Origin of the sequence: Ferdinandcohnia salidurans (assembly GCF_042680725.1) — a bacterium.
Classification (GTDB): domain Bacteria; phylum Bacillota; class Bacilli; order Bacillales; family Bacillaceae_L; genus Ferdinandcohnia; species Ferdinandcohnia salidurans.
The window spans coordinates 288,357-519,042 of sequence record NZ_JBHUEK010000025.1 but is presented as its reverse complement, the minus strand read 5'-3'; the positions used below and the strand labels follow the sequence as shown (position 1 = coordinate 519,042).

Annotated in this window: 213 protein-coding genes, 6 pseudogenes and 4 riboswitches (2 of these 223 only partly in view); of the genes and pseudogenes, 180 read left to right on the top strand and 39 right to left on the bottom strand. The window is 39.6% G+C overall.

The window, feature by feature from the left end; genetic code table 11:
* The 22 genes and pseudogenes from ACFSFW_RS16895 to ACFSFW_RS16790 form a co-directional block, all read left to right on the top strand.
* Window positions 1-115, top strand: the end of a protein-coding gene (locus ACFSFW_RS16895) for a low molecular weight protein arginine phosphatase (protein WP_388039996.1). It extends 317 nt beyond the left edge of the window; the window shows 115 of its 432 coding nt (coding positions 318-432); its start codon lies off the left edge, out of view; it ends in the stop codon at window positions 113-115.
* A 27-nt stretch (window positions 116-142) separates the two neighbouring features.
* Window positions 143-1,429: a methyl-accepting chemotaxis protein gene (locus ACFSFW_RS16890; RefSeq protein ID WP_388039994.1), complete on the top strand. Its 1,287-nt coding sequence runs from the start codon at window positions 143-145 to the stop codon at window positions 1,427-1,429.
* Window positions 1,430-1,552: 123 nt separating this feature from the next.
* Entirely contained in the window at window positions 1,553-2,005 is a 453-nt protein-coding gene (gene rpiB / locus ACFSFW_RS16885) for a ribose 5-phosphate isomerase B (protein ID WP_099354592.1), read from the top strand.
* Between the two features lie 90 nt (window positions 2,006-2,095).
* Window positions 2,096-2,668 (top strand): TIGR01440 family protein, encoded by a 573-nt coding sequence (locus ACFSFW_RS16880; RefSeq protein WP_388039992.1) that lies wholly within the window; start codon window positions 2,096-2,098, stop codon window positions 2,666-2,668.
* Between the two features lie 139 nt (window positions 2,669-2,807).
* Entirely contained in the window at window positions 2,808-3,329 is a 522-nt protein-coding gene (locus ACFSFW_RS16875) for a sigma-70 family RNA polymerase sigma factor (protein ID WP_388039990.1), read from the top strand.
* Window positions 3,330-3,385: 56 nt separating this feature from the next.
* Entirely contained in the window at window positions 3,386-4,399 is a 1,014-nt protein-coding gene (locus ACFSFW_RS16870; RefSeq protein ID WP_388039988.1) for an anti-sigma factor, read from the top strand.
* 298 nt (window positions 4,400-4,697) lie between these two features.
* Window positions 4,698-5,939: a serine hydroxymethyltransferase gene (glyA, locus tag ACFSFW_RS16865; RefSeq protein WP_388039986.1), complete on the top strand. Its 1,242-nt coding sequence runs from the start codon at window positions 4,698-4,700 to the stop codon at window positions 5,937-5,939.
* Between the two features lie 460 nt (window positions 5,940-6,399).
* A complete protein-coding gene (upp, locus tag ACFSFW_RS16860) occupies window positions 6,400-7,029 on the top strand; it encodes a uracil phosphoribosyltransferase (protein WP_099354585.1) in 630 nt (209 codons plus the stop codon).
* Window positions 7,030-7,123: 94 nt separating this feature from the next.
* Window positions 7,124-9,355, top strand: coding sequence for a S8 family serine peptidase (locus ACFSFW_RS16855; protein ID WP_388040344.1), 2,232 nt, complete (start codon window positions 7,124-7,126; stop codon window positions 9,353-9,355).
* 482 nt (window positions 9,356-9,837) lie between these two features.
* Window positions 9,838-10,059 carry an AtpZ/AtpI family protein gene (locus ACFSFW_RS16850; protein WP_304213865.1) on the top strand — a complete coding sequence of 74 codons (222 nt, stop codon included), beginning with the start codon at window positions 9,838-9,840 and terminating at the stop codon, window positions 10,057-10,059.
* Window positions 10,060-10,065: 6 nt separating this feature from the next.
* Window positions 10,066-10,434, top strand: coding sequence for an ATP synthase subunit I (locus tag ACFSFW_RS16845; protein WP_099360904.1), 369 nt, complete (start codon window positions 10,066-10,068; stop codon window positions 10,432-10,434).
* Between the two features lie 57 nt (window positions 10,435-10,491).
* Complete coding sequence (atpB, locus tag ACFSFW_RS16840; RefSeq protein WP_099360905.1) at window positions 10,492-11,226, top strand: F0F1 ATP synthase subunit A; 735 nt, start codon at window positions 10,492-10,494, stop codon at window positions 11,224-11,226.
* Window positions 11,227-11,310: 84 nt separating this feature from the next.
* Window positions 11,311-11,526 carry a F0F1 ATP synthase subunit C gene (atpE, locus tag ACFSFW_RS16835; RefSeq protein WP_099354581.1) on the top strand — a complete coding sequence of 72 codons (216 nt, stop codon included), beginning with the start codon at window positions 11,311-11,313 and terminating at the stop codon, window positions 11,524-11,526.
* A 196-nt stretch (window positions 11,527-11,722) separates the two neighbouring features.
* Window positions 11,723-12,247, top strand: coding sequence for a F0F1 ATP synthase subunit B (gene atpF, locus ACFSFW_RS16830; RefSeq protein ID WP_388039982.1), 525 nt, complete (start codon window positions 11,723-11,725; stop codon window positions 12,245-12,247).
* On the top strand, window positions 12,244-12,780 hold the full coding sequence (locus tag ACFSFW_RS16825) for a F0F1 ATP synthase subunit delta (protein WP_099360908.1): 537 nt from the start codon (window positions 12,244-12,246) through the stop codon (window positions 12,778-12,780). Before atpF ends, ACFSFW_RS16825 begins: the two co-directional genes overlap by 4 nt.
* An 18-nt stretch (window positions 12,781-12,798) precedes the next feature.
* Window positions 12,799-14,310, top strand: coding sequence for a F0F1 ATP synthase subunit alpha (gene atpA, locus ACFSFW_RS16820; protein WP_388039980.1), 1,512 nt, complete (start codon window positions 12,799-12,801; stop codon window positions 14,308-14,310).
* Between the two features lie 112 nt (window positions 14,311-14,422).
* The gene (locus tag ACFSFW_RS16815) at window positions 14,423-15,280 is read left to right on the top strand and encodes a F0F1 ATP synthase subunit gamma (protein ID WP_388039978.1); all 858 of its coding nucleotides are present in this window, start codon (window positions 14,423-14,425) and stop codon (window positions 15,278-15,280) included.
* A 93-nt stretch (window positions 15,281-15,373) separates the two neighbouring features.
* Entirely contained in the window at window positions 15,374-16,795 is a 1,422-nt protein-coding gene (gene atpD / locus ACFSFW_RS16810) for a F0F1 ATP synthase subunit beta (RefSeq protein WP_099360910.1), read from the top strand.
* Window positions 16,796-16,820: 25 nt separating this feature from the next.
* Window positions 16,821-17,225, top strand: coding sequence for a F0F1 ATP synthase subunit epsilon (locus ACFSFW_RS16805; RefSeq protein ID WP_388039976.1), 405 nt, complete (start codon window positions 16,821-16,823; stop codon window positions 17,223-17,225).
* Between the two features lie 319 nt (window positions 17,226-17,544).
* The gene (locus ACFSFW_RS16800) at window positions 17,545-18,084 is read left to right on the top strand and encodes an RNA polymerase sigma factor (protein WP_388039974.1); all 540 of its coding nucleotides are present in this window, start codon (window positions 17,545-17,547) and stop codon (window positions 18,082-18,084) included.
* The gene (locus tag ACFSFW_RS16795; RefSeq protein ID WP_388039972.1) at window positions 18,060-19,364 is read left to right on the top strand and encodes a DUF4179 domain-containing protein; all 1,305 of its coding nucleotides are present in this window, start codon (window positions 18,060-18,062) and stop codon (window positions 19,362-19,364) included. The genes ACFSFW_RS16800 and ACFSFW_RS16795 overlap by 25 nt, the downstream gene beginning before the upstream one ends.
* 6 nt (window positions 19,365-19,370) lie before the next feature.
* A pseudogene (locus ACFSFW_RS16790) lies at window positions 19,371-19,568 on the top strand (ATP synthase delta/epsilon chain alpha-helix domain-containing protein); the annotation flags it as partial.
* Window positions 19,569-19,640: 72 nt separating this feature from the next.
* On the opposite strand, the gene ACFSFW_RS16785 reads toward ACFSFW_RS16790, so the two are convergent.
* From ACFSFW_RS16785 to ACFSFW_RS16775, 3 genes are read right to left on the bottom strand one after another with little or no spacing between them, the layout of a single operon-like run.
* Window positions 19,641-20,756 (bottom strand): Ger(x)C family spore germination protein, encoded by a 1,116-nt coding sequence (locus ACFSFW_RS16785; protein WP_388039970.1) that lies wholly within the window; start codon window positions 20,754-20,756, stop codon window positions 19,641-19,643.
* 3 nt (window positions 20,757-20,759) lie between these two features.
* Window positions 20,760-22,223, bottom strand: a complete 1,464-nt coding sequence (locus tag ACFSFW_RS16780; protein ID WP_388039969.1) for a spore germination protein — start codon at window positions 22,221-22,223, stop codon at window positions 20,760-20,762.
* On the bottom strand, window positions 22,195-23,295 hold the full coding sequence (locus ACFSFW_RS16775; RefSeq protein ID WP_388039967.1) for a GerAB/ArcD/ProY family transporter: 1,101 nt from the start codon (window positions 23,293-23,295) through the stop codon (window positions 22,195-22,197). Before ACFSFW_RS16775 ends, ACFSFW_RS16780 begins: the two co-directional genes overlap by 29 nt.
* 731 nt (window positions 23,296-24,026) lie before the next feature.
* Here ACFSFW_RS16775 and ACFSFW_RS16770 point away from each other — a divergent pair.
* From ACFSFW_RS16770 to spoIID, 14 genes are all read left to right on the top strand, one after another.
* The gene (locus ACFSFW_RS16770; RefSeq protein ID WP_099360914.1) at window positions 24,027-24,404 is read left to right on the top strand and encodes an NADH-quinone oxidoreductase subunit A; all 378 of its coding nucleotides are present in this window, start codon (window positions 24,027-24,029) and stop codon (window positions 24,402-24,404) included.
* Window positions 24,395-24,907, top strand: a complete 513-nt coding sequence (locus ACFSFW_RS16765; RefSeq protein ID WP_099354573.1) for a NuoB/complex I 20 kDa subunit family protein — start codon at window positions 24,395-24,397, stop codon at window positions 24,905-24,907. Before ACFSFW_RS16770 ends, ACFSFW_RS16765 begins: the two co-directional genes overlap by 10 nt.
* Window position 24,908: 1 nt before the next feature.
* A complete protein-coding gene (locus ACFSFW_RS16760) occupies window positions 24,909-26,225 on the top strand; it encodes an NADH-quinone oxidoreductase subunit C (protein WP_388039965.1) in 1,317 nt (438 codons plus the stop codon).
* Window positions 26,226-26,228: 3 nt separating this feature from the next.
* Window positions 26,229-27,329 (top strand): NADH-quinone oxidoreductase subunit D, encoded by a 1,101-nt coding sequence (locus ACFSFW_RS16755; protein WP_099360916.1) that lies wholly within the window; start codon window positions 26,229-26,231, stop codon window positions 27,327-27,329.
* Window positions 27,329-28,330: an NADH-quinone oxidoreductase subunit NuoH gene (nuoH, locus tag ACFSFW_RS16750; protein ID WP_099354570.1), complete on the top strand. Its 1,002-nt coding sequence runs from the start codon at window positions 27,329-27,331 to the stop codon at window positions 28,328-28,330. The genes ACFSFW_RS16755 and nuoH overlap by 1 nt, the downstream gene beginning before the upstream one ends.
* A gap of 262 nt (window positions 28,331-28,592) precedes the next feature.
* On the top strand, window positions 28,593-29,012 hold the full coding sequence (gene nuoI / locus ACFSFW_RS16745) for an NADH-quinone oxidoreductase subunit NuoI (RefSeq protein ID WP_010677182.1): 420 nt from the start codon (window positions 28,593-28,595) through the stop codon (window positions 29,010-29,012).
* Entirely contained in the window at window positions 29,009-29,524 is a 516-nt protein-coding gene (locus ACFSFW_RS16740) for an NADH-quinone oxidoreductase subunit J (protein WP_388039964.1), read from the top strand. The genes nuoI and ACFSFW_RS16740 overlap by 4 nt, the downstream gene beginning before the upstream one ends.
* Window positions 29,521-29,835 (top strand): NADH-quinone oxidoreductase subunit NuoK, encoded by a 315-nt coding sequence (nuoK, locus tag ACFSFW_RS16735; protein WP_388039962.1) that lies wholly within the window; start codon window positions 29,521-29,523, stop codon window positions 29,833-29,835. The genes ACFSFW_RS16740 and nuoK overlap by 4 nt, the downstream gene beginning before the upstream one ends.
* Before the next feature lie 119 nt (window positions 29,836-29,954).
* The gene (gene nuoL / locus ACFSFW_RS16730) at window positions 29,955-31,823 is read left to right on the top strand and encodes an NADH-quinone oxidoreductase subunit L (RefSeq protein WP_388039960.1); all 1,869 of its coding nucleotides are present in this window, start codon (window positions 29,955-29,957) and stop codon (window positions 31,821-31,823) included.
* On the top strand, window positions 31,820-33,331 hold the full coding sequence (locus ACFSFW_RS16725; protein ID WP_388039958.1) for an NADH-quinone oxidoreductase subunit M: 1,512 nt from the start codon (window positions 31,820-31,822) through the stop codon (window positions 33,329-33,331). Before nuoL ends, ACFSFW_RS16725 begins: the two co-directional genes overlap by 4 nt.
* Window positions 33,332-33,335: 4 nt before the next feature.
* Window positions 33,336-34,847 carry an NADH-quinone oxidoreductase subunit NuoN gene (gene nuoN, locus ACFSFW_RS16720; RefSeq protein ID WP_388039956.1) on the top strand — a complete coding sequence of 504 codons (1,512 nt, stop codon included), beginning with the start codon at window positions 33,336-33,338 and terminating at the stop codon, window positions 34,845-34,847.
* A 333-nt stretch (window positions 34,848-35,180) separates the two neighbouring features.
* A complete protein-coding gene (locus tag ACFSFW_RS16715) occupies window positions 35,181-35,417 on the top strand; it encodes a DUF1146 family protein (RefSeq protein WP_304213890.1) in 237 nt (78 codons plus the stop codon).
* Between the two features lie 823 nt (window positions 35,418-36,240).
* Window positions 36,241-37,539, top strand: a complete 1,299-nt coding sequence (gene murA / locus ACFSFW_RS16710) for a UDP-N-acetylglucosamine 1-carboxyvinyltransferase (protein WP_388039954.1) — start codon at window positions 36,241-36,243, stop codon at window positions 37,537-37,539.
* Window positions 37,540-37,958: 419 nt separating this feature from the next.
* Window positions 37,959-38,978 carry a stage II sporulation protein D gene (spoIID, locus tag ACFSFW_RS16705; RefSeq protein WP_388039952.1) on the top strand — a complete coding sequence of 340 codons (1,020 nt, stop codon included), beginning with the start codon at window positions 37,959-37,961 and terminating at the stop codon, window positions 38,976-38,978.
* 11 nt (window positions 38,979-38,989) lie between these two features.
* Here spoIID and ACFSFW_RS16700 read toward each other — a convergent pair whose 3' ends face one another.
* Complete coding sequence (locus ACFSFW_RS16700; RefSeq protein ID WP_388039950.1) at window positions 38,990-39,436, bottom strand: VanZ family protein; 447 nt, start codon at window positions 39,434-39,436, stop codon at window positions 38,990-38,992.
* A gap of 932 nt (window positions 39,437-40,368) precedes the next feature.
* Between ACFSFW_RS16700 and spoIIQ the strand changes: the two genes are divergently transcribed.
* The 5 genes from spoIIQ to ACFSFW_RS16675 all read left to right on the top strand — a co-directional run bounded on the left by spoIIQ (window position 40,369) and on the right by ACFSFW_RS16675 (window position 43,952).
* The gene (spoIIQ, locus tag ACFSFW_RS16695) at window positions 40,369-41,286 is read left to right on the top strand and encodes a stage II sporulation protein SpoIIQ (protein ID WP_388039949.1); all 918 of its coding nucleotides are present in this window, start codon (window positions 40,369-40,371) and stop codon (window positions 41,284-41,286) included.
* A 150-nt stretch (window positions 41,287-41,436) separates the two neighbouring features.
* Window positions 41,437-41,868: a DMP19 family protein gene (locus ACFSFW_RS16690; protein ID WP_388039947.1), complete on the top strand. Its 432-nt coding sequence runs from the start codon at window positions 41,437-41,439 to the stop codon at window positions 41,866-41,868.
* Window positions 41,869-42,065: 197 nt separating this feature from the next.
* A complete protein-coding gene (locus tag ACFSFW_RS16685; protein WP_099354560.1) occupies window positions 42,066-42,263 on the top strand; it encodes a PLDc N-terminal domain-containing protein in 198 nt (65 codons plus the stop codon).
* 1 nt (window position 42,264) lies between these two features.
* Complete coding sequence (locus ACFSFW_RS16680; protein ID WP_388039945.1) at window positions 42,265-43,176, top strand: ABC transporter ATP-binding protein; 912 nt, start codon at window positions 42,265-42,267, stop codon at window positions 43,174-43,176.
* Window positions 43,173-43,952, top strand: a complete 780-nt coding sequence (locus ACFSFW_RS16675; RefSeq protein ID WP_388039943.1) for an ABC transporter permease — start codon at window positions 43,173-43,175, stop codon at window positions 43,950-43,952. The genes ACFSFW_RS16680 and ACFSFW_RS16675 overlap by 4 nt, the downstream gene beginning before the upstream one ends.
* 33 nt (window positions 43,953-43,985) lie before the next feature.
* On the opposite strand, the gene ACFSFW_RS16670 is transcribed toward ACFSFW_RS16675, so the two are convergent.
* Window positions 43,986-44,351 (bottom strand): cupredoxin domain-containing protein, encoded by a 366-nt coding sequence (locus ACFSFW_RS16670; protein ID WP_388039941.1) that lies wholly within the window; start codon window positions 44,349-44,351, stop codon window positions 43,986-43,988.
* 367 nt (window positions 44,352-44,718) lie between these two features.
* On the opposite strand from ACFSFW_RS16670, the gene ACFSFW_RS16665 reads away from it, so the two are divergent.
* Complete coding sequence (locus ACFSFW_RS16665; RefSeq protein ID WP_388039939.1) at window positions 44,719-47,142, top strand: S8 family peptidase; 2,424 nt, start codon at window positions 44,719-44,721, stop codon at window positions 47,140-47,142.
* A gap of 113 nt (window positions 47,143-47,255) precedes the next feature.
* Here the strand turns inward: ACFSFW_RS16665 and ACFSFW_RS16660 are convergent, their stop codons facing one another.
* Both ACFSFW_RS16660 and ACFSFW_RS16655 read right to left on the bottom strand, forming a co-directional pair.
* Complete coding sequence (locus tag ACFSFW_RS16660) at window positions 47,256-47,990, bottom strand: polysaccharide deacetylase family protein (protein ID WP_388039937.1); 735 nt, start codon at window positions 47,988-47,990, stop codon at window positions 47,256-47,258.
* Between the two features lie 128 nt (window positions 47,991-48,118).
* Window positions 48,119-48,568: an Lrp/AsnC family transcriptional regulator gene (locus tag ACFSFW_RS16655; protein WP_388039936.1), complete on the bottom strand. Its 450-nt coding sequence runs from the start codon at window positions 48,566-48,568 to the stop codon at window positions 48,119-48,121.
* Between the two features lie 271 nt (window positions 48,569-48,839).
* On the opposite strand from ACFSFW_RS16655, the gene ACFSFW_RS16650 reads away from it, so the two are divergent.
* The 18 genes from ACFSFW_RS16650 to ACFSFW_RS16565 all read left to right on the top strand — a co-directional run bounded on the left by ACFSFW_RS16650 (window position 48,840) and on the right by ACFSFW_RS16565 (window position 65,163).
* The gene (locus tag ACFSFW_RS16650) at window positions 48,840-50,450 is read left to right on the top strand and encodes a gamma-glutamyltransferase family protein (RefSeq protein WP_388039934.1); all 1,611 of its coding nucleotides are present in this window, start codon (window positions 48,840-48,842) and stop codon (window positions 50,448-50,450) included.
* A 244-nt stretch (window positions 50,451-50,694) separates the two neighbouring features.
* The gene (locus ACFSFW_RS16645) at window positions 50,695-51,270 is read left to right on the top strand and encodes a chromate transporter (protein WP_099361842.1); all 576 of its coding nucleotides are present in this window, start codon (window positions 50,695-50,697) and stop codon (window positions 51,268-51,270) included.
* Complete coding sequence (locus ACFSFW_RS16640) at window positions 51,267-51,797, top strand: chromate transporter (RefSeq protein WP_304213907.1); 531 nt, start codon at window positions 51,267-51,269, stop codon at window positions 51,795-51,797. The genes ACFSFW_RS16645 and ACFSFW_RS16640 overlap by 4 nt, the downstream gene beginning before the upstream one ends.
* Window positions 51,798-51,812: 15 nt before the next feature.
* Complete coding sequence (gene pcp, locus ACFSFW_RS16635; protein ID WP_388039932.1) at window positions 51,813-52,418, top strand: pyroglutamyl-peptidase I; 606 nt, start codon at window positions 51,813-51,815, stop codon at window positions 52,416-52,418.
* A 197-nt stretch (window positions 52,419-52,615) separates the two neighbouring features.
* The gene (locus tag ACFSFW_RS16630) at window positions 52,616-53,167 is read left to right on the top strand and encodes a chromate transporter (RefSeq protein WP_388039930.1); all 552 of its coding nucleotides are present in this window, start codon (window positions 52,616-52,618) and stop codon (window positions 53,165-53,167) included.
* A complete protein-coding gene (locus tag ACFSFW_RS16625) occupies window positions 53,164-53,691 on the top strand; it encodes a chromate transporter (protein WP_388039928.1) in 528 nt (175 codons plus the stop codon). The genes ACFSFW_RS16630 and ACFSFW_RS16625 overlap by 4 nt, the downstream gene beginning before the upstream one ends.
* A 741-nt stretch (window positions 53,692-54,432) precedes the next feature.
* Window positions 54,433-54,612: a hypothetical protein gene (locus tag ACFSFW_RS16620; protein WP_099354549.1), complete on the top strand. Its 180-nt coding sequence runs from the start codon at window positions 54,433-54,435 to the stop codon at window positions 54,610-54,612.
* Between the two features lie 100 nt (window positions 54,613-54,712).
* Window positions 54,713-55,015 (top strand): DUF4212 domain-containing protein, encoded by a 303-nt coding sequence (locus ACFSFW_RS16615; RefSeq protein ID WP_099361847.1) that lies wholly within the window; start codon window positions 54,713-54,715, stop codon window positions 55,013-55,015.
* A gap of 211 nt (window positions 55,016-55,226) precedes the next feature.
* A complete protein-coding gene (locus tag ACFSFW_RS16610) occupies window positions 55,227-56,885 on the top strand; it encodes a sodium:solute symporter family protein (protein ID WP_388039926.1) in 1,659 nt (552 codons plus the stop codon).
* A 320-nt stretch (window positions 56,886-57,205) separates the two neighbouring features.
* Window positions 57,206-59,086, top strand: coding sequence for a DUF294 nucleotidyltransferase-like domain-containing protein (locus tag ACFSFW_RS16605; protein ID WP_388039924.1), 1,881 nt, complete (start codon window positions 57,206-57,208; stop codon window positions 59,084-59,086).
* A gap of 13 nt (window positions 59,087-59,099) precedes the next feature.
* Window positions 59,100-59,762: a 3'-5' exonuclease gene (locus ACFSFW_RS16600; RefSeq protein ID WP_388039922.1), complete on the top strand. Its 663-nt coding sequence runs from the start codon at window positions 59,100-59,102 to the stop codon at window positions 59,760-59,762.
* Between the two features lie 294 nt (window positions 59,763-60,056).
* Window positions 60,057-60,332, top strand: coding sequence for a sporulation transcriptional regulator SpoIIID (gene spoIIID / locus ACFSFW_RS16595; protein ID WP_010677153.1), 276 nt, complete (start codon window positions 60,057-60,059; stop codon window positions 60,330-60,332).
* A 148-nt stretch (window positions 60,333-60,480) separates the two neighbouring features.
* Window positions 60,481-61,482 carry a rod shape-determining protein gene (locus ACFSFW_RS16590; protein ID WP_099354544.1) on the top strand — a complete coding sequence of 334 codons (1,002 nt, stop codon included), beginning with the start codon at window positions 60,481-60,483 and terminating at the stop codon, window positions 61,480-61,482.
* Window positions 61,483-61,795: 313 nt separating this feature from the next.
* Window positions 61,796-62,632 carry a flagellar hook-basal body protein gene (locus ACFSFW_RS16585; RefSeq protein WP_388039920.1) on the top strand — a complete coding sequence of 279 codons (837 nt, stop codon included), beginning with the start codon at window positions 61,796-61,798 and terminating at the stop codon, window positions 62,630-62,632.
* 92 nt (window positions 62,633-62,724) lie between these two features.
* Window positions 62,725-63,567 (top strand): flagellar hook-basal body protein, encoded by an 843-nt coding sequence (locus tag ACFSFW_RS16580; RefSeq protein WP_388039918.1) that lies wholly within the window; start codon window positions 62,725-62,727, stop codon window positions 63,565-63,567.
* A gap of 147 nt (window positions 63,568-63,714) precedes the next feature.
* Entirely contained in the window at window positions 63,715-64,011 is a 297-nt protein-coding gene (locus ACFSFW_RS16575; RefSeq protein ID WP_304213925.1) for a DNA-directed RNA polymerase subunit beta, read from the top strand.
* A 152-nt stretch (window positions 64,012-64,163) separates the two neighbouring features.
* Window positions 64,164-64,598, top strand: a complete 435-nt coding sequence (fabZ, locus tag ACFSFW_RS16570; RefSeq protein WP_099354540.1) for a 3-hydroxyacyl-ACP dehydratase FabZ — start codon at window positions 64,164-64,166, stop codon at window positions 64,596-64,598.
* Between the two features lie 163 nt (window positions 64,599-64,761).
* On the top strand, window positions 64,762-65,163 hold the full coding sequence (locus tag ACFSFW_RS16565) for a hypothetical protein (RefSeq protein ID WP_304213927.1): 402 nt from the start codon (window positions 64,762-64,764) through the stop codon (window positions 65,161-65,163).
* 44 nt (window positions 65,164-65,207) lie between these two features.
* Here the strand turns inward: ACFSFW_RS16565 and ACFSFW_RS16560 are convergent, their stop codons facing one another.
* Window positions 65,208-65,645, bottom strand: a complete 438-nt coding sequence (locus ACFSFW_RS16560) for a YwpF-like family protein (protein ID WP_388039915.1) — start codon at window positions 65,643-65,645, stop codon at window positions 65,208-65,210.
* 304 nt (window positions 65,646-65,949) lie between these two features.
* On the opposite strand from ACFSFW_RS16560, the gene ssb reads away from it, so the two are divergent.
* The 9 genes from ssb to ACFSFW_RS16515 all read left to right on the top strand — a co-directional run bounded on the left by ssb (window position 65,950) and on the right by ACFSFW_RS16515 (window position 72,895).
* Window positions 65,950-66,291 carry a single-stranded DNA-binding protein gene (ssb, locus tag ACFSFW_RS16555; RefSeq protein ID WP_099354537.1) on the top strand — a complete coding sequence of 114 codons (342 nt, stop codon included), beginning with the start codon at window positions 65,950-65,952 and terminating at the stop codon, window positions 66,289-66,291.
* Window positions 66,292-66,326: 35 nt separating this feature from the next.
* Entirely contained in the window at window positions 66,327-66,503 is a 177-nt protein-coding gene (locus tag ACFSFW_RS16550) for a hypothetical protein (RefSeq protein ID WP_388039913.1), read from the top strand.
* Between the two features lie 433 nt (window positions 66,504-66,936).
* Window positions 66,937-67,302 (top strand): GntR family transcriptional regulator, encoded by a 366-nt coding sequence (locus ACFSFW_RS16545; protein WP_099361857.1) that lies wholly within the window; start codon window positions 66,937-66,939, stop codon window positions 67,300-67,302.
* A 12-nt stretch (window positions 67,303-67,314) separates the two neighbouring features.
* Window positions 67,315-68,004, top strand: coding sequence for an ABC transporter ATP-binding protein (locus ACFSFW_RS16540; protein WP_388039910.1), 690 nt, complete (start codon window positions 67,315-67,317; stop codon window positions 68,002-68,004).
* The gene (locus tag ACFSFW_RS16535; RefSeq protein ID WP_388039909.1) at window positions 68,001-68,831 is read left to right on the top strand and encodes a hypothetical protein; all 831 of its coding nucleotides are present in this window, start codon (window positions 68,001-68,003) and stop codon (window positions 68,829-68,831) included. The genes ACFSFW_RS16540 and ACFSFW_RS16535 overlap by 4 nt, the downstream gene beginning before the upstream one ends.
* Window positions 68,832-68,847: 16 nt before the next feature.
* The gene (locus ACFSFW_RS16530) at window positions 68,848-70,044 is read left to right on the top strand and encodes a hypothetical protein (protein WP_388039907.1); all 1,197 of its coding nucleotides are present in this window, start codon (window positions 68,848-68,850) and stop codon (window positions 70,042-70,044) included.
* Window positions 70,045-70,263: 219 nt separating this feature from the next.
* Window positions 70,264-71,481, top strand: a complete 1,218-nt coding sequence (locus tag ACFSFW_RS16525) for an IS4 family transposase (protein ID WP_388039905.1) — start codon at window positions 70,264-70,266, stop codon at window positions 71,479-71,481.
* Between the two features lie 164 nt (window positions 71,482-71,645).
* Window positions 71,646-72,191: an RNA polymerase sigma factor gene (locus ACFSFW_RS16520; RefSeq protein WP_388039903.1), complete on the top strand. Its 546-nt coding sequence runs from the start codon at window positions 71,646-71,648 to the stop codon at window positions 72,189-72,191.
* 86 nt (window positions 72,192-72,277) lie between these two features.
* Window positions 72,278-72,895, top strand: coding sequence for a hypothetical protein (locus ACFSFW_RS16515; protein ID WP_388039901.1), 618 nt, complete (start codon window positions 72,278-72,280; stop codon window positions 72,893-72,895).
* A gap of 35 nt (window positions 72,896-72,930) precedes the next feature.
* Here the strand turns inward: ACFSFW_RS16515 and ACFSFW_RS16510 are convergent, their stop codons facing one another.
* From ACFSFW_RS16510 to ACFSFW_RS16500, 3 genes are all read right to left on the bottom strand, one after another.
* Window positions 72,931-73,056: a hypothetical protein gene (locus ACFSFW_RS16510; protein WP_388039899.1), complete on the bottom strand. Its 126-nt coding sequence runs from the start codon at window positions 73,054-73,056 to the stop codon at window positions 72,931-72,933.
* A gap of 113 nt (window positions 73,057-73,169) precedes the next feature.
* The gene (locus tag ACFSFW_RS16505) at window positions 73,170-75,923 is read right to left on the bottom strand and encodes a DEAD/DEAH box helicase (RefSeq protein WP_388039897.1); all 2,754 of its coding nucleotides are present in this window, start codon (window positions 75,921-75,923) and stop codon (window positions 73,170-73,172) included.
* 12 nt (window positions 75,924-75,935) lie between these two features.
* Complete coding sequence (locus tag ACFSFW_RS16500; protein WP_388039895.1) at window positions 75,936-77,534, bottom strand: hypothetical protein; 1,599 nt, start codon at window positions 77,532-77,534, stop codon at window positions 75,936-75,938.
* A 505-nt stretch (window positions 77,535-78,039) separates the two neighbouring features.
* On the opposite strand from ACFSFW_RS16500, the gene ACFSFW_RS16495 reads away from it, so the two are divergent.
* From ACFSFW_RS16495 to ACFSFW_RS16485, 3 genes are all read left to right on the top strand, one after another.
* A complete protein-coding gene (locus tag ACFSFW_RS16495; protein ID WP_304213947.1) occupies window positions 78,040-78,201 on the top strand; it encodes a YwzD family small protein in 162 nt (53 codons plus the stop codon).
* 368 nt (window positions 78,202-78,569) lie between these two features.
* Window positions 78,570-80,426, top strand: coding sequence for a GAF domain-containing sensor histidine kinase (locus tag ACFSFW_RS16490; protein WP_388039893.1), 1,857 nt, complete (start codon window positions 78,570-78,572; stop codon window positions 80,424-80,426).
* Entirely contained in the window at window positions 80,401-81,051 is a 651-nt protein-coding gene (locus ACFSFW_RS16485; RefSeq protein ID WP_304213950.1) for a response regulator, read from the top strand. The genes ACFSFW_RS16490 and ACFSFW_RS16485 overlap by 26 nt, the downstream gene beginning before the upstream one ends.
* Window positions 81,052-81,163: 112 nt before the next feature.
* Here ACFSFW_RS16485 and ACFSFW_RS16480 read toward each other — a convergent pair whose 3' ends face one another.
* The 4 genes from ACFSFW_RS16480 to ACFSFW_RS16465 form a co-directional block, all read right to left on the bottom strand.
* Window positions 81,164-81,868 (bottom strand): YwaF family protein, encoded by a 705-nt coding sequence (locus ACFSFW_RS16480; protein WP_388039891.1) that lies wholly within the window; start codon window positions 81,866-81,868, stop codon window positions 81,164-81,166.
* 104 nt (window positions 81,869-81,972) lie between these two features.
* Window positions 81,973-82,128, bottom strand: coding sequence for a hypothetical protein (locus ACFSFW_RS16475; RefSeq protein WP_388039889.1), 156 nt, complete (start codon window positions 82,126-82,128; stop codon window positions 81,973-81,975).
* Window positions 82,129-82,521: 393 nt separating this feature from the next.
* Window positions 82,522-82,983, bottom strand: coding sequence for a hypothetical protein (locus ACFSFW_RS16470; RefSeq protein WP_388039887.1), 462 nt, complete (start codon window positions 82,981-82,983; stop codon window positions 82,522-82,524).
* Window positions 82,984-83,208: 225 nt separating this feature from the next.
* Window positions 83,209-83,367 carry a hypothetical protein gene (locus ACFSFW_RS16465; protein ID WP_180271552.1) on the bottom strand — a complete coding sequence of 53 codons (159 nt, stop codon included), beginning with the start codon at window positions 83,365-83,367 and terminating at the stop codon, window positions 83,209-83,211.
* A 501-nt stretch (window positions 83,368-83,868) separates the two neighbouring features.
* Between ACFSFW_RS16465 and ACFSFW_RS16460 the strand changes: the two genes are divergently transcribed.
* Complete coding sequence (locus ACFSFW_RS16460) at window positions 83,869-84,405, top strand: glycerol-3-phosphate responsive antiterminator (protein ID WP_388039885.1); 537 nt, start codon at window positions 83,869-83,871, stop codon at window positions 84,403-84,405.
* A gap of 266 nt (window positions 84,406-84,671) precedes the next feature.
* Here the strand turns inward: ACFSFW_RS16460 and ACFSFW_RS16455 are convergent, their stop codons facing one another.
* The gene (locus ACFSFW_RS16455) at window positions 84,672-87,062 is read right to left on the bottom strand and encodes a bifunctional diguanylate cyclase/phosphodiesterase (RefSeq protein ID WP_388039883.1); all 2,391 of its coding nucleotides are present in this window, start codon (window positions 87,060-87,062) and stop codon (window positions 84,672-84,674) included.
* A 258-nt stretch (window positions 87,063-87,320) separates the two neighbouring features.
* On the opposite strand from ACFSFW_RS16455, the gene ACFSFW_RS16450 reads away from it, so the two are divergent.
* The 21 genes from ACFSFW_RS16450 (at window position 87,321) to ACFSFW_RS16350 (ending at window position 110,358) form a co-directional block, all read left to right on the top strand.
* Window positions 87,321-87,551, top strand: a complete 231-nt coding sequence (locus ACFSFW_RS16450; RefSeq protein ID WP_388039881.1) for a DUF1659 domain-containing protein — start codon at window positions 87,321-87,323, stop codon at window positions 87,549-87,551.
* A gap of 36 nt (window positions 87,552-87,587) precedes the next feature.
* Window positions 87,588-87,803, top strand: coding sequence for a DUF2922 domain-containing protein (locus tag ACFSFW_RS16445; RefSeq protein WP_388039879.1), 216 nt, complete (start codon window positions 87,588-87,590; stop codon window positions 87,801-87,803).
* Between the two features lie 61 nt (window positions 87,804-87,864).
* The gene (locus ACFSFW_RS16440) at window positions 87,865-88,035 is read left to right on the top strand and encodes a YvrJ family protein (protein ID WP_388039877.1); all 171 of its coding nucleotides are present in this window, start codon (window positions 87,865-87,867) and stop codon (window positions 88,033-88,035) included.
* Between the two features lie 131 nt (window positions 88,036-88,166).
* A complete protein-coding gene (locus tag ACFSFW_RS16435; RefSeq protein WP_388039876.1) occupies window positions 88,167-93,515 on the top strand; it encodes a LysM peptidoglycan-binding domain-containing protein in 5,349 nt (1,782 codons plus the stop codon).
* Window positions 93,516-94,060: 545 nt separating this feature from the next.
* On the top strand, window positions 94,061-95,146 hold the full coding sequence (locus ACFSFW_RS16430; protein ID WP_388039874.1) for a YecA family protein: 1,086 nt from the start codon (window positions 94,061-94,063) through the stop codon (window positions 95,144-95,146).
* A 300-nt stretch (window positions 95,147-95,446) separates the two neighbouring features.
* Window positions 95,447-96,451, top strand: a complete 1,005-nt coding sequence (yiaK, locus tag ACFSFW_RS16425; RefSeq protein ID WP_388039872.1) for a 3-dehydro-L-gulonate 2-dehydrogenase — start codon at window positions 95,447-95,449, stop codon at window positions 96,449-96,451.
* A 102-nt stretch (window positions 96,452-96,553) separates the two neighbouring features.
* Window positions 96,554-97,522 carry a C-terminal binding protein gene (locus tag ACFSFW_RS16420; protein WP_388039870.1) on the top strand — a complete coding sequence of 323 codons (969 nt, stop codon included), beginning with the start codon at window positions 96,554-96,556 and terminating at the stop codon, window positions 97,520-97,522.
* Window positions 97,523-97,549: 27 nt separating this feature from the next.
* Window positions 97,550-98,587: a TRAP transporter substrate-binding protein gene (locus ACFSFW_RS16415; RefSeq protein WP_388039868.1), complete on the top strand. Its 1,038-nt coding sequence runs from the start codon at window positions 97,550-97,552 to the stop codon at window positions 98,585-98,587.
* A gap of 185 nt (window positions 98,588-98,772) precedes the next feature.
* On the top strand, window positions 98,773-99,264 hold the full coding sequence (locus ACFSFW_RS16410) for a TRAP transporter small permease (RefSeq protein ID WP_388039866.1): 492 nt from the start codon (window positions 98,773-98,775) through the stop codon (window positions 99,262-99,264).
* 26 nt (window positions 99,265-99,290) lie between these two features.
* Complete coding sequence (locus ACFSFW_RS16405) at window positions 99,291-100,595, top strand: TRAP transporter large permease (protein ID WP_388039864.1); 1,305 nt, start codon at window positions 99,291-99,293, stop codon at window positions 100,593-100,595.
* 68 nt (window positions 100,596-100,663) lie between these two features.
* Window positions 100,664-101,668: a zinc-dependent alcohol dehydrogenase gene (locus tag ACFSFW_RS16400; protein ID WP_417398463.1), complete on the top strand. Its 1,005-nt coding sequence runs from the start codon at window positions 100,664-100,666 to the stop codon at window positions 101,666-101,668.
* A 10-nt stretch (window positions 101,669-101,678) separates the two neighbouring features.
* Window positions 101,679-102,434 (top strand): SDR family oxidoreductase, encoded by a 756-nt coding sequence (locus tag ACFSFW_RS16395; protein ID WP_388039861.1) that lies wholly within the window; start codon window positions 101,679-101,681, stop codon window positions 102,432-102,434.
* An 84-nt stretch (window positions 102,435-102,518) separates the two neighbouring features.
* Complete coding sequence (locus ACFSFW_RS16390) at window positions 102,519-103,511, top strand: Gfo/Idh/MocA family protein (RefSeq protein ID WP_388039860.1); 993 nt, start codon at window positions 102,519-102,521, stop codon at window positions 103,509-103,511.
* A 27-nt stretch (window positions 103,512-103,538) separates the two neighbouring features.
* Window positions 103,539-103,994, top strand: a complete 456-nt coding sequence (locus ACFSFW_RS16385) for a NanQ anomerase/TabA/YiaL family protein (protein ID WP_388039858.1) — start codon at window positions 103,539-103,541, stop codon at window positions 103,992-103,994.
* Window positions 103,995-104,100: 106 nt separating this feature from the next.
* A complete protein-coding gene (locus ACFSFW_RS16380; RefSeq protein WP_388039856.1) occupies window positions 104,101-104,778 on the top strand; it encodes a GntR family transcriptional regulator in 678 nt (225 codons plus the stop codon).
* Window positions 104,779-104,922: 144 nt separating this feature from the next.
* Window positions 104,923-105,942, top strand: a complete 1,020-nt coding sequence (locus tag ACFSFW_RS16375; protein ID WP_388039854.1) for a zinc-binding alcohol dehydrogenase family protein — start codon at window positions 104,923-104,925, stop codon at window positions 105,940-105,942.
* Between the two features lie 135 nt (window positions 105,943-106,077).
* The gene (locus ACFSFW_RS16370) at window positions 106,078-106,452 is read left to right on the top strand and encodes a hypothetical protein (protein WP_388039853.1); all 375 of its coding nucleotides are present in this window, start codon (window positions 106,078-106,080) and stop codon (window positions 106,450-106,452) included.
* Window positions 106,453-106,581: 129 nt separating this feature from the next.
* The gene (locus ACFSFW_RS16365; protein ID WP_281254553.1) at window positions 106,582-106,710 is read left to right on the top strand and encodes a YwzD family small protein; all 129 of its coding nucleotides are present in this window, start codon (window positions 106,582-106,584) and stop codon (window positions 106,708-106,710) included.
* A 141-nt stretch (window positions 106,711-106,851) separates the two neighbouring features.
* Window positions 106,852-107,823, top strand: a complete 972-nt coding sequence (locus tag ACFSFW_RS16360; protein WP_388039851.1) for a Gfo/Idh/MocA family protein — start codon at window positions 106,852-106,854, stop codon at window positions 107,821-107,823.
* 376 nt (window positions 107,824-108,199) lie between these two features.
* A riboswitch (cyclic di-GMP riboswitch) is annotated at window positions 108,200-108,285 on the top strand.
* A gap of 88 nt (window positions 108,286-108,373) precedes the next feature.
* On the top strand, window positions 108,374-110,050 hold the full coding sequence (locus tag ACFSFW_RS16355; RefSeq protein ID WP_388039849.1) for a methyl-accepting chemotaxis protein: 1,677 nt from the start codon (window positions 108,374-108,376) through the stop codon (window positions 110,048-110,050).
* Between the two features lie 158 nt (window positions 110,051-110,208).
* Window positions 110,209-110,358: a DUF4083 domain-containing protein gene (locus ACFSFW_RS16350; RefSeq protein WP_388039847.1), complete on the top strand. Its 150-nt coding sequence runs from the start codon at window positions 110,209-110,211 to the stop codon at window positions 110,356-110,358.
* Window positions 110,359-110,446: 88 nt separating this feature from the next.
* Here the strand turns inward: ACFSFW_RS16350 and ACFSFW_RS16345 are convergent, their stop codons facing one another.
* The gene (locus tag ACFSFW_RS16345) at window positions 110,447-110,899 is read right to left on the bottom strand and encodes a hypothetical protein (RefSeq protein WP_388039845.1); all 453 of its coding nucleotides are present in this window, start codon (window positions 110,897-110,899) and stop codon (window positions 110,447-110,449) included.
* Window positions 110,900-111,073: 174 nt separating this feature from the next.
* Window positions 111,074-112,006 (bottom strand): LCP family glycopolymer transferase, encoded by a 933-nt coding sequence (locus ACFSFW_RS16340; protein ID WP_388039843.1) that lies wholly within the window; start codon window positions 112,004-112,006, stop codon window positions 111,074-111,076.
* A gap of 387 nt (window positions 112,007-112,393) precedes the next feature.
* Here ACFSFW_RS16340 and ACFSFW_RS16335 point away from each other — a divergent pair, with 387 nt between their 5' ends.
* The 7 genes from ACFSFW_RS16335 to ACFSFW_RS16305 all read left to right on the top strand — a co-directional run bounded on the left by ACFSFW_RS16335 (window position 112,394) and on the right by ACFSFW_RS16305 (window position 120,537).
* A complete protein-coding gene (locus ACFSFW_RS16335) occupies window positions 112,394-113,908 on the top strand; it encodes a sodium:solute symporter family protein (RefSeq protein WP_388039841.1) in 1,515 nt (504 codons plus the stop codon).
* Between the two features lie 18 nt (window positions 113,909-113,926).
* Window positions 113,927-115,153, top strand: coding sequence for an AGE family epimerase/isomerase (locus ACFSFW_RS16330; protein ID WP_388039839.1), 1,227 nt, complete (start codon window positions 113,927-113,929; stop codon window positions 115,151-115,153).
* A gap of 15 nt (window positions 115,154-115,168) precedes the next feature.
* Window positions 115,169-116,422, top strand: coding sequence for a neutral/alkaline non-lysosomal ceramidase N-terminal domain-containing protein (locus ACFSFW_RS16325; protein ID WP_388039837.1), 1,254 nt, complete (start codon window positions 115,169-115,171; stop codon window positions 116,420-116,422).
* Entirely contained in the window at window positions 116,419-117,198 is a 780-nt protein-coding gene (locus ACFSFW_RS16320; protein ID WP_388039835.1) for a glucosamine-6-phosphate deaminase, read from the top strand. Before ACFSFW_RS16325 ends, ACFSFW_RS16320 begins: the two co-directional genes overlap by 4 nt.
* A complete protein-coding gene (locus ACFSFW_RS16315; protein ID WP_388039833.1) occupies window positions 117,188-118,351 on the top strand; it encodes an N-acetylglucosamine-6-phosphate deacetylase in 1,164 nt (387 codons plus the stop codon). Before ACFSFW_RS16320 ends, ACFSFW_RS16315 begins: the two co-directional genes overlap by 11 nt.
* Before the next feature lie 14 nt (window positions 118,352-118,365).
* Window positions 118,366-119,118: a sugar isomerase domain-containing protein gene (locus tag ACFSFW_RS16310; protein WP_388039829.1), complete on the top strand. Its 753-nt coding sequence runs from the start codon at window positions 118,366-118,368 to the stop codon at window positions 119,116-119,118.
* Between the two features lie 297 nt (window positions 119,119-119,415).
* Window positions 119,416-120,537, top strand: a complete 1,122-nt coding sequence (locus ACFSFW_RS16305) for an ROK family transcriptional regulator (protein WP_388039827.1) — start codon at window positions 119,416-119,418, stop codon at window positions 120,535-120,537.
* A gap of 99 nt (window positions 120,538-120,636) precedes the next feature.
* Here ACFSFW_RS16305 and ACFSFW_RS16300 read toward each other — a convergent pair whose 3' ends face one another.
* Window positions 120,637-121,458 carry a purine-nucleoside phosphorylase gene (locus ACFSFW_RS16300; protein WP_388039825.1) on the bottom strand — a complete coding sequence of 274 codons (822 nt, stop codon included), beginning with the start codon at window positions 121,456-121,458 and terminating at the stop codon, window positions 120,637-120,639.
* Window positions 121,459-121,591: 133 nt separating this feature from the next.
* On the opposite strand from ACFSFW_RS16300, the gene rbsK reads away from it, so the two are divergent.
* From rbsK to ACFSFW_RS16220, 16 genes are all read left to right on the top strand, one after another.
* Window positions 121,592-122,524, top strand: coding sequence for a ribokinase (gene rbsK / locus ACFSFW_RS16295; protein WP_388039823.1), 933 nt, complete (start codon window positions 121,592-121,594; stop codon window positions 122,522-122,524).
* Window positions 122,525-122,606: 82 nt separating this feature from the next.
* Window positions 122,607-123,530: a nucleoside hydrolase gene (locus ACFSFW_RS16290; RefSeq protein WP_388039821.1), complete on the top strand. Its 924-nt coding sequence runs from the start codon at window positions 122,607-122,609 to the stop codon at window positions 123,528-123,530.
* A gap of 201 nt (window positions 123,531-123,731) precedes the next feature.
* Window positions 123,732-124,880: a M20 family metallopeptidase gene (locus ACFSFW_RS16285; RefSeq protein WP_388040343.1), complete on the top strand. Its 1,149-nt coding sequence runs from the start codon at window positions 123,732-123,734 to the stop codon at window positions 124,878-124,880.
* 159 nt (window positions 124,881-125,039) lie between these two features.
* Window positions 125,040-125,927 carry a formyltetrahydrofolate deformylase gene (purU, locus tag ACFSFW_RS16280; protein ID WP_388039819.1) on the top strand — a complete coding sequence of 296 codons (888 nt, stop codon included), beginning with the start codon at window positions 125,040-125,042 and terminating at the stop codon, window positions 125,925-125,927.
* 217 nt (window positions 125,928-126,144) lie between these two features.
* The gene (locus tag ACFSFW_RS16275; RefSeq protein WP_388039817.1) at window positions 126,145-127,011 is read left to right on the top strand and encodes a MurR/RpiR family transcriptional regulator; all 867 of its coding nucleotides are present in this window, start codon (window positions 126,145-126,147) and stop codon (window positions 127,009-127,011) included.
* A gap of 187 nt (window positions 127,012-127,198) precedes the next feature.
* Window positions 127,199-128,233 carry a DctP family TRAP transporter solute-binding subunit gene (locus ACFSFW_RS16270; protein WP_388039816.1) on the top strand — a complete coding sequence of 345 codons (1,035 nt, stop codon included), beginning with the start codon at window positions 127,199-127,201 and terminating at the stop codon, window positions 128,231-128,233.
* Between the two features lie 68 nt (window positions 128,234-128,301).
* Window positions 128,302-128,814 (top strand): TRAP transporter small permease, encoded by a 513-nt coding sequence (locus ACFSFW_RS16265; RefSeq protein ID WP_099354500.1) that lies wholly within the window; start codon window positions 128,302-128,304, stop codon window positions 128,812-128,814.
* A complete protein-coding gene (locus ACFSFW_RS16260; RefSeq protein WP_099354499.1) occupies window positions 128,814-130,091 on the top strand; it encodes a TRAP transporter large permease in 1,278 nt (425 codons plus the stop codon). The genes ACFSFW_RS16265 and ACFSFW_RS16260 overlap by 1 nt, the downstream gene beginning before the upstream one ends.
* 117 nt (window positions 130,092-130,208) lie before the next feature.
* Window positions 130,209-131,246, top strand: coding sequence for a zinc-dependent dehydrogenase (locus tag ACFSFW_RS16255; RefSeq protein ID WP_388039814.1), 1,038 nt, complete (start codon window positions 130,209-130,211; stop codon window positions 131,244-131,246).
* Window positions 131,247-131,373: 127 nt separating this feature from the next.
* Window positions 131,374-132,198, top strand: coding sequence for a class I fructose-bisphosphate aldolase (locus ACFSFW_RS16250; RefSeq protein ID WP_388039812.1), 825 nt, complete (start codon window positions 131,374-131,376; stop codon window positions 132,196-132,198).
* A gap of 21 nt (window positions 132,199-132,219) precedes the next feature.
* Window positions 132,220-133,725, top strand: coding sequence for a xylulokinase (locus ACFSFW_RS16245; RefSeq protein WP_388039810.1), 1,506 nt, complete (start codon window positions 132,220-132,222; stop codon window positions 133,723-133,725).
* Window positions 133,726-134,685: a 2-hydroxyacid dehydrogenase gene (locus tag ACFSFW_RS16240; RefSeq protein WP_388039808.1), complete on the top strand. Its 960-nt coding sequence runs from the start codon at window positions 133,726-133,728 to the stop codon at window positions 134,683-134,685. It abuts the gene before it with no gap.
* Window positions 134,686-135,007: 322 nt separating this feature from the next.
* Complete coding sequence (locus ACFSFW_RS16235) at window positions 135,008-135,958, top strand: ribose-phosphate diphosphokinase (RefSeq protein ID WP_388039806.1); 951 nt, start codon at window positions 135,008-135,010, stop codon at window positions 135,956-135,958.
* A gap of 313 nt (window positions 135,959-136,271) precedes the next feature.
* The gene (locus ACFSFW_RS16230) at window positions 136,272-136,661 is read left to right on the top strand and encodes a hypothetical protein (RefSeq protein WP_388039804.1); all 390 of its coding nucleotides are present in this window, start codon (window positions 136,272-136,274) and stop codon (window positions 136,659-136,661) included.
* A gap of 24 nt (window positions 136,662-136,685) precedes the next feature.
* Window positions 136,686-137,822, top strand: a complete 1,137-nt coding sequence (locus ACFSFW_RS16225) for an SEC-C metal-binding domain-containing protein (protein WP_388039802.1) — start codon at window positions 136,686-136,688, stop codon at window positions 137,820-137,822.
* A 204-nt stretch (window positions 137,823-138,026) separates the two neighbouring features.
* Window positions 138,027-138,692 (top strand): hypothetical protein, encoded by a 666-nt coding sequence (locus ACFSFW_RS16220; protein ID WP_388039801.1) that lies wholly within the window; start codon window positions 138,027-138,029, stop codon window positions 138,690-138,692.
* A 186-nt stretch (window positions 138,693-138,878) separates the two neighbouring features.
* On the opposite strand, the gene ACFSFW_RS16215 is transcribed toward ACFSFW_RS16220, so the two are convergent.
* The 3 genes from ACFSFW_RS16215 to ACFSFW_RS16205 all read right to left on the bottom strand — a co-directional run bounded on the left by ACFSFW_RS16215 (window position 138,879) and on the right by ACFSFW_RS16205 (window position 141,877).
* The gene (locus ACFSFW_RS16215; RefSeq protein WP_388039799.1) at window positions 138,879-140,183 is read right to left on the bottom strand and encodes a nucleobase:cation symporter-2 family protein; all 1,305 of its coding nucleotides are present in this window, start codon (window positions 140,181-140,183) and stop codon (window positions 138,879-138,881) included.
* Window positions 140,183-140,773: a xanthine phosphoribosyltransferase gene (locus ACFSFW_RS16210; protein ID WP_388039797.1), complete on the bottom strand. Its 591-nt coding sequence runs from the start codon at window positions 140,771-140,773 to the stop codon at window positions 140,183-140,185. Before ACFSFW_RS16210 ends, ACFSFW_RS16215 begins: the two co-directional genes overlap by 1 nt.
* A gap of 115 nt (window positions 140,774-140,888) precedes the next feature.
* Window positions 140,889-140,990: riboswitch (purine riboswitch) on the bottom strand.
* A 494-nt stretch (window positions 140,991-141,484) separates the two neighbouring features.
* On the bottom strand, window positions 141,485-141,877 hold the full coding sequence (locus ACFSFW_RS16205) for a CBO0543 family protein (protein ID WP_388039795.1): 393 nt from the start codon (window positions 141,875-141,877) through the stop codon (window positions 141,485-141,487).
* A gap of 476 nt (window positions 141,878-142,353) precedes the next feature.
* Here ACFSFW_RS16205 and ACFSFW_RS16200 point away from each other — a divergent pair, with 476 nt between their 5' ends.
* From ACFSFW_RS16200 to ACFSFW_RS16180, 5 genes are all read left to right on the top strand, one after another.
* Window positions 142,354-143,343 (top strand): aminopeptidase, encoded by a 990-nt coding sequence (locus ACFSFW_RS16200; protein WP_388039794.1) that lies wholly within the window; start codon window positions 142,354-142,356, stop codon window positions 143,341-143,343.
* A 136-nt stretch (window positions 143,344-143,479) separates the two neighbouring features.
* Window positions 143,480-144,460: a Bug family tripartite tricarboxylate transporter substrate binding protein gene (locus ACFSFW_RS16195; protein ID WP_388039792.1), complete on the top strand. Its 981-nt coding sequence runs from the start codon at window positions 143,480-143,482 to the stop codon at window positions 144,458-144,460.
* Window positions 144,461-144,543: 83 nt separating this feature from the next.
* Window positions 144,544-144,987, top strand: a complete 444-nt coding sequence (locus ACFSFW_RS16190; RefSeq protein ID WP_388039790.1) for a tripartite tricarboxylate transporter TctB family protein — start codon at window positions 144,544-144,546, stop codon at window positions 144,985-144,987.
* A gap of 25 nt (window positions 144,988-145,012) precedes the next feature.
* Window positions 145,013-146,539, top strand: coding sequence for a tripartite tricarboxylate transporter permease (locus tag ACFSFW_RS16185; RefSeq protein WP_304214017.1), 1,527 nt, complete (start codon window positions 145,013-145,015; stop codon window positions 146,537-146,539).
* A gap of 19 nt (window positions 146,540-146,558) precedes the next feature.
* Window positions 146,559-147,215 (top strand): GntR family transcriptional regulator, encoded by a 657-nt coding sequence (locus tag ACFSFW_RS16180; protein WP_304214018.1) that lies wholly within the window; start codon window positions 146,559-146,561, stop codon window positions 147,213-147,215.
* Between the two features lie 146 nt (window positions 147,216-147,361).
* On the opposite strand, the gene ACFSFW_RS16175 is transcribed toward ACFSFW_RS16180, so the two are convergent.
* The 3 genes from ACFSFW_RS16175 to ACFSFW_RS16165 form a co-directional block, all read right to left on the bottom strand.
* Window positions 147,362-148,645, bottom strand: coding sequence for a M20 family metallo-hydrolase (locus ACFSFW_RS16175; protein WP_304220067.1), 1,284 nt, complete (start codon window positions 148,643-148,645; stop codon window positions 147,362-147,364).
* Between the two features lie 872 nt (window positions 148,646-149,517).
* Window positions 149,518-150,048: a hypothetical protein gene (locus tag ACFSFW_RS16170; RefSeq protein ID WP_304220068.1), complete on the bottom strand. Its 531-nt coding sequence runs from the start codon at window positions 150,046-150,048 to the stop codon at window positions 149,518-149,520.
* Between the two features lie 227 nt (window positions 150,049-150,275).
* Window positions 150,276-150,755: a sigma-70 family RNA polymerase sigma factor gene (locus tag ACFSFW_RS16165; protein ID WP_388039788.1), complete on the bottom strand. Its 480-nt coding sequence runs from the start codon at window positions 150,753-150,755 to the stop codon at window positions 150,276-150,278.
* A gap of 589 nt (window positions 150,756-151,344) precedes the next feature.
* Between ACFSFW_RS16165 and ACFSFW_RS16160 the strand changes: the two genes are divergently transcribed.
* On the top strand, window positions 151,345-152,532 hold the full coding sequence (locus ACFSFW_RS16160; protein ID WP_388039786.1) for an acetyl-CoA C-acetyltransferase: 1,188 nt from the start codon (window positions 151,345-151,347) through the stop codon (window positions 152,530-152,532).
* Window positions 152,533-152,632: 100 nt separating this feature from the next.
* Here ACFSFW_RS16160 and ACFSFW_RS16155 read toward each other — a convergent pair whose 3' ends face one another.
* Entirely contained in the window at window positions 152,633-154,189 is a 1,557-nt protein-coding gene (locus tag ACFSFW_RS16155; protein WP_388039784.1) for an ATP-binding protein, read from the bottom strand.
* A gap of 432 nt (window positions 154,190-154,621) precedes the next feature.
* Here ACFSFW_RS16155 and ACFSFW_RS16150 point away from each other — a divergent pair, with 432 nt between their 5' ends.
* From ACFSFW_RS16150 to ACFSFW_RS16115, 8 genes and pseudogenes are all read left to right on the top strand, one after another.
* On the top strand, window positions 154,622-156,235 hold the full coding sequence (locus tag ACFSFW_RS16150; RefSeq protein WP_388039782.1) for a DUF2334 domain-containing protein: 1,614 nt from the start codon (window positions 154,622-154,624) through the stop codon (window positions 156,233-156,235).
* A complete protein-coding gene (locus ACFSFW_RS16145; protein ID WP_388039780.1) occupies window positions 156,232-157,950 on the top strand; it encodes a DUF2334 domain-containing protein in 1,719 nt (572 codons plus the stop codon). The genes ACFSFW_RS16150 and ACFSFW_RS16145 overlap by 4 nt, the downstream gene beginning before the upstream one ends.
* A pseudogene (locus tag ACFSFW_RS16140) lies at window positions 157,943-159,184 on the top strand (glycosyltransferase family 2 protein); the annotation flags it as partial. The gene ACFSFW_RS16145 and the pseudogene ACFSFW_RS16140, both read left to right, overlap by 8 nt.
* Window positions 159,185-159,338: 154 nt before the next feature.
* The gene (locus ACFSFW_RS16135) at window positions 159,339-160,400 is read left to right on the top strand and encodes a hypothetical protein (protein ID WP_388039778.1); all 1,062 of its coding nucleotides are present in this window, start codon (window positions 159,339-159,341) and stop codon (window positions 160,398-160,400) included.
* A gap of 92 nt (window positions 160,401-160,492) precedes the next feature.
* Window positions 160,493-161,122: a GTP cyclohydrolase I FolE gene (folE, locus tag ACFSFW_RS16130; protein ID WP_388039776.1), complete on the top strand. Its 630-nt coding sequence runs from the start codon at window positions 160,493-160,495 to the stop codon at window positions 161,120-161,122.
* Window positions 161,123-161,184: 62 nt separating this feature from the next.
* Window positions 161,185-161,961, top strand: coding sequence for an SDR family oxidoreductase (locus tag ACFSFW_RS16125; protein WP_388039774.1), 777 nt, complete (start codon window positions 161,185-161,187; stop codon window positions 161,959-161,961).
* 52 nt (window positions 161,962-162,013) lie between these two features.
* Entirely contained in the window at window positions 162,014-163,165 is a 1,152-nt protein-coding gene (gene wecB, locus ACFSFW_RS16120) for a non-hydrolyzing UDP-N-acetylglucosamine 2-epimerase (protein WP_388039773.1), read from the top strand.
* A 422-nt stretch (window positions 163,166-163,587) separates the two neighbouring features.
* The gene (locus tag ACFSFW_RS16115; protein WP_388039771.1) at window positions 163,588-166,737 is read left to right on the top strand and encodes an FIMAH domain-containing protein; all 3,150 of its coding nucleotides are present in this window, start codon (window positions 163,588-163,590) and stop codon (window positions 166,735-166,737) included.
* A 327-nt stretch (window positions 166,738-167,064) separates the two neighbouring features.
* Here the strand turns inward: ACFSFW_RS16115 and ACFSFW_RS16110 are convergent, their stop codons facing one another.
* Entirely contained in the window at window positions 167,065-168,006 is a 942-nt protein-coding gene (locus ACFSFW_RS16110) for a LysR family transcriptional regulator (protein ID WP_388039769.1), read from the bottom strand.
* A 155-nt stretch (window positions 168,007-168,161) separates the two neighbouring features.
* Window positions 168,162-168,272: riboswitch (SAM riboswitch) on the top strand.
* Window positions 168,273-168,514: 242 nt separating this feature from the next.
* Between ACFSFW_RS16110 and ACFSFW_RS16105 the strand changes: the two genes are divergently transcribed.
* The 8 genes and pseudogenes from ACFSFW_RS16105 to ACFSFW_RS16070 all read left to right on the top strand — a co-directional run bounded on the left by ACFSFW_RS16105 (window position 168,515) and on the right by ACFSFW_RS16070 (window position 176,091).
* On the top strand, window positions 168,515-169,240 hold the full coding sequence (locus ACFSFW_RS16105; protein ID WP_388039767.1) for an enoyl-CoA hydratase-related protein: 726 nt from the start codon (window positions 168,515-168,517) through the stop codon (window positions 169,238-169,240).
* A gap of 45 nt (window positions 169,241-169,285) precedes the next feature.
* A complete protein-coding gene (locus tag ACFSFW_RS16100; protein ID WP_388039765.1) occupies window positions 169,286-170,491 on the top strand; it encodes a CaiB/BaiF CoA transferase family protein in 1,206 nt (401 codons plus the stop codon).
* 81 nt (window positions 170,492-170,572) lie between these two features.
* Entirely contained in the window at window positions 170,573-171,562 is a 990-nt protein-coding gene (locus ACFSFW_RS16095) for a Bug family tripartite tricarboxylate transporter substrate binding protein (protein ID WP_388039763.1), read from the top strand.
* A gap of 162 nt (window positions 171,563-171,724) precedes the next feature.
* Window positions 171,725-172,177, top strand: a complete 453-nt coding sequence (locus ACFSFW_RS16090) for a tripartite tricarboxylate transporter TctB family protein (RefSeq protein WP_388039761.1) — start codon at window positions 171,725-171,727, stop codon at window positions 172,175-172,177.
* Window positions 172,178-172,221: 44 nt separating this feature from the next.
* Entirely contained in the window at window positions 172,222-173,277 is a 1,056-nt protein-coding gene (locus ACFSFW_RS16085; RefSeq protein ID WP_388039759.1) for a tripartite tricarboxylate transporter permease, read from the top strand.
* Window positions 173,241-173,549: pseudogene (locus ACFSFW_RS16080) on the top strand (3-hydroxyacyl-CoA dehydrogenase family protein); the annotation flags it as partial. The gene ACFSFW_RS16085 and the pseudogene ACFSFW_RS16080, both read left to right, overlap by 37 nt.
* A gap of 33 nt (window positions 173,550-173,582) precedes the next feature.
* Window positions 173,583-174,734 (top strand): acyl-CoA dehydrogenase family protein, encoded by a 1,152-nt coding sequence (locus ACFSFW_RS16075; protein WP_388040341.1) that lies wholly within the window; start codon window positions 173,583-173,585, stop codon window positions 174,732-174,734.
* A gap of 163 nt (window positions 174,735-174,897) precedes the next feature.
* Window positions 174,898-176,091 (top strand): thiolase family protein, encoded by a 1,194-nt coding sequence (locus ACFSFW_RS16070; RefSeq protein ID WP_388039757.1) that lies wholly within the window; start codon window positions 174,898-174,900, stop codon window positions 176,089-176,091.
* A 68-nt stretch (window positions 176,092-176,159) separates the two neighbouring features.
* Here ACFSFW_RS16070 and ACFSFW_RS16065 read toward each other — a convergent pair whose 3' ends face one another.
* Entirely contained in the window at window positions 176,160-177,542 is a 1,383-nt protein-coding gene (locus ACFSFW_RS16065; protein ID WP_388039755.1) for an SGNH/GDSL hydrolase family protein, read from the bottom strand.
* A 478-nt stretch (window positions 177,543-178,020) separates the two neighbouring features.
* On the opposite strand from ACFSFW_RS16065, the gene ACFSFW_RS16060 reads away from it, so the two are divergent.
* From ACFSFW_RS16060 to ACFSFW_RS16045, 4 genes are all read left to right on the top strand, one after another.
* A complete protein-coding gene (locus tag ACFSFW_RS16060; RefSeq protein ID WP_388039753.1) occupies window positions 178,021-181,032 on the top strand; it encodes a leucine-rich repeat domain-containing protein in 3,012 nt (1,003 codons plus the stop codon).
* 141 nt (window positions 181,033-181,173) lie between these two features.
* Window positions 181,174-181,755, top strand: coding sequence for a hypothetical protein (locus tag ACFSFW_RS16055; RefSeq protein WP_388039751.1), 582 nt, complete (start codon window positions 181,174-181,176; stop codon window positions 181,753-181,755).
* Window positions 181,756-182,230: 475 nt separating this feature from the next.
* Window positions 182,231-185,362, top strand: coding sequence for a S8 family serine peptidase (locus ACFSFW_RS16050; RefSeq protein ID WP_388039750.1), 3,132 nt, complete (start codon window positions 182,231-182,233; stop codon window positions 185,360-185,362).
* A gap of 310 nt (window positions 185,363-185,672) precedes the next feature.
* A riboswitch (cyclic di-GMP riboswitch) is annotated at window positions 185,673-185,758 on the top strand.
* A gap of 52 nt (window positions 185,759-185,810) precedes the next feature.
* Entirely contained in the window at window positions 185,811-185,975 is a 165-nt protein-coding gene (locus ACFSFW_RS16045) for a hypothetical protein (protein WP_304220091.1), read from the top strand.
* 472 nt (window positions 185,976-186,447) lie between these two features.
* Here the strand turns inward: ACFSFW_RS16045 and ACFSFW_RS16040 are convergent, their stop codons facing one another.
* Window positions 186,448-187,167 (bottom strand): hypothetical protein, encoded by a 720-nt coding sequence (locus ACFSFW_RS16040; protein ID WP_388039748.1) that lies wholly within the window; start codon window positions 187,165-187,167, stop codon window positions 186,448-186,450.
* A gap of 585 nt (window positions 187,168-187,752) precedes the next feature.
* Between ACFSFW_RS16040 and ACFSFW_RS16035 the strand changes: the two genes are divergently transcribed.
* From ACFSFW_RS16035 to ACFSFW_RS24260, 17 genes and pseudogenes are all read left to right on the top strand, one after another.
* Complete coding sequence (locus ACFSFW_RS16035) at window positions 187,753-188,490, top strand: YveK family protein (protein WP_304220093.1); 738 nt, start codon at window positions 187,753-187,755, stop codon at window positions 188,488-188,490.
* Window positions 188,480-189,184, top strand: a complete 705-nt coding sequence (locus tag ACFSFW_RS16030; protein ID WP_388039746.1) for a CpsD/CapB family tyrosine-protein kinase — start codon at window positions 188,480-188,482, stop codon at window positions 189,182-189,184. The genes ACFSFW_RS16035 and ACFSFW_RS16030 overlap by 11 nt, the downstream gene beginning before the upstream one ends.
* 202 nt (window positions 189,185-189,386) lie before the next feature.
* Window positions 189,387-190,157 carry a tyrosine-protein phosphatase gene (locus ACFSFW_RS16025; protein ID WP_388039744.1) on the top strand — a complete coding sequence of 257 codons (771 nt, stop codon included), beginning with the start codon at window positions 189,387-189,389 and terminating at the stop codon, window positions 190,155-190,157.
* 407 nt (window positions 190,158-190,564) lie between these two features.
* Window positions 190,565-191,449 (top strand): annotated as a pseudogene (locus tag ACFSFW_RS16020) (UTP--glucose-1-phosphate uridylyltransferase).
* Window positions 191,450-191,505: 56 nt separating this feature from the next.
* Window positions 191,506-192,129 (top strand): sugar transferase, encoded by a 624-nt coding sequence (locus ACFSFW_RS16015; RefSeq protein ID WP_388039742.1) that lies wholly within the window; start codon window positions 191,506-191,508, stop codon window positions 192,127-192,129.
* 49 nt (window positions 192,130-192,178) lie between these two features.
* Window positions 192,179-193,378 (top strand): glycosyltransferase family 4 protein, encoded by a 1,200-nt coding sequence (locus tag ACFSFW_RS16010; RefSeq protein ID WP_388039740.1) that lies wholly within the window; start codon window positions 192,179-192,181, stop codon window positions 193,376-193,378.
* A gap of 3 nt (window positions 193,379-193,381) precedes the next feature.
* Window positions 193,382-194,398 (top strand): polysaccharide biosynthesis protein, encoded by a 1,017-nt coding sequence (locus tag ACFSFW_RS16005; RefSeq protein ID WP_388039738.1) that lies wholly within the window; start codon window positions 193,382-193,384, stop codon window positions 194,396-194,398.
* Between the two features lie 8 nt (window positions 194,399-194,406).
* The gene (locus ACFSFW_RS16000; RefSeq protein WP_388039737.1) at window positions 194,407-195,255 is read left to right on the top strand and encodes an SDR family oxidoreductase; all 849 of its coding nucleotides are present in this window, start codon (window positions 194,407-194,409) and stop codon (window positions 195,253-195,255) included.
* A 16-nt stretch (window positions 195,256-195,271) separates the two neighbouring features.
* On the top strand, window positions 195,272-196,402 hold the full coding sequence (gene wecB, locus ACFSFW_RS15995; protein ID WP_388039735.1) for a non-hydrolyzing UDP-N-acetylglucosamine 2-epimerase: 1,131 nt from the start codon (window positions 195,272-195,274) through the stop codon (window positions 196,400-196,402).
* A gap of 703 nt (window positions 196,403-197,105) precedes the next feature.
* Window positions 197,106-198,026, top strand: coding sequence for a glycosyltransferase family 2 protein (locus ACFSFW_RS15990; protein ID WP_388039733.1), 921 nt, complete (start codon window positions 197,106-197,108; stop codon window positions 198,024-198,026).
* Between the two features lie 168 nt (window positions 198,027-198,194).
* Window positions 198,195-199,454: a glycosyltransferase family protein gene (locus tag ACFSFW_RS15985; RefSeq protein WP_388039731.1), complete on the top strand. Its 1,260-nt coding sequence runs from the start codon at window positions 198,195-198,197 to the stop codon at window positions 199,452-199,454.
* A gap of 88 nt (window positions 199,455-199,542) precedes the next feature.
* Window positions 199,543-200,958: an MATE family efflux transporter gene (locus tag ACFSFW_RS15980; protein ID WP_388039730.1), complete on the top strand. Its 1,416-nt coding sequence runs from the start codon at window positions 199,543-199,545 to the stop codon at window positions 200,956-200,958.
* Between the two features lie 160 nt (window positions 200,959-201,118).
* Window positions 201,119-202,375, top strand: a complete 1,257-nt coding sequence (locus ACFSFW_RS15975; protein ID WP_388039728.1) for an O-antigen ligase family protein — start codon at window positions 201,119-201,121, stop codon at window positions 202,373-202,375.
* Between the two features lie 550 nt (window positions 202,376-202,925).
* The gene (locus ACFSFW_RS15970; protein ID WP_388039726.1) at window positions 202,926-204,251 is read left to right on the top strand and encodes a nucleotide sugar dehydrogenase; all 1,326 of its coding nucleotides are present in this window, start codon (window positions 202,926-202,928) and stop codon (window positions 204,249-204,251) included.
* A gap of 1,275 nt (window positions 204,252-205,526) precedes the next feature.
* Window positions 205,527-206,048: pseudogene (locus ACFSFW_RS15965) on the top strand (peptidoglycan recognition protein family protein); the annotation flags it as partial.
* 81 nt (window positions 206,049-206,129) lie between these two features.
* Window positions 206,130-206,342: a peptidoglycan-binding domain-containing protein gene (locus ACFSFW_RS15960; protein ID WP_388040339.1), complete on the top strand. Its 213-nt coding sequence runs from the start codon at window positions 206,130-206,132 to the stop codon at window positions 206,340-206,342.
* A gap of 244 nt (window positions 206,343-206,586) precedes the next feature.
* Window positions 206,587-206,739 (top strand): annotated as a pseudogene (locus ACFSFW_RS24260) (ATP-binding protein); the annotation flags it as partial.
* 227 nt (window positions 206,740-206,966) lie between these two features.
* On the opposite strand, the gene ACFSFW_RS15955 reads toward ACFSFW_RS24260, so the two are convergent.
* Genes ACFSFW_RS15955 through ACFSFW_RS15945 form a run of 3 tightly spaced genes read right to left on the bottom strand, consistent with a single transcriptional unit; the run spans window position 206,967 to window position 208,308 of the window.
* Entirely contained in the window at window positions 206,967-207,251 is a 285-nt protein-coding gene (locus ACFSFW_RS15955; RefSeq protein WP_388039724.1) for a hypothetical protein, read from the bottom strand.
* Between the two features lie 18 nt (window positions 207,252-207,269).
* Window positions 207,270-207,611, bottom strand: coding sequence for a hypothetical protein (locus ACFSFW_RS15950; protein WP_388039722.1), 342 nt, complete (start codon window positions 207,609-207,611; stop codon window positions 207,270-207,272).
* A 40-nt stretch (window positions 207,612-207,651) separates the two neighbouring features.
* The gene (locus ACFSFW_RS15945; protein WP_388039721.1) at window positions 207,652-208,308 is read right to left on the bottom strand and encodes a DUF8426 domain-containing protein; all 657 of its coding nucleotides are present in this window, start codon (window positions 208,306-208,308) and stop codon (window positions 207,652-207,654) included.
* Between the two features lie 499 nt (window positions 208,309-208,807).
* Between ACFSFW_RS15945 and ACFSFW_RS15940 the strand changes: the two genes are divergently transcribed.
* The 4 genes from ACFSFW_RS15940 (at window position 208,808) to ACFSFW_RS15925 (ending at window position 212,467) form a co-directional block, all read left to right on the top strand.
* Complete coding sequence (locus ACFSFW_RS15940; protein ID WP_388039719.1) at window positions 208,808-209,962, top strand: hypothetical protein; 1,155 nt, start codon at window positions 208,808-208,810, stop codon at window positions 209,960-209,962.
* Window positions 209,963-209,976: 14 nt separating this feature from the next.
* The gene (locus ACFSFW_RS15935; protein WP_388039717.1) at window positions 209,977-210,390 is read left to right on the top strand and encodes a hypothetical protein; all 414 of its coding nucleotides are present in this window, start codon (window positions 209,977-209,979) and stop codon (window positions 210,388-210,390) included.
* 357 nt (window positions 210,391-210,747) lie between these two features.
* Complete coding sequence (locus tag ACFSFW_RS15930; protein ID WP_388039715.1) at window positions 210,748-211,458, top strand: hypothetical protein; 711 nt, start codon at window positions 210,748-210,750, stop codon at window positions 211,456-211,458.
* 193 nt (window positions 211,459-211,651) lie between these two features.
* Entirely contained in the window at window positions 211,652-212,467 is an 816-nt protein-coding gene (locus ACFSFW_RS15925) for a hypothetical protein (protein WP_388039714.1), read from the top strand.
* Between the two features lie 449 nt (window positions 212,468-212,916).
* Here ACFSFW_RS15925 and ACFSFW_RS15920 read toward each other — a convergent pair whose 3' ends face one another.
* The 3 genes from ACFSFW_RS15920 to ACFSFW_RS15910 all read right to left on the bottom strand — a co-directional run bounded on the left by ACFSFW_RS15920 (window position 212,917) and on the right by ACFSFW_RS15910 (window position 215,072).
* Window positions 212,917-213,990, bottom strand: coding sequence for a DnaD domain-containing protein (locus ACFSFW_RS15920; RefSeq protein ID WP_388039712.1), 1,074 nt, complete (start codon window positions 213,988-213,990; stop codon window positions 212,917-212,919).
* A gap of 100 nt (window positions 213,991-214,090) precedes the next feature.
* A complete protein-coding gene (locus tag ACFSFW_RS15915; RefSeq protein WP_388039710.1) occupies window positions 214,091-214,594 on the bottom strand; it encodes a competence protein ComK in 504 nt (167 codons plus the stop codon).
* Window positions 214,595-214,718: 124 nt separating this feature from the next.
* Complete coding sequence (locus ACFSFW_RS15910; RefSeq protein ID WP_388039708.1) at window positions 214,719-215,072, bottom strand: helix-turn-helix domain-containing protein; 354 nt, start codon at window positions 215,070-215,072, stop codon at window positions 214,719-214,721.
* A gap of 463 nt (window positions 215,073-215,535) precedes the next feature.
* Here ACFSFW_RS15910 and ACFSFW_RS15905 point away from each other — a divergent pair, with 463 nt between their 5' ends.
* From ACFSFW_RS15905 to ACFSFW_RS15890, 4 genes are all read left to right on the top strand, one after another.
* Window positions 215,536-216,318 (top strand): YwqG family protein, encoded by a 783-nt coding sequence (locus ACFSFW_RS15905; protein WP_388039706.1) that lies wholly within the window; start codon window positions 215,536-215,538, stop codon window positions 216,316-216,318.
* A gap of 125 nt (window positions 216,319-216,443) precedes the next feature.
* Entirely contained in the window at window positions 216,444-216,704 is a 261-nt protein-coding gene (locus ACFSFW_RS15900) for a hypothetical protein (protein ID WP_388039705.1), read from the top strand.
* A 2-nt stretch (window positions 216,705-216,706) separates the two neighbouring features.
* Window positions 216,707-217,618, top strand: coding sequence for a hypothetical protein (locus ACFSFW_RS15895; protein ID WP_388039703.1), 912 nt, complete (start codon window positions 216,707-216,709; stop codon window positions 217,616-217,618).
* A 2-nt stretch (window positions 217,619-217,620) separates the two neighbouring features.
* Window positions 217,621-219,357 (top strand): hypothetical protein, encoded by a 1,737-nt coding sequence (locus tag ACFSFW_RS15890; protein ID WP_388039701.1) that lies wholly within the window; start codon window positions 217,621-217,623, stop codon window positions 219,355-219,357.
* A 235-nt stretch (window positions 219,358-219,592) separates the two neighbouring features.
* Here the strand turns inward: ACFSFW_RS15890 and ACFSFW_RS15885 are convergent, their stop codons facing one another.
* The 4 genes from ACFSFW_RS15885 to ACFSFW_RS15870 all read right to left on the bottom strand — a co-directional run bounded on the left by ACFSFW_RS15885 (window position 219,593) and on the right by ACFSFW_RS15870 (window position 221,810).
* The gene (locus ACFSFW_RS15885; protein WP_388039700.1) at window positions 219,593-220,015 is read right to left on the bottom strand and encodes a hypothetical protein; all 423 of its coding nucleotides are present in this window, start codon (window positions 220,013-220,015) and stop codon (window positions 219,593-219,595) included.
* Window positions 220,016-220,594: 579 nt separating this feature from the next.
* Complete coding sequence (locus ACFSFW_RS15880) at window positions 220,595-220,852, bottom strand: IS3 family transposase (protein WP_388040337.1); 258 nt, start codon at window positions 220,850-220,852, stop codon at window positions 220,595-220,597.
* 374 nt (window positions 220,853-221,226) lie between these two features.
* A complete protein-coding gene (locus ACFSFW_RS15875) occupies window positions 221,227-221,388 on the bottom strand; it encodes an IS3 family transposase (RefSeq protein WP_388040336.1) in 162 nt (53 codons plus the stop codon).
* Window positions 221,389-221,507: 119 nt separating this feature from the next.
* The gene (locus ACFSFW_RS15870; RefSeq protein ID WP_388039698.1) at window positions 221,508-221,810 is read right to left on the bottom strand and encodes a helix-turn-helix domain-containing protein; all 303 of its coding nucleotides are present in this window, start codon (window positions 221,808-221,810) and stop codon (window positions 221,508-221,510) included.
* Window positions 221,811-222,251: 441 nt separating this feature from the next.
* Between ACFSFW_RS15870 and ACFSFW_RS15865 the strand changes: the two genes are divergently transcribed.
* The 12 genes from ACFSFW_RS15865 to ACFSFW_RS15810 form a co-directional block, all read left to right on the top strand.
* Entirely contained in the window at window positions 222,252-222,752 is a 501-nt protein-coding gene (locus ACFSFW_RS15865) for an acyltransferase family protein (RefSeq protein WP_388039696.1), read from the top strand.
* A gap of 11 nt (window positions 222,753-222,763) precedes the next feature.
* Window positions 222,764-223,138, top strand: a complete 375-nt coding sequence (locus tag ACFSFW_RS15860) for an acyltransferase family protein (protein WP_388039694.1) — start codon at window positions 222,764-222,766, stop codon at window positions 223,136-223,138.
* A gap of 881 nt (window positions 223,139-224,019) precedes the next feature.
* Window positions 224,020-224,769 carry a GntR family transcriptional regulator gene (locus ACFSFW_RS15855; RefSeq protein WP_388039693.1) on the top strand — a complete coding sequence of 250 codons (750 nt, stop codon included), beginning with the start codon at window positions 224,020-224,022 and terminating at the stop codon, window positions 224,767-224,769.
* A gap of 36 nt (window positions 224,770-224,805) precedes the next feature.
* Complete coding sequence (locus tag ACFSFW_RS15850; RefSeq protein WP_388039691.1) at window positions 224,806-225,534, top strand: amidohydrolase family protein; 729 nt, start codon at window positions 224,806-224,808, stop codon at window positions 225,532-225,534.
* Window positions 225,535-225,579: 45 nt separating this feature from the next.
* On the top strand, window positions 225,580-226,056 hold the full coding sequence (locus tag ACFSFW_RS15845) for a PTS sugar transporter subunit IIB (protein WP_388039689.1): 477 nt from the start codon (window positions 225,580-225,582) through the stop codon (window positions 226,054-226,056).
* A 39-nt stretch (window positions 226,057-226,095) separates the two neighbouring features.
* Window positions 226,096-226,485 carry a PTS sugar transporter subunit IIA gene (locus ACFSFW_RS15840; protein ID WP_388039687.1) on the top strand — a complete coding sequence of 130 codons (390 nt, stop codon included), beginning with the start codon at window positions 226,096-226,098 and terminating at the stop codon, window positions 226,483-226,485.
* 15 nt (window positions 226,486-226,500) lie between these two features.
* A complete protein-coding gene (locus ACFSFW_RS15835; RefSeq protein WP_388039685.1) occupies window positions 226,501-226,977 on the top strand; it encodes a PTS sugar transporter subunit IIB in 477 nt (158 codons plus the stop codon).
* 29 nt (window positions 226,978-227,006) lie between these two features.
* Window positions 227,007-227,759: a PTS mannose/fructose/sorbose/N-acetylgalactosamine transporter subunit IIC gene (locus tag ACFSFW_RS15830; RefSeq protein WP_388039684.1), complete on the top strand. Its 753-nt coding sequence runs from the start codon at window positions 227,007-227,009 to the stop codon at window positions 227,757-227,759.
* Window positions 227,760-227,772: 13 nt separating this feature from the next.
* A complete protein-coding gene (locus ACFSFW_RS15825; RefSeq protein WP_388039682.1) occupies window positions 227,773-228,597 on the top strand; it encodes a PTS system mannose/fructose/sorbose family transporter subunit IID in 825 nt (274 codons plus the stop codon).
* An 85-nt stretch (window positions 228,598-228,682) separates the two neighbouring features.
* A complete protein-coding gene (locus ACFSFW_RS15820; protein WP_388039680.1) occupies window positions 228,683-229,408 on the top strand; it encodes an amidohydrolase family protein in 726 nt (241 codons plus the stop codon).
* Window positions 229,409-229,538: 130 nt separating this feature from the next.
* Window positions 229,539-230,525, top strand: a complete 987-nt coding sequence (locus ACFSFW_RS15815; RefSeq protein ID WP_388039679.1) for an IF-2B domain-containing protein — start codon at window positions 229,539-229,541, stop codon at window positions 230,523-230,525.
* Window positions 230,525-230,686, top strand: the start of a protein-coding gene (locus tag ACFSFW_RS15810) for a BtpA/SgcQ family protein (RefSeq protein ID WP_388039677.1). 645 nt of this gene lie beyond the right edge of the window; 162 of the gene's 807 nt are visible here — the first part of the coding sequence; the start codon lies at window positions 230,525-230,527; its stop codon lies beyond the right edge, outside the window. The genes ACFSFW_RS15815 and ACFSFW_RS15810 overlap by 1 nt, the downstream gene beginning before the upstream one ends.

Genomic DNA, 230,686 nt, shown 5'->3' with positions numbered 1-230,686 from the left:
TACAAATGGTAGTGGAGATGTTTCTGATCCTTTTGGAGGACCGGTAGAGATTTATAGAGAAACCTATGCAGAGCTTGAACCATTGATTGATGAAGTACTTTCAAAACTTAAATAGCATAGCAAGATTCAGGGGGAGAATCGGTTGAAAAAGAGGCGCTATAAATTTGGTATAAAGTTAAAATTAGTCTTTCTTACGACTATTTTAGCGATTGTGACTTACTCAACATCTGCGTTATTCATTTATTTTGTGTATCCGTTCGTAGATGAGTTGATCAATCAACAAATTTTTATCATTGGTACGTTGGTATTAGGGATTGTTTGGTCTGGGATTCTTGCTTATTTTGCGGCTTCCTTTATTACGAAGCCACTCCAAAGGCTTGAGCAGGTAGCGATTCATGCGGCAAATGGTGATATTCGTGAGGATGTTCCCGTTTCGAAATCAGATGATGAGATTCGAAGCTTGAGTCTTGCTTTTAACAAAATGCTTCACAATCTCCGTGAAATGGTTCAAAACATTGAAGGAAACTTTGAAAATACGAATGAAAAAGTAATTGAAATTACGAAAGCATCTAGTCTTGCCTCTGAACAGGCGGAAAATATTAATCGGACGATTTCTGAGATTTCTAAAGGCGCGGACAGCTCTGCCGTATCGATTCAAGAAACAGCTGAATCTGTCGAGGATGTGATTCAAATTGCTGAAGAGGTCCAAGAAAATGCGAAAACTTCACAAAACTTGTCTGTTGAAATGGTCGATACATTGAATGATAGCAAAGAGGTTGTTCATTCGTTAATTTCAGGCATTAATAAGCTTGTCGATAACAATCAAGTTTCACTTCAAGCTGTAAATCGTCTTGAGACGAATGCGAGAGAAGTAGAACATATTATTTCTCTTGTTGGTGATATTGCCCGCCAAACGAACTTACTTGCATTGAATGCCTCAATTGAAGCGGCCCGTGCCGGTGAGCATGGAAAAGGCTTTGCGGTTGTTGCTGAAGAAGTAAGAAAGCTTGCGGATGAAAGCTCTAAGGCCGTTCAAGGGATTACGGAGCTTATCCAAAATATCCAGCAAGAGGTTCGAAATGTGGTCGTTCAAATTTCAGAACAGGTTGCGGTTGCAAATGAGGAAGCGAAAAAGGGAACCATCACAAATGATTCGATTGCTGAGATGACAACGTCTGTTCATGAGGTGGCAGATGCAGTAAAACAAATTGTTACCTTGGTTGAAAAACAAATGGATCGCATCCAAGCGACATCCTTGCAGTCTCAAGAGGTAGCGGCGATTGCGGAACAAACTTCAGCTGGTGCACAGGAAGTAAGTGCTGCAACGCAACATCAGACAAGTGTGATTTGTGAAGTGGATGCGTTGGCACAGGAACTTGCTACACAAGCAGGCCAGTTAAAGCAGACAATTCAACGGTTTACAATGTAAATTTTTAAATGATGGAACTCCTATTTTGGTTCGGGAGTTCTTTTTTAGGTATAATAAGAGGAAAAGGAATGTCTTTTGGCGAAATATCCAGCCAAGTCTCAATTCATTATAGGGGGATTTACAATGAAAGTTGCAATTGCTTCAGACCATGGCGGTTTAGTATTACGTGAAGAAATTAAAAAAGTATTGGACGAACTTGAAATTGAGTATGATGATTTCGGGTGTGAGTGTTCAACATCTGTTGATTATCCGGATTATGCTCTACCTGTAGCGAAAAAGGTAGCGAACGGGGAATATGACCGCGGTATTTTAATTTGCGGAACGGGTATTGGAATGAGTATTGCTGCGAATAAGGTACAAGGGATCCGTTGTGCACTTTGTCATGATGTATTTAGTGCAAAGGCTACTCGCGAGCATAACAACAGCAATATTTTAGCGATGGGTGAACGTGTCATTGGCCCTGGGCTAGCAGTTGAAATTGCAAAAACATGGCTGACTACAGAATTCTTAGGTGGACGTCATGAAAACAGAATCAATAAAATCACCGAATATGAAAACAACCCATCTGGGGAATAACATTTGAAATGACAGCGCCTGAGGACTTGATGTATCAGGCGTATATTTAATTGTGGGACGAGGGACCTGTCCCAAAGGAGGGAATGAGAGATGGTTGCGGATCTTGAATTGTGGAGAGGGCAGCTTCAGACGCTTCTTTCGGAGTTTGCGGAAAGAGCTTCGTTGAAAAAAGGAGAGCTTCTTGTTGTCGGCTGCAGTACGAGTGAGGTCATTGGTGAACGAATCGGAACAGCTGGATCAGAAGAAGTGGCGGAAATGATTTTTAGTGAATTGGCAAAGCTTCGTGAAAATGTCGGTGTTGAGCTCGCGTTTCAGTGTTGTGAGCATTTAAACCGTGCATTAGTTGTGGAGCGGGAAACAGCCGTACATAAAAATTACGAGCAAGTAACGGTTGTTCCAGTTCGAACAGCGGGCGGTGCGATGGCCACATATGCTTATGGGCATTTTAACGAACCTGTTGTTGTTGAATTTATTAAAGCCGAAGCAGGCATTGATATCGGTGATACCTTTATTGGCATGCATTTAAAACATGTGGCAGTTCCAATTCGAAGTTCAGTTAAAGAACTAGGTGGAGCACATGTCACAATGGCCAAGGCAAGACCAAAACTCATTGGTGGCGAACGAGCGGTTTATCCGGATAAAAAGGAAAATAAGAAGTGTTAATGACCACAGGGACCACGGGGACGGTTCCTGTGGTTCTTTTCATTTTAGTAAAATATTTATAAATACATGTGTAACTATTTGGGGGTTTGATCGTTTTGTAAGTGAGGTATGATGGAGAAAGCGAGAAAGGGGGCCGCAGATGAGGAAAGAACGAAATGAAAAATTAGATGATATCTACCGCCGTTATGCGGAACCCCTTTTTTATTATCTGTTACGAATGTCAGGATCCTCTACTTTAGCTGAGGAGCTGGTTCAGGAAACATTTTTACGGGCAACGGTATCCTTGTCCTTTTACAAATATGAGGATGTCAAACCATGGCTTTTTAAGGTTGCTCGTAACACATACCTCGATGAATGGCGAAAGCGACAGCGGTGGAAATGGGTCCCATTTTACGATAAAGGGGATATGAAGAGTCCATACGGGATCCCCGAGGAAGAAGTCGTAACGAGAGAGAACATCGAGGAGTTAGCGGATTTACTCGAACTGCTCCCGGAAAACTACCGTACGATAATTTATTTCCGGGAAATTGCAGAATTCTCATATGAAGAAATTCAGGAAGCGATGGAATTGACTGAATCACAGGTAAAAGTGACACTTCATCGCGCACGAAAAAGGCTTCAGACAGTAGCGGGGAGAGGCAATATAGATAGACCGTTTTGAGTTAAAGTGTTGAACCAGGAGAACCGTCCCTATGGTTCTCAAAAGGAGTGATGAAGATGACAGAGTGGACGAAGGATAAGGAAAAGCGGGTTTTGTGGAAGTATCGATTTACGCTGACGATGAGAATCATACGGGTTGTGCTAATTCTCTTATTTTTGTATGGCATCTATATGGTGTTACTTTCGATTGGTTACGGTTTAACAAAGCTTGATGATAAGAATTCATTTCATTTGAATCTAGCAATTGAATGGACTCAACCGGGCATCCATGGTGAGTACGGTAGGCCGATCAATGCCGAAATTACTCCCTTTTTAAGTCAAAGAATGACTATTCCTATTTCACAAACAATAGGAAAGGAAGAACAGGTCGTTGGTGAATGGAATGTAACGAAGCGCTTGCTCAATATTTTTTCAACAAAAGAGACGACTTATTTTCAAAGCTCAGATAATAAGCAGTTCGGATTTATTTTGCCTGAGGACCCACGTACAGGAAAGAAATTGGCTGGTGTAACGAATATGGCAGATCAACAAGAGTGGCAGAAGCTCGAGATGGTTCACGAGGGCACAGTGGCAAATCTAGCATTTTCAACGTCTCAATTTTATAATCCTAAAGAGTTGTTAATGAAGCTAGAAAAATATGATGTGGACGTTTATTGGATGCCTTTATATGCGGGTGAATTGAAAGCCTTCGAGCCGTCTTGGGGACAGACAGGTGGTGGAGAGCATTTGTCAGTTGATACACTCGGCTTATCAAGGGCCGTCGATATGGATGAAGATTATAATGGCTGGGCCGAATGGATTTTATCAAGTAAAGCCATTGAAGAAAATCAGAAGGTAATGCTCAAGAACATGAAGAATCTTATCGATGATGAGAGCAAAACCTATCGTCAAAATGTGCTCGGCCTCTGGTACCTAGATGAACGCTACGAATATTTAAAAGAAAACGAGTTTTTAGTATATGGCGCGGTTGTTACGGGCCAGGTGAAGGAACTCTTAAAATTAAAAGAAGAGCAAGACTTTAGAAATATTCAGGTTGGCGAATTTGAATACTGGAACTGGACGACTGAGTGAAGGTAGAAAGAGACAGGGGGAGCCTTGTCTCTATTTCATATTAATTCTGAATAAGTGAACGATACTTTACAAATAATAGGAAAACGTTCGTGTTTTAGAAAAAACATTAAATTTTTTTAATTACCAGAAAAGGTAATGTTAATCGCATATTAGCAGCCCTCAACCCTGTTTTAAAGCGATTTCAGCGAAAAATGAATCTAAAACTTAATCTTCCTACTGCCGAATAAAAGTGTTACAATGGAAAAGTATTTTTCAAATTAGCGGAATAATTCATAATAGATTAAAAGGAGGATTCCAAATGAAACATTTATCGGAGCAAGATCAACAAGTATTTCAGGCAATACAAGATGAACTAAAACGACAACGTACTAAAATTGAGCTGATTGCATCTGAAAACTTTGTAAGTGAAGCAGTCATGGAGGCCCAAGGTTCCGTATTAACAAACAAATATGCAGAAGGCTATCCTGGCCGTCGCTACTATGGTGGCTGTGAGCATGTGGATGTAGCAGAGAACATTGCTAGAGACCGTGCGAAGGAAATCTTTGGCGCAGAGCATGTAAACGTGCAGCCACACTCTGGGGCTCAAGCAAATATGGCTGTATACTTTACAATCCTAGAGCAGGGTGACACTGTACTTGGGATGAATCTTTCCCATGGTGGACATTTAACACATGGTAGTCCGGTAAACTTCAGTGGAATTCAATACAATTTCGTGGAGTACGGAGTAGATCCTGAAACACATCAAATCAATTACGACGATGTACGTACTAAAGCAGTAGAAAATAAGCCAAAGCTTATCGTTGCAGGTGCGAGTGCATATCCACGTGCAATTGACTTTAAAAAGTTTAGAGAAATCGCGGACGAAGTGGGCGCATACTTAATGGTAGATATGGCTCACATCGCAGGTCTTGTGGCAACAGGTCTTCACGAGAACCCTGTTCCATATGCTGATTTTGTAACAACTACTACTCACAAGACATTACGTGGTCCACGTGGTGGTATGATTCTTTGTAAAGAAGAATTCGCGAAGAAAATCGATAAGTCCATCTTCCCTGGGATCCAAGGTGGGCCATTAATGCACGTTATTGCTGCTAAAGCAGTTGCATTCGGAGAAGCATTAACAGATGAATTCAAACAGTATTCAAAAAATATCGTTGACAATGCGGCGAGACTAGCGGCTTCTTTACAAAAAGAAGGCTTAGACCTCGTATCTGGCGGAACTGACAATCACTTACTACTACTTGATGTTCGTTCATTAGGTTTAACTGGTAAAGTGGCTGAAAAGGTTCTTGATGATGTCGGCATTACAGTTAACAAAAATACGATTCCATTCGATCCGGAAAGTCCATTTGTAACAAGTGGTATCCGTATCGGAACAGCTGCTGTTACAAGCAGAGGCTTTGGTTTAGAGGATATGGATGAAATTGCATCGATCATTGCATTTGCATTGAAAAATTCAGAAGACGAAGCAAAGTTAGCTGAAGCAAGCGCGCGTGTAGAAGCATTAACTAGCAAGTTTGTCCTTTATAAAGGGTATTAAAATAGTTGAAGGCAGGACTCCCGTTTGTTTGGGCGTCCTGCCTTTTTTGGTTGAGGCACAATTATTTGGAGATAGGACACAATTCTCGGAGGTTAGGGCACAAATAGTCGAAGTGAGGGAACAATTCTTCAGGGTTAGGTCACAATCCCGTGGACTTAGGTCGCAATTGTATACTGTGATTTTCCACTCCGCCTGCTTATGTCCGATATCTTAAAAGTTGTGTCCGATATAGCAAAAATTCGTAGTACATATCTCCAATTCCACTCAAACCACCCCAAAACAAAAGCACTTGGATCAAGATCGAAGTGCATCCATTCTGTGTATTTTTAAATTTCGTCTTGAACATGTTTTATTTTTTCTGTAGAATTTATTGAAGTGTGAAAAATATAGTTCGTGGTGTTAATTTTTCTGCTGATGGTCATTCTAAGAACAGCGATATTCAAAAAAGGAGAGATGAACGATGGGGAAAGTGTACGTTTTTGATCACCCACTAATTCAACATAAGCTTACATACATACGTGATAAGAACACGGGTACAAAGGAATTTCGTGAATTGGTAGACGAAGTCGCAAGCTTAATGGCATTTGAAATTACGCGTGATATGCCGCTTGAGGAAGTTGAAGTTGAAACTCCTGTGCGCAAAGCGAAATCAATGGTTTTATCTGGGAAAAAGATTGGGATTGTGCCAATTCTTCGTGCTGGTTTAGGTATGGTGGATGGAATTCTACGTTTAATCCCAGCAGCAAAAGTAGGGCATATCGGACTTTATCGTGACCCTGAAACATTGCAGCCAGTTGAGTATTATTTTAAAATGCCTTCTGACATTGAAGAGCGTGAATTCATCGTGGTTGACCCAATGCTTGCAACAGGAGGATCAGCAGTTGAAGCAATTAACGCATTAAAGAAGCGCGGTGCTACTAATATAAAATTCATGTGCTTAATTGCAGCGCCTGAGGGTGTAGAAGCAATTAAAGAAGCTCATCCTGATATCGATATTTTCATCGCAGCACTTGATGAGCAATTAAATGACCATGGCTACATTGTTCCAGGCCTTGGAGATGCCGGAGACCGTCTATTCGGTACGAAATAATCGAGAAAAGTGGAGGCGCTACAACTAGACAACATCCACATATTTGACCACCTTTTGAGAAAAGCTATCTCAAAGAGGTGGTTTTTTTGTGAGAATGTTACTGGCAATCTGCATGTGTTTGACCCTCCTATTTTCATCAGTACCAGCCCATGCCCACCGTTTTCCGGATAGGCCTCCATTGCCTGAGTTGGATATGGATGAAATGGTGCATGAAATTATCATCACAGATGATAACCAATTCGAGTTAGTAGTAGAAAAAATAAAAAGAAACTATTCCTCCATTAACATTAACCACATTTACAAACATGTATTCCCAGGCTTTTCTGTGACGGGAAAGAGAAGTGAGATACAGAAATTAAAGGCCGAAGCAGGCATTCAACACAGTTCCCCTGTTGCTACATACCAGGTGTCTGTTGAGGAGAGTGTTCCTTTTATTGGCGGCAAAGAGATTCGCAGTCATTTCGATAAAACCGATCATCGTTTAACTGGTAAAGGTGTAAAAGTCGGAGTGATCGATACAGGTGTTGATTACACGCACCCGGACCTAAGAATGAATTACAAGGGTGGTTACGACCTTGTTGACGGTGATGATGACCCGATGGAAACGAAAGGAATTACTGGTCGCAATACCTCGCACGGAACTCATGTTGCAGGAATAATTGCGGCAAATGGCAAAATTAAAGGGGTCGCGCCTGAGGCAGATATTATTGGCTACCGCGCACTTGGACCTGGCGGAATGGGAACGTCTGAGCAGGTCATTGCGGCTATTGATAAAGCAATTGAAGATAAAGTGGATGTCATCAACCTGTCTCTCGGAAACACCATCAATGGACCAGACTGGCCGACCAGCCTCGCTTTAGATAAAGCAACGGAAGAGGGGATAGTCGCTGTCACTTCTAGCGGGAATTCGGGGCCGATGGTTTGGACGGTTGGGTCTCCAGGAACTTCTTCAAAGGCAATTTCTGTAGGTGCATCCACACCGCCAATGACTTTACCATTTCTAACAGTTGGATTTGCTGATCGAAAAATTCAGCTTCAGCCTCTTCAAGGGTCAATACCCTGGAAACTACAAAAGAAATATCAAATTGCAAAAGCCGGAATCGGGACAGAAACTGAATTTCCAAAAGTGAAAAATAAAATTGTATTAATGGAACGAGGAGAAATTACTTTTACCCAAAAAGCAGTTCGGGCGTATGAAGCTGGTGCGATTGCTGTCCTCATCTACAATAATACAGATGGGAATTTCTCAGGAACCCTTGATAAGGAACTTCCAATACCGGTTGCTTCCCTTTCAAAAGCAGACGGAGAATGGCTTAAAAAACAAATCAAAACGAAAAACAATGTTGTAAGTACCTCTTATCAACAAATAAAGGACACGATTGCTGAATTTAGTTCACGTGGACCGGTTACACATACTTGGGCAATTAAGCCTGACGTCGTTGCGCCAGGTGTTGCTATAGACAGTACTATTCCAAATGGCTATCAGGAAATGCAAGGTACAAGTATGGCTGCTCCACATGTAGCGGGGGCTAGTGCTATCTTGAAACAGGCACATCCTGATTGGACACCAGAACAAATAAAAGCAGCCCTGATGAATACGGCACGACTTTTAGATAACGAAGAGGGGAACTTATACAAGCCATATGAACAAGGGGCAGGTCGAATTCAACTCCATGAAGCGATTCACTCGGAAACCTTAATCTATCCAGGTTCATTTTCCGCCGGAATGCTTCACCACCAGGATAGGCGAACGAAAAAAAGAATAAGAGTGACGGTAGATAACCAATCTAATGAAGAAAAGAGATACTCCTTTGAAATCCCGGATAATACGAAAGGCGTCCAATGGGATCTGCCATTGCCTTTTTCGGTAAAGCCAAAACAGAAAAAGGTAATCACAATTGGATTGGATATTACACCTAGTATAATTGGCTCCGGGTTACATCACGGGAATCTCTATTTAAAAGAAGAAAAGAACCGTTACCATATTCCATATATGTACGTGATTGAAGAACCTGATTATCCTCGAATTATGGGTTTTCAATTTGGAAAAGACGACAAGGAGGATATATTTCGGTATGAATTATACTTACCGGGTGGAGCGGAAGAGTATGGAATTGTTCTCTATGATCCAGATACTTTGAGGTTCGTCACATTTTTAGACTGGGACCGAAATGTTGCGAGAGGATTAGTAGAGAGAAAGGTAAATCGAAAAGAACGAAATTTAAGAGGGATATTCAAGGCTGTCATTTATGTAAAAAAAGCAGGCAAAGAGGATATACTTGAGACAGAGATCTCGTTTGAGGATACTATGATAGGCAGCCATTAAAATAGATTCAGCACTTTTGCTGAATCTATTTTAAAGCCTCCGGCGGATGCCACGATTTTTCAAAGGATATTTTTCGAGCATAAGATCAAAGACTACGTGCGCCACATCCTGTGGCAACGTCTTTGTGACCCAAATCGTGTGGGCCTAAAAAAATCGGGGGCAGATAAGCTAGGGCTTATTTGATTTAGTGGCTGCCTATTTATGAACAATTTGTGAACGATGTTTGAATTTTTGGATTTACACTACCATAATAGGACTTAAAAAATCGCTGTTAAATCGCTTTTTGTAAGCAAAAAAGGAACCCCCAAAAACGCTTGTGAGAAGCTGAACTTTTTCCCTGCAAACAATTGACATTAATGGGTGCCTATTGTATGCTTACAAAGGGTATTAATGAGAAGGTTTACATCGTTTAAACTCTTGAAAAATTAAGTATTTTCTGACATGTAAAAAACCTACCTCGGACGCTGAAGTGAGGAATGCTGATGCGTAAAAATGACAAGCACCCTTTACGAGCCTATGCGCTCATGTCTGGTATTCTATCTCAATTAGTAGGATCAATTCTAGTAGGCATTTTCCTCGGTAGATGGATTGATCGAATACTTGACACCGAACCACTTTTTTTAATTCTTGGCCTTCTATTAGGACTAGCAGCAGGAGTATATGCAACACTTCGACTAGTCAATCATTTTTTCTCAGGAGATTAACTTGATATGCAGGATTTAACCACAGCATTTACGAGGTATCGTAAATACATATTCTACTTACTTGCAATCTATGTACTAGGTTGGGGATTTACTGCATACAAAGCCGTCTTCTTAGGGCTAATACTAGGGACAGTAGGAAGCTTGTATTTCCTCTTTTCGTTAGCACGGAAAAATAAGCAATTTACAAAAGCTTATGAAGAGGGACGTGCGGTACGTTCGCTTGGAACGATGTCTCGTATGGCAATTGCTGGTTTGGCAGTATTGGTCGTAATGGAGTATCCACAAGAGTTTCATTTAGGCAGTATGATTATTGGATTAATGACAGCTTATTTTGTCATTATGATAGATTTCTTTTTTCAAAAACTTCATAAATAGACTAAAGCGCGAGGCAAAGCTTTGCGCTAGACAATATGGGAAGAGAGGTGAATACTGTTGGGTCACGAAGCTCCTACGTTTGAATTGTTTGGACTTTGGTTTAGTAAATCTAACATGCTAATGATCACAATTGCGAGTGTGATTGTATTCATTATTGCGGTTCTTGGAACTCGTACCCTTGCAATGAAGCCAACCGGTGCTCAGAACTTTATGGAATGGGTTATGGACTTTGTTCGAGGAATTATTAAAAGTTCGATGGACTGGCAAACTGGCGGACGCTTCCAAATATTAGGGATTACTTTACTCATGTATATCCTTGTATCAAACTTTCTAGGGTTACCATTTGCGGTCATTTTTGGCCATGAGTTATGGTGGAAGTCTCCAACTGCAGATCCAACGATTACATTAACATTAGCTGTTATGGTTGTTGGTCTATCGCATTACTATGGAATAAAGATGAAAGGTGCTAGAGAATACGGTAAGGATTTCTTTAAACCTATGTCATTTATGTTCCCACTAAAAATTATCGAAGAATTCGCAAACACATTAACTCTCGGACTGCGTCTATTTGGTAACATCTATGCCGGTGAAATCCTACTTGGATTAATTGCAGGTATGGCAGTAAGTGGTTATGGCGAAAGTATCTTTGGTGGTATCTTAGGTACAATCGGAGCCTTTATTCCGATGATTGCATGGCAAGGATTCAGTATCTTTGTTGGTGCCATTCAGGCATACATCTTTACAATGTTAACTATGGTTTATATTTCTCACAAAGTGAGTACAGATCACTAGAAAGACTTGTCCAAAATGAGACTTTTTGGACAACAAAAATAAACTACTATTATTTTTTTATACAATTAAAGGAGGACTATTTCAATGGGTTTATTAGCAGCAGCAATTGCAATTGGTTTAGCGGCACTAGGTGCTGGTATCGGTAACGGTCTTATCGTATCTCGTACAGTTGAGGGGATTGCTCGTCAACCAGAAGCACAAGGTAAACTTCAAACTACTATGTTCATCGGGGTTGCGTTAGTTGAGGCGATTCCTATCATCGCGGTTGTTATCGCGTTTATGGTATTCGGTGCTAACTAATTAGTAACATTTCTCGGAGCCTTCCTTTATAAAAGTGAAGGCAACATTAACAAAATGGCGAAGATCATTCCAAGAGAACCTTCGCCATTCCTTTGTATAAACCAAACTTTTTTTAAATAATTGTGCGTATTGGCGCACGTTTGATGAAAATAAGGACTTCCATTCGACCTGGAACTCGCAGAAGGAGGGAATATAGGTGTTAGATCTTTTTGTCTTAGGCGCTGCCGCTGGTAAATTACCAGTCAACCTTGGTGATATTATCTTCCAATTAGTTGTATTCATCATTTTATTAGCGTTACTTCGTAAATTTGCGTTTGGTCCAATCATGAACATCATGAAACAACGTGAACAACATATCGCGAATGAAATTGATACTGCAGAACAAAATCACCAAGAAGCGAAAAAATTAGCAGAAGAACAACGTGAGCTACTTAAGAAATCACGTACTGAGGCTGCTGAGTTAATCGAAAATGCACGTAAGTTAGGTGAAGAGCAGAAAGATGGAATTATCCAAGCTGCTCGTGAGGAAGCAAACCGTTTAAAGGAAGCTGCAAAACAGGAAATCGTTCAAGAAAAAGAACAAGCTGTTACAGCTTTACGCGAACAGGTTGCATCACTATCTGTGTTAGTTGCTTCTAAGGTTATCGAAAAGGAACTTAGCCTTGAAGATCAAGAGAAGTTAATTAACGAATATATTCAAGAGGTAGGAGAAGGGCGATGAGCAGAGGGATCGTAGCAAAGCGATATGCAGTAGCTCTTTTTCAATTAGCAAGTGAACAAAATGCACTTGACCAATACGAAGAAGAAATTCGCACGGTTAAACAAGTGTTTTCAAACAGTGATGAATTCCAAACTGTGTTAAGAAATCCAAAGCTTTCAGTCGATAAGAAAAAAGCGATTGTAACACAATCCTTCCAAGGATTTTCTCAGATGACATTAAACACTCTACATTTACTTATTGACCGTCATCGTGAGGATATCATCGCAGACGTTGCGGATGAATTTATCACATTAGCAAATGACAAGCGCGGTGTTGCTGATGCAACAGTATACTCTGTACGTCCTTTAACAGACTCAGAGGAATCAGGAATCTCAAGCGTATTTGCTAGTAAAGTTGGAAAGACATCATTACGTATTCAAAATATTGTAGATCCTAGTCTGATTGGTGGCGTGAAGCTTCGAATCGGAAATCGTATATTTGATGGAAGTGTAAAAGGTAAGTTAGAACGCTTAGAGCGTGAACTTATCCGCTAAAAGATAGGGGTGAAATTCATGAGCATCAAAGCTGAAGAAATTAGTGCGCTGATAAAAAAGCAAATTGAAAACTATCAGTCTGAAATACAAGTGAGCGAAGTTGGTACAGTTATCAGTGTCGGTGACGGTATCGCACGTGCTCATGGCCTCGACAATGTCATGGCTGGAGAACTCGTTGAATTTTCAAACGGTGTCATGGGTATGGCACAAAACCTTGAAGAAAACAACGTTGGTATTATCATCCTTGGTCCTTTCACAGACATTCGTGAAGGTGACGAAGTACGTCGTACAGGACGTATCATGGAGGTTCCAGTTGGTGAAGCATTGATCGGCCGTGTTGTAAACTCTCTAGGACAACCAGTTGATGGTCTTGGTCCAATCGAAACTACTAAAACTCGTCCAATCGAAAGTCCAGCTCCTGGTATCATGGACCGTAAATCTGTTCATGAACCACTACAAACTGGTATTAAAGCGATTGACGCATTAATTCCGATTGGTCGTGGTCAGCGTGAGTTAATCATCGGTGACCGTCAAACAGGTAAAACATCTGTTGCAATCGACACAATCCTTAACCAAAAGAACGAAAATATGATCTGTATTTACGTTGCAATTGGTCAAAAAGAATCAACAGTACGTGGTGTTGTTGAAACTTTACGTAAAAACGGTGCATTAGATTACACAATCGTTGTAACTGCTTCTGCATCTCAACCAGCTCCAATGTTATTCTTAGCTCCATATTGTGGTGTAACAATGGGCGAAGAGTTCATGTACAATGGCAAGCACGTTTTAGTTATTTATGATGACTTAACAAAACAAGCTTCTGCATACCGTGAACTTTCACTATTACTACGTCGTCCTCCAGGTCGTGAAGCATATCCAGGGGATGTTTTCTACCTACACTCTCGTCTATTAGAACGTGCTGCAAAGCTTTCTGACGAAAAAGGTGGCGGATCTATCACAGCTTTACCGTTCATTGAAACACAAGCTGGTGACGTATCTGCGTACATTCCAACAAACGTTATCTCGATTACTGACGGACAAATTTTCTTACAATCTGACTTATTCTTCTCAGGTGTACGTCCTGCCGTTAACGCAGGTTTATCCGTGTCACGTGTTGGTGGGTCAGCGCAAATTAATGCGATGAAGAAGGTATCAGGTACATTACGTCTTGACCTTGCTTCTTACCGTGAACTTGAAGCATTCGCTCAGTTCGGTTCAGATCTTGATAAAGCAACTCAAGCGAAACTTAACCGTGGTGCTCGTACAGTAGAAGTATTAAAACAAGGTCTAAACAAGCCACAAGCAGTAGAAAAGCAAGTTGCGATTCTATATGCATTAACTCGTGGATTCTTAGATGATATTCCAGTAGAAGATATCTCTCGTTTCGAAGCAGAATACTTCGTATGGTTAGAGCATAACCGTAAAGCTGAAATCTTTGATCACATTAAGTCAACTGGTAAGCTTCCAGATGATGAAGTATTTACTTCTGCAATCAATGATTTCAAAAAGACATTTGCTGTTTCTGAATAATAAAGACAAAGCTTAAGCGACGCGCAATGCGTGCGTCGCTTATCTGAATAAAGCTAGGAAGACTCGGTTCCAAAGCGTTTACGAATAATCGAGGAAAAGGTGGTGAGAACCTTTGGCATCCTTACGTGATATAAAAACAAGAATCACTTCAACAAAGAAAACAAGTCAAATTACTAAAGCGATGCAGATGGTTTCAGCATCTAAGTTTAGCCGTGCTGAAGCAAATGCAAAATCGTTTGTTCCTTATATGGAAAAAATTCAAGAGGTCGTTGCGAATATCGCAGTAGGTAGCTCGGATGCGAGTCATCCAATGTTAACTCACAGACCAATTAAAAAGACTGCTTATATCGTCATTACGTCTGACCGTGGATTAGCTGGTGCATATAACAGTAACGTGATTCGTGGTGCATACCAAGCGATGCAAAAACGTCATAAAAGCACAGACGAGTTCACAGTAATTGCAATCGGTCGTGTTGGCCGAGACTTCTTTGTAAAAAGAGGCATTTCTGTTAGCTTAGAAATCGCTGGTTTATCTGATCAGCCATCTTTTGCTGAAATTAAAGATATTGCTAATGCAACTGTGAACATGTTCACGGATGGTACGTATGATGAGCTTTACATGTGGTATAACCACTTTGTAAGTGCGATTCAACACGATGTAACGGAGAAAAAGCTACTTCCATTAACGGATTTAGCTGCAAACAACAAACAAACTTCTTATGAATTTGAACCTTCACAAGAAGATATCTTAGAGGTATTGCTACCTCAGTATGCTGAAAGTCTCATCTACGGAGCACTTTTAGATGGAAAAGCAAGTGAACACTCAGCTCGTATGACTGCGATGAAAAATGCGACAGACAATGCAAAAGAGCTTATCGACTCACTTACTCTTTCATACAACCGTGCACGTCAAGCGGCAATTACGCAAGAAATTACGGAAATTGTCGGTGGAGCAGCAGCACTCGAATAGGAACATTTACAACATAAGATAGATTTAGTATGGCATTCAAAATGAGCGATAAAAATTTGAATGACCTCGAAAAGTAAGTTAGGAGGGAAAACGATGACAAAAGGACGCGTTACCCAAGTTATGGGTCCTGTTGTAGACGTACAGTTTGACAGCGGCCATCTTCCTGAGATATATAACGCCCTTACTATTAAACATAGTGCGCGTGACGAAAATGAAGTTAACATCGAATTAACATTAGAAGTTGCGCTTCACCTAGGTGATGATACTGTACGTACAGTTGCGATGTCATCTACTGACGGTGTAGTTCGTGGATTAGAGGTTACTGATACTGGTAAACCGATTTCAGTACCAGTTGGTGATGTAACACTAGGACGTGTATTTAACGTTCTAGGAGAAAGCATTGACCTTGATGCACCAGTACCTGCTGATGCACGTCGTGATGCAATTCATAGAGAAGCACCAACATTCGAACAACTTTCAACTGAGGTTGAGATTCTTGAAACTGGTATTAAGGTAGTAGACCTTCTTGCTCCATATATTAAAGGTGGAAAAATCGGTCTATTCGGAGGTGCCGGAGTTGGAAAAACAGTTCTTATCCAAGAGCTTATCAACAACATCGCACAAGAACACGGTGGTATTTCCGTATTCGCTGGTGTAGGTGAGCGTACTCGTGAAGGAAACGACTTATACTACGAAATGAAAGACTCTGGAGTTATCACAAAAACAGCGATGGTATTCGGACAAATGAACGAACCACCAGGTGCACGTATGCGTGTAGCTTTAACAGGTCTTACAATGGCGGAATACTTCCGTGATGAGCAAGGCCAAGACGTGTTATTCTTTATTGATAACATTTTCCGTTTCACTCAAGCCGGTTCTGAAGTATCAGCCCTACTTGGTCGTATGCCATCTGCGGTTGGTTACCAACCAACTCTAGCAACTGAGATGGGTAAATTACAAGAACGTATTACATCAACAAACGTTGGATCTGTAACGTCAATCCAAGCGATTTACGTTCCTGCCGATGACTATACTGACCCGGCTCCAGCTACAACGTTTGCTCACTTAGATGCAACAACAAACCTTGAGCGTAAGCTTTCTGAGATGGGTATTTACCCAGCGGTGGATCCATTAGCATCTACTTCTCGTGCTTTATCTCCTGAGGTTGTTGGCGAAGAGCACTACAATGTTGCACGTCAAGTCCAACAAACATTACAACGTTACCGTGAACTACAAGATATCATCGCAATCCTAGGTATGGATGAGTTAGGTGATGAGGATAAGTTAATCGTGCACCGTGCACGTCGTGTCCAATTCTTCTTATCTCAAAACTTCCACGTTGCGGAGCAGTTCACTGGACAACCAGGTTCATACGTACCAGTTAAAGAAACTGTTCGTGGATTCAAGGAAATCCTAGAAGGAAAATACGATTATCTTCCAGAAGATGCGTTCCGTCTAGTTGGTCGAATTGAAGAAGCAGTAGAAGCTGGAAAGCGCATGGGTGTTGAAGCATAATTAACGGGACCTAGGAGGGTATAAAATGAAGACAGTAAAAGTCAATGTCGTGACTCCTGATGGCCCAGTTTATGAAGCTGATGTTGAAATGGTAAGTGCCAAAGCTCAAAGTGGTGAGCTTGGTATCCTACCAGGACATATTCCTATGGTTGCTCCTCTCCAAGTAGGGGCAGTTAGACTTAAGAAGGAAGGCAACACTGAACTTGTGGCTGTAAGTGGAGGCTTTCTCGAGGTTCGTCCTGACCAAGTAACAATCCTTGCTCAAGCTGCAGAAACAGCTGAAGCGATTGACGTTGAACGTGCTAACGAAGCAAAAAAGCGCGCTGAACAACGCTTGCAGGCGAAACAAGATAATGTAGATTTTAAACGAGCTGAGCTCGCTTTAAAACGTGCCATCAATCGATTAAACGTAACACAAAATAAATACTAATTTTAGTATAAGAACCCCCAGAGGCTGATGTCTCTGGGGGTTTTTGTCGTTATGGGTGGTCAAGTCATAGGATACCGCGCGGAATACAGCAATCGTCGATAGAAACGAATTTACGCCGAAGAAAGGAATATTTCTGGTTTCCGGAGAAAATCAATAGATGTGAAAAAACATATGTTTTTACTTAGTTTAAAAATCCGGAGCTGGATGTAGGTATTAAAACGAACTTGGTCATTACATAGGAGATTTTTTATGTTTGTTGAAACCTTTTACCTTTTTCTTGTATCTAAGGATTAGGATGATTCGGAAAGGAGAGCATACTTTGGATATATCAAAAGAGGTGAAAAAGGCAAGGCGTGGGAGCAAGTCTTCCTTTGAGAAATTGATTATGGGACATAAGCTTTTGATGTATCGTGTTGCGAAGACGATTTTAATGAATGATGAAGATTGTGCCGATGCGATGCAGGAAGCGATCATCAAGGCATATCAAAAAATCGATACTTTAAGAGAACCTGCATATTTTAAAAGCTGGCTATGCCGAATTGTTTTGAATGAATGCTACCAGCTGTTAAGGCAGAAAAAGAATGTCGTAAATATGGAGGAATGGCTAGAACCACAAATAATGGAATCTGGATATGAGGAATTTGAAGTTGAACAGATGCTCTGTAAACTTTCAGAAGATCAATCACAATTGTTGAAGCTCTTTCATATTGAGGGTATGTCGATATTGGAGTTGTCACAAATCTATGGGGTACCGGAAAATACAATAAAGACAAGATTACGTCGTGCACGTGAAAAAATGCGTGAGTTATGGGATGGAAAAGAGGAGGGTTCAGTATGGAAAAATGGGAAAAACAAGTAAGTCAGAAAGTAAACCCACAGATTCCTAAAAGTGTGGAGCAGCATATGAACAAAGCACTCCGTTCACTCCCGAATAAGAAGAGATTCCCACGCTTTTATTATACAGTTGCGGCAGTGTTTTTAATGGGCTTCCTTTTATTCGGGGTATCTTTTATGTCTCCAACTTTAGCTGAGACAATGAGGTCTGTACCAGTAATCGGATCTATTATTAAGATGGTTGGGGATGTTGGCACAAAGAAGGGGGAAGAAGAAGGGTTAACGACTTTATTGGGACAACAGGTGGAAATCAATGGGCAGCTGATTACTTTTACGGAGAGTCTTTATGATGGATCACAGATTCACATTGGGTATCTGATAGAATCTTATACACAAGGAAAGAACACATATCAAACTGACTTTTTGTCTGATTTACATTTTATGATTGATGGGAAGGGTGTTAGTTATGGTATGGGAGAACGCGGTGAAGTATTAGAAAATGGAGATTACGCAGGGGTAATAAGCATTAAAATTCATGAGGAGCTTCCTGAGAATTTCACTTTAGGAATTCAGTCTAATAAAGAGAAGTCGTTGGATGTGAGTTTTCCAATCAAAAAACAAGGAAATAATCGAGCGTTTTTAGTCAATGAGTTGGTAGAATCGAAGGATTTAACGATTCAGGTTGATAAGGTTACATTTTTCCCAACGAGCACAGAAATATCAATGCGTCTGATTATGGACGAGAAAACTTACAATAATAAAAAGTATGAATGGATTGATTACCAGGTTGTTGATGACCAAGGGCGAGTGCTTCAGCCTTTAAGTGGGGGGGGAAGTGGAAGTCTGTCAAAGGGGAAATTTATAGAGACTTTGAATCATTATTTTGAGCCTCTAGAGAATACTCCAAAATCTATAACACTTAAACCATATTTAATAAATACTAGTGAGAAAAAAGCGGAAGAAGTTAGAGTGAAGTGGGAAGGAGAAATGCTGACACTACCTCAAGGTGGAATTGGAGAAACCACGGTTTTAGATATAAACAGTGAAAATGGTATAGTGAAGCTTACGGTAGAAACAACCGGAGATAACGCTTATTTACAGGCGAATAGTATATGGCTTGAGGACCAAAACGGAACAGCCTATTTTTCAGAGAATGCTCCAATAAGAGTGGAAGGCACAACAAATCAATATGTGATAGAGTGTGAAGCTGATCTATCTGTAGAGAATATCAAGGTGGTTACCTATAAACAAGAAGCACCGAATTATTTGGAGGAGCTAGAGGTGACGATTGAGTTTGAGGAGTAAATGTGAGTTCGGGAATATCAAGTAACAATCCTTGCTCAAGCTGCAAAAAACAGCTGAAGCGATTGACGTTGAACGTGCCAGCGAAGCAAAGAAGCGCGCTGATCAACGCTTGCAGGCGAAACAAGATAATGTAGATTTTAAACGAGCTGAGCTCGCTTTAAAAGTGCCATCAATCGATTAAACGTAACACAAAACAAATACTAATTTTAGTATAGAGAACCCCCAGAGGCTGTTGTCTCTGGGGGTTATTGTATTTAAATCGGTCCTTATTAAAACCTATCTTTTGTAATGTACAGTTTTAATAATGTTAACTTTAACATCAATCTTTTTAATCGAATCTTTGCTAACCGTGTTAATGGTAGCTAGATCCCATTCTTTTAAATGATACCGATATGCCTTTTCGCTTATATTTAATAGATCCGTTTGGATAGCTTCGCTTTTCTCTATAGTTTTTACTAGCTCTTTTTTTATTTTCTTTTCTACTTCCTTTGTAATTTCACCATAGCTAAGATTATCCTGATTTTGTGCAATTTGAGCATTCATTTTTATAGTTAAGCGATAGCTAGGTGTGGAGCCCCTATCTACCTTAATAATAAAACTAGGATTCTGCATAATTAAACTGACTTTATCTTCAAATAGATGATATGGAATGTTGTCTGCTTCTTTGGATAACCACTTTAATCCTACTAAGTCTTTTTTAGCTACCCACCCTTTGAATTGCTGCTTTGAAACTGCAAACCCACCTGTTACCACCGCAATCTTATTCTTTTTATCCTCCTCTGAGAAATTTGTATCGTTTAATGAAAGAGAAGGGATGATAAAGGACCCAGTCGGCTGATAGTAGGAGGAAATAAAACGATTATATTCTTTGATCGGGATAATCAATGAGTTCTTTGTAAGTGAATCGGGTTTGTGAATAATTGTGTAAACGGATGGGAAGTTAAAGAAACTTTCACCTGATAAGATTTCTTTGACATTTTCTCTAGTGCCAAAAAACCAGAGATTGTATCGGAAGAAAGGGTTTTGACCGATAAATTCAATAACGGACTCCAATTGATCCTTTATTACACTTTCACTTAAAAGGATGGTATTAACATGTCCATAATAAAATGGCAGTGGTGCATTTTGCTCTAGTTTTTTTAAGGCAGCATGTAAGCTTTTCGCTTTAGCTTCACCAATTAAATTAGGGACAGATTGTTGAAGTGAAGTCGCACCTTCCTGTTTTGCGATATTTGCAAAATTTTGTGCTTGGGTATAGACAATAAATTCGCCATCTACGTAATCAATCCCTATTCCTGTAATATATGCTTGACTTTGAATTTCTTTCGCGCCACATCCGACAAGAGTAACAAGTACATTCCATATCATTATAACGAGAAGAGTTTTTTTCATAATTTACTCCTTTTGTGTTTCACGATCAGGATCTACGGGATCGAATGCTTGGTTCCTTTTCTTCATAAAAGGAAAGGGAAGCCTTATAAAACTTTTGATAATATCCCCAATTTTAGGTCGAGATAGGTTCGTCAAATAAGGATAACCAAAGCTTTCTAAAGAAACGAGTGAAGTCATAATAATGAAAAAGGCAATGAAAAAACCATATAACCCTAGGAATGAAGAGATCAATAAGACAAAGAAACGCAAGATCACGATATTGTTTGAAATGGTTTGATTGATCAGTATGTAACCAGAAATGACGGTAATCGAGATGACAACAAGACAAGAAGGAGATGTTAAGCCAGCTCGAATCGCTGCATCTCCAATAAATAATCCACCTAGAACCGCAACCGTTTGTCCAACTGGTTTTGGGAGACGAACCCCAGCCTCTTTAAATAATTCAAATAAGGCGAGCATCAAAAATGTCTCCATTGGAGCAGATAGAGGGAGACCTAATCGAGAGGCCGATATCGTTGCGACGAGTGAATAAGGCAGCTGGTCAATTTGAAAGGTGATTAAAGAAATATAAAATCCAGGTAGAAAAATGGTGATAAGGAGCGCGATGAACCTAAATATCCGAACAACACTGATGTAATAAAAACTATCGTGCATATCTTCAGGTGAAAATAAGGTTTGGTTAAAACTTGTGGGACCTATCAAGCATGATGGACTCCCATCTACTAAAATGACAAATCTCCCTTGAGTTAATGCTCTCGCTGAAAAATCAGGTCTTCCCGTATGGTCCATTAGGGGGAAGAGAGAATAAGTATTATCAAATAGTCGTTCCTCGAGTAGATAGCTGCTAATGAGGATATCCACGTTAATGGATTCAATTCGTTTTTTGACTTCTTCTAATATAGACGGATTGATAATATCATCCATATAATACAGGACTACTTTTGTTCTACTTCGTTCTCCGATGGAGTATTCAATACTTTTTAAAGAAGATGTTTTTAACCTTTGACGGATTAATGCCATATTATCGGAAATATTTTCAACAAATCCATCTCGGGGTCCCCTAATAGAAGATTCTAGATTTGATTCTTCAGGACTTCTCTTTGGAAATTTAGATACTGGGATAAAAAATAAGTCATTCAAATCATGACTAAAAACAAGTAATTCACCTGAGTATAGTTTTTCTTCTATCTCTTTTTTTGCATGGGTTATATCTTTAACCTTACTTATCTCGAGAACATTGCTTAATAATTCATAGGTTAAAAATCCATTCGATTCCCATACATCGTATATGGTTGGAAAAATGACTTCATTCATATTATTTATATCGACTAAATGGGGGCAATACATATATTTCAAAGTGAAATCTCCATACGTTTTCTCTTTTACTACAATATCTGAAGAATTTTCAAACCAACTCTTTAGCTGGTTTATGTTGAATTCAACTTTGTTCGTTTGTACTTTCTCCATGTTGTTCACCCACCGAATGAATCAATAGTAAAAAAATTAGTAAGATACCAATTTGCATTCCAAGGTTAAAAGGAAAATAGACATTTTTTATAAATAAAAAAAAGGAATGTGCATCCCATGGGATGTAAACGCCTAAGAAAAGAATCAAATAAAGGGTTGGAAGTATCCATGTTGAACTTCTTCCATAAGTAAAGAGCTTTTTGGCAATAAACATAGATAAACTTATTCGAACAAAAGCCCCTGAAAGCCACTGGAAGATGGATAGAAAATCTAATCTGGTAATGTGTTCACCTATCTTTAACAGTCGCCACTCCTCATAAGCTGGATTTCTTAATTTTGCCGCCTCATGTGGTCCAAATTCAGATAAGGCTCCTGTAAGGGGTCCCAATATTAAAAATACAAGCATGATCCCAGTTAGGATGAGCCATTTAGCCTTAAGTTTATCTTTAATAAATGGGGTTAAAAACAATAAAAAAACGATATCAAATAAACCAGAGCATGAATACAGTATTCCTTGTAAAAATTCGCTGTACCCATTTTCAAAAATGGGAAATAACAATTCATAATCCTTACTGGGTGTATTTCCGATTCCGACTATAAATCCAAATATAGATACAATGGGCAAGGATAGAAAAGAGATTGTACTAATCGTCAGTAATCCTTTCGACGAAGCAAAATAGCACACCAAAGCGAACATGATGATAATTACAAAATCCGGAGTATCAAGGGTATAGTTCCCTTTTGCCCATATAAATGTGTACTTTAACGTAATCATGGCTACGAGAAAAAAATAAGACCCGAGTATAACGGTTAGTAAAGTGTTAATCCATTTAAATCTCACTTTTTTTCTAAGCAATGAAAGTATGTCTGGTTGTCTATTTATTTTTTTATAGAGATAGAAGACAAATAGGATCCAGCCAATGAATGGAATCGTGCTGAAAATAACACTTAACCAAGAATCCCTGTTCGAGGTGGATAAGAGTACGGGAATAATCAGGACATGTACCATAAATCCAGTAGACATTATCATAAGTACATAGATATGAACTGCGCTAATCAGCTTTCCATTCATTTGGAGCCACCTTAATATCCATTATTTCCTATTATAGGTTTTACGTTGAAGATAATCATTATGCATAACTACCCCTTGATTTCATAGCTTTTGTTGTTTTTGGACAATAATTTTAAATTAAGGCTGATAATTTTCGTTTATGGACAATACCCTATAAGTATAGGACGATATTTAACATTTATGGACAATAGGGTTTTGGGGGGATTGAATGGAGTTGGAGTGTTAATCTTACCGTCAAAAGGAATAAATGTATGTAGTGAGGATATGAATAATGTGTAATCGTACCCTCATGTTGGTGAAAATGCTTGTGTGATGGTATGAAAAGGGGTTATTTGTACCCTCATGAACGAGTAGTTGTTTGAGTGGGGGTACGAAAACCGTGTAATCATACCCTCGGAGTAAATGGATTGCTTGGTTGAGGGTATGAAAAAATACAATCACATTATTGAAAATGTACATCCCTCCTAGTGTTCTATGAAAATAGAAATTACTGTTTTGATGAACTTAAATTTTCATCATTTCAGCGCTTGCTGAAACCGTAAAATACAGAAAAAATGGCTTGGAAATGCAAGCCTTTTCTGCGTACTTTTACTTTATTTGTCTTAAATGGTAATTTCGTAGAATAAGTGCCAGGTTTGGTCGACACTAGGCTGGGAAAAGTGCTATAATGTATTCGGTTACATTTATAATATTTTGTTAATAAAATATTGGGGGATATCGGAGGGGGCTACATGGAGGATCTGTTGAATCAGTATTTGAATAATTACTTGATTGTGGTTGTCTTCTTGTTGTTGGGGATTCTACTCCCGATTGTGGCGTTGTTTTTGGGGAAGTTGCTGCGTCCACATGCACCGAGTGAGGAGAAGGCTACTACATATGAGAGTGGGATTGAGCCATTCCATGATTCTCGTGTACAGTTTAATGTACGCTATTATATTTTTGCGTTATTGTTTGTTATTTTTGATGTTGAGACTGTATTTTTATATCCATGGGCAGTTGCCTACGAAAAACTCGGGATTTTCGCATTAGTTGAGATGTTGATTTTCGTTGTTATGCTCGTTATCGGCTTAGTATATGCTTGGAAGAAGGGCGTGTTAAAATGGATTTAAAAATGGATGGAATTTCAGATTTAGAGATGGAAGAGTTAAAGAGAAGTGTATTTATGACGACGCTGGAGCAGGTGAAAGGTTGGGCGCGAAGTAATTCGTTGTGGCCACTTACATTTGGTCTGGCTTGTTGTGCGATTGAAATGATGGGGACAGGTTCTTCCCATTATGATTTAGATCGGTTTGGTTCCTTTTTCCGTACGTCTCCACGTCAGTCCGATTGCATGATTGTATCGGGTACAGTGACTAAGAAGATGGCACCGGTTTTAAAGAGATTGTATGACCAGATGCCAGAACCAAAATGGGTCATTGCAATGGGGTCTTGTGCAACGGCAGGGGGTCCTTATGTGAAGTCGTATGCGGTTGTGAAAGGGGTAGACCAGATTGTGCCTGTTGATGTGTACATCCCGGGTTGTCCACCAAATCCAGCTGCACTTATTTACGGGATTAATAAATTAAAAGAGAAGATTCGCTATGAGGCTAAAACGGGGAAGAAGGTGATTTAGCGTGAGCGAAGAAAAAGACCTGGAACAACTTAAGCGGGAGGCAGCAGTTTCTAATGAAGATTCAGAATCATCTGAAGAGGTAGATATGGACCTTGCGAAAGCAAAAGCGGCAGCGGCAGCGAAGGCGAAGGCCGCAGCATTAGCGAAGCAAAAAGCAGCGGAAGCCGCATCAGCGGACAAGTCGGAAGCAGATGACAAGGCAACTGCGAAAGCGAAAGCAGCCGCGGCAGCAAAGGCGAAGGCCGCAGCACTAGCGAAGCAAAAAGCAGCAGAAGCCGCTTCATCGAACACGACGGAAGCGGATGACAAGGCAACGGCGAAAGCGAAAGCAGCCGCGGCAGCGAAGGCGAAGGCCGCAGCATTGGCGAAGCAAAAAGCAGCAGAAGCTGCATCAGCGGACACGTCGGAAGCGGACGACAAAGCAACGGCGAAAGCGAAAGCAGCAGCGGCAGCGAAGGCGAAGGCCGCGGCGTTAGCGAAGCAAAAAGCGGCTGGTGGAGCATCGGGTGAGGATGACTTAGCGAAGGCGAAGGCAAAGGCAGTTGCGGCAGCGAAAGCGAAGGCTGCAGCACTGGCGAAGCAGAAAGCGGCTGAAAAAGCGGGTGAAGGATCATCAGATGATGAGCTAGCAAAAGCGAAGGCGAAAGCTGTAGCAGTAGCAAAGGCAAAAGCGGCGGCAGCAGCTAAAGCCAAAGCGGCAGCCGGTGGTGGTGGCGACGATCTTGCGAAGGAAAAAGCGAAAGCAATCGCAGCAGCCAAGGCAAAGGCAGCGGCAGCAGCAAAAGCGAAAGCTGCGGCGGGCGGAGCGCCTGAAGAAGAAGCAGAAGAGGCAACACCGTCTCCTAACCAAAAATATTTGGATAAGTACGTGAAAGTAATTACGGAGCACATAGGTGGGGACGTTTTAGAAGATTCTTATATTAATACATTATCAAAAGATGTGCCAACACTTGTTGCAAAACCGGATACATATTATAAGGTTGCACAGTTTTTAAAGTTCAATGAACAGCTTGGATTCGATTATCTATCGGAACTCCATGGTACAGACTTCCAAACACATATGGAAATATATGTTCATTTGTTCTCTTATAAAAACCGTCAATCTGTTGCGTTAAAAGTGAAGCTTGACCGCGATGAGCCAACGACCGCATCCCTACAGCCTTTATGGGAAGGGGCAAATTGGCCAGAGCGTGAAACATTTGATTTGCTCGGGATAAAATTTGAAGGACATCCAAATTTAACACGAATCCTATTGCCAGACGACTGGGTGGGACATCCGCTTAGAAAAGACTATGAACCGTTTGACGTGGAGGTGTAGCATATGATTCGTACAGAAGAAATGCTCCTAAACGTAGGGCCACAGCATCCAAGTACGCACGGCGTATTCCGTCTTGTTGTTAAAATTGACGGAGAAATCATCACAGAAGCTACACCCGTAATTGGATACCTACACCGTGGAACAGAAAAACTTGCAGAGGACTTGCAATACACACAAATCATTCCGTACACAGACAGAATGGACTATTTGTCAGCGATGACCAATAACTATGTACTTTGTCATGCGGTTGAAACAATGATGGACATTGAGGTTCCTGAGCGGGCTGAGTATTTACGGATCCTCGCAATGGAATTGGGAAGAATTGCGAGTCACCTTGTATGGTGGGGGACATATTTACTTGATATCGGAGCAACAACACCTTTCCTTTATGCGTTTAGAGAAAGAGAAATGATTATTAATCTACTAAATGAGCTTTCTGGGGCAAGACTGACGTTTAACTACATGCGTGTAGGTGGGGTTAAATGGGATGCTCCTGAAGGCTGGATTGAAAAGGTTAAGGAATTTGTTCCATATATGAGGTCACAGCTTCCAGGGTATCACCAGCTCGTAACAGGAAATGAAATTTTCCGGGACCGTGTTATTGGAGTTGGAAAGTACACGAGGGAAGATGCATTAAATTACTCTCTAAGTGGTACAAATCTTCGTTGTACAGGTGTCAAATGGGATCTTAGAAAAGATGAGCCATATTCAATCTATGACCGCTTTGATTTTGACGTACCAACGAGAGACGGTGGAGATGCATGGGCACGTTATCACTGCCGTATGGAAGAGATTGAGGAATCTCTTAAAATAGTAGAACAGGCTGTGGAACAATTTCCTGAAGAAGGGCCGATTATGGCAAAGGTTCCGAAAATCATTAAAGCACCCAAAGGTGAAGCATATGTACGAATTGAATCACCACGTGGAGAAATTGGCTGCTATATTTCGAGTGATGGTAAAAAAGAACCGTATCGATTGAAATTCAGACGTCCGTCATTCTACAATCTCCAAATCCTCCCGAAACTTTTAAAGGGAGAGAATATGGCAAACCTAATCACCATTTTAGGTGCAATAGACATTGTCCTCGGGGAGGTTGACGGCTAATGATAGAAAACCTACTGAATTCACCTCCGAGTTGGCTGAATTTTGGTATTTTCTTTTTACTTGCAACCGTCTTACTTTTAGTCATCCTAGGATTCGTTACTTATGGAATCCTTGCAGAGCGTAAGGTGATGGGCTTTATGCAAGCGCGTCAGGGTCCGAACCAAGTAGGGGGACGCTGGGGGCTTTTACAAACAGTGGCTGACGTATTAAAGCTTCTTTTAAAGGAAGACGTGATCCCAAAAGTTGCGGACCGTCCCTTGTTTATTCTTGCACCTGTGCTGGCGTTTGCTCCAGCCTTCATGGTTGTAGCAGCACTTCCGTTTACGGAAAGCTATAAATTTGCAGATATTGGGGTGGGCTTGCTCTATTACATTGCCGTATCTGGACTCACAACGATTGGAATTGTCGCCGGTGGTTGGGCATCGAATAACAAATATGCCCTCATGGGAGGAATGCGTGCAGCGGCACAGATGATTTCCTATGAAATTCCGCTGGTGATGTCAGTGATTGGGGTTATTTTATTATCTGGAAGCTTGAATCTTTCTGATATTGTGGAAGCTCAGGATAAGGTTTGGTTTATTTTTGCACAGCCGATTGCCTTTATTGTGTTTTTTATCGCGTCTGTTGCCGAGTTAAACCGTGTGCCATTTGACTTACCTGAAGCAGAATCAGAGATTGTTGCTGGTTTCCATATTGAGTATTCGGGATTTAGATGGGCCTTCTTTATGCTTGCCGAATATGTGTATATGTTTGCGATGGCAGCCTTAACGACAGTTCTTTTCTTAGGAGGCTGGAAACCAGTCTTATTCTTAGACTTTATTCCAGGTGCCGTATGGTTCTCCTTGAAGTTTAGCTTGGTAATCTTTGTCTTAATCTGGTTCCGTTCCACCTTCCCGCGTTTACGTGCGGACAGACTAATGGAGTTCGGTTGGAAAGTACTACTTCCAATCGCATTAGCAAACATTTTCTTATCAGCTTTAATTAAGGAATTATTTTTCTAGGCTCTTTTCTAAAAGGTTGTTGCTTTTTGATAAGTGTGCAAACCTAGTTGATTGGAGCGTAAGGTGGCGACTCCAGCGGGAAAAGCGTGAGACTTGAGACCCCGCAGGAGCAGCAGCGACGAGGAGGCTCAAGCCACGCCCGCGGAAAGCGTCCACCTGAAGCGGAAGTCAACGATATAATAAACAACAATGTTTGCGAAAACAGCGTTTTTCTAAAAAGGAATACGTGTACTGAAACTACCTTATAAAGGGGTGACAAACTATGTTTGGCTTGCTGAAAGGGATGAAATACACCCTTAATCAATTAACCTATAAAAAAGTCACATATGATTATCCGAATGAACCTCTACCACTACCAGATCGCTTTCGTGGTATTCAAAAATTTTATCCGGAAAAATGTATCGTATGTAATCAATGTGCCAACATTTGTCCAACCGATTGTATCCAGCTAACCGGGAAAAAACACCCTGACCCGACCAAAAAAGGGAAGATTATTGATACCTATGATATTAATTTTGAAATTTGTATTCTATGTGACCTTTGTACAGAGGTTTGCCCGACAGAAGCAATCGTTATGACAAACAACTTCGAACTAGCAGAATACAGTCGTGATGACTTATTTAAAAACCTCGAGTGGTTAGATGAAAATGATACGAACGTGCGAAAGGAGAATAAAGCGTGACTGGAGAATTTTTAGCATTCATAGTCCTAGCAATTAGTGCGATTGGCGGCGGTATATTAATGCTGAACCTCCAAAAGGTCATCCACATGGTAATCGCACTTGTATTCACCTTCATTAGTATCGCAGGTTTGTATGTGATGCTTCACGCGGAATTTGTTGCAGCTGTGCAAGTTTTAATTTACTCAGGGGCCATCACGATTTTAATGCTCTTCGGTATTATGCTGACGAAACATAATGACACAAATGAACCAAAAGTAAGTCGTGGTCGAACCTTTCTTGTTCTTTTTGGAATCCTTGCATTTGGTATTGCTGTTTACCTTGGCATTTACGATTTGGATTTTGGGGGGCAAGCGACAGACCTACACGTGAACAATACGGAGAAGATTGGAATTGAGCTTTATGCAAAATACGTGATTCCATTTGAATTAACATCAGTTGTCTTACTTGTGGCGTTAGTAGGGGCGATCATTTTAGCGAAAAAAGACAATGAAGAGGAGGCGAATGAGGAATGAGTTCAGTTCCATTAGCAGCCTACCTTATCCTCGCGTTAATTTTATTTTGTATTGGTCTTTACGGGGCATTCACAAAAAGAAATACAGTTATTGTGTTAATTTCAGTTGAATTGATGCTAAATGCAGTAAATATCAATTTCGTGGCTTTTAGTAAATACGGAATGGTCCCTGGAATTACGGGTCAAATTTTCTCACTGTTTACGATCGCCATTGCGGCAGCTGAATTTGCTGTTGGTCTAGCTATTCTGATGGCATTGTACCGAAATAAACGCACAGTAAATATTGATGAAATGAATACGATGAGGCATTAATTTAGCCTTTGGTGGAGAACAAAACGCTAAGTCGTATGCGATAAAGTACCGGTAAAGGCTGTGGAACCAAATGTTCTGCTATGCCTAAGCCGCAAGCCAAAGAAGGGGATTGTGATACGATGATGGAAAATGCATGGATCATACCGCTTTTCCCGCTTATCTCTTTTTTGTTCCTTCTTATATTCGGTAAACGATTGAAGGAGTCGAGTGCGTATCTTGGCATTCTGCTAACATTTATTTCATTCGTCTACTCGGTGTTGGTTCTCATTTCGAGACTTGGGAACCCAACATACAAATATGAGAGCACGTGGTTATCAATTGGGGATGTTCACTTAACAGCGGGGTTTGAAGTCAATCAATTAAATGCACTTATGTTAGTGGTAGTATCGCTTGTCAGTTTTTTAGTACATATGTATTCAAAAGGGTATATGCATGGTGATGAGCGCTTTCCTGTCTTTTATGCGTACCTTGGGTTATTTACCTTTGCGATGTTAGGCTTGGTCATTTCTCCAAACCTTCTCCAAACGTATATTTTCTGGGAGCTTGTTGGACTTGGTTCATTCCTATTAATTGGTTTCTATTTCTATAAGGAAGAAGCAAAAGCTGCAGCAAAGAAAGCGTTTATTATGACGCGTATCGGGGATGTTGGCTTATTAATTGGGATGATTCTATTATTCTGGCAAGTTAATAGCTTTGAATATGATGAAATTTTTCGCGCTGTCGGTGCTGGAGATATTTCGTCAACCATGATCACCTTAACTGCGATTTTAATTTTTGTGGGGGCTGTTGGTAAATCGGGTCAATTCCCACTTCACACGTGGTTGCCGGATGCGATGGAAGGTCCGACACCTGTATCAGCTTTAATTCACGCAGCTACAATGGTTGCGGCAGGGGTTTATTTAGTGGCAACGACTTATCCTTTATTTGCTGCTAGTGATGCCGCGTTGATGACAGTTGCAATTATCGGAGGAATTACCGCCATTTTTGCAGCATCAATAGGGTTAGCACAAAAGGATATAAAACGTGTCCTGGCATATTCTACGGTGAGTCAGCTCGGCTATATGATGCTTGCATTAGGATCTGCCGGGTATGTTGCAGGAGTATTCCATTTAATGACACATGCTTTCTTTAAAGCGTTGTTGTTCTTGGCAGCGGGTAGCGTCATCCATGCTGTTCATACACAGAACATTGAGGAAATGGGCGGTTTATGGAAAAAGCTTCGCATTACAGGTCCGTTATTCCTAATTGGAACCTTAGCTATCAGTGGTGTTCCATTTTTCTCAGGATTTTTCAGTAAGGATGAAATCTTAATTGCAACCTGGGCACAAGGGAATTACGTGCTGTTCTGGTTAGCGGTGATTGCGGCTTTCTTTACTGCATTTTATATGTTCCGCTTGTTCTTCATGGTGTTCACTGGTGAGGCAAGAGGAAAACAAACAAATGTCAAAGAATCACCAAGTGTGATGACGATCCCGATGATTGTTCTTGGTGTTCTAGCGGTTGTAGCGGGATATGTGAATACACCTTGGTTTGGAACCTTTTTAGGGGATTGGTTAACAGAAGGTACAAACCTATATGGACCAAGTCATCATGAAGGGCCAGGCTGGATTATGGCTGTCGCAACATTTGCGTCCCTATTAGGTCTACTGCTTGCCTATGCGATGTATCAACGGAAGTCCATTTCAAGAGACTTTTTCAGCTCTCGCGCACCGATTATGTATAGCATCGTTTATAACAAATATTTTATTGATGAATTTTACAACAAGACCGTTGTCTACGCGACAAAGGTATGTAGTTTATTCCTTCGCTATATCGATGAATTTTTAGTCGGTGGCATTGTAAAAGGCGTGGCAATGGCAACACAAGGAGCCGGAAAGCTTGGAGCTAAGCTTCAAAATGGGCAAGTTCAAATGTACACTTCCGTTGCCTTTGTTGGATTAGCGATTTTACTACTGGTTGTGGCACTGACAGGGGGGTACTTAAGATGAGCTCATTTATTCTTTCACTTTTAGTATTCTTCCCGATTTTAGGTATTGCACTACTTGCTTTTGTACCAAAAACTGAGGAAAAAACGATTAAATTAGTTGGTGTTTTAGCTACCATACCTTCACTCGTATTGGCTCTTTATGTGTACGGGTTTTATACAGGTGGCGGAGACCTTTCAACGCTTAAGGAATCAGTCTATTGGTTTGGCTTTTTACCAAAAGGGAATCCGTGGGAAGTCAATTATGAGATGGGCCTAAACGGTCTAACCTTAGTACTCGTTCTTTTAACAACTGTGATCTCAACACTCGCTGCTATTGCATCCGTTCATATTAAAAAGGAATGGAAAGGCTATTTCATGCTCTTCCTTTTACTTGAACTAGGAATGCTTGGCGTATTTACAGCAGGGAACCTACTATTGTTCTTCGTGTTCTTTGAAATGACGCTAATCTCTACTTTCTTCCTCATTGGGAAGTGGGGATATTTTGAAAAAGAAAAAGCGGCGTTTAGCTTTTTAATCTATAACGGATTAGGTTCCGCGATCTTGCTGATTGTGATAATGATCATTTTTGCAAAGGCTGGAACAACGAATATTTCGGCACTGACGGCGATTTTTGCTAGCCCGGCTGATAGCTTGCCGATTCCAGGTACATTCTCTGAAGACTTAAAACTTGGATTATTGATTGCGATCATTATCGGATTTGGGATTAAATTACCGATTTTTCCACTTCATACATGGATGCTTCGTGTTCACGTACAAGCACCACCATCCATTGTCATGATTCACTCGGGAATCCTTTTGAAAATTGGAGCATACGGGATTATCCGCTTCGGAATGGGATTCTTCCCAGAAGAGTTCAGCACATTGGCACCAATTGTTGCTGTGCTTGGAGTAATCAATCTGCTATATGGAGCATTTTTAGCATTCGTCCAAAAAGACTTCAAAATGGTTCTAGCGTACTCAAGTATATCGCATATGGGAATTGTGTTGATTGGGCTTGGTGCGATGAATGAAGCGGGAGTGCAAGGAGCCGTATTCCAAGTTGTGTCACACGGCTTGATTTCAGCATTATTGTTCTTCTTAATTGGGGTCATGTACGAGCGAGCAGGAACGTCGTATATTGATAAGCTTGGTGGGCTTGCAAAAGTAATGCCACTAACGGCTGGATTCTTATTAGCAGCAGCAATGGCTTCACTTGGCTTACCAGGGATGTCCGGATTCGTTAGTGAATTCATGGCGTTCCTTGGGCTGTTTAAGGAAATGCCAGTTCTCGCTGCGGTTGGGGCAATCGGCATCATTATGACAGCTGTGTATTTACTCCGTGCTGTGTTAAATGTGACATACGGTAAGACCCTTCATTCCTATGAGGGAGCAGTTGATTTACGTCCAATTGAAATGGTACCCGTATTGGTGTTACTTGCGTTTATCGTATTGATTGGTGTTTATCCTAACGTGCTTACACAGCCACTTCAGGTTGCACTTGAAACGATCATGCTAGGGTTAGGGGGGTGAGCCGATGGATACAGAAACTTTACTAAGCTTTGATTGGGGAGTTATGGCACCTGAATTTATCATCCTCGGTGTTGCAACCCTTCTATCGTTACTGGATTTATTTATGGGAAAAGACAAGGACCGACGGCCACTAGGTTGGATTGGAATTGTGGGAATCCTTGTTGCAATCGGGTTTACGGTTTCCTTAATCGGAAATGATGTCACCTCGATTTTGTACGATACATTTAGACTTGATTCGTTTGCGATTGCTTTTAAATTAATATTATTAGTGGGAACAGGACTAGTTCTTTTACTTGCAATGAGCTATGAACCTGAAGAGGGAATGGTAGAGTATCGTGGTGAGTTTTACTACCTACTACTAGCCGCACTCTTAGGTACGATGATTATGACATCTAGTGCTGACTTGATTACATTATTTGTCGGGTTAGAATTGCTCTCGATTTCTTCCTATATATTAGCTGGACTTCGAAAACGCAATAAGTTATCAAATGAATCCGCGATGAAATATGTGATTAACGGAACGGTTTCTACAGCCATCTTTTTATTCGGAGTCAGTTATGTCTATGGACTCACTGGAACATCGAATTTAAGAGAGATTTTCAGAGCGTTCGGTAACCTTCAGGACCCGCAGCATATTTATCTTGTGGCACTTGCTTTGTTTATGATTATAGTAGGTCTTTCATTTAAAATTGCAGCTGCTCCATTCCATATGTGGGCACCTGATGTGTATCAAGGAGCACCAACTCCTGTTACTGCATTTTTAAGTGTTATTTCAAAGACAGCGGGCTTTGTTATTCTATTAAGAATGGTCGTGACAGGGTTCGTCCAAGCACCATCTGGAAACGCTGAAGCAGAATATTTATTGTTCCACCTACAAGATCTATTAGCAATTATCGCAGGTGCAACGATGATTATCGGTAATACCATCGCGCTTAGACAACGAAATATAAAGCGGATGATGGCATACTCAAGTATTGCCCACGCAGGATATCTATTAGTAGCATTTGTCGCTTTCTCTTATTTTATGATGGATGCGATTTGGTTCTATTTAGTTGCTTATCTCTTCATGAGCCTTGGATTCTTCGCGATTCTTCAGGTAATCACGCAGAAATCGGACTCAGAGGATATTAGTCAATTTGCTGGTTTATATAAGCGCTCACCCGTGTTAGCCGTTGCACTTGGCGTGTTTATCCTTTCATTAGCGGGTATCCCAGGAACGGCAGGCTTTATTGGAAAACTAGAGATTTTCATTGGAGCTTTTGTAACGAGTCCATCACATTATGTGCTGGCGTCGATTATGATTGCAACAACCGTTGTATCCTATTTCTATTACTTCGGTATTTTAACGCAGATGTTCTTTAGACCTGCAGCAGACGATGAGAAAATTAAATTACCTACAGGTGTGTTGATTGTCGTAATTGTTGCAGTGGTTGGAACAATTGGCTTTGGAATCTTCCCGGGTGTCGCCTTCGAATTCATCCAGCAATTCGAAAGCTTTGCGGATTTTATAGGATAAAATTTGGGTGGCAGCATGAAATGTTGCCATTCCCTTTTCAAACAAATAGGGGGGTATGACAAGAAGAGGTATGGGGATGCCTCTTCTTTTGTTTTGGAGTGTGGGACCAGGGACCCCGGGGACCAAGGGGACGGTTCTTGTGGTTCTCCATATAATGGAAAACTTAAGAATCCTCCCTGCTTGTGCGTTTTTTATCTGTGACCAGTAGAACCGTCCCTATGGTTCTTTAGCTTTTTGTAGGCTTGTTTTTGAGGACTTCTGGCATAGAAAATGCTAAAATGTAGTGGTGTGTGTTTCATACATATTTCCTTCTTATTGGAAAGGAGTAGGTTTATGTTAGCTGGATTTGGGTATCAAGCACTTATAAGTATTATTTCGCATTTGATTTTTATTGCAGTCACCTGGTGGGCACTGCAAAGCATTCGGTATGAGCATTTGGTGAAGCCGAATCATATATTTCAGGTGCGCGTTCTTCTCGTTCTTGTGACAATTGCGATTGGATCAACCGTCAGCAACTTTTTCTTAGATTATCTTCTTTGGTCACAACAATTACCAACTATCTTAAGTTAACTGTTACTAATTAATAATATATTCAAGAAGTTTAAGGTGAAAAATGTTCGAAGTAGTTTTCATCGGTCTCTCCACTACTTTCCACGTATTTCAGTGATACATCTGGAAAAAATGTAAGTAAGGAGAGGAAATTAAATAAGAGCACGAGTAATAATGCCTTTTTTTAAAACATTCCTTAGTATACCAATGGCATAGAAAAATACATTGGTTTTTGCTGGAAATAGAATACGAAGGAACAATAGGTTGATGATTTTCACGGAAGAAATCACCCCACGTGGTGGCCCGCAAGTTAGTCCCTTCTTGAAATGTCATCAAATATACTTACTTTTTCAAGATAGTTATCCGCATAAGTAAAACTGTCTAAAAAAGAAGACAAACCCTCAAAAAAACAAAGTTCCTTACGTATAACATGTACTATGTGAGTTATGAAAAATTTTCATGTAAAAACATTCCTACAAATGACCAGAATTTTTTCGACAATTATTGCGAAAATACCACAATTTTCACTTGTGCCAGTGAATGCTTAAGTGATATGATGTAACTTGGTTTTGTGTGAAAAATGAACCTTTCAAAACAATGAGGATATGCCCGTTTAGCAACGAGCTAGCCTATTATTTAAAAACAAGCGTGATTGGGTACAATCACATCAAAATAGAGACACTTGCCCGGTGGTTTGCATATACTACAGCAGTGTGAATGTACTTTTTCACAAAAAAAGGTATGAATGTAATAAGATTGGGTTCTTTTAACGCATTCGAGATGGAACACCAATTGTCATGAATGAATATGAATATATAGAAAATGGGACGCGGAGGGGAATACCTTGGAAAAAATCATCGTCCGCGGCGGTCGTAAGCTAAACGGCACAGTCAAAGTAGAAGGCGCAAAGAACGCCGTTTTGCCAGTTATCGCTGCATCCTTATTAGCAAGTAATGGAAAAAGTGTAATAAATGAAGTACCCACGCTCTCAGATGTGTATACGATTAATGAGGTATTACGCTATTTAAATGCAGATGTTACGTTTGCAAACAATCAAATCGTTGTTGATGCATCAAGAGAGCTAAAAACGGAAGCACCTTTTGAATATGTTCGAAAAATGCGCGCATCTGTACTAGTCATGGGATCATTGCTTGCACGCAATGGCCATGCGAGAGTTGCTCTTCCTGGCGGCTGTGCAATTGGCTCAAGACCGATTGACCAGCATCTAAAAGGATTCGAAGCAATGGGTGCAGTTGTGAAAGTTGGAAATGGATATATCGATGCCGAGGTCAATGGAAGACTTCGTGGTGCAAAAGTATATATGGATTTCCCAAGCGTAGGAGCTACAGAAAACATCATGATGGCTGCTACATTAGCAGACGGAATGACGACTATTGAAAACTGTGCGAAAGAACCAGAAATTGTGGATCTAGCCAACTTCCTTAATGCAATGGGAGCAAATGTTAGAGGCGCAGGTACTGGCACAATTCGTATTGAAGGTGTAAAAGAATTGCATGGAGCAACTCACAATATTATCCCTGATCGCATTGAAGCAGGCACATTCATGGTGGCAGCTGCAATCACAGGCGGTAATGTTCTTGTTCAAGGTGCAGTACCGGAACACCTTAGCTCATTAACTGCAAAAATGGAAGAAATGGGCGTTACCATCATTGAAGAACAAGATGGTTTACGTGTCATTGGTCCAGATCAATTAAAGGCTGTGGATATTAAAACCATGCCACATCCTGGTTTCCCAACTGATATGCAATCACAAATGATGGCATTATTACTTCGTGCAAAAGGCACAAGTATGATCACTGAAACTGTATTTGAAAATCGTTTCATGCACGTCGAGGAATTCCGACGCATGAACGGTGACATCAAAATTGAAGGCCGTTCTGTTATCATTAACGGAGAATCTCAGCTTCAAGGAGCTGAAGTAGCTGCAACTGATTTACGTGCTGCTGCTGCACTTATTCTTTCCGGATTGGTTGCAGATGGATACACACGTGTTACAGAACTCAAGCACTTAGACCGTGGTTATGTGGACTTCCACCAAAAGCTTGCGGCAATAGGTGCTGATATCGAACGCATAAATGAAGCAACAGATAGCCTAGTGGAAGAAGCAAAAGTCAACTTCTAACTAACCACGTAAAAAGCTAGGGACATTACCCATACAAGGTAATATCTCTAGCTTTTTTATTTTTATTCCTTTTATTAATCTTTTTTTATAATAGGCATGATATTTGCAATGATAAGAAGTAGAAATATAACGCCTGTCGCGCGCGAGTCTGGATTTTCTGTAATAAAAAAGTTATAAACGGTAATTAACAAAGCGAGTGCAAGACATATTCTACTTATCAAGTTTTTACCCATCTTACTCGTTTCCCCTTTTATTTTATAATGGTAATACTAGGAAAATTATACTATGAGTGGTAGGTAATAGAATACAAATATTTTTCTGCTATTAAATGTCATAAAAGCTTGTCCATTACCATAGATATTGATATATAGGTGCATGTTTACGTTCGTGCATTAATTTCAAAGTGGAGGCTTGCATTCATGAAACAGATTAAACCAATCATTGTACTAGTTTCTGTCCTTTTTGTCTTAATTTTATTGATTCCATCAATGCTTGTCATTCCGTTCTCTGATAAAGGTGCGGGAAAACTAGCTGAAGAGCGACAATCAAATCCGGAACCGCCTCAAATCGCCTCAGGGCCAACAGTGGAGGTTGCCGTTCACCGCGTCAGTGCTCAGAAGATTGAAAATGTGCCACTAGAGGAATATGTGGTAGGAGTGCTCGCAATGGAAATGCCTGCAGATTTTGAGTTAGAGGCATTAAAAGCACAAGCACTAGCAGCAAGAACATATGTGGTTAGACAAATGCTGAGTGAGCAAAAATTAAAAGTGCCAAATGGTGCTGATGTTTCGGATACGGTAAGTCATCAGGTTTATAAAAACAATGAGGAACTAAAAGCCCAATGGAAAGGCGACTATGATTGGAAAATCGAAAAAATCAGGCAAGCCGTCAAGGAAACACAAGGGCAAATTATAACCTTTAATGGTGAACCAATTGATGCCGTATTCTACTCGACAAGTAATGGCTATACAGAAGACTCCGAGAACGTTTGGAAAAATGCAGTACCATACTTAAAAAGTGTTGAGAGCCCATGGGATGTCAATACAGAAAAATTTCATTCTCAAGTGAATATGCCTGTATCCGAATTTGAGAATAAGTTAGGGATTAAGCTTGGCAATGGTAACGATATTGGTAAGATTACTTCCAGAACGAAATCAAATCGAGTAGCATCTGTTGAAGTTGGGGGCAAGACATTCACAGGAGTGCAAGTGCGTGATGCATTAGGCCTTCGTTCTAGTGACTTTAGTTGGGAGCGTAAAGGCAGCCACATCGTCATTCAAACGAAAGGCTACGGCCACGGGGTTGGTATGAGTCAATTTGGCGCCGACGGAATGGCGAAGGAAGGTAAGAGTTACAAGGACATTGTGACACATTACTACCAAGGCGTAGAAATCTCGTCCACAGAGAACTTTTTAAATAAATTAACAGTGAAAAAATAAATGCAGAGGGGCTACTTGCCCTCTGCATTTTTCCTGTTTAAGCCCTCAATCCAGTTGAGGAGCTTTTTAATCCCCGGCAGTTTTTCTCCAAAATAACTAACTTTTACAATCGTATAAAGCACAAGCACGCCAATTGTGTCTTTAACTAGATCAATTACAGTCGCAGATCGGTATGGGACAAAATATTGGTGCAACTCATCTGTGAAGCCATAGGCGATTGCGATTACAGCGGATAGAAAACTTGTTTTGGGGCTGAACTTTCCTTGCACAAGGAAAAACAACACCCAAAGCCCGTACAGAATTCCAAACTCGATGAGGTGCAGCGATTCTTTAAACGCCCGGTCCCACGAAAACGGAGTGTTCACAATCGCATCCGACGGAAGACTCGACAAAATAAAAATCAAGATCATATATAAAAATGGTGCTATTAATAGTAGAAGTCGTAATAAAGCTTTCATGAAAGATTCTCCTTTTAAAAATGTACCTACCTAGTATAGCATTCATTGGGAATGTGAGGGGGAATGAGTTTTTTGTACTTTCTTGGGATGGTATGCTGACAATTTTCTTTTTGGGGGGTATGAAAGGGAAAACGCAACGGGGCTGCCATCGAAATCCACTTCATTCAGGTTATGAAGGGGAAAACTTAGGTTGGCTGCGGTCTTAATCCCTTTCATCGCGGCTATGAAGCGGAAAACAACAGGAAGGTGTCGGACGATTCCCCTTCATCGTGTTTATGAAGGGGAAAGCGGAAGGATGGTTGTGTTCGAATCCCCTTCATTGTGTTTATGAAGAGGAAAGCGGAGGGAAGGTGGTGCCCGAATCCCCTTCATCGTATTTATGAAAGGGAAAACGTATGGGGGTGGCAATCTAAATCCTCTTCATCGGCGTTATGAAGTCCCGCACGACACAAGCGAGCCTCGTGTAAAGTCCTTCATCGGGCTTATGAAGTCCCACACGAACAAGCGAGTCTCGTGTAAAGTCCTTCATCGGCCTTATGAAGTCCCGAACGAGCATGTCAGTCTCGTGTAAAGTCCTTCATCAACGTTATGAAGTCCCGAACGAACAAGCGAGTCTCATGTAAAGTCTTTCATCACCGTTATGAAGTCCCGAACGAACGCGCAGGCCTCAACCAAAGTCCTTCATCAAAGTTATATATAGCACAGCCCCCCCAACCCCGCCCTCAGTCAAAACGCCTTCACCAACTCCAACTCCCGAACCTGATAAATTACACCAAACCCAAAAAAACAACGTCCATCCGGACCCCTTTTCGAAAAAAATTTCGATTCTATGAATAATATTTTTGGCTTTGTCGAAAAATAATCGAAAAAAATTTTTTGAAAATGTATATAATTCCGCGAATGTGTTCAGAATGGTTGCTGAGGTGATAAACATGAGAGAGGAAGAAAAGAAACGTACTTCTCAAAAATCAAGTTTACAACGCTTATTTAGAAAGCGTTGGGTGTTTCCAGCAATCTATCTAGTAAGTGCAGCACTTATTTTAACCGCGGTTTTATGGTTCACAGGCAATAACGATGTAGCAGATGATGTAAAGAATGGTGAGAATCAACCAGGAACTGCTACAGGTGAAGAGCCAAGTCTACCGGTAAACCAAGGTGCAGAAAACTTTAAGATGCCTGTCATTGACGAAGATGCAATCCAAGTCTTTAGGGAATTCTACGATGCAGAAGCTTCAGCAGAAAAGCAAGAAGCAGCTCTTGTAGTCTATAACAATATTTATTCCCCTAACAAAGGAATTGACATCGTCGCGAAAAATGGTGAGACATTTGAAGTTGTTGCATCATTAGCTGGAACTGTAACACGTGCAGAAAAAGATCCATTACACGGAAATGTTGTCGAAGTCGAGCATTCTGACGGTGTTGTAACAATGTATCAATCTCTTGCAGACTTAAAAGTAGCAAAAGGTGACGTAGTAGAACAAGGTGAAGTCCTTGGAATGGCTGGCGAAAATCAATATGACGAAGAAGCTGCTATTCACGTTCACTTTGAAATCCGTAACAACGGTGTAGCTGTTAATCCAATTGAGTACTTTGGACAATCACTAACTGCTCTTGAAGAAAGTGAGCAAGGGACAGAAGACAAAGAAGCTGCAACGAAGGAAGAAGACAAGCAGCCTGCAGAAGATAAGCAACCAAAAGAAGAAGAGAAACCAGAAGATAGTAAAAAGCCTGCAGATGAAGAAGGCACTCCTGCTGACGATGAAGGATCAAAAGATGAGGACGATGCAAACTCAAAAGAAGAGGAAAATGCACACTCAACTGATGCTTCAATCGGAATGGCAAAAGCATAAGCCAGGAGAAATAGTAGTCTAGCCTGTGGTGGCAACTTTAGCTAATAATCCAACCGATTACCCAATAGGGTAGTCGGTTTTTTTATGGAACAATGAACCTCTCTCTGTGTCCCATGGTATAATCAGGTAAAAAGATAGAGGGCAGTGAACATGAAAAATTCAGAAGATATCTGGAATGAAGTCATCCACAAGATTTGTAGTATTGATTTTCCATCAGAAGATCAAACGCTAAACGAGGCGTTTCTTGTTTTTCAGTACTACTCAGAACTTGAAAGTGGTGGGCACGAGGCATTGCTCAATTGGTGGAATGAGTATATTTCAAAAGTGGGCATAACGACATACATAAAAGAACTCACCCAAATTCTCGAAAAAATTGGTGCACAAGAATACGCTATGATTTTACAAAAATACGGCGAGGAAATGTGGGGAAAATTTGTTGCCATGGAAAATGGAGAAATCGATGAGGACTCATTTTATCAGGTAATCGAAAAAGCCGACGGAGATTATTATAGTCTGGAAGATAAGCTTCAACAGCTACTAGAATCTTATTTTGTGAGCATCCATACCGACATATTAGAATAAATAACCAAACAGCGACCATGATAAAAATGGTTGCTTTTTTTATGGGACGAAGGGACAGGTCCCGTGTCCCTGTAAAAACATGGTGGGACGAGGGACCTGTCCCTGTGTCCCAAAAAAACTTTAATTTGCACTGAACTTTTTCCGAACCTCGGTCGTATTATCTTGGGAAAAACAAATTGAAGGGGACGTGATTCAGCATGACAGGACTTGAAGGAATAAATTGGGCGCTTATTGCTCCGATCATCGTGATTCAATTAATTTTATTGGTAACGGCCATAGTCGATCTTGTGAGAAGTGAAGAAACGAATGGACCAAAGATTTTATGGGTGTTTGTCATCCTTTTGGTCAGTATACTTGGCCCGATTCTCTATTTTGTAATCGGAAGGAAGAGATAGAATGACGGAAACATTGGTCTCGATTGAAAATTTGGTGAAACGGTTTGGAAAGGAAACGGCGGTTAACAATCTTTCCTTTGATATTAAAAAAGGAAGCTGTACAGCTTTACTAGGTCCGAATGGTGCGGGAAAAACAACGACTTTACGGATGTTGGCGGGCTTGCTTCATCCTACCTCGGGTAAAATTGCCTTTGATGGTATGGAAAATGGCGACAATCGGAAATACATCGGATACCTACCGCAACACCCTGTTTTTTATAACTGGATGTCGGCAAATGAATTTTTGGTCTATGTTGGTCAACTAGCCCACTTATCGAAAAAGGAATCCCAGCAAAAGGCAGATGAATTACTAGAGTTGGTAGGACTCTCAGATGCAAAGAAAAAGAGAATCGGTGGATTTTCGGGCGGAATGAAGCAGCGCCTTGGGATCGCACAGGCGATGATTCATGAACCAAAGTTGGTTATGCTAGATGAACCAGTTTCTGCTTTAGACCCTGTCGGCCGCCGCGAAGTCATCGAAATGATGCGCGAATTGAAAAAGAAGACAACGATCCTATTTTCAACACATGTGTTGCATGACGCAGAAGAAGTTTGTGATGATATCGTCATTATCCGTAAAGGAGAATTGGCATTAAGTGATACTCTCTCTGGTCTACGAAAAAAGCACCAGCATGATGTAATCATTATTGAAGCAGAAACGGATATTACAACTTGGGCAAGCGGTTTAACAGTAATTGATTCGGTCCATGAAGTAACGGCAGAGCGCACAACAGCAACAATTGTTGTTTCTCAACTTGAGCCTGCAAGAAATGCTATTTTACAAGATATATTGTCTAAAAATATACCAGTATCAACGTTTAAAATTGGGCAATCGTCCCTCGAGGATGTATTCATGAAGGTGGTGAAGTCATGAGACAGTGGACAGTATTATTTAAAAAAGAATGGATTGAAATGACGCGTAATTTTAAAATCCTGTGGATTCCACTTGTCTTCATTTTACTTGGGATCATGCAGCCTGTAACCTCTTATTATTTGCCTGAAATCATCAAAGCAGCGGGTGAGTTACCAGAGGGAGCGGTCTTTGATATCCCAGTGCCAACCCCACAAGAGGTGCTCGTGCAAACCTTCGGACAATACAGCCAAATCGGGGTTCTCGTGTTGGTATTAGCGTTTATGGGGATTGTTGCGGCGGAAAAAAACAGTGGCGTTTCTGATATCATTCTTGTAAAACCAGTTTCGTTCGCAAATTACATCACAGCAAAATGGGTAAGCATCACGATCATCACGTTGGGTTCATTTTTACTAGGCATCTTAGCGTCTGGGTATTACACGGGAGTATTAATCGGTGACGTAGAATTTGCCGAACTTATAAAAGGTTCACTCGTGTACGGGACTTGGCTTGTGTTCCTCATGACCGTTACACTTCTATTAAGCTCACTCTTTAAAAGTAATATCTTTGTAGCGTTTATGTCGTTGCTGGTTGCAATTGGGTTGTCAGCACTCACTTCATTATTATCTAAGTGGATGACCTGGAGCCCGGCGAGACTCTCAACACACGCAAGTTCACTACTTTTAACAGGAAGTCCAGACAAACAATTTGCTTTATCTTTGACTGTCTCGCTTCTATTGATTCTTGTCCTACTCGTGAGTTCGATTTATCTCTTTGCAAAAAAAGAAAGAGCAGCGTAACTAAAAACAGGCAGGGCCAATTGGCCGTGCCTATTATTTTACGATTACCTGTCCGACCATTCCTTCTTTTTCGTGGTATCTACATATCAGTTCATATGTACCAGCATTTTTCGGTTCCACAGTCACAATTTTTATTTGTTTTGGTTTGACTTTATAGTCAATTCCAAGCTTTTCTACTGTGAATGTATGTTCTTTAACGCCGTTGTTTTTCAAGACCAACACGATCGGTTTTCCTTTAGGAATCGTGATGGCTTTTGGATTAAAGTAATCATCGTTCAATCCGACCTCAATTTTTTGAATCGGCTCCAAAGGCTGAGTTTCGGCAAATACACCAAGCGAACCAACCAAAAGCAGCGCCATCGCAACAAACAATCCTATTACCCGTTTTTTCGCAGACATTTGTAATCCCTCCTTTCTAATTCTATTTTCTTCTAATTTGTTAAATATTATCAGCAAAAGCAAAAACTTGGTTTAACTGTCATTTCAAATGGCATGCTTTTGATTTGAAAATGTGTCAAAAAAAAGGGTTTTTTAAAATTCTAATCTAAAAAAATCGAATAAACTCGAAAATATTACAGATATAGTCTGATAGTATTATTTTCAATGACGAAATAATGAGTACGAATGCTCAAGGACAAAGATGAAGAAAGGGTGAATGTATGTAGTATTGGGGAAGGCCTTGCAAAAAAATGTTAAAAAGGAGGGAGTATGTATTTAGGGGAAAAGGCTAACTCAATATTATGATTAGGGAGATGAAGCGTTGGTCATGAGAAAAAAACGAACACTTAAACCTATATTTATCCTATTAATCTTTTTATTAGCATTTTCTTCATTTGGAATGGGAGCTTTCGCACAAACAAACGACACAAATTCCTCTGCTCCAAAACAGTTAGCCGAACTACATGGTAATATAGACCTTAAATCCTCAAAATCTACTACAGTAATCGTGGAAATGACAGAAACATCGATTGTGGAATCAAAACATGCTGGAAAATCTCAAACAAAGGCCAATCTAGCAAATGAACGTAAAAAAGTTAAAGACACAGTGAAACAAGCTGCGAAGTCTAGTAAGGTGAACCGCGAGTACGATTACGTATTCTCTGGATTCTCGGTTGAATTAAAAGCAAATGAAATCCCTGCACTACTGTCTGTACCAGGGGTAAAAGCAGTATATCCTGATGTCGAATATACGATTACAGAGGATACTGACGAGACCATTTCACAAGAGGAATTTAGTCCGCAAATGGCTGATAGTGCTCCATTTATTGGTGCTAATGATGCTTGGGAAGCTGGTTATACAGGGAAAGGAATTACAGTAGCTGTTATTGATACTGGTGCTGATTATACTCACCCTGACTTAAATCATGCATTTGGAGATTATAAAGGTTGGGATTTTGTAGACAACGATAATGATCCTCAGGAAACACCAGCTAACGACCCGCGTGGAGCAAAAACGGATCATGGTACTCACGTATCTGGTACAGTAGCGGCAAATGGTGGTATTAAGGGAGTATCACCTGAGGCTACACTTTTAGCGTACCGTGTATTAGGTCCTGGCGGTAGCGGGACATCTGAAAATGTAATCGCAGGAATCGAGAAGGCCGTTCAAGATGGGGCAGATGTGATGAACCTGTCATTAGGTAACTCATTAAATGACCCTGATTATGCGACAAGCATTGCACTAGACTGGGCGATGGCAGAAGGAGTCGTAGCCGTTACTTCAAACGGGAATGCTGGACCTGCGAATTGGACAGTTGGATCACCGGGTACATCTCGTGAAGCTATTTCTGTAGGGGCTACACAGCTTCCGTATAATGTGTATAATGCATCCATATCAACAACAGATGGTGTAACATATCCATCTGCGAAAGTACAAGGTTTCCCAAGTGATGATGAATTACTCGCTTTGAATGGAAAAGAATTTGAGTTTGTCCATGTAGGATTTGGTTCACCAGCAGAGATTGCTGGAAAAGATCTGCAGGGTAAAATCGCATTAATTAGCCGTGGAGCAGGAATCGCATTCGTTGATAAAGCTTCTGCAGCAAAAGCAGCGGGCGCAGTAGGTGCGATTATTTATAATAACGTAGCTGGTGAACAGCCGGATGTGCCTGGAATGGCAGTTCCAACCATTAAGATTTCACAAGAGGATGGGACAAAATTACTTACAGAATTAGAAAACGGCACTAACAAAGTAAGCTTCAATATCGAATTCTCCCACGGTGTAGGCGAATTGATGGCGGACTTCTCATCTCGTGGGCCTGTAACTCAAACATGGATGATCAAGCCCGACGTATCAGCACCGGGTGTGAATATTACGAGTACCATCCCAGGTGGCTATGGTGCGAAGCAAGGTACAAGTATGGCCTCTCCGCATGTTGCTGGTGCAGCTGCATTAGTTTTACAAGCACATCCTGACTGGTCTGTAGAAGATGTAAAAGCAGCATTAATGAATACTGCCGTTGAGCTAAAGGATGCTAATGGAAATGTATATCCGCACAACACCCAAGGTGCTGGAAGCATCCGTCCATTAGATGCAATCAAAACAGAAACACTTGCAACTCCTGGAAGCCATTCATTTGGTGTGTTTTACAAGGACAAAGGAAAGCAAGTTGAAAAGCAACATTTTACATTAGAAAATCTTTCAAAAGAAAGAAAAACATACAGTTTTGATGTTACGTTCGCTGGAAACCCAGCGGGTATTAAGGTGATGACTAGCAACAATTTAAAAGTGAATGCTGGCCAAACTCAAAAGGTGAATCTGAACGTTCAAGTGGATGCTGGTAACCTTGCACCAGGCTATTATGAAGGTTCAATCAAAATTAGCGACGGTAAGGTAACTTTTGATGTTCCGACCATCCTATTTGTAAAAGAACCTGATTATCCTCGTGCTGAAGCGGTCTTTGTTTCATTCGGTGAAAATGGTAACTTAACTCAGGTTGGTGGTTTATTCCCAGGTGGGGCAGAGTCAGTAGAATTCTTTGTGTATCGATCAAATGCGGCTGGTCAGGCACTAGAATACTTAGGTGACATTGCATTTTATGAAAATGTACCTGCTGGCTATCAGTACTTTGATTGGGATGGAACCCTTACTAATGGCGTTACATTAGCCAAAGGTCAATATTATAATGTGTACGCCTACGCAACTTACAAAGGTCAATCAGACCTAGCCGGAACAAACTTCCGTTACTAGAATCAAAAAATGGTGTTAGGCCCATTCGTCTCGGCACCATTTAATATTGAATCAAGGCATGGCCAATTGGCTATGCCTTGTTATTTCGCGATTACCTAGTATGAGATTCGCCTTCATTCTCCGTCAACGATTTTTGCGAAGTCATCAAGAGTAGTTGAATACTTGATATAGATTCGTGGTAACAGATAGACTTCATCTTTTATACCCTGCTCAGAAAAAGTTTTAGGAGTTGTCGTAAGTCCAAACAAATAGTATTTCTTCGTTTCTGTTACGACCTTGTTACTGAAATTTCCGTATGGATACGCAAGAGCGATAACTGGTTTACCCGTTATTTTTTGTATTTTATCTTTGGATCCTTTAAGTTCATATTCATCATTTTTTATTTTCGTCAAATCAGGATGTGTAGCGGTATGAGACTGGATAGAGAAGATTCCCGAATCAGCCATCATTTTTAAATCCGATTTCGATAATCGGTTGGAGCGACCGATAAAATCAGAAATAACAAAAATAGTTCCAGTTGGTTTAAAACGCTCGTTTTTCAGTTTTTGAAAAATACCAAAAGCATTCAGATTGTTTTTGTATCCATCATCAAAGGTAATGAAAATGGGTTTGTTTACTTTATCAATGTCTTTCCATCGATCAAAAGTTAATAATGTGTAGCCATGGTCTCTTAGATACATCATTTGTTTCTCGAAATTATTCGGTGTTACATATAACTCCTTCGAACCCACCCCTGTAAATTCATCGATTGAATGATAAACCAAAATAGGAACCTTACGTTGAGCAAAAACTTGTGATGGAAGAAGTACTATAAGAAGACATAGAAAAATCAATACAACCTTTTTCATAAAATTCCTCGCTTTATATCCTTTATTACTTTATTGTTCCTTAAAAACATAGGACTATTATATTTCTCCACTATTACCTTTCATCTACCACACAAGCAAAAAAGGTGTCGGGAAACTCCCCAACACCTTTATAATTTAAGACCCGTCCGACTCTTAAATCGTCTTAACAATATGTGACTTTCCACCCTCGTAATTCCGTCCAAACTATAGAGTTCTTCGTTAATAAATTTTTCAAGCTTCGCAAAGTCCTCCACAAGAACGTGCATATGCAGGGTACTTGGCCCTGTCATTTGATAGCAGCTTGCAACACTTGGATTGTTTGCAAGAGTTTCAGCTACACGTACAAGTGAAGAAGGCTCACAATCGACCTCGAAAAAGGCTGATACCCCTTTTCCAACTTTTTCAGAATTAATCACAACAGAAAACTTTTCAATTATGCCTTTTTCAATCAGCTGATTGACGCGCTCGCGAATCGAAACCCTTGAAAGGCCAAGTTCTTTACCAATATCCACGTATGACATTCTTCCATTTATCGTCAAAAGCTCGAGAATTCTTTTATCCGTTTCATCGAGTTTCATTGTATCACCACATTTCACGGTTTACTTGCTTACGTATATTTTACCATCGGTTCATATAACACACACCAAAAAAATAGGACTTGCTTACGTTTTGTTATCAGCCGTTAGCCCAATTTTCCCACGTTTTTACTTATTTTATCAAAGTTATAGAATATATTCTAAATTTCAATTATAATCATAATTATAACTTAGATATTCCGTTTGTTAGTTGATTTTTGAAAAATAACTAACAATTGTCAAAAATGAGGTACATAGAGGGGGATTAGTAAAAATGAATCTTGATTATTTGAATTACCCGTATGCTTCACAACGAATGGCGACTTTTGCGAAAAATGGGATGGTTGCAACATCACAGCCATTAGCGGCGCAAGCAGGTTTGGATATCTTGAAAAAAGGTGGAAATGCGATTGATGCCGCAATTGCTACGGCAGCGACTTTAACTGTTGTAGAGCCTACTTCAAACGGAATCGGTGGGGATGCCTTTGCACTTGTTTGGGTGAAAGGTGAGTTACACGGTTTAAACGCAAGCGGACCAGCACCGAAAAGCATTTCGATTGATGCTGTAAAAGCAAAAGGTCATGAAAAAATGCCGACACATGGCTTGTTTCCAGTTACGGTACCAGGGGTTCCGTCCGCATGGGCAGAGCTATCACGCCGATTTGGTAAACTTCCGTTAACTGAAGTTTTAGCGCCAGCGATAAAATATGCTGAAGAAGGTTACCCATTATCACCTGTTCTAGCAAAATACTGGAAAGCAGCTTATAACAAATATAAAGAAACATTCAAAAATCCTGAGTTTAAAAGCTGGTTTGATACCTTTGCACCTGAAGGACGTGCACCTGAAATTGGAGAGGTTTGGAGCTCTGAAGGCCATGCGAATACACTTCGTTCGATTGCTGAAACCAATGCGGAAAGTTTTTACGAAGGCGAGCTTGCAGATAAAATAGATGCTTTCTTCAAAGAGTATGGAGGCTTCCTTTCAAAAGAGGATCTAGCAGACTATAAACTTCAGTGGGTGCAGCCGATTTCTGTGAACTACCGAGGCTATGATGTATGGGAGATACCGCCAAATGGGCAAGGAATTGTTGCATTGATGGCGCTCAACATCTTGAATGGCTTTGACATCAAGGAAAAAGAATCAGTCGAAACCTACCATAAGCAGATTGAAGCTATGAAACTAGCATTTTCCGATGGGAAGAAATATGTGACAGACCCTGAAAAAATGTCAGTATCTGCTGCACAACTTTTATCTGAAGAATTTGCGGCACAAAGAAGAAATCTGATTGGTGATGAGGCTCTAGCCCCAGAACCAGGAACACCACCACGTGGAGGAACTGTGTATTTAGCGGCAGCTGACTCTGAAGGAAACATGATTTCCTATATTCAAAGTAACTACATGGGCTTTGGCTCTGGAATTGTGATCCCGGGCACAGGAATTTCTCTACAAAACCGTGGTCATGATTTCTCATTAGACCCTAGTCATGAAAATGCATTAGAGCCGGGTAAAAAGACGTATCACACAATTATCCCTGGATTCTTAACAAAGGACGGGGAAGCAGTGGGACCATTTGGTGTGATGGGTGGATATATGCAGCCACAAGGCCACACGCAGGTTATTATGAATACGATTGACTTTCATCTGAACCCACAGGCAGCACTTGATTCTCCAAGATGGCAATGGATTGAAGATAAAAAAGTGTTGGTGGAACCAAACTCCCCTTCACATGTTGCCCAAGCGCTTGCTAGACGTGGGCACCAAATTCAAGTGGCGCTTGATGGTGGTAGCTTTGGTCGAGGTCAAATCATCTGGAGAGATCCGAAGACAGGTGTTCTTTCAGGTGGTACGGAAGCGAGAACAGACGGTAGTATTGCATCTTGGTAATCGAATAGGATGTTCAAAAAGTCCGGTATAAATGACACATCGAATTTCTTTGTTGGCTTGCTTTTCCGTTCCTTGGAAAGGAAGAGCGCCTTTCCGGCGTGCGAAGCTGATTCATGGAAGAAATTACTTATGCTCACGTATTTACTGCATACGTTCCGCTACTCAAAGCTACGCCGCCTTGAACTTCTCGGTCCTTTATATCCTCCTTTTTGAACACATATCGAAACGGAAATGAGTTGATAGTATGAAACAACTTGATTTATTTTTAGCATTTTTACGTGTGGGGCTGTTGGGGTATGGGGGCGGCCCCTCCTCAATCCCTCTCGTTCATAAAGAGGTCGTCGGTAAGTATAAATGGATGGACGATGATGAATTTGCCGATGTGCTCGCCCTTGGAAATACATTGCCAGGGCCGATCGCGACAAAAATGGCCGGCTATATCGGATATCGTGTCGCAGGTGTGTTGGGAATGATTAATGCCGTATTAGCAACCATAGTTCCCACTATTTTTATGATGATTATCCTGTTAACCTTTTTAACTTCTATTAAAGATCAGCCATGGGTGCAAGGGATGACAAAGGCTGTTGTCCCAGTTGTTTGTGTGATGCTTGCAACCCTAACATGGGATTTCTTTAAAAAGTCAAAGGACTCGTTAGGTTGGAAGTTTGCGGTAGGAATCATCGTCGTGAGTTTTTTATTAATCGAGTTTGTCGGGATTCATCCTGGAATCATCATTGGAGTTCTGTTAGTCGCAGCAATCGTTAAGAAAGACAAAGCTCCAGAGGTTAAGCAATCAATAGAAAAGGGTGTTGGCATGTGATTTATTGGGAAATTTTCTTAGCCTTTTTTATACCGGGAATTGTCGGTTATGGTGGTGGGCCAGCTTCAATTCCGCTTGTTGAAAATGAAGTTGTGGGACGCTACGGCTGGTTATCGGTTTCTGAATTCAGTGAGGTACTCGCTCTTGGAAACTCACTTCCAGGACCAATTGCGACAAAAATGGCCGGCTATATTGGGTATGATGTAGCGGGAATCCCAGGAGCGCTTGTTGGCATCTTTGCAACCGTGGCACCATCACTCATTTTAATGGTAGTGCTGTTAGGATTTTTGTACAAACACAAGGATTCACCTAAGGTAAAACGCATGTCCAGCTATGTTCGTCCGGCAATTGCCGTTTTACTTGGAACAATGACAATCAGCTTTTTTGCAACTTCATATGAAGGTGCAGGTTTATTACAAACCATCATCATCATTGTGGTTAGCTTTGTATTATTGGAAAAGCTGAAGGTTCACCCAGCCTATGTGATTATTGGCGCACTAGGATATGGAGCATTTTTTCTAGCATAAAAAGAGGTGTAAAGAATGAAAAAACTATTATTAACAGGGTTTGTCCCATTTTTAGATAATCCAATCAATCCGACTGAGGAGGTTGTGAAGGCGTTGGAGGGGCAAATGATTGGTGGATACGAGATTGTTGGAAGGATTCTGCCGGTTGATTTTGCAGAGTCAGCAAGACAATGTATCGAGCATGTCAATGAGGTAAAGCCTGATGTCGTGATTTCATTAGGCCTTGCAGCAGGCAGAAATAAAGTCACACCCGAGCGGATTGCGATTAATTGCCGCGATGGTGAACCAGATAATAACGGTGTGAGATTACAGGATGCTCCAATTGAAGAAGTCGGTCCAGCGGGTTACTTTTCGACATTACCAATTCGAGCGTTTGTAGATGCATCTATTGAAAAAGGCTACCCAGCCACAATTTCGAACACAGCAGGGACATATCTTTGCAACAATGTGATGTACTCTGTTTTGCATAAAATTGAGCAAGAACAACTCCCGATGCGAGCGGGATTCATCCATATTCCTGCTTCACATGAACTTGCGCTTAAGAAATCGGGCATTCCGAGTTGGTCGTTGGCGGATTTGACAGAGTCTATTCGCGCCATGATCCAAGTGCTTGGGGAGTAAAAACGGGTTTACGGCTAATAATTTTGAATTATGGCTGATAAATTCAAATTACGGCATTAATTATGATTTACGGCTAATAAATCAAAAATACGGCTAATAGCCATTTGAATACAAGAAAAATAATTGAAAACACTAAGAGGAAGCCTAATGTGGGCTTCCTCTTTTTACATGATAAAAGCTTCAGAAAGGAATTTAATATGAAGCAATTACATATTTTTTACGCGTTTTTCAAGGTAGGTATACTCGGGTATGGCGGTGGTCCGTCATCGATTCCGCTTGTGCATAAGGAAGCGGTAGATCGCTACAAATGGCTAAATGATGATGATTTTGGCGATATTCTTGCTCTCGGGAATACGATGCCTGGGCCGATCGCTACAAAAATGGCCGGCTATATCGGGTATCGAGTTGGCGGCTGGCTTGGCATGATCAATGCTGTTTTGGCAACGTCAGTTCCGACGATATTATTGATGATTGTATTGCTCACCTCATTGACCTCTTTTAAAAATCTTGGTTGGGTGCAGGGAATGACCAAAGCGGTGCTGGCTGTGGTTGGGGTTATGCTTGCCCAACTCACCTGGGAATTTTTCATGAATGCGAAAAAAGGTCTTGGTTGGACGAGGGCCATTTTGCTTGGAGTAGCCAGCATACTGGTTTTAGATGTGTTGGGAGTACATCCAGGAATCTTAGTTGGAGTTTTACTAGTTGTTGCCTTGTTGAAAAAGGACAAGCGGGAGGAGAAACAACAATGATCTACATGCAGCTTTTTCATGCCTTTTTAATTCCGGGTATTCTTGGCTATGGTGGCGGGCCAGCCTCGATTCCGCTTGTTGAAAATGAAGTTGTTCATCGCTATCATTGGCTTTCCGTTCATGAATTCAGTGAGGTCATCGCGATCGGAAATGCACTGCCCGGACCAATTGCTACGAAGATGGCCGGCTATATCGGTTTTCAACAGGCGGACATATTGGGTGCAGTAGTTGCTGTTATTGCAACAGTTGCTCCTTCGTTGCTTTTAATGATTGGTTTGCTGAGCATTTTGAAGAAGTTCAAGCATTCTCCAAAAGTTAAACGGATGACGAACTATATCCGTCCGACAATCGCCGTACTCCTTGGGGCAATGGCGTATCGTTTTTTTGCGGAATCGTATGAGGACGCCGGGTTGGTGCATACGCTTATTTTAGTGGTCCTGAGCTTCTTGCTGCTTGAAAAATGGAAGGTCCACCCCGCGTATGTAATTGTCGGGTCGCTCGTGTATGGGGCCGTGTTGTTGTAGGTTTTTTCTAAAAAGGACAATCATAAGAGGGTTTTATAGTTGGTTGTTACACAAGTATTTGAGATGAGATGTTTATGTTGATGTTTTCCCTTTTATAACCAAAAGGCATGCCTTAAAAAGGCTATATGCTACAGTATTTACCATAAATATCCAAGTGCTATTTCATATAAGAACTTTTTGTTGTAGGTTTTCCCTCGAATTTCCAAAAGTTATGTCATATATGGCCCTTATGCAATGACTTTATCCAGAATAACCCAAAGGCATTGCCATAAAAGTAGTTTATACCATATTTTTTTCAATAAAACTCCAAAAGCTATTCTAAAAGTTACTCCTTTTCAATAATCATACCGTCAGTAGCGCAAAAAATAAGACTGAGGGTATGATTAGGGCTTAATCATACCCTCAAAGTCTAATAATCTTGCAAGTGAGGGTACGATTAGCCAGTTTTCATACCCTCACCCTTCGCAAAGCCGCCGACTGAGGGTACGATTAACTAGTTTTACCGAAAAGCCCCATAAGATGGCACGATAACCCTCACTATGTTCTCCTCAAAATATAAACGCCAGATCACACCTCCCAAATTTCGCCAAAATCTTTCCTTGACGAGCCTTGGAAAAAAATTCATAATGAAAATGTAGTAATTTTCGTAATATTACAAAATGTATGTCGTACATATAGTAAATGTACTTGTTCTAATATTCAATAATTGACAACGCTTACACTATAAGGAGTGAACCTGTCATGATCTTATACTTAATGCTATTTATTGTTATTTTTAGCCTTTTTATGGCGTTTAAGCGTAAGCGCCCCTTGTTTTTACTTCTGCCGTTTGTGTCTATTTTTGGGTACTTTATCTTTGAAATCATCCGTTTTCCGGCACCGCTTGGGGAGACGATTCGTTTTATCTTTAATCTTGGATAAAAGTATTGGAGTATATTAATCAAGCTTGAAGGGGGTGATGCCAGACTGAAGAGTGCAACCGAAAGTCCAGTCCAATTAAATTTTATGGAGGTGCTAGTAGTTGAAAAAAGTTGATAAGAAGATTGCAGAAGGATACTTTAGGGAGCGAACAAGAAATATTATTATCTATTTAATTATTGGATTTCTTGTCTCATTTGGTGTTGTCCTGTTTGCAAGGCCGTTATCCACGTTTTCGGTAAACGGGCTGCCATTCCATTATTTCATGGGGGCGCAGGGTGCAGTTTTAACGTTTATCATTATCTTATTTGTGAATGCAAAGGTAAGCGACAAAATTGACCAAAAGTACGGCATTGATGAAGAGAAGAACGAGCAAATTAGTTCTGGAAAAGTGCTTGATCATTAAAACCATTCAACCTAACAAACATTCTCTCAAACTTAGAACCTACGGATATAACAATAACCCCTACATCTTAAGACGTTTCTTATGTTTCAAACGAAGTAAGAATCACCCCATACAACAAGTCACAAACCTATAAACCTATACAAATTGATGAAAAGTGAAGGTTATCTATTAAAATGTAGTTCCTATATTTGACCCAAAAGGGGGAGGAAATTTGGATACACAATTTCTGGTCTCATTAATTATTATTTTAGCGTCGTTTGCTCTTTATATTGGGATTGCCATCTTCAACCGAGCTCGGGCGACCTCGGACTTTTATGTAGCAGGACGTGGAGTACCGCCTGTCTACAACGGAATGGCGATTGGGGCAGACTGGATGAGTGCTGCTTCATTCATCGGAATGGCCGGAACGATCATGGCCCTCGGTTATGGCGGTCTTGCTTATATAATGGGGTGGACAGGTGGATATTTATTATTAACATTCCTCCTAGCGCCACAGCTTCGAAAATATGGCCGATACACTGTACCTGAGTTTATCGGGGATCGATTTGACAGCCATTCAGCTCGTATTGTAGCAGCAATCTGTACAATCATTATTTCCTTTACATACTCGATTGGCCAGTTATCTGGATCAGGAGTTGTAATTGGGCGTCTTTTTGAAATTGACGCTAAGATTGGAACAATGATTGGGGTTGTGTTAATTGCCTTTTACGCAGCAATGGGTGGAATGAAGGGGATTACATGGACACAGGTAGCGCAATACATCGTGTTAATTGTTGCATACTTGATTCCGGTTATTTTTATCTCCTTACAATTAACAAGCAATCCGCTGCCGTGGTTATCTTACGGGAAAATAGTTGAGGAAATTGGAGAGTTAGATCGCCAACTTGGTTTCACCGAATACTTTGCACCTTTTGCAACAGGTTCACAATGGCAGTTCCTTGCATTAATGTTTACGTTAATGTGTGGTACGGCTGGACTTCCACACGTTATCGTTCGTTTCTATACGGTTTCTACGATGAAAGCCGCTCGTTGGTCAGGAGCTTGGGCGCTTTTATTCATCGGATTATTATATTTATCAGCTCCTGCATATGCAGCCTTTTCACGTTTCATTCTAATGACTCAGGTGGCTGGTCAAAAAATGTCGGAGCTTCCTCATTGGACGCAAAGCTGGATTGATACAGGTCTATTAAAGCTTGCGGATGCGAATGGTGACGGAATCTTGCAGTGGCAAGAAATGACGATTGCGAATGATATTGTCGTTATGGCGACGCCTGAAATTGCAAACCTTGGAGTGTTTGTTATCGGATTAATGGCTGCAGGTGCGATGGCGGCAGCATTATCTACGGCAGGTGGATTGATGATCTCCCTTTCCTCATCATTTGCTCACGATATTTACTATCGTGTCTTAAAGCCGGATGCATCTGAGAAAAATCGCTTAAGTGTTGCACGTTGGTCTATTGCGATTGCAACTTTAATCGCAGGATTGGTTGCGTTAAATCCTCCAGGAGCCATTACGCAAATCGTGGCATGGGCCTTTGCAATTGCATCTAGTACATTCTTCCCAGCACTCGTTCTTGGAGTATGGTGGAAGCGATCGAACGCAAAAGGTGTTATCTCTGGAATGATCATTGGATTAGTAGTCGTGTTAACATATATTTTTGCGGCGAAATACGGTGGCTTCACAATTCTTGGCATTATCGATACAGGAGCAGGGATCTTTGGGGCAGCAGCTGGTTTCTTAGGAAACATTATTGTTTCACTCATGACCGAGGCGCCATCACAAGCTAAGCAGGACGAAGTTGTCGATATGCGTTACCCTGAACAAATGGTATACAAAGATGGTGATGTATGGCTAAAAGATGAGGCTTAAGATAGCCTAGCCTTATGAAAATCAACTAACGGTTCTGCGGGAAATCCCGTAGAGCCGTATAACTTTTTTCAGTAGAAGTCCCAAACTTCAATATTGGGTTGGATGGAAACTGTAAGCACCACTTTGGTGCAGGTACAAATCTTGACTGAATAAAGTTATGCCTCCGGCGGATGCCACGATTTTTTAATGGTAATTTTTCGAGCTAAGATCAAAGACTAAGAACGCCACGTCCTGTGGCAACGTCTTTGTGACCCACATCGTGTGGGCCTAAAAAAATCGGGCGCAAATACGCCAGGTCGTATTTGATTAGGGGGGAAAACATGGAACAGCTATATAAGATGGTAAAGGATCATCCGCTTTTTCATGGGTTGTCACGAGAAGAATCGTTACAATTATTATCCTTATGCCAGCAAAAAAAATATATGGAATCGGATTTATTGTTTCATGCCAATGAGCAGCGGGAGGGGTTACTTCTGCTGCTTTCTGGCGTTGCGGAAGTGTTTGTTGGACCACCCGATAATCGAGAGGTTCTCGAAATTTTTAAACCAGGTGAATTGATTGGGCTTTCCAGTATTGCGGACTTAATTGGCGAGCAAAAACCCCACCTAGAGTATCGGGTGGGTGTGATGGCAACAGAAGCTGGCCAATGCTTATTAATTCCGATTCATGTCGTTGAAAAACGCCTACATGATCAACATTTCCATCATTACCTTTTTACTCAGCTTGCTATTCGTCTTAGAGAAATCTACAGCTCATTAGCAGAGCAGATAACGCTCAGGAAAATGGCGAAGGAAAATGGTACCTTCATCAGAAGAGTGCAGGATATCATGACAAAAAAGCTCGTCTCGGTGGACTCTAATACAGCCATCAGCGTTGCAGCAAGACTAATGACTGAGCATTGCACAAGCTCTGTTCTTGTCATTGAAAAAAATAAGCTGATAGGAATCATTACTGAGCGTGACCTCGTTTCAAGAGTTATTTCTGAAAAGAAAAATGGAAACACACTTGCATCCGAAGTGATGACGAAAAACCCCATTACCATTTCAAAATATGCTTACTATTATGAAGCACTTTCTGCTTTTTTTATAAACGGAGTTAAACATTTGCCAGTTGTAGAGAATGGTAAAATCCTAGGAATTATCACCCTTTCAAATGTATTAAGGCACAATAAGGACAGTATGATGAGGACGATTAAGACGATTGAAGCTGCAACTCATGAAACGTTACCTTCTGTAAAAATGGCCATTTATGATGTTGTTGATGCTCTACTACAAGACGACGTACCCATTTTTAAAGTACTCGACAGCGTGACAAGATTATATGACCGGCTTGTGAAGAGATGTATAGAGATGGCTATTGAAGCACTCTCAAAAAGAGAAGGGCTCCTTCCGCCTACTGCATTTTGCTTTTATCAAATGGGGAGCGCGGGCCGTGAAGAGCAATTTTTGTTAACCGATCAAGATCATTTTCTTGTCTACGATAACAATAGCCCAGAGATAGAGAGTTATTTTTCAAAATTAGGAGAAGAGATCGTTCATTTATTAGAGAAGGCGGGGTATGCACGTTGTTTAGGAGAGATGATGGCGAGCAACCCAAGCTGGCGCGGATCATTGGAAACATGGATAAGCAGGATTCAAACATGGAGCACAAATGCAACGAATCAGAATATGCTTCTCGCTCAGAACTTCTTTTCGTATCGCTTTTTATATGGAGATGAGAAACTTCATAAGGAATTTGAAGCAAGACTCTATCAACAAATGAAAAATGCCAAAATATTTCTGTATCGCCTACACGAACAGGATCATCACATTCCCTCATTAGACCATCCAATTCGTGCTCTTTTTAAATTGGATCGAAAGCAGTTGGATATTAAAAAAGAAATTTTATTTCCATACCACCATTGCTTGCAAATTCTTTCGATGGAATATGGAATCATCTCGGGTACGCCATTTGAGAGAATCGATAGATTAGTAGAGAAGAAGGCATTTAGTGCTAGTTTTGGAAAGGATGTAAAAGCGGCTGCTTCAGATGTGATGCGGAATTATGTAAAACAAAGGTGGCGTCAATATAAAAACAAGGAGAAACTTACATCTGTTCTTCTTTTTTCTCACTTAACAACGAAGGAAAAGGAAGAACTCATTTTAAGTGTGAAAATTTTAAAAGAGATTCAAACTCTAGTAAATGCCCACTTCCAAATATGAAAGGAGGGAGTCTGTGTTTTTTGGTAGAAAACCACTTTTTCAGCAGCTTCATAAGGAAATACCGTTATCAACTCCAATTGAAGAGATTTCGTTTACGGTTTTTGATACAGAAACGACGGGGTTTCGGGTTTTGACTGTCGATCGTTTAATCGAAATTGCGGCTGTCCAGGTAAATGGATTGAGGGTTTGTGAAGAGGAACAATTTCATACGTTTATAAACCCAAAACGACAAATTTCTCAGGAAATAATCGAATTGACAGGAATCACAAATAAAAAGGTCGAAAACGCTCCCACATCTATTGAAGGAATCACAAGTCTTTTTCATTTTATAAAGGAACACAACAGCAACTGTTTAGTTGGACATTATGTATCGTTTGACATTGTTGCGCTAAAAAGTGAACTGAAACGGGAAAAATATAGTTTAGGGCGGGTGCCAACGATTGATACGTTAGATTTGATCGGATATATTTCCCCGTCTTATGATATGCGGGATCTACACAGATACGCCCAGAATTTTGGAACGAGAATGTATGATCGTCATTCAGCAACGGGTGATGCCTTAACGACAGCCTATCTTTTTGTCGAACTCCTTCATCATTTTAAATGCCGAGGAAAACGAACTTGGGGTGATCTTCTTCAGGCAACAGAAAATAATCAGAATCATTTTTTTAGATAACAGGTTGTCCAATGGCTAAAAATAGCCTGTCTCAATCGGTAGAACAAGCCATTTTTAAAAATATTTTGATAAAACCCTTGTCCCTCTTGACTTTTATAGCATAATCCCTCAACCAAGCTAATAAAATGGTTACAAACCTAACAAAGAGAGTGTTTGAGGTGAGGGGGCGTAGACCGTCTTCAAAGTTCCAGCAAAACATATGACGAATATTGTTCAAATACTATATCTTCTTCGTTGAAGCATGAACGCGTCTCATTTCACACTTCTCACATCCATATAGGGAGGGCGAGTAGTGTGCACGATTACATCAAAGAACGAACTATCAAGATTGGAAAGTATATCGTGGAGACAAGAAAAACAGTTCGCGTCATTGCGAAGGAATTTGGCGTTTCCAAAAGTACTGTCCATAAAGATTTAACTGAAAGGCTACCTGAAATCAATCCCGAACTGGCAAATGAAGTAAAAGAAATACTTGATTATCATAAATCAATACGACATTTACGGGGTGGAGAAGCGACAAAGCTAAAGTACAAGAAAGAGGAAGAGCTACAAGAAGAACCAGTGAAATAACATGCCTGTGACTTTCTTTCTTGCATTTACGACATTTTCCTACAAAAAAATTACAAAATATCTATTTTATATGGTAAATTGTGATACAATATATTATTAGGAAAATAGATGCATTTTTGTTTAAAATGCAAGGAGGAAAGTTACTCAAATGTTAGCTAGGGATATCGGTATTGATCTAGGAACTGCAAACGTGCTCATACACGTAAAAGGCAAAGGAATTGTATTAAACGAGCCATCTGTAGTGGCATTAGATAAAAACACTGGCAAGGTTTTAGCCGTTGGTGAAGAAGCAAGACGCATGGTGGGTCGTACACCAGGAAATATTATTGCGATCCGACCTTTAAAAGACGGTGTTATTGCAGATTTTGATGTAACAGAAGCTATGTTAAAGCACTTTATTAATAAGTTAAATGTCAAAGGATTTCTTTCAAAGCCAAGAATCCTTATTTGTTGTCCAACGAATATTACTTCTGTTGAGCAAAAGGCAATCAAGGAAGCAGCTGAAAAAAGCGGTGGGAAGAAAATTTATCTTGAGGAAGAACCAAAAGTGGCTGCGATTGGAGCAGGCATGGACATTTTCCAACCTAGCGGAAATATGGTAGTTGATATTGGCGGTGGTACTACAGACGTGGCTGTACTATCAATGGGCGATATCGTTACCGCCTCATCCATCAAAATGGCTGGGGACACTTTTGATGCGGAAATCCTAAGCTATATTAAGCGTCAGTACAAGCTATTAATTGGTGAAAGAACAGCTGAGAATATTAAGATTCAGGTGGCAACGGTATTCCCGGATTCACGTAATGAAGAAATTGACATTCGTGGCCGTGACATGGTGACTGGTTTACCGCGCACACTTACAATTAAATCTGGTGAGATTGAAAAAGCACTACGTGAGCCGGTTTCTGCAATTGTACAAGCTGCGAAAAGTGTACTTGAACGTACACCACCTGAGCTTTCTGCAGACATCATTGACCGCGGTGTGATTTTAACGGGTGGTGGAGCATTGCTTCACGGAATCGATCAGCTTTTAGCTGAGGAATTACGTGTGCCTGTGTTAATTGCTGAAAACCCAATGGAATGTGTCGCAATCGGTACAGGTGTCATGCTTGAAAACTTGGACAAGCTTCCACGAAGAAAATTAGTCTAATACGTAATTGAGGACCTTTCCGACTCGGCAGGTCCTTTCTAACATTTTAACATTTTTTTACGTGGCTAAAATTTACAGATGAAGAAATAGGAATTTCCTACTATAATAAATATAAAGAATGGGTTTAAAAGGGAGGGTGAAAAGGACCGAGAATTTCAAGGCGGCGCAGCTTTGAGTACCGGAGCGTATGCAGTAAATACGTGAGGAACGGAGAAGCAAGCCAACGCAGAAATTCGATGTGTCATTTAAAGCCTACTTTTTAAACATCCTATAGTAGTTACTTGTTCGGAATATGGAAAAATGAGGTGAGTCTATGTTACGTGGATTTTATTCTGCAGCATCTGGAATGCTTGCTGGGCAGCGTCGTACGGAAATGTTAACAAACAATATTGCTAATGCGAATACACCTGGTTACAAAGTGGACCAAGGTTCATTACGTGCTTTCCCTGAAATGTTAATGCAGCGTCTTGAGGGGGTACAAAGTCCTGCTAAAAATGGTGGAACTCTTCGGACAGCAAGTACGATTGGTGGACTGAATACAGGCGTGTATATGCAAGAAATGATTCCACTGTTCAAGCAAGGAGATATCCGCGAAACAGGACTCTCCACAGATGTGGCATTAGTGGACGGAAATTTACCGATCAATCCTGAGACTAACAAACCAGGCTCGTTGTTTTTTGCAGTTCAAAATGCAAACGGTGATGTGAGATACACGAGAAATGGAAACTTCACTGTTGACCCAACCGGTTCTTTAACGACAAATGAAGGCTTTTACGTATTAGATGAGAATGGAAATCGAATTCAGGTCGATAGTAATCAATTTGAGGTTACTGCGGATGGCCGTATTCTTGTAAATGGGCTTGCCCAAACGCGTCTGGGCATTGCTTATTCAGAAAATCCACAAAACCTGAATAAAGAGGGGAATGGCTTATACCGTACGAATGATGGGTTGGCGTTACCTAATGCGACGGCAAATCCTGAAGTGTCATACACGCTAAAACAAGGATTTCTTGAAGGCTCAAATGTGGATGTAACTCAGGCAATGACGGAAATGATGACAGCATACCGTACATTTGAAGCCAATCAAAAAGTTCTTCAGGCGTATGATAAGAGTATGGACAAAGCGGTTAACGAGATTGGAAGATTATAAGAAAAGCGCAAAGCGTGCCGGATTATTGGCATATCAACTAGAGCCGATGGCACCTGGAGCTAGACATATAAAAATGGTAGGGAGGTCTTCAAATGCGCTCGATGATTACAGCAACTAATACGATGAGTCAGCTACAAAAACAGCTTGATACAATTGGGCATAATTTAGCCAATACTGACACGACCGGTTATAAAAAACGCCAGGTCAACTTTAGTGAGTTGTTAACCCAACAGTTTAATAACCAACCAGTTGCTGCGCAGGAAGAAGGCCGCTTGACCCCAAATGGTGTTCGTGTAGGTGTTGGTGCAAAACTCGGGTCTACAAATATGATGATGACCCAAGGTGCGATAAAAACAACGGACCGTGAACTTGATATTGCCTTTAAAAAGGAAAATCAATTTCTTCAAATAGTAGTGGATGAAAATGGGGTTCAAGTTCCTCGATTCACAAGGGATGGGGCGCTTTATTTATCGCCAGCTAATGACGGAACCAATCGTGTTGCTCTTGTGACAAGCGGTGGGAATCCTGTACTCGATCAAGACGGGGAACCAATTGCGTTTGTTGATGGGTTTAAGGAAATTCAGATTTCAGCAAACGGGGAGATAACGGTTGTCCCTGAAATAGGTGCGCCGCAACGATTTAATCTGTCCGTTGTAGAGTTTCAAAAACCACAGCTTCTTCAAGCAGTAGGTCAAAATCAGTTTGCGTTACCTGATTTAGCGGAGCTTGGCATCGCAGCAGATGACGTATTCATTTCACTTCAAGGGGCTTTACGTGAACAAGTAAGTTTGCAACAAGGAGCACTTGAACAGTCGAACGTTAATTTAACAACCGAAATGTCAGATCTACTACTGACACAACGTTCCTACCAATTCAATGCAAAATCAATCTCCATTTCAGACCAAATGATGGGGCTTGTGAACGGCCTACGTTAACTTTATTCAGCGTGAACCAATCGGGCAAAATACGCCTTGGCATATTTGATTAGGTACGATTGATAAAAATAGAAACCTACGGAATACTATAATTTAAGGCAGACAATCGTAAATCTTGGAACACCCTATAGATAAGGAGTAATCTCAGTGACTAGTGAACTAAACAATACACAAGTAAAATCACGCGAGGATTTTCGAAAAACGCGTGACGAACAAAAGAATACGGAAAAAGAACCTAAGAAAAAGCGCGAACCAAAAATTCGAATCCGCTTAATTCCGATTTGGGTACGACTTTTGCTTGTCGTTGTTCTTTTTGCAGCCAGCATTTTAATTGGTGTGGTTGTGGGTTACGGATTCATTGGGGATGGTAAGCCAAGTGATGCCTTGAAAAAAGAAACATGGCAGCATATTGTTGACATTGTAAATAAGGATGCAGAAAAATAAAACGGAGGGCCTATGCCTTCTTTTTTTATGGTTAGAAATTTACGGCTTTGCCGACGAAGTTTAGATTTTCCACAACACTTGTATTATAATAGGCATAAGATACTGACTTTATTCAGTAAGTCCTTATATACATAGAGGAGGAAATTGTAAAGATGTACGATATTAATGAGATTAAGGAAATCATTCCGCATCGGTACCCATTTTTATTAGTTGACCGCATCCTTGAAATGGAAGACGGCAAACGTGCGCTAGGCATTAAAAATGTAACAGCGAATGAGGAGTTTTTTAATGGGCATTTTCCTGGATACCCAGTCATGCCAGGTGTATTAATTGTAGAAGCATTAGCACAGGTTGGCGCAGTAGCCATGTTAAAAAAAGAGGAAAACAAAGGCAGACTTGCTTTCTTTGCTGGAATTGATAACTGCCGCTTTAAACGACAGGTAGTTCCTGGAGACCAACTTCGTCTTGAAGTTGAGATCACACGTCTTAGAGGCTCTATCGGCAAAGGAAAAGGGATTGCAACAGTTGATGGTGAGCTTGTTTGCGAAACGGAAATTATGTTTGCGTTAGGTGAAAAAACAGAATAAAGATTAACGTAGAAACCGGATGAGAGGGATCATCTGGTTTTTTTATTTGGCCAAATTAAAAAAATATAATTTTTTTGATACATTTTTACGCTTCGGGGAAAGCTAAGCCAAGACCAAGTGGTCACAAAAATACTTAGAAGAAAACCGAAAGGAGATTTTGCAAATGAACAAAAAATGGTTCCTTAAGCTAATGGGATCTCTACTTGCTGTGCTTTTAGTAACCGGCTGTAATGCCGATGATCAAGATCCGCCTCCAGAGGATGATGGGCTAGAAACACCTGGTGAGGATTTCAACAATAACCTGGATAACGATGTGACTCCGGAGGAAGATGTCGTTCCTGGCGATAATGATGGCATGAATAACAATGATAACGACATGAATAACAATGACATGAACAACAATGGTACAAACGGTGACGGTAACGCAATCGGAGATAATAATAACGATGGTGACCTAGACATAGGTAAAGATGACGATGATAATCTAGGTGACAATGAAATGGCTCCTGGCGGTGGTACTGGTGGAGACAATGGTGGTACTAACGGTGCAGGCGGAGGCAAATAAGTCTCTGTAGTTGTGAGAAAAGGCGGGATTGTGTCCTGCCTTTTTTAACTTTGTATGGTCTTTTTCTTTTCTTGTAGTCTGTTTTTAAATTCAGCAAGCAGGCCATCGCCTTCTAAGCCTTGCTTAATAAGGTCGGTTAGTACAATCTCAGCCATGTTGAGTCGAACTGGAACTAAGTTTCCGTCTAAAAGGACACTCACACTATTCTCCATTTCCTTAATGATTTTTACTTCACCCATTAAGGGGGCAGGATCATTTGATTTTTTTGAAATGGTTACTTGAAGATTAAGCTTTTCTTGGGCTTGTTTTGCTTTTTCGAAAATCGCCTTATACGTTTTTTCAATAAAAGCCTCCACAATCCAACGGTTTTCTCCATCCTCCCGATTAATGATTAATCCATCAATCAACGGAATATCCTCGACCCGATCCGGTTGTTCGTCCTGATGAAGAACTTTAAGTGATACTAACTTAAACGTTTTCATATTCCTGACCCCCTTATATATCGTTCGTACTAACAAAGATAGTTAAATTATAGCATATTTACTTGGTTATTATATGTAGAAGAAGGGGAAATGAATCTGAAAGTTGTGTCCCTTTTATAAAAATATTGTAGAATCTTAGATATTTATGGGGTTTAATCTATTTTCGATTAAAAACTTAAAAGAGGTGTAGAGAAATCCGATTTTTAATAAAGCTAACTTTAGAATAATTGGTTTTTCCTAATTTTACCTCTGTCGAATCATGAAGTATGATAGCCCTGTTAGATTTAACTAAGGGGGAAAACATATGATTAATCAAGTCATTTTAGTTGGAAGATTGACCCGTGATCCTGATTTGCGTTACACCCAGGACGGGAAAGCTGTAGCGCATGTGACACTGGCGGTAAGCCGTAATTTTAAAACTGCGGGTGGCGAAATTAACACTGATTTTGTTAACTGTACTCTTTGGCAGAAAACTGCAGAAAATACGGCAAATTATTGTAAAAAAGGTTCCATTCTAGGTGTTACAGGACGAATTCAAACCCGGAACTATCAAAACAATGAGGGCAAAAGGGTGTATGTGACTGAAGTATTAGCAGACTCTGTTAAATTTCTTGGTGGAAAGCCTAGGGAGCTTGTAGAAAATTAACGATCCTTGATACCTGATTAGTAGGAGGCGTATGTATGAACAATGATGAGATAAAGACAATGAACGACAAGTTGAATAAACTTGCTATGGGTATTGCGTTACATCTAGAAATATTACAAGGTCAAATTGGAGAACGCATGGATCAGATTGATCAAAACTATAATGAAAAACTTTTACAAATCAATCGTCTTTTAGAAAGGAAGGTGTTGTAATTTGAGAACCGTAAATAAGAGATATAGAATATGAAAATTTTCCATATCCCCACTATCCATGTACCTCGCAATAAGCAGCCTCAGTCGTCATTTCAAAAAGGTTCCTCTAGAGATAGATGGATGCTCCAGTGATTCTTCAAATCTTCGCCAATCATGGTCACAACATGGTTGGCCTTTTTCTTACCTTTATAGTAGAACGTTTGTTCTTACTAGTCAATAGGTTTGTTTACATTTTTTTCTTTTTTAGTGTTGACAGTTGAAGTGTATTAACCATATAATACATCCATAAGGTGTATTAACCAATTGATACACTATGGAATTTTTTTATCGCAGCTGTATGGTGTGTTTAATACAGTCATCAAAATAAGCTTTTTTTGAGTTTGGTGTATTAACCCTTTGATACAGGGGATAAATTTTTTTAGGAGTTGGGTCTATGGATGTGAAGTTTAATAATCGGGATCCTGTATATGTTCAAGTCATTCAGTTCTTTAAGGAACAAATTGCGAAAGGCTTTTTTGAACCGGGTCAGGAGATTCCGTCAAGAAGAGAGTTAGCGAATCAATTGAAGATAAATCCAAATACGGCTCAGCGTGCGTATAAAGAAATGGAGGAACAAGGGTTGATTTTTACAGAGGGAAATTTACCTAGTCGCATTACGAAGGATGAACAAGTATTGAAGATGGTTCGAGAAGAATTGGTATTGGACGCAGTTACCACATTTATTCATTCAGTTCGGTCAATAAATATGCCCTTAGAAGAGGCTTTGAAAATAGTTGAACAAGAGTACGAAAAGGAATAGGGGGGGATTTTGGTGATTGAAGTAAAGGACGTAACCAAGAAGTTTGGTAGGAAGACCGTGTTAAACGGCGTAAACTTCACTGCTGAAAAAGGGAAGATTACGTGTTTGATTGGGATTAACGGGGTTGGTAAAACAACGATTATGAAGGCGATTATGAACCTAACTCCAATTAATAGTGGTGAAATTCTCATTAATGGTGAAAAAATTCATAAAGGTAGCTATGAAAAAATTACGTTTATCCCTGATACGATTACGATGCTACCACAAATGAAAATACACGAAGCATTCACGTTTATGGCAGATTTCTATGACTCATGGAATCAAAAACGTGCCAAGGAGCTGCTCGAATTTTTTAGATTAAAAGAAACGGATCGAATTTCGGATCTATCAAAGGGAAATACGGCAAAGGTCAACTTGATCCTTGGACTCGCATTGGATGTCGATTATGTCTTAATGGATGAGCCTTTTTCGGGGATTGATATTTTTAGCCGAGAGCAGATTGCGGATGTGTTTACGAGCCATTTAATTGAAGACCGTGGCGTGATCATTACAACCCATGAAATCAATGATATCGAGCATTTAATTGATAAAGTTGTGTTGCTAGATAATGGCGTCGTGTTAAGGGAATTCGATACCGAAGAAGTCAGGGAGAATGAGGGGAAATCGGTCATCGATGTGATGAGAGAGGTGTATAAAGCATGAATCGATTTTTGAAACTAGTCAATTTCGAGTTTTCTCGATTTTTAAAGCTATATCTTATTTTATTTGGGATTACGGTGCTATGTCAAATGGTGGGCGTTATATTTGAGGCCAAACGATATGTAGGCCGTGCGAACAAGGCGATATATGAGGATTTATTATCAAAGAGTGATTTTATTTCTCAATATGGCACAATGACCATTTTTCGTTTTTCGGAGACATTGTGGTTTTTGGGTCCGATTGTGCTAGCTGGTGTCACATTACTAATCTATGTGTTCTTTATTTGGTACCGAGATTGGCTTGGAAAGAATACGTTTAGTTATCGTTTGCTCGTTTTACCAACTGCAAGATTGAATGTTTACTTGGCGAAGGCTACAACGGTTTTACTGCTTGTTTTAGGTCTTACCGCCTTACAATTAATTTTGGTTCCGGTTGAAATGCAGATTATAAAATGGTTGGTTCCAGATGAGTTTCGTACTGATTTTTCAATTGCGACACTTTCCAACCACTATTACTTGGGTATTTTATTCCCTATGACAATTGCAGACTTTATTCTCATATACGGTGTTGGGATCGTAGCGGTATGTGTCGTGTTTACAGCGATTCTATTTGAACGTTCATATCGATTAAAAGGTATTTTCTTCGGGATCCTTTATGCCGCAGTATCTATTTTAGTCTTTTTTGCACCGATATTAGTGAATGAATTTATCTTAGGTCAATATTTTTATGCAAATGAATTGTTCTATATGGAACTTGGTACATGCTTACTTACCCTTGCTGGGGCAATATGGATCGGAAATTACCTCATGAACAAAAAAATAAGGGTATGATAGGAGGTCGAAAAGCATGAAACGATATTGGAAAATACTTACGCTTAGTTTAGTTACGGTGATTGTGATTGGCGCTTTTTATATAAACTCTAGTTTGGCTGCTGAAAATATTGTAGTCGGCATCGAAAAGGTAAGTGGAAATGAAAAAGAAGTAGAGAATATACGGATTAACGGAGATCTTGGCGGTAATAATATTCATCATACTTTGCTTATTTCGAAAGATGAAACGATTAATTTAAGTAATCAATCGATCATTCAACAATTGACGAGGACGAGTACAGTACCCGCGTATAATCAGCTAAAAGAAAAGTACAGCCATTTTATGAGAGGAAAAAAATACTTAACGAATAGCTTATATGCAGATGGGAATTTTGTTGTGTATGTAAATGTGGAAGGCAATGGAAATGGAAATGTCTCTAAAAATATGTATTTCGAAATAGAGATTTTAGACGTTAAAACAGACAAAACAACATCAATGGAGTTGGATGTTCCTAATAAAGACAACTATCATTGGGTCGATGTGATGGATGTCCAATCAATCAATAACGAAATTAAGGTCATAGCAAGAGGGTTTCGCGCTGAAGGCGGAGAGGATCTAAATGTCTATACAATTGACTTGGATAAAAAGGCTGTTAGTGATGAAACCATTTATGATTCTCCAAAGATTGAGAATGGATGGTCAGATATAAGAGTGGTGGATGAATATTATTCAGTTGAACCGAAAAAATACCTGTTGTTCCAAGTGTACGCTCATGAAGAGCCTGTGTATGAAGAAGCGGTGGAAACGGGCGAACCTAAAATCATTGCAGATGAAATCATGGTCTATAACATAGAGACCAATGAATTGAAGAAGCTGGATATTAGCCCGGAAGAACGAGGGTATGGCATTGATTCCTATACTCTCTATGATAATACCGTATATATTCCAAACCCGACCCCAAATGGAATAGAAGTGAATCAGTATAATATTGAAAAAGACAGCTGGGGCGAAAAGCAACTATTTAAAGTGGAACATGACAAGGGTGAGCACGAACCTTTTATCAAGTTGCAAAATGGAAAAATCTATATCATTAGCTCTGCTGATGGAAAGTATCCGCTCGTCATCAGTGACTTAAACACTGGACAGTCACTATACGAAGGAAAACTTCTTGTCAAAAACCAAAATGACCAAAATAATGACTACAAACTATACATTTACGAAATCAATAATTAATAGGACACAGGGCCGTGTCCCCCCAGAATGGGACACGGGGCCGCGCCCCAAAAAATGGGTCACAGGGACAGGTCCACTAGCTTTGTATAGGTTCCAAATAAAGTAAATTTAAAAAATGAGATTATGTAGACAAGCGCAAAAAAAGCTCCTATTGTAGAAATGTTAGATGTTTGTTCCCATAAACAAACTTTCTACAAAAGGAGCTCAAAACGTAAGACTATGATAACTAATAATACTGTAATTCGTCAATGTTTATCATTATTACCTACTGAAAATTTAGCTTGTCCAATATTAAACTATGATACGAAAAAACTTTCAATTGAAGGGCTTGTTAAAATTTTTGCAGCTGCCCAATTGGGGAACTGGGAATCTTACCCCGATTTTGATATTAAAATGCGCGCACATAAAGATCTAATGGAATATATCGGAGTGAAGAGTATTAGCGCCTCACAGCTAAGTCGAAGGATCAATGAGTTAGATACCGAATTAGTTCAGAACCTTTTCTTTAAAGTTGTAAAAGAACTTGAATATTATACCAAAGGTACTACTGGCCTACCTCGAAATATCGGAAGACTTGGCATCGTAGATGCCACTCATATTAAACTTCCTCCTATTTTGGCAGATTGGGCATATGTAACTAAGGGCTGGACAGTTGTAAAAATGCATACGCGTTTGATAGTTGCGTCACCAGATATACACTATCCAGATAAAATTGTACCTTCTAATGGAAAGGTACAGGACCATGAAGGTGGAGATCTATTAATAGAAGAAGCCGATGATATAACATATGTGATGGATAGAGGATATATGGACCTCTTTCGTATGAACGAATGGATAAAGAAAGAAATAAACTTTGTCGTTCGATTAAGGGGAAAACTCGTCGAAAGAATCATAGAGGAATACGAAGTACCCGAAGGGTCTCATATTCAGAGAGATATTAAGGTGGTATTGGGTGAAACGGGTAAGATGAAACCAATTAGGGTTGTGGAATTTCTCGATAATGAGGGAAAAGTATATAAGCTAGCTACTACAAGATGGGATTTAGAGGCAACAGATATCGCAGAAATCTACAAAAATCGTTGGATTATTGAACTGTTTTTCAAATGGATTAAGCAATCGCTACGATTCGTCAAAGTCTGGAGTACCAAGCCACAAGGAATATGGAACCAGATGTTTATTGCACTAATCGCCTATATTTTAACACTCATTGTTAAGCTAAAAACCAAATCAAATAAAAGCCAGAAATCAATTCTTACAAGTATCAGAACTTACTTTGATAAAACATGGGAATCGTTTATCTCTGAGTTAGAATATAAACCCAAAAAAACATCAAAAGGAAGACAAAAGGTTCCAGATAGACCGAAGAAAGAAATATTCTATGGTAGTGTTGCGCTAATCGGTGAGAAAAAGAAACGTATTAAACGGAAAATAAAGTAAAATTAAATACCAAAAAATGGGAATAAACGACATTCTTATTCAAGATTGTCGCTTTTGCTCCCAAGAGAAAAAGTTAACTGTAAATATATTGCTTTTTATCAAAATAAATACAACTATGCAAAACTAGTGGGACAGGTCCCGTGTCCCACAATAAGGTGAGAAATATGGCGGAACATAAAATTGAAGAAATCATTACGAATTATGGAACAGAATTACGATACGTGGCCTTTCGATATGTTCGAAATTGGGCGGTTGTTGATGATATTATGCAAGAAGTCTTTTTGAAGATCTTCTTGAAATTGAATTCGTTTAGAGAACAGTCTAAATTGAAATCATGGTTATATAAAATCACACGAAATCAATGTATTGACTATCTTCGTAGTAAGGTTGTAAAAGCGACCGTATTGGTTGATGAGATGGAGGATTTGCGATATTCGACCGATGGAATGGTGGAGAACGAAATATTGGAAAGGTTCGAAAGGGAACAGCTCTACCAACAAATCGAGGCTTTACCTAAGGATTACAAACAAACACTATCTCTCTATTATTTTAGTGATTATAGTTACAAGGAAATTAGCGATCTTTTATGTAAAGATATTTCGTTTGTGAAAAACAAGCTTTTTCGAGGTAAGCGGATGCTGAAGCAAATTTATGAAAGCTGGGACAATGAACCTGTCCCCTCGTCCCGCCAATCATGGGAGATGACATGATTGGTCTTTTTTATGGGGTTCTTTCCCTTTTTCGAGGGATAAGGTACAATTATCCAAACATAGTAATATAGTGGGGTTGAGAGTGTATGAGGTTCATAGTTTTGTTTGTCGTTGCATTCTTATTGGGCATTGTGTTGGCAGTTTTTGAGATAAGAGGACCTGTTAGCGTGGTGATAAGCTTATTCGTTATTTTTAGCTTATCATTCTATTTATTTGTGTATCCGATTTATTTGGAGAAGAATGTGAAAAAGATTGAGTCCTATTTAGAGAAGAAAAGGAAAAATCCATTGTTTAGGCTTTATTATGGGATGGGCAATCGGATTGATCAGGATGTGAAGGAAGCGACGGAGATTTTGCTTCGAAAATATAAACAGCCTGCTCGACAGGCGATGTTTAACACCTTATATGCGTTGTATGAGGATGATATTTTACGAGCGAAAGGTGACATTGAGCAGATTCATCCTCCGCGATATAAATACTACTATCAAGCGATTGTTGCGATTGAGGAGGGTAAAATAGAGCGGGCTACTGAGCTTCGTGAACAGGTGAAGACAGAGTGGATGAAGCATGCTTTGGCAGCCGGAATCGCGAAGAAAGCTGGGCATCAGGAGGAGTATATCGTTGAGATTCAGAAGGCGTATGAGAAAACACGGGGATTGCAGCGGTATATGATATATAAACAATTTGAACAGGATTTGAAATAATAGAGAAAAGCTCAAGCACCCGCTTGAGCTTTGTTTTATTTTTTTAGTTTTTCTTCAACGAGGTGGTAAAATTTTTGCCAAGGTTCGGTTTTGTCTTTGTGCTTTTCACTTGGCACAAATTTTTTGGTTCTTTTCTTTGGTTTGGTTATTTTTTCTGCCAACTGATTCAGCTCCTTTACTTTGCGGAAAACCAGGATGTAGCTTAATCACTAGCCTAGGGAACCAGGGGAACCGTCCCCTTGGTCCCTAAGACCAGCGGCCCCCGCGCCCCACTCTAGAACGCGCCTAAGAGTTCTTTTAGTTCGGTTGTGGAGAGTTCGGTAATCCAGTTTTCGCTGGTGATGATTTCGTCGTTGAGTGACTGTTTTTTCTCCAGCATTTCGTCGATTTTTTCTTCGAGTGTGCCGGTTGCGATGAGCTTGTGCACGTGGACGAAGCGTTTTTGGCCGATGCGGTACGCGCGGTCGGTGGCTTGGTTTTCAACGGCCGGGTTCCACCAACGATCATAGTGAATCACATGGTTTGCCTCCGTTAAGTTCAAGCCGGTGCCACCAGCCTTCAATGAAAGAATCAAGATATTGTATTCCCGGTTTTGGAATCCTTCAATCATCTTGTCACGCTGTACTTTTGCAGCACTTCCGTTCAAGAACTTTACTGATTCGTTATAACGCTTTGAAAGGACATCCTGAATCATTTCACCCATTTTGATATATTGGGTGAAAATCAAACAGCTCTCGTTCTGGTCACGAATGTGGTCCACCAACTCAAGGAGCTTTTCCATTTTTGCAGATCGATCGTCTACATTTTTCGGAGCAGCTTCCTTTAAATAAAGTGCCGGATGGTCACAAACCTGCTTCAACTGCCCAAGCATTTTTAAAATCAAGCCTTTACGCTGGATGCCGGCAAGCTGTTCGACTTGCTCCAATGTATCCTTTACCAATTGCTCGTAAATTGATGCCTGTTCAACTGTTAACGGACAGTATTCTTTTTGCTCGAGCTTGTCTGGTAAATTCAAGGCAACAGCTTCATCATTTTTCGTACGTCTTAGTAAAAATGGCTTGATCAAACGCTGCAGTTGAGCAATTGTCTCTTGGTCATGATCCTTCTCAATTGGTGACACAAATCGTTTTTGGAATCCTCCGAGGCTGCCTAAATAGCCACGGTTAATGAAGTCGAAAATCGACCAAAGCTCGGTTAAGCGGTTTTCCATTGGCGTTCCTGTTAATGCAATATTATGTTCACTTTTGAGCTTTCGAATCGCACGTGATTGCTTTGTTTGTGCGTTTTTAATGTTTTGTGCCTCATCCAAGCAAATCGTTCCCCAATCGTAAGAGGAAATTTCCTCTTCATCTAAATGGGACAATCCATAAGAGGTGAGCACGATGTCAGCCTCATTGACTTGCTGGGTAAACTCCTCACCCTTCAAGCGGTTCGCACCATAATGAAGGTGAACGCGTAAATCGGGTCCGAATTTTTCAAGTTCCTTTTGCCAGTTTCCGAGCACAGATGTTGGGCAAATGATCAGTGAAGGCTTGGCACCACTTTCTTTTACCGTTAAAAAGTAGGCAATCATTTGAATTGTTTTTCCAAGTCCCATGTCATCCGCAAGGCAGGCACCGAAACCGAACTTTCGTAAAAATAAGAGCCAGTCGACACCTTGTTGTTGATAAGGACGAAGCTCACCTCTGAAGGTTTCTGGAATGACGGCTTGTGGAATCTCCTTGATGTCCGTTAGCTGTGTAATCATATGCGACAGATGGCGGTTGAGTTCAATTTGAACGCCTGCAAATGCTCGTGACGCTTCCTGTTCCTCATGTTCGGCTTTTTCAGAAAGAGATAATAGCTCTTGCTCTAGGACATCGCGGATATGGAGTCCTTCTTTATTCGCACGTTCTAGAATCGATTGAACCTGTTTGATGAATGCTGGATCAAGCTTAATCCATTTTCCGCGAATATTGATTAACCGTCTTTGCTCGTTCACAAGCGACATGAATTCCTCTTCGGAAAGCTCGACGCCGTTTGTTGAAAAACGCCAGTCAAAATTGATGATGGATTGCAACCCAACGAATGATTGGCGTCCGCCACCTGAATTTGTTTTTACCTTCGCTTTAATCGCAAGCTGAGCGTCCTTAATGGCTTGCCACCAGGATGGTAACAGGATTCCGACTCCAGCATCGATGAGCCTTGAACTTGCATCAGTTAAAAAGTCCCAGGCCTGACGCTCGGTTAACTCGTGAACGATTCCTTCCTCATCGCGAAGCCATGGAACAAGTTTGCACCACATCTCCTGATCACTCGTGATTTTTTCCTCAAAAGGCGCCCATTCCTTTGGTATAACCATATGTGTCTTATAGGGCTTTTTTTTGCTACGAAGCACAGTATGTAGCTTCCACGAGCCATTGTCCATTTCCGGTTCCTCAATTTGGATGAGACAATCAAATGGAGTAAGATCTTCCTTCCAGCCAATCCGTTCGAGCCAATTGTTTTCATCAACGACAAACTCAGCGCCCGTAGTACTTTTTACAAGCGGAAAGGTTGAGGCAATTTCCTCCCAGGAATCAGAAAGCGTGGAGTCCGCTTGAATCCAATCGGTGATGGCTTCAGAAAACCACTCAGCTGCAAATCCAGTTACCTCAGTGCCAATCGGTTTCCAGCCAAAACGCTCTGACTTGCGCCAATAATCAAAGTCGGGCATAAAATCGCCTTCCTTAATAAGCGGCAGCAAGCTTCTTGAGATTGTGTGAAAATGTTCGGCATTCTCGCTAAGCTCTATTTCGTATAGAGAATTGACCGGTAACTCCCCGAAAAAGGTAAATGCCTGCCAGGGTGAAAGTAGAACGGAATCATGATGTTGAAAGTTGCTCTCTTCGAGGAAGGTCCCGTAAAAGGTGGCCTCATGCCAAGCAAAGAGATTTCGCTTCCAATTGTTTATCGAAAGCTCGTTGCCATCTTCTGTGGTACACCAAATATAAAAATCTTTGTCCGCAATCCATTCGGCATGGATTACAAATGTTTCTCCAATTACCATCATCTCACCCCTTTACTCCGAAATCATAGATGCCCGAAGTAGCTCTTGCTGGAAAGCACGTAATCGCTTGTTTATTGTTGCAAGCCTCGTAATATAGTCCTCCCAGACGTCTTCTTGTTTTAATTTTTTATAATGAGTTCGGATCTTGCGCAAATATTTAACGGCTTTTTTATAGCTTGGCCGATTTTTACCCTCAATCGCCTTTGCGACAGCCTGGTGATATAGAGGGAACAATGCACTCCGATCGTGGCTTTCTATTTCTTTTATAATATAACGGTCTATTTCATCGATATCATAGCCGAGCATGATTTGCAGTTCGACCCATTTCCGGAATTGTTCAGTCTCAAGCAAAAAGTCATTGTACTCGACATAACTGTACGGGAGGAGCTTTTTAACGGCATCCATATAAACCGTTTCGTCCTGTTCCTCGGCGTAAGGCATAATGTTTTGTAAAAACAATCTTGTCATGTGGCGCCGGCCTTCATAGCTTTGGATGCCAAAAATAAACGTGCGAATGCCCTCTAAAGCATGGTCAATCCAAGGACGAACCCGGTCCCAACTTTTTGATTCAGATAAATAGGAAATCCACCAGAAACTATAAGGTGTTGCATCGTGCCCAAGCTTTTTCATCGATTCGATGGCACTCGTATCATCCTTTAGTAAAAAATGAAGATGGGCAAAAGCAATCTGGTGTACGGGATGATCCGTGTCTAGGGCACTCTGTTCGATTTCAATCCATTTTTTTCGATTAAAAAATGTCGCCCATAGCAAACGATACATTTGCATGCGCTCATATTGAAACATCGACTGACAAAGCAGTGTCTCACGGACCGGTAGGATGCTTTCCTCAAGGAGCGTGTCAAACGAAAATGGCAGTGACACTTTCTTCATTTCTAATGAATGATCAAGGACGATGTCTGTGAAATTATGAAAATAAGGCTTGATATACGTGTCCACCTGATAGTTTCGCACTTCCATTTGCTCGAGCAACTCGACTGTTTTTCGAATGCAAAAAAGGGCTGCATGTATAAGAAATAAGCGCTTGTACTCTTCCGAATAAGGAGCTTTCCTTTTTAATGTTTGAAAAAAAGAATGGTACAGCGTTGCGAAAAAGTAAATCGTTTTTTCAGGGTGTCCTGATTCAAACCGTTCGTATTCCTTGTCAAAAAGGGCAAGCCAACTTTCGAGTGAGTTTTCCTTGTATTCCACACGCTCTAGGATGCTTCCTTTTTTTACAGGAATTGATTCAAGGGTAGGCTTTGGCTTACTGCCTTCTTTCCACTGCTCAAGCAGAGACCCGACTCGATCAACACTCGCATACATATAGAAAAACAAAGCCATCTGATGACGGCAAAACGCAGTGTTTGGGCACGTACAGCTGCTCATTTCGAGAAAGTCGAGATCAAGTGTAACATCAACAGGTGTGACATCCTGAACGCGTCCTTCCAGCTTCTGCCCGTTGTATTTTACATTATAAACACTCCCCTGCCGGAAGAGGTTTAGTCCTTTTTTGATTAATGTCCGGTCATCTTCATTGTCAAATGTAATCATGCCCCGAAGCTTCTCGGAAAAATGCATGACCGCATCCTTTGGAATATCTTTTTGAAGCAAGCTAGTCTCACTCCCCATATTGCATAGATTAATGAAATCACATCTTTTTATTATACCGTAAAATAGAATGAATTGGCATTTTGGCCTTCGAAAGTGTATGTGTATTACCTAAATTTAGAAAGTTTTTTCAATAGACAGTCGCAAAAAAGAAGCCTTCAGCGTACATGTATAGTAAATATTCAAAAAGGAGGATGAAAAGGACCAAGGAGTTCAAGGCGGTGCAGCTTTGAGTACCGGAGCGTATGCAATTAATACGTGAGGAACGGAAAAGCAAGACAACGCAGAAATTCGATGTGTCATTTTCACCGGACTTTTTGAATTTCCTTATAGTAATTACTTGGCGGAGCTGGTTTCTCCATCCAACCTCCCCAAGAAATCATTTTCTCCCATAGTGTCCTGGCCACTCAGGCGCACTTATCGAACTCTGCTGTGTTGAGGTGTCTCCATCCTTAGCTGTAGCAGGGTTCGAAACCAATGTATTTTTCCAGCTAGGAGTGAACATAATTTGGATCCTAAATCTTCGGGTAAGGATATTTCGATTGATCAGAACCAGGTTAGAAGAGCATTAATTCGTGCTTATATGAAAGGCGAAAGAAGTACAGATATAGATATGAAGAAATTTATAAAAGACATAGCTGACGATATTAAAGGCTCACCTACAGCATAGCCAATAACGCGTAAGCCAACACATAGATTTGGGACAAGAGAACTGTCCGACGCTGTCTACCTTTTGAGGTGGCAGTTTTTTTATTGCGCATAAAAGGACATGATATACTACTTTTGGCTTATTGAAATAATAAATTTGGGTCATAGAAAATCGTGTGTTTTTTTGGGATAATTGTTTCCACAAACATTACAGTTGTTTGTGGTTACCCAGCATTGGTCAGTGGTTTTCAAGCCATTCGACTAGTCTGGGTTTTTATGCGGTTTTAGTGTATTCGTTTTCAATGGTATCATTTGTTATTTTTTCACAGTACATATATTATAATAATAACAGACAATAATTTACAGAATGTTATGATAAGGGGGAGAAGTGTGAAGCTTCCAATGGTGTCCTCCCAAAAGAGGGAGAACTATGCAAAGATCTATATGATTTTAATCGCAATACTTGGCTGGACGGTTGTAGGGTATTCGTTTTTTATTATTGAACCAACTGACGAAATTGCGATTCTCCTATTACTTACAGCATTTTTAGCGTTAATCGAGTATTTTCCGATTCAGCTCTTGAGAGGCTCCACGACGATTACATTTCCTTTTATTTTCGTCATGCAAGCGCTATTTGGGATATCGTATCCAATTATCATTTATGTGATAATCGTGTTAATCATTAATATTCTTCGTCAACGTCCGCTTAGAATTGTTCTGTTTAACCCGGCACAGCTAGCGGTCAGTGTATTTCTTGCAAACTACATATTAAAACATACAACAATCACTCAGGTTCTTGCGACGAACAGTGAATTTTTGACAGGTTTCCTTACATATGGTCTTTTTGTTGCACTCTTTTTTATTATAAATAATCTAATTGTTGATTTTGTCCTGCTGATTCGTCCACAACCTTATCCATTTTACATGTTTAAAGGAAAGACATTAACAGAGTTGGGAAGTGCATTCATTTCCTTGTTATATGGGGTTATCATGGGTTTCCTTGGTGGTCGAACCGTTGACGCGTTCTCACTATTCTTCTTTTTCTCGCCATTGGTAGCAGTCTCGCTACTGTATTCGGTCATCTCCACACTTGAAAATGAAAAGAAACGTTTAAATGCGCTGTTTGCCATTACAACAGGTGTGAATAAGAAAATCCATTCAACCGAGTGGATTGAGACGTTTAAAAATACATTTTCCCAAATCGTTGATGTGCAAGCTCTTATGCTTTGGGTGAAAGAAAATGATGTGTGGAAGATTTTGTATTATGATGGAAGGGTCACTCCCAAAGATGCCTTAACAGGTGAAGCATTGGCCCGTTTTGATGGGAAAAAGCAACCCATTGTCTATCAGGACAGGGTAAGAAAGCTTGGACCCATTGATGAATTTTTTAAAAAGGATATGAAGGCCTTCGTATATTCACCGATGGTCGTCGAGGATGAAACCATTGGAATGCTCGTTGTTGCAAAAAGTCGTGCGCGTAGCTTTGGGGAAGACGAAATCCACTCGATTGCCACCCTGTCGAATCAGCTTGCGGTTGCCGTGAAGACGAGATTTTTAATAGAAGAGAAAGAAAAACGGATTATCCTCGAGGAGCGCAACCGGATTGCGCGGGGTATTCATGATGGTGTTGCCCAGACTCTTGCCGGTGCGGTCATGAAGCTTGAAACGGCCGAACGTAAATTTAATCGAAATCCGGAAGAAACTATCAAACTCATCCGAGATAGCATGGATAAATTAAGACTTAGCTTACGAGAAGTTCGCGAATCCATTTACGAGTTGCGACCATATCCGACCGAGCGGGTTGGCTTGTCAACTGCGATTGAAAAGCGAATTGAAATGGTAAAAGGTGAATACAATATCAAGTTTTCGTTTGATATAAGAGGCCAAGAGGTTCCGCTCAGCTCGATGGTCGAAAAGGAATTGTTTGATATTTTTCAAGAGAGCTTGCAAAACACAATCAAGCATGCAAAGGCCACAGAAATTGAAGTTCTGTTAAGCTATCAAAAGGAGCATATTGTTTTAAAGATCAAGGACAATGGCGTAGGGTTTTCACTGTTTCAGGCGATGGTCAAGGCGCAAAACAACCCTCATTTTGGCATTTTAAATATGAATGACGCCGCAGAAAAAATCAATGCAACCCTCCAAATTGATTCAAAAGAGGGCGAAGGTACGGATATCACATTAACTGTTCCCAAAATGGGACTTGAAGGAGGTAGTACTGTTGATCAAGCTTATGCTGGTGGATGATCATGCTGTGTTACGTGACGGACTTAGAAATATATTAGAGCTCGAGGACGATATTCGTGTTGTCGGCGAGGCGGTTTCAGGTGATGACGCATTGAAGAAGGTACCCATGTGCGAACCAGAAGTGATTTTAATGGATATCAACATGCCTGAGAAAAATGGAGTGGAAGTGACGGGCATTCTGAAGAAAAAATATCCTTCGATTAAGGTACTGGTACTAACCATGCACAACCATGACGAGTATTTCATGGCGGCGATTCGCGAGGGTGCTGACGGATATTTGCTAAAGGATGCACCATCAGAGCAGGTCGTCGAAGCGATTCGTACTGTCGCACGTGGCGAGTCTGTGATTCATCCATCGATGACGAAAAAGCTCCTCAATTTCCATCAACAACAGCAGGAGCAGCCAAAGGAAAACGTGCTAACGGAGCGGGAAATGGAAGTTCTCCAATGCTTGGTGGAAGGGATGAGCAACAAAGAAATCGCGGATCGTCTCTTCATCAGCGACAAAACGGTAAAAATTCACGTCAGCAAGATTTTCAAAAAATTCGACGTCAAAAGCCGTTCCCAAGTCGTCATCTACGCCGTCCAAAACAAACTAGTTCCCATGCAAAACCCTGGGATTTGAGGGTTGAGGGACCAGGGACCAGGGGGACGGTTCTATTGGTTCCATTTTTATGAAAAGGGCTAACAGCCATAAATTTTATTTAAAGACAAAAAAGGCCATTAAGTCGTTTGACTTAATGGCTTTTATCTTTTTTCATCCAGATTGCCATCGGGAGGTAGGTGATGAGAAATACGATAATACCGGCGACTTCGAGGGTTAGGTAATACGTAATGCCGGAGCCGAAATAGGACAGGATCGTTGTGGCTTCGGTTGGGTTTGCTAGATAAAAGAAATTTGTGTCGAGAAGGAGATTGATGAAAAAGATTGGAACAGCGATTAGGTTAAGGAGTAAGAAGGCGGTCCAGACAGCATTTCGCGGAACACGATAGCCCTCGTAAAAAACGAAATAAAGCACGGACCAGGCAATTGTAGCGTGATGAAGGAAGTACTTTAGGAAGCGGTAGTGTGGGAAGTCATGGAATAGTTCGGGAGTCACTAGGCTTAGAATCGGTGGAAGCAATCCTGTAAAGAACACGAGGTAGAATGCTTTTTTACTAGGCTTTAAGAATAGGAAGATACAAATAAAAGTGCTGATTGAACAAAGGTGTAGCGGGAGGGAACTGATTTCCCATTGATTAGTCGCGACTAGCCAAATTTGGTGCGACACTTCACTAGCGACCAAGATGCTGAAAAATGTCCATTTGATGATTGACTGATATGGTCCGAGTTTCTCTCTGAAGGCGATTAGCAGGAAGGTGAGAATCGTAAAAATTAGAAGAGTCACAATATGTGAAACGGAAAACAACTCAAACGTCTGCATTCCCTCAGCTGAAAACATGCTGTCACCCCATTTCTGAATGGTTTCTATTAGTCTATTCGGGGTTTGGTGTGGTTTAGACGTTCGGACAAATTAAGGGAATTAGATTTTTTGGGTGGAGGCTTTTAGAGTGGCTGCCGAACCTGAGGTAGGATTTGGGTTTGTCCGATATATTGTGGTTTGTGTCCGATATAATCAGAATTTTGTCCGATAAAATTTTGGCTATGTCCGATATCCGGATAACTCTGTCCGATATATTCACTTTTTTGTCCGATAACCAAAAAACTCCCCTGATTCGGAGTTGCCAGTGGGTCGCGGGGACAGGTCCCTCGTCCCAGGTAAACAAAGGCCGCTCGGGGATGAAGACCATTTCGAGCAAAAGATAGAATCAAAGAGTCCTTCATAAGCGTGATGAAGACCATTTCGAGCAAAAAATAGAGTCAAAGAGTCCTTCATAAGCTAATGAAGACCATTTCAAGCAAAAAATAGAGTCAAAGAGTCCTTCATAAGCGTGATGAAGACCATTCCCAGCAAAGAATAGAGCCGAAAAGTCCTTCATAATTGAATGAATAACACTCGCGTCGAAAATTCCGATGAAAATGATCTTCAGCCCCTGCGCCATCGCTGCCCAATGTGGAACCACGAGAACCGTCCCCGTGACCCCGCCCCACCACCTAATGATACGACCACAAAATCGTCCAGTCGCCGTCTTCGTGTACGACGAATACATCTTGTTGGATGGTAAAGGTGCCGTATGTGCTTTTGTAGGTTTGAGTGATGGGCACTTTATAGACGTCGTGAAAGGTTGTGGTGTTTTTGGCCATTTGCCAGCTTTTGAGGTGTTCAACGTCTTCTACCGTGTATTTGAAGGTATCGGTCCCGAAGTGACCCACAAAGACATGGTTGCGTTGCTGGATGTAATCGGCTTTTTCAAACCGCTCCTGCATCAGGGGATGGAACAATTCCCATGAGCTCCCGAAATCCGCATCTTGTTCGAATGTATAAAAGGAGTGGACTATCTCCTTCGCATCCTCCTCCGGTGATGACCGAAACAATGAAAAAAGCAGGAACACAATCAGTATAGCCCCAACTGAAACCAGAATCAGCTGAATCGGCACTCCGCGTCGTCGTCTCATATGTAAACAAAAGCCTCCTTAAGCTTGTTTACTAATATGGATATGCCCTCGGAAGATTGTCCTAGTACAAGAACAAAATAACTTTATGGGTCAAGAATCGAACCACCGCGGGACAAGGAACCTATCAGTACGCCCCACCCCACTATCCTATGTGGATCACGAGAACCGTCCCCGTGGTTCCCACCTGTGGCGAAGTCAACCCTGCACCAACAAAAAAGCTAGAGCTTAGACTCTAGCGTTGGTTTTACTGAATCGAGTTAAAAATGGACGGCGTGGGCCGTTTTTGACTCGTATGAAATAAATCCGATCCTCGAGTCGTTTGTAAAAGCGAACTCCGACGATACTGAATGGTGTCCAAATTTCTTTAAACGTATAATAAGGCACTTTTAGAACTCCTCCCCCAATCTTAATAATGATCTCTATTTATCATTGATATTTTTGAATTATCTGAAACTAATAATTATAGGATAGCATGTCCAATTTGCGCAAAATGTGGAAACGTGTAGAAAAAAATTAAAATTTTTTATGCATTTTTAGACAAAAATCGCGAAAAAAGGCCTGTTTTAGGAAAGTTGCCCTAAAAATACCCCAATAATCGCTATAAAATAACATCGATTTTCCCAATATACATTTTTCTAATACATTGGTAGTATATAATTATAGTAAAATACTAGATTGGTAGGATTTCCTGTCGAACTAGTGTGTTCATTATTGTTAGTTAATGTAGAGAATGGGGTTTTCTACATTTGACTATAAATTTTTCACCTGTAGACTTTTTTCTCTTTTGCCCTGCTCCAGTGTGAGTAGGGTCTTTTTTTTGCAGTTTTTTCAAAAGTGAAGGGAGTGTATACTACTTATAAAAGACGGTAGAAAGAGGGGAGACAGTTGGATCAAGATATATTGCCCGCGTCTACGACGATGAAGGAATTCGAGTCCTTTTTAAAAAGTAAATATGAAATTGGGATTTTTACGGAAATTCACATCGCTCAGTTGAAAAATATTAATCGAATGGCAAGGGAAAATGGGAAGAAGATGATCTATCATGTGGATATGGTACAGGGGATAAAAAGTGATGAATATGCGACCGAATTTATTTGCCAAGAATTTCGACCATATGGGCTGATCTCGACGAAATCAAGTGTCATCCTAAAGGCGAAGCAAAAGGGAGTATTCGCGATTCAGCGGATGTTTTTAATTGATACTCATGCTCTTGAAAAAAGCTATAAGTTGATTGGGAAAAATAAACCCGATTACATTGAGGTGCTGCCTGGGGCCATGCCTTGGATGATCAAAGAGGTCAAGGAAACGTTGAACATTCCTGTGCTTGCGGGTGGACTCATTCGTACGAAAGAAGATGTGCAACGAGCACTTGAGGCGGGAGCGACGGCGATTACGACCTCTAAAAGGGAGCTTTGGGTATAACGCTAAAGCTCTTTTTGAATTATTTTGGCATAATTTGTTGGTAAGTTTTTATGAAAACGTTGTCATTATTCCGTTATAATGTAAGTAAGAGAAGATGAAGGGGGCGAAGTGATGGAAGAGAATACGAACCCATTGGCAGTTGGCATGGTGTGGGGAACGACATTGAGCATTCCCTTGTGGATCGCGTTTTTTGGTTGGATTAAGCTTCTATCACAGCTCTTCTTATAATCGGAAATGAACCATGGGGACGGTTCCCATGGTCCCTGTCACTTCAAGGGACCAAGAGAACCGTCCCTGTGGTTTTTTAGCCACTTTTCCTCGAATTCGGCTTTTGGGAGTGGCTTGCTGTAGTAGTAGCCTTGGCCGAAGCTGCAGCCTTCTTGGATGAGGAAGTCGAGTTGTTCCTTTGTTTCAATGCCCTCGGCGACGACTTTGACGTTCAAATTATTGGACATTTGGATGATCATGGTGATGATACTTTTGGATTCTTTGTTAAAATCTTTGATGAATGACTTGTCAATTTTTACACAATCAATTGGCAGTTTGTGAAGAACACTTAGGGAGCTATAGCCGGTGCCGAAATCGTCAAGACTGATGCTGATTCCTAGCTTCTTCAATTGCAGCACATGATCGATTGATTTTTCCAAGTTGAGTAAGGCGCTTTCTGTGATTTCGATGTCTAAGCAATTGAGACAGGCAGCCCCACCTGCGTTCACATCCTGGATAAACCGAAAGAGATTCTGCTTTTCAAAATGCTTTGCTGAGATGTTTACCGAAATTTTTCCGAACGTAAAGCCCGCGTTTGCCCAGGAATGAATCGATTCTAAAACTTGTGTAATAACCCATTCACCGACATCCACGATTAGGCCAGTATCCTCCAACACATGGATAAAGACATCCGGACTAACGATCCCTTTTTCAGGGTGATTCCAGCGTAATAAAGCCTCAGCGCCACGTAAAGTGCCTGTTTGGATATCAAATTGTGGTTGATAATACAATTCAAATTGATTTTTCTCAAGGGCTTCTTTTAGGTCCTGCTCAAGTAGGAAGCGTTCTTCGACCTTTTTTAAGAGTTTCTCGTGATAAAATACAATGTCACTTCCGTCATTTTCTTTGGAGGCATACATTGCAAGGTCAGCCTTCTGAAGTAATTCCTCTATGGCTTTGGCGTCGTATGGGAAACGTGCAATACCAAAGCTTGCAAAAACCTCTAAAGTAAACTCCTGATAAGTAATGGGCATGCGAATTTTGTCTGCCAAGCGAAGTACAATCTTTTCAGTACCTTCGCACTCTACAACTGGAAGAGTAACAGCAAATTCATCTCCGCCGATATGGTAGGCAACACCATCGTCATTATTCTCTCGAAGTCGGTTGGCCACTTCAACTAAAACAGCATCACCTGCTAAATGTCCGTAGCGGTCATTGGTCTTTTTAAATTCATTTAAATCAAGGTATACAAGGCTAAAAGGGATTTGCTCCGCCATTTTTTGGGCCATATCCTCACTAAGCTTTCGTTTGTTCGGCAGATTTGTGAGGGGGGCATGGTAGGCCATGAATTGAACCTTTTCCAGATTTCTTTTTTCTTCGGAGATGTCTTTAATGATCCCGTAGATTCCATGTATCTTATCATCGACCGAAATCGGAATATTTTTAACAGTTAAATCTATAATTTCACCAGCAGAATTGTACATTTGAACTTCATACTCAACCACTTCACCAGCCAACGTTTTTTCAAATTGCTGTTTCGCAAATGTCTGGTCGTGTTCAGGTATGAATTGGAGATAATGCATTCCGGTAATTTTTTCTTTTTCCATATCGGCAAGCTTTTCTGCAGTTAGATTTAAATCAATAATGGTTCCTGTTAGGTCCATCATGATAATCGCGAGCGAATTTAACTCATAGAGAGAGCGATAATAGCGCTCCTGGCTTTCTAGTTTTCTTTGCTCAGCAAGTAGTTTTTGCTGATACAAATTACCGATTAATGCAATGAACATAAACAAAAATACACTTAATAAAAGGAAAGGCACAATGACATTGCCTGTATACATTTGATCATCGTATGTTATCACATGCTGAAGTCCTTTGATCGAGAGCAGATGATGACTGATCATGGATATTCCGAATAACACACCGATTAATCCTGTTTTCACCGAACTGTTCTCTAGAAGTTTCTTTTTAATTAAATGGCTGGCAACCATATTAAGAATGAAGCTAGTAACCACGCTAAGTAAAAACCATCCATTGTAAAAAGAAAGAGTGAAGGCGCTGTTTGATATGATGATTGTAAAATAGGCAGCACTACTTCCGATCGTAAAAAGAATCGCTGGAACAAGATACGGGGTACTCCGATTTAAAAGTAATTTTAATCCTAAAAAGCTCGTTATGAACATCATCACAAAAGACACACAGAATGCCGTAATTCGAAATTGAACAGTAGAAAATTCGAAAAGACCAGAAACGCCCACAACAAAAGCTGTCTTGGTTCCAAGGCTAAAGGTTAGGGTAGCGAGTAGAAGCCAAATGATCCCGATTCGTTTATTTGATTTCGGGACCAGGTTTAACGCGATATCAAAGCAAATAATGCTCGCAGAAAGCGCAATAAAAATGGAAAATAGGGAGTAAGCAATATTGAGTTCGGACATAAAAATAGAAATCATACGTACACCTCAGCGACATGCAAATGTAGGATTAGTATGAGCCATTAGAGGGAATTTAATGGGACTTCCGAGAATTTTTTCTTTTTGGGGTATAAGATGGGTGAAAAGGGGTCATCCTGTATAATGTATTCCCCCCCTTTGTTATATATTTTTGTTGACCTCCCTAGTGGAGGTATTTTTTTTGCCCAAAATTTTAAATGTGATGCCCCTTTTTGCCCCTCACACCTCTATAACAATAGTGTAAAGGAGGTGAGGGACATGGCAGCAAAACAGGAAATTCTAGATACACAGTTACGTCTAGTGTTTGAAAACGGTGTGGACGGTAAGGGTAAGCTCATCTATAAAAACAAAAACTACAACAATATTAACCCTTCTGTAACAGCGGATGATTTACATTCAGTTGCAACTGCAATCATCGGTCTTCAAACATTAGAACTATCTGACATCGAGCGTAATGATAGCTTTATGTTAGTAGGCATTGCTGAGTAATTTTTTGATGGATTTTTAGGAAAGGGGGAGTAACGAATGGCAAAAACACTAGAAATGCAGTTTACGAATATGGCTGGAAAAACAGCAACCGTTTCGATTGAAAATCCAGTAGAACCTGTGGATGCGGTAGCACTTACCGCAGCAATGGATTTAATCGTAGCAACAGATGCATTCCTAACATCGGGTGGACCGATTGTATCGAAAAAAGGCGCACGTATTGTAGAACGTAATGTTGAAGAAGTTCAACTTTAATTAAAATGGAGCCAGCTCTCTTTTGGGAGTTGGCTCTACTTTTAGAAAGGAGGAAATGTAGGTGGGGGAACTATTGCCTTTTATCCAAGAGGTTGGCTTTCCAGTCGTCGTGACATTCTATCTGCTACATCGAATCGAATCAAAGCTAGATAGTGTCATAGACTCGATTCAAATGCTGCCACATAGCATGAAGGCCGACCCTCCATATGAAACGAAGAAAAATATATCGTAAAGAACGAACACCTGACTTAGATGAGTCGGGTGTTTTTTATAGGGGTAAACTGGTCTAAAGTCTAAAAAAAGGAATGAATAAAAGGGAAGTTGAGAAACTAAGACGAGAAGATCGATAATGAGGTGTTTCGTTTGGAGATTCGAGGGTATAAGCTTGAAAAAAATAATAATGAATATACATTAGTCGTCTATGTGGAGTCTCATATGACAGAGTTTGCATCTGAGTTTGGCAACCATTTTCATCAGGAAAAAAAGGACCTAAACACACAAATTCGCCATCTTGTAAAAGAAAAATTCCCGCACCTGCCGGTTAGGGTGGCAAAGGTGTTAGCGGGTTCGATGCTGATCACCACTTTTTACTTAGGAGCAACCGCACCAAATGTGGGGGCGCAAACCACTAGTGGTCAAACGCAGTCAGTCTATGATATGTACACAGTAAAAGCAGGTGATACGCTGTACTCGATTGCGACTCGTTACAATGTATCGGTCGATTCAATCAAAAAAGTCAATGGGCTTACATCGAATATGTTAGTTGTCGGCCAACAACTGAGGCTGCCGTTCTTTACATATACCGTAAGTTCAGGCGATACACTGTATAACATTGCAAAGCGATATAACACGTCAGTGGACCAAATTCGAAGTACAAACCAACTAAAATCAGACATGCTGATGATTGGCCAAAAACTGAGAATTCCGCAACTCCAAGCTGCAAGTACGACAACACCACCGCCAGTGGAAGAGACAGCAACACCAGAAAACGTACCAACACCGGCACCTACGCCGGAAACATCGACTTATACAGTCATAGCGGGCGATACGTTATATGGAATTTCTGTAAAATTTGGAACGACCGTTGATCAGTTGAAGTCCCTTAATAATTTGACGACAAATGTGCTTAACATTGGACAGGTGTTGAAGGTTCCTGGGACGACGGGCCAAGTGCAACCTGTGGAAACGGCTCCTGCACCGACTGAACCCGTGTCTACACCGACTGAACCAGAACCTGCGTCAACAAGTCCAGCTCCAACTACGTCGTATACGGTTTCGGCAGGCGATACCTTATATAAGATTTCGCAACGATTTGGCGTATCGGTAAGCGATATACAGACTGCAAACAATTTAACTTCAACAAATTTATCAATCGGCCAGGTGTTGACGATACCAGGAGCGACTGCGCCAGTAGTACCGGTGCCTCCGCCTGAAGAGCCCGCGCCACCACCTGCCGACACTATCGCGCCAATCGTGCCAACTCTCGCACCGCTTCCATTGGTTTCAACAGCCAATCAGTCGAATCTTAACGTGGCAGGTACGACTGAGGCAGATGCGTTGGTAACAATCCGAATAACGGACGAAGTTAACGAGCCTAAGACCATTCAAGTCAAAGCGGATGCAAATGGTGCGTTTAAGACAGGAATTGATCTGTCGGGCTTACTTGATGGCTCGCTAACAATCACAGCAACAGCAACGGACGAAGCGGGAAATAGGAGCACAGAAGCAATCCAAACCATTAAAAAAGACACAAAAATTGATGCGCCAACGATGGTTAATACGCAAATCATCAACAGCCAATCTATGACCGCTTATCCTGTAAGAGGTACGGCTGAGCCTGGATCACTTGTCAAGATCGTCTTTTTTGATGGTGTAAATGCACCGATTACCACGGAGGTTCTGGCGAATGAAAAAGGAGAATTTAATGCATTAGTCAACCTTGGTAAATTACGCGATGGCCCAATTTCAATCACCACGAAAGCCGTGGATTCATTTGGTAATGAAAGTGGTATGACAAAACTTACGGTAAAAAAGGATACCACAATAGATGCGCCCGTTTTTCAGGGGCTTGCGAACATCACTGGTGAGAATGTTAACGGCTATACATTCGCGGGAACAGCGGAGCCACATTCAACCATTACAATTCGCGCCACAGATGGAGTTAACCCAGCCGTGGAGGCGAGGATTACCACGGGTGAGAATGGTGATTTCCGGACAAATCTCGATTTATCAGGTCTAAATGATGGAACGATTACGTTTACTGCAACCGCCACTGATGAAGCTCAAAATAGTTCGAAACAGCAGCAGGTTACGGTAACAAAGGACACATTCGTCGGTGGGCCTGTTCTTGATACAAGGCAAACGATTACGACGCAAAATGCCAATAGCTATACGTTGGTAGGGATGGCCGACCCGGGCTCGACAGTACAAATTGTTTTATCTGACGGAGTAAATCCTGAGCTGACAGTGGAGGCTGTTGCGAATGACAGTGGTGAGTTTCGGACAAATGTTGACCTTCGCGCCTTGAATGACGGGGAAATTTTTATCACGACAAGTGCAATCGATGAACACGGAAATCGTAGTGAGGTCGAGCAAGCCACCTTAATCAAGGAAACGACTCTTGCGCCACCAGTGATCAGCAATACGGAGATGATGAATAGTAAAAATGAAGCGAGCTATCACATTTTTGGTGTGGCACAGCCGGGGGCAACTGTTGATATCACGGTGTCTGATGGGGTGAATCCTGATATTATCACATCGACAACCGCGAACGAAAACGGTGAGTACAATATCGCAGTTGATGTGAGCGCCTTGCTAGACACGAGCCTAACGATTTCCGCGTTTCAAACAAGCGCGGCGGGTATTACAAGTAATGTCAGCAATAGTACAGTTGAAAAAGATACGCAAGCGCCAACTGCGCCGATTTTTCACAACGATCATTTCATCACTACAGAAAATCAGGCAAACTACGAGTTGCTCGGAAAAGCTGAGGCAAATACGGACCTCCAAATTCGCATCTTTAACGAAAATGGCCAGGAAAAAACGGTCACTGCAACCACAAATGAAAACGGGGAATACCGTGTGCCAGTTGACCTAACGAAATTTTTGGATGGGGATTTGTCGTTTGAATTGACCCAGGTGGACCAAGCAGGGAATGTGAGTCCTGCAGTAACGAAGACATTGATCAAGGATACGGTGGGGCCAAACGCGATTCAAATGGAAACTCCACTGCCGATTTTTTCGGACAATGTTCTAACGTATCCAATTCGAGGTGTAGTAGAGCCACATGCTACAGTGGTCGTGGAAATTTCTGACGGTGTCACTGCGATTACGAAAACGGTTGAAACGGATGGCGAAGGCAGATTTGAGGAAATCTTTGCCTTGGGTACGCTCAGGGATGGCGAACTCACAGCTACATTCCGTGCGACCGATAACGCGGGTAACGTTGGTGAAGCGCAAACCTTTACCCTTGAAAAAGATACATCAGCACCGGCTGGTGTGGTGACGAATCAGCCTACCTATGTCAACAGCGGGAACCAGTCCAATTTTACAATTACGGGCTCGAGCGTTGAAGAAGGCGCAACGGTTGAGATGGTTGTGAGTGATGGCACGACAACGGTGAGGCAGACCGTTCAGGTTGTAAACGGAGCTTTCGGCGCCAGTTTTAACCTGTCAGGGCTGAAGGATGGGACGCTGACCTTTGAAGCGCGACAAACTGACCGTGCTGGAAATAGAAGTATCGCTGAAGCGACAACCATTGTGAAGGATACGGTAGTTGAAAATGCGCTCGCAACGAAAAATGGCTTCCGTTACGAAAACCTGCAGTACATTTATACCGTCATTGGAACCGCTGAAGCAAATGCAAAGGTGGAAGTTTCCCTCTTTGATGCCGATAAAAATGTGCTTGTAACGCGAATTGTGAATGCGGACGAGAATGGATTTTATTCCGCAGATGTATTTGTCGACAATGCTTCCAAGGTTGCATCGGCATCTGTTACTCAAACCGATGTCGCTGGAAATACGAGTGAGGTGACGAATGTTTCATTAAGCTCGTACACAGTCACGCAGGGTGATTCCTTGTATGCCGTGGCGAAGCGTTATAATACAACAGTCGATGCACTGATGTCGCTGAACAATTTGACGAGTGACACGATTCAGTCGAACCAAACATTGCGCCTGCCAATAACGGCGAGTGAAGTTGTCAATCTTGGGTACATGTATTTTGGAAATACGAAGCAATATGTGAATACCGTAAATTCGACGGGGCATGCGGTGAACATTGTGTCGCCAAGCTATTTTGATATCAATACAGATGGAACGCTGAAGCTCACTTACCAGGTCGACCCTAATTTTATCGAAACCATGCACCGACAAGGAATTCGTGTGGTTCCATTTTTAAGTAATCATTGGAACCGTGATGTCGGTCGTGCGATGCTTGCAAACAAGGAGCTTGCGGCCGGGCAAATTGCCGATGCGATCGCGCGCTACAACTTGGATGGGGTCAATGTTGATATTGAAAATGTGACCGATGCTGACCGCGCAAACTATACGGAATTTGTAAGGTTGCTGCGTGAAAAAATACCGCCGACAAAGGAAGTGTCGGTTGCGGTGGCAGCGAATCCAAATGGCTGGGCAGCAGGCTGGCATGGGTCGTATGACTACACAAGTCTTGCGAAGTATGCGGATTATCTCATGATTATGGCGTACGATGAGAGCTATCAGGGAGGCGACCCTGGCTCGGTCGCAAGCTATTCGTGGGTTGAGAAATCAATCCAGTATGCACTCGCGCAAGATGTTGCGCCAGATAAAGTTGTCCTTGGAATCGCACATTTCGGACGCTATTGGATTGAGGGTCAAAGCTATGGAGGCTTCGGAATTTCGAACACGCACGTTCAGACGATGATTGACCGCTATAATGGGACCGTTGTGTTTGACGAAGTAAGCAAAACACCAAAAGCGATTGTCACGATTAAAGAGGACGATCCCGTGACATATGTAAATGGCTCTCAGCTTTCTCCGGGAACCTATACGATATGGTTTGAAAATGAAGAGTCGATAGCTAAGAAGCTTGAGCTTGTCGGCAAATATAACATTCGCGGTGTCGGCAACTGGAGTCTCGGCCAGGAAAACAAAAATGTCTGGAACAGCTACACAACGACATTGCCAAACACGGTTCCTGTCGTGTCGCCAGTATATACGGGGCCAGCCCAAAACTATAAAACGTACACCGTATCGGCAGGCGATACGCTCTGGGGAATCGCCAATCGAAACGATACGACTGTTAGTGAATTGCGGGAAGCAAATGGCCTAACGACGGATTCGCTTTTTGTGGGCCAAGTCTTACGGATTCCGACGGACGAGGCAAGTGTAGTCACACCACCTGCTATGACGGCACCTGAAACTGGCACAACTGCACCCGTGTATACGGTGAATTATACAGTAGTAGCGGGCGATACGCTGTCAGGAATTGCTGTTAAAAATGGCACGACCGTGACCGCCATTAAAAATGCTAACAACTTAACATCGGACATGATCTACGTCGGGCAAGTATTAAAAGTGCCAACAAATGTTGTCGTTCACACAGTGGCATCCGGCGAAACCCTGTACAGTATCGCCAAGCGATATAACACTACCGTTGCCAACATTAAAACAACCAACAATCTAACAAGCGATATACTCAGTATCGGACAAACGTTGAAGATACAGGTTTAGTTTATGAGGACCCGAATGCCTTTCGTGGGCATTCGGGTTTTTGGTAGTGGAGTGAATTTGGGCTAGTGGCAGTATTTTGAGAGTAGCGGCAGTAAATCTGGATTAGTGGCAGTATCCGTATCCTGGCTAGTGACAGTAATTTTCAAACAGTGACAGTATTTCTGGGATAGTGGCAGTATTTTGAGATTAGTGACAGTAAATCGACGGTTCGTTTACCTCACAAAAATTTAAGCGAAAGTGCTATCGGCCATAAACTCATTTTATCAGCCATATTTTTCGATTATCAGCCGAAAATTTCATTTATTGGCCGTAATTTTTAATTATTAGCCGTAAACCTTCATTTCAGTTTTTAGATTGTCTTTATTTTAATAAAAACCATCATTCACAACTGCTGATCGCAAGGTAAAATGCAGTTTTATCGCCGATTTAATTAAAATATTACCAATAGCATGAATTTATCGCCAATAGGCTACATCGCCCACTGAATTATCCAAAAAATGTGATATGATAGTGTCATAGGATATCAGAGAAGGGTGAATAATTTCATGAAGGTAGCGGGACGGAATAACCAATGTACGTGCGGAAGTGGGAAAAAGTATAAAAGATGCTGTGGACGGTCTGCGGTAGTTTCCATTGATCAAGTCGTTGAGAATGAACTGAACGATGTCCAACATGATATGTTCCAGTACGCCATTCATTTGTATGATGAGTTTTTTGATGATGTTTTGGATGAGTACGGTGATATTTTTGATGAGCTACCAGATGATGTGTACGAGTTATTTTCATTCTTTTCACGCGTTTGGATCATTAGTTCGATTCCGGCTGATGGGAAAACGATTTTAGAAGAGTATGTCGACACGTACGGTCCAAAATTTAGCCGCCCGCGGACACGCGACCTTTTACAGAGATGGAAGGCAGCAAGACCTTCTGCTTATACGGTAACTGAAGTTGATGAGCGGAGAACGTATATGACGGTTCGGGATATTTTTACGGAAGATGAGCATCAAGTGCGCATTTATGAGACGGAGACAGATGTGGAAGTAGGCTATTTTGTGTTCGGAATGTTACTGCCTGCAGGAGCGAACTCAATCTTTTTCCCGACATTTCTGGAATTGCCAACGGAATTTGCGGGCGATATGCGTACTATGATTCTCGAACTCTATAAACAAAGCGGTGAGACGAGTCCGGTTGAATTTATGTCGAATGAATTTATCGATGTATTCATGACTTTTATGTTCGGAAAGGCGAGAATAACTGCGGATGATTACCAGTGGCAGACGCCAAAACAGCAAGAAGTCGCAGAAATGTTTCAGATTCGGATGAAAGAGTACGATTACGACGAGGATATCGTTGGAATTGGACTTTCGCTATGGCATAAATACTGCAAGCGCAAAAATCCAAGGATCATCAAAACGGGTATTTATGAGGCGGCTTTGGTCTATATGCTCGAAATGATATATCCGTACGAGGGTCTTTCTACACATGAAGAGCTTGCTGAAGAGTTTGATGTGTCACCAAGCAGCATCTCGACAAAATTTAGAGAACTCGAAAAAGTCCTTCAGGAAGAACTCGAGAAATACGATGAAATTATCAATGGCCCTGATATAGATGATGAATTTTTGTTCGATTAATAACAACCAATGACAATCCATTTGATGGGTTGTTTTTTTGTGGGTTAAAACTTTGTTAAGGTGAATTTTAGCAAAAAACGAATATGTAAAATTTTCTAAAAAAGGGGATTGCTATTTCTACTATCGCTATGTTAGCATACTTGTATACAAGTACTCATGTATTTCAAAATTCACTTAAGTAAGCAAACTATATTTTTTTAACTGCTATGAAAGGGCTTACTTGACAAAAAAGACCATTTTCTTGCAAAAAAAGGGTCCGTAACGGATTCTAGGTGCCAGGAAACACAGAGGAGGATATAAATGTATATTGCTTTTGAGGATATGAAGCATGAAGTTAAACAAGCATTTTTACGAAATGGACTTAGCGAAGAGCAAGCAGAGCTTTGTTCACAGGTGCATACGGAAAACAGTAGAGATGGAATTGAATCTCATGGCTTGAACCGTGTTCCTCGTTTTCTGAATTACGTTAAAAAAGGTTGGGTCAATCTTGATGCTGAGCTTGAATTACTGAACAGCTTCGGTGTTGTTGAACAATATGATGGACATCGTGGTATCGGTATTATCAATGCGAAAAAAGCTTCACAGCGCGCGATTGAATTAGCGAAAGAAAATGGTGTTGGAATTGTGGCTTTACGTAACACAACACACTGGATGCGCGGTGGTACATATATTCTAGATATGATTAATGAAGGATTAATGGGAATTAGCTGGACGAATACAGAATCTTGTATGCCAGCATGGGGATCTGCGAATCAAAACATCGGAAACAATCCAATCTGTATGGGTATTCCTAGAGAAGAAGGTCCATTTCTACTAGATATGGCTGCAAGCCAATTTTCTTGGGGTAAAATCCAAGTAACACGCCTTGCTGAAAAACAGTTACCATTTGCAGGTGGATTTGATTCTGAAGGTAATGTGACAACAGACCCAGGTAAGGTTGAGGACTCTGGAAGAATTATGCCTATGGGTTACTGGAAAGGCTCAAGCTTTGCGATTTTACTAGATTTATTTGGATCTGTTCTTGCGAACGGTAACACGACCGCTATGATGGATGAAATTAATCAAGGAAGCTGTACAGGGTGTTCGCAAATCTTCATGGCATTTGATCCAAAGCGCTTTATTACAGAGGAACAAATGGAATCGATTATCCAGGGCACCGTAGACCAACTAAAGAATAGTACACCAATACAAGAAGGTGCGACAGTACGTTATCCTGGTGAAGGTCAAGCAGCAGCTCGTGAAAGAAGTAAGACAGAAGGCATTCATGCAGACGATTCTGTTTGGGAAAAGGTTAAGAGTCTATAAGACTTTTACCTTTTTCAGCAGACATGTAGTGTGGAGAATTCACTCAATTGACAGCGCTTGCGGTTGATTTGTGATGAAAATTGCGGAGGTGTAGTAGACAACATGACTGAAAGAAAAGTGATTATTACAGATTGTGATCATGATAATTTTGATGCAGAGCAAACGGTATTTTCGAAGGCAGGTTATTCATTTGAATTGCTTCAGTGTAAGACGGAGGATGATGTGATTAACCAGTGCCAGGGTGCAGTAGCATTCATTAATCAATATGCACCGATTACAGAAAAAGTGTTTGCTAGTTTACCAGATTTGAGGTTTGTCGTGCGCTACGGAGTTGGTGTTGATAACGTCGACTTGAAAGCGGCAACAAAATATGGCGTTCAGGTTTGTAATGTGCCTGATTACGGAACGAATGAAGTGGCGGACCATGCATTGGCTTTAATGTTAGCGTTAACACGGAAAATTCCATTCATGAATCAGCTTGTAAAATCGGGTACATGGGATTATTCAAAAAGTATTCCGGTCTACCGCCACAGCGTACAAACTGTAGGAATCATCGGCCTAGGTCGGATTGGTACAGCTTTTGCTCATAAGGTTCATGCACTTGGTTGTAGGGTGATTGTGAATGACATTCATGAAAAAGAAACATATCCAGACTTTGTCGAGTTTGTTTCACTTGAAGAATTGCTTACACAATCAGATGTGGTTTCCATCCACTGTGCCCTAGACACGTCAAGAAATTTAATTAGTGAAAAAGAGCTTCAACTCATGAAGCCTTCTGCTTATATTGTCAATGTTTCCCGCGGCGGCATCATTGATGAGGATGCTTTAGATCGCGCCCTTGAAGAAAACTGGATTGCTGGAGCGGCCATTGATGTGGCAAAGTCGGAGCCAATGAGCGCGGATGCTACATTAATGAGACATGAAAACTTCCTGATTACGCCACATATGGCTTGGTATTCAGAGGAAGCAGCAGTTGAGTTGAAACGCAAGGTTGCAGAGGAAACAGTCAGATTTTTAAATGGGGAGCAGGTTCATTACGCTGTTAACCAACTAACCGTAGGTAGTAAATAAATTTAAATATATAGGAGTGAAGGGAAAATGAAAAAGGGGTTTAAATTATTTTCAATTCTTGCAGTAGCAATCCTTATGATGTCATTCTTGGCAGCATGTGGAGGAGGCGGCTCTGAGTCGGCTTCAAAGGGAGATTCCGAAGGTAAAAAGGATACAAAGGTTTTAAAACTAGGCTTTAACCAACCTGAAAATCATCCACAATTTCAAGCGATGGAAGAATTCAGTGAAAAGTTTTACGAAGAAACAGATGGCGCTTATAAAATTGAAATCTATCCAAACGAATTACTAGGCGCTCAGCGTGAAGTTCTTGAGTTAGTTCAATCTGGTACAGTTGCAATGTCAATCACACCAGGAAGTTTATTAGAAAACTTAAACCAAGATTTCGTTGTATTTAACTTACCGTATGTATTTGATTCTGTTGAACACCAACAGGCTGTTCTGAACAATCCTGATGTAACAGGTGAGTTATTCTCTTCTTTAGAAGGAAATGGTTTAACGGTTCTAGGTGGATTCCACGGTGGCGTGCGTAACGTCTATAACAGTGAGCACCCAGTTAATACGCCTGAAGATTTAGCGGGTATGAAGGTTCGTGTTATGGAATCTGATACAAATATCCAAATGATGAAGCTTATGGGTGGCGTTGGTACACCAATGGGACAAGGTGAAGTATATACGGCTATTCAGTCTGGTGTTATCGAAGCAGGGGAAAACAACGAGTTAATCTATAACAACTTAAAGCATGTTGAAATTGCACCATATTATTCTTATACAAAGCACTTAATGGTTCCTGACTATCTAATGATTAATGCAGATGTGTTAAAAGGCATGTCTGAAGAGCATCAAAAACTATTAAAAGAAGGTCTTACTTCAGCATTCGACCGTGAATTCGAATTATTCGCTGAGTTCGTTGCAGAAGCAAAAGCAGCAGCAGAAGAGCAAGGTGCTAAGTTTAACGATGTTGATATTACAATCTTCCAAGACGCAGTTGCACCATTATTAGAAGAAAAATTAGCAAATGATTTCCAAAAAGATCTATATGAAAAGGTACGCGAATTAGCTCAATAAAGTGAAACTACATGTAGGGGGCTGCTTTATCTCCCTATATGTTAGATGAGCCCACATGATGTGCGTTCTTAGTCTTTGTTCTTCATAATCGGGCAGTCGCTCCCCCTTACTCATTGACTTCAATTGAGGTCACCGATTATGGGGGATCATGCCTATTAATGCGGGATAAATAATGGAGTGATTATATGAAACTCATCAAAAGTATATTAGACAAAATATTAAGCGTAATCTGCATTATTTTGTTCGCGGCCATGGTAGTACTCGTTACTTGGCAAGTTATTACTCGGTTCATTTTTAACGATCCGAGTGCTTTTTCAGAAGAGCTTGCGAAGTACTGCTTTGTGTGGCTCGGACTGTTTGGAGCAGCATTTTTATTTGGGGAAAATGGTCATATGGCGATGGACTTTATCAAGGATAAATTTCCAAGACCACTTAGACTGGGTGTTGAATTATTCATTCAGCTTGTCATCATCGCATTTGCTGCGATTGTTCTCGTCAAAGGTGGAGGCAATGCCGCTGAACTAGCATGGAATCAAGTTAACCCAAGTCTTAAGCTTCCGATGGGCTATTTATATTTGGGGATTCCAATAAGTGGTGCCTTTATCATTTTCTATGCTATTAATTGCATCTATTTAATTTTAGCGAAAAAGCAAACTTTAGAAGAGCAGCAGCAATAACTTCTTTTGTAGGAAGGAGATCGAATATGGATCCGGTCGTTATTCAAGCGGCACTGATTATGTTGATAGGTTTAGTTATCCTATTACTTATTGGTGCACCTATTAGTATTGCAGTTGGGATTCCTTCCGTATTGGCAATGTTTTTAATTGTTGACTTTGATAACGGAATGCTAACCTCAGCCCAACGTCTTTTTACAGGAATTAATTCTTTCCCACTACTTGCCATCCCCTTCTTCGTCCTTGCTGGGGTGATCATGAATAATGGAGGAATTGCAACAAGATTAGTAAACTGTGCCAAGGTTCTAAGTGGTCGTATGCCTGGATCTCTTGCGCAGACAAACGTATTAGCTAACGCTATGTTTGGTTCTATTAGTGGATCCGCTGTTGCAGCTGTTGCAGCGGTAGGTACGTCCTTAACACCAGAAATGGAAAAGGATGGATACAAGCGTGAGTTTTCAGCGGCGGTTAACGTTGCATCTGCTCCATCTGGAATGCTTATTCCCCCAAGTAATACATTAATCGTGTTCTCCTTAGTTAGTGGAGGTACGTCCATTGCAGCCTTGTTCATGGGAGGATATATCCCTGGTATTTTATGGGCACTTTCTTGTATGGTTGTTGCATTTTTTATAGCAAAAAAACATGGATACCGAAGCTCTGAGCGAGTTTCTTTAAAAGTAGCACTTAAGACAATTCTTGATGCGATTCCAAGCTTGTTACTGATTGTTATTGTAATCGGAGGGATTATCGGAGGGATTTTTACTGCTACTGAAGGGGCAGCGATTGCGGTTGTGTATTCTCTGTTATTATCATTCATTTATCGAGCAATTAAAATCAAAGACCTACCAAGAATTATTTTAGAATCAACAAGAACAACTGCTATGGTGACTTTGTTAATCGGTGTTTCATCCATCATGTCATGGGTTATGGCTTTTACCAATATTCCAGGATTAATTGCGGATACTTTATTAGCTTTAACGGATAGTCCTATTATCATTCTATTAATCATGAATATTGTGTTATTAATTGTGGGTACGTTTATGGACCCAACTCCTGCGGTTCTTATTTTCACACCAATCTTTCTACCGATTGTAATGGACTTTGGAATGGACCCTGTTCATTTTGGAATCATGATTGTTATGAACCTATGTATTGGAACCATTACACCACCAGTCGGAAACGTTTTATTCGTTGGGGCGAAAGTTGCCAATTTGAAAATTGAAAATGTGATTAAGCCATTACTACCTTTCTTTGGAGTATTGATCATAGCCTTATTGCTTGTCACATATATTCCACAACTTTCACTCTGGCTTCCAAGTTTGTTTGGCTTGTAAATCTATGAAACTTTAATCTGTAGAAATAAGATTCATCTAAGTTAAGACTGAAAAAAGGAGTGCTAGAATTGAAGGCAATCGTGTATGAAGGACCTCAAACAGTAAACGTCCAAGAAAGAGAAATGCCCGCAGTAAAGGAAGGCTGGGCTCTAATTAAGGCCTCGCATGCTGGCATTTGCGGTACAGATTTAATTATATATGGCGGCACGCACCCACGTGCTGCTGCTCCCCTTATTCCGGGACATGAATTTTCCGGGACTATCGTAAGTGATCATCCGACCCTAAAGCCAGGAACCCCAGTAACAGTGAATCCATTACTTAGCTGTGGTACATGTCCACCATGTCAATCTGGTCAGGCTCATGTGTGTGAAACCTTACAATTGGTTGGTATTGATTGTGACGGAGGCATGGGGGAATATGTTCAAGCTCCGATTGATAAAATTATTCCACTACCAGAAGGTGTTTCCCTTAAGCTTGGTGCGCTCATGGAGCCAATTGCAGTAGGTGTCCACGCAGTAAGACAGGTTGGATTTGTACCAGGAGACGAAGCCCTCGTTTATGGAGCTGGAACAATAGGTCTATGTGTGGCTCTTTCATTAAAAAACCTTGGTGCGCGTAGAGTTGTGATCGTTGAAACAAATCCTGACCGCATTAAAAAGGCCGAGGAACTAGGTTTTACAGCGATTCATTCACTCACCCAAGATGTAAAGGAAGTTGTATTAGCTGAAACAAACGGCAGTGGCTTTGACTTTGTCTTTGATTGTGCAGGTCACCCGGCAGTAGCAACTCAAGTGACTGAAGTTGTAAAAGTAAGGGGCACAGTTGTAATCGTTGCTTCCTATAAAAATCCTGCTGCTCTTCAATTGCAGCAAGGAATGTTCAAAGAACTTTCGATTCGATTTGTTCGCGTTTATACACATAAAGATTTTGAAATCGCAGCTGAATTAGTAGCGAAAGAACCAAACTTTGAAAAAATCATTACACATGTCCTCCCACCTGAAGAAGCACAAAAGGGATTTGAGCTGTTAACAACTCCTTCTGATGCTGTTAAGGTCATGTATCATTTCGAATGAGGTGAGGAAAATGAATAAATTATTTGATTTAACCGGAAAAGTAGCTGTTGTCACAGGTGGTACGCGTGGTCTTGGTAAAGACATTGCCATCGGGTTAGCAAGTGCAGGGGCAGATGTCGTTGTTGTGGCGCGTACGATAAAAGATGAGGCTCTTGAAGAAATCCGCAGCCAAGGTGTGAAGGCAGTCGGAATTTCATACGATCTTGGTGATGTTGATGGGCTTGATGGGTTAGTTGAGCAAATCATCGGGGAAATGGGCAAAATTGATATTTTAGTCAATAATGCGGGAGTTCAACGAAGACATCCTTCAGTTGAATTTCCAAAAGAAGATTGGGATCTCGTTATGGATGTTAACGCAAATGCTGTCTTTTTCCTTTGTCAAAAGGTTGGCAAGCATATGATTGAACAAGGTAAAGGTAAGATTATAAATTTAGCATCCATGCTTTCGTACTTTGGCGGCTTTACGGTACCTGCCTACGCAGCAAGTAAGGGCGCGGTCATGCAATTTTCAAAAGCATTGGCCAATGAGTGGGCAAAGCATCGTGTGAATGTGAACTGTATCGCTCCAGGCTATATGGCAACTGAAATGAATTCAGCATTAATTGCGGACGAAACACGCAATAAAGAAATCTTAGCTCGAATTCCAGCAGGACGTTGGGGTACTGGTGAAGATCTACAAGGAGCTGCTATTTTCTTAGCCTCAGATGCATCCGACTATCTTCACGGATTTACAATAGCAGTCGACGGAGGCTATCTAGGCAGATAATGGGACACGAGGACCCTCGTCCCAGGAAAAAATTGGTGGGACAAGGGACCTGTCCCTCTGACCCAATAGGGAGGTTAAAGTGATATGGGATTAGAAAAAGTTCGTTGGGGCATTATTGGTTGCGGGGATGTCACTGAAGTGAAAAGTGGGCCTGCGTTTCAAAAAATTGAGAACTCGGAACTAGTTGCCGTTATGCGCAGAACGGGTGCGCTTGCAAAGGATTATGCAGAACGTCATCATGTCCCAAAATGGTATGATGATGCGGATGCACTAATAAATGACCCTGAGGTTGATGCCGTCTATATCGCCACACCACCTGCCTCACACAAGGAATATGCGATTATGGTTGCACAAGCAGGCAAACCAGTGTATGTAGAGAAACCGATGGCGTTAAATAGTGCGGAGTGCGAGGAAATGATCGCAGTTTGCAAGGAAGCAGGAGTACCATTATATGTTTCCTTTTACCGTCGAGCGATGCAGAGATTTTTAAAAATCAAGGAACTAATTGAATCGAATGCAATTGGTGAGGTTCGTTTTGTGAAAACGACTCAATATCAAAAGGTAGCTGAAGATTTTTTGGACAAGGACAATCTACCATGGCGTGTTCAACCGGAACTAGCGGGTGGAGGATTGTTTTTTGATTTAGCGAGCCATACCATTGATATATTAGACTTTTTACTAGGTCCGATTGCAGAAGTACAGGGCTTTGCGTCCAATCAAGCTGGACATTACCCTGCTGAAGATATTGTAACGGGCACTTATTTGTTTGAATCAGGCGTCCACGGAACAGGCAGCTGGTGTTTTTCCGCCTTTGAAAATGTAGATATGAATGAAATCATTGGCAGTAAAGGAAAGCTTTCTTTTTCCACTTTTAGCAATGACCCGATTATCCTTACAACTTCTAAAGGCACAGAGGAATGGAGCTTTGAACAGCCAAAGCATGTTCATCAGCCGTTGATTGAAACGATCGTTGCAGAACTTACAGGTGTAGATGCAAATTGTTCATGTACGGGTGAAACGGCCTTAAGGACAAGTAAAGTCATGGAAGAATTGGTGAAGAATCATTACAACGATTAATGGCGATCTCGCATTGGAGGAATCATTGTGATTATTGATAAATTAGCAAATGCTCATTTGTATGAAGGTGTGCGACCACGTTTGAAAATGGCACTCGACTATTTACGCGAAACGGACCTAATGGAACTTCCTGTTGGGGAATACGAAATTGAGGGCGATAGGGTTTTTATCCAAATTCATGAATATGAAACAAAAGGAATCGAAGAAGCGCGTTTTGAATGTCATTCTCGCTATGCTGATGTGCAGTACATCATTCGTGGTGAGGAGAAAATGGGATATACAAATATCGAGAATACAAGAGTTGTAGAAGAGTTGAAGGAGAGAGATCTTTACTTCTTGGAAACGAAAGCAGAGGACCGCGTTCTTGTGAAAGAAGGCATGTTCGCTCTCTTTACACCAGAGGATGCTCATATGCCAGGGATGTACACAAGCGCACCGAAGCCAGTAAAAAAGGCTGTTGTTAAAGTGCTTTGGAATGAATAATAGGACCTATTGGCAGAAAAATGAGGTGAAAGCGCTTTAACTCCTCTTGCGAAAGGATATTCTTTAAATTATCCTAAAGATAGAAGATTGAAAGGTGGGAGGATATTTGGAGCCTGTTACGGATTTACCCGGTGCTTCATTGGGAGAAAAAATAGCATACGAGCTTCGCTTAGAAATTATTAACGGTACGATTAAAAATGGTGAGACGTTATCGGAAAATCAAATCGCTTCTAAATTTGGAACAAGTCGATCGCCTGTAAGAGAGGCATTAAAAATCCTGCAACACGAAGGTTTAATTCGACTTGAAAGAATGGGCGCTATTGTACAAGGTCTAACCCCTAAAGGGATGAGTGAGTTGTATGATGTACGGATTCTCATCGAAAACTTTGCCATTAATAAACTTTTAGCTGATGATTGTGAAACAACGGTTCAAAAGCTTTCTGTCACCATTGATAAAATGGAAATGGCAGCTAAGCACGGAAACTATATGGAGTTTGCTTATTATGACTTACAATTCCATGAGACCATTATAGTGGATACGGGTCATGATAGAATTTTACATTTGTGGAATAGTATCTGCCAAATCATATATGCGGCAATGCTAGTTGCAACTGAAAAAAGATTTTCTTCGAATGCCCATGAAATTGAACCTTTATTAAAACAACATCGGGATATAGTGCATTTCCTAAGTTCTAGGGACAGCCAACAAATTAATAAAATATTAAATGAGCACTTTGAAGATATGATTGATAGTGTTGGAAAAAGTATTTCAAAAGGAGAGTAAGTATCTGAATACAGGAATGGCTACGGAAAGAATCTCTACGACTTTCAGTTCAGTACAACCTGTTAGGATACTTTTTTAAATCATAAGTTGTCGACAAGTATACAAAAATGCAACGTAATGCTGACTCAATAAGGAGGATGAGATATGAAAGCGATCATGATAAATAAACCCTTTGAGGTGGAAATCAAGGAAGTACCAAAGCCAGAGATTACAGACAGTAAAGACGTTATTATCAAAGTCATCGCTGGTGGGATTTGCGGTTCAGATGTTGGAATCTACAATGGTTCAAACTCGCTTGCGACATATCCACGATTAATCGGCCATGAATTTGGAGGAATTGTGGAATCTGTTGGCAGCGAGGTAAAGAAGGTTAAAGTGGGCGACTTAGTCGCTGTTGATAATGTCAATAGCTGTGGAACTTGTTACGCTTGCCGTACAGGCCATCACAATGTTTGCTCCACTGTGGAAGTAACAGGTGTACATCGCGACGGTGGCTTTGCTGAATATGTAAAAACAACCGAAGAAAATGCTTATAAGGTAAACAAGGATACTACTAACCCACTTTATGTATCTCTAGTTGAACCATACTCAATTGGTGTTGAGGTGAATGAACGTGGCCGAATCACAAAAGGCGACAAGGTGTTAGTTATGGGTTCAGGCCCGATCGGGGTTGCTGTAATGCAAGTGGCTAAATCACGCGGGGCAGAAGTAATCATGACGGACCTTGTGAACAACCGTTTAGAGCGTGCAACGGATATGGGGGCAGACCGAGTGGTAAATGTTCTTGAAGAGAGCTTAGCCGAAGCGATTAAGGAGTTTACCGATGGAGAGGGAATACCAGTAATTGTCGACTCCGTTTGTTCACCGAGAAGTTTAGAAGAGGCATTGGAATTGGTTTCTCCTGCAGGTCGAATCGTTGCATTAGGGACGGGTAACAAACCGTCAGAAATTCCACAAGTCGCTTTTACAAAAAAAGGTGTCGATGTAGTCGGATCGCGTCTAAATAATTATCGATTCCCACATGTCATCGAATTACTAGAATCAGGTGCCATTACACCTGAGAAAATGCATACACATACCTTTGAATTTACTGATATCAAAGCAGCTTTGGAAGAAGTCATTAACAATAAGGATGAGGTTTGTAAGGTTGTATTGACTTTTTAATGGAGTTATCTGTAGTACGAAAGAACCATCCTTCATTGAAGTAACCTGCCATTAGTACCATTTTTACAGAAAATAAAGGAATTTGTCGATTTCTGTGTAATTTGTACTATGAAGCTACTAATGGGAGGGTTCGTAATGAGGAATTTTGTCAAAGTTTTGGGAATCGTGCTTGTGTTGTTAATGCTTGTACTACCTGGAAATACTGCATCTGCCCATGGGGATGGGACAGATTGCGGATGTGGGGTAACCCCTTTGCAAGGGGCGGAGCGGAATAAGGCTGTTGCAAACACATTGAAGTTGACTGAGTTTTCGAATGTGAAATCAGACCTAGGCAAACGGGGCTTTGAGTTTGCTGGGGCAAATCAGGTGATAGCAGTCACGATGCCAGGTCCTGCAGGAGTTATTTATACTATCGTTGCAGTTCCGTTTGTTCATGGTAATGGAGAAGTGCTGTTTGCAGGATTTACGAATGGAGAATACATGGGCGAACAACCGCCTTTAGCAGAATAATAGAGTTTCGCCCCCTGACAAATCGTTGGGGGTTTTTTGTTGAAATTTTGTCACAATTTTCCTTTGCAAAATTTGCTGAATAGTGTAAAATGGTTTTTAATTGGAAATTAAGAATGGTAGGTAAAAAGTATGAGTTCTGAACAGCTTTTAAAAATAATGGTAGACATTCAGAAAAAAGTAGAAGAAACAGCTTCTATTACAACTGAAGAAGTTATGCAGGATCTAATTGGTAAATTAAAAGATTGCCAGTCTGTATAATTTCATAAATATTGCTTATATGAAGTCAGAGGGTGAACTCTGGCTTTTTTGTGTTTATCTGAAAGTAAAACCCTTTCACAATCTCCTAAAATATGAGAATATAGATTTGTTGAGTATCTAAACAATTTAGGAGGAACTCAGATGACAAAGGTTCGTTTTGGTGTTTTATCAACCGCGAAAATTGCGAGAAATACATTGATTCCAGCGATGGAACGTGCACATAATGCAGAGGTTGTAGCTGTTGCGAGTGAAAGTGGGAAGGCGAAAGACTTTGCTGCTGAACTTGGCATTTCTAAACATTATGAATCCTACACAGAACTATTGAATGACCCTGAAATCGATGCGGTGTACATTCCGCTTCCAAACCAACTACATAAACAATGGGCGATCGAAGCAGCGAAGCACGGCAAGCATGTGCTTTGTGAAAAGCCAGCTGCATTAACCTCACAAGACGTTGAAGAAATGGCGGCTGCTTTTACAGAAAACAATGTGATTTTTATGGAAGCGTTCATGTATCAGTTCCATCCACAGCATAACCGTGTGAAGGAAATCATCGCGGCCGGCGAAATTGGGGATGTGAAGCTAATTCGCTCAACTTTCTCCTTTATCCATGATTTGAATTCTGGCAGCATCAAGATGCAAAAGGATCTTGGCGGCGGAGTGTTATATGATGTGGGCTGCTACTGCATCCATGCGAGTCGCTTGATTACGGGGGAGGAGCCGGTTGAAGTGAAGGCTACTGCTAACATTCATCCAACTCATAACGTCGACATTACGGCAGCGGGCACTCTGAAGTTTGAAAGTGGAGTGGTTGCGAACTTTGATGTAAGCTTTGAGCAACCATTTAAGGCGCAGTATGAAGTGGTCGGCACGAAAGGTTCGATTGTAGCGAAGCATGCATTCCGTCCAGACAATGAAGGTGGAAACGGTGTGCTTGTGGTGAACGGTGAAGGTGGCGGGCGTGAAGAGACGGTCCGAGGTGACCAGTACAAGCTTCAGGTGGAACATTTTGCAGAAAGTGTGCTTTCAAATAATCAGCCAATGTACAGCGTTGATGAAACGTTGAAAAATATGCGAGTAATCGAGCAGGCACTTGCTTCAGCTCGTAACTAGTAGTCAGCCCTCGGGCTGGCTTTTTTTGTTTCTTCCTCTTTTGGTTAATATTCCGCAAGCACTCTTTTGCCAAACTCCACTCAAGTCTACTAAAATTTTTCTATCATCATGTATATCTATCAAAAATCCGGCAATACTAGATTACTAGTGATGGAACGTAATAGAAGGAACCAAGAGAACCGTCCCCATGGTTCCCAAAAATGGAGGGATTTAATGATGATGAAGGTGAATGTGGAGTTGCCTGAGGTGCTGCCTTCGAATAAGGAAGATTTTATGAAATTGTTGCTAGACTTAGTGGTAAAAAAGTAATAGGAATTGTGATGTGGTGTATTGTTGAAGAGTAGAAAAACTTATATACTAATAGAAGAAAACGTATATCAGAATCGGGCAAACTCTCCGAAAGGATTGGACGCAAAGCTAAGGGTCTACAGTACACTGTACCATGATCGCCTAGCCGCCAATAATCTACGCATGTTGGGCCATTCTTTTAGTGATTGGTCTTATTTTTTTGCCTGATTTTCTACTAATCAACGAGGAAGAGGTACCATAGATGAAAAGTATTCGAACGAGGTTATTTGCTAGTTTTTTTGCCATTATCATCCTTTGTATAGGTTTAGCGACCTATAATTACATAGCTGTGTCCAATATGAATCAGAAGACGGACGATGTTGTGTCTGAGGAACTCTCCGTTTTACTTGAATATGATAGTTTGAAATACAATATTGCCCAGAGTATAGCGCTTGCGAGGGCGTATGTGCTTTACGGTGATATTTCCTATAAAAATGAATATGATGTCTATTCGGTAGAATTTGATCTAACGGATCGAAAATTAAGTGCGATGAAGATAAAAGAGGTTGAAGAGCTTATAAGGGAAATGAAAAATTGGCGTGAATTAATGAAGGAAAAAGTTTTCGCCCCTTATGATAGCGGAGATACCGAGCTTGCGATGCATAATTTACAGACGTATGTCCAGCCGAAGTCAAATGCGTTGATGGAACAAGTAAAAAAGCTTTCTGATGATCGTGAAAGACAGATCGTCTCAACTGGAGCGGACGTTGTGAAATATGGTCAATCAGTGAACTTTGTAGGACTTGTGGTCGCAGCAGCTGCGCTTATTTTAGGAACAGTGATTTCCATTTATACCTCCGTAGTGATTGCTAGACCTGTGAAAAGTGTCGCAAGTCGTATGAAGGCGATTTCCAATGGCAATCTTCAATCGGAACCAATTAAAACGAAACTCAAAGATGAAATTGGCCAGCTTGTTTTAGCGGTCAATGAGATGAATGAAAATGTAAAAGGCATGGTCAAGAAAATGGCGGTCGTTTCCGACAATGTCACGGGTCAAAGTGAAGAATTGACCCAGTATGCGGATGAGGTTATGGCAGGTAGTCAGCAGATTGCAGTCACAATGGAGGAGCTTTCACGAGGTGCAGAAGACCAAGCGACATCTGCTACTACATTGATTGAAAAAATGTCCACGTTCTCGGACGAAATCATGCAGGTTGCGGTTAAGGGCGATAGCATCAAGGTCCAATCACAAGGCATGCTTGCGATGACAAACGACGGCAGCTCGTATATGGAAACATCAATCCAACAAATGACTAGCATCCATGAAAAAATGAAGCAGTCACACGCGCTGGTTGTTGGTCTGGATCATAAAACAAATGAGATTACGAAGCTTGTTAAAGTGATTCAGGAGATTGCGGGGCAAACAAATCTCTTAGCATTAAACGCAGCCATCGAGGCGGCCCGCGCAGGTGAACATGGAAGAGGATTTGCGGTTGTCGCCGACGAGGTTCGAAAGCTTGCTGAACAGGTTGGCAGCTCGGTCTCAGAAATCACGGAAATTGTAAAAGGCATTCAAAATGAATCAAAGCAGGTTGTTCAATCCTTAGATGACGGCTATCAATCCGTTGAAGAAGGCACCAACCAAATTCAAACGACCGGTAAAACCTTTAATGAATTGAAACGGACGATTGAAGATATCGGTTCACAAATCGAGGCAATGTCAAGCTCGCTATACGGGGTACTTGACGATACAAAAGAAATTAGCGGAGCCATCGAAGGAATCGCGGCTGTCGCAGAAGAATCAGCTGCAGGCGTTGAACAAGTATCCGCAACCGCCCAGCAATCCAGCAGCTCCATGGAAGAAGTCGCCAAAAGCGCCAAACAACTCGAAGAAAACGCCGGCGAACTAAACCAACTCATCCAAGCCTGGGACAAATAATGGGACTTAAGGCTCTCATAGAACAGGCCCAATCTCCCGGCAGCCGATGTAACTTCCTCTGGGACAAAGGGACAGGTCCCTTGTCCCAGTTGGCTGATGGACTCTTTGACAGGTGACATGGTATATTATAGAAAAAAAGGAAGAGAGGAACTCACGCGGTGTTAAATATCGGGGACATTCTTTTTCAATTATTTGCACTTCTCGTTCCAATTAGCTTTATTGCCGTACTCGTTTATGTGGTCCGTTTTTCAAAACGAGTAAAACGAATGGAAACCAAGCTAGACGAAATATCGAAAAAAGTAGAGTAGGACTTGGGAGATGATCCCAGGTCTTTTTTCTTGATGGTGTTGATGGCTTGTTTTTAGCATAGAAAAAGGATGCCGGGGTCGGCATCTTTTACTTTTTTACACTTACTTTTACATTCCGAAACATGAATTTGGTTTTTTCCTGTTTGTTCGTAAGCACCATCGCGTCGATTTGGGAGGTGGTATCCTGCAGTTCGACCTCAAGCTGGATCGTTCGCCACGGATCATGTAAACCAATAACTGGGGATACTGTCTCAGCTAAAAAAGTTCCTCGCGCATCAGTCTCATCCACAAGCAAGTAAACGGCGGCTTCGCCCTTCACCTGCACCTCAAATACAATCGTTTCTCCACCTTTCACCCCTCTTGGTGAAAAAACAAACCCTTCGTTTTCCTCAGCGCCACTCGTTTTTACCTCAAATGTACCATCCTCGACCTGCACGACCGTTGCACTCACACCAAAAAACGGTGACTTCTTCTCCGCAGCAGAAGCAGGCGAAACCGAAAGAAACAATAATGCTATACAAAGTAAAAATTTAAATTTCATGATAAGGACCTCCTTTGGAACAATGACCATGTCTCATTAGTATGTGGAAAAAGGAGGAAAACATGTAAGACACAAAAAAACAACCGGTATCGCAACCGGTTGTTAGTTTTTAAATCCAAGATGGTGGTGGGACAAGGGACCTGTCCCTGTGACCCACGGAACTCCGTGACCTATCTATTCGATTTCTAGGTGTTTTTTCAAGCGGGATGAGACGGCTTGGCGTTCGTCTTCGGAGACGATCCAGTACCATGCGTCTAGGGTTTTGCCGACACCATCGATGCTGAATTGCTCGATGTTATGACGAGCTCCCTTATAGTTTGCCTGAATGGTTTTCATTTCGTCAAAGGAGATATCAGTTGTGACGTTATTGCCAAGTGCTCCGAGAATGTCATCGATTTTTGTAACTGAAGTGATGCTTGCACCTTTGTCGATAATCCCTTGGATAACCTGCTTTTGGCGATCTTGTCGACCGAAGTCACCACGAGGATCGTCATATCTCATTCGTGCATATTTAAGGGCTTCTTCCCCGTTTAGAGTTTGAGTTCCTTCAGAGAAGGATGCACCCTGATAAGAAAACGCAAATGTACTGTTCACCTGGACTCCGCCAAGGGCGTCAACGATTTGCTGTAGTCCTTCCATGTTAACCTTCACATAGTAATCAATCGGTACATCTAGGAAGTTCTCGACGGAATCAATCGTCATATCGACGCCACCGAATGCGTACGCATGATTGATTTTATCTTGAGTGCCTCTGCCAACAATTTCAACGCGTGTATCACGCGGAATGCTCAACATTTGCATGGAATTCGTATTTGGATTCACAGTAACCATAATTAACGTATCAGTACGCCCCTTGTCGCCCGAGCGTTCATCAACACCCATGAGCAGAATGGAAATCGGATCCTTTTTACTGATATCGATCTGTGTGGTTCGTTTGTCGGAAGGGCCCCGGTCTTCATGCATCTTTCCAAGCGTACTCGCCACAGATTGGTATAAATAAACGGCGTATCCACCGATTGCTAATAATAAAACAAGAAAAATCGATCCAAGAACTTTTGGCCATTTTCGTTTCGGTTTTTGTTTCGAATGGCGGTCAACACGACTCATTTCCATCAACACCTTTTTTAAGATTAGGATAATCAAAAACTGCACAATATATTAGACGTTTTATAAGCAGAAAAGGTTTCAGTTTTGGGACAAATATTGTCTGTACGGATCGAAATTTAGCGAAGGGTGCAAATTTATAAGCAAAAATGATAGATTTGAACGTCATGGATCAGATCTACGGGAGAATCCTAAAATCTATTAAAATTCCACTAAGGTACAAAATTTTCTAAATTTATTTTACATTTACCCAGTGTTGTGGTATTTTATAAAATAATTAGTCATATATTAGGATTAATTAAAGGAGGTGTCTACAAACGAAGGAATGCTGCTAGTTGATGAAGTGATTCAAGGGGTTTTTGGAAGAAAAATTGTTAAAGGGGGAAGAACATGAGTGGTCTAGATTGGGGAGTCATTATAGCATTTTTCTTACTTATGGTTGTCATTGGTTTTTGGTCTTTTAATAAAGTACAGGGGTCGAAAGATTTCTTCGTTGCCGGCGGAAAGCTTCCTTGGTGGTTAGGCGGTATTTCTCACCATGTCGGAGGTTATAGTGGCGCGGTGTTTGTGGCATACGCGGGCTTAGCTTACACGCATGGATTTAGTTTGTATGTTTGGTGGGCGATACCTATTGTTGTATCGGTTATTTTAGGCGCTTATATAATGGCCCCAAGGTGGTCGAAGTTACGAACTAAGCTTGATATCGAATCACCAACGGAATATTTAGCGATGCGTTACAATGTGCCAACCCAACAATTAGTTGCTTGGAGTGGTGTACTTGTAAAGTTATTCGATGTTGGTGCGAAATGGGCAGCGATCGGGCTTTTACTTAATGTGTTTACCGGAATCCCAATTGTTTATGGAATTCTATTATCTGGAATTGTTTCGTTAATTTATATTACAGTTGGTGGTATTTGGGCAGATTTATGGACAGATTTTGCACAGTTTATAGTTCAAATTATTGCAGGAATTGTCATGTTCGTTGTTGTTTTAAGTCAAATGGGTGGATGGGGATCCATAACTGGTATTTGGGATAAACTCCCACCTGCAAATAGTCAACCGTTCAATGAACCGTATACGCTTGGCTATGTGTTAGTTTTCGTATTCATCGTATTCTTCAGTTATAACGGTGGAACTTGGAACCTTGCCGCACGTTACATTGCGTCTCCTTCTGGGAAGGAAGCCAAGAAGTCAGCTCTTTTTTCAGGAATCCTATACCTTGTGTGGCCGTTGATATTATTTTTCCCAATGTGGGCAACACCACTTATTTTACCGAATCTAGAAGATCCTACACAATCATACGCACTACTCACCCAGGAACTATTACCAGCAGGATTAATTGGTCTTGTGCTGGCTTCCCTATTTGCCGCAACTATGTCGATGACTTCCTCAGATGCAAATACGATTTCAGCTGTTATTACAAGGGATATCCTCCCTGTCATGTCAGGTAAATTTAAAGGACTTGATCAAAGGACATCTTTAAAAATTGCAAGGATTGTTACATTTACGTTCACTTTCTTAACACTGATTATTGGGATTTTCTCAGATAATTTTGGAGGAGTGTTAGGGTTATTAATCTCCTGGTTTGCGGCGTTGGTTGGACCTGTTTCAATTCCAATGCTGTTAGGATTACTACCTGCCTTTAAGCACAGTGATTCAAGAGCTGCGATCTCTTCCATTATTGCAGGATTTGCCATGTTTGCCTTAACAAAATATGGGGTGGACTGGGCGCTATATGTTGAACTTGGGGCTCCAATCTTTACTTCAGGATTAATATTTATTGGTCTCGGCTTATTAAATAAAAATAAACCAGTTAAGCCTGAGATTGAAGATTTGTTATCGGCAATCAGTAAATCTGATGAAGAGTTAGCGAAGGATACAAAGAATATTACACCATCTCTATAAAAAGCAAGGAGATTCGTCATGGATACTCAACAACTTGTTAGTTTTTATAAAAAGGAAATTGAAGAAAACTTTTGGCCTTTTTGGGAAAAGGCATTTGATGATGGAACAGGTGGCGTTTTTACCTGCTTCTCTAATGATGGGAGCACATTAGTAAGTAAGGATAAATACACGTGGTCACAGGGGCGTTTTCTCTGGTTATGTTCCGAGCTCTATCGATTATCAGAACAAGGAAAAGTTAGTTTAAACAAACAATACTTAAAAGAAATGGCAGATAAGACGTATCATTTCTTAATAAACCACACGGTCATGAAAAATCAGCACGTTCTATATGCAGTAACTCATGATGGAAAGCCAATTAAGGGTCAAGAAGATATTAGTGTGTTTGCAGATTGCTTTTATGTCATTGGGGTTACTAAATATGCAGATGTATTTGCGGATGAGACGGCATTTGAACAAGCATATCAAGTCTATGAATCGATTCATCAGCGAATTGATCAAGGTCATTTTAGAACAGAACCCTATCCGATTCCGGTTGGCTATTCATCCCATTCCATCCAGATGATCATGCTTAACGTTGCCCAAGAGGTGGAAGAAACAGCTGAAAAATTTACCAAACCAGTTGTGAAAAAGGCAAAACAAATAAGCGAGAGAATCCTACAAGAACTCATTCTTGAGGATGGAAGAATAGTAGAGTTGAGACCAAAGGATTCGAGCAATGAAGACACTTTACTTGCGAATCACGTAAACCCTGGGCACGCTTTAGAATCAGTTTGGTTCCATGTTCATAGCCTCCATGAATGGGATAAAGAGGATCAGCATAAAAACCTACAAATTTTATCAAACGTAACACGGCAGGCGATTAAATTAGGTTGGGATGATGAACATGGAGGATTACTTCGGTTTGTAGATAAAAATGGAACAGAACCAGCGGGAAGGCTAATAAACGACCCGTATGAAAAATTAATTCTCGATACGTGGGATACAAAGCTTTGGTGGCCACATTCAGAGGCGCTTTACACTGTGCTATTGCTTTACAAGCATACAAAAGAAGAATTCTTTTTACACTGGTATAAAACGTTTTTTGAATATAGTTTTTCAACCTTTCCTAATCCAGACAAGGAAATAGGAGAATGGATTCAAATTCGGGATAGACAGGGTGAGCCGTTACAAAAAGTAGTCGCGTTGCCAGTCAAAGACCCCTTCCATATTCTCCGAAATTTTATTCTGATTTTGAAGTTATTTTGAAAAGGGGAATGAATCATGACTTTGCTTCTTGGAACGTATGAGATTGACATGACACCGCGGCTACCAGTTCAGTTGGCGGGATTTGCACATCGAGAAGGGAAGGCTATGGAGGTTCATTCTCCACTTTTTCTAAAAACCTATTATTTTGAACAAAATGGAAAGCCTTTTTTACTCTTCATTGGAGATGTCATTTGGTGGGATGATCAACTTGTGAATACATGGAGAAAAAGAGTGGCAGATGAGTATTCTGTAAAGGTAGCTTCCATTTGTTTTCATTCCACACATAACCATTCTGGTCCGCAAACAAGTGATGCTTTTACGAGTCTCTTAGGTGTCAGAGATCAGAGTTTTATAGAGTCATTGGAAGACATCATACTGAAAAGTGTTAAATGCGCCATCACCAACAAAGAACCAGTGACGATCGTGAGAAGGAAAACTTCAAGTGATATTGGTGTTTACCGTCGATTACAGTACGAAAATAAAATGGTGATGAGCCCGAATCCGAGTGTTCCAATCGACAAAGAGGTAACCATCATCACGTTTGAAAATAGAAAACAAGATATGAAGGCAATGTTGATTCACCACGCCTGTCATCCAACATCAACAGATGCAAATGTGGTCTCATCGGAATATACCGGAGTTTGTTGTGCGAGATTAAAAGAGACCTATCAACACGCAGTGATTGGCTTTTTGCAGGGGTGCTGTGGCGATGTTAGGCCAGCTTTAATAAAAGATCATACCTTTTTTAGGGGAAGCCTACAAGACATGGAGGCAATTGGGAACCAATTAGCAGAGGATATTATATCTGGGATAAACATAAGTGATGCAGAAATGATACATTCTGATAGATTAGAAGCTTATTCCTCCCAGGTTCCCTTACCCTTTCAAGAAGAGTATACCGTCAATGAAGAAATGGAACCCGAAGTTATTCGTATATGGAAACAACATATCGAACAGAATTGGCAAGATAAAAATAAAACACAACTAGAAATACAATATCTAGATATAAGCAGTAGGCTCCGTTTTATCTTTTTTAACGGTGAAATGGTTCAGCACTACAGTCAATACGTAAAAAAGATTGATTCAGGGGTTCTTGCCCTTGGATACAGTAATGGAATGATTGGATATATTCCAAGCCAAACACAGCTAATGGAAGGTGGCTATGAGGCGGAGGAGTTTATTTACTACTTTGGCTTACCGGCCCCTTTTCACATAAAAACGGAAAAAATAATCAAGAATGCAATCGATAACATACTAGAAGGTGAATGAAAGTGAATTTTAAAAAGAGTGGACAGAAGGATCAATTAACATACTACGTTTTTACAACGCGTAATGAAATGGGAGAATATGCGGCTCGCGATGTGGCGAACCAACTAGTAAAGTTACAGCAAAACCAAGCAGAGATACGTATGGTTTTTGCTGCAGCTCCTTCACAGAATGAGTTTTTGCAACATTTAATAGGTGACGACAGAATTAATTGGAATCAGATTATCGCTTTTCACATGGATGAGTATGTGGGACTTGATAAGGAAGCGCCACAGCTGTTTCAAAACTTTTTAAAAGAAAGATTGTTTACGAAAGTTCCATTCAAAGAGGTTCATTTACTTGATAGTTCAAATGAAAATGAAGTAGAACGGTACTCACAGCTTCTTCAAAAGCAACCAATTGATATCGTTTGTCTTGGAATAGGCGAAAATGGTCACATCGCATTTAATGACCCACCGGTTGCGGATTTTGAGGATGAAAAGGTTATCAAAAAGGTGGAGCTTGATGATATTTGTAGACAACAACAAGTCAATGATGGCTGCTTTTCCACGATAGAAGAGGTTCCTCTTTTTGCTTTAACGTTAACAATTCCTACGTTACTATCTGCGAAATACATGTACTGTATGGTTCCAGGCAGTACGAAACGGCAGGCAGTCTATCAAACTTTAAATGGGCCAATTAGTACGGAATGTCCGGCATCGATTTTGAGAACACATGAGAATGCTTATCTTTACGTGGATCAAAATTCATTTGGAGATGAACAACAGGATGGCGAATGAAAAACTTGTCATTGAAGGCATTCATTATAAAGAAGATTGCGGTGTCCGTATTGAGATTAGAGATGGAATGATTGAATCGATTGAACCGGCAGAAGTTGAAAACGAGACTTATCTTGCTCCGGGATTTGTTGACTTGCAGGTTAATGGATATATGGGGATTGATTTTAATTCACTTGCTACGAAGGAATCGGAAATTGAACGCGTTTGTTATCATCTGCTCGAGCAGGGTGTAACTTCCTTTTATCCAACTGTTATTACAAATTCGTATGAAAGTTTAGTAAAACTAGTGTGTATGATTTCAAGTGCTATTTCTAAGAACGAGCTTGTTAAGAAAATGATACCGGGGATTCATTTAGAGGGTCCATTTTTATCTATGGAAGATGGTCCAAGGGGAGCACATCATCTTGATTATATTAAGCAGCCAGATTGGGAGTTTTTTAAGAGATTAAATGAATCTGTGAATGGATTGATTAAAATTGTAACCCTATCACCGGAGTGGGAACATGCCGATGAATTTATAAAATCGGCTTCAAATTCTGGAGTGCTTATTTCAATTGGGCATACAAATGCGACGTCAGAGCAGATTCAAAGGGCAGTAAAAGCAGGCGCAAAAATGTCAACTCATTTGGGTAATGGAGCCCATGTCAAGCTGCCACGACACCCGAACTATTTGTGGGATCAGCTAGCGGAGGACGATTTAGCTGCAACTGTAATTGCCGACGGATTTCATTTGCCACCTTCCGTATTGAAGGTAATAGAGAAGGTCAAAAATGAGAAAATGCTCATCATCAGCGATAGTGTTGCATTAGCAGGTCTTCCTGCTGGTGATTACATAGCTTCTGTGGGTGGTGAGGTTACATTAACAGAGGAAGGTCGGCTTCATTTAAAAGGAGAACCGCGATTACTGGCTGGCTCGGCCCAAAGCATCCTCTGGGGTGTAAATCGGATTGTTCAAATGGGAATCACGGACTTACCGACAGCAATTGATAAAGCTTCGGTTTTACCTTCAACAATTATGAAGTTGAATCAGGCAAAAGGACTTCAAGTAGGAGCTCCTGCAGATTGCGTTTTATATGAAAAGCATAATGAATGGATGGAAGTGGTCGAAACGATAAAGGCTGGAGACGTTTTATATAAGAAAATAACAGTGTAGAAGGGGTAAATGGAATGAAGTATGCACTTGAATACTATGAAAAAGTAAAAGTTTATATGGATAAGGTAATTGAGACAGAATCAGCGAATATTATGAAGGCTGCCGATGTGGTGGCTCATCACATTAAGGAAGATAAAATTGTCTATGCATACGGGCCAGGTGGACACTCCAATTTAGCCTCCCAGGAATTATTCTTTCGTGCGGGTGGACTTATGCATGTGAGTGCTATTTTAGATGAAGGGACACTATTAAGTGGAGGGGCGCTACGTTCCATGGCAATCGAGCGAACACCAGGCTATGGAAAGATTGTGTTACATGATTACGGTTTGCAAACTGGTGATCTATTAATCATTATCAATGCCTACGGAATTAATGCTGCAACAATCGATGCTGCTCTAGAGGCAAAACGATTAGGTGTAAAAACAATAGGTGTATCCTCAAAGCAGCATGCCTTAGATACACCTGAGGGACATCCAGCAAGACACCCCTCAAAACAAAATCTTCATGATGTCGTTGACCTTGCGATTGACTCAAAAGTAGATGTCGGCGACGCCGTTATTGAAATTGAAAATCTGGAGCAAAAGGTAGGAGCGGTTTCGACCTTCGTGAACGCATTTATTTTAAATTCCATTGCAATGGAAGCCACCGCTAAACTAGTAGAACAAGGAATCCAACCGCCAATTTGGAAAAGTGGCAATGCGACTGGTGGGGATGAATGGAATAATCAGTTTATTTCACATTTTAAGCATAAAATTAGGAAACTATAACTTTATTCAGCAGATGTCCCTATTTCTAAAAGTGGGGGATGAATGTAAAAAGAGTAAACAATTCGGTCGGGGGTCAAAATCGGACTGAATAAAGTTAAGCCTCCGGCGGATGCTTTTTCAGCGGAAATTTTTCAAGCATTAAGTTCAAAGACTAAAAACGCCACATCCTGTGGCAACGTCTTTATGACCCACTTCCTGTGGGCCTAAAAATCGGGCGCAAACACGCAAGGCGCATTTGATTGCATCACTTGGTATAATAACGGTATGTTATTGGACGAAAGAGATGAGGATAGTGAAATGAGAACAAGAGGCCCAGGGGTTCTACGTGAACAAAATCAGAAAAAGGTTTTATCTCTTTTGCGTAAATATCGGCAGACCTCAAGAAAAGACTTGGCGAAAGTCATGGGTGTTAGCAAAAATACGATTTCCCTAATTGTCGATCAATACGTAAAGGATGGAATCATCAAAGAAGTTGGAGTCAAAGATTTAAAAGGAGCTGGCCGGCCAAAAATTGTTATTGAATTAAATCAGAATGCCTTTAAGGCGATAGGCATCGCCGTTCACCATAATGGTATAAAGTATACAGTTACAGACTTTTTCTTAAATCCCATTGCAAGCGGGTTTTTGGAAGTAGAGGGAAAAGATAAGGAAAAGGTGATTAAGCTAGTTCAAAAAATAGTGGATAGCCTGTTGCTTGAACATCCGGAAGTAGTAGGTGTCGGAATTGGGATCCCAGGAATTGTGAATGCGGATGAGGGGATTGTGTATCATTCTACAAATCTTGGATGGAAAAATTTCAAGATTTATGAAGAGTTAAAAGATAAGATCGCAGTTCCGATTATCGTCCAAAATAATGTAAACATGGCTTCGTTATGTTCAGATGGAATGGGTGATGAGTCGGGTTCAAAAAGTTCCTTTTATATCCGAATTGGAGATGGAATCGGAGGTGCCTTTACGTCTGAAGGGCATATATGGAATGGGGACAGTTGGACATTGGGGGAAATCGGTCATATTTCTGTTGATGCAAATGGACCATTATGCGGGTGTGGTCAACATGGATGTTTAGAGAAACTGATAAGCAGGAAAGCATATCAAGAGTGGATGGGGCACATGGAAGCTACCGGTATGTGGGGTTCAGTTGAGGTAAAAGAAAAACAGATTGAGGCTCAACTTAAGAAATACGGAATGTATTTAGGGACTTCACTCATTAATATTATTCATTTACTGAACCCAGGTAGGATTGTTATCGATAGTCCATACAATCGAAATGAAGCATTCCAACATTCCCTCATGGCGTATCTCGAAAAAAACGCACTCAAAATCCCATTCTCCAAAACACATATACATTTCAACGAAGAGCCATTTTCTCAGTCCTTGGGAGCTGCAACCGCAGTCGTATTGGATTTTGAAAGAGACTAATAATGGGCAGAGGGAGAGCCCCCTGCTCTACGTGGGACGGAGGGACAGGTCCCTTGTCCCAGTAAAAAATGGTTGGTCAAGGAACCTGTCTCCTTGACCCTATTCCACTCTCTCTAAAACACCTTTGACGAGTTCGATGAACTTTGTTTTAACTCTACCTGCTACCTCGATTACTTCATCGTGGCTTAGGGGTTGGTCTAAGATTCCGCAGGCCATGTTGGTTAAACATGAAATACCAAGAACCTTCATGCTTGAGTGTACAGCGACAATTGCTTCTGGGACGGTTGACATTCCAACTGCATCGGCCCCAAGGGTACGGATCATCCGTATCTCAGCTGGCGTTTCGTAAGCAGGACCACTCCACCAGGCATACACACCTTGTTGTAGTGTAATCTTTTTTTCATCAGCAACCGCAGTCGCAATTCCTCGCAGTCCTTTGTTGTAAACTTCGGACACATCAGGGAAACGGGTTCCTAATTCAGGATTGTTCGGACCAATCAACGGATTTGTCCCAACTAAATTAATGTGATCCGTAATTAACATCAGATCTCCTGGGCTAAAGCTCGTATTCACAGCTCCACATGCGTTTGTGATTAGTAGATTTTCAATGCCCAGTGCTTTCATAACACGTACGGGAAAAGTCACTTCATCTAGCGTGAAGCCCTCATAATAGTGGAACCGACCCTTCATTGCCGCAACAGTTTTTCCCATCAATTGTCCAATCACAAGCTCATTCGCATGGCCAACCGCTTCCGATTTCGCAAAATGGGGAATCTCGTTGTAAGGGATGATGATTGCATTTTCAATTTCATCCGCAAGCGTGCCAAGCCCAGAACCAAGAATCATCCCAATAGTCGGCCGATGGTCCGTTTTACTCAAAATGTACTTCGTTGCCTCCATAATATCTGCAGTTTGATGCATATGTATATTCCTCCTAATTTGTTTCACCGCAATAGATTTTGCTACAGCTCATTTGTTTGTCTATAATATTCTATATGAAAATCGTGTTTTTTTAAATTGGGACTAGTCAAAGGTCCCATTAGGGGGTTGTTGGATGAGTGCGGATGTTGTTGTGGTGGGTAGTTTGAATGTGGATATGGTGGTGAATGTGAAGGAGCGCCCTGAATGGGGTGAGACGGTGCTCGGTCATGGCTTTTTTACAGGCAACGGTGGGAAAGGTGGCAACCAAGCGTATGCTGCCGCGAAGCTTGGGGCATCGGTTGCGATGCTTGGCTGTGTCGGAGACGATCTTTTTGGTGAGCAACTTTTAAACGGTTTGAATGAAGTCGGTGCGGACACTTCGTATATTGAAAAAGTCAGCGGTGTTTCATCAGGCGTTGCGGTGATAAGTGTAAATGCCGAGGGGGATAATAGTATCGTTGTTTCGCCAGGTGCCAACGACCATGTGACACCGGAATATGTAAGGCAACACGAAGAGGTCATCAGTAAGGCAAAGCTTGTGATGATACAGCTGGAGATACCTTTGGAGACGGTGATTGAAGTTGCGAATATCGCGCATGCACATAATATCCCAGTTATGCTCGATCCTGCGCCTGCAAGAAAGCTACCCGACGAGCTATTAAAAAAGGTGAACTACATTGTTCCGAATGAGAGCGAGTTAGGGGTTGTGGCTGATACGAAAATTGCGGATGTGGAATCCGCTAAAAAGGCAAGCAGTTGGCTTTTGAATAAAGGTGTGGGGATTGTTTTTGCAAAGCTTGGTGGAAAAGGCGTTGTGGTGTCGAGAGAAGAAAACGTGTTTGCTGTCGATCCGCACGCAGTGGTTGCGGTTGATACAACAGCAGCGGGTGATGCATTTGCAGGCGCACTTGCTACAGCACTCGCAAGCGGTAAAAACCTGCAAGAGGCAACAGAATTTGCAAATGCAGTCGGCGCCCTAACCGTCACTAAAAAAGGCGCCCAAGCGTCAATGCCAACACTTGAAGAAACAAAAAAAATACTAGGGACAGGTAAGCCTGGCCAATAGTGGGTCACGGGGACAGGTCCCTCGTCCCAGGAAAAAAATGGTGGGTCAAGGGACCTGTCCCTCTGTCCCAAGGAGGTAAACGATGAAGAAGGTTATTTTTGATGTGGATACAGGAATTGATGATGCGATGGCGATTGCGTATGCGGTGAACTCGCCTGAGCTTGATATTATGGGGTTAACGACATGCTACGGAAATGTGGCAGTTGATGAGGCGACCCGAAACACGTTGGCTGTTTTAGAGAAGCTTGGAAAAAAGATACCGGTATTTGCGGGTGCGGACAAGCCCCTAAATCGTCAACCGCGTGAAGGCTATGCGAAACATGTGCACGGGGAAGATGGATTAGGTAATGTACTGGATTTTGAACCTCAAACATCAGCGGAATCAGAGTCTGCTGTCGATTTTATCATCGAACAGGTAAAAAAGCTTCCTCAGGAGGTAACGATTATTGCTGTGGGGCCGTTAACAAACCTGGCCCTAGCGGTTCAAAAGGCGCCGGAGATTGTCGAACTTGTAAATGACGTGGTGATTATGGGTGGAGCCGTTTTTGTACCTGGAAACGTGAATCCACACGCGGAAGCGAATATTATTACTGATCCCGAGGCTGCAAAACTCGTGTTCTCATCTGGATTACCGATTACCTTAGTCGGCTTAGATGTGACGATGCAGACCTTGTTGCCAAGAGAAAATGTGGATGCGTGGCGGAAATCTGGATCCGAAGTCGGGGATTTTTTTGCTGATATGGTTAGCTTTTATCATGATTTTTATGAATCCGCTAATCCCGGAATTGGCGGCTGTGGTCTCCATGATCCACTGGCAGTCGGTGTGGCGATTGACCCGAGTTTAGTGAAAGCAAAGTACATAGGAGTTGGCGTCATTACTGAAGGGGAAGAGGACGGCAGGACGGTGCAGGTTTCAGAAGGAAAAGAAAAAATCAATGTCTGCACCGAGGTTGACGCAGCAAGGTTCTTGAATCACTTTCTAAATAGAATGCCTGCTGTCCACTAAAAAAAATATCAAGCCCATGCTATTAAAACTAGTAGCATGGGCCCTGTTGTTGTAATATTGTAATAATAAACGGGAAATGGGTTTGGGACACGGGGACAGGTCCCTTGTCCCAGGAAAAAAATGGTGGGACGCGGGACCTGTCCCTCTGACCCAGGGAAAGAAAAGACCCTGGTCCCACGTATAAAGGTGGCATGGATTGTGATGGAACAGCAGGTTGTGGCGTATTTGAAGGAGAAAGAGTCTGAGATGGTGGAGGTTCTGAAGGGGTTAGTCGAGATAGAATCTCCATCTCATGATAAAGAAGCGGTGGACCAAGTAGGTGAGCAGGTTCAGCTGCTTTATAAAAAGTATGTGGGTGGCTCAATCCAGAAGTTTGATAATGAGCATTTTGGGGATCATTTCCGTTGTGAATTCGGTGAGGGAGATGAGCAAATTCTGATTTTGGCTCATATGGATACGGTTTGGCCAAAGGGCACACTTGAGGAACTCCCATTCCGGATTGACGGAGACAAGCTCTATGGGCCAGGCTCATTTGATATGAAAGGTGGCATTGTGCAAGGATTGTTTGCAGTCAATGCCCTTAAAACACTGAATGTGCCTTCGAAAACAAAAGTTGTCATGTTGTTTACGTCGGATGAGGAAATCGGCAGTGAGTCTTCGCGTGACTTAATCGAAGCAGAAGCGAAAAAGAGCAAATATGTACTTGTTCTAGAATCCGCGGCAGCCTCAACCCAAGGCAAACTCAAAACATCTCGCAAGGGCGTTGGCATGTTTACGATTAAAGTACAGGGACGCGCTGCACACTCCGGCATAGAGCCTGAAAAAGGAATTAGTGCAATCGAGGAGTTAGCACGCCAAACTATTTATTTACATGACTTAACAGATTTTGAAAAAGGAACAACGCTCAATGTTGGGCTTGTAAAAGGTGGAAGTGCTTCAAACGTAGTCGCAGCAGAAGCAGAAGCAGAATTGGACTTGCGTGTGAAAAATAACACGGAATTTGAACGCGTCATTCCATTAATTCAAGGCTTAACGCCAACCAAAGAAGATTTAACGGTCGAGGTAACTGGTGGAATCAACCGTCCAGTTATGGAAAAAACGCCAGAAATCAATACAATGTTCGAAACAGCAAAAGATATAGCGAAAGAATATCTTGGCTTTGAACTAGAAGATCAAGCAAGTGGCGGCGGTAGCGACGGCAGTTTTGCAGCACAATTTGCTCCAACCCTAGATGGTCTAGGGCCAGTTGGGGACGGTGCACATGCCTCAAACGAGCACCTCCTTATCTCGCAAATGCCAGTAAGGAGTGCACTGGTCGCCCTACTCATTGCAAGACTAGCAAACGAATAAGCGGACCACGGGGACAGGTCCCGTGTCCCAGAGAAAATTGGCCGGACATAGGTCCGCGTTTAGTCCCAGTGTGGGACAAAGGGACAGGTCCACTGTCCCAAGAAAAAAATTGGTGGGACGAGGGACCTGTCCCTCCGTCCCAAATGTGAGGTTATGGATATGTTTTTTAATAGGGAAGAGTTTCAGAGTAAGAATGAGAATCGTGGAAGGTTGTTGGTGAGTTGTCCTGACCAGCCAGGAATTGTGATGGCTATCTCTCAATTTTTATATTCGTTTGATGCGAATATTATTGAATCGAGTCAATATTCGACCCACCATGAAGAGGGTACATTTTACCTTCGAATCGAGTTTGACTGCCCATCTTTAACAGAGAAAAAGCCTGAGATGGAGTCTGCATTTTTAGAGATTGCTGAAAAATTTTCAATGGAGTGGAAGTTAATTGACGTTCAAAATGTGAAAAGAACGGCTATCTTTGTATCAAAGCAGCTACACTGTTTGCATGAGCTTTTATGGGAATGGCAAAGCGGCGACTTGATGACAGACATTGCTCTTGTCGTGAGTAATCATGAGGATGCGAGACCTGTTGTTGAAAACCTTGGCATTCCGTTCATTTACATACCGGCGAACAAGGACATCCGTAAACAGGTGGAGGAGCAACAGCTCCAAATTTTAAAAGAGTATGATATTGATCTAATCGTATTGGCTCGTTACATGCAGGTGTTAACACCTGATTTTGTGGCGGAATATCCAAACCAAATCATTAACATCCATCACTCCTTCTTACCAGCGTTTGTCGGGGCTAGACCGTATGAGCGCGCCTATACGCGTGGTGTAAAATTAATCGGTGCAACCTCTCATTATGTAACAAACGACTTGGATGAAGGACCGATTATTGAACAGGATATTGCTCGTGTTGACCACCGTGACGATGTAGCAAGACTGAAAAAAATCGGACAAAGTGTAGAACGAAGCGTGCTCGCACGTGGGGTAAAATGGCATCTGGAAGACCGAATTATTGTGGATAATAATAAGACGATAGTGTTTTAACTGATATAAATTTGTATTTGTTGAGAAGTGTTCAATCACGATCACTTCTCCTTTTTGATAACTTTACAAAATTCTACTTTTTACTATAGCAGAAACGGAATTAAAATTATCTGTAATAGATTAGAGTAAAACAAAAATAATACTAGTAAACAACACAATATTTTAATAAAATAATAAATACATTAAAATGCTTGTGCATAAGAAGGGGGCAAATTATATGAGTGAGTTAAATGTTAATACGAATCCTGGCTTTTTTACGAGAATCAATGCTGCGATGACAAAGCTAAGAGATTCAGAAAAAAAAATTGTCGATTTTATTGAGAAAAACCAAGATGAAATTATTCATTTGTCAATTACTGAGGTGGCAGAAAGAAGTGAAACAAGTGAGTCTTCTGTTGTACGCTTATGTAAGCGCCTTGGTTATAAGGGTTTCCAAGATTTAAAAATTCACTTGGCAAGGGAATTAATCTCTCCAGAAAAGCAAATACATGAAGTGATTGAAAAAGGAGACAATGTTGAAAAAATTAAAAAGAAGGTTTTTCAATCAAACATTCAGGCACTTTATGATTCAATGGAGGTTTGTAGTGATGAAGAGATTCAAAAAGCAGTGAATGCGATCTCGAAGGCTCGCTTGATAGAATTCTATGGTAACGGTGGGTCAGGAACAGTGGCATTAGATGCCCATCATAAACTATTAAAATTAGGGATTAAATCTTTCGCTTATAGTGATTCTGTTTTACAGGCAATGTCTGCAAGTGTTCTTTCGGAAAATGACGTTGTAATCGGTATTTCTCATACAGGTTCAAATACAGATGTTTTAGCAGCGATGAAACTAGCGAAAGAAGCTGGTGCAACTCTCATTTGTATTACGAATGCATCTAAATCACCAATCACAAATATCTCAGATATTGTTTTACAAACGGCTTCTAAGGAAACGCTTTTTCGAACAGACGCTATATCTTCAAGAATTGCACAATTAACGATTATTGATATCCTAGTAGCGGCAGTTGCAAACCAAAAATATGAACTTACCTATAACAATCTTCAAAAAACGCGAAGATCGACTATTGATAAAAAGCTATAAACGACTAAAAAACCCAATTGTGAAAATTATGTTCATTTTTTTTAAAAATAACTTGAAGGAAATTACCACCATGTGATATCATTGAGTCACAAGTTAAGTATTCTGAAAATTCGACGGTGCTTAATTTCTTTTTTTATTCAGATAAGTAAGCGTTATCAAAACAAAAGGGGTTTAAGGGGGAAAAGAAATGAAGAAGATACTCACACTATTTTTAACGGCATTATTATCAGTAGCTTTGGTAGCATGTGGTAGCTCTGTAAGTGGTGGAGAGGAAAATGGATCAGAAAAGAAGGTAACTTTTACACTAGCTACTCCGGATCCAGATGAGGCATCTGTAACTCTAGCTGCAAAAGAATTTGCGAAGGTAGTTTCAGAGAAAAGTAATGGTTCAATTGAAATTAAGGTTCATGCAAATGGAACATTATATGGTGGGGATCCTTCTGCTGCAGTTAAGCAACTAGGAGCTGGAAGCTTGGATATGCTCGTGCTCTCAACTTCTCTTTATGCGAACTTTGAACCTAAATTTAGCGCTATCAGTATTCCGTATTTATTTGATGATAAAGACCAATTTGTATCTTTCTTAAATGGGGATCTTGGTACTGAACTAATAGGTTCCGTATCTGAGTTAGGCATTCACGGATTAGGATATTGGACACGTGACTTCAGACAAATCACAAACTCTAAAAATCCAATTACAAAACCAGAAGATTTAAAAGGGCTTAAGCTACGTGTACCTAACAATCCATTATGGGTTGAGTTTTTCAAAGGGGCAGGTACAGTAACAACTCCAATGGATTTTAGTGAAGTATATAACGCGTTACAATTAAAAACAATCGATGGACAGGAAAATCCACTTGGTGTTATCACATCAGCGAAAATGTATGAAGTACAAGAATACTTAACAATTTCTAACCACATGGCTGATGGCTGGGTAGTAGGAATTAACCAAGAAAAGTTTGATTCTTTAACAGATGAGCAACAAAAGATCTTAACTGAAGCTTCAAAGGAAATTCAAGGTTGGGCATTAGATTATGATAATAAAGAAGCTGAAACAGCAATTGAGTTCCTTGAAGGTGAAGGAGTTAAGATTAATGAGCTAACAAGTGAACAGCAACAGCTATTCGTTGAAATTTCAAAGAAAGCGTATCCAACATTTAAAGAACTTGTAAAAGACGATGAATTCTTTGCAAAAGTACTAGAGTTTGTCGGGAAAAGTGAGTAAATTTAGGTGAGTTTGCGGTCCCTAAATTGATAAGGGACCGTATTTAACATCAAGTGAGGGAGAGAGCTATGGTAAAGGATGGGAGTAAAAAAATTAATCCTGTATTTCGAGCCATCAATAGCATAACTGATACATTGGCCTCCTTGACGGCCGCGGGCATATTTGTAGTAGTAATCTGGCAAGTCGTTGGTAGATTAATAGGGCAACCAGCACCGTGGACTGAGGAATTAACAAGATTTATGTTTATATGGTTGATTTATCTGGGAATTGGAATCGGGTTTCGTAAAGTCGAATCTGCAAGGGTTACATTACTAATAAACTATTTGCCTAAATTTTTGCAAAAGGGATCAGTATGGATTTATAGTATTGCTTCAATTGGATTCTTTTTATTTATGGTTGTTTTAGGAATCGAATTAATGTCACAGCAAATTAACACCAATGAAACTAGTTCTGTATTGTTATTACCGATGTGGATTATCGGACTTTGTGTTCCATTTTCAGGTTTGATTGGAATTATCAATACCATCCAATCACTCATATATGACCGTGCGCTTATTGAAGAAGAGGAGGTGGAGAATTAATGTCAATTTTTTTACTTGTGTTATTCTTCATCTTAATGTTTATCGGTATACCTATCGCTACCTCACTTGGTATTTCAGTAGTTGCGAGTGTGCTTATTTTTACAGATGTTCCAATTAGTATCGTTATTCAATCAATGTATAGCTCGATGAATAGCTTTATCATGGTTGCCGTTCCACTCTTTATCCTGGCAGGAATTATCATGGATGAAGGTGGAGTTGCAGAAAAAATCTTTGATTTTGCAAAGAGTCTAGTTGGTTGGATGACTGGTGGACTTGGGCACGTGAATGTTCTAGCAAGTTTAATTTTTGCTGGTATGGCTGGTTCTTCTGTCGCGGATATTGCTAGTACTGGTCGTATTACAATAAATGCGATGACCAAAAACAAATATCCTTTAGAATACGCAGCAGCATTAACGTTAATAACGTCTATGCTAGCAACAATCGTTCCACCAAGTATATTAATGGTAGTTGCCGCATCAACAGCAGGTGTTTCAATAGGAGCAGCCTTGGTTGGAGGACTAGTACCAGGTTTAATTATTGCTTTTATTTTTATGGGGTACAACCATTATTATAGTAAAAAGCATAATTTTGGGGTCCATCAAAAATTTGAATGGAAGGTACTTGGAAGAGAATTCATACGTGCTTTTCCGGCATTGTTAGCACCAGTAATATTACTTGCTGGTATCTTAAGTGGAATATTCACACCGACAGAGGCAGCTGCTATTGCGGTGTTATATACATTATTTGTAGCGTTATTTGTTTATAAAGGATTATCATTTAAAAAACTACCGAATATCTTTTTTAGAACAGCAAACCTAACAGGTACTATTCTTTTTATCGCAGTAACTGCTAAGGCAGCGAGTTGGGTGTTTGAATATGACGGTCTACCTACAAAGGTAGCAACCTTCATTAGTGGTATAAGTGATAGTAAGATTGTAATTATGTTGTTGTTATTTGTATTTCTAATTATTGTTGGAATGTTTATGGATGCAACAGCCGCAATATTTATCCTTGTTCCAATTTTAATGCCAACGATCCATTCAGTTGGTATCGATCCTGTATTTTTTGTGATTTATTTAGTTGTACTTCTTTCAGTTGGATTAGTTACACCACCGATTGGAGTATGCCTATACGCCACCTCTAATATTACAGGGATGAAGATAGAAACTTTAAGTAAAGCAACCTTACCATGGTTAGTTGTAACTTTTGCAGCATTACTGTTGTTTATTTTTGTACCTCAGTTAATTACAGTACCGATTAGTTGGTTTGATTTATAATAACTAGTTTGAAATTAGGGAGAAAATATTCTCCTTAATTTTTATAAAAAATATGAAGGAAATCTCCACCAAATATTGTATACTATATACTAAGACGAAATGGGAGTGTGGTTTGAGATGAAAGCAGCGGTTTTTCATGGACCAAACAAATTACAATTAGAGGAAGTACAAAAGCCACAAATTAACGAGCATGAAATTCTTTTAAGGGTTAATGCAAGTGCGGTTTGTGGAACAGACGTAAGAATCTTTGAAGGAAAGAAAACAAAGGGAGTACGTACTCCTTCCATTATTGGTCATGAGCTTGTAGGAACAATTGAAGAAGTTGGATCCGCGGTGAAAGATTTCTTCACTGGTGACCGAGTTGGTGTAATGCCTGTTATCCCTTGTCGTAAATGCTACTATTGCCAAAATGGCAGAGAAAATGTATGTGCAAACCGTACTGCTATCGGGTATGAGTATGACGGAGGTTTCGCTGAATATGTACGAATCCCAAGTGCTGCAGTAGAAGCTGGAAACATCGTTAAGATTCCTGATCATATTTCATTTGAGCAAGCGGTAGTAACTGAACCTTTAGCGTGCTGTATTAATGGCCAACGAAAAGCCAATGTGAAAATGGGTGATGTTGTCGTTGTTGTTGGAGGAGGCCCAATTGGACTAATGCATGTGCAATTAGCAAAAATTGCAGGTGCGAAATCAGTTATACTAAGCGAACCAATTGAACACCGTCGTGAAAAAGCTATTAAAGCCGGTGCAGATTTTGCAGTTAATCCAAATGAAGAATCTCTAGAGGACCTTGTATTAAATCTAACAGATGGCCTTGGTGCGGATGTTGTTCTCATGGCAATTGGAGTACCTTTCTTAGTAAAATCCTGCGCAAACCTTCTGAAAAAAGGCGGAACTTTGAATTTGTTTGCTGGATTTACAAAAGGAGTTTTATCTGAAATTGATCCTAACATCATTCACTATAATGAAATTACAGTCAATGGAACCTCTGCATTAACACGTGCAGATTATCATAAATCCTTAGCATTGATTGCCACAGGTAAAATTAATACGGAAGTACTAACGACAACCGGTTATACATTAGATACCATCGAACAGGCTATTTTAGATGTTAGAAATGGCAATGGAATGAAATCGGTTATTACGTTATAAAGATTCGTAATCTGCCAAGTTTGGATAGTTTAAATGAAGAAAGTAGTTAAGGATCTTGAAAAGTGTGTGATTCCCTTAAAGGTAACTATAAAATAACAAATATTAAAAAACTAAGGAGTGTTTTATTATGGCATTATTAGGTAAAGAAGTTCGGATGAGTAGATTATTAAATCAAGAGACTGGAAAACTATTAGCTGTTGCAGTTGATCAAGCGATGGCAAGAGGGATTTTCGATGAATTAATGCCAATCAATCGTAAGGTTAGTGAAATTGTTGCAGGTGGCCCAGATGCAATGACAATGCATAAAGGGATTGCGGAAATGAGCTATCGTCCACACGTTGGAAAAACAGGTCTTATCTTAAAACTCTCTACTTTTTCACCATGGCAGCCAAATTATGATGCTTGGGTTACAGAAGTGGATGAAGCTGTTCGTTTAGGAGCAGATGCTGTTTCAATGGGTTGTATTGTTGGAGGAGATGATCAACCTGAACAACTTCGTAACCTAGGAATCGTTTCAGGTCAGGCTGCTGCCCTTGGAGTTCCAATGATTGCGCATATCTATCCAAGAGGAAACCAAATACCTGATCACGAAAAGAATGATTGGAAGCATGTTGCATATGCGGTGCGTGCAGGTGCTGAATTAGGTGTTGATATTGTAAAAACAAAGTATACAGGTAATCCTGAAACATTCAGAAAAGTAGTTGAATCAACACCTGGTAAAGTTGTAGTTGCGGGTGGAGACAATGGAAATAACATTGAAGACTATTTCCAAATGGTATACGATGTAATTGATGCTGGAGGTACTGGCATTACATTCGGTCGAATCGTTTGGAATAACCCAAATCCGACAGCAGTTGTAAAAGCGTTTAAAAACATTATCCATCATGGTGGAACTGTAAATGAAACAGTAGAATTGTATAATGAGTTAATTAATCAACCAGCAAACGTATAATACAAATAGGTGTGATAGATTATGTCTCACGTTATTGGGATTGATATCGGAACAAGTGGTATTAAAGTAGGCGCAATGAATCAAGAAGGAGTATTGGGGTACCTTGAGTACCAACCATACTCCCTTCTTTATCCTAAAAAGACTTGGATAGAAATTGACCTTGAAGATATTTGGGATAAAACCAAATCATTGCTATTAAAAGTATGTAATGAAGTAGAGAAAGGTGGAAGCGTTGATGCAATCTCGCTATCTACCTTTTGCAATTCATCAGTCTTTTTAAATAAAGATGGCAAGCCTCTATATCAGGGAATTATATACCTAGACCAGAGGAGTAAAGAAGAATCTGATTGGATTAAAAATGTAGTCGGTGTGGACAACTTGGACAGAATCACGAAAAATCGACTAGAGCCAGGGATGTATACGGTGACAACCTACCTTTGGTTTAAAAATCACTTTCCTAAGGACTATGAAAAAACGTATAAATGGGGAAATATATCCACTTTTATTTTGCATAAGCTAACAGGGGAATTTGTGATGGACTGGACTCAAAGTTCGTATTCAGGAATTTACGATGTCGTGAACTATGAGTGGTCAAAGGAGATTTATGAAAAAGTAGGGGTCGATGAGAAGAAACTGCCTAAAGTAGTAGATCCAAAATCTGTAGTTGGAAATGTTAAAATACCTGAATTGTCTACGAAAAATATACCTGTTATTTCGGGTGCTGCAGATACTGCGTGCTCAACTGTTGCTTTAAGCATTAAACCCAATGAAATGTTTGAATCTGTTGGTACATCAAATGTCCTAACGGTATGTACAGATCTACCTGATAAATTGGATAAGCGATTCCTAAATCGGTGTCATGTCAACAAACACCAATGGCTTTCTCACGGAGCTATGTCTTTTCCTGGGGCATCGATTCAGTGGTTCTATGACAATTTCCTAAAAACAGAAGGGCATACAAAAGAAATATATGGAGAATTGTATAATCAATCCTCTATAGGATCAAATGGCGTATATTTTCTGCCTTATATGCAGGGTGAAAGATCGCCAATATGGGATCCGAATGCAAGAGGTGTTTTTATAGGAATTCATTTGAACACATCCAAAGCAGACATGTTCCGTGCTATTTTAGAGGGCTGTGCCTTTGGTTTAAAGCAGATTTATGAAATTATTGAAACAAATTATAATCTCCAGTTTGATCGATTTCAATCAATTGGTGGTGGTTCAAAGAACAAGGAATGGGCACAAATTAAAGCAAATGTCTTAAATAAGAACATTGAGATTAAGGATATATCTGAAACTGGTGTGTTAGGAGCCTGTTTACTTGCAGGAACAGCTATTGGTTATTTTCCATCCTTAGAAGAAGCAGCACAAGTAATAGATAACAAAACGATCAATGTTGTAGAACCGAAGACAAGTGAGGTTGCCCAATACGAACATTTATATAAAGTGTTTTGTGAGCTATATCCGTCATTAAAGCAATTCTTTGTGAGTAGTGTGGCACAGAGGTTGGAGAGGGGTGAATAGATGAAAAAGACTGTTTATATTACGAGGAAGATGCCAAAAGAGATTTATGAAAAACTTGCAATGCATTTTGACGTAAAAATGTGGCATGAGGAGACAATACCTGTACCGCGTGAGGTTTTGTTAAAGGAAGTTGAAAATGTAGATGGTCTCTATTGTCTATTAACAGACACAATTGATAAAGAGGTTTTTGATCATGCTCCCAATTTAAAGGTTGTTAGCAATTTAGCTGTTGGCTACAACAATATTGATGTTAAAGAAGCAACAAGTCGTGGAGTTATTGTTACAAATACTCCTGGTGTACTAACAGAAACAACGGCCGATTTAACATTTGCTCTGTTAATGGCGACGGCAAGACGGGTTATTGAGGCATCAGATTTCTTGCGTAGAGGTGAGTGGGGGGCTTGGTCACCTATGGAACTGACGGGCCAAGATATTTATGGGGCTACAATTGGAATTATAGGAATGGGTCGGATAGGAGAGGCTCTAGTTAAGAGGGCGAAGGGCTTCAATATGGAAGTCATTTATTATAATCGTTCACGTAAACTAGAAACAGAAAAAAACTTAGGAATTAAATACGTAGATTTAGACACCCTATTAAAAAAATCTGATTTTGTATGTCTTCTACTTCCTTATAGTCCGGAGGTTCATCATTTAATTGGAGAAGAGGAGCTTTCTCTCATGAAGAAAGAAGCAATTTTAATCAATAGTGCTAGAGGCGGTATTGTTGATGAGACTGCTTTATATCATGCCCTTAAGAACAATCAAATATGGGCTGCGGGATTAGATGTATTTGAAGAGGAACCTGTGCCTCTTGATCATCCTTTACTTACTTTACCTAATGTAGTAACTCTACCACATATTGGTAGCGCGAGTGTGAAAACGAGAACAAATATGGCGCATTTGGTAGCAGATAATATAATTAATGTACTTCAAGGTAGAGAACCCCTATCAAAAATTTAAAAGGACGACTGAAATGATTGACAAACACCACTGTCACAATTAGTAGTTTATTGTACAAGATTGACGAATTTAAGTTGCAAGGGGATACCACGATTTATCAAAGGAAAAGTAAGATCAAAGACTAAATAGGCCACTTCCTGTGGGCCTAAAAATCAGGCGAAAATAGGCCAAGGTGTATTTGATTAGGAACGGCATCACGTGTGTGGTGCCCTTTTTAACGTTTTCATACAGATTTTTGTCGAAATTTGTGATTCGACACTAGGTAAGAGTGCAAATTTAGGTTATATTATATATAGAATATTTTTTGCTTGGAGGACTAACAGTGGCTTACCAATTGAATCAGTGTTTTAAAATGTTTACGTTAAATTCGAATCCTAAACTGGCAGAGGAAATGGCGTCGTTATTAAGGTGCGAATTAGGAAAGTGTTCAGTTACACGTTTTAGCGATGGCGAAATCCAAATAAATATAGAAGAAAGTGTTCGAGGTAGCGAGGTCTATTTAGTACAATCGACTTCACAGCCTGCAAATGAACATATTATGGAATTACTTATTATGATTGATGCGTTAAAACGAGCTTCCGCAAAAAACATCAATCTTGTAATCCCATACTATGGTTACGCGAGACAGGATCGTAAAGCGCGCTCACGCGAACCTATCACTGCTAAGCTTGTTGCAAATCTACTGGAAAAAGCGGGAGCAACAAGGGTTGTAACCATGGACCTGCACGCACCACAAATCCAAGGATTTTTCGATATTCCTGTTGATCAATTACTTGGTGTACCCCTTCTAGCGAAATATTTTGCTGAAAAAGGGCTTGAAGATGTTGTCATCGTTGCGCCTGATCAAGGTGGAGTTGTTCGAGCAAGAAAATTAGCGAGCCAACTAAATGTACCAATTGCATTTATCGACAAGCGTCGTCCGAAGCCAAATGTAGCACAGATTATGAACATCGTTGGTAACATTGAAGGCAAAAATGCAATCATCATTGACGACCTGATTGATACAGCTGGAACCATCACCCTAGCTGCGAAAGCATTAAAGGAAATGGGAGCAAAAGGTGTATACGCATGTTGTACGCACCCAGTCCTATCCGGTCCAGCGATTGAAAGAATTGAATCTTCACCAATACAAGAACTGGTAATCACAAACACAATCCAATTACCAGAAGAAAAACAAATCGACAAAATCACTACAATCTCAGTGGCACCATTACTAGTTAATGCAATTGACCGCATCCACAACGAAAGAGCTGTTAGTCCTTTATTCGAATAAAAGTACGTAGCGGGGCTGTTCCATACTTTGGAACGGCCCTTTTTGGGACAAAGGGACAGGTCCCTTGTCCCACGATGACTCTCAAAGGAAAGCTATTCCTGATACTAACCAATTTTAGACCGTATCGGTATTGTTCTTGAGTTACAATCGATAAGAGCATCCTCCAATCAATGGAACGGAGTAAGAAAAAACTACCATGACGGGCAAGGGTGACTCCAGGATGGTCGGAACAATCTAGGTATGAGAGACGTACGCAAAAAGAGGCAGAAGGAATGTATTTGGCTGTATCAGATCCGAACGAGGGGGTATTGCAGTGGTTAAAACGTTTTTGGTAGAAAAAGATATTAATGAGGGTAAGATATTAATAAAGGAACTAGATAATGCTAATTTTGATGTGCACGCTGCATTCTGGCTCTATGAATCTGATGGAGAATACTGGAGGTTTGTTATTGCATCTGATGTAGTAGAAATAGAAGGAGCTCGTAAAGCCTACGAGCACATTAATAAGATTATAAATGAAACCAAGGATACAATTAGTATAAATTTAATAGATATCTCCGCTTGGAGTCCAAACCATCCTTTAATAAGATCTTTACGTACTGTGATTCAAACATCACCAACACAAATTGCCGATATTAGATTTTCTAGTAAAACAATAAACAACATTTATATAGACGATGCTTACATATATCGAATGCATTAATAGATAGCGAAAGGACGCAACCATATGACTTTTTTAGAAAAAATTAAGCCACATCTACTTTCAGATGATATCTTGGTACAAAAAACAGTCTTGCATGCGCTACATGAATATCCAAACGTTCCAGAAGAGTGGACTGTTGAGTTACTCAAGGAAGCATTCAGCAACGAAGTGAAGCAATCTTACATATTAATGTTTCTAGATAAACATAAAATCAATGAAGAAGCGCTGACTATCCTTATCGACAATATTCCAAATATGAACCAGAGCAATCGCCACCTGGCGTTGGGGTTACTAAATAATATTGATGCTCCGCTTGCTTTAAAGTATAAAAAACAACTTGAAAAATATATCCCGAAACAAGTTTGGGGAATTTATGAGGTTATCGAACATGGAGAGGAAGAAGACGTTTATTCCATGTACGGCGAGGTATTACATAAGATTGATCGATCCCTTTCACCTGAATATGACTATTATCCAATCGCGAAAAAGCTATCTGAGTGTATTGTAGAAAAAGGTTGGATAGATGAGGAAGATATTGATACCGTTCTTGCAGATGAAGCCAACGAAGAGTGGTTTTCTGAAAATGGGATTATGAATGTCTATATGGCCGGATTACTTAAAATAGAAAAATACATCCCACTATTTGCAAGCTTTTTAACAAGGGATGATGACGCCTTATTGGAGGAAGTTAATGCGGCGTTAGTCCATTTTGACTCAGATCAAGTAGTAAAAGCGGTTGCTCCTTATGTAAGAAAACCAGAGTCTGTTATATATGCAGCCTCCATTTTAGGAAATATCAAAACCGAACTTGCGCTTCAGGAATTAAAAAAGGCATATCGTGAAACCGATGAATTGGATGTACAAGAGCCCATCATTGAGGCACTTAGTTTCCACTTTTCAAAAGATGCCCTTCCTGAAATGAACGACCATATGGAGTACGAGTATGATTTTTCTTTAGTGGAAATTGAGCACGTCGCATACAGCTTTTACACGATTCTTGGAGAGAAGCACCCTGACCTACTCGAGTGGAAGAAAAGTGAAATGGAAAAAGAGGGTCCAGCGATTCAATTAGCTCCAGTTATAAACGAAAATAAAGTAGGCAGAAACGACCCTTGCCCATGTGGCAGCGGTAAAAAATATAAAAAATGCTGTGGAAAATAACAAAGACGGCCGAATCCTATTTGGGGATTCGCCGTTTTTGTTTATGGGTTAGTGTTCCCGGTGGGTCCGAGTCAGTGGGTCAGAGGGACAGGTCCCTCGCCCCTGGAAAATTGTGGTGGGACAAGGAACCTGTCCCCGTGTCCCAGAAGAATGTTCTGGTTTCTTAGCGAATAAAGTAGTAAAAAGTGTAGGGGGGATTCATGAATGTCACGTCAACGGATTGGTGGAGTTTGTGCGATAGTGTCTGCGTTGGTACTTGTTCTTGTGATGGTTTTAACACAGGCAGTTGCAATGAAAAACGTCGAGGGTAAAGATGTATATGAGCAAACGGTACAATCGCTTGCAGCCTATCCTGTTCTAAACTGGTCATTATTGTTACTTGGGGCATTCGCCATCATTTTATTATTCTGGACGGTCGATGCAATTGACATGCGCCTCCGCACAGGCTCTCCAGAAATGAGTTCAAATGTCTCAAGGTTCGCATACTTCCATTTGTTTTCCTACACATTTTACATGCTCCTGCCCGCCGCAGCCCTCCATGATCTCGCAAATGAAGACAAAAACATTCAAGAAGCCCTCGCGACTATCCATCCAATGATTGAACTTGGCCTCGTCATATCCGTATTGTCTAGTATCTGTTTAAGCATCTGGCTCATTCAAGTAGGAATCATCATTTTAAAAACGAGGTTGTTTTCGAAGGCATTGGGTGTGTTCACGATCATTATTAGTCTAATCGTCCTCTTTGGAGGAGCATACGAAGCATTATACGGCAGGGGATTGGCACTTGGTATCGTTTTAAGTATTCTCACTTTTGTTGGTGCTTTCGTAATATGGAAAATTTGGATGGGAATTGAGTTGTTGAAGAGATAGTCGGGCGGGATATCTGTAAACGCAGTTAAGGCAACTTGAAAATAAAAAAGGAAAGCCGGTAGTGTTGGCTTTCCTTTTGGGTCAGAGGGACAGGTCCCTTGACCCTGGGAATAAATGGTGGGACGAGGGACCTGTCCCTGTGTCCCAAGCCAGCCCTTGTGTGAACAGCCGGCCCAGATGTCCAGCCTAGGATGCTTGTTGGCCTTCTAGGACTTGGACTTGTTGTTTGGCCGGTTTTTTCATGAAGATTAGGTTCATGACGATGGCTGTTAAGCTACCGATGACGATTCCGTTGCTTGTTAGGATTTGGACGCCTTCAGGTAAATTTGCGAATAGGGTAGGGACGGTTGTGATACCCAGGCCCATTCCGATTGAACATGCCATGATTAATAGGTTTTCTTGTGATGAAAAATCAACTTTGCTGAGCATTTTGATCCCTGCTGAGATAACCATTCCAAACATTGCAAGCATTGCACCGCCTAGAACTGGTGTTGGAATGACGGTTGTGAATGCACTGATTTTTGGAATAAATCCAAGGATGATTAAAAATGCGCCTGCTGCGTAGATCACAGTGTTCTTTTTTACGCCTGAAAGTTGGATAAGTCCAACGTTCTGTGAGTATGTTGTGTAAGGAAATGCGTTGAAGATTGCACCTAAAATCGTTGCAATTCCTTCTGCACGATAGCCGTGCGACAACTCTTTTTCCGTTAACTTTCTACCCGTGATATCACCAAGTGCAAAGTAGACGCCGGATGCTTCAACAAGTCCCACGATGAGCACGAGAATCATCGTGATGATTGCGGCTGGCTCAAATGTTGGCATACCGAAGTAAAATGGTTCAGGCATGTGCAACCAGTTCGCATTCGTTACGGCTGAAAAATCAACTCGACCCAAGAAATAAGATACGATTGTACCAATAATCAACCCGAGTAAAATGGCGATTTGACGCATAAATCCTTTTGCAAAACGATACAACACTAAGATAAAAATGAGCGTTCCAAATGATAGAGCAAGATTTTGAAGTGAACCGAAATCTGCGCTGCCTTGCCCGCCTGCCATGTCATTCATTGCAACAGGAATAAGTGTGATTCCAATAATGGTAACAACTGACCCTGTCACGACCGGAGGGAAATATTTGATCAACTTACCAAATATCGTTGAAATGAGGACGAGGAATACTCCACCCACTAAAATCGAACCGTAAATCGCGGATACTCCGTAATCCCCGCCGATGGTAATCATCGGTCCAACCGCTGTGAATGTACAGCCGAGCATAACAGGTAGCCCGATTCCAAAGTATTTATTTTTCCATACTTGTAACAGGGTTGCAACTCCACACATTAAAAGGTCGATTGCAACGAGGTAGGTGAGCTGCTCACCCGTTAATCCGATAGCGCCTCCGACAATAAGTGGTACAATCACGGCTCCTGCATACATCGCGAGTACATGTTGAATTCCGAGAGATGCGGTTTTGAATAAGTTCCCCTTCATTAGCGACCAACCCCCACTTCTTCTAAAAATGTAACTTTTCCACCCTGTAGTGATTGGATTCGAGCAAGTGATTCAACTTTGAATCCTTTGTCGCGAAGCAATTTTCCACCATCTTGGAATGATTTTTCGATCACAATTCCAATTCCCGCCGTTTTAGCGCCAGCTTTTTCAACGATTTCAGTAAGACCAATAGCAGCTTGCCCGTTTGCTAAAAAGTCATCGATGATTAGCACATTGTCTGTTGGTTCAAGGAATTTCTGAGAAACGGAAATCTCATTGGTTTCATTTTTCGTAAAAGAATGAACGGACGCTGTGAGTAGGTCGTCTACGAGAGTAAGAGATTTTCTTTTTCGAGCAAAAATCACAGGCACGCCAAGCTCGAGCGCGGCCATCATTCCAGGCGCAATCCCTGAAGACTCAATTGTTAACACCTTGGTGATTTGGTCATGTTGGAATCGCTGTGCAAATTCTTTCCCGATTTCCACCATTAACACGGGATCTATTTGATGATTTAAAAAGGCGTCCACCTTAAGGACGTGGTCGGAAAGGACTCTACCTTCGTTGATAATTTTCTGCTGTAAAAGTTCCAAACAAGTTTCCTCCTTTAAAATAAAAAAGCCTGAACATCATTGCACTCCTCAAATATGAGTGAGTCAATGACCTTCAGGCTTTCAACGAAGGAAAGTGGAATAAGCATAAATGCATGCATTCCCATTGCTCACTCATAGTCAGCGTATTTACGGTGCGCTGGTAGAAACTTACGGGCCATATCCCCGTGATTATATGAGTGAATGCCGATATTCAAAATGGTATGTACCTATTCTATTACGGCATGCGAAATTTGTAAATGGTGGGAGTTGGAAAAAAAGTGCGAGAGGGGGGCTGTAGATAGTGTGAAACGTAATGAATGCTGATATCGCAGATTTTTTGGGGTTGTAACGACTTGGCGAAAATTGTCGGAATATGTGTTAGGGTATGTTAGTTGGACGCTAATATCTGGATAAAAGTGCAATTGTCCATTCCCCGTAATTCATATTTCAACTGTAACCATGACGTACAAAAAATACATACTAATCTTAATGCTTACGTAGAAAAAACCACATACAAACATAGATCAAGAATAATAAAAATAGAAAAACAGGTGTAGACAGTTGAGTAGTTGCCATAAATATCACCTAATAATCATTTTATTTCCGCCAAAGATGGGTGAAACAAGGTTAAAAGGATGGCGATAATGGGTATTGAGATAAGGATAGCCTTAATAGGACTTTTATAATGAATTCGAACGATGGCAAAAAGAATTAAATTAAAGATGAAGGCCAGAATACATTCCAATTATTCTCGTAAATAAATAGTCCCTTTTTATAGAAAAGATATTCAAGACATGTAAAATAAGCAATCCATATACCTACATAAAAGTATTGTTTTTTTCCTTTTGGATAGTACCTTAAATAAATCATAATTACGACTGGAATAATGATAAAAGAAAAAGAAATATCGATAAAGGTATGGTTTAACCAATCAACTGTTACGGCTTTGTATCTCCAAAGGGTATGGTTGTAAAATATAAAGTTATATAACAAATTACATATTATAAAATATTGGATTGTAGGATAATAGGATCGCCAATTTTTCCAGTCAACAAAAAATTTAGCAAATAGGATGTAAACCACGATTACTAATAGTAGGTACATGAAGATAATCCTTTCTGGGCTTTTGCGTACGGCTCTATAGATGATTAAAGCTCCATCTGCATATTGGCAGACCTCTATTTAATAATAATCATTTTCCTCAATAATATTATCCATTTTCTTCAATTGTATGCAACAACACCCATCAATCGTTTTTTAGGTACCATGGGAACCATGGGGACGGTTCTCCTGGTCCATAAAACCAAGAGAACCGTCCCTGTGGTTCCCACAAATTTTTTTTATTTTAGTAGTCTACTAAACAAATTCATAGAAATGATGGACGAGACAAGGATTGACCACGTCCTCATTTTACAGTTCGTTCTATTTTTTCCTATTCTAATATATAATAGTGCGCCAAAATCGAGTGACGTATTATACATTCTATAGAATATAGTATTGACAGATTCTATAGAATATAGAATAATTGGTGACAAATTAGAGTATTAAGAAAATTTAAAAACAGAAGGGGTTTGACTAACATGATAGAAATTTTGATGAGTAAGGGTGCGAAGCAAATAGTTGAGGTATGTGCAAAAGTGCAGAAAGATGAGAACGTTGTCATTATTGCTGAGCCAAAGACAATCAACATTGCAAAAAGTGTGGCAACAGCGGTAGCGGCGGTTGGAGCAGAGCCTTCAATTATCACAATTATTCCTCGAAAGGCTGACAGCACGGAGCCACCAAAGACTGTGGCTGCAGCTATGAAGGAAAGCGATGTATTTATCAGTGCGGTGTTTACCTCGATCACTCACACGCAAGCGGTTGTTGATGCGTGCAAGAACGGTTCAAGAGGAATTATGCTTACTCAATTTGATGAGAACATGCTAATCAACAGCGGTGTTCATGCGGACTTCCCAAGTGTGGCACCAATTTGTAAGGCAGTTGCAAATGTACTTGAGGATGCTAAGGATATTCACTTAACAACGATTCACGGTACAGATCTTCGTTTAACAGCTGTTGGTCGAAAAAGTAACGCAATGACTTGTATGGTTGAACCTGGTCAATTTGCTCCTGTTCCAACAGTCGAAGCGAATGTATCGCCAATTGAGCACACAGCATCAGGAACAATTGTGGCTGACGCAAGTATTCCATACCTCGGAATTGGTGTTTTAAAGGAAAACGTGGTTTGTAAGGTTGAAAATGGCTTCATTACAGAAATCACTGGAGGACATGAGGCAAAAATTTTACGTGAGGACCTTGCTGCGAAAAATGATCCGAACGTATATAACATTGCAGAAATCGGTGTTGGTCTAAACCCTGAATGTAAATTTAACGGGTTCATGCTTGAAGATGAGGGTGTTTTCGGATCTGTACATATCGGAATCGGTTCAAGCATCACTCTAGGCGGAACAATCAAAGCTTCTTGTCACTATGACTTAATCCAAACGGGAGTAACCTTAGTTGTTGATGGCGTAACTGTGATTAAGGACGGAGACGTGGTATTAGAATACGAAAACGCAATGGCATAGTACCACGGGGACGGTTCTCCTGGTCCGTAAAACCAAGAGAACCGTCCCTGTGGTTCCCTGTGGTTCGGGGGAGAACGAAAACGACAACTCCCCCCTAAACCACCAGACATTCTATATAAAAAATTGGAGGGTCAATATGAAAAAGGTACTTTTGCTTACAGTAATATGTTTTACTCTCTTTTTAGCCGCATGTTCTGGTTCAAATTCAACGAGCTCAAAAGATTCAAAATCAAAAGATGCGTATCCAAGTGAAACATTGAATGTTGTGATTCCGTTTGGTCCTGGTGGGGGTACTGACCTTCATATTCGAAAAATCATTGAAATTGTTCAGAAAAATGAATGGTATAACGGTGACATCAAAATTGAAAACCGTGAAGGTGGAAGTGGTGCAGTTGGTTGGGGCTTTGTAAACAGCAAAAAAGGTGACCCATATGTCCTTACTGCAACAAGTGCGAGTCTTTTTACAACTCCATTGGTTTCTGACCTTGGATTTACGTACGAATCTTTTACACCTGTAGCACTAATGGGTGCAGATGATTTGTTCCTTTTAGTCAAAGAAGAATCTGATATTAAAACTCTTGATGATTTCATCGCTGCAGCAAAATCGAAAAAGCTAAAAATTGGTGGAGTTGGACAAGTAAGTGATGAAATGATTATTCCAAACATGTTCGCAGAAGCGGCTGGTTTTGAATTTGATTATGTGCCATTCCAAGGAGCGGGTGAACTTACCAGTGCCCTTTTATCTGATAGCTTAGATGCCATCGTTGGAAACCCTACTAGAGCACTTGGTCAAATTGAAGGTGGATTAATGAGACCTCTCGCATTCTCAGGGGTTGAGCGTTTCCCAGCATTAGAGGATGTTGCTACTTTTACAGAGCTTGGCTATGAGGTGAACCTCTCCCAGCCTCGTGGTATTTTACTAGCTGGCGAAGTTGACGATAGCGTTCAACAATACTGGATTGATACCATCAAGAAAGTATATGAGACAGATGAATGGAAACAGTTTGTTGAAGAAAATGGACTATCCGATCGCTACCTAGAAGGCGATGAGTTCAAAGCATTACTTGATGAAACAAGTGAGAAATACTCAACATCAATCGAAAAATACAATAAATAATAATAGGAAGGGAATGGAGGCGCGAATCTTTCTTATCTCCATTCCCTTCCTTTCTCAAAATTTTAAAAGAGAGGAAAAGGAGCATGGGTAAAAACATTTTTTCCTTACTTATTGTCATTTTTGCAGGTGTCTATTTATTTTCATCCCTTCAATTTCCGTTTATGAAAGACAGTCGCCCTGGCGCCGGCTTCTTGCCAATTTTGATAGCGGTAGGATTATTGGTGCTATCCCTTATTGATTTAATTAAATCCTTCAAAGAAAACAAAGATTCCAAGTTGGATGGAACATTTTTAAAAGATTTTGCCATGATTGTGGCATCGATCGCTATTTATATTCTCTTATTTATTTTTCTTGGCGCGCTAATCGGAACGATTATTTTTACATTTATTGTGTTAACGATGATCAACAAACGAAAAAATATGCAAAATGCCATGATTTCCATAATAGGTCCAGCGGTCATTTATGTATTTTTTGAGTACTTGCTTGACACGAACCTACCGTTAGGAATACTAGAAGGATTCATTTAACTGCACTCAAGAGGAGGGAATAAACATGGAGTTTTTAGAAAATGTCATGATGGGGATTGAAGTTGCATTCACCCCTACAAATATTCTGTTCGTGTTTTTGGGTGCATTAATTGGTATGATCGTTGGAATTATTCCCGGTTTTGGTGCATCCGCAGGACTAGCTATATTATTACCAGTAACACTTTCGCTTGAGCCGACAACTGCGATTATTATGCTTGCAGGCATTTATTACGGCTCCCAGTATGGAGGGGCCGTTACTGCCATTCTCATTAATACGCCAGGTGATTCGGCTGCTGTTGTTACAACATTTGAAGGTTATAAAATGACAATGAAGGGGCAGGCCGGAAAAGCATTGATATACCAAGCCATCGCGTCGTTCGTCGGAGGAGCGATTGGGGTATTTCTAATTTATACGCTTATTCCTTTTTTTACAGGAGTCGCAATGAAATTTGGACCTCCTGAATATTTTATGCTAATGCTCATGGGTCTATTAACGCTCGTTTGGATGACCGATGAAAGCCGGACAAAAGGAATGATCTCCGCGTTAATTGGACTTGCTGTTGCTACCGTAGGGGTTGACGTGATTTCTGGGATGCCGCGCTTCACATTTAATTCGCCATTTCTAATCAACGGAATCAACTTTATTCCGGTAGCGATTGGGTTATTCGGAGTTGGAGAGCTGCTTCACCGTATCTATGAAGGCGGGCATAAGGATGTCGACGTCGACAGCAGCAATATGGACCTTTCGATTAAAAATAAAAAGAACTGGCCAACTTGGTTAGAGGTTTGGGCGGATAAATTTGCGTATATCAGAGGTTCAGTCATTGGATTTGTAACAGGGGTATTACCTGGAGCTGGTGCTACAATCGCTTCTTTCTTCTCCTATTCGGTTGAGAAAAAGGTATCCAAAACACCTGGAAAATTCGGAACTGGACATAGTAAGGGATTAGTTGCACCGGAAGCAGCAAACAATGCAGCAACGGCTGGTGCAATGGTGCCATTGTTAACATTAGGTATTCCAGGGTCTGCCTCAACGGCCATTTTACTAGGTGCATTTTTAATGTATGGATTGCAGCCAGGACCATTGCTTATGACGCAAAATCCTGAATTCTCCTGGGGAATTATTACAAGTATGCACCTTGGAAATATGATATTATTAATAATAAATATCATTTCTATTCCATTATTTCTATATATTGTAAAAATGCCATATCGATATTTGGTGCCGATTATTATCACCTTGTGTATTATCGGAACATTCTGTCTAAATTCAAGCTTCATCGATGTCTGGCTCTTATTGGTTTTCGGTCTTGTTGGATTTTTCATGAAGCTGTACGGGTATTCACCGGCAGCACTTGTGTTGGCATTGGTGCTTGGACCGTTAGCAGAAAACACTTTGAGACAATCATTAATCATGTCTGAGTCTGGATTAGGGATTTTCTTAAGTCGCCCAATTTCATTGGGATTTTTGATTTTAATTTTAATCATTATTGTTTATCCATATATCTCCAAACTATTTAATCGAAATAAAAATATTTCAAAACAAGCATAAATGATCTCGGAGGAATGATATGAAACTTCCAGGCCTCGAGTCTGTTGAAAGACAGCCACTAAATGTAATCGTATATGAAAAATTAAAAACTTCCATTGTAAATGGTGACATCGAACCAGGGACAAGAATTACCGAAGCGACGGTGAGCAAGCAGTTAAACGTTAGTAGCACGCCGGTTCGTGAGGCATTTCGAAAATTGTCTGCAGAAGGGTTAATCACGATTGTTCCTTGGAAGGGTGCAATTGTACAGGAGTTCACTTCGAAGCAAATACTCGATGTTTACCAATGTAGAACGAGCTTAGAGGAGCTAGCAGTCGAACTTGCGATTCCAAGAATAGATGCAGAAGGAATTGAGCAGTTAAAGGAATGTGTAAAAAAATCCATTACCTGTGAGTCGCACACAGAATACGTTGAACTAAACACAAAATTGCACGATTTGATCTATGAATACGCAGATAACCCAACACTTATGAACCTATACAATCAGATCAAAGACGTCGTGATTCACAATCGAATTGTCACTTCGTATAGCGAAGAGCGGAAGAGACAAATCATTGAAGAACACGAAGCAATCATAAAACACATCGAGCAAAAAGATATCGACAACGCCAAACAAGCAGTCCGCACTCACATTTTCAAAGGGTACGACCACATCAAAACCCGATTTGAAAAATAAAATTTGGGACAAGGGGACAGGTCCCTTGTCCCAGCTTTTTGGCAGGAATAATGAAAAGGATGCACGGAAAACCGTGCATCCTTTTGGGGTACCATGGGGACGGTTCTCCTGGTTCATAAAACCAAGAGAACCGTCCCTATGGTTCATCAATTATCATATTTCTCCACAAAATCCTTCAATACATGTACGGACTGAACGCAGTCATTTAAGGAAGTCCACTCAGCTGGGTTGTGACTAACGCCGTCTTTGCTCTGAGCAAAAATCATCGCTACTGGCAGGACATGTCCCACAATCATCGCGTCGTGGCCGGCACCGCTTGGTAAATAGACTGGATCAATTCCTTGGGCAACAACTGATTTTTCAAGCTTTTTCTGCATGTCATCACTAATCGGAACGGGTGCTTCACGGAAAGTTTCTTCATATTGAAGTTCAATTCCATGTGCCTCAGAAATGGTTTGTGCTTTTTCAATCACCATATCAATAAGTCGGTCACGTGTTTCCTTTTGGATATCACGAATGTCGACTGTCAGGCGAACTTCACCCGGTATGACGTTTGCGCCGTTTGGAAGCACATCGACTTTACCAACAGTTGCGACCGCTGATGAACTCACCTGGCCAGGCAGAGATTGGACCTCATGAATGAACTGGCTTGCAGCAACCAATGCATCCTTGCGGTCATTCATTGGCGTGTTACCCGCATGTCCGGCAAGTCCCGAAAACGTCATTCGTAACCAACATGGCCCAGCGATTCCAGTCACTATTCCAACTGGGACCCCAGCCTTCTCTAATCTTTTTCCTTGCTCAATATGTAACTCTACGAACGCCTCAAGTTTGGACAGATCTCTTTTTGAATTAAAATATCCGTCTACCGGAAGTCCAATATTCTCTAAAACGGTTGTAAAAGAGTCGCCATTGAAGTCCGTTTTCTTAATGTATTCTTCCCTTGTTACTTCCCCAATCATTGCTGCACTTCCGCTAAAGCCTCCATTGAAACGGGCGCCTTCTTCATCTGTAAAAATAACCACTTCAAATGGTCGTTCTGGCACAAAACCCGTTTGTTTCCATGCACTAGCAACCTCAAGCGCCGCAAGCACACCAAGTGGACCGTCGAAATGTCCACCGTTTGGAACACTATCAACATGGGAACCAGACATAAGCGCTGGTAGATTTGGATTTTTGCCATCGATACGGCCGAAAACATTTCCAGCTCCGTCTTCAGTTACAACGAGACCTGCTTCCTCCATCCATTGCTTTACCAAATCTTTTGCTGCCTTTTCCTCGGGGGAAAATCCAGTACGATGTGAACCGTTGTCTGCGGTTAACCCAATTTCTGAAAGAGCAGACAGGCGAGACGCCAAACGCTCTCCACTTACGCCGTTTTTATCTAATGATAGATCATAAGTTGAAACTAACTTGTCAAATAAGTTCAAGGTAGGTGCTCCTTTTTTAATTTTTTTTATAATTCTACCACATCTTGTAACTGTTATCGCGCAAAAATAATATTTTTGAAGGGAGAACAAAAAGGGAACAAACGTTCTAATTTTACTAGTAATCTATTATCTGAAATGTTAAAATAGAGTTGCAGTTACATAAAGCGGGTGGGCGGTTAGCCACTTCCTGGTTGAAGGGAGGTGGTAAAAATGACGACATATGAGGCAATGTCCGTGGCAATGCAAGCTAATCTAGTTTTGCTAGGAGTCATCACAATTGTGGTAATGTTGTTCGTTGCAAACAAAAAGAAGTAACCGCCCCACCTCCACCAAGGTAATTGGGTGATTACTTCATTTCGTTAAACTTCAATGTTGGTTAGCCGCTCACTTTGCGGCATGTAATTGTGTTGATCAGGTGTTAGCGCACCTGATCTTTTTTATTATAGCTTTATTATAATCATAATAACCGCTTAATTCAACTTGTTGAGGTAGCATTAGTAGCGAAAAAAATGAATATTGTTGCAAACAAAAAAAGTAACCGCCCCACCTAGTCCAAAGGTTTTTGGGTGATTACTTCATTTTTGTGATTCTCAAGACATTGGTTAGCCGCTAACTTTGCGGCATGTAATTGTATTGATGCACCTGAACTTCTTTATTATAGCCGATTCTACAGCGTAATTAACAACGGGGGAGTTCCTAAAATGGTTATAACGCAATTCGTCGAGCTTAAAACGCAATTCCGCCGAATAGAGCGCAATTCCTCGGACTTAGTGCGCAATTCCGCCGAATAAAACGCAATTCCTCGGACATAGTGCGCAATTCCATTAACTCATGGCAAAATCCCGCCCAACTCAGCTCACAACCCCACGCCCTCACTCATAACTTCCCTGTACCTCGAGCGCTTTTTTCAACATTTTCTTCTTCTTTTCCTCATACTCATCCCGGAATGGGGTGGCCTCATCCTTCGAAAAGCCGCCTGCCTCTAGTTCGGCTTCAAGCTCCGAATAGATCTTCTCGAACGCCACATCAGTATCCTTTTCTAGTGTCTTGAACTCGTTATAATAGCTGCTCATGACCTGCAATGCGGCGATTCCATCAGCGGATTCCTCAATAAAGTCTGCCTTGGCCTGAGCCAGCAATTCCTTTGCCTTCTTCTTTGTTTCCTTCTCCAGACTCTCGAATTCAACCGTATATTTGTCTTTTATTACCACCAAAGGGTCAGAAGTCGCCGCTGTTTCAACCGCTGGTTCCGGTTCAGAAGCAGGGACCTTTTTCATATTCAAATGAAGCTCGCGTTGCGGCAATTTTGTCGCTTGGACTTGGACCGTTTCCTTTTCTTGAATCACAACCCAAAACACGCCAAGCTCCACAATGATTGCGAGAATCAGCAACCTCTTAATCATGTTCTCACCTCACCATACATTGTTGCCTATTGCCACAATCCTAATCATTCATTATCCTCGAAAAATGAGCCCGAAACTCAAACAAGCGCTTGTTTAAATTCAATTAAGCGTTTGTTTGAACTAGCAATCTCGTAAACTAACTAATATAAAATTCAAACAAACATTTGTATGAACAAAAAATTGTAATTCAATCAAATGTTTGTTTGGGAAAAACACCCCTAAAATTACTATTCTACAATAATAATCTCGCGCAACTTTTTAACCGCTTGTTTTCCCCAAGACTTCACCGATTCCACTGTAACCCCGTGCTCAATTGCAATTTCTTTATAACTTTTATCCTCAATAATCCGCCCTTGAACCCACTTCACCTGATTTTTCGTTAATTTTTCCCCATACATATCGATCAAATCCACTTGATAAGCCTCCGAACGATCTGCAAAGTTCATGAAAATCTGCTCCCCTGAAGGCTGGCAGTGCTCCTGGTAGCGAGCTTCCTTTTTTAAATGATCCAGGAGTTTCCCACGAATGGTTGAAAAGGCAAATGTCGAAAATTCAACACCTTTCCCAGGGTTAAAGCGGGTCGATGCCTCCCAAAGTCCAATCAAACCAATCTGAAAAAATGTTTCCCTGTCTCCGTACAAGCGCAAGCTTTTGATCACCTGAAAAATTAATGGTTTATACTGTTCTGCCAGTTCCTCAAATTCCATGTAAAATGGTCCTTTTAAAGAACGCGTTCCTCATATATTCCGCCGGTAACACCAATTTACTAGGTTACAAGGTGGGGAGTCCAAATGGTAAACTTCACGTAAGAGGGGGCGGGGAGGGTGCCGTATGTAACGTATGGTAAAGCGAAACTTCACGTTTGAATAAATCGAAATGAAAAAAACTTGAAAAAATTGCAAAAAATGTTGAAAAATGTGACCAAGTTCACAGATGTTTTGTCGAATAATCGATTATTATAAAAACAGAAATACTACTTAAGACCTACAAGCGCTTTGCTGAAACGCAGCGACCCTACTTCCATAAACACCACTTATCATAATCCTAGCGTTTCATTTTCAATACATAGCTCTCATATTTTCATATTTCTTCCCCGGATTTGAGCAGCCAGAATTCGACAAAAATATAGCAACCCTGAATCGACAGAAGTGCAACCACGATTCGACATAAGACAACTGAATGAGTCTAAGATTAGGTGTGCAGCAATGTATGCCTCTTTCCAAAGAAATATTAGTCAGAATATTCATTACATATAAGTGGTATCATGGTAAACTAGTGATAAAAGGAGGTATTGTCATGGAACCAATTTTTATTATTGATGGAGCCCGTACGGCGTTCACTAGTTTTGGAGGATCGTTTGCGGGGACGGGAGCAACCGAGTTAGGTCGCGCAACAGCAGTTGAGGCTATGAAGAGGTCTAAGGTCGACCCGGCGCAAATTGATCATGTGATTTACGGAAACGTTATTCATACGGAAAAAAATGCATCCTACCTGGCACGGCATATCGCTCTACATAGTGGCGTTCCTCAGGAAGTTCCTGCGTTTATGGTCAACCGCCTTTGTGGGTCTGGTCTGCAATCGGTGGTTTCCGCCGCTCATCATATTTTAGTAGGTGACGCCAACATCGTGCTGGCAGGGGGAACAGAGAACATGTCCCAATCCCCGTACGCGAATTTTAAGCAGCGATTTGGCGGGTCAAAAATGGGCAATCTACAGTTTGAAGACATGCTGCTAACAACCCTGACCGATCAATACACAGGGAAAGGTATGGGCATGACAGCTGAAAAACTAGCAGAACAGTATTCCATTTCTCGTGAAGAACAAGACAAATTTGCGATTGAATCGAACCTGAGGGCATCCAGGGCGGCCGAGAACGGAACTTTTGCAGAAGAAATTGTTGCTGTCGAGGTGAAGACGAGGAAAGGTAGTATTTTTATAGATAAAGATGAACACATCAAGCCAAACGCGAACTTGGAGTCGATAAGCAAACTGCGTCCTTCGTTTATATCAGACGGAACAGTTACCGCGGCGAATGCATCGGGCATAAACGATGGTGCCGCATCGGTGGTTGTTGCAGGTGAAAAAGCTGTGCACGAAAATGGACTCAAACCTCTTGCGAAAGTGGTTTCGTGGGGAGTAGCGGGGGTCGATCCAACCATCATGGGAATCGGACCAGTACCAGCAATTAAAAAAGCACTAGAGCGTGCGGAACTCAGTTTAGCTGATATGGATTTGGTTGAGGTGAACGAAGCCTTTGCCGCCCAATACCTCTCAGTCGAAAAAGAACTTGGACTAGATAGAGAGAAGACAAACGTCAACGGTGGTGCTGTCGCATTAGGCCACCCAGTCGGTGCAAGTGGCGCACGAATCCTCCTGTCAGCAGCATACGAACTAAGACGCCGTGGCCAAAGATACGCAGCAGTTAGCCTCTGCATCGGCGGCGGCCAAGGAATCGCCATGGTCATTGAAAATACTAATTTCTAAAATAATCAAGGCCTTCAGATAAATTCTGAAGGCCTTTTTAAGTTGGAGGAGGGTCGGTGGGTCAGAGGGACAGGTCCCTCGTCCCAGTGCCAAAATAATTCTACTCCGCAGCAACCCTGGTAAACAAGTAATCATTCAATGCCAACTGCAGCGTTCCTTTCGAATCCGCGATATCCGCAATACTGACGTCCAATGCAATCATCTTTTTCACAATTTCGGCACGGATCCCGGTGAGGACCGTTTGGCAACCCATCATTTTAACGCCCTCAATCAACTTCATAAACCGAAAAATGACCTCATCCTCCATGAATGCAACCCCGGATAGATTCATAATCAGCGTGCGAATATGTTCATTTTCAATGCTAGCCAAAATTTTATCCTCAATTGTCAAGATACGAATCTTATCAATTCCTCCAATTAGCGGAATGATATGCGTTTCCTGATTAATAGGAATAATCGGCACAGACAGATTTTCAACGAGCTGTCTCTGCGATTCAAGTAGCTCGTCCTTAAACCTTGAGTAGCTGATGAAAAAGTGTGTAAAGAAATAGTCCAATAGAACATTTATCCTTTTTTCAAGTGCAAAGAAGTGATCACGGTTGGTTTCAATATCTGATAATAAATCATAATTGTACAGAAAGTCCCAAAGTGTGCGGCGAATGGCTTGGACCCACTCAAGCTTAAACGCAACTGTCAGTGAATTTTTTGCCCAAGCGACTCCTTCTTGTTTTGCGAATGTAATCAATTCATGCTCACGCTCTTCGACGATATAGAGTACGAGTTTGTGCGCGTTCTCGAGAAGATTGATGTTTCCGATTCTATGAATATCCTTGATTTTATCCTTCACATTAATGGCTTCTTCAAGTAGTTTTTCTTCAAAAGATATTTTGTTTGCAAGGAAAAACTCTTTAATTGAATCTTTGTAAACAACGTCCAATTTTCGTACACCCCGATTTATCGTATTGTGATGCCTTGGTAGTTTAATTGTAAAAGTTGTTCCTACATTTTCTTCGCTTTTAACCGAAATATCACCGCCATGCTGATAGACCACGGAGAACACCTGAGCAAGCCCCATCCCGGTTCCGGCGTCCTTTGTAGAAAAAAATGGTGTCCCGAGCAGATTCATTTTTTCCTTCGGGATACCTACACCCGAATCTTGTATAATCACAATAACTTCCTTTTCGTCAGCACGGTGTGTAATCGAAATGTTTCCCGACCCCTCAATGGATTCAATTGCATTTTTTATCAGGTTAAAAAAGGCTTTCTTAAACTGATTTTTCTTGCCGACAATCGTTGCATCTGTACTTTGGAAGTCCGTCACAATCTCAATTTCATATAATTTATCTAAAAATAGGTTTAAAATAGATTCCAACTCTGTAGCAAGATGGATCGATTGCGCGTCCTCGTCCTCCAAATCAGGCTTGGACACCTGAAGCAAATTGTTCAAGGTAACAAGCGCATTTTCAAGTTCACTCTGCGCAATATCAAGATAAGCATGCTCCTCCTCTTTCTGAAGAAGTTGCAAAAATCCCTTTACGGCAGTCAATGGGTTTCGCACCTCATGGGCAATCCCCGCCGCAATTTGGCCAACCGAAGCCAACTGGCTTAAATGAGAATCCCTCCTTTGCTCCTCATTTTTTACTTCATTTGAAACCATAAAAAGAAAGCCCCCCAAAACTAAAAATCTTTAATTTTATTAAACTTTTGACATAATTCATAAAAAATTTTACTCATAAAACATTCCGTATCGCAATGAAAAAGAATGGAAAACTGTACCATTTCAAACAAAATACTACAAAAGTAGTACAAGAAGTAAGGTGGTTTAATCGAAGTCTGTCGAAATTAGGGGGGCAGTTGTAGCGGGACCTGTCCCTGTAACCCACAAATTCTTTTTTGAGAACTTGTTCATTTGTGATACTAAATTGGAATAGGGGTTCATAAGTTTACTTATATGAGTATTTCTTCATTCAGCGAAAGGACCATTTTCTTCTGGGTGGGAGGAATGGAGGGGAGGACAGCGTAGTGGCTTGTCCAATGCCCTTCCAACCTGAATACTCATGATAGGACGCATTATATGTGAGGGAACGGTATGAATCAGCGAACCTACATTAATTGGAAAATCATCATGAGCATTGCCCTAATGATTGGGCTCATTTATGCACCAACAGCGAAAGCGGCCGCGAAAGATCCGAAAGTGTTGGTCATCTTTTCATCGCAAACTAACCAAGTCGATGAGCATCAGCGCCTTCTGGACATGTTGATAAGCCACTTTACAGAAGACATCTCGTTCAAAAGTAGCAACGAGGTTGGAGCAGGGGATATGAAGGGTGTGACCCACCTTTTTTACTATGGACAAACACAGGAACAACTGCCACCCAAGGTTATTGAAATCATGGCCGCATTCGACGGAACCGTCATGTCAATTGGTCTCAATATCGAACAGCAACATGCGATTTTTCCGTTTATAAAAGCAAGCCAAACCGAGCTGTACACCGAGGAACTCTATCTTCCAGAAGAAAACAAAACAATTAAGGTCGACCCTACGAACATCATCCAAATAGAAACAACCGCAGCCACTTTAATCGAAGCAAAGCAAGCCACCCAATCCTACCCACTCCTAGTCAAAAAGGAAAATAAATATTATTACGCGACAAATAATTTGTTTCCGCCTATCTCTAATTTTTTAGCTGAGGCCTTGCACGAGGTCTTCAACACGGAACACCAAGCGCCCACTCAGGCCTATCTCAGACTGGAGGACGTCAATCCGGCTTCAGATTCGAAGCAGTTGATGGAGATTGCGAGAATCCTAGAGAGACGTGACATTCCGTATATGGTGTCGGTCATCCCTGTCTATCTCGACCCACAAACGGACGAGGAGTACCACATTAAGGATACGCCTGATGTTCGTGCGGCCCTCAAATACATGCAGGACAATGGTGGCAGCATCATTCTTCATGGGTACACGGACCAATACGAAAATGCGAAAACCGGTGATGGTTTCGAGTTTTGGGATGCAACACAAAACTCGCCAATTACTCAAAATGAACAAAAGTACATCAAAAATCGGGTTCAACAGGGGCTCCAGGATCTTGTCGAGTATAAGCTTTACCCACTCGCATTCGAGGCACCACATTATGCGATGAGCCAAACCGGCTACAAATTACTGTCAGAGCATTTTTCAACAATCATCGGCCAACTTCAACTGACAGACAAGGACTGGCGCATCATGACCGAGTCGCCGTATATCACGAAACCGACCTATCTTCATGGAATGCAGCTTTTGCCCGAGACGATTCGCTATGTGCGCTATGAGGACCCACAGTCGATTCAGGAAATGAAGTCGCGCATTCATGATTTTACAACTGTTCGAGATGGCGTCATTGGCGGCTTCTATCATCCGTTCTTGGGTACGCGGGGACTGATTGAAATCCTAGATGAATTTGAAAAAATACCGGGCGTCCAGTGGATTGACCTGAAAAAGTTGAAGAACACAGTGAAAGCAGAGGGAATTTGGATCGAATCGGATAACGGCAAAATGGATTGGGACATCGACCGTGATTCATTCGTCGACAAGACGGTGATTCCTCTATCCCTAGCCGAATTATTCCATTTGTTTCGCGATAATACACTTTGGGTAATTATGGGAGCCGCATTCACACTTTTCATTGCGGTTGTCTCCCTAAAAAGAGGTGAATCGACATGAGGATCATTCCACTTTTACTCGCTATACTACTTCTTGGAGCCTGGGACAAGGGACCTGTCCCTTTGACCCATGGGGACACGGGGACAGGTCCCTCGTCTCACCGGGTGTTGGTGGTGTTTTCGTCTCAGACGGGAGAGATAACGGATCAGCAGCGGGTGCTGGATCTTCTTGTCGGGCATTTTACGGATGACATTACGTTTAAAAGTACTAAGGAGGTTGACCCCAGGGATCTAGCTGGTGTCACACACCTCTTTTATCACGGGCAAATCAAGGAAACACTAACGGAAAATTTTAAAAAGGCACTAACGAATTTTAACGGAACTCTCGTTGCTATAGGACACAACTCAGAGCAGCTCGCGGAACGATTTTCTTTTATGAAGGTTGAAAGAGAAGTGTCGGTTTCGAAAATATCAAACGAAACGGACTCCATCAATATTTTTCCGCAGAGCATCCTGCAGGTGACAGCTGAGGGCGCTAAAACAATAGTGAAAGCAAGTCATGGTGCGGAAAACGAGTACCCGTTGTTTCTCGGAAAAAATCAAACCTATTACTACGCGTCTCCGATTATTGAATACACAAAGGCGATTTTCCTTGGAGATGCGCTTCATACGGTCTTTGAGGATGAGCATAACCACATTCGCCCAGGTTATATCCGGCTAGAAGACATTCACCCAATGGCGGACCCAAAAAAGGTCATGGAAATCGCAGAGATTTTAAAAGAAAAACAGATTCCTTATATGGTTGCGGTCATTCCGGTTTATACCAATCCGCATACAGAAAAAGAGTACCATTTTTCAGACTCGCCTAATCTTTTAAAGGCACTAAAATATATGCAAAACAACGGTGGCAGCATTGTGCTCCATGGTTACACCCATCAATTCAAAGCAAGTGAGACTGGAGAGGGCTTTGAGTTTTGGGATGTCAACAACAATATGCCAATTTACCATAAGGCAAATGAAGATGTCGCAAAAAAAACGCGCCGTGATTTCGCGACTGATGCTGAATATGAGGCATTCCGAAAAAGTCAGCTCGAATTCGAGACGGAATATATAGAAGAAAAAATTCAGCGCGGGATTGAAGAACTTGTGAATTACGGGCTGTTCCCACTTGCGTTTGAGGCGCCGCATTACACGATGTCGCAGAATGGGTACAACGTTTTGTCGGAACATTTTTCAACTTACGTCGGTCAGGTCCAGCTCAGTGACGAGAACTGGGAGGTAATGGGGACCGCGCCGGCTGAAACGACGCCAAGTATGTTCCGTGGTATGACCTTGTTGCCGGAAACAATTGGTTTTGTTGACCCTAAGGATCCGAACTCGATTGAATCGATGATCAAGGAAGCGCACCGCTACTCGATTATGCGTGACGGCTTTGTTGCTGGATTCTACCATCCATTTCTTAAGGTGGAGGTCTTTCAAAAGCTTTTAGCAGAGTTGGAAAAAATCCCGAATGTCGAGTGGATTGACCTGAAGGAGCGGGTCAACACCGTTCGCTCCGAGAATGTCACGATTGAGTCTGGAGAGGGCCGCGTCAATGTGGACATCAGTTATACGGGTCTTTTCGCATCATCCCCGAGCTATCTGCTTTATCGAATCAAGGACCTTGCGCAGCATTTGACATGGGTGATGGTCGGAGCTGGTGCGCTTGCTGTTGTCCTTTTTACCCTATATGGACTATTTTTACGATGGAAATGGAGGAGGGAGTATTATGGCTGACACATTTATGTATATTTCCCTCTTTTTGATTTGGTCGATGCTGTTTTACCACATGTTTTTGATGCAGGGTGGTTACCTCCATTCGGTCAGGCATCGGAAAAAAGCACGCGAATGGGAGAAAAATCGCACCCCGTTTCCAAGGGTAAGCATCCTCATTCCGGCGCACAACGAAGAGGTTGTGATTCGCGATACACTCGAGTCGATGTGCTCTTTGCGCTATCCGCTTGACCGGCTTGAAGTGATTGTGATTAACGATAATTCAAGTGACCGAACTGGCGAAATCGTCGATGAGTTTACAAGGAACTATCCTTATATAAAAGCCATCCACACGAAGCCACCGTTTGGTGGAAAAGGAAAGTCGGCCGCACTTAACATCGGCTTTGCACAAGTTACTGGCGACATTATTTGTGTCTATGATGCCGACAATACCCCGGAGCCAGATGCGGTTTACTGGCACGCAATTGCGTTAATGAATGATCCTCAGGCTGGTGCGAGTGTTGGAAAATTTCGTGTCATCAATGCGGGTAAAAACCTGTTAACACGGTTAATCAACATCGAGACACTCACATTTCAGTGGCTCGCCCAAGCGGGAAGATGGTATTGGTTTAAAATGACGACCATCCCTGGAACGAATTTTGCGATCAGAAGGTCGATTCTCGAGGAGCTTGGCGGTTGGGATGAAAAGGCGTTGTCAGAGGATACCGAACTCAGTTTTCGTGTTTACGATCTCGGCTACTACATCCGCTTTTTCCCAGAGGCAGTTACGTGGGAACAAGAGCCCGAGACATTAAAGGTGTGGTGGCGACAACGCACACGCTGGGCGCGCGGCAATCTTTACGTCATCGCGAAATACATGCTCCGCTTTTTTAAGCTGAAAAATAAAAAAGTCGGTGTCGACCTGTTTTACTTTTTCTTTACGTATCTATTATTCTTTGGCGGCGTAATGGTGTCACACGTCATTTTTGTTACGAATCTATTTATCGATTTGAACCTATCGATTGGGTATGTATCATACGCCCTGCTGATACTTGGATTTTTGCTGTTCGTATCCGAGGGCATCCTCACCCTCAGCATGGAAAAAGACCAACTCAATACGAAAACATTTTTCACCGTCATCCTCATGTACTTTACCTACTCCCAGCTCTGGATCCTCCTCGTCGCCTACGCAACCTTCTTGGAACTAAAGCGAGTCCTCCTCCGCCAAGAAGTCAAATGGTACAAAACAAAGAGATTCGCAGGGGCGGGCGCGGTTGGTTCATCGGGGGTTTCGTCTGGGGCTATCGTCGGCTCGTCTCGGGGTGCCGGTGGCTCGGGGGACACAGGGACAGGTCCCTCGTCCCAAAAAACTGTGAAGGAAGAGGTTAAAGGTGAAAGTTCAGGCTAAAGGGGTGAGAACAGTCGCTGCGTTACTCGTCATAGTTATCGTTGTTTGCGTCACTTTATTATTTTGGAATAATAAATCCCTGTCGCCTACCCAGGCCTTTATTGAAAAATGGCTGATGAATTCGAACGGAACGATTGCGACCTATGTTCTTCCAGACGAAGAGTTCGACACAGACCTCGCAAAAGGAAGAGAGGCGCTGTCAGAGTCGCTCGGCCTTTGGATGCAATACGCAATTGTGGCGGACGACCAAAAGCTGTTTGAAAAAGCGTATCAAACATTGGTTGCTTATTTTATGGAGGAAGATGGATTTATATATTGGAAACTGAATGAATTGGGGACGAGTGAGGTCTATACAAATGCACTGGTAGATGACTTAAGAATCATGGAAGCCTTGTTACAAGCCCAGAAAAAATGGGGCGGGGACTATGGAGCGACCGCTGTGAATATCGGTGAGTTTTGGAAAAACCAGTCCCAGTCAGGCTTTTTAACTGATTATTACGATTCACAGTATGGATATAGCGGGAAAACGTTAAGTTTGTCCTATATTGACCCGGTTGCGATTGAGTCAATGTGGGAGCGGGGGCTGCTTGATGAGGAAACGGCTCAACGGACGATTGGAATTTTAAGAGAGGCACCTATAAAGGCAGGATTTTATCCGAAATCGTACGGGGCCCGAGGCTATCGTTTCGCCGAGGAGGTTCATATGGTCGATCAGGCGCTGGCTGCCTATCACCAGGCAAAGGTCGGGATTGTGTCGGAGGACTTTTTAGAGTTTGTAAGAAAGGAAATGTCTGAGGGTGTGGTTTACGGCCGGTATAAATTAGGGAATGGTCAGCCGACTGTCGAGTATGAATCTCCATCGGTTTACGGATTTTTGCTCATGTACAGTATGGAAATAGGAGAAAAAGAGTTAGCGGAGCAGATTTACCGTCGAATGATTGCGTTCAGAAATGATGATAAAGATAGTCCGTTTTACGGCGGATATTCGGTCGATAAGAGCGGAAACACGCATGTGTTTGACAACCTCGTGCCAATGTTAGCGGAGCAGGTGTATTTGGGGAGGTAACCCAAATAGTCCTTTCGTAGGAAGGAAATCCCGTCCGAAAGGAGAAGTACATCTTTAATCACTGCCTACATTGACGAAAAGAGGTTCGACACATGTCTTTAATAGATGCTGAAAGAAACATAATTGAAAAATTTCCTCGTATATTTGAAGGGAAGCCAGAAAAAATCAAACAAGCTCAACACGTTACGGATGCGCTAAAGGAGTTAATCGAACTTTGTGGGGACGACCCGACACGTGACGGGCTCATCGAAACGCCGCAGCGGGTACTCAAAGCATTTCTCGAATACACCGAAGGCTATCAAGAAGATCCTAAAGACCATCTGAAAAAGGTATTTGATGTTGCACACCGCGAGCTTGTGCTTGTAAAAAATATTGAGTTCCACTCCATGTGTGAGCATCATTTTGCACCGTTTTTTGGGGTCTCACATGTCGGCTACATACCGGATAAAAAAGTGACCGGACTTTCCAAGATTGGGAGAATGGTAGAAGGCTATGCAAAAAGGTTCCAGGTTCAAGAAACGCTAACAAACCAAATTGCGGAAGCCATTGAAGAAATCCTTCAGCCACAAGGTACGATGGTGGTTATCGAAGCGAAGCACATGTGTATGTGTGGGCGTGGAATCAAAAAAACAAACTCCGAAACCACAACAACAGCCGTAAGAGGCATATTCGAGGAGCGCTCCGACTTACGCCTCGAATTCCTAACACTATTAAATCGATAAGGATGGGTCACGGGGACAGATCCCTCTGTCCCATCTCTATCCCAGAAAGGCAGGTGAGATTGGTGAGACATGCAATTGTTACAGCGGGAACGAAGGGTTTAGGCAGAAAGGTAACAGAGGAATTTTTGAAAATGGGTTGCTCTGTGACGGTGAATTACAGGAGTGACGTGGCACGTGTTGAAGAGCTTAAAAAAGAGTGGAAGCACTATTTGGAATGCATTCAATTCGTACAAGGTGACGTCACGAAAAAGGAGGACATCACCAACATTTTTACCCAAGCAATGGACCGCTTTGGCCGTATCGATTACCTGATTAACAACGCTGGCCCGTATATTTTTGAACGGAAGAAGATAGTAGATTACGAGGATTACGAGTGGAATGAGATGATTGACGGTAACCTGAGTTCGGTGTTTCATTTTCTTAAACTGACGATTCCTGTGATGCGAATCCAGCAATTCGGCAGAATCATCACCTATGGCTTTCAAGATGCAGAAAACTCACCTGGCTGGATGTATCGAGCTGCCTTCAGTGCTGCGAAGGTTGGACTTGTTTCGCTCACCAAATCGATTGCTCTTGAGGAGGCCGAGTACGGAATTACTGCAAACATGGTGTGCCCGGGAGACATCACTGGCGATATGAAAGAAGCGACCATCACCACTGCTCGTACACGAAAAGATCCTCAAACCCCAATCGGCCGCCCAGGCACCGGCGAAGATATCGCCAGAATCATAGCCTTTCTCTGCGAGGAAAACTCAGACTTTATCACCGGTAGTGTCATCTCAGCATCGGGCGGAGTAAATGTCGTAAATAAAAATGGGTCACGGGGACAGGTCCCGTGACCCAGCTGGGACGAGGGACCTGTGAACTGTGCCCCTAGAAAGGAGAAATTATATGAACCAAAAGATAAAGGTGATGCTGGTTTTTGGCACTCGGCCTGAGGCGATTAAGATGGCGCCTGTTGTGAAGGAACTCGAGAAGCATCCACATGACATCATCCCGATTGTGACTGTGACGGCGCAGCACCGAAATATGCTTGACCAGGTTTTAGAAGCTTTCCAAGTCCGACCCCATTATGATCTGGATATCATGGAGGAGCGGCAAACGCTCACCAGTATTACAACCAGCGCCCTCACTGGGATTGATGAGATTTTAAAAAAAGAAATGCCAGATCTCGTCTTAGTTCACGGTGATACGACGACGACTTTTGCAGCGAGCCTAGCCGCCTTTTACCATCAAATCAAAGTCGGACATGTGGAAGCGGGGCTCAGAACTCACAACAAGTACTCCCCGTTCCCGGAAGAAATGAACCGAAAAATGACAACAAGCATCGCTGATTTTCATTTTGCACCTACTAAAAAATCAGCTCAAAACCTGTTCGACGAGAACATTCCTGAGCACCAAATTTTTATCACCGGCAACACCGGAATTGATGCACTCAAATTAACGGTCAATCCAACCTACCAGCACCCAATCCTGAACAAAGTCGGAACAGACAAACTTTTACTACTCACAGCCCACAGACGTGAAAATCTAGGCGAGCCACTAAAAAACATTTTCAAAGCGATAAAACGAATCACGCAAGTCCACGATGATGTCCAAGTCGTCTACCCAGTCCATCTCAACCCAGCCGTAAAAGATTCCGCAACAACTATACTCGGAAACAATGAACGAATCCATCTAATCGATCCACTACCCGTACTCGATTTCCACAACTTTGCAGCCAGAGCACATCTGATTTTGACCGACTCAGGCGGAATTCAGGAGGAAGCGCCATCGCTCGGCGTACCAGTACTCGTCCTCCGAGATACAACCGAACGCCCCGAAGGCATTGAAGCTGGGACGTTAAAACTCGCAGGAACCGACGAACAATCAATCTTCACACTCGCACATGAACTTCTAACAAATCCGATCGAATATGAAAAAATGGCTCAGGCCTCGAACCCGTATGGTGATGGACATGCAGCAAAGCGAATTGTCCAAGTGGTACTGAACCATTTGAGGAAAAGTGAACTTACGCTTGGGTCACGGGGACAGGTCCCTTGACCCAGCTGGCGACCCAGGTCCCAACAAAACAGCCTATCTTTTGAGCAGGAGTTGCTCATGAAAGATAGGCTGTTTTTGTGTACATAAACATTATCCATAGACAAGTATTCATTCGACATACTAATAATTGGTTGTAAAATAGGATAATATACCCACTCTCGTGTTCTAGGACCTATGTAGGAGCCTTGACAACTATCACCTTGACCCCCCCTCCTCTCTCCTCCCTTAAAGACACCATAAAGACAATTTATCGACTTATTATGGACTGTCCCTGTTAGAAGGTGAACTATATAATTAGTTCAAGACTCGGAATTTTCACCAGGGAGAATACCAACAATTCTATTATTAGGGAGGTATGAGCCGTAATCACAAATTGTATACGCTACCATTTTTAATTCTTTTAAAACGAAGGGAGATCTACTATGGGGAAAAAACGTTATCGAAAGTTACTCTCAAGCTTCTTAATTATCGTGTTAATCACTAGTTTCTTTCAATTCAGTGTAAGTGCTGAAGAAAATCAAGACGAGACAGTGGTTGCAAAATTGAATGGTCGTGGTTTTAAAGAAGTGCAGAATTTGGGTACTCCTGCTACAGGTGCAGTTGTGACAGATGCGGTATTTGGAAAAGAGAATGGGAAGGATGTTGTTTACACAACAGCAAATGGAGGATTATTTAATGTTATTGATGTTAAAAACAATACGGTTCTCTTTAATGCCCAATTAGGAAAAGTAAGCCAGGTTTGGACACATATCATCGCTCCAGATGGAACGGTATATATTGCTGGATTAGCGGAAAAGAACGCGGGAGAACTTTGGAGCTATTCACCAGAAACAAAGTCAGTAAAGAACCTAGGAATTCCAGATGCAAGCCATCAATTCTGGAGCAGCACAACCGATGACGATGGAAATGTCTATATCGGAACATACAAAGAAAAGGAAGGTAAAATCTTCAAATACGACGTCGCTCAGCAAAAATTTATTGACCTAGGAAAAGTAGATGCTGAGGGCGACGCTAGTTATGTGCGATCGTTGACGTACCACAACGGTTATCTCTACGCAGGCCTGGGGGTTACCGGAAGTGTGTACCGCATCAACACGGAGACTCTAGAAAAAGAAAATATCACGAAAAATGTAGCGGATATCTTTGGAAAAACGCTCGAAGAAATGCAGTTTGCCTATGATATGGAGGTTGCTGGAAACTACTTATTTGTACGTTTTAGTGGTGTGAGTGCGATTTTGCTATATGATTTAACAACACAAGAGTGGGTTGATAGAGTAATAGGTGGTATAAAAGGCGATGGTTCTGAGGACGACTTTGGAGCTTTTGGATATTCACAATTAGCTGTGAATGATGGCAAAACATACGTAATTAACGAACGTCATATTTTAGAAGTGGATGTAAACACACTAGAAACAAGGGAAACGGGTATACGTTATCCTGCAGGATGGCGAGGAAGTGCATTCGTTGATTTTGGCGAAAATAATTCAGATTTACGTCTGATTACGGTAAAAAGAACCGGAGAAATTATGACAGTGGATTTGGACGCCCAAAAAATAATCGATTTACCTTTATCGATGAATGGGAATTTGCCGTTAGCTTTACATAGTCTTGGACTGGGACCTGATGGGAACCTGTACATGACGACCTACCCAGGAGGACCAAAAGGGGCAAGGTATAACACGAAAACAGGAGAAGTTACGACGTATTCACAGGGCCAAGCAGAAGGCATGATTGCCGGGAATGGCTCAGATATGTACTTCGGGATTTACTCCGGAGCATCGATTCAGAAGATGAATACTGATACGCTAGAAGTCAAAACGCTCTTCAATTTATATGATGAGTATGAACAAGACCGTCCATATATCATGAAATTCGAAAATGAAAAATTGTTAATTGGTACAATTCCATACTATCAAAAACTAGGTGGAACATTTACAATCTATGACCCTATTACAGGTGATAGAGAGACACACAGAAATGTAGTCCAAGATCAAAGTATTGTGGGGCTTGCTTATAAAGATGGAAAGATTTACGGATCTACTACAATTCGCGGTGGATTAGACATCGAACCAACTGCCAAAAAGGCAAAAATGTTTGTGTGGGATGTAGCAGGTAAGAAGAAAATTACGGAGTTTGAATTAGATTTCCCAGAATTAGATGCGCCACCAATGATCAGTGGGTTAACGTTTGATGAAGATGGATTGTTATGGGGAGCCGTTGACGGAATCTTATTTGCAATGAACCCGGATACGTACGAAATTGTAAAATCGAAAAACCTATATCCGAATATCAAAAATAGAGGAATGTGGAGACCGGTTCATATTTTATTTGGCGAAGATGGTCTATTGTATACGGATATTGGAGGAAAACTAGCCGTTGTAGATCCGAAATCAGACGAACTCAAGCATGTTAGCTTAATTGAAGCTGGACCTGAAGTTTCGTTTATTGAACTTGCCTATGATAACGAAGGTAACCAAAATATTTATTTTATCGACGGTGACAGTCATTATTTAAAAATGATTCCTGTCGTTGATGGCGGTAAACTACCTGTTAAACCTATTTACGAGACTGTTCCTGTTTCATTTGAAAATGCAGGGTTTGAAGGAACAGTAGGAGAAAACAATTCGATTCCGGGTTGGTCGTCTTTATTTAGTCTTTCAAGTAATGTATCGTACGGGATAACTGATGAAAAGGCCAAAACGGGAACCAATTCCTTAAAAATTACGGATAGCTCTCAAAATGAAACGGTGTTTGTCGTATCAGATCCGATTCCGGTTAAAGCTGGTGTTGAATATACCGGTACAGTTGAAATGTATTTAGAGGATGGCAGTGCAAGCTTCTTTATCCGTTATTTTAATGCAGCTGGTAAGCAAGTTGGGAGTGATGTGGATGGTGTTAACATCATTCATGTCAGAGGTGGTCATAAACAATGGCAAACTGTACGAGCAACGGTCACAGCACCTGAAAATGCTGTTTCTGCTAGATTATTTGGAGGGGCTTCAAACTTCTTTACAACGTCAGGCGCCTATTATGATGACTTCAAACTAACTTATGAAAAAGAAGTTCTGTTAAAAGAAGTTGTTCTTTCAGCAGGGGAAACAACGATACTCCAAGGTGAGGAAAGGGAAACTGACCTTTCTGTCCTCCATATAAACGGAGATGTAGTTAACCTAGATGAAGTTGATGTAGAGTGGGTAAGTAGTTCACCTCAGGTTGCTACGGTAGAGAACGGCAAAATCACCGGTGAAAATGCAGGAACTACTGAGATACAGGCAATTGTGACTTATCAAGGTGAAGAATACACATCAAACGCAATTACCGTGACAGTTAACGTCACCACATCTACATTAGCCAAGCAAATTGCGGAGCTTGCAGAATCAAACCAAATCGATCATTCACTAATGAAACAACTAACAAACCGATTAGACCAAGCACAGCACCATTATGACAAAGGCGATGCGCAACAAGCAAAGAAACACCTAGAAGACTTCACAAAACATCTAAATAACAGCAATGCTAGTAACGAAATTAAAGAAATGCTCACTAACAATGTAAACGCAATTTGGGAATAAGGTAAGACAGTGTCATAGCTACAAACCCCCATTTGGTTTCCGCCAAATGGGGGTTTGTTATGCTCAAAGATGACTTCAATATAGTAAAAACAAGTTTTAAAAATATCTGTACTAATTATGAATTATTAATTCAAACAAACGTTTGAATAGCAGCTTAATCAAGTAAGGGTCTGAAACTTGAATTTCAAACAAACATTTGATTAGTAGGATATTAAGTCCCTTGAAATAGTCTGTTTCAGCCATAATTTTCATAAAAATTCTATTTTAAAATATTAATGCTTCAATATGTGCATTCTTGTTTAAATGATTGGCTGCCAACCAACAACTCTACTTCTTTGAATAATCTTGCAAGTTATAGACTCGTTTGAAGCTTTCAGTTTGATTGCGTAGTTCATCTATAAACTTTTGGGCGATTAAGGAGATTGGGAGGCTCTTTTTCGTTACAATGCCGTGATATGAATAGGAATCGACTTCCTCTTCGATATAAATTGGTAGGATTTGATTACTTAATACATATGGATCGGATTGTACAGATACGTCACCGTAAAAACCGACTGCAAAGCTCTCGGAGATCACTTTTTTCATCGATTCTGAATTTCCGGAAGTGAATACAATATTGGGTTTGCCAAATTTCTCAAGCTTTTCACCCATAAAATAATTGGTCGCATAACCTTCATCAAAGAGAACAATAGGATATTGGACAATCTCTTTTAACGAGACAGTTCTCTTTTTTGCCAATGGAGAGTATTGTCCAACATATGCAATCATCTTGCTCGTTAATAATGGTTTAAAAGATAACCTTGGATCGATTTCTGAATCATGTCTCAATGATGTTAACCCTAAATCAATTTTCTCCTCTAGAACAAGCTGGTTTGTAAAGATGGAACCACCTTCGAATAACTTAATATGAACCTCAGGATATTGAATTTTAAAAAGGTTAAGTGCTTTAGGTAATATATTTAAACTAAAACTAGGTATTGCACTAATGGACAAGGAGCCAGATAGTTGGGAACTTTGAACACTTATCATTTCTTCTAATTCATTCACTTTACTTAATATGACTCTAGCTTGCTGGATGATAATTTTTCCTGCTTCAGTGGGCTGGGTTCCTAGTCGGGAACGAGTGAAAATTTTTAATTTCAAATCCTTTTCTAAACTCGCAATGGATTGACTAATGGTCGGTTGGGTAATTTGAAGACTTTCTGCTGCATGAGAGATTGATCCCGTATCAGCTATTTCGACAATATACTTTAGTTGTTCAAGTTTCATAGGAGCCTCCTCATTTAATCCGAAAGTATATTATTAGCACAATAGTATTTTAATATAATAATTGACGAATAATTTTAAATCTTCTAAAACGTCATTGACAATAATAACATTATCATGTAACTTTATAAACTATATATATAAATTTAATATTTAATCTCTTATCTAGAGTAGCGGAGGGACTGGCCCGATGAAGCTCGGCAACCACTCATGTTTCGACATGAAAAGGTGCTAATTCCAGCAAAACATTATGTTTTGAAAGATAAGAGGGGACGGACGTTTCATATGCTCATATGCCTCTCTTTCTTTTGAAAGAGGGGTTTTTCGTTTTTTTAGATCATTTTTTAGAAAAAACAGGATTCTTAAGCAATGCAGGTATATATAGTAATTACCTATGGAAGTATAAAAAATTTTGAGTATACGGAATATTCAATCATATGATTTAATCAAACTAAACCCGTTCCCTGTTAAATAGGAATAAACTGGGAATTAATTGGAAGGAGAGAGTAGATTGAAAGCAATCCAAGTATACAAGAACTTCAAAGTAAACCTTACGAATGATAACAAAATCTTAATTGTCACCTTTGATAGGCCACCTGTAAATGCTTTAACTCAAGAAAGCTATGAAGAGCTTAGCGCGATCGTTGAGTACGTGAATGCTCATAATGAAATTTGTGCGGTGGTTCTAAAGGCTGAAGGAAAGGTCTTTTGCGCAGGTGCGGATGTTAAAGTATTAGCAACGTATACACCCGCAGATGATGTCGTTCGTCGACCAAAGCTTCGTAAGGTTTGGGAGGATTTGTATCATTGTTCTGTCCCTGTTATTTGTGAGCTAAATGGAGCTGCTGTTGGAATGGGTGCAGTATTAGTAGGGTGCTCGGATGTTATTATTTCATCTGAAAAGGCATATTTCGCAATACCAGAAATTAATATTGGGCTGGTTGGAGGAGCGAAAGGTTTATCAAGGATTTTACCCTATCAAAAAATACGGACAATGGCTCTGACTGGTATGAAGTGCACTGCCCAAGATGCATACCAATTAGGAGCGATTGAAGCGATCGTTGATGAGAGTGAACTGAGCAGTAGGGTCATGGAATATGCTGAAACCATTGCAAGCAAAGGGTACAAAGTAGTAAGAAAGTGGAAGGAAGCATTATTACTTACAGAGCAGGTTGGAATAAAAGAGGGAATTATGCTGGAACAAACTCTAAATCTAGACTTGGCAAAAGTGAAGTAGCATTGGATTTTATTAAAAATGACGTATTGGAAGGTGTGTAAATCTGTGAGACCGTTAAGTGGAATAAGGGTGTTAGATTTTACCCACTATATTGCAGGACCTTATTGTTGTCAAACGCTAGCCGATCACGGTGCGGAAGTTATAAAAATAGAACCTATTAATGGGGAGCCTTCAAGGGTAGCTGAGCCTATCTATAACGATATTAGTATATATTTTGAAACGATGAATCGGAATAAAAAGGCACTATCTCTCGATTTAAAATCGAAGGAAGGGCAAGAAATAATAAAAAAGTTAATTGAAAGCGCTGATATTTTAGTAACGAATTATTCAGTAGGTGTTCCTGAAAAACTGGGAATCGATTATGAGACGATTTCTAACATTAATCCCAAAATTATAATGGTTCATATTACGGGATTTGGTTTAACGGGGGCAAACAAAAACAAACGTGCTTTTGATGGAATGATTCAAGGGTTAAGTGGAGCCGCTCATTTAACAGGAGAACCAGACGGGCCTCCAATAAAATCAGGATTATTCATTGCCGACCATATCACTGGATTGCAAGGTGCTAACGGCGCACTGCTTGCGCTTCAAGCTAGGGAACGTACAGGTAAAGGGCAATTGGTAGATGTTGCAATGCTTGATTCTATGGTATCCATGTTATTTGAAAATTTATCACTCGTTAGTGTGCTTAAGGAAAATCCGATGCGAATTGGAAACCGCAGCAGAAATGTATTTGCAACTACCTTTCCGGCAGTAGATGGTTATGTATATATTGCGGCTCTTGCTCCGAAAATGTGGAGTGAATTTTGCAAAGTGATCGGACGTCCCGAATGGGGGAGTGAGACTTCACCTTACTACACCGTGAATGGGAGACTTGATAACTATGATGAGCTTGAAAAGCGAATATCGGAATGGACATCAAGTAGGACGGTTTCCGAAATTGTTGACTTACTAGAAAATGCATCAGTCCCTTGCGGAAAAATCAATACGATTGAGGATGTACTTAAAGATGAACACTTACGTAATCGGGATATGCTAATTGATATAGAAATCAATGACACAAAAGTAACAGTTCCAGGTGTAGTCGTCAAACTATCCGATGAGCAAAGTGTATTAAAAAATCGATCTCCTGAAATTGGTGAGCACACAAAGGAAATTTTACAAGAAATAGGTTATTCTTCTTCAACTATTGATGCCCTTCATAAACAGGGGGTAATTTCCCGAAAGAAAGATCCTACAAAAACTATTTAAAAATATCAAAGGAGCTACAAGGTTTTACTTATTATAAATGGATTCAAAAAAATGATGAAAATAAGAAGAGGGGGAAACAAGATGAAAAAAAGATGGTTCATGTTGGCAGTAGCTTTGATTTTTGTATTGCTAGTAGGCTGTTCAAAGTCAGAGGAAACAAAAACTTCGGATGAAGGCAAAAAAGAGGATGATAGTTTTCCAGAAAAGCCAATAACACTAATTGTTCCTTATGATACTGGTGGTAGTACAGACACATCTGCACGGGTATTGGCTGAGGCAGCGTCCAAGCACCTACCAAATCAAGTATCAATCGTTGTTGAAAACAAACCAGGTGGTTCCTCAACTGTGGGATTAACACAATTATTTAATGCCGAACCGGACGGCTACACAGTTGCGGTAACAATGGAAACGGGTGTTGCAATCAAAACACATACCGATGAATTGCAATACGAATGGGATAGCTTCGAAGAAGTACTTCGACTTGTATCAGCTCCTCAATTATTGATTATTCGTGAAGATGCTCCGTGGCAGGACTTTGGAGAATGGTTAGAATATGTAAAAGCCAACCCTGGAAAATTTAAGTATGCACATTCAGGAGTAGGCTCGATTGGCCACCTAGCAATGGAAGAGCTTGCTTCGAAAACAGGTATTGAAATAGTTGGTATCCCATATAGCGGCGGTGGACCTTCTATGCAGGCACTTCTATCAGGAGAAGTGGATGGTGCCATAGGTAATCCATACCAAGTAGATGACACGATAAACCGAATTCTTATAGATACAGGTGCTGAAAAAAGTGAGTTATTCGAAGCTCAAATATTAAAAGATTATGGAATTGATAGCGGAAATACACCTTGGATCGGACTACTTGCAACACCAGGTGTACCTGAGTCAAGATTGGATATCATCCATCAAGCGTTTAAAAAGGCTCTCGAAGATCCAGAAGTAAAAGCTAAGCTAACAGATTTAGGGCTTGCACCTTATTATGCGGATAGTGATGAGTTTAGAGAAGTAATAAAAGATCGATATGATAAAAACAAAGTAATTCTTGAAGCGATTGGTGCGATAAAGTAAAAGGAATTTAGCTCATATCGAAGGGGCTGTTCTACAGAAGAAGTGCATGAACTATTACTCTATATCTAGGAATGTATAAAACATATACCAAGGGGTATCGAGCATTAGGTGGAGCGCGGAAACTGTAGAACAGCGTTTTTAATGAACTGATGGAGGTGCGAGATGACGATAAAACGATCTTCTTATCTAGTTTTACTGCTACTAATAGTAGTTGGAGTTGTGTATATCAAAACGGCGATTGACCTGAATGGTGGAACAATTTCCGATATAGGAGCAGGTTTTTTTCCTATCATTCTCGGAAGTTTATTAATTATTTTATGTGTAGTTAGTTTCATTCAAAGTGTATTGAAAACGAATGATAAAAAATTGGATTTGCCAAATCTACCCTTAATATTAATTACTATCGGAATATCGGCATTATTTATTATAAGTTGGAACTGGTTTGGCTATTTTTATATAAGCCTCGTTGTATACCTCTTAGCATTAATGACCGTTTTTTATAAGGAAGAGTTGAGAAATAAAAGCAGACTCTTGAAAAATATCTTACTATCATTATTCATTACGGGGTTAATCTATTTTGTTTTTGATTACTTGTTAGGATTAAGGCTTACTTAGGAAAGGTGTCATATAAAATAATCTAGATTCAAGGAGTTGAAGCTATGGAGTTTCTTAATTTTGACTTTTCTTCATTATTTTCTCTTTCAACCCTATTCGCAATTATATTAGGAACATTTGTAGGAGTATTAATAGGTGCTTTGCCAGGGTTGGGTGCAGTGCTAGCACTTGTACTAATGCTCCCGTTGTCATACTCAATGGATCCCATGGCAGCTATCCTCCTATTATTAGCCACCTACCAGGGTGCTGAATACGGTGGTTCGATATCCGCTGTTATATTAGGTATTCCAGGTACTCCGGCGGCTTTGGTAACTGTATTTGATGGTAATGCCATGTCAAAACAAGGTAAACCTGGAAAAGCCATTGCCTATTCATTAACGGCCTCCGTAATTGGTGGTTTAGCTGGTGGGTTAGCACTGATTTTCTTATCTGGTCCACTAGTAAAATTTGCTTTATCCATTGGTGAACCAGAGTTCTTTTTAATCGGTTTGCTTGGATTATTTGCAGTAGGAATGCTGAGTTCAGAGGATAAAGTGAAGAGTCTCATTGCAGCTGTACTTGGTTTAATGGTGGGGACAATCGGGATGGATGCATTCACTGGGGCGCCTCGCTTTACATTTGGGGAAATTGAATTAATGGAAGGTGTAGACTTAGTTGCATTATTAGTCGGTATGTTCGCAATCTCAGAATTATTAATTATGGTTAGTAAGGATTTAAAGGTGAAATATCAAACAGACCAAAAAGGTCTTTCCCGATTTATGACAAGATTAAGTTTTAAAGATTTCAAGAAGATATTTAAAGCATCAACACTTGGTTCCCTTGTCGGTATTATTATCGGAATCATTCCTGGTATGGGTGCCGGTCCAGCTTCATGGTTTTCCTACTCGATTGCCAAAAAGACATCCAAGAGCCCAGAAACATTTGGAAAAGGAAATCCTGAAGGGATTGCAGGTCCTGAAGCGGCAAATAATGCAACAGTAGGCGGTGCTCTATTACCATTATTAACACTTGGTATTCCTGGGTCACCCTCTACATCCTCCCCTTTTATATATATGCAAAAATTGTCAATGAATTCCCTGGATTTGTCACCTCAAGAATGAACTGTTTAATAGGAAATGAAGCAATGAATATGCTGATGGAGGGCGTAGCAACTGCTGAGGATATAGATAAAGCAATGAAGCTAGGATTAAACCATCCAATGGGACCACTCGAATTAGCTGACTTAGTTGGTCTTGATACGAGACTGCGTAATATGCAATATTTGCATGAAACCCTGGGTGAAAAATACCGCCCTTGCCCCTTACTTACCAAATATGTAAAGGCAGGAAGACTGGGGAGAAAGAGTGGAGCGGGATTTTATGAATACAAGTAATAAGGAGGGATTGTTATCAATTTCTCTTGTAGAATACTAGAATATCAAGAAAAGATAAGAAGGTTTATAGAATCTGAGGTTGAACCGCTCGCCACATCCATTGAAGAGAATGACTTGATACCTGAAAAGCTTGTGGGGATGTCAAAGGAATTTGGGCTGTTTGGGTTAAGCGTACCGGATGAGTATGGTGGATTAGGTCTTAGTATGGTAGAAAAATGTGCCATTTATGAAGAACTCGGAAAAACCCATAATGGATTTACCACCTTAATCGGTGCTCATACAGGAATTGGATCAATGGGGATTGTTCAACTTGGTACGCACAATCAAAAAAAGAAGTACTTACCTAAAATGGCAAGTGGAGAATGGATTGCAGCATTTGCCTTAACGGAGCAATCTGCAGGTTCAAACGCATCGAACATAAAAACAAGAGCAGAACGTAAAGGCGATAAATATATCATTAATGGTTCAAAGTATTATATTACGAATGCAGTTGTTGGGCATGTTTTTACCGTTTTAGCGGTTACTGACCAGGAAAAAGGGGCAAAAGGCATAACCGCATTTATAGTGGAAAAAAGTTTTCCAGGATTTAATGTAGGAAAAATTGATCAAAAAATGGGGCTGCGTGGCTCGCATTCTGCTGAATTAATTTTTGAAGATATGGAAGTACCTGTTGAAAATGTTTTAGGAGAGATAGGGCAAGGGTATGTGAGTGCTTTGAAGATATTGACAAATAGTCGAGTCGGGTTGGCTGCAAGGAACCTTGGATCTGCTGAAAAATTATTAACCTATTCATTACAGCATGTTCATGAAAGAGAGCAATTTGGTGTTCCTTTAATGGAACTCCAAGCGATTCAACACATGATTGCTGACATGAGTATGCAAATTGAAACATTGCGAGCCATTACGTACCGTGTCGCTGGTTTAACAGATCAGAATCAAAGAGTCGTAAAGGAAGCAGCTATAGCAAAGCTATACGCGTCAGAGGTTTACAATAAAGTAGCCGACCTTGCTCTCCAAATACATGGTGGGAAGGGCTATATGAAGGATTATCCAATTGAACGTTTTTACCGAGATGCTCGAATCACAAAAATATATGAAGGTACCTCTGAGATTCAACGAAATATCATTGCAAATGAGCTTTCTCGTAGCTTTAACGTTATTCAAAAGAAGCCACCACTTCTGTAGCAGGTGGGATTAATCATTTCAGCAGGGACTAAAAACAGGTTGAATAAAGTTAAAGCCTCCGGCGGATGCCTCGATTTTTCGAAGGAGATTTTTCGAGCAGGCTCGAAAAAAATCGGGCGCAAATACGCCAATGCGCATTTGATAAAAGAGCGGAGGAACAAAGATGCAGAATAGTTATATCGTAGAAGCAGTTCGAACACCAATCGGAAAAATCGGTGGAACAATGAAGGATATCACAGTAGACCGTCTTGGGGAAGCTGTCATAAGGGAAGTTATCTCTCGAACAGGTCTTGATATTTCAATAGACGAGATTATTTTAGGCTCTGCCAAGCAAAGTGCCGATACATCGAATCTTGCAAGGGTGGCATCATTAAGAGCTGGTGTTCCGGAAGAAGTACCTGCGTATACCGTACACCGTCAGTGTGGGTCTGGAATCCAAGCCATTCATAATGCAGACCAACAAATTCGCCTCGGATTAAGCGACGTTGTGATTGCTGGGGGTGCGGAAAGTATGAGTACAGCCCCATATTATATCCGCAACGCACGCTTTGGTATCAAATCCGGTAATGCTCTTATCCTAGATCCCAATACAGAAAGTCAACCTGGCTCTCAACCCATTGAAAAATATGGTCCGCTAGTGATGGGAAGCACGGCTGAAACATTAGCGAGTCAATATCACATTTCAAGAGAGGAACAGGATGAGTTTGCATTAAGGAGTCAGAAACTAGCCAGTAATGCGATAAACAAAGGGTACTTTAAGGACGAAATTTTACCAATTGAGATTAAGGACAGACGGAATCATTTTTATTTTGATACAGATGAACATCCACGAGAAACAACATTAGAAAAATTAGCAAAACTCCCTCCTGCATTTATGGAAGCTGGTTCCGTAACGGCAGGAAATTCGAGTGGAAGAAACGATGGTGCTTCAGCTGTTCTTATGATGTCAGAGGAAAAAATAAAGGAATATGGTTTGAGTCCAAAAGCAAGAATCATTGCCCAAGCATCAAAAGGCGTGTCTCCCACCGTGATGGGAATTGGTCCAGTAGCTTCAACCCAATTGGCATTAAAACAATGTGGCCTGACAATTGATGATATCGATCTAATCGAATTGAATGAAGCATTTTCTGCACAGGCTTTAGCGGTAATAAAGAGTTTGGAATTAGATTTGAACAAGGTGAATGTGAATGGAGGAGCTATTGCCCTAGGCCATCCTATTGGTGCAACTGGAGCAATCTTAATGACGAAACTTCTCTACGAAATGAGACGTAGAAATCTAAAATATGGCTTAGTTACACTTTGTATTGCAGGTGGTATGGGCATTACATCAATCATCGAAAACCTGCAAGTGAAGTAATGGATCACGTGGACAGGTCCCTTGTCCCACAAGAAAGCCTATCTTTCGATTGAAAGATAGGCTTTTTATTATGCTGTTTTATGTCTTCTTACGTACATAAACAATACAGCTGAACCAATTAAAAGAGTTGTGATTCCAATCGCAAGCATATTAAATAGTGGGCTTGCAGTGTTAGGTAGTTTTGGACCTGATTTTGTTTCGGTCTTTTCAGGTGTTACCTTTTGCTCATCCTTAACAGGCTCTTTTATCGGATCTTCTTTTGGATCCTCCACTTTAGGCTCCTCGTTCACAGGCGGCTCTTCAACCGGAGGTTCTTCTACAGGTGGTTCCTCGACCGGTGGCTCCTCCACAGGTGGTTCTTCAACTGGCGGAACAATATTCTTCACCTCAATTGAAGCAACTCCCTTCTCGCCAGTTCCACTCAATACATAAACAGTGTAGAAACCATTTTCCGATACTTCAAACACTGGATTGTCCAGCGGTATGTCATTACCTTCTGTTTCAAAATCCTCTACAGCTAATTCCCCAGGCAGCCACTTCATCTCCAAGACTTCTTCCTGGTTTGTTGTAACGTCGATTGTGACAGGGCCCTCTGTAGAGTCGGCAGGTGTTGCAGATAATAAGATTTCCAGTTCAGGAAGTTCTGGCGGTAACAATGAAATCAATACTTGATCCGCTAGAGAGGCCAAAGCCTTCTGTCCCTCAATAGTAGGGTGTACGTCAGGGAATGGTAGAATGTAAGTAGCTTGTTTCCCATTATAAGCTGAATAGGCATCTACTAAAAATGTTCCGGGTACACTTGCTGAAATTGGTGCGATTACCTTTTGATTCACATTTGTGATAATTAGCTCGCCCATCGTATGTAAATTAGGCACGATTTGTTCGATATGTGCACCAAATGGGTTATAGGCGTTATAGAAGAGAATTGGAGCCTCTTGATTCACCCCACGGATGGCACCCATAATTTGAGTCAGATTACTTCCTAATTGAATAGACGCAGCTTCAATTTTTTGTGTAATTTCTGCTATCTTTTCCGGTGTTAGTGGTGTTCCTTCAGATATGAGTTTCCCAACTTCTGCAGCCTGAAGTAAGTCATTGTTTCCGATATTTAGCGTAATGACATCAGCTTGAGCGATTGCGGGCAGATAGGCTGGGTTATTTTTGATCGCATCTAGCAATTGACCCGAGGTCCAACCAGGAAAACTCAAGTTCTTGACATCAAAACCACCATTTAGTATATAATTCGGAAATGCATGTGCAGATGGCTTTGATTTATCTGGATTCTCCCCCTCATAGAGATTCCAACCAAAGGTGATGGAATCCCCAAGTGCGACTAGAGATGGCTTGTCCACTGGAACATCCTCAGCAAAGGCAATAGGAGCCACTACAGTCTGAAACAATAAAACGAGTAAAAATAGAATGCTAAGTTTTGTCTTTTTAAAAAAATGCATCTAACGTCCTCCTTCTTTTGTAATAGTTTCATAGTCTTTTATAGTTTATTTGTAATTTTCAGAACCATCAATGTAAACCGTTCGCTAAATTCCTACAAAATAATACAAAATCGGTCATGGAAACAGGACACTAAACCACCAAACGTCACTCTATCAAATAAGGTAGACCAAAAGGCGAAAAACTGTTAACACGCAATTATGCCTGCTGGAGGTGCAATTCTTCAAAATAAAACGCAATTCCACGTCGTTAAAACGCGAATCCTCAAATTAAAACGCAAATATCATAAAGAAAGGCGCAATTCCCCACCAACCAATATGCCCCTACATGACCTTTATCCCGCATCCCTCAAAGTTAATATTTTCACCATTCGAAATATCCCAAATATAGTAAAATTTTGATATTATTTTCCTATTCTGTGATATATAATATGCTGGATGGTTTCTATTATTATTGTAAATCCGGTAGGAGGAAGAAAGAATGCGCAATCGAAAATGGCTAAATGTGAGTATGGTCCTAGTTTTGCTGCTTTCGTTCATGAGTCCATTGACCATCAGTAGAACTCATGCCGAAACAGGGCTAAGCCAAGTAAGTTTGACAGAAACAGAGAACGGCATTACGTTATCGTGGGGAGCGTCACTCCCAGAAGATGAAGAAATCACAAGCTTTCAACTTAGCAAAAATGGACAAACGGCTGAAATCCAACCGAATGTTCAAAATGAAGAAGGAAATGTAAAACAATATTCATATGAAGACACAGAAATCCAACCAAACACCACGTATACATATGAAATAACAGCATTAACGTCAACTGGAAATCTACTAATCAGCGAAAAAGTAGAGTTCAATTCTGCTGACACTATTGTGGAAGAAGGGGAAAAACCAGAAGAAGCTGGAGTCCCTACTGAAACACCTGTGGAAACGGAAACTCCAGAATCACCGGAAACACCTGGATCAGAGGAACCTGTTGACCCAATAGAACTCCCTGCATTCCCAACTGAAGCAGTGGAAGAAATAGTGACGACAAACATCAAAGTCTCCACATTAAATGGCAACACCCCATGGGAGTTTGGTTTTTCAATCATTGGGGTTAGCGACAATGTAGCTGGCGAGGAGTATTATGGCTATTTAGATGATGAGGGCTATTTTATTGAAGGCTACACAGGCAATAAGAATCTAGAGCTAAAGACAGGAACCTATAATCTTGTCACATACAACTATTCTACTGACGAAGAAATCACAGCTGAATTTATGGTAGAAAGCGAGCGTGACTACCTAACAAATCCAATTGAGATTCTTTTAGACGATGAAAAACTAATCATTAAAAAAGAATTATATGTGGAAGGTGTAACGGACCAGTCTATCTCAATCTATTGGGAAGAGCCTTGGGAGCCGACCGACATAAATAAATACCAAGTGTACCTAGATGGCACATTAGTTGAGGAGATTACCGATCCGTATATGACATCATATACGTACACTGATCTTTTACAAGAAACAACCTATCAGTTAAAAGTGGATATTGTTTATCAAGATGACACGGTTGAGACAATTGAAACTGAGGCGTCAACAATTGCACCACCAGTAGGAGATAAAGTCCAATTTAAAGATGAAAATTTAAAAGTAGCAGTCGCTGAGGCGTTAAAAATCTATCACCGCGACGTCTATGTGGACGATATGGAAAGATTATCACACTTAGATGCTAGCTATTTAGAGATACAAGACCTAACTGGCCTTGAGTATGCAACAAATCTTGAGGACCTATGGCTAAGTGGCAATGAAATCACAGACTTAACACCAATCAAAGACTTAACGAACCTATTCTATTTAGATTTAGATAGTAACCAGATTTCTAGTATTGAAGATTTAGCAAATTTAGAGAATCTCAGTGTATTATCTTTAGCGTATAACCAATTAGAAGAAATCGATACGTTACTTGAGATGCCAAACCTAACGTATGTATCCTTGTATGGCAACTATGGACTTGATTTTTCAAAAGGTTCCGCGACCATCGAAGTCATCAAAGAATTGCATAACAAAGGCGTCACTGTTGAGTGGAGCGACTTTGGTCACGAGATTTTCGTAACGGATTTGACCGAGTCCACAGTTGAATTTGAGATCAATTTTTTTGACATAGTGGATAACATCTCTAAATACGTTATCTATGTAAATGGCGAGGAAGTTGCGGAAACACCTGCCTCACAACCGTTTTATAAGCTAACAGGTCTTGAGCCTTTAACTGATCTTGACATCACAGTTGACGGTGTGGACGAGGACGGCTTTATCTGGGGAAGTGCTAATACGTACGTAGTAACACCACCGGCTCCGTCAGGAGACCCTGTTCAATTTGCTGACCCAGCCCTAGAAGAAGCGGTGAGAGACGCATTACGTATTAAATCTCGTGAACTCGTGGAAAGTGATTTAACTATTTTAACAAGTTTTGATGCAACAGACAGAGGCATTACGGACTTAACAGGTTTGGAACATGCAATAAATCTTGAGGACTTGAACCTGGATTCAAATGCAATTACAAACCTTGAACCGCTTAAAAGTCTAACGAATCTATCCTATTTATCAATAATCAACAATGAGATCTCAGACATTTCGGCTTTGAAAAATTTAACGAACCTACAGTTTCTAATGCTAGATTGGAATCATATTGAGGATCTTAAGGCTCTATCAGGTCTTACAAACCTATCTATGTTGTCTTTACAGAACAATAGGATAAAAGATATTTCTGTATTAGAAAACCTAAACATCGCCTTTTTGAACCTGGCTTACAATGAAATCACAGATATTTCAGGTTTACTAGCGTTACCATATTTAGAGTTTGTACTCATCATGAACAATTCACTTGATCTCACTGAGGGGTCAGAGGCGCTAACAATTATTAGAGAGTTAGAGGATAATGGGGTAGTTGTACTTTATGAATACCTCGATATTTCAGCAGATCATGTTACAGATACCGAGATTGAATTTAGCTGGAAGCCTGTAACGACAGATGGATTTGAAGATTTCACCTATTATGTATTCGTAGATGGGGAAGTAGTAGCAGAAGAAACAAAGGATACAAGCTACTTACTCACGGATCTAGATCCTGATACTGACTACAACATCGAAATCATTGGATTTGACGAAAATGACGAAGAGCGTGTCATCTTGGGATCAACTATAATTACAACTGCAGCCTCTGAGGAAGATCCTGGTGACGAACCAGGTGAAGAAACAGACCCTGAAGATGGCAAAACACCTGAAGATCAACCATCTGATGACAAGGATGAAGTAACACCTCCAAGTAAGGACACTGAAAAAGGCAACACACCAAAAGAAACAAATGATAAAAATCAAGACACAAAGAGCAATGACAAGAAAAACGATGACAAAAAGCTACCTTCAACAGCCACAAACAGCTACAACCTATTACTAGTTGGCTTACTATTCCTAGGAGCTGGCCTCATCGCAGTAATGGCAACACGAAAAAAACAAGCATAGGGGCACGGGGACAGAACCTAGTCCCACCCAATCCTCACCGTCCGAATTAAATTTCGGGCGGTGATTTATTATTGAAGTCCATTTCCCCAACTAATTGGGACATTAAAAAAGCTTTTAATTCCCTAATTTCCGAGGTGCAAGATGAAACTCATCATTTACATTTTTTTAATTGCTTTTACAATTTGTTGGGCGGTCTTAAAGAAAGATGAGAATGTGGAAGGAGAGAAAATTGATTTTTCCGTATTCAATCGTTTTTTAAACGTCCTCGGCTTTTGTCTCACGGTGTTCGCTTATGGATGGATTTTGTTTAAGGAAGACCTGTTTCTGTGGCTCTGTTTCTATACGGGCATTCTCGTCGTGCTTCTCATAGGGTTAGCTGAAAAAGAGAAAAGATTGGGAAATTGGGTGACGATTATTGTCTTAATAGTAGTCATATTTTGTGGGTTCCGAGTACCCACTCATCCCGGTTCATTCCAGCAATGGATAAGTGAAAATAAGCAGCTCTATTGCCCGAGCGACTATGATTGTGTCAAAGTGTCAACCTATATTGACGCAAAAGGAAGCTTAATAACGAAGTCAGAAATCGTTCCTATTACTAAAGCTGATTCAAACTGGTATCTCCTATTTGTAACCGGCAACTTTGCTTACGAAGATAGCAACGGCAAAGAAGTAGAGTACAAAGGAATTAACATTGCAGGTTGGTGGATTGAAACGACTAATTAAATTCTTGCTAGTCACCAGACAAAAGTCATACTTATGGTGGCTGGCTTTTTTGTGACAGGGTACCTGACCTTGTGAACCAGACCGCTCAATCGAGCCTTGCTCAGGATATCATCGCCTTCATAACACCTGACCTCATAGAAATTTCGATATACCCGAACGGACTCATCTACAACCTGTACCCACAGCACTTCATCCCTTTACCCTACTGCATGTTCAAGGCAAAAACAATTCTGTCCCACTATTATCCTATCCTCCCATCCTCCAATTGTCCCGAAATGACAGGTTTCAACAATGCGAACACTCATTTTTAGCCTAATATTACTATGACTTTTAGTGCTAGTTCCAGAAATAGTAATTTAGTATAGTGTGAATATCCCGAAAATTTTGTATGATTTTGGGACCGAAATATTCGTGAGGGGGGACTATTTTTCGGATTTCTAGATTTTTAGTTTCTATGTTAAAAGGGAGGATGAAAATGGGGAAAAGAATCACAGCATTATTACTAGTTTTATTACTCGGATTTAGCGGTAGTGCGTTTGCATTTACTGGCTTTACACCAAAGCAGCTAGATGCACAGAAACCGACGAGTGAAATTGAAAACAGAGAGGCAACGGATGCACCGAACATTGACCCTGATCAAGAGGTTCGTGTGGTTGTCGAAATGAGCGGGGATGCTCCGATTGAGGTAGCAACGAAACAGGGTAAAAAGTACGATAAGCTATCAAAAGGGGAAAGAAAACAACTAGAAAAGGCTGCAAAGAATAAACAAAAAGCAGCAAAAGATAAGATTAAAGGGAAAAAAATTAACATTAAATATGAGCAAGAATTTGATGCTGTTGTAAACGGCTTCAGTGGAAAAGTAAAATACGGCGATATTGCAAAAATTAAAGAAGTACCTGAAGTAAAAGATGTATACATCGCAACTGAATATACGATTCCAGATGAAGAAGCAGACATGAAATACAGTAAAGAACTAGTGGAAGCACAGCAGGTTTGGCGTGAGTTCGGCTTCAAGGGCGAAGGGATGACTGTTGGAATCATCGATTCTGGTATCGACCCGTCTCACAAGGATTTTGTCTTATCCGAAAGTTCTTCAGCTGAATTATCAGAGGCGGACGTTAACAATGCCATTTCTGAGTTTGGCCTTCCAGGAAAGTTCTGGACTGAAAAAGTTCCTTACGGTTGGAACTACATGGACAACAACGATCATATCGTTGACGTAAATGCAGATACAAATATGCACGGTATGCACGTAGCGGGAACAGTTGCGGCAAACGGTGATGAAGATAATGGTGGAATTCAAGGGGTTGCTCCAGAAGCACAATTACTTGCTTTACGTGTATTTGGTGAAAATGTAGCAACTACTTACGGAGATATTTACATTAAAGCGATTGACGATGCAATTAAGCTAGGTGCAGACGTTCTTAACATGAGTCTTGGCTCTACGGCTGGATTCGTGGATGGGGAATCAGCTGAGCAACAGGCTGTAACACGTGCCGTTGAAAATGGGGTAATGATGTCCATTTCAGCGGGTAACTCAAATTATTTAGGAAGTGGCTCTAGCTTCCCTTATCCATATGCGTCTAACCCTGACTATGGTGTGGTAGGCTCACCAGGTGTATCCTATGATTCACTTCAGGTTGCATCATATGAAAACACGAATATGACGGTGGATGCAGTAAGCGTAAAAGTGGGCGAGAACGAACCAACCCAAGTGATGTACTTATCTGCAAGTCAAGCGAACCCAGAAGGTGGGACAAGCTATGAACTAGTGGAGGCTGGCCTTGGAACTCCTGAAGATTTTGTAGGTAAAGATCTGGAGGGAAAATATGCATTAGTTCAGCGCGGTGCGATCGGTTTCGTCGATAAAGCACTAAATGCGCAGAATGCAGGTGCCGCAGGTGTGTTCATCTATAACAACACAAGTGGAACAGTAAGCATGGCATCTGATGCAGCGATTATTATTCCACAATTATTCATGCTAAAAGCAGACGGTGATCGTTTAGCAGCAGCACTTAAAGCAGGACAAACAGTTTCCGTTTCATTCGACGGAGATCAAATGTCTATTCCAAACTCAAATGCTGGAAAAATGAGTGACTTCACATCTTGGGGGATTACACCAAACCTTGATTTCAAACCAGAAATCACAGCCCCAGGAGGACAAATTTACTCAACAATCAATGACGATAAATACGGAATTAAGAGTGGTACATCAATGGCGGCTCCACATGTATCTGGTGGTTCGGCATTAGTACTTGAACGTGTTGACAAAGAATTTGGACTTGAAGGTGCGGAGCGATCCAAGCTTGCAAAGAAATTCTTGATGAACACTTCTAAACCAGTTGAACTTGAAGGAGTACCTGTATCACCACGTCGTCAAGGTGCTGGTCTCATGCAGCTTCATGCAGCATTCACAACACCGGTGACAGTGACAGACCCGAACACAGGCGAGGCAAAAATAGCACTTAAAGAGGTAAAGGACAATGTCGTTACATTCTCTTTAACAGCTGAAAACTTATCAGATCAAGCTGTATCGTATGAAGTAAATGCAAGTGCTCAAACAGATACTCCTGTTAATGCAGGAATTTATGTATCAGCACCAAACCTATTTGGCTCATTAGATCTAGGTGCAGTTGCAACGGTTAACGGTCAAGCAACTAGCACAATCGAAGTACCGGCAAATGGGAAAACTACATTTGAAGTAAAAGTTGATGTAAGTGAGTGGGATGAAGATTTAACATCGATTTTCACAAATGGGTATTGGTTAGAAGGCTTTGTAAAATTAACGGACCCAACAGATACGAACCCAGATTTAGTCGTTCCTTATGTAGGTTTTAAAGGGGACTGGAATGCAGCACCAATCTTTGACGCTCCACTTTGGGATGAAGCTACTTACTATGGAACAACAGGTGTGTTGTCACATGTTGGTGGAAGCAGCTACGAATACTTAGGTGTTGACCAAGCAACAGGTGATATTGATACAAACCTAATTGCTATCTCACCAAATGGAGACGGAGTGAATGACGGTGCAACTTATCTGTTATCGCTACTCCGAAATGCAAAAGAATTAAACTTATCTGTGATCAATGAAGATGGCAAAGTTGTAAAAGAAATCAAGACTGAAGAATTTGTCCGCAAAAACTACTATGATGGTGGACAAGGCCCTATGTACTACCTATTCTCCGACTGGACATGGGATGGTACAATGCACAATGGTAAGAGAGCGCCAGAAGGTCAATATTACCTTCAAGCAGAAGCAACTCTTGACTATGAAGGTGCAAAAGCACAAACGTTAACATTCCCAGTGAAACTAGACGTAACAACACCTAAGGTAAAAACGACATTAGGTGCAGATGGAAAAACAGTTACAGTTGACGTTTCGGATAAAACAAGTGGAGTTGCTTACTGGTACGTAGAAGTAGATGGCGAACCTGTTACTGAAACACCATATGTAAATGGAGAAGCCGTACACGTGCTAGCACAGCCTGCTACTAAAGACCAAACAGTAACAATTGTAGCAGTAGACAACGCAGGTAACGTAACCGAAAACGTAGTAAAAGTAGGAAGCAAAGGCAACAACGGAAACACAGGAAACAAGAAAAACTAACAAACACAGGGTACTTTATTCCACGAAAACTAGCAATCAAGCATTGGTTGCTAGTTTTCTTATGTGAAAAAAAGTGCTGGTGCCCAGGCAAAAAAAGCATAAACGCAATTATGCATACCTACTGCGCAATTACTCAATATAAAACGCAATTCCACGTTTCTTCCTCAATGAACCACTCAATCATTATTAAAAAACGGCCAAAATCGACAAATTTCACCTACAAAAGTACTATTTATATCAAAAATAGGTCAAAAGCCCCTTTTAATAGATTCGCACCCTATCCTATAGTAATAATGAATCATACATAAATCGTACGAAATGGCAAAATCATTGAAAGATGATGACGCAAAACTAGAGGGGCTACGGTCTTTTGGACTACGCCAGCCAGTTCCCGAACACGAGGCTCCGTCGATTTATGTCTACAAACAAATCGAAAGGAGAATTATGCATGAAAAAAGCAATATACAAAGCAAAGTACTATTGGCATAGCATGCAATTTAACAAAAACCGAACACTACTAGAGGGTTGCCGCTCTTCACAATTAAAACAAACCATTGAATCAAAAATGCAATATCATGAGCGCGAGGCAATCAATACCATCTCAAAATTTTAATACTCCTAACCTTTCAAAAACCCAGGATAAAATAACGTCTGGGTTTTTGGTCGTGCTTATCTCACAACTTGAAAAATTTAAATATGGTTGCTACAACCCACAAAAATAATCGTCAATACACGAATTTTATAGAAAATTTAGATTACTCTATTCGTTTCACAAATTGAAAGGGGAATGTGCATGAAAAAAGTCTTTTACCAGGCAAAATATTTTTGGCACAGCATTCAATTTAGCAAGAATCGAACACTATTAGCGGATTGCCTCTGCCAAGATCTAAAAACAGACATCGAATTAAAAATGCACTACCATGAGCGCGAAGCCAGCAATTACATAGCTAAACTCTAAAACACCTAATAATGTAAACGCTATAAAACCAGGACGTTCCATCTCAGTACTCGCAGATCCATTCGCTATAAATCAACAAAAAAGGAATGACCTAACGTCCAGGTCATTCCTTTTACTTCCTATTATATTAATACCTTCTTCTTCTACCTCTAAACAGCCAATAAAATCCACTAGAAACGAGTACAAGAATCAATAATCCAAATAGACTCATACCTACAATAAAAGTCGTAGACGTGCTGTTATCAGGTTCTACCTTTGTATTCTTAATTAGAGTATCCATTTCGACAACTTCTTCTTCGGGTTCTTCAATCACTTCAGGTTCTTCTACTATCTCTACATCCTCATCTTCGATGGATTCAACAGCTTCTTCATCCACTTCATCGACCGCTGGAGTTTGGTCTTCTTGAATCGGTTTAGGTTTATAAGTAGGTTTGGCTGGTTGTTTTATGATTGTTTCCTTAGGTTTCTCTTTAATAGTAGTTGGAGGCTTTGGAGCCTCATTTTCGTCTTCGGACGGCTGAGGAGGTTTAGGATCTTTTGGTTTTGGTTGTTCCTCTTCAGGTTTCGGTTTTGTTGGCTCTTGTTGCTCAGGCTGAGGGGTGGGCTTAGGTGAAACCTCGGGTTCTTTCTCCGGTTCAGGTTCTGGAGCGGGTTCAGGCTCAGGATTAGGTTCTGGGCTTGGCTCCGGATTTGGCTCATGCACAGGTGTTGGATTAGGGTTCGGATTCGTAATGGCCTTCTCCCCAGAATCAATCGGCTTCAATGCTCCATATGCGATACCAGGCGAAATATATGTAATCACCAAACTTATAATAAGAAATAGATAGAATAGGTTTCTTCTCTGCAAATCAATTACCCCCACTGATGTAAAAACTATACCTATTCTACCATAAATATCCACTCCATTTATTAAGAAAAAGTAAAAAACTCGACAAATGTCATTTGTCGAATTCTCCACCAATCAGCTCATTCAAACTTTTGAAAAAATCTGCAGCCACTGCAAGCTCTGCCTATCTGTTTCCTCGTAACGGGGTCTATAAAATAGATTTTAGAATATCCACAGACGGTACATTCCATATCTTGAAAAACTTCACGGGGACCAAACACTACATCTAGGACCAATTCAAATGCCATATCTACTAAACCACTTCAAAAAAAGTTTTCTTGAAAATAGAATAATCTCCGCAGAAATTTGCTGTTTCTTGTCTAGTGTGAAGGAGAATCTATCGACAGGATACAAAGGAATAGAGGTGTGGAAAAAACACTTTGAAGACACTGGGACTTGGGCACGTCCACCTTTTCTAAAGTACCATTTGGGAAAAGAGGTACAAAGTGCCATAAAAATTTACACGAATACTGTAGATATTTGTAAATTCGTTGTTTATAATTACTTTTAGACTTAACTAACCGACAAACGTTACAGGAGGACAAAATGGAAGAAACAATAAGCTTAAAAGAAATATTCCAAACGATTCGAAAGCGTCTTTGGTTAATTATAATGATTGCGGCTGTGGCAGTGGCGACAGTTGGAGTTATGAGTTATTTCTTTCTAACACCAATCTATGAATCTTCTACTCAAATTCTAGTGAACCAAAAAACCTCGGATCAACCATACTTAAACCAATCCGATATCAGAACAAACATAGACCTAATTAATACGTATAACGAAATCATTAAGACGCCTGCAATTTTAGACCTTGTGAAAGAAGAGTTAAATCTAACTGAATCATTAAGTGAGATCATTACGGTTGGAAGTTCAAATAACTCACAAGTAATGAAAATTACAGTTCAACACACAGATCCAAAAACAGCAGTTGATATCGCGAACACAACAGCCAATGTATTTAAAGAAGAAATCGTGAAAATTATGAACGTTGACAACGTAAGTATTCTTTCACCAGCAGTGTTAGCCGAAAATCCAGTACCAGTAAAACCAAATCCAATGCTGAACATGGCAATTGCCTTAGTAGTTGGACTAATGGCGGGTGTTGGGCTTTCATTCCTTCTTGAATACTTAGATAACACAATCAAGACAGAGCAAGATATTGAAAAACTACTTGAGCTTCCAGTATTAGGTGCAATTGCTCAAATTGACCTAGAGGAAGAAGCGGCTAAAGCTCAAGAAACAAGTCAACGTAAAAGAGGAAGAGGTGATTCTGTTGGTGCGTAAAAAATCAAATCGGAAACAATTTCAATTGCAAAATCGTAGTCTAGTCACAATGCTAAATCCGAAATCCCCTATTTCGGAACAATATCGTACCATTCGAACAAACATTGAATTTTCTACAGTAGATGAAGACATGCGATTAATTATGGTGACATCTTCTGGACCAGGTGAAGGTAAATCAACCACAACGAATAATATTGCAGTTGTCTTTGCACAGCAAGGGAAAAAAGTATTATTGGTCGACTCGGATTTACGTAAACCAACAGTTCATTATTCTTTCCGTGTAGATAACCATAATGGATTAACGAATGTGTTAACAAAACAAGAAAAGCTTGAGCATGCCATAAGAGAAACAGACCAAGAAAATCTTTATGTCTTACCAAGCGGGCCAATACCACCAAATCCTGCCGAAATGCTAGGTTCTAAAGCGATGGACCAATTACTTAACGACGTGAAAGATCTATTTGATGTGGTTGTATTTGACACACCACCTGTCCTCGCGGTATCAGACGGACAAGTATTGGCGAATAAAGTAGATGGTGTAGTCTTGGTTGTAAGTAGTGGTAAAACAGAAACAGATGCAGCCCTTAAGGCGAAAGAGACATTGATGAATTCAAAAGCAAAATTACTAGGCGTTGTTTTAAATAATATAAAGAGAACGGAAAGCCAATATTACTATTATTATGCTCAAAAATAAGATTCTTACTTAAAATAAGTGGGGAAATCGATAAAGAAGGAAATGTTTATCTTGTGTAAATATTTCCTTTTACCGTATTCGGCACAATTCGACAAATTTCCCCCGTTTCTTTAAATATACTACTGTGGTACTATAACATTTGTAAGCATTTTGGCAGTATAATTTGTCGAAAAGTAGTACATGTTAAAAGGAGGCGATTGCTATGATTGATATACATTGTCATATACTACCGCATCTTGATGATGGGGCTAAAGACCTATCCGAAACAATTGAGATGGCGAAGGAAGCAGCTCAGGAAGGCATTACAAAGATAATCGCAACTCCTCATTATAAAAAGAGAGAATACGAAAATTCAAAAGAAAAAATCCTACAGGTTGTTGAGATGGTAAATAAAGAAATATCTCAACAAAATATCCCCATTACAATCTTACCAGGACAAGAGCCACGGATCGATGGCGAGTTACTACAGGACTATAACAAAGGCGAAATATTTTCACTAAATAACGGTGGGAAATATCTGTTTATCGAGTTTCCAAGTGGCCATGTACCGCGCTATGCAGAGCAATTATTATTTGATATACAATTAAATGGACTTACACCTGTTATAGTTCATCCTGAACGAAATAGTGAACTAATAGAGAATCCTAAGATTTTGTATAAGTTAGTGAAAAATGGCGCATGTACACAGATTACAACATCAAGTGTTACGGGGCATTTCGGTAAAAAAATTAAAAAGTTTTCGTTGCAATTAGTCGAATACAATTTGACTCATTTTGTGGCTTCAGATGCTCATAATCTATCAACTCGACCGTTTCGAATGAGAGAAGCCTTCGATGTGCTAGATCGAGAGTTCGGAGTTTCAGCCGAATACTACTTTAAGGAAAATGCAGAGTTATTAATTGAAGGTAAATCTGTCATAAAAGACACACCTGAAAGAATTAAGCAAAAGAAGCTGTTTGGATTATTTGGTTAATATTCTACTTTTCGATTGTGTGCTTTATTAATGTAACGGGATAAAGTTATGTATTTATAATTAATCAAAAATATCTACCTACTCTATCATACTAACTAATACAAAAAAGAGAAGTTCTAAGTTCCTACTTCCTTCTTGGCGAATATTGGATAAAAACTGAATTGCGCTTCATTTATACCATTTCTGATAAATGGTCATGGTGATGTCTCCTTACCACTATCAATGGAGATACTCGATCTCATTGTGGGGTAAATGCCTTAGACGCAAGTCGTCAATAGTGCTGTGAGGGTGGGGTAGATACCTAGTTAATCATTACTTGTAAAAATAGGTGTCTTCTATTTAAAAATAGTAGAGACCTATTTTTATGGTTTATAAATTAAAGTATTCACATGTAGGGGAGAGTGAAATTGGAAAAAGTAAGTAATGCGATTATTCCTGCTGCAGTTCTAGGGACAAAACTTTTACCTGCTACAAAAGCACTGCTAGAGGATATGTTACCGATTGTTGATAAGCTAGACTTCAAATCTATCGTAGAAGAAGCAATGGAATTCGGTATTGAAGATATCATTATTTTAACTGGCAAAGGAAAAAGTTTAATCGAGGGTCATTTGATAACTCATTTGAACTGAAAAAAATTTAATCGAGAAAGAGAAATTTGATTTACTAGAAAAGGTTACCAATCATCTAGTGTTGATATACATTACATCCGTCAAAAAGAACCAATAGGTCCTGGGCATGCCGTATGGTTTGCAAGAAAATTCATAGGTAATGAGCCATTTGTCGTTCTTGAAGGTGATGATATTATACAACCTAAGACACCATGCCTAAAACAATTGATTAAAAAATAAAACGATCCATTATCATCTGTGATTGGAGTTCAAAACGGTTCCGGAATCTGAAACACATCGATACGGAATTATTGATCCATTATCAAATGAAGGAAGACGTTATCAAGTAAATCAATTCGTTGAAAAGCCAAAACAAGGTACTGCAACTTCTAATCTAGCAATAATGGGTCGTTATATATTGACTTCAGAAATCTTCATGTTTTTAGAGCAACAACAGCTTGGTGGGGGATGAGAAATTCAATTAACCGATGCAATACAACAAATAAATGTAATTCAGGTGTATTTGTCTATAATTTTGAAGGAAAAAGGTGCGATATAGGAGAGAAATTTGGCTTTATTTAAACAAAAATTGAAATTGCCATGAAGGCTCCAGCAGCATTAAGAGTATACCTACTATCATTTATGGAGGAAATAGTAAAAGAAGAAATCCTAAAATTAAAGTAAAGATTATTTAATAATATTTGTTTCCTGTTTTTATGGAACACAAGGGGGGGAGAAATTTGTTCTATAGAAAGTATATAAAGAGATTAGTAGATATATCATTGTCATTATTTGCATTAATTGTTTTATTTCCATTGTTTGTTGTGATAACTATCGCAATTAAAATTGATTCAAAAGGACCTGTGTTTTTTAGGCAAAAACGAGTGGGCAAGGATAAAAAAGATTTTCAAATATATAAATTTAGAACAATGCACCTGGATGCACCTAAAGACATGCCGACATTCATGTTGGAAAATCCGGATATTTATATAACGAAATTAGGTAAATTCTTACGCAAATCAAGTTTGGATGAATTGCCACAAATTTTGAATATTTTAAAGGGGGATATGAGTATAATAGGACCTCGTCCTGTTATACGAAAAGAGGTTGAATTATATAAGGAACGTGAAATACGTGGTGTCTATAATATTAAACCTGGTTTAACAGGACTTGCGCAAGTTAATGGCAGAGATGTTATAGCATTGGTAGAAAAAGCAAGACTTGATGGTTACTATGCAGATCACATTTCTTTTTTGTTAGATTTAAAAATATTTATTACAACCTTAATTTATGTTATTAAACTAAAGGGGGTAAGAGAAGGGGCGCCACTACCAATAGAAAAAGAGAAAACAAAAACTATATAAGGTATTAAATTAAAGTTCTTTTGTAACTTAATTAATTGGGGAGAAAATAATGAAAATACTTGTGATAAGTCAACATTTTTATCCTGAACAGTTTAAAGTAAGTGACATTTGCTTTCGATTAGCAAAGGAAGGGCATGATGTTACAGTCTTAACGGGTCTTCCAAATTATCCAAGTGGAGTAATCGATAAGAAATATAAGTGGTTTAAAAACCGTAATGAAAAGGTTAAAGGAGTAAATATCTTGCGATCTTGGCTTATCGGAAGAGGCTCTGGTAATTTAAAGTTGTCTGTTAACTATCTTAGTTTTGCATTAGCAGCTACTTTTAAATCACTGTTTATAAAAAAAGATTTCGATTTAATGTTAGTTTATCAAACTTCTCCAGTAACAATGGCATTGCCAGGTGTGTTATTAAAAAAACTAACTAAGAAGCCACTTATAATTTATTGTCATGATTTATGGCCAGAGAGTATTGCTACTGTAGGGATAACCAAGGATAGCGTAGTTTATAAGGTTTTATTTATTATAAGTAAATGGATTTATGGTAATGCTGATAAAATATTTACAAGCTCCAAATTATTTGTGGAGTATTTTAATAACACTCTAGGTATTTACAAAGAAACAGTCTATCTTCCTGTATATGCGGAAGACTTATTTGACAATATTACAGCTAATAATATGGCTAGTGATTCAATTAATTTGGTGTTTGCTGGAAACGTTGGAAAAATGCAAAGCGTAGATACAATAATATATGCAGCTAATGAACTAAAAGAAATGAAAAATATAAAATGGCACATTGTAGGTGATGGGTCAGCAAAAAATACGTGTGAAAAACTTAAAAATGAATTGGATTTAGAAAATGTTATATTTCATGGACAACATCCAATATCTGAAATGCCACATTTCTATCGCATGGCGGATGCCTTTTTAATAACTTTGAAAGAAAATAAAGTGATTTCATATACCTTGCCGAATAAAGTACAATCATACATGGCAGCAGGCAAACCAATTATTGGTGCAATTGACGGAGAAACTCAAGAAGTAATTAAAACTGCAAACTGTGGTTTATGTTGTTCTTCCGAGGATTATAAAAGTCTTGCAAAAAATGTGAAGGATTTTGTAGAGAATAAACAAATGCATAGAGTTTATGGAGAAAATGCAAAAAAATATTATGAAGAAAACTTTTCAAAAAAAATATTTTTTACAAGATTAAATAATTTACTGAAAAATTCAAAAAAACAAGAGGTGTAATAGATGTTTAATAATAAAACACTACTAATAACTGGAGGAACTGGTTCTTTCGGTAATGCTGTGATGGAAAGATTTTTAGATAGTGAAATAAAGGAAATTCGTATTTTTTCTAGAGATGAGAAAAAACAAGATGACATGAGAAAGTTTTATAAAAATAATAAATTGAAATTTTATATTGGGGATGTCAGGGATTTAGCAAGTGTTAAAAACGCAATGCACGGGGTGGACTATGTATTCCATGCGGCTGCACTTAAACAAGTACCTTCTTGTGAGTTTTTTCCATTGGAAGCAGTAAAAACAAATATAATAGGAACAGATAATGTTTTAACAGCAGCTATTGAATACGGTGTAAAAAAAGTAATTTGTCTTTCAACAGACAAGGCAGCTTACCCAATAAATGCAATGGGGATTTCAAAAGCAATGATGGAAAAAGTTTTTGTTGCAAAATCTAAAACAGTTGAACCTGATAGGACTTTAATTTGTGGAACTAGGTATGGTAACGTAATGGCTTCTAGGGGTTCAGTTATCCCTCTATTTGTTGAACAAATTAAAAGTGGTAGGCCATTAACAGTTACAGATCCACATATGACTAGATATTTAATGAGTCTTGAAGAAGCTGTTGATTTAGTTATATTTGCTTTTCATAATGCACAGGCTGGGGATATTATGGTACAAAAAGCACCGGCAAGTTATATTGGAGACTTAGCAATAGCGTTAAAAGAAATTTTTAAAGTTGATAATGAGATTAAAATAATTGGTACTCGTCACGGGGAAAAGTTATACGAGACACTTTTAACAAGAGAAGAATATGTGGTAGCAGATGATATGGGTGGATTCTTTAGAGTTCCTGCCGATAAGCGCGACTTAAATTATGAAAAATACTTTGAACAGGGTAATGAAAAACTATCTATTGAACAGGAATATAATTCCCATAATACGGAACGATTAAATGTTGAACAAATAAAAGAAAAGTTAATGCAGCTAGATTATATAAAAGAAGAACTTAAAAAGTGGTTGTAGGTGGATGTATGAAAATTTTAATATTAGGTGCAACTGGTATGGCTGGTCACGTGATAGCTATTTATTTTAAAGAACAAGGACATGATGTTACAGCTTTTACAAGGCGGGCTTTTCCTTATACTAAGAATATTATTGCAGATGTGACAAATTTAAAAGCATTAGAAGAAACTGTTGTTAAAGGTAAATATGATGTAGTCATAAATTGTATTGGCATATTGAATCAATATGCTGAAGAAAATAAACCTCAAGCAGTATTTTTAAATAGTTATCTACCTCATTATCTAAGTTATATAACAAGGGAACTTAAAACAAAAATTATCCATATGAGTACCGATTGTGTTTTTTCTGGTAAACAGGGAAACTATAACGAAAAATCAATTAGAGATGGAGAAACTTTTTATGACAGGTCCAAAGCATTAGGCGAACTAGAGAATGACAAAGATTTAACGTTTAGAAACTCCATAATCGGTCCAGATATGAATGAAAGTGGAATAGGACTTTTTAATTGGTTTATGAAGCAGAATGGTGAAATAAATGGTTTTACAAAAGCCGTTTGGACTGGGGTAACAACTATAACATTGGCAAAAGCAATGGAAAAAGCAATAAATGAAAACTTAACTGGATTATATAATTTAGTTAATAATCAATGTATAAATAAATTCGATTTGCTTCAGCTTTTTAATTTACACTTGAGAGAAAACACAATTAGCATTCTACCTAGTGAAAGTGTGAGGGTTGATAAATCACTTGTTAATAACAGAAAAGACTTTACATTCATTGTACCAAGTTATGAACAAATGGTTATTGAAATGAAGGAATGGATACTCAATCATAAAGAGCTTTATTCACATTATTAAAAAAAGGATGAGCATAATGTTACGGAAATTAAAATTAATGACAATAGTGGGAACGCGACCTGAAATTATTAAACTTTCGGAGACTATAAAAAAGTGTGATCAGTATTTTGAACATATTTTAGTTCATACCGGGCAAAATTACGATTATAACCTAAATCAAGTGTTTTTTAAGGAGTTAGGGCTTAGAGAGCCTGATTATTATCTTGGAGTTGTTGGTAAAAACTTAGGGCAAACTATGGGGAATGTACTAGCCAAATCCTATGAAATTATGCTTGAACAGAATCCGGATGCAGTATTAGTCCTAGGTGATACGAATTCATGTTTAAGTGTAATATCAGCTAAAAGATTAAAGATTCCCATTTTTCATATGGAGGCAGGAAATAGATGTTTCGATGAAAACCTTCCAGAGGAAATTAATAGAAGAATTGTAGATCATACTAGTGATGTTAACCTTTGTTATTCTGAGCACGCTAGGAGATACTTGCATTCCGAAGGTGTTGCAAAAGAAAGAACGTATGTTGTAGGTTCACCTATGACTGAAGTTCTAAACGCAAATATTGAAAAAATTAAATCGAGTAAAGTATTAGAAACATTAGGATTGCAAAAAGAAAAATATATTTTACTTTCCGCTCACAGGGAAGAGAATATAGATAATGAGCAAAACTTCATGGAACTAATGAATGCCGTGAATGCTATGGCTGAATTTTACAAAATGCCAGTTATCTATAGTACTCATCCGAGAAGTAAAAAACATATAGAACAACGTGGTTTTAAATTTCATCCCAATGTAATGAGTTTACAACCATTTGGCTTTTCAGATTATAACAATCTTCAGCGAAATGCCTTCTGTGTTGTTTCAGATAGTGGAACTCTTGCGGAGGAGGCATCATATTTTAAATTTCCTGCAGTCTCAGTTCGAACTAGTACTGAACGACCTGAAGTGTTTGATAAAGGTAATATGCTAATCGGTAGTATTTCAACTGAACAAGTACTTCAAGCTGTTGATATGGCAGTAGAAATGAATTCTACTAATGATTTGGGAATTGATGTAGATAATTATAATGATGCTAATATTAGTGTGAAGATTGTAAAAATTATTCAGAGTTATACTGGGATTGTCAACAAAATGGTGTGGAGGAAAAATTAAATATTTACAGAAACAAATTATTTTAAACAAATACTGTAAAAAGAATAAATTTAAATATTATATTCATTCAGGTCAACTCATTAAAACATTGGATAAGACGACATACAAAGTGAGCGTTAGAAATAGAGAAAAAGTGTTTATTGCATTGTGAAGTATACATCAAATCTGTTTAATATAGAAGTAGATAACCTCATGAAATGAGGTAGAGAATAATTGGTGTGATAGGAGTTCTGAGCATAAAATGGAATGCACTAGGATTTGAAGTAGTCAAAGAATTTTCCATAGTATCGAATTCCTATTACTTCTTTTTTATTGCGAAAGTTCTGGATGTTATTTTCGTTTTATTCTTTTATTATGAAGTTATCGTTAACTATTATAGGCAATACTTTTATGTGAAATTTGTCGGTACTCTAAAATAGTTAAAGGAATCTCGTTTTCTTATATACGGCATTTCTTTTTTTAGTTCAAGGTTACATCATAGTAGTAAGACGAAAATTAGTAATGAGAAATATTGTTATTACTATGTAGAAAATAAATTATAGCTTTTTGCACATTTGAATTTTTAAAAAATGACTGGGGAACAAAACGCTATTTTTACACTTTCGGATATTTTCAAGAGAGTTTTGATAGATATTAAATTTTTTTAGTATAAGTGAATTTGAAACAAGAAGAATGTGTTGGGGAGTGTAGTAGGGAGGTCACTATGAATTGTAATGTGAGTGTTATAATTCCATTTTATAATAATATTACTTGGTTAATTGATGCTGTTGATAGTGTATTAGCTCAAACATATCCTGCCAATGAAGTAATAGTTGTTGATGATGGATCAAAAGAAAATATGGATAACTTTTTAAAAAAATATAAAGAAAAGATAATATATATAAAAAAGGAGAATGGGGGACCAGCAACTGCACGAAATTTTGGAATTGAAATATCAACGGGCGATTATATAGCTTTCCTAGATTCGGATGATATTTGGCTTCCGAATAAACTAGAGGTGCAGATAAATTTAATGGAAAAATATAAAGTAAAGTGGTCTCATACCTCTTACGAATTGTTTGACACCGATAAAAAGGAGAATAATACCCTTAAAGTTGTAAGTGTAAAAGAATTCAATGGAATGATATATCCCAAAATGTTAATGTCAAATCCTTTAGCTACCCCTAGTATAGTTATTAATGGCGATTTATTAAGAAATAATCCTAATCTACGATTTAATAATAAAATGCGTTATGGCCAAGACCAATACCTATGGCTAAATATCGCTCCTGAAAATAATATCTTATCTATTGACGAGGTTCTTGTAAGAGTTAGAATAAGAGGAGGTAATGCAGCATTACGAGCGAGAGTTCAATTACGAGCAAGGTCTATAATATGGAAGGTTTTGAACCATGATAAAGATAGATTTAAGATAAAAGAACTATCTAAACTTGCTAAATTAGCTTTTATTTTGTCTCAAATCGGAACAAGTGTACTCTCGTTCTTTGAAAAGATAACTAAAAACTCTACCATTATAGAATGGATATCAAAGTTATTGTACGTAATACCGTGGATTTTATTCAAGAAGGAGTATAGAACTTATATATCAAAAAGTCAAAAACAATTTAAATGCAAAAAATTCTGACTGTTATTAAATTACAATTTAGTTGACGTTCTCACCTATTATTTTAATAGTACTTGAACAATATATATTTGAAGTTTTTAATCTTTGAATATCTTGTTGTAATAAATTCTATTATGTTATTTGTGTAATAAAAACACAAATATTTATATATTAAGGGGATATTAATGTATGAAACATATAGTATTAATGATGAGAAATTATTACCCCTATTATTCTGCTGTCGGAGTATGCTTGAAAAATGTGGCAGAAAATTTATCGCCTGGTAATAAGATTACCATTATTTGTGAAAAGACCGACCTCGATGATGCAGATAAAGAAATATACAATGGGCAAAATATTATTCGTATAATTTCAAAATCTACAAAATATAGAAAAAGGCTTTTAAAGCTAAAAGGCTCTTCTAATTTATTTGTAAAATATTTTGGGAGTTTACTGAACATCTCGTATAGAACTATGGAATATTTAAAGTTTATTTTATCTAAATATAGTATTCAGAGAGAGTTAATTGATGATTACTATAAGGCATTAGAAAGTATAAATGATCCTATTGACATCATTGTCCCGTCATGTATGCCATTTGAAACAATTTTGGCAGCAACAATGTTTAGAGAAAAAAATAAACAAATTGAAGTCATACCTTTTTTGTTTGATAAATTTGCAGAGAATGGTACCTTACACCGATCAAGATTAAATAAAAGAGTAAAAATGAAATATAACTTATATTTAGAAGAAAAGGCATTTGAAAAAAGTCAGAGAATATTATTCACACCTTCTTGGGAAGAACATTTAAAGAAAAACTTTCCATTAATGGATTATAAGTTTAAACCAGTAGAGCATCCATTATTAAAGAAAATAGAATATAATGAATTAGATACTATCGATAAAAATGAAATGAGTGTTGTTTATACTGGAACAGTTTTAAAAAATAGTAGAAATCCAGAACCAACATTAAAAATAATTGAAAAGATTATTCCAATTTGTCCCGAATTGAAAGTTCATTTTTTTGCTATGGGAAATGCAACTGAAATAATAAAGGATTTTGAAAAAAAGAATAAAAATAATATTACTTTTCATGGACAAGTTAAAACGGAAATTGCTCATTCTGCTATCCTGAACAGTAAAATATTATTATCAATTGGAAATACTGATATAACACAAACACCAAGCAAGATATTTGAATATATTTCTAGTTGTAAACCTATCATCCATATTGCTGTATACGATACTGATCCAGTACTAGATATATTGAAGTCCTATCCATTGGCGTGTTGCGTTTGTTTGGAAACCGATTCATTTGAAATGCAGGTTGAAAAGGTAAAGAACTTTATTACCCAGAAAAATTTTAATGAAGTTTTATTTCAGGATTTGGAGAAAATATATTTTAATGCAATACCTAAATTTTCTGCAGATTTAATTGTAAATAAATAATGATTTATGCTTAAAGTTAACTATTCAAAAGTAATCAATAAATGCATTGTTTGAATAGTAGAGACCTAAATAAATGAGAGGTTTTATAGTGAATAATAAAGCAAGGAATTTCTTTAATAATATTTCATATACTTTATCCTCTAACTTAATATCTCTTGTTGTTTCCAGTTTAATAGTGTTATTGGTCCCGAAGCTAATAGGAATTGAAGAATATGGATATTGGCAAATATATTTATTTTATTCGACATATGTTGGATTTTTGCATTTTGGATGGTGTGATGGGATTTATTTAAGGTATGGTGGCCAAAAATATGATGATCTAAACAAAACGTTGTTCTTTTCACAGTTCTATATGTTTGTAATTCTCCAACTATTTATAGCCGCGATTCTTTTATCAATCCCATTTTTTATAAATTTAAATATAAATAGAGAATTTATCTTTCAAATGATTGCTATTAATTTAATAATTACAAATATAAAGTCTATGTTACTATTTGTTTTACAATGTACTAATAGACTAAAAGAATATGCGAAAATTATTATTGTTGAAAAGATATTCTATTCGATATTAATCACCTTCTTCTTATTTTTAGGTAGTAGAGAATATGAGTTAATGATAATAGCAGATTTATGCGGTAAATTCCTATCATTATTATATTCAATTTATTTTTGTAAAGATATCGTATTTAAGAAGATAACCTTTTTTTACTTTAGTCTAAATGAGACAATAAAAAACATTTCTACTGGCATTAAGCTAATGTTTGCTAATATTGCTAGTCTGTTGATTATTGGAGTAGTAAGATTTGGAATTGAACGTACATGGGATGTAAATACATTTGCAAAAATATCACTTACATTAAGTCTATCAAATTTTCTAATGATTTTTGTTAACACAATAGGGATAGTTATGTTTCCAATACTAAGAAGAACTGATGAAAAAAAATTACCTAACATTTATTTTACAATTAGAAATGTCTTGATGGTATTTTTATTGGGCTTTTTGACACTTTATTATCCCATTAAAACTATATTGTTATTATGGTTACCTCAATATCAAGAAAGTCTCAAATATCTGGCCATCCTATTTCCAATGTTCTTATTCGAAGGGAAAACCTCTTTATTGATTAATACTTATTTAAAGTCTTTGCGGAAAGAAAAAATAATTTTAAAAGTTAATATGATTACTCTAAGTCTAAGTATTATAATTACATTTTTATCTATAATAACTATTAAGAGTTTAGATTTTGCGGTAATATCTATTGTTTTGCTATTAGCAATAAGAAGTACATTGTCAGAGGTTTATCTTAACAAATTTTTAAATTTAAAAATATTAAAGAACATTGTTATTGAAATGATCATGTCTATTGTTTTTATAATTTCTAGTTGGTATTTAAATTCTGGGAGTTTAATCATATATGGGATAGCATATTTAGCATATCTATTGATGAACAAAAAAAATCTAATTAACTCTTTATACAATCTAAAAGTTCTTTTTAAATTATGAAATTAAAAAAAATAATTTATCATTAGAAAAACCATAAAAAGGAAAGGTTTTGCATGATTGGTTTTTTATTAGAAAAGTAGAGATCTGTTAGTTATAGTAACAAAAACACCAATAATAAAGATGATTATTTGTTATCCATTTTATGGAGGAAAAATTTAACATGTCAAAAAATAGTAAAATCTTTAGTGTGATATATTGTATTCCTTTTTTTGCAATTTCTTTTTTACCTAGCCAATATGCAAGTTTTTTTAGATATCCCTCACCTTTAGGAGAGTTACGACCTGACTTTTTATTATTAACTTTTTGTCTGATATTTTTTATATTAATAAGCGCTGGCCAAATAAACTTAACCGCACTTAGAGAATTGACAAGTCTATTAATAATTAGTTTTATTTTTTTCGTTATGAATGTCTTATCAATCTATGTAAACGATCTGTCATTTGAAAGCTTTAGATATTCCTTATTTTCCTTTTTATTTTGCTTTGGTTTTTTAATCCTTGCCTCATTATCGAGGTGGAAAATTAATCATATTTTCGTATTGAAAATTTTTGCTTTTGCTTCTACTTTAGTAAGTATCATGGGCGTTTTGGAGTTTTTTCAATTGTTTGATCCATATAAACCATTATACTTGTTTGATAATCCGTGGTTTGGCTCTGGTAATACAATTCCAAGAATAGTTTCATCTATTGGAAATCCATTAGTTCTTTCTGGTTACTTGCTTTTAATAATACCAATTCTGTTTTATTTAAAAGAATTATCAAATTCTGAGAATAAATGGAATTTGTTGATTTTGTTGCATATACTAGCGTTATTTTTAACGCAATCACGTTCCGCTTTAATAGTTTTTTTGGTGATGATTCTGTATTTCTCCTCAAAAAGTTTTAACTCTTTTTTTAAAAATAGTTTTACTGCTTTAGCAGGGATATCAATATTTTTATTAATAATAAGTAATACAGGTTTTGGGCAAGAATTTGTTAATAGGTTGTTATTTAGGACAAGTTATGATTCCATAACAATTCGTGGAGATGCTTTTTCTTTAACAACATCTATTTTACAAAGTGGTTACAATTTGCTATTTGGTGTAGGTCCTAATATGGTTAATTCTTATATACAGAATAGTGGTATGACAAGTATACAAACCTTAGATAACGTTTTTCTAATGTTGATCTCCAGCGTGGGTATATTAGGTTTTATTCCATTTGTTTTATTGTTAATTTTTTTATTCATTAAATTTAATAGAATGGAGACATCATTAAAAAAAGTAGGAAATAGTTTGCTTATTATTTTTGTAGGAATGGGATTTTCCTTTAATGTAACTTATTATACGGCGGTTTGGGGATGTTTCTGGGCTATATCTAGTCTATTGGTAATGCATAATATGAATAACAAACTAAAGAATAAGAAGTTACATGTATAGAATCCTTATATGAACAAAACTCTAAATTTTAATAACATTGTATGAATGCTCGCTTATCTGTGTACTAAGTAACAAAGACATACTTAAGTAAGTTATTGCATTCTTAAAAAATATAATTTTTCACTGTCTGTGGACGGTCGTTCTAATTTTAGAGTATTATAAACAAATTTCACAAAAACAAATTGAACTTGATTATGTTTTACAGCAAGATAACGAGCATTGTTAAAGCTCAAGATATTCCATAGGATAAGTATTTACACGTTCTTCTGTTGTTGGATGCTTACAATGGTTACTGAGTTTTTGAATCTCGTGAAGTAGTGGGTTTTATTAAGAATATTAAAGGCAATGAAGGATTCTAATCCATTGGGTGAGACTGTGTAATATTGGATCCTTATCATAATCAGGATCTATGGTAATGAATGAAAACATTTTTTGACACATTAGTGAGGCACTCACCCTTTGTGGGAGTGCTTAGTTTAGTTATTTGTATTTGATTCTTATGTAAAGTAATGAAATAAAAAAGAAAATGTTTAACGGAGGAAAGTAAATTATGAGTGATGTTATTTTTAAGTTTAACCTAATAGACAAAATGTTTAATAAAACAGCTACATTAGGGGTTATTGGGTTAGGGTATGTAGGTTTACCCCTTGCGGTTGAAAAGGCCAAAGCAGGTTTTAAAACAATTGGCTTCGATGTACAGGAATCTAAAATTGAAATGGTTAATAACGGCAAAAACTATATCGGTGATGTTGTTAATGAGGATCTTGAAGAAATAGTGAAGTCAGGACTCCTTTCAGCAACGACAGATTTCTCTCTAGCTGCTCAAGCTGATTGTATATGTATTTGTGTTCCAACACCTCTTGATGAACACCAACAGCCAGATATCAGTTTTGTAAGAGCATCAGCTGAAAGCATTGTTCCTTACATGCATAAAGATATGTTAATAGTCTTGGAATCTACTACTTATCCTGGTACTACGGAAGAGCTTCTTAAGCCAATACTTGAATCATCAGGATTAAAATGTGGAGAGGATTTCTATCTTGCATTCTCACCAGAGCGTGTAGACCCAGGCAACCTAATTTATAAGACAAAAAATACTCCAAAGGTTGTTGGCGGTGTAACTTCAAAGTGTACTGATGTTGCAGCGGCACTTTACGAAAGTATCTTAGAAGCTCCAATTCAACGCGTTTCATCTCCCGCAATTGCTGAATTTGAAAAGATATTAGAAAATACTTATAGAAATGTAAATATTGGTCTTGTAAACGAGCTTGCTATGTTGAGTAACAAAATGGGTATTAATTTTTGGGAAGTAGTTGATGCTGCAAAATCAAAACCATATGGTTTCCATGCATTTTATCCTGGTCCGGGACTAGGAGGACATTGTATTCCATTAGATCCATACTATTTATCTTGGAAAGCACGCGAATATGGATTCCATACATCGATGATTGAATCTTCAATGATGGTTAATGATCGTATGCCAGAATACTGTGTCGAAAGAGCAAGTAAAATCCTAAATAGATCTAAAAAGGCAGTAAATGGATCAAGAGTATTAGTACTTGGTGTAGCGTATAAACAAGATATCGATGATTACCGTGAAAGTCCTGCACTCAGAGTCATTGCTGAACTTGAAAAAGAAGGCGCAGAAGTTGTTTATTATGATCCATATGTTGCCGAGTATCGTGAACACGGGAAAGTAAAACTAGGTGAAGTAGAACTAACAACTGAACTTATTGAAAGTGTTGATCTTGTTGTTATTACAACTGCTCATACTATGGTAGATTATGAATTCGTACAACAACATGCAAAAGCAATATTTGATACTAAGAATGCTATGAAGTACGTAAAAAATAGAAGTAATATTGAACTATTATAGTACAATGATTTTTATCCGTATAACAATAGTACTCATTGTTATATACTAATCTAATTTTAAGTTGAAGGGCAGATTTAAATAATGTTTAGTAACTTATTAGCTAGGGTGGGGCACTAAGGATTGGATAGAAAGTAAAAGTATTATATTATTTCGATAAGCTTTATTAGATTTTAGTGTTGTAATGTTTAGTTATTTGAAGAGATTATTAGAAATTGCGCAAAAGCAAACCTATGCTCCTCCATATTAAGCCCATTTTTTAATTTGTTGTGTTAATCAATGATTCAAAAAAGTCCTATAGATTAATTGTTTGATAACCTTGTAGGACTTTTTAAAATATACTAGTACAATTAATTATTGAAGCAATCTGTTTATTGCATAATAAAGTGTAGAGCTTTGCAACAGAAAAATGCAGAGTCCTGCACTTTATTTAATGAGTGTATAAAAAAGACTTGCAAGCCACCCCAAGCTTACTACATTAATTGTTTCGAGCAATTTTATGTGGAGGTAGAAAGGATGCTAGCAATGTCTGATATTAATTGTATCAAACACTTAAGTAACATAAAAGGAGTGTCAATAACAAAAACAAGGAAACCTTTGGAATGAATTGGAGGACAGCCTGTATTTAGCAAGTAATAAATGCATAAAACGGCAGACAAAAATGTAACACTTGCCAACAGTAAATTACTTCTGAATAATCGACTCCTTATACCGATGACTATCTCCATTATATACAATTGTAAACGCTAAAATAAAATAAACAGATTTTGCTCATTTCGAATGCACTTTTTCACCAATAAGCCATTTTTGATTACGGCCACGTGATTGTACCAAGCTTGCCATCTTTTTTACAAGTGTTCGCCTAGGAATTTACCACACAGTACCAACAGATTAACAAATCAACATAAAACCTTATAGATTAATAGTTTAATAAACTGTAGTGCTTCTTTATTAGAATTGTCTTTAAAATACTATTTACTCATTTTTCTTGCACCCTCAAAAATGTCCTGTTTGATTATGCTTAAATTATCCTCTGAAAATGGCAATCCCTCCGTGGCACTCAAACCAATCAATGTGGCTAAAAGCTCTAACCTACATTTACTTCTCCATAAAATTTTATTGAATCTTAATCCAAGCTAAGACACAACTTTTTAACGAAAGATGACTTAATATACAGTAAGCTATCCGAGAGGTAGCTCTTGAATTTTTGTAAAAAATCCATATTTCGATGTAACCCTGTTGAATTCACACACATGAATAGTTATTCATAATATATTCATAAAGGAGGGCTTAAGCTTGTACAACATTACTAGAGATTACATTAGGCTTGGTAATTCCCGCAGTGGTCAAAAGTTGCAAAGTGTACGCTTTATTGTGTCTCATGATACAGGCAATCCTGGTTCAACAGCATATAACAATTGGTCATACTTTAACAATAATCAACCTTCTGCGTCAGCCCATACTTTTATTGATGATAAATATATCTTAGAGATGATTCCGTTGAATGAGAAAGCATGGCATGTCCAGTATAACAAACCAATTGATAATCGCATGTTCGGTGAAGATGCGAATGATGCAGCAATTGGTGTTGAGCTTTGTTGGGGAGGAAAGATTAACTTTCAAGAAGCGTACAAAAGATATGTGTGGTATCATTCATATCTTTGCAAAAAGTTTAATTTAGACCCAAGAAAACATATTGTTGCACACCAAACCTTAGATCCAGAACGTAGATCAGATCCAAATAATGCTCTGAAAAGACATGGTATTACATGGGAAAAATTCATTGATGATGTTGTAAAGGATTTTCAATGGGAAACCAAAGTTTTAGGTGTATCGAAAGGAGACTTGTCTGTGCGAATTAAAAAAGGTGACAAAGGGGAAATGGTGAAGTTAATACATTTTTTCCTAGCTGCATTAGGATATACTCAAACAAAGCACGTCGAAATTGATGAGTATCAAGACTTTACTGTTGATGCTGTAAGAAGGTTCCAAGAAGACCAAAAACTTCGTAAGCCTACTCCGGGTGTAGTTGATTTTGAAACATTTAGCGCATTTGCCAAAGTACTACATGTATATTATAAAGATAGACTATAATCAAACAAATAAGTTATAATTTGCAAAAGTTTTGGGTATATAAGTAATGAGGACGTGATGAAATGCAACAAGAAGATAATTTTCCTAGGGGATTTTTCTGGGGAACATTTCTCAGTATTCCATTGTGGTTATCATTACTTGGCTGGATAAAGATTATGTTAAATGGATAAAGTAACATCGAACCAAGATTTCCTTTAGCGGCAGCCCTGTCTCATCCGAGGTGGGGCTTTTTTTCTTTAAATAAAGTTCAATCATTCTAACTTCAAATAGAAGTCCCGAGGAATGGACAGAATTATTAGGAAATCAAGGGACGATGACAGCGATTTTAGATTGACTGCTACACCGTGTGGAAATCATTCATATGGATAATGAAAATTACTGGTTAAAACATCAATAAAAGATTTTTGAGTAGCAAGAAGTGTTCAATGTAAATGAGTAAAAAATGTGGTTTGACGGTTACAAGTAGCTAGATATTCACCTTTTACATGTAATTACCAATGAACATCGACAATTTACAAGTTTATTAAGTTTTTGTGATGTAAGTATATAAGATATATATTACAGTATAAAGCGGGACAGACCTATTATAGCTACCAAATGGAAGCTAAAGATCTGTCCACTGAATTATCTCCAGTTAAATTGTGAACGCCCTTGATTGTAATCCATCTGAAGCTCTTCTAGAAGGGCTTCTTCGTACTGATAGCATCTTTTCGTTGAGGAATCTCCTGAGACTTTATTTTTAATCGTGATGGTTTTATGAGAGAGCATGTCTTCGTCTTCGGGAGAAAACACCTCATTGTTTGAGGTTCGGAAACTGTATTGAATCTTGTATGGTATTCTAATTTCATATTCTCCAATTTCATAGATATCTGCATTTCTGTACTCTTTTACATAATTCATCTCAGCCATTCGAGAACAATCCCTTCATTAGTTAATTTTAAAATATGTTTTTCCTTTTGCGTGGGGGTAATCTCCGAAGCACCATTTCTCTGGATGATCAATTATCACCTGATAAAGAATTTGACCATAGAATTTAGCCGCGACTTCATCATTCTTTCTACAAGCAATCCAAATAGGTTCATACAATGTACCTCTCCAGTCACTACCAGGAATCCAGCTTGAGGTATGTACCTCTCCACTATTAATAACGCGATTCAACTCATCTACAATTGCTTGATAGTCCTCATTTGAAAGGTTTTTCATTCTTTGATGAAATTCTCGCTTGTGTGCAACTTCTGTTATTTGAATACGTTCAACAGAAAATAACATCCTGATTCCCCCTAAAAGAATGATTAGAATTCTATAGCTTTTATTGTTTTGATAACTTGAGAATTGCTGTAGCTGCCTTAATTTGTATTTCTTGGTCATTTGAATTAAGGGCTTCCTCCAATACTGCTTTCGCTTGTTGAATCGTCTCTTCGTTAAATATGGAGTCATTACCACTGTTTTGGCCTGGAGCTTCAACTAAGGCAAATGGGCTTCTTTCATGATCATCATCTACTGTTAGAAATGGCTCTAATTCCGTTTCTTCGAATGTTCCATGAAATTTGGTAATTATCCCTCGATTTCGTACAAATTCGAGCATCTTATGGTTTAAACTTGATTTGGCAATGGTTGCAGTCCAACGTACATTTCTCCGGTGGCACATGCCTTCTTCATTATCATAGGCAGGGTCATAATAGTAAGGGCCAACAATGCCAACATGTACAATAACTCTATCCGGAACCAAGACAACATCCTCATCCTCAATTGCATTAACGAAAGTGTTAATAGCCCCAGTATAAGCACCTAATTGCTGACCAGTATAACCATACGTTTCTTCAAGTCTTCGACGGATCTCATCACGGTCTGAATTTGACAAGTCCCCGATACCTGGCCAACCGATACAAACAAACCCCTCGTCGAGAAAAAGCTTTCCCCGGTTAATTCCGTGGGGGCGATTTTTTAATTGAAATACCTGGTTCAATATGAACACTCTCCTAACCTTTGGGTCTATATGGGTTGTGATAATCATAATATAACAGGTTAGGTGCGACTCTTCAAGTCTTTGGGTCTGAAAGTTTTAGATAGTGTTTGGTTCGGTGTTATTTGATGAAGTTATTATAGGGGTCCGACAGAGCGGCCAAGCAGTGGGGGTGATTCTACCGAGACAGATCTAGACATTCTCTTAGTGATAGTTGGAAGGCTAGGCGGTGATTCATGTATTAGCGTAGATAGTTAGAAAAAGGGCTTTATGTAAGATAAAAGGGACTGGTCACAGGTTTAACATCATTTTAATAGTAGTGTAAAGCGTTAATGAAATAAATTAATCTTCAAAAAAGTTCTAAAATGGTATAATCATATATTGTTAGTACTTTTTTACTAGTGGGGCAGAGACATAGGTCCTTGTCCTAATTTTAAAATCAACCATTTCAAATTCTTCTAAAACAGCAATTTGTGTGAGTTGACGAATATGGAGGATTTAAATGAGTCTTGAGGAATTGCGAAGGAGAAGAAGTGAACTAAGCGCACGGTCTGAGAAAACGCTTAGTAATATGAATTTCATTACAGAAGAATCAAGAAGAGTGGCTGATGTTGCACATAATTCTCAGAAAATCCTTAATAACCTGGATAAGGAGTTTGAGGTACAGACGGGGCTGAATGGTACTGATATAGGTTTTTTGTTTTTTGCAACAGCCTTACAGTGTTTGAGACAGTATCTCTTAACAAGTTTTGAGGAAAGGCTACCTGACCAAAAGGCAGCTAGTAAGGTGAAAGGCAACGGAATTAAAGAGTCTAGTAATCGAGCACATAAATGGTATTGGCCTTCTTTAGAAGAAATTAGTACGAATCCAGTTCCGTATGATGCTCTGTTTGGTAGCCCTGATTTTGGGCTGGGTCTTAGTGGCAATTCCCACAGATTCAAAACACTGGGACATGATCCTCTTCTAGGGTGGCTATTTGGTACATCCAATATTGTAACAAGCACCTTAACCACATGGGATTTGCAGTCTTATCATATTAAGACTGGTCGAACATTAAGGGGTGATCCCCGTGACAAAATAACCAATAGGGCGGACACGTTCAAAGTGTTTCATTATACAAAAGAACGGTTGCTTAATGATGGGTTAGATGGAAAAATAGCGGTTGGAAGAGCGTTATTTAAACAAGCTGAACATCTTAAATCAGACGAGTATTCAAAGGCTGGGCTGCCACTTTCAATTATTAGTGCTGTATCACCATCAGATGCACAGAAATTAGCTGAATATGGACTCGATATAGGCAATATCAAGACAGTTGGAAAGCAGGCTTCTATGTCCATCTTAATCAATACTATGATTGCGATGATTCATGGTTTATTTTACAATCCAGAGAAGTATCATTCATGGTCCATGTATGAGGTGAAGACTCGAAAAATATTAAGCTATTCCAATGCACTTGCCTCTGCAAGTAACGTCATTTATGTAGCCTTAAGCTCTTATGCAGGGAATGCAGATGCAATTAGAAAGCTAGATGTCGGGGGATTAATGGTAACCATCTACAGATTAATCTCAGACAGTCAATTTATTAACCAAGTCAAAGAAGAGTTTGTCTTTGGCGGATTTAACAAATTAATTCAAGGTGAAGAATATCAATTTTAAGGGGGATCACACAAATGGGTTTTGGTCGATTTTTAAAAAAGGCAGTAATCCCAGGATATAACGCTTTTGATATGGCGAAAAAGGTGAAGGATAATGGGCTTGTTGGGGGAATCAAAGAAAGAATAAGAGAAGACGTTGAAGACACCCCCGGTGTAAGCCAAATCTATCAAGCTGGTAAGCATGAAGGAAAGAAAGAAGGCTACGCAGAAGCCTCTTATGAATATGAGCAAAAGCTTTTGCGACAGGCCGAAGCATTCCTAAAACAGAAAAATCATTTCGAATTCCAAAAGCAAGAATACGAGAACCTCATTGACGATTACGAAACATACATAGACGAAATGACCCAAAAAGAAAACCTAACCGCCGAACAAAACAACTACCTCCAACAGATTATGGTTATGGAGAGGAAGTTGAAGAAGGCAATGTAGGAAAGCCCGCTGTACAGCCATTTGTAAAGTGGATGGGGACGAAGGTCACAGTGACGACCCGAAATTTGTCGAAAAGCGGTTCTGTTCGTCCAACTCCGAAGGTTACAATGGATTAGTGATATTAGGGTGCTATTAATTAGGTTTCAGCGAAAGAAGGTATTACAGGTTAAAAGCGAGAATATTTTACGAACTAGCTTTTATTCTTATAGAATTGAAGTTTATAAGAGTGGGTATCCATTGTAAATAATGGGTGTTCTTATGTATTTACTTAAATCGAATAGAATAAATAAACTTATTTTGGAGGATTGAAGAACACTGAATAATTTACAAGATAAATTGCTCAATTTAATAATTTTTGTGCTTTTTTTTGCTTTCGTTGTCATTATCGCTATCTATATAAGTGATAAGGGAGTAGGTGAGGTAGACGTATTAGCGTTTGTTGGTTCTATCCTTGGAGGTGTTTTAACTCTCGGAGGTGTTTATTTAACAATCACATCATCGTTTGAAGGTTTGAGGAAACAATTCGATTTTGAACATAACAAATTGGTTGAGGCAAATAGATCTTATATTACTGTTCAGCAACTAACTGCCCCATTTAAACTGCACAACGTTGAAACAGGTTATAAAAGTAGAATTATACTAACAAGAGACTATGAGAGATTCATAGATAATCACAACGATGAAGATTTAAAAGAAATAGACACATCTTTTTATAAATTTAGCATACATGGAATACCAGAAATTGTAATTGATTGTAAAATAGTGATAACATTAACAAAACCAGGAACAGAGGAATTACTTTATATTGAATCGAATATAGGGATGATTGAAAAGGATGAGGAATTATTCATTCCTTGTTATGTTGATGATTCTTTAAAAGAATTAGAACCTGTAAAAATTGAAGCGGAATATACGACTCTTTCTGATGAAAGAATCCACTTTGAGTTCGATGCAAGAAATATGGTTGAAGGCTACTGGTTGTTGAAAGATGGTCAAAAGGAAACTATTTTTCAATTTACTGTTCAAAATAGTGATTGGATTTTCCCTAACAGGAAAAAGAATCAGTAAATTTGCAGAATAATGGCAGAACATTAAAATCTGGGGCATGCTGGCTGCTGATAGGGCATGTGAAATGTTGCCCGGATTCTATTCATTCTTATATTTATTTTTCCGTGATAGGCGGTCATTTTGTCCGAGAAAGTGGTACTTTTAAAACGAAATAATCAGTAATCAAAGTATATTGGAGAAGGGAGGAGAGCCCTTGCAAATAGAAGTGACAATAAAAGAAGCGTGTACTGCCGGATTCTGGTCTTGTTTACAGCTAACAGATTGGATTCAAATGATATCTGTCGCTATCGCTATGATTGCAGGTATAGCTGCTTGGAAGTCAGCTAGCGCTTCAAAAAAAGCATCTAAGATCGCTAATAAACAGTTAGAGATAATAAATAAGCAAAGAATAGATTCTGTTAGGCCTGAACTTTTTATGAAAAATGAAAAATATGTTTTACGATATAATAAGGAAATGCATATTGGCTTGTTTTCTAATGGTGCAGAAAATACACGTAGTAGTGAAGTGGATGGCAACTTATATTTAAGCATTAATAATATTGGAGAAGGTCATGCAAAAAATATAAAAATTAAATGGGATTTTGAAGTTTTCCTATATATTAAATTCATTAAAGAACATCAAAAAGATAACCAATTTATAGTTAATTATGAAGAAGGAAATAGTATATCATTTAATGAAGGCAGTTCTGTGTATCTAGATACAGAATTTGAGAACTCTGAACCAATTTTTATTACAAATCAAGATTACAGAATTAGACTTCCTTATTTTTATACTAGAATTCTTTCTATTTATATTCATATATTAAATGCCAAGAGTGATTTCAATTTTCCTTCTGAGTCATTGCCAAAATTGAATTTTTCAATTACATATAATGATGTATTGAAAAACCTTACAATTAAGAGGTTTACTATCACTCCTCAAATTACTCAAAAAGGCAGTTCGACTGAAGACGGTGAAATATCTTGTTATGAATTAGAAGTTTTACTCCAAATTGACGAAATAACATAATCTTTAAAGAAGGATATGCCCAATAATTATCATTTTGAAACACGGGGACGGTTCCACTGTTCCCCAAGGTTTGCACTTAAACTATTATTTTCGGGGCAGGACGACCACTGTGATAAAATTTTACCGTGCTAAGGTAATGAGTTTCTTAATCATAGAGAAATCTACCAGTCGCCATGCATGTACATCTTTATTTGTTAAAGGAATATTGGAGTATTGTACTACTTTAATATTAGTTCTAGGTCACTGTTACGCCTCGAAGTATGTCGAAGCGGGTCTGTTCGTTCAGCCCCTAAATATTATGGTACTATTAATATACTTTTACCTGTACTAATCGCGAAACTTTATTTCAAACAAACGTTTGATTAGCGGTCTATAGCAACAGTGCCAGGCCTTTTTAATTTTAAACAAACGCTTGATTGGATGAGTTTTTTGGTGGGGAAGAACTGCTGTTATACTGGTAAAATGTTATTATTTAGTATTCTTGAATAACACAATGGGGCAGGTTTAGTGTCCAACGTTTGTATATCGCTATCTACTCTAGGTTTCTTAAGTCGTTCCTCAAATAGTCTTTTCTTCTCTTCGAAGCTAGGATTGTGTACAGGTTCTTTGCCCTGACCACGATTATGAAACCAGTCAGGGAGCAGTTCTTGTCTTGTTGGTTTTTTAATAGATGGGTCCCTCGTTTGCTGTTTATATGCTATACGTGCAGCATAAACATCATCCAGAGTTTGATGTCCTTTATCTACCCAGTCTCTTAGTACGGCCTCTACATAGTTCCAACGCTTTGATGAATTTTCTACGGCTAGTTTCATCGCTTCGATAACGAGCTCGTCTGATAGGTCAATGCACCACGCCTTAATTTTATCAGCGATAAAGCTGCCAATCGTTCCAAATCCATTTTGCTCGAAGAATCGGTACGGGTCTTCTTTTTCATTGGTTTGCTGTAAGTCTTTTGAAGAAGAAGAAGTCTCTGATGTAATCTTTGTAGTAATCTCTGTAGTAATCTTTGGTATTGGTGTGTTCAGATTGAACTCCTCTACGTGCCAAGTTGAACCGCTCGACTGCTCACTTTGAACACATGGACTGTCCATGTTGAGCACATCGACTGCTCCATTTGAACATACCACTTGTTCAGGTTGGTCTGATGAGACAGGTTCTTCCTCCATGAAAATAAGGTCATCGCAAATGCCGTCATCCTTTAATTCGTTTAGATTTTCATAGTTAATTGTGTACCATTTTGTTTTGTCCAGTTTTAGTTTATTGAAATTTTGTGAGGTTAGGTAGCCTTTATTTTCTAGTTTAAGAATTGCTCTTTTAATCGTGCTTTTTGAGATGAAAGGAATTTGTTCTACCAACTGATCATAGGTGAGATACACCCATTTTTGACCAAGTTTAATATGTTTGCTGCGTTGGAGCCAGTAGTGGATTTGTTGAAGGATAATACTTTCATTTGTACCAAGTAATTTGGCAAGAGTCGGTACAACAATTAGTGGTCTTTCATTCAGTAGAATATTTCCATTCATGTTCGTTCATCCTTTTTGTTTTAGTGGTGGGTCGGAGGGACAGGTCCCGTGTCCCAGGGAAATGATGATAAATCTAGAGACGAGGAACAGTGCTCTATAGTTACATTCCTAACAATGTATACGTTTGCATTTTATCCTGTATTGCATATTGTAAGACACACATGGTGGTTCGGGTGTATTGCTTTTCTAATAGATAATGAGATTCGTTCATGGGCAGTTCTTGTTGATTATTGAATTGGATTATTGATTGGGTTTTATTGCTTGTTTGTAGAGATGGTACGATTGACTTTATATGGTGGTAGAAGATCCAATTGCACTCAAACGCGGTAGGAGATTGAGTGGGGAACGCGAAGATATTTCTTCGAGGGTTGATTGGAATGGGTACCTTTTGAATCGCTCCGGTCAGATGGGTAACAGCCTTACGCCTGCCTTCGTAAGTTGAGCCGCCTTCGAGACAAGCTGCTTTGATGATTTGGAGTGGAGTCTGTCTTACATAGATGATTTGATGCTCTTCTTTGACAATCGCTGAGTACTCGATTTCCCTTGCGGGAAGGATCGCCTGTGTTTGAGGGTTCACTTCGTAAGTGAGTTGAATGTTTTTCATGTGGTTTGCTCCTTTTTTGTGGTGGTGGTGGTGCGGGGATTCTATCTGCTTAAGAGGCCTTATAAATGGTCAGAATTTCTTTAAAATAGAGGGAACTTTGATGTTTTTATAAGCTGGCATTTTGTTATCTTTTTGAACGAAGGCGTTTGAATGACTCGATTAATGCCGGTGTAACTGAAATTAGTTCTTTCATTGATTCGCTGTCTAACTTTTGAAGCATATCCATATGCTCTGCAAGCAATAGCCTCTTTTCTGAGTCTTCCTTAATGAGGTCGAGATTCCTTTCTAGTTCTCCTACGGTTACACCTAATACCTTCGCAATGTTATTCAGGATCTCATATGAAACACTTTTATCAATACCTCGTTCGATAGCACCTAAATAATTTGTGGAAATGCCAGCCTTCTCAGCTAAATATTTCTGATTCCACTTCTTTTTCTTGCGTAAGATTCTTATCCTCTGACCAATTACATCAAGCATAAAATCACCTCTAGGCATAGTAAAACCTAAAAGGTGTAAAAGATAAACAAACTGTAGAATGTACTTTTGTAGAATCAACACTATCGTGTTGATTTTGAAAAAAGTTCACAGATTATATCAGTTTTATTGCTAGAACTAATGATGATTATAAGTTTTATCTAGTAACCGTTTATGTAAGAGCGCTCCATGTATTCTTTTCCGCTTCATTCCTTCTGCTTGATGACCTTCGTATTATTTGATCTTCCTCGTTCTTGATTACATGGTGGTAATTAAAAAAATGATTGTTTCCGTCATCTCTAGTAGTTATATTTGTCTTAATACAGTAATCAAGATAGAAGATCTAGAAAACATTCACAATAATTATCTATATCAGTGACTACTCTGTGAATGGAGCTAGTGTGGAATGTATAGGATTTACAAAACAAAGTTGCTAAAAGTTAAAGAAAAAAGTGGGAGTGATTGGATGAACACCATACATAATCTACCGAAAGAATTTGAACCATACAGAGATGCAATTGAAAAAACAGTTAAACCAGTAATAAAAATTACTGGTGTTAAAGATAATACAACTCTCTTTGAAAGTAAAATTGCTGGGGATCCTTATTTACCAAAGGATATTGAGCATCCGTTGGATGAGGTTGGTAAGCCAATGAGATTATTAGCCCAGATTAATTTTGCGGAGGTTCCCCACATCGTAGGTTTTCCAGAGAAGGGGATTTTACAATTCTTTATATCTGGAGCTGATGATGTAATGGGTTTGAACCTCGACCATCCAACCCAGCAGAAAAACTTTAGGGTTCTTTTTTACACAGAAATCATTCTAGACCCTTCTCAATTGGTCCAAGACTTTAGTTACGTGGACAAAAATGATGAGTACTTCCCTTGTGAGCATGAAGTTAAACTGTCATTTGAAGTGGAGAGTGAGCCTGTGTCACTTGTCGATTATCATGTTGAACATTGTGGGTTTTACGAGGTACTTGATGATAATGCCGAATTATGGGACCTGTATTCAGAAACTTTTGGTGGTGAAGGTGCAAAAATTGGAGGATATGCACATTTCACACAGGAAGACCCACGGAGCTACGGAGATTATAAAGACTATAATACATTATTGCTTCAAGTTGATAGCAACGAAGATTTAGGGATTATGTGGGGAGATGTTGGGGTAGCAAATTTCTTTATTACAGAAGAAGATTTACGGAAGAAGAATTTTGCAAACGTTCTTTATAATTGGGACTGTTTCTGATAGGGAAGTTACTTTTGGCCTTCCAATTATTTGGAAGGCCTTTTTTCTATTATTTTGTTAAAAAATGTCGGTTATTATTATATAGTAAAAGTATCATAGGAAAAAAGTCATGAAGAGGTGCTGCAATGGTTTGGGTGTTACTAGGAATACTAGTAGTTATTTCTCTGCTTTTTCTATACAAAAGAAGTAGAGAAAAATTAGTAAAACCTGTTTCGGTTCGGGTGATGTACAGCAGTGGCAATGGTAATTTTGAGGCCACCGGAGATGTGGAGGAGTTTGTTATTAAAAAGAATGATCGCTTTGAGTTTTTAGTGAAAGACGGAGTTATCGTAGCGTGTAAGGATCGAAATCGTCATAGTGATTTTATCTTCTATAAGGAGACGTAAAGGTGAAAGTAATCGATTGGTTATCTGATAGAGTACAGACATTTACTGGTGAGAAGGACCGGAGAAGTATTGTAGAAGAAATGAAATTTGTTCATTCAGCCCATAAAGAAGTGTTAACTAGAAAGATTGAAGAAATAAATAATTTTATTCAAATGTTTAATCAAAGAATCCGCTCAATTAATATGTTTCGAAAAAATCAAGTTAGAAAAAAAGTAGAAGCATTATATTCATTTTTAACTGTTTTCGGAAAGCTTGAGGGAAAGTCTACCTTTGTTGATGAAGAACGGCAGGAGGAAGTTGAAATACCGGCTAAAGAGTATGAGAAGGTAGAAGATTATATCCAAGAAATTGACTGGTCAAAAGACGAGGTTTATAAGAAAACCTTTTTAAAATCAATATTTGGTGCCAGATATGAAACGAGAAAACAAAACATTTCGATGTTAGATGTACTTAATCAATATAAATTAGGAATCAAGAGTATCGAAAAGCAGGCTGATTTTAAAAAGGAAAGGGTTTCTGTCGATATTGAAATTGCAGTACTATATCAACAGAATATAGAAGTTATTGATGAGGTAATAGAGTCAAAAGTAATTCCAGAGATGGAACTAGTAGAGGCCATGCTGGAGGCTGAGTCTCTTAAAAACTACATCATTGCTAAAAGAGAGATTGAAAATATTCCAATGAATAAAAATATTAGCCTGTTAAAAGGAACAATGTATGAAAAACATTATCATTTTATAAAAAACACCTTTCTATTTTATATCATTAGTAAGAGAATCTATAATACTCCAATACTTACACATTTATTGCAGGATAACTCCTCATACAAGGACCTTGAAGAATTAATGGAACAGAAAAAAATATTGCAGGAACAGCAAGATGAGTTGGAAAAAAATCGTGTACAAGGAGCATAATTGTGGAACTAAAAAAAGCCATTATGTTACAAAATAGCTTAGCAGAAGCTGAAAATAAGGTGTATCTAAATGCTGTCACACAATTAAATACGGGTATGAAGGAACTGCTAACAAATGATGTAGGTAACCAGCTGGTGAAGGCTTGTGCAATAGATATATCCGGACATGCGGTTCGTAAATATTTTGATATGGGCGACTTGTATGTAACAGCGGACCAGCTTGCAGCGAGAATTATTAATTTTGATTATAAAAATGAAATCGATCCGTTGGGTAGTAATAAAGAGTATCAAAAAGAAGTCTATGCGTATAAAGATTCGGAGCATTGGGATATAATAAAATCCAAAACGATACAGACCATTGAAGAACGAGATGATCGTTCTCAAAAAGGTGTTTTTACTGAAAAGCGAAAGTCTGGAAATGAACGCTTTTATGATAAGGATGGAAACGAATATCGTACAAGATCTGCTTATAAAAAAGCAGAAATTAATCCAGGACAGGAAGAGATGAAGGATAGTTTAACAGGTCAAGATGCTGCGAAACGAACCATACAAGGAGATCATGTCCGCTCTGTAAAAGGGGCGACCTATAATGCTCGTTATTTAAAAGATTCATATGTTGATGAGATGCGAAAAGTATACAATTCAGAGCACAATATGCAATGGATTGATGGAATTGCTAATCAATCCAAAAATGACGCTGCAACTCCGGAAACGACAATAAATCGATGGGAAGAAACAACAGGGAGTACGCGAGAGAACCTAATTAAACGTGGATATCTCGACCCTGAAACGGGTAAAGTACCCAAAACAGTCAAAAAGGAATTGGAGAAGAACTTTAAGCATATCAGCAATACCGAAAGTAAAGTAGCATTAAAGCATGTGAACCACAAACAAGTTGGCAAGGATGCCGCTACTGAAACAAAGAATTCAGTAGGTAAAATACTGACAGGGCAATTAATCTACTATGTTCTTCCTCCACTTGTATATGAAGTGAAAACCTTAACGAAAAATAAATCTATGACTCTAGACACTTTTTTTTCAGAGATTAAAAAGGCTGGTAAACGTGTCGTCTCATATGTCTTTTCAAAGTTGAAAAAGGTATTAGCGGGAATTGTAGGGAACTCTTTAAAGAAATTCCTTAAAACTTTTTTTGATATTATTTTAAGTATCTTAAAAGAGACGGTAAAACGACTGATGCGTGTAATAAAGGATGTTGTGTTAGCACTCGTTGATTCTGTTAAGGTAGTTCTTGATAAAAATGCAACAGGTTTACAAAAGGCGGATGCGGTCTTTAATTTACTTGCTGTAACTATTTCAAATGTAGTTGTACAGCTTTTATTTGAATATGTGACAAAACAAACTGGCTTACCTGGGTGGCTAATGGAAGCAGCTGAGCTCATACTAACGGTACTTACAACGAACATTATCATGTTGATCTTACAAAAGGCAGATTTATTTGATGTAAGTTACGGCCTGTTAACCGCCAATATTGAAAAGCTATTCGAGGAAACTAAAAATACGTATGAGAAAAACCTCACAATGATAGAGGATTTTTCATCCAATGAAATAGCAGAGATCCTAGATATGGTAACCTATGAAACTAAGGAAATAAAAGAAAGATTAGCAACCTTCGATATCCACCAGGACACTGTAAAAGGTGAATTGGAAAAGGTAAATAAACTATTTGACATGAAAATTGACTTCGATACAGAATGGCAGCAATTTATTGGAGTCTCATAACAAATGAAGGGTGACGTTGTACGGTGCATATTATTATAATTGGAATAATCCTGATTGTATTGTTCTTGTGGATTGGTGCAAAACTTAATAGTAGATAGAAGGAAACTCGACTTTTTATCGTCGGGTTTTTTGCTTAGGTGAAAGAAGTGTCACAGTGACTCCTCGGCTTTTGTCGAAAGTTGATGGACCTGAGTGAAATCAATTACAAGAGAGCTATAAATAGCTCTCTTGTAAATTATTGATTATATAATTCTTTATATGCAATTACTTTTAATGCTAAGATTTCTTCTTCGGTTAATTTGCTCTGTACTTCCTCGAGTACTTCTTCTTTAGATATTGTGCCTTCTTGTACTTGTTGTCTAATATCATTTAGTTCAGTAATTCCGACTTTTTTTATTAGTACTTTAGTTGCTTCCTCTTTTGTTCGAAATGGAAGTTTACTCTCATCAACTGATTTTGCGTCTTCCAAAAAGGACATTAACTCTGGATCGTTCTCAATCGATCTTTTGATTTCTTCGATTTCTCCGCTATTTTCTAGTTCTGTTGATATTCTGTTTATTAACTGTTCAGATGCTATTTTGGTTCCAAAATGGTAAACCCCATAGCCTAGAATCACCAATACAACTATGGTGAAAAAAAGAAATTTTAAAAACCTCATATATTCACCCTCCCACTATAACTATACATAAATCATGTAGGGCTGAATAGTGTCATTGGCTTTTTTAAATGTTACTAGCGGTTATTAAAGGGTTATTGTTAGTTAGATTATACGTACTATAATAAAAATAATAATTCCCTATAAAGCTAATGAAATTGACATTCCCCATAGACAGCCTTTTGTAAATGAACCTTTTTCCATTAATATCACCGACCTGTTAGAAGCTTGTTCTAATTATATAAAAGCTTAGTTCAAAATATTGTCTATTTGGGTTGTCGAATCTGCTATTTTTTTTTGTACATTCACGCAAAAGATTAAGAGTTTTTTTGATTAAGTATGTACGTATGACCAATTGCTGTCTTAGTTAGAGCACGGTCACAGTGGTCCATCCCCCAGAAAATGGACATTTTGAAATACGACAAAAAATAAGTGGAATTTAGTCTTTCTACACAAGTTTTTCACTTGTGATGTAGTAACTTGACATGGAGCCTCTGCGGGCATGAATTCTACTGCCAAAACGCCAGCTATATAAAAATAGCTTGGCGTGCCGAATGAGGCTATCATGCCCGCCACTCCATATCAAGTTGTGACTCGGACATTTAATAGATTAAATGCTCCCTTCAGCGATTGTAAGTAGTTTGAATAATATTTCTTTGGTGAGACAAAACCAATTCTACTTTGAATTCGTACTTCATTATAATACCGAATATATTTTTCAAAGCTTTTCTTCAAAATTGATGGTTTGTTTACTGGATAAAAACAAGGTGCTTCTGTTTTTAATTGTGAAAAAAAGCTCTCTATTACGGCATTATCCCAACAGTTAGCCTTGCGGGACATACTAGGTATAAAATGTAATTCTTTGCTTAAATGATAATAATCTAACGACCTATACATACTTCCTTGGTCGCTATGAATAATAACACCCTCTAAATTTTGTAACCTTCTTTTCTTTTGAGCCTTTCTGACTGTGGCTTCAACTAATTTCGTATTTGGACTCGGTCAATTTCGAATGCAATAACTTCTCGATTAAATAAATCGAGAATAGCTGATATATAACGCTTTTCATTCCCAGTTATCACCTCAGTCATATCAGTAACCCATTTTTGATTAGGTTTTTCTGCGTCAAAATTCCTTGCCAAAAGGTTTTCATACACAAATCCAGCGGCTTGGGATTTACTTTCCTTTGTTGACTTAGGCTTCCTCACGTTTGCCTATAAATTAACTTCATTCATTAAACGTTCAACTCTCTTGTGATTCACTATAATTCCTTCATTTTTTAATTCATTTGTAATCCGATTAATGCCATAAGTACCTTTATGACGGTTGTATATTCTCTTGATATCTTTTAAAAGCTCATAATCTTTCTGTCCTATTTCTTTTTTTGGTCTTTTTAGATACGCATAATATCCACTTGTAGAGACACCAAGTACGTTACATAAAAGAACAACCGAATAATCCTTTCTCAGGAAAGTAATAGCCTCAAATTTTTTCGCTATCCTTTCTTCCTCAGAAAGGCCTGGAACTTTTTTAGGATCTCATTCTCCAATTCTTTCTCTTTTAATTGCTTTTCCAACTTTTCAATTTTAGATTGTTGTTTTCGAACAGATGAATTACTAAGAGATCGAGGATTAATCAGACCCTTTTCTCCCTTTTCTTTATAAGCATTAACCCATCTATTAACTGTATCACGATGAAGATTTAAATCCTTTGCGACAAGTGCCACTGGAGAATGCTCGTCCATTACCCGACGGACTGCTTTTATTTTAATTTCGACAGTACTATGATTTTTCGCCAACTTATCACCCTTAGAATAATGTAGATTTGTCGTATCTTTATTAATCCCATTATGTCCATTTTAAGGGGAAGGATTACAGTGACGCCCCGAAGTTTGTCGAAGGTTGTTACGCGTTTGAGCAATATCAAGAGTATATGGATTTACGTGTTTAGGGTTAAGATGATTCACACGAAAAGGAACAGCTCGAAGAGCTAGTGAAAACCGCCCCCTCAAAAGAGAAAGAAGATAAATCTCTACGTAATGTAGTGTTCATCTTCTTTTTTATTTACAATGTTTTCTCATCTATTACAACGGATTTACGTAACTTCAAAAACAGATAACATATCCGATTAATTTCGATGACATCTGATTCGATTTGCCTTTTAAAGTGTATGATAGTTTATCAGCATACTTGTTTGTATGTGGTTTAGAGAAACATTTTGCAACTAGGAGGCCCGTCTCATGAGTAAGGAACGTGAATCCTATTTTGACAATGCTAAATTGATACTCATTTTTCTTGTTGTGTTTGGACACTTTATAAGTCCACATAAAGAGGATAATGAAGCTTTATATACAGTTTACAACTTTATCTACACCTTCCATATGCCTGCGTTAATTCTTATAGGCGGACTTTTCTCAAAGGGTATTATGAAGAAGGGGTATTTAATCAAGGTTTTTAAGAGACTATTGATTCCTTATTTTACTTTCCAACTTATTAATTTTGTCATTCTTAGAATTTGGAATGGAACGGAGACGTTTACTCTTTTCCAACCATATTGGACGCTTTGGTTCTTATTGAGCATGGTGCTCTGGAATATCCTGCTTCTTCTATTCATTAAGCTGAAGCACCCAGCGATCATGATAATTGTAGCGATGACAATTGGTGTTTATGCGGTTATATCCAAGATATCGGGACCTATTTCAGTCTATCGAGAACCATTGTATTCTTCCCGGTATTCCTAGGAGGCTACCTGTTGAGAAAAGAACACTTTTCCAAATTCCTGCGACCTAAAATACGTATAGTAGCGGGAATGATATTTGTGGGGATGTTTATCGGTTATTTTTTCTTTTTCCCACAGGAGGCGAAGGGTTGGTTGCTTGCTTCATATTCCTATGAAAAATTGGGTGTTGAATTAGGGCAAGCGTGGTTCATGCGTCTATTGATGTACGCTCTGATGACCCTTGCTACGTTCAGTTTTATGGCGATTGTGCCGAGGAGGAAAATGTTCGTAACCCATCTAGGAGCGAGAACGCTTTATGTATACTTATTACATGGATCTATTGTGCAATTGTTCAAACTTTCACCGCTTTATGACTACGTGGAGGAGTCCGGAAACTATTTTGTGTAATTGGTCATAGCGGCGATTGTAACCTTTATTTTAGCATCAAAACCAATCATTACACTCGCACAACCGATCATCGAACTGAAGATCCATCTGCTCCAGCGTTATATGAACAGAAAAACAGCGGATGCCTGAAAGTGTCACAGTGACGCCCCGAAATTTGTCGATGATAGATAAAAGGTTTGAAATTTTGTTAGGGACAGGGAAAGTTCCACGTCCTGTTCAACAATCTTCATAACAGGGGCACGGTTTAGTGTCCCTAATTACTTTCTTCCGAAGACTTTTTCAATCGTTCCTCAAACGTTCATAGGTGAGTACACTAATATTTATTTCCTTTCACGCTAGGGCTAATCGGACACATCCTGATTTGCTTCTTGGATGAGCTAATCTTGCTTCCTTTCTCCACTTATAAAGTGTAGGTTCATATTAGGGGAGCATCATCCTCTTAATGATTACTGCTTAACTTCATTTTTATATCGTTTGACATTCTTACTATTCATGTCGATTTATCTCCCAATAACCTCTGTCCTAACAGCGGGGTAATAGCAATTAATAAAAATGAATTAAATATTTAAAAAATTCAATTGACAACCACTTTAAAAAGATTTATAGTTTAAGCATAAAGAAACTTGTTATAACGTTATATTAACTTCGCTAAAAGTGAAGGCGTTTGCAACATTTAATAAATAATTATAGTATAGATACCAAATGATAAGTCGTATAGACTTTATTATTTTATTTCAACTTATTATAATGTTATATCATTTACGGGGCTGCAAAGTGAGAACTAACAAATACTAGATTTGAAAAAATTAGTTAATCCAAAAATTACGCTTCAACTCGTTATAACGTTATATCAAATACTCTTAATTGGATAGGTGAATGCTATGAAACCCAATATAGACAAGGATTCAAGAGTGCCTTTGCACTTTCAGATTTATGAGGACATTAGGGGGAAAATAGAAAGAAAACAATTGCTTGCCGGTGACATGCTGTTGTCTGAAAGTGAACTACAGAACCTATATGGAGTCAGCAGGATTACAGTCAGACGGGCCATTCAAGATTTAGAGAATGAGGGATATGTAAAAAAATCGCAAGGAAAAGGAACGATCATTTGTACCCCGAAACATAGGTACGACTTAAAGACACTTACTAGTTTTAGTGAAGATATAACCAAACATGGAGAAATTTCGAGCTCCATTATCCGGGAGTTCAGCATAATAAAGGCCGATACCAAGATTGCGCAATCATTAAATATCTTGGAAGGAGATGAAGTGTATTATTTGGAACGAACCCGGTTAAGTGACAATACTATTGTAGGTCTCCATAAGGCGTATATCAGAATGTCCAATGAGTTTACTCTCGATCCATCAGAGTTTAATGAAAAGACTTCATTATATGAAACCTTAATTAAGAAAGGAGTTCTATTTAAATCCGCCGACGAAATCTTAGAAGCCAAAACTCCGGACAATAACCTAAAGCAGATTTTGAAGATTGAAGATACCATCCCCATCTTCTATAAAGAACGAGTAACGTATGATACATCTGGAATTCCTATTGAATATGTAAAAATGTATTACCGTTCAGATGTTTATCAATATAAAGTCACCCTTGATGTATTTGACGAAAATAAATAATTTATAGCTGTAAATGAGTTAGGAGGAAATGAAATCATGAAAATATATGACATTCACTCACATTTAGGAAAAACAAGTTCAGGTGAAGAAAACACACCAACAGATATTGTTGAGGAATTAGGAAGATACGGGATTACTAAAATTGGGATTAGCAGCTTATCAGGAACTTCTACAAGAGTTCAAAACGATACCATCTACAAAGCGATGAAAGAATATCCAGGGATTATTGAAGGCTATGGCTTTATTAATCCTAAAGCCCCTGATGCGATTGAGGAAGTTCACAAATGTTTAGGCGAATACAAAATGAATGGCATCAAGTTTCACTCATGGAAACACGGGTACTATCCAGATAATACACCAAGTTTAAATGATATATTCTTTGAAATCGAAAAATACGGAGTTCATGTCCAAACGCATGTCGGTACAGCTCCAATTAGTACACCTTATGTTTGGGCTGAATACGCGAAGAAATTCCCGAAAATTGATTTTCTCTTTACTCATACCGGTTATTATGAATTTGGACTATCAACAATCGAATCAGTTAAAGATTTGAAAAACGTTTGGGTAGAAACATCAGGCCAAATGAATACCGAGGTGTTAAAAAAATCGATTGAAATTCTTGGGCCTGAACGAGTGGCATTCGGAGTGGATTGGCCATACAAACTAGTAAACATTGAAATTGAGAAGTTTTTTGAATTAAATATTCCTGAAGATCAACTAGAATATATTTTTCATAAAAATGCAGAGTACTTGTGGAGAATGTAAAGGATTACATCGCAGGGCAGAACCATCAAAAAGGAGCGAATAAGAATGAATATTACGGTTTTTAGAATCGACGAACGATTAATTCATGGACAAATTGTAACCGCGTGGATTACCTACGCAAATGCAAATCGAATTATTATCGCAGATGACAAAGCGGCCAATGATGAATTCCAAAAAACATTGCTTCAAATGGCAACACCTAAAACGATTGAACTGCAAATCCTTGGAATAGAAGAAGCTATTCGAACTATTAAAGAAGACACAAATGATACAAAGGCATTGTTATTAGTAAGAGGACCGCAGGAAGCACTGCAAATGATTGAAGGCGGCCTTGATATCAAAGAAATCAATGTTGGTAACATCAATATGAAAAAAGGCAAAACAAAGATTCTAGGAAACCTTTGGATAGACGACGAGGATATTCGAAATCTAAACAAAATACATGAGGCAGGAGTTGCCCTTGAGGTTCGTACTGTACCAAACGAACGCAGTCAAAATGTGATTAACTTGGTCAACAAGTAACCATTTTTAAAATATTAGACTTCGGGGAGAGATTTAAAAATGATTAATATTTTAGTTGTTACGCACGGAAAAATGGCAGAAGGAATCGTGCATTCTGCAAAAATGTTTACAGGAGAAGCGGAAAGTGTTGAGTTTCTTTCTTTAACGGAAGATATGGGACAAGACGAACTTTCAGATTTAATAAACGAAAAGTTGAAAGGGGTTTCAAGTAACGAACAATTCCTAATACTTTGTGACATTATGGGAGGCACTCCGTTTAAGGTCAGTAGCAAATTTTCATTTAACAATGACAATGTAGCAGTTTTTTACGGGGTGAATTTACCGATCCTCGTTCATGCAATTTTATCTAGAGATGGACAAAGTCTTAATAGCCTGACTACTGAATTAGTAGAGTTAAGTAAGGAAAGTTTAGGGCTAAGTGTTATATAAAGGAGCGAAAAGAAAATGAACATCACAGTTTTTAGAATCGACGAACGATTAATCCATGGACAAATTGTTACCGCTTGGATTGCCAATGCGGACGCAAATCGAATTATTGTTGCAGATGACAAAGCAGCAAACGATGAATTGCAGAAAACACTGTTACAGATGGCAACGCCAAAAACAATCGAACTGCAAATTCTTGGTGTAGATGAAGCCATTCGAACAATCAAGGAAGATGCAAGCGAAACGAAGGCGTTGTTGTTAGTAAGAGGACCAAAAGAAGCACTGCAAATGATTGAAGGTGGCCTTGATATCAAAGAAATCAATGTTGGCAACATCAATATGAAAAAAGGAAAAACTAAGATATTAGGAAACCTTTGGGTCGATGTGGAAGATATTCGTCATTTGAATCAGATAGCTGAAGCAGGAGTCTCGCTTGAAGTTCGTACAGTTCCTAATGAACGCAGTCAAAACGTAATTCAATTAATAAATAAATAAATTTCAGTTAAAGACAGGGGGCCTTACACATGGATATTCTATTACAGGCAGTACTAGTTGCATTATTTGTTACCATTGCATTTATTGACTCGCATACTTTACAAACTCATATTTTCAGACCTATTTTTACAGGGCCAGTCGTTGGATTAATAATGGGTGATGTGACCACAGGATTAGCAGTGGGTGTAACAATTGAGCTAATGTTCCTTGCGGTCATCTTCGTAGGGACAGCAACTCCTCCAGATCCAACGCTCAGTACAGCTATTGCAGCGGGAATCGCGATTCTCGGTGGCGGTGGAACCGAACTAGCTGTTGCGACTGCATTACCAGTCTCTTTTATTGGCCAAATTGCTACTACTTTCCAGAACTCGGTGATCAACATCTTCTTTATGCACCGAGCCGAAAGGGCCATAGGCAACTTGAATACGCGTGGGCTTGTATTAAATAATACGGTCTATCCGATGTTAATGAACGCTATTTTATATGGAATACCTGCTTTTCTAGCAATCTACTTTGGAGCAGATTTTGTAAAGGGAATCATTGAAGCTATTCCTGAGAAATTGATTACCGGATTAGCAGCTGGCGGAGGATTAATTGGAGCAGTCGGATTTGCGTTACTACTAAGTACAATCCAGGTAAAAAAATTCTGGCCGTTTTTATTCTTAGGTTTTTTCTTTGCTTCCTATTTAAAAATAAATATGATAGGAATTGCGTTATTGGGGGTCATTTGTGTTGCATTGTATTACTACCTTAAGATAGATGAACAAAACGCTAATGAATAAGGAGAGAGCGAAAATGGCACAAGAGAATGAAAAAAAATTAACCAAAAAAGATTTATGGAAAGTATTTTGGAACCAAATGACGATTCGTGCCGCTAATAACTATGAACGTCAGCAAAATGCTGGTTTTACGCAATCCATGATGCCTGTTATTGAAAAAGTATATGACGATCCCGAAGATAAAAAGGAAGCTTATGAAAGACATATGGAGTACTTCTTAACACAAGACATGGTTTCTGCTATTCCTGTTGGAATCAGTGCAGCTATGGAAGAAAGATATGCCAATGAAAGAGACTTTGATCCATCCACGATTAGCTCTGTTAAAACAGCCCTAATGGGACCATTGGCAGGCTTGGGTGACTCCCTTCTAAACGGAACCGCAAGACCTATCCTAGCTGGACTTGCTATCTCATTAGTCAGTGCTGGAACAGGTTGGATCGGACCAATCATGTTCGTGATTTGTATGACGATCCTTTCACTGGGAGTTCGCTACCTTGGTGTTTTCCAAGGTTATAAACAAGGAATTTCATTAGTTGGCAAATTTCAATCATCTGGATTGATTAGTAAAATTTCAGAACTTGCTGGGATTGCTGCCTATATTATTGTCGGTGGATTCATTCCATTATTAGTGGTAGTAAATGTTCCAATTGAATATACGTCTGGAGAGACAACCATTAGTATTCAAGAAACATTAGATAATTTAATGCCTGGGGTACTTGGGTTACTCTACACCGGTGTCATGTATTACCTCATCACAAAGAAAAAGGTATCAGCCATTAAATTAATCTTCTTTACTATGATTTTTGGAATCGTCGGAGTATACGCAGGGTTTTTAGGATAATAGATTCGCAGCACCTCTACCCTCCCCTAAGCATTGGAAGGTAAGTGCTGCTCTTGCATGAAAATCAAACAAGAAGGTGAAGAAATTGATTATCGATATACACGCTCATTTGAAAAGAGATGAGACAACTTATGAATACCTCGAACAAGAATTATTAGATGATATGAAAAAAAATAACATTTCTTTACGGGTTGTCTCAGCATTAGAAGGAAAGTCTATCCAGGATCAAAATAACTATATTTCGGACTTTGTAACAAGGCATCCTAATCAATTAGTTGGCTGTGCTGTCATAAATCCGAAAGAAGACAATTCAGTAGAAGAAACGAAGAGAGTGCTGCAACTCCCTGGAATAAAAATGATTGAATTTAATTCAATCGAACATGGCTATTATCCTGATAGCTGCTCTAATATCGATCAAATTCTTGATATTGTTGAAGAAGCCCAAATACCAGTCAAAGTTTTCACGGGAATTGGTTCTAGGTCAATGCCTCAGCAGTGGGCTGTTCATGCAAAAAAGCACCCTAATATCACATTTATTTTCCTTCATATCGGCTGCTTTGACTATGGCTATAGCTGTGTAGATGTTGCAAATGACCATAACAATATTCTTGTTGAAACCTCTAACCAATATGAAGTACAAGTTCTTAGAAAAGCATTTACCGTATTACCAAAGGAAAAATTACTTTTCGGTTCTTATTATCCCACAACTTTGACAAAATGTTCAATTGACCTTTTTGACATGTTTAACTTGGAAGGGGACTATCTGGAAAGTATCTATCATAAAAACGCTGAAAAATTACTTGAGAAATAAAAACACCTTGAATATGGATGTTTGTTCTTCATACCTGCCGAACAAATATCCACAGCAGATGGGGCTATTCACATGATCCGTAACAAAGTTTGTGTGAATAGCCTAGTAGAGGAGAAGGAGACGGTTTTATATGGTTCAGGGAGCAGAAAGTGTTAGAAAGCTTTTGCCTACAGACGTTCAATCATTATTTGACGATATTGTTGGACAAAAGGTATTGGGAGCAAGTAATCACATTTCTATGATCGGTGACATGATTGAATCGATTGCATTGGACGGAAAGAACAATAAATCTTACGTCAAAGAAATCATAGAAAAAATTCAATCTGTAAGCCTATTTTTTATCAAAACAAGAGGAGAGGCAAGTCAGGCGGTTAGCAATGCCATCATGCTGATGACACACAACCTGGAAATTCATTCAGATAAACCAATCGATGAAGCTGTTGAAAGAATCATTAACCAAAAGAATAGTTACCTTGAATATAACAAAGAAGCCACATTAAAAGTTATTGATTACGCTAATTCTGCGGTCAATGACATGAAAAATATCCTAGTCTATGATTACTCAAGTACAGTTGATAAACTTTTGAAAAGACTAGGCGAAAATGAGAAAACCTATACCATTTATATTCCTGAAAGCCGCATTATTGATGGTGGCCTTCCTTATGTAAAAACTTGCCAGGAGGCAGGTCATCAAATTAAGTTTTTCCCGGATGCTGCTCTTATGTATTATCTCAAAGATTGTGATGTCGCACTAATGGGAGCAGAAACGTTCTTCCCAGATGGAACAGGCTTTAATACAACTGGCTCTGATATCGTTGGTTTAGTTTGTGACTATTATAAAATCCCATTGTATTTTCTAACCCCTTTAATTAAGTTGGATATTCGCCCGATTTATGGATATAAGAAGGTGTTAGTTGTTCAAGAATTGGAGAAGAAATTAACCGGAGATTGGCCAGATCAAAGTCTTGCGGAAAATATAGATTTTAAGGCACCTGAATTACTAGGGGTAACACCTAAGCATATCACAGGATTTATTACAGAAGATGGAATTATCCCAGCAAATCAAATGTTCAATGTCAGCTTGAATTACTATAAAAAGTTAGGAGGAGAAATCTAATGACAGCGTTTAAACCAAATTGTACGGTTTTATCGATGATTCAGCCTCCACCGCTTCCGGGAAGTTATCGTCACAGTGATCAAACAATTGATGAGATTGTGTATAATTCTTTAAAAGAAACCGAGATGGTGCAAGAAAATGGATTTGATGGAATAATTATT

Bases quoted from the DNA above. Each gene is read 5' to 3' on its own strand.
- rpiB (WP_099354592.1), top strand. From the start codon at position 1,553: ATGAAAGTTGCAATTGCTTCAGACCATGGCGGTTTAGTATTACGTGAA.
- ACFSFW_RS16880 (WP_388039992.1), top strand. From the start codon at position 2,096: ATGGTTGCGGATCTTGAATTGTGGAGAGGGCAGCTTCAGACGCTTCTT.
- ACFSFW_RS16875 (WP_388039990.1), top strand. From the start codon at position 2,808: ATGAGGAAAGAACGAAATGAAAAATTAGATGATATCTACCGCCGTTAT.
- ACFSFW_RS16870 (WP_388039988.1), top strand. From the start codon at position 3,386: ATGACAGAGTGGACGAAGGATAAGGAAAAGCGGGTTTTGTGGAAGTAT.
- glyA (WP_388039986.1), top strand. From the start codon at position 4,698: ATGAAACATTTATCGGAGCAAGATCAACAAGTATTTCAGGCAATACAA.
- upp (WP_099354585.1), top strand. From the start codon at position 6,400: ATGGGGAAAGTGTACGTTTTTGATCACCCACTAATTCAACATAAGCTT.
- ACFSFW_RS16855 (WP_388040344.1), top strand. From the start codon at position 7,124: ATGTTACTGGCAATCTGCATGTGTTTGACCCTCCTATTTTCATCAGTA.
- ACFSFW_RS16850 (WP_304213865.1), top strand. From the start codon at position 9,838: ATGCGTAAAAATGACAAGCACCCTTTACGAGCCTATGCGCTCATGTCT.
- ACFSFW_RS16845 (WP_099360904.1), top strand. From the start codon at position 10,066: ATGCAGGATTTAACCACAGCATTTACGAGGTATCGTAAATACATATTC.
- atpE (WP_099354581.1), top strand. From the start codon at position 11,311: ATGGGTTTATTAGCAGCAGCAATTGCAATTGGTTTAGCGGCACTAGGT.
- ACFSFW_RS16825 (WP_099360908.1), top strand. From the start codon at position 12,244: ATGAGCAGAGGGATCGTAGCAAAGCGATATGCAGTAGCTCTTTTTCAA.
- atpA (WP_388039980.1), top strand. From the start codon at position 12,799: ATGAGCATCAAAGCTGAAGAAATTAGTGCGCTGATAAAAAAGCAAATT.
- atpD (WP_099360910.1), top strand. From the start codon at position 15,374: ATGACAAAAGGACGCGTTACCCAAGTTATGGGTCCTGTTGTAGACGTA.
- ACFSFW_RS16805 (WP_388039976.1), top strand. From the start codon at position 16,821: ATGAAGACAGTAAAAGTCAATGTCGTGACTCCTGATGGCCCAGTTTAT.
- ACFSFW_RS16795 (WP_388039972.1), top strand. From the start codon at position 18,060: ATGGAAAAATGGGAAAAACAAGTAAGTCAGAAAGTAAACCCACAGATT.
- ACFSFW_RS16785 (WP_388039970.1), bottom strand. From the start codon at position 20,756: ATGAAAAAAACTCTTCTCGTTATAATGATATGGAATGTACTTGTTACT.
- ACFSFW_RS16780 (WP_388039969.1), bottom strand. From the start codon at position 22,223: ATGGAGAAAGTACAAACGAACAAAGTTGAATTCAACATAAACCAGCTA.
- ACFSFW_RS16775 (WP_388039967.1), bottom strand. From the start codon at position 23,295: ATGAATGGAAAGCTGATTAGCGCAGTTCATATCTATGTACTTATGATA.
- ACFSFW_RS16770 (WP_099360914.1), top strand. From the start codon at position 24,027: ATGGAGGATCTGTTGAATCAGTATTTGAATAATTACTTGATTGTGGTT.
- ACFSFW_RS16765 (WP_099354573.1), top strand. From the start codon at position 24,395: ATGGATTTAAAAATGGATGGAATTTCAGATTTAGAGATGGAAGAGTTA.
- ACFSFW_RS16755 (WP_099360916.1), top strand. From the start codon at position 26,229: ATGATTCGTACAGAAGAAATGCTCCTAAACGTAGGGCCACAGCATCCA.
- nuoH (WP_099354570.1), top strand. From the start codon at position 27,329: ATGATAGAAAACCTACTGAATTCACCTCCGAGTTGGCTGAATTTTGGT.
- nuoI (WP_010677182.1), top strand. From the start codon at position 28,593: ATGTTTGGCTTGCTGAAAGGGATGAAATACACCCTTAATCAATTAACC.
- nuoK (WP_388039962.1), top strand. From the start codon at position 29,521: ATGAGTTCAGTTCCATTAGCAGCCTACCTTATCCTCGCGTTAATTTTA.
- nuoL (WP_388039960.1), top strand. From the start codon at position 29,955: ATGATGGAAAATGCATGGATCATACCGCTTTTCCCGCTTATCTCTTTT.
- ACFSFW_RS16725 (WP_388039958.1), top strand. From the start codon at position 31,820: ATGAGCTCATTTATTCTTTCACTTTTAGTATTCTTCCCGATTTTAGGT.
- nuoN (WP_388039956.1), top strand. From the start codon at position 33,336: ATGGATACAGAAACTTTACTAAGCTTTGATTGGGGAGTTATGGCACCT.
- ACFSFW_RS16715 (WP_304213890.1), top strand. From the start codon at position 35,181: ATGTTAGCTGGATTTGGGTATCAAGCACTTATAAGTATTATTTCGCAT.
- spoIID (WP_388039952.1), top strand. From the start codon at position 37,959: ATGAAACAGATTAAACCAATCATTGTACTAGTTTCTGTCCTTTTTGTC.
- ACFSFW_RS16700 (WP_388039950.1), bottom strand. From the start codon at position 39,436: ATGAAAGCTTTATTACGACTTCTACTATTAATAGCACCATTTTTATAT.
- spoIIQ (WP_388039949.1), top strand. From the start codon at position 40,369: ATGAGAGAGGAAGAAAAGAAACGTACTTCTCAAAAATCAAGTTTACAA.
- ACFSFW_RS16690 (WP_388039947.1), top strand. From the start codon at position 41,437: ATGAAAAATTCAGAAGATATCTGGAATGAAGTCATCCACAAGATTTGT.
- ACFSFW_RS16685 (WP_099354560.1), top strand. From the start codon at position 42,066: ATGACAGGACTTGAAGGAATAAATTGGGCGCTTATTGCTCCGATCATC.
- ACFSFW_RS16680 (WP_388039945.1), top strand. From the start codon at position 42,265: ATGACGGAAACATTGGTCTCGATTGAAAATTTGGTGAAACGGTTTGGA.
- ACFSFW_RS16675 (WP_388039943.1), top strand. From the start codon at position 43,173: ATGAGACAGTGGACAGTATTATTTAAAAAAGAATGGATTGAAATGACG.
- ACFSFW_RS16670 (WP_388039941.1), bottom strand. From the start codon at position 44,351: ATGTCTGCGAAAAAACGGGTAATAGGATTGTTTGTTGCGATGGCGCTG.
- ACFSFW_RS16665 (WP_388039939.1), top strand. From the start codon at position 44,719: ATGAGAAAAAAACGAACACTTAAACCTATATTTATCCTATTAATCTTT.
- ACFSFW_RS16660 (WP_388039937.1), bottom strand. From the start codon at position 47,990: ATGAAAAAGGTTGTATTGATTTTTCTATGTCTTCTTATAGTACTTCTT.
- ACFSFW_RS16655 (WP_388039936.1), bottom strand. From the start codon at position 48,568: ATGAAACTCGATGAAACGGATAAAAGAATTCTCGAGCTTTTGACGATA.
- ACFSFW_RS16650 (WP_388039934.1), top strand. From the start codon at position 48,840: ATGAATCTTGATTATTTGAATTACCCGTATGCTTCACAACGAATGGCG.
- ACFSFW_RS16645 (WP_099361842.1), top strand. From the start codon at position 50,695: ATGAAACAACTTGATTTATTTTTAGCATTTTTACGTGTGGGGCTGTTG.
- pcp (WP_388039932.1), top strand. From the start codon at position 51,813: ATGAAAAAACTATTATTAACAGGGTTTGTCCCATTTTTAGATAATCCA.
- ACFSFW_RS16630 (WP_388039930.1), top strand. From the start codon at position 52,616: ATGAAGCAATTACATATTTTTTACGCGTTTTTCAAGGTAGGTATACTC.
- ACFSFW_RS16625 (WP_388039928.1), top strand. From the start codon at position 53,164: ATGATCTACATGCAGCTTTTTCATGCCTTTTTAATTCCGGGTATTCTT.
- ACFSFW_RS16620 (WP_099354549.1), top strand. From the start codon at position 54,433: ATGATCTTATACTTAATGCTATTTATTGTTATTTTTAGCCTTTTTATG.
- ACFSFW_RS16605 (WP_388039924.1), top strand. From the start codon at position 57,206: ATGGAACAGCTATATAAGATGGTAAAGGATCATCCGCTTTTTCATGGG.
- ACFSFW_RS16590 (WP_099354544.1), top strand. From the start codon at position 60,481: ATGTTAGCTAGGGATATCGGTATTGATCTAGGAACTGCAAACGTGCTC.
- ACFSFW_RS16585 (WP_388039920.1), top strand. From the start codon at position 61,796: ATGTTACGTGGATTTTATTCTGCAGCATCTGGAATGCTTGCTGGGCAG.
- ACFSFW_RS16580 (WP_388039918.1), top strand. From the start codon at position 62,725: ATGCGCTCGATGATTACAGCAACTAATACGATGAGTCAGCTACAAAAA.
- fabZ (WP_099354540.1), top strand. From the start codon at position 64,164: ATGTACGATATTAATGAGATTAAGGAAATCATTCCGCATCGGTACCCA.
- ACFSFW_RS16565 (WP_304213927.1), top strand. From the start codon at position 64,762: ATGAACAAAAAATGGTTCCTTAAGCTAATGGGATCTCTACTTGCTGTG.
- ACFSFW_RS16560 (WP_388039915.1), bottom strand. From the start codon at position 65,645: ATGAAAACGTTTAAGTTAGTATCACTTAAAGTTCTTCATCAGGACGAA.
- ssb (WP_099354537.1), top strand. From the start codon at position 65,950: ATGATTAATCAAGTCATTTTAGTTGGAAGATTGACCCGTGATCCTGAT.
- ACFSFW_RS16550 (WP_388039913.1), top strand. From the start codon at position 66,327: ATGAACAATGATGAGATAAAGACAATGAACGACAAGTTGAATAAACTT.
- ACFSFW_RS16545 (WP_099361857.1), top strand. From the start codon at position 66,937: ATGGATGTGAAGTTTAATAATCGGGATCCTGTATATGTTCAAGTCATT.
- ACFSFW_RS16535 (WP_388039909.1), top strand. From the start codon at position 68,001: ATGAATCGATTTTTGAAACTAGTCAATTTCGAGTTTTCTCGATTTTTA.
- ACFSFW_RS16530 (WP_388039907.1), top strand. From the start codon at position 68,848: ATGAAACGATATTGGAAAATACTTACGCTTAGTTTAGTTACGGTGATT.
- ACFSFW_RS16525 (WP_388039905.1), top strand. From the start codon at position 70,264: ATGATAACTAATAATACTGTAATTCGTCAATGTTTATCATTATTACCT.
- ACFSFW_RS16520 (WP_388039903.1), top strand. From the start codon at position 71,646: ATGGCGGAACATAAAATTGAAGAAATCATTACGAATTATGGAACAGAA.
- ACFSFW_RS16515 (WP_388039901.1), top strand. From the start codon at position 72,278: ATGAGGTTCATAGTTTTGTTTGTCGTTGCATTCTTATTGGGCATTGTG.
- ACFSFW_RS16505 (WP_388039897.1), bottom strand. From the start codon at position 75,923: ATGGTAATTGGAGAAACATTTGTAATCCATGCCGAATGGATTGCGGAC.
- ACFSFW_RS16480 (WP_388039891.1), bottom strand. From the start codon at position 81,868: ATGTTTTCAGCTGAGGGAATGCAGACGTTTGAGTTGTTTTCCGTTTCA.
- ACFSFW_RS16470 (WP_388039887.1), bottom strand. From the start codon at position 82,983: ATGAGACGACGACGCGGAGTGCCGATTCAGCTGATTCTGGTTTCAGTT.
- ACFSFW_RS16455 (WP_388039883.1), bottom strand. From the start codon at position 87,062: ATGATTTCTATTTTTATGTCCGAACTCAATATTGCTTACTCCCTATTT.
- ACFSFW_RS16450 (WP_388039881.1), top strand. From the start codon at position 87,321: ATGGCAGCAAAACAGGAAATTCTAGATACACAGTTACGTCTAGTGTTT.
- ACFSFW_RS16445 (WP_388039879.1), top strand. From the start codon at position 87,588: ATGGCAAAAACACTAGAAATGCAGTTTACGAATATGGCTGGAAAAACA.
- ACFSFW_RS16430 (WP_388039874.1), top strand. From the start codon at position 94,061: ATGAAGGTAGCGGGACGGAATAACCAATGTACGTGCGGAAGTGGGAAA.
- yiaK (WP_388039872.1), top strand. From the start codon at position 95,447: ATGTATATTGCTTTTGAGGATATGAAGCATGAAGTTAAACAAGCATTT.
- ACFSFW_RS16420 (WP_388039870.1), top strand. From the start codon at position 96,554: ATGACTGAAAGAAAAGTGATTATTACAGATTGTGATCATGATAATTTT.
- ACFSFW_RS16415 (WP_388039868.1), top strand. From the start codon at position 97,550: ATGAAAAAGGGGTTTAAATTATTTTCAATTCTTGCAGTAGCAATCCTT.
- ACFSFW_RS16410 (WP_388039866.1), top strand. From the start codon at position 98,773: ATGAAACTCATCAAAAGTATATTAGACAAAATATTAAGCGTAATCTGC.
- ACFSFW_RS16405 (WP_388039864.1), top strand. From the start codon at position 99,291: ATGGATCCGGTCGTTATTCAAGCGGCACTGATTATGTTGATAGGTTTA.
- ACFSFW_RS16395 (WP_388039861.1), top strand. From the start codon at position 101,679: ATGAATAAATTATTTGATTTAACCGGAAAAGTAGCTGTTGTCACAGGT.
- ACFSFW_RS16390 (WP_388039860.1), top strand. From the start codon at position 102,519: ATGGGATTAGAAAAAGTTCGTTGGGGCATTATTGGTTGCGGGGATGTC.
- ACFSFW_RS16375 (WP_388039854.1), top strand. From the start codon at position 104,923: ATGAAAGCGATCATGATAAATAAACCCTTTGAGGTGGAAATCAAGGAA.
- ACFSFW_RS16370 (WP_388039853.1), top strand. From the start codon at position 106,078: ATGAGGAATTTTGTCAAAGTTTTGGGAATCGTGCTTGTGTTGTTAATG.
- ACFSFW_RS16365 (WP_281254553.1), top strand. From the start codon at position 106,582: ATGAGTTCTGAACAGCTTTTAAAAATAATGGTAGACATTCAGAAAAAA.
- ACFSFW_RS16360 (WP_388039851.1), top strand. From the start codon at position 106,852: ATGACAAAGGTTCGTTTTGGTGTTTTATCAACCGCGAAAATTGCGAGA.
- ACFSFW_RS16355 (WP_388039849.1), top strand. From the start codon at position 108,374: ATGAAAAGTATTCGAACGAGGTTATTTGCTAGTTTTTTTGCCATTATC.
- ACFSFW_RS16345 (WP_388039845.1), bottom strand. From the start codon at position 110,899: ATGAAATTTAAATTTTTACTTTGTATAGCATTATTGTTTCTTTCGGTT.
- ACFSFW_RS16340 (WP_388039843.1), bottom strand. From the start codon at position 112,006: ATGAGTCGTGTTGACCGCCATTCGAAACAAAAACCGAAACGAAAATGG.
- ACFSFW_RS16335 (WP_388039841.1), top strand. From the start codon at position 112,394: ATGAGTGGTCTAGATTGGGGAGTCATTATAGCATTTTTCTTACTTATG.
- ACFSFW_RS16330 (WP_388039839.1), top strand. From the start codon at position 113,927: ATGGATACTCAACAACTTGTTAGTTTTTATAAAAAGGAAATTGAAGAA.
- ACFSFW_RS16325 (WP_388039837.1), top strand. From the start codon at position 115,169: ATGACTTTGCTTCTTGGAACGTATGAGATTGACATGACACCGCGGCTA.
- ACFSFW_RS16320 (WP_388039835.1), top strand. From the start codon at position 116,419: ATGAAAGTGAATTTTAAAAAGAGTGGACAGAAGGATCAATTAACATAC.
- ACFSFW_RS16315 (WP_388039833.1), top strand. From the start codon at position 117,188: ATGGCGAATGAAAAACTTGTCATTGAAGGCATTCATTATAAAGAAGAT.
- ACFSFW_RS16310 (WP_388039829.1), top strand. From the start codon at position 118,366: ATGAAGTATGCACTTGAATACTATGAAAAAGTAAAAGTTTATATGGAT.
- ACFSFW_RS16305 (WP_388039827.1), top strand. From the start codon at position 119,416: ATGAGAACAAGAGGCCCAGGGGTTCTACGTGAACAAAATCAGAAAAAG.
- ACFSFW_RS16300 (WP_388039825.1), bottom strand. From the start codon at position 121,458: ATGCATCAAACTGCAGATATTATGGAGGCAACGAAGTACATTTTGAGT.
- rbsK (WP_388039823.1), top strand. From the start codon at position 121,592: ATGAGTGCGGATGTTGTTGTGGTGGGTAGTTTGAATGTGGATATGGTG.
- ACFSFW_RS16290 (WP_388039821.1), top strand. From the start codon at position 122,607: ATGAAGAAGGTTATTTTTGATGTGGATACAGGAATTGATGATGCGATG.
- ACFSFW_RS16285 (WP_388040343.1), top strand. From the start codon at position 123,732: ATGGAACAGCAGGTTGTGGCGTATTTGAAGGAGAAAGAGTCTGAGATG.
- purU (WP_388039819.1), top strand. From the start codon at position 125,040: ATGTTTTTTAATAGGGAAGAGTTTCAGAGTAAGAATGAGAATCGTGGA.
- ACFSFW_RS16275 (WP_388039817.1), top strand. From the start codon at position 126,145: ATGAGTGAGTTAAATGTTAATACGAATCCTGGCTTTTTTACGAGAATC.
- ACFSFW_RS16270 (WP_388039816.1), top strand. From the start codon at position 127,199: ATGAAGAAGATACTCACACTATTTTTAACGGCATTATTATCAGTAGCT.
- ACFSFW_RS16265 (WP_099354500.1), top strand. From the start codon at position 128,302: ATGGTAAAGGATGGGAGTAAAAAAATTAATCCTGTATTTCGAGCCATC.
- ACFSFW_RS16260 (WP_099354499.1), top strand. From the start codon at position 128,814: ATGTCAATTTTTTTACTTGTGTTATTCTTCATCTTAATGTTTATCGGT.
- ACFSFW_RS16255 (WP_388039814.1), top strand. From the start codon at position 130,209: ATGAAAGCAGCGGTTTTTCATGGACCAAACAAATTACAATTAGAGGAA.
- ACFSFW_RS16250 (WP_388039812.1), top strand. From the start codon at position 131,374: ATGGCATTATTAGGTAAAGAAGTTCGGATGAGTAGATTATTAAATCAA.
- ACFSFW_RS16245 (WP_388039810.1), top strand. From the start codon at position 132,220: ATGTCTCACGTTATTGGGATTGATATCGGAACAAGTGGTATTAAAGTA.
- ACFSFW_RS16240 (WP_388039808.1), top strand. From the start codon at position 133,726: ATGAAAAAGACTGTTTATATTACGAGGAAGATGCCAAAAGAGATTTAT.
- ACFSFW_RS16225 (WP_388039802.1), top strand. From the start codon at position 136,686: ATGACTTTTTTAGAAAAAATTAAGCCACATCTACTTTCAGATGATATC.
- ACFSFW_RS16220 (WP_388039801.1), top strand. From the start codon at position 138,027: ATGTCACGTCAACGGATTGGTGGAGTTTGTGCGATAGTGTCTGCGTTG.
- ACFSFW_RS16215 (WP_388039799.1), bottom strand. From the start codon at position 140,183: ATGAAGGGGAACTTATTCAAAACCGCATCTCTCGGAATTCAACATGTA.
- ACFSFW_RS16205 (WP_388039795.1), bottom strand. From the start codon at position 141,877: ATGTACCTACTATTAGTAATCGTGGTTTACATCCTATTTGCTAAATTT.
- ACFSFW_RS16200 (WP_388039794.1), top strand. From the start codon at position 142,354: ATGATAGAAATTTTGATGAGTAAGGGTGCGAAGCAAATAGTTGAGGTA.
- ACFSFW_RS16195 (WP_388039792.1), top strand. From the start codon at position 143,480: ATGAAAAAGGTACTTTTGCTTACAGTAATATGTTTTACTCTCTTTTTA.
- ACFSFW_RS16190 (WP_388039790.1), top strand. From the start codon at position 144,544: ATGGGTAAAAACATTTTTTCCTTACTTATTGTCATTTTTGCAGGTGTC.
- ACFSFW_RS16185 (WP_304214017.1), top strand. From the start codon at position 145,013: ATGGAGTTTTTAGAAAATGTCATGATGGGGATTGAAGTTGCATTCACC.
- ACFSFW_RS16180 (WP_304214018.1), top strand. From the start codon at position 146,559: ATGAAACTTCCAGGCCTCGAGTCTGTTGAAAGACAGCCACTAAATGTA.
- ACFSFW_RS16170 (WP_304220068.1), bottom strand. From the start codon at position 150,048: ATGATTAAGAGGTTGCTGATTCTCGCAATCATTGTGGAGCTTGGCGTG.
- ACFSFW_RS16165 (WP_388039788.1), bottom strand. From the start codon at position 150,755: ATGGAATTTGAGGAACTGGCAGAACAGTATAAACCATTAATTTTTCAG.
- ACFSFW_RS16160 (WP_388039786.1), top strand. From the start codon at position 151,345: ATGGAACCAATTTTTATTATTGATGGAGCCCGTACGGCGTTCACTAGT.
- ACFSFW_RS16155 (WP_388039784.1), bottom strand. From the start codon at position 154,189: ATGGTTTCAAATGAAGTAAAAAATGAGGAGCAAAGGAGGGATTCTCAT.
- ACFSFW_RS16150 (WP_388039782.1), top strand. From the start codon at position 154,622: ATGAATCAGCGAACCTACATTAATTGGAAAATCATCATGAGCATTGCC.
- ACFSFW_RS16145 (WP_388039780.1), top strand. From the start codon at position 156,232: ATGAGGATCATTCCACTTTTACTCGCTATACTACTTCTTGGAGCCTGG.
- folE (WP_388039776.1), top strand. From the start codon at position 160,493: ATGTCTTTAATAGATGCTGAAAGAAACATAATTGAAAAATTTCCTCGT.
- wecB (WP_388039773.1), top strand. From the start codon at position 162,014: ATGAACCAAAAGATAAAGGTGATGCTGGTTTTTGGCACTCGGCCTGAG.
- ACFSFW_RS16115 (WP_388039771.1), top strand. From the start codon at position 163,588: ATGGGGAAAAAACGTTATCGAAAGTTACTCTCAAGCTTCTTAATTATC.
- ACFSFW_RS16110 (WP_388039769.1), bottom strand. From the start codon at position 168,006: ATGAAACTTGAACAACTAAAGTATATTGTCGAAATAGCTGATACGGGA.
- ACFSFW_RS16095 (WP_388039763.1), top strand. From the start codon at position 170,573: ATGAAAAAAAGATGGTTCATGTTGGCAGTAGCTTTGATTTTTGTATTG.
- ACFSFW_RS16090 (WP_388039761.1), top strand. From the start codon at position 171,725: ATGACGATAAAACGATCTTCTTATCTAGTTTTACTGCTACTAATAGTA.
- ACFSFW_RS16085 (WP_388039759.1), top strand. From the start codon at position 172,222: ATGGAGTTTCTTAATTTTGACTTTTCTTCATTATTTTCTCTTTCAACC.
- ACFSFW_RS16070 (WP_388039757.1), top strand. From the start codon at position 174,898: ATGCAGAATAGTTATATCGTAGAAGCAGTTCGAACACCAATCGGAAAA.
- ACFSFW_RS16065 (WP_388039755.1), bottom strand. From the start codon at position 177,542: ATGCATTTTTTTAAAAAGACAAAACTTAGCATTCTATTTTTACTCGTT.
- ACFSFW_RS16060 (WP_388039753.1), top strand. From the start codon at position 178,021: ATGCGCAATCGAAAATGGCTAAATGTGAGTATGGTCCTAGTTTTGCTG.
- ACFSFW_RS16055 (WP_388039751.1), top strand. From the start codon at position 181,174: ATGAAACTCATCATTTACATTTTTTTAATTGCTTTTACAATTTGTTGG.
- ACFSFW_RS16050 (WP_388039750.1), top strand. From the start codon at position 182,231: ATGGGGAAAAGAATCACAGCATTATTACTAGTTTTATTACTCGGATTT.
- ACFSFW_RS16045 (WP_304220091.1), top strand. From the start codon at position 185,811: ATGAAAAAAGCAATATACAAAGCAAAGTACTATTGGCATAGCATGCAA.
- ACFSFW_RS16035 (WP_304220093.1), top strand. From the start codon at position 187,753: ATGGAAGAAACAATAAGCTTAAAAGAAATATTCCAAACGATTCGAAAG.
- ACFSFW_RS16025 (WP_388039744.1), top strand. From the start codon at position 189,387: ATGATTGATATACATTGTCATATACTACCGCATCTTGATGATGGGGCT.
- ACFSFW_RS16010 (WP_388039740.1), top strand. From the start codon at position 192,179: ATGAAAATACTTGTGATAAGTCAACATTTTTATCCTGAACAGTTTAAA.
- ACFSFW_RS16005 (WP_388039738.1), top strand. From the start codon at position 193,382: ATGTTTAATAATAAAACACTACTAATAACTGGAGGAACTGGTTCTTTC.
- ACFSFW_RS16000 (WP_388039737.1), top strand. From the start codon at position 194,407: ATGAAAATTTTAATATTAGGTGCAACTGGTATGGCTGGTCACGTGATA.
- wecB (WP_388039735.1), top strand. From the start codon at position 195,272: ATGTTACGGAAATTAAAATTAATGACAATAGTGGGAACGCGACCTGAA.
- ACFSFW_RS15990 (WP_388039733.1), top strand. From the start codon at position 197,106: ATGAATTGTAATGTGAGTGTTATAATTCCATTTTATAATAATATTACT.
- ACFSFW_RS15985 (WP_388039731.1), top strand. From the start codon at position 198,195: ATGAAACATATAGTATTAATGATGAGAAATTATTACCCCTATTATTCT.
- ACFSFW_RS15975 (WP_388039728.1), top strand. From the start codon at position 201,119: ATGTCAAAAAATAGTAAAATCTTTAGTGTGATATATTGTATTCCTTTT.
- ACFSFW_RS15970 (WP_388039726.1), top strand. From the start codon at position 202,926: ATGAGTGATGTTATTTTTAAGTTTAACCTAATAGACAAAATGTTTAAT.
- ACFSFW_RS15960 (WP_388040339.1), top strand. From the start codon at position 206,130: ATGGTGAAGTTAATACATTTTTTCCTAGCTGCATTAGGATATACTCAA.
- ACFSFW_RS15955 (WP_388039724.1), bottom strand. From the start codon at position 207,251: ATGGCTGAGATGAATTATGTAAAAGAGTACAGAAATGCAGATATCTAT.
- ACFSFW_RS15950 (WP_388039722.1), bottom strand. From the start codon at position 207,611: ATGTTATTTTCTGTTGAACGTATTCAAATAACAGAAGTTGCACACAAG.
- ACFSFW_RS15940 (WP_388039719.1), top strand. From the start codon at position 208,808: ATGAGTCTTGAGGAATTGCGAAGGAGAAGAAGTGAACTAAGCGCACGG.
- ACFSFW_RS15935 (WP_388039717.1), top strand. From the start codon at position 209,977: ATGGGTTTTGGTCGATTTTTAAAAAAGGCAGTAATCCCAGGATATAAC.
- ACFSFW_RS15920 (WP_388039712.1), bottom strand. From the start codon at position 213,990: ATGAATGGAAATATTCTACTGAATGAAAGACCACTAATTGTTGTACCG.
- ACFSFW_RS15915 (WP_388039710.1), bottom strand. From the start codon at position 214,594: ATGAAAAACATTCAACTCACTTACGAAGTGAACCCTCAAACACAGGCG.
- ACFSFW_RS15910 (WP_388039708.1), bottom strand. From the start codon at position 215,072: ATGCTTGATGTAATTGGTCAGAGGATAAGAATCTTACGCAAGAAAAAG.
- ACFSFW_RS15905 (WP_388039706.1), top strand. From the start codon at position 215,536: ATGAACACCATACATAATCTACCGAAAGAATTTGAACCATACAGAGAT.
- ACFSFW_RS15900 (WP_388039705.1), top strand. From the start codon at position 216,444: ATGGTTTGGGTGTTACTAGGAATACTAGTAGTTATTTCTCTGCTTTTT.
- ACFSFW_RS15885 (WP_388039700.1), bottom strand. From the start codon at position 220,015: ATGAGGTTTTTAAAATTTCTTTTTTTCACCATAGTTGTATTGGTGATT.
- ACFSFW_RS15880 (WP_388040337.1), bottom strand. From the start codon at position 220,852: ATGTCCCGCAAGGCTAACTGTTGGGATAATGCCGTAATAGAGAGCTTT.
- ACFSFW_RS15865 (WP_388039696.1), top strand. From the start codon at position 222,252: ATGAGTAAGGAACGTGAATCCTATTTTGACAATGCTAAATTGATACTC.
- ACFSFW_RS15855 (WP_388039693.1), top strand. From the start codon at position 224,020: ATGAAACCCAATATAGACAAGGATTCAAGAGTGCCTTTGCACTTTCAG.
- ACFSFW_RS15850 (WP_388039691.1), top strand. From the start codon at position 224,806: ATGAAAATATATGACATTCACTCACATTTAGGAAAAACAAGTTCAGGT.
- ACFSFW_RS15845 (WP_388039689.1), top strand. From the start codon at position 225,580: ATGAATATTACGGTTTTTAGAATCGACGAACGATTAATTCATGGACAA.
- ACFSFW_RS15840 (WP_388039687.1), top strand. From the start codon at position 226,096: ATGATTAATATTTTAGTTGTTACGCACGGAAAAATGGCAGAAGGAATC.
- ACFSFW_RS15835 (WP_388039685.1), top strand. From the start codon at position 226,501: ATGAACATCACAGTTTTTAGAATCGACGAACGATTAATCCATGGACAA.
- ACFSFW_RS15830 (WP_388039684.1), top strand. From the start codon at position 227,007: ATGGATATTCTATTACAGGCAGTACTAGTTGCATTATTTGTTACCATT.
- ACFSFW_RS15825 (WP_388039682.1), top strand. From the start codon at position 227,773: ATGGCACAAGAGAATGAAAAAAAATTAACCAAAAAAGATTTATGGAAA.
- ACFSFW_RS15815 (WP_388039679.1), top strand. From the start codon at position 229,539: ATGGTTCAGGGAGCAGAAAGTGTTAGAAAGCTTTTGCCTACAGACGTT.